The organism is Nocardia uniformis NBRC 13702 (genome assembly GCF_001613345.1).
Taxonomy (GTDB): domain Bacteria; phylum Actinomycetota; class Actinomycetes; order Mycobacteriales; family Mycobacteriaceae; genus Nocardia; species Nocardia uniformis.
Genome location: NZ_BDCE01000052.1, coordinates 57672 through 251696, shown reverse-complemented (window position 1 = coordinate 251696; position 194025 = coordinate 57672). Strand labels below are relative to the sequence as shown.

The window sequence follows — 194025 nt, the reverse complement described above, 5'->3', positions numbered from 1 at the left end:
ACTCAACTGGGGGACTCAGGTCGGGGACGGCAGACGACGCCACCACACTGCTGTCATTTCCTTCTCACGGCACCCAGCTGGAACCGCCACGCCCGCTCGAAAACTTGGCTACGTAGGCCCCGAGAACAGCACTGCAAGGCCACAAACGACCAACGCCGATAGAGTGCGCCCGTGTCCCGCGTCGCGATCGAATACTGCACCCAATGCCGTTGGCTACTGCGCGCCAGTTGGATGGCTCAGGAATTGCTGAGCACCTTCACCACCGACCTGTCCGAGGTCGCACTGGTACCCGGTGAGGGCGGCATATTCCGCATTACCGTTGACGGTGAGCAGATCTGGGAACGCAAGGCGGACGGCGGATTTCCCGATATCGCCGTGCTCAAGCAGCGGGTGCGAGATCGGGTGGCGCCGGGGCGCTCGCTCGGGCACACCGATAAGCGCGAGGACTGAAGCTCAGCCGCAGTGGCCGCCACCGCAGCATCCGCCACCGGACGGTGCGGGCCGGGCGGCGGGTGCGCTGCCGCCGCCACCGCGGGTGACCGTTCCGAAGGTGGTCAGTAGTTTCACCGTGTCCGCGTGTCCCTGTGGACAGGTGGCCGGAGCCGAGGCCTCGGCCATCGGACGGCTCAGTTCGAAGGTGTCACCGCAGCCGCGGCATCGGTACGCATAACTCGGCACGTGCTCAGGGTAGTGGACACGGTGGTGCACGCCACGTCGATCAGCTGCCCGCCGGTGTCACCTTGGGCCAGTACTCTCGATTTACGGAGTACAAGGAGGTGCGAAGTGAGCGCGACGGAACCCTTCGAAGCCGTGGGTGTGGACGCCCTCGATGCCGAACCGGTCGTGAGAACCGAGTACGGCGAGGTCAGGGGCAGGCGCGAGGGCGCGGTCAATATTTGGCGCAGCATTCCCTATGCCGCTGCCCCGGCCGGACCGGATCGCTTCCGCCCGCCGCGACCCCCGGAACCCTGGGACGGTGTGCGCGACTGCGTCGAATTCGGGGAGATCGCGCCGCAGACCCTCGGCGTCATGGTTCCGGTCGACTCCACGCTGAAGATGGGCGAGGACTGCCTGTGGGTGAATGTGTGGGCACCTGCCGCGCCGTCGGACGAACCCCGCCCGGTCATGGTGTGGCTGCACGGCGGCGCGTACTGCCTGGGCACGGCCGCCCAGGTCATCTATGACGGACGGCGGCTGGTGGAGACCGGCGGGGTGATCCTGGTGACGGTGAACTACCGCATCGGCGTGCTGGGATTCCTGGACCTGTCCTCACTCGGTCCGGACTTCACACCCAATACCGGCCTGCGTGATCAGATCGCCGCGCTGGAATGGGTGCGCGACAATATCGCCGCCTTCGGAGGCGACCCCGGGAATGTCACGCTATTCGGCGAATCATCGGGTGCGGGGTGCGTCACCGCCCTCATGACCTCACCTCGCGCGGCAGGACTCTTTCACCGCGCTATCGCCCAATCTCCGCCCGCCACAACGGTTTTCGGGCAGCAGCGCGCGGCGGGAGTGGCGCAGCGATTCCTCGAACTATTGGAGCTGCCGCCGGAACGGGCGCGCGAACTACTCGAATGTCCGCTCGATCGAATCCTCGCCGCCGCCGGGACACTGCTGGATGAGGTGCCGACCCAGCATCCCGGAAGACTCGCCGCCGCGCCCGTGGTGGATGGCGACCTGCTGCCCGGGTATCCGACCGAACGCTTCAACCAGGGTCGTTCCCACCGAGTACCACTCATGATCGGCACGAATAAGGATGAGGCCTCGCTGTTTCGGCTGTTCCGTTCGCCCATCATGCCGGTCACCCCGGATGCGGTGAACGCCATGCTGCAGAGCGTGGCCGATCACCATCCGGGTCTGTCGCCGACCCGGGTTGCCGAAATCGCCTCCGCCTACCCGGATCTCGCTAAACCACGGGGCGCACTGGCCATGTCCACCGATGCGGCCTTCCGAATGCCCGCGCACTGGGTCGCCGACGCGCACGCCCGGCACTCGCCGACCTGGATGTACCGCTTCGACTACGCCACCCCCATGCTGCGCGCGGCGCGGGTGGGCGCCGGACATGCCACCGAATTGCCCTATGTCTTCGGCAATTTCGGCACCTTCGACCGCGACCCGACCTTCTGGCTCGGCGGACGCAAAGTGGCACAGGAGGTTTCGGGCCGCATGATGCGCCGCTGGCTCGCCTTCGCTGCACACAATGTGCCCGCCGCCCTGGACGGCTCCAAACACTGGCCGCCCTATCGCGAGTCCACGCGCACCACCCTGGTCATCGATAGCAGCGACCGCGTGGTGGACGATCCGGACCGCGACCGAAACGCGGTGTGGGGCAACGAAGCGGTGGGCTTCTACTGAGCCGCGCTCGAAACGTGTTGTGAGGAAAGGGCGGCGGCCCTCCTGCTGACTCGCCCACCGGAACATGTTGTGGCGCAACGAGGCAGTGGATTTCTGTTGACCCGCCTCGTTATCCCGGCGTGTTCTTGGTCGGATCCACTGCTGATCAGAAGTGGATTCCGGCCAAAAGCACGCCGGAATGACGAACCTGGCACGCCGGGGGCGACTTGGCACGCCGGGGGCGACTTGGCGCGCAGGGGACGACTTGGCGCGTTGGGGTGGTGGGTTTGGCGCGTTGGGGTGGTGGGCTTGGGACGTTGGGGTGGCGGGTTTGGCGCGTCGGGTGGTGAGCTTGGCATGTCGAGATGGCGAGGGCTGGTGCGCCGGAATGCCGGTGCTAGACCGTGGCGCGGGCGCGCGGACCCAGATGCACCGGCAGGTGCGAGTACCCGTGCAGCGTGAACAGCGGTCGCAGCTCCGGCGTTCCCGCCAGCCGCAGGTCGGGGAACCGCTCGAACAGTGACCGCAGCGCGTAGGTGGCCTCCATCCGGGCCAGGCTCGCACCCAGGCAGGTGTGGATACCGCTGGAGAACGTCAAGTGCTGCTGGGCATTCGGGCGGTTGATATCGAAGCTGTTCGGATCGTCGAACATCTTCGGATCGCGATTCGCACCCGCCAGCGACAGCACCACCGCGGTGCCCCGGCGCATGGTGCGGCCGTCGATGTCGATATCGCACAGCGCCTGCCGCGCGGTGGTCTGGACGGGCGGATCGAAGCGCAGCACCTCCTCCACGGCCTGCGGCCACAGCTCCGGATCGTCCACGAGCTGTTCCAGCTGTCGCGGCCGCGGCAGCAATTGCACCACCGCATTGCCGATGAGATTGACCGTGGTTTCGAAGCCTGCGCCCATGAGCAGGGTCGCGGTCGCCTTCAGTTCGCGGTCGTCGAGATTTCCGGCGGTGACGAGGCTGCTCAGAATGTCGTCACCGGGCTCGCGGCGCAGCCGGTCGATATGCCCGTCGAGATAGCGGTCCATCTGCTGGGTGGCCATGGCGGCCGTGCGCCAGGCGCCCCAGGACAGGCCCAGGTCCAGCAGTGGCGATACCTTGTCACCCCACCGCAGGAAATGCTCCCGGTCCGAATCCGGGAACCCGAGCATCTCGGAGATGATGGCGATCGGTATCTGCGCCGCGTACGAGGCGATCAGATCCGCGGACCCGTTCGACGGCAGCGCGTCGAGCAACTCCACCGTCACCGACTCGACCCGGTCCCGCAGTCGACCGACCGCACGCGGGGTGAAGGCGGCGGACACGGATTTGCGAATCCGGGTGTGATCCGGGGGATCGATGGTGAGCATGGACGGCGGCTCCACCGGATTGGCGGGCAGCGGTGCCTTGCGAATCACCCGCCGCAGCGGTTCGGGGGTGCTCGGATTGTCGAGGATGAACACCCCGAACCGAGTGTCCCGCAGAATACTTCGACTCAGCTCGTAGTCGGCCGTCACCCACGTGACCGGGGTGGGGACCAGCCGCCCGCGCTGCCGCAGGGCCTCGATATGCGGATAGGGGTTATGCCGCGCCGCGGCCGTGCCGAACAGCTTTCCGAACGGATCGCCGCGCAGCGCCTGATAGCGCATCAGGAATCGGGACGAGCCCTGCTCCACCATCCATCGAATAAAGTACCGAGGCTTCATCGCCGTTGACTCCCTCATCGTCGGATGAGTCCACCGTACGGAAAACCATGGGGGCGGGAAACGTTCCACAGCGGGAATTATGTCTCCTACCACGGTAGGAGGTCGGCCTCCGGCAGCGTGGGTGGCGCGGCGATATCAGGCGCCGCGCGTGATGGTGACCCGCTCGGTCGCGACCCGCCGTTCCTGTGCGGCGGCATCCGGATGCGCGACCTGCACCAGCGATGCGCCCGCCGCCAGTACCGCCACGAATCCGTCGATCAGCTCGGTCGGCGTCTCCCACGGCGTACTCGACAGCACCCGATCCTCGGCGGTGAGCCCCTGCCGCGCAGCGGATTTCCGCGCCTCGGTCAGCAACTCGCCCGCCGACATCCCGTCCAGGGCCGCACCGACCCCGCCGGGCCGGAACTGATCGCCGTGCACACGCACCGAGGTGGCGTAGTCGGTAACGCCGACGGGCAGATCTTTCACCGGCATACCCATCGGGTCCAGCGACAGTGCCGCCACTTCCGCGATGCCGTCGGCCTCGTCGAGGCGGTCGGCGGTGACCAGCGCCAGTTCGGCGTCCGTATCGGGCCGCAGCACCACTTCGGCTCCCGCCCACCAGCAGCCCAGCAGGACCGCCGCCGTCTGCCAGTGCGCGGGCAGCAGCACCGCCACCCGGGATCCGGGGGAGAGGCCGAATTCGTCACGAATCATATTGGCGGTCTTGGCCGCCCAGTTGGCGAGTGTGAGCGCGGACAATTCGATGCGCGCGCCGGTGGCGTCGTCGTAATAGGTGATCCGCGGGCCCGCGGGATCGCGGGCGAGGATGGGGTCGAGCACCGACTCGGTCAGAGTTTCGGTTAGTTCACGCATTTCGGTCCGTTCTGCCCGGCGTCGATGGGTGGGGCGGGCGGCACCGGGGTGGGGGTGGTCGACGACCCGGTGAAGTCGAAGGTGCTGCCCGCCGACGAGCCCGGACCAGAGTAGTCACTCGCCAACAGCACCCGAACCGAGCCCGTCGAAAGGCCCGCCTCGCTCAGTACCGGCAGCCCACCGAGCGCCTCGGCGACCGCACGCGCCTTGGGATCGGTGGCGCTGGCCGCCAGCACCCGACTGCTCTGAATCGGCCCGCCGATCCAATTGTCCACCGTGCCGGTGCGGAAACCCTTGCCGGCCAGGGCCTGCGATACCTGACCGGCCAATCCGCCCACCGAGCTGGCATTGAAGATATCCGCGGTGACGGTGGCCGGATCGACCCCGTCCTTCTTCTCGTCCTCGCCGCGCCCGACCATCTTGGCCACGTACTTGCTGACCGCCTTCGGATCGACCTGCACCACCGATTCGCCGGCATCGGTGGTGGCGTTGAGGTCCTGCACCGGGATGGTCTCGAACTTCACCTGTCCACCGGACAGATCCTTCAGCTGCTGCATGAAGTCGAGGACATTCCAGCCGTCGTCGATCACGATGGTGCGGCCCACCGCATCACTGAGCTGTTGCAGGCGGCCCGGATTGGTGAGCGTATTGGCGCTCAGTATCTGATGCACCAGCTGTGCCATGTACACCTGTTGGCGCACAATCCGATCCAGGTCGCCTCGGGGTAGCTCGTGGCGCTGTCGCACGAAGCTCAGGGCCTCCGCACCATCGAGGCGCTGCTTGCCGGCCGGGAAATCCGCACCCGACATCGGTTCGTAGACAGCTTTGTTCAGACATACCTCGACACCGCCGACGGCGTCGGTGAGCAGTACGAAGCCGAGCAGCCCGACCTCCGCGTAGTGGTCGACGGTAATACCGGTGAGATTGGCGACCGATTTGATCAGCGCCTGGCGCCCGGACTCGGTGGACTTGCGGTCGGCGGTGTCCCAGTCGGACCCCTTGCCCAGAAGTTTCTGCTGTTCGGTGAATTTGGTGACACCGAAGGCCGAATTGATCTTGCCCTTGCCCATGCCCGGAATATCCACATAGGAGTCGCGCGGAATGGAGATGGCCGTCGCCGACCGGCCGTCATTGGGCACCCGAATCAGCAGGATGGTATCGGTATTGAGGCCCTCCTCATCACCGGCGTGCAGCATGGCGCGCTCGCTCTCGGTGAGTGGGTTGCCGTGCGCGTCGGTGCGACTGTCTATGCCGACCATGAGAATGTCGACCGCGCCATCCTTGCCCCCGCCCAGGCCGAGATTGCCGATTCGATCGATGGTCGACGTCAGCGCGTCCACCTGCTGCCAGCCCAAACCGGTCACCACCAGCACCGCGACCGCGGCGGCCGCCGCCAGCCCGCGCAGCGGACCGAACCGGCCGCGACGAGCCCGTGCGGCCGGGCGTCGTGACGGTAGTGGCCTCGATACCCTCGTGCTTTCCGGCAAACTCCGCTTCCTTTCCCGACCGGCCGTCGGCCGGACACCCCGGCATATTCCGGGACGGTATCCGTGGAATATCCCCCCGAGTGCAGGCTAGACGCGCGACCGAGTGGGATGGTGGAGCCGGGTAGCGCATGTCAGACTGTCCGCCGTGACATTCGCCTCCCCGATGCCCATAACCGCACCACTCGTGGTGACAGGCTCGGGGGGACAACTCGGCCGGGCGCTACTCGACCTCGCGCCGCACGCCCGCGGCTACGGCCGCGCCGACCTCGACATCACCGACCTCGACGCGGTGCGCGCGGTAGTGCGGACCGGTGACGTGGTGATCAATTGCGCCGCCTACACCGCGGTGGACCGCGCCGAAACCGAGGTCGACGCCGCCTTCGAGACCAATGCCAGGGGGCCGATGGTCTTGGCGGTGGCCTGCGGGGAGATCGGAGCCCGGCTCATCCAGCTGTCCACCGATTACGTGTTTCCCGGAACCGGGGACCGGCCGTACCGCACCAACGACCCCACCCGTCCGAACTCGGTGTACGGCAAATCCAAACTGCAGGGCGAGCAGGCGGTCCAGGACCTGCTGCCGCACACCGGGCATATCGTGCGCACCGCGTGGGTATATACCGGGGTGGACGGCGATTTCGTCGCCACCATGCGGCGGCTCGAACGCGAACGCGAAACCGTCGACGTGGTCGACGATCAGGTCGGTTCACCCACCTACGCCCGCGACTTGGCGGCGGGATTGCTGGAACTCGCCGAACGCTCGGACGCGCCGTCAATTCTGCACGCCACCAATGCCGGACAGGCGAGTTGGTTCGACCTCGCACGGGCCGTCTTCGCCGAAATCGGGGCGGACCCGAGGCGGGTACGACCCTGCGCCACCTCGGCTTTCCCGAGACCCGCTCCGCGCCCGGCATATTCGGTGCTGTCCGCGCAGTCCTGGGCCGCGGCGGGGCTTACACCACTGCGTCCCTGGCGGGATGCGCTGAACGACGCACTCACCCGCATCTACGACTAGGCTGAGCGTCCGTGAGCCCCTCGGATTCAGTTGGACGGCCGACTCTGGCCGTCGTCACGGTGACCTACTCGCCCGGTGAGCACCTCGAGCACTTCATCAGCACCCTCGCCACCGCAACCAGCGAAAAGCCCCAGGTCATCCTGGCCGACAACGGATCGAACGACGGCGTACCGGAACTGGTCGCCGACGCCAATGAAAATGTGACGCTGCTCCGGACCGGCGGCAATATCGGCTACGGCGGCGCGATCAACCGCGCGGTCGCCGATATCGACCCCGAGATCGAATTCGTCCTGATCGCCAATCCGGATATTCGCTGGGGCACCGACTCCATCGACGAACTCCTCGCCGCCGCCAAGCGCTGGCCGCGCGCTGGAGCCCTCGGCCCGACGGTGCTGGAACCGGACGGCAGCCGCTACCCGTCCGCCCGCCGGGTGCCCGGCCTGGCCGATGGCGCGGGCCATGCCATCCTCGGCACTCTCTGGCCGTCCAACCCGTGGACCCTGCGCTACCGGCAGGACAATGAGGAGATCTCCGAGCGCAATGTCGGCTGGCTGTCGGGATCCTGCCTGCTGGTGCGCCGTGCCGCCTTCGACTCCATCGACGGCTTCGACTCCCGTTACTTCATGTATATGGAGGATGTGGACTTCGGAGACCGCATGGGCAAGGCGGGCTGGCACAATGTATTCGTGCCATCGGCCGAGGTCACACATGCCAAGGGGCATGCCGCCGGAAAGCATCCGGAGGCCATGCTGCCCGCCCACCACGCCAGCGCCTACCGCTTCCAGGCGGACCGGCACCCGCATTGGTGGCAGGCCCCGCTGCGGGTCGCGCTCAAGGCCGGACTTGCTATCCGGTGCCGCCTTGCGGTTCGATCCGCACTGCGCGAACGCGACCGCGCCGCCGGTACGAACTGACCGCACGGCTCGGGCACAATGCACTGTTGGTGCGGACAGTCGCGGCCCGGTCGCGGTGACCGGACGCGGCTGGCGCACCGCCGGGTCGGCGCACGTCGACCCGGCTGATCGACGACCTACACAGGGGAGAAGATGGCGAACGCAACGGATGCGGTGATCCTGGTCGGAGGCCAGGGGACGCGACTGCGTCCGCTGACCCTGTCGGCCCCCAAGCCGATGCTGCCGACGGCGGGTCTGCCGTTCCTGCAGCATCTGCTGGCCCGAATCGCCGACGCCGGGATCAAGCACGTCGTACTCGGCACCTCCTATAAGGCGGAGGTGTTCGAGGACCACTTCGGTGACGGATCCGACCTCGGACTGGAACTCGAGTACGTCTTCGAGACCGAAGCCCTCGGCACCGGCGGCGGTATCCGCAATGTGCTGCCGAAGCTGCGCGCCGACACCGTCATGGTCTTCAATGGCGACGTCCTCGGCGGCACCGACCTCGGCCAGGTGCTCGACACCCACCACACCAGCAATGCCGATGTCACCCTGCACCTGGTCCGGGTGAGCGACCCGCGCGCCTTCGGCTGCGTGCCCACCGACGAGACCGGCCGCGTCACCGCCTTCCTGGAGAAGACCCAGGATCCGCCGACCGACCAGATCAATGCCGGTTGCTACGTCTTCCGCCGCGAATACATCGAGAAGATTCCCGCGGGCCGCCCGGTCTCGGTCGAACGCGAGGTCTTCCCCTCCCTCCTCGCCGAGGGCGCGCACATCCAGGGCCACGTCGATATGGCGTACTGGCGCGATATGGGCACCCCCGAAGACTTCGTCCGCGGCTCCGCCGACCTGGTGCGCGGTATCGCTCCCTCCCCGGCCCTGCCCGGCCAGCGCGGCGAATTCCTGGTCCACTCCGGCGCGGGCGTAGCACCCGGCGCACTCCTCATCGGCGGCACGGTCGTCGGCCGCGGTGCCGAGGTGGGTGCGGGCGCCCGCCTCGACGGCGCAGTACTTTTCGACGGCGCCCGCGTGGAAGCCGGTGCCACCGTGGAACGTTCGATCATCGGCTTCGGAGCGAGAATCGGTCCCCGAGCCCTCGTCCGCGACGCCGTAATCGGCGACGGCGCGAGCGTCGGAGCCCGCTGCGAACTACTACGCGGCGCCCGCATCTGGCCCGGTGTGGACATCCCCGACGGCGGCATCCGCTTCTCCACCGACGTGTAAGCGTGGCTGGCGAGGCTACGCGCAATCGGCCGCTCACATATCAGGTGAGCGGCCGATTACGTTGCGTGGCAAGAGCATAGGTCTACACGGCCCACTTCTCCGGATTCAGGTGGTACTGGGCGATGGCGGTCGCGTGGCCGTGGCCCATGGCGTGGTCCGTCTTCAACCAGTTGACGATGTCCTTGTGGCCGGTGCGGCCGGAATCGCGGACGGCGGTGAACCATTCGTCGATGGTGCGGCCGTACTTGGCTTCGATGGACGGGAAGTAGGAAGCCGGTCCATGGGGCTTGGTGGTTGCCATGATGGTCACTCCTTCGGTGTGGTTATAAGGCTTGACGGATCGGCTCGACTGAAATCATCGGTGCGTGACGGGGATCACGCGACAGTGGTCATCGCGAGGGTGGGAGTTGTTGCGGCCGAGCGGTGTTCGCGCAGCAGAAGCAGGCCGGTGCAGGCAACCAGGGCGGCGGTGAGGCCGTGGACGCCGAATGCGGTCGCGGTGGAGCCGTCGTAGCGCAGGACCGTGAGCATGTCGCCGATCGGCACCAGCGAGGTCATCAGCATGGTGACGCCGAGGGCGAAGCGCTGGCGAGTGGCGAGCAGGGCGAGGTGCACGATGCCGAAGGCGGTGTCGCGGACACCCTTCAAATTCATGAAGGCCGCGGCCTCGCCTTCGGGCCGGGCTGGGAGTCCGAAACCGGGGGCGATGGACTGCGGGCGAACAGGTAGCTCAGGCCCGATGTAGAGGATGAAGGCCGCGCCGATGAGGGTGAGGGGCGGTGGCCGCCCCGCGTGCCGCGTTCGCCGAGCTCATGGCGGTCTTCGCCCCGTACGCGGGCGACAATGACCCGGAAGCCTTCACCGAGGTCGCAGCGCCATGCACGGACTCGCGACCCTGGATCGAGGCCATCGCCTGCGGCCGGACTTTCGTGATCAGCGACTCGCCATCCTGGTACAGGGCTGGATCGGCACGCGACGGTGAGCAATGACTCGCGGCCGGGACACCGCACCACGGCATAGAGTGAGATCATGGCTGACGCGGTAGTGGTCGGATCCGGACCCAACGGGCTTGCGGCGGCGGTGATTCTGGCCCGCGCCGGGCTCCGGGTGGACGTGTACGAGGCCGAGGACACGATCGGCGGTGGCTGCCGGACCGCGCAACTCACCCTGCCGGGCTTCCAGCACGATGTCTGCGCGGGCGCGCATCCGATGGCGGTGGCCTCCCCGTTCTTCCGTGCGTTCGACCTGCCCGCGCACGGCGTGCAACTGCTTGCGCCGCAGGTCTCCTACGCGCATCCACTGGATGGGGGAGTGGCCGGACTGGCCTGGCGCGACCTCGACCACACCGTCGACGGGCTCGGCCGCGACGGTAAGAGCTGGGGACGGCTGTTCGGGCCGCTGGTGCGCGGCTGGGAGAACCTGGTCGACCTGGTGATGTCGGATCTGCGACAGCTGCCGATTTCCCCGGGCGACCTGGTGCGCATGAACGTCGGGACCGAGGTGCGTTTCGCGCGCCGCCTGCTGGAGCAGGCGACTCCGCTGTGGAATCTACGGTTTCGCGAGGAGATCGCCCCGGCCCTGCTGACGGGTGTGGCCGCGCACGCCATCCGCCCGCCCCGCGGATTCGCCGGCGCGGGCGTCGCCATGCTGCTGGGCACCCTCGGTCATGTGCGCGGCTGGCCGGTACCGCGCGGCGGTTCGCAGGCCATTATCGACGCCCTGGCCGCCGACCTGAAAGACCACGGCGGAAAGATCATTACGGGCCACCGCGTCGATGCCATCGATGATTTCGACGATGTGCGCGCGGTGCTGCTCGATCTGGCTCCCGCCGAAGTGCGGCGCATTGCCGAAAACCGGCTGCCCGCAGGCTATAACGCCGCACTGCACCGCTTCCGCTACGGCGGCGCGGCCTGCAAGGTCGATTTCGCCCTCTCCGGCCCGGTGCCCTGGCAGGCCCGCGGCTGTGAGCGCGCCGGAACCCTGCACCTGATCGGCACCCGCGCCGAAGCCATGGCCGCGGAAAAGGCGGTGGCACAAGGCCGTCACGCCGAACGGCCCTACGTGCTGGCCATCCAGCCCGGCGTCGTGGACCCCAGCCGTGCCCCGGCGGGCAGCCACACCTTCTACACCTACGCCCACGTGCCCAATGGTTCGTCGGAGGACATCAGCCGGGCCGTCATCGCCCAGGTGGAACGCTTCGCCCCGGGCTTCCGCGATCTCATCCTCGCCACCAGCGTCCGCACCGCCGCCACCATGCCCGTACACAATGCCAACTATGTCGGCGGCGATATCTCCGCGGGCGCGATGACCTTGCGCCAGACCGTCTTCCGTCCGGTCCCGCGCTGGAATCCATACCGCACCCCGCTACCCGGCGTCTACCTCTGCTCCGCCGCCACCCCACCCGGCCCGGGTGTCCACGGTATGAACGGCCTACACGCCGCCCGCCACGCCCTACGCCGCGAATTCGGCATCCTGACGGATCCACTGGAACTGCTGCGAACCGGCTCGCACGTCTGAGTAACGCAGGCCCCCTCGTCATCCCGGCGTTATACAGGCCCCGGCATTTCGGCGTTGTGCACACCCCTCGTCATTCCGGCGTGCTTTTGGCCGGGATCCACCGCTCTCTGAACGGTGTGGATTCCGGCCAAAAGCATGCCGGAATGACGGGTGTGCCGTGCCGGAATGACGGGTGTGCCGTGCCGGAATGACGGGTGTGCCGTGCCGGAATGACGGGTGTGCTCAGACTCGCTGTGCGCGATAGAGATCCGGCTCGATGTAGATATGGCGCGCCGCGGGTATCGCCGCCCGCACCCGCGCCTCCGCGGCATCGATGGCCGACGCCACATCCGCGATACCCAACCCGGGCACAACCGCCACCTTCGTCGCGACCAGCAGTTCGTCGGGAGCCAGATACTGCGTCTTCAGATAGATCACCCGATCGATTCGCGTTCCGTCGACCAGACTTTCGCGTATCCGCCGATCCTCGTCCGGTGTCGCTCCCTCACCGATGAGCAGACTCTTCATCTCGACGATCAACACCACCGCGATGAACAGCAGCAGGATGCCGATGGCCAGGGTGCCGATCCCATCCCAGCGCGCGCTGCCGGTCAGCATGGTCAGGCCGACGCCCCCGAACGCGAACATCAGGCCGATGAGCGCGCCCGTATCCTCCAGCAGCACCACGGGCAGTTCGGGATTGCGGGTGGTGCGAATGAACCGCCACCAACTATTGCGCCCCTTGAGCAGCGTGGATTCCTTGCGCGCGGTAGCCAGACTGTAGGACTCCAGCGCCAGCGCGACGAGCAGGATGACAATGGCGACGATCGGGTTGGACAACTCCTCGGGATGCCGAATCTTATTGACGCCCTCGTCGATCGCGTAGAGCGCGCCCACCAGGAAGATCACCAGCGCGACAATGAACGAGTAGAAATAGCGATTGCGCCCGTATCCGAACGGGTGCAGCTCATCCGGTACCTGTTCGGCGCGCCGCCGCCCGATCAGCAGCAGTCCCTGATTCGCGGTATCCGCCAGCGAGTGCACGGCCTCGGCCAACATGGACGCCGAGCCGGTAATGAACGCGCCGATGAACTTGGCCACGGTGATCCCGGCATCCGCCGTGAACGCCGCCAGGATCGCCCGCTTACCGCCACCCGAGGACATGGGAAATGACGCTACGGCGTCCCCGGGTGACAGCGTCGGCGCACACGCCGGAGGTGGTGAGTACTAAACGCCGGGCACAGCGGGGGAGCTCCGGTACAGATCCGGTTCCAGGTACATGACCCGGGCGGCCGGAACCGCCGCCCGCACCCGGGCTTCCGCGTCGTCGATGGCGGCGGCGATATCGCTGATTTCCAGCCCCCGTGCGATCGAGACCTTGGCGGCCACGAGCAGTTCCTCCGGCCCCAGGTACTGGGTGCGCAGGTGGATGACGCGCTCGATGCGGGTTCCATCGACCAGGTTGTCACGAATCACCTTGTCGTCCTTGGCGGTCGCGCCCTCACCGATCAGCAGGCTGTGCATCTCGACAATGAGGATTACCGCGATGATGCCGAGCAGGATGCCGATGCTCAGCGTGCCGATACCGTCCCAGATCGGGTTGTCGGTGATCATGGTCAGGCTGACCGCGCCGAAGGCCAGCACCAGACCGATGAGCGCGCCCGCGTCCTCCAGCAGCACCACCGGCAACTCCGGGTGGCGGGAGGTGCGGATGAACTGCCACCAACTGGCCTCGCCCTTGAGCGGCCGGGACTCCTTGATGGCGGTGTAGAAACTGAAACACTCCAGCAGGATGGCGAAGCCGAGAATGCCGATCGCGATGAACGGTCTGGTCAGCTCCTCCGGATGCTGGATCTTGTGGACGCCCTCGTAGAGGGCGTACAGCGAGCCGAGGGTGAAGAGCACCAGCGCGACCACGAAGGAGTAGAAGTAGCGGCTGCGGCCGTATCCGAACTGGTGCAGGTTATTGGCCTCCTGCTCGGCTCGGCGCTGGCCCAACAGCAGCAGACCCTGATTGCAGGTGTCGGCCACCGAGTGCACGCCCTCGGCCAGCATGGACGCCGATCCGGTGATTGCCGCACCCACGAATTTCGCCACCGCGATACCACCATTGGCGAACATCGCCGCCAAGATCGCCTTCTTACCCGCAGCCACTGTTGGTTCCTTCCGGAGCACATCCGACTTTCGCGAAAATCGCCGGAGGTCAGCGTACGGGCATTCAGTCCTCGCCCACGGCGGCGCAGAACAGTTGTCCGGCACCATGTACGGCCTGGGCGCGAATCTCACCGTCGGCCGCGGAGATCCAGGCCGCGTAGCCGCACGGCACATCGAGGTGTTCGCCGCGCTGGAACAGCCGCACCGTGCCGAGGGTGCACAGCACGATCTCGGGGCCGGTGCGCGGCAGTTTCACCGGATCGCCCCCGGCCGCCAATTCCACCCGGCGCAGTGTGAATTCCGGTGCGGGGGCGCGATAGCGGTACACGCCATTGCCGTCGTCATGCACCTCCACGACCGGCAGGTCGAGGGGTTCGAAATCCAATACCCGCAATAGTTCCGGCACATCGACGTGTTTGGGTGTGAGCCCGCCACGCAGCACATTGTCGGAATTGGCCATGATCTCGACGCCGACACCGCTCAGATAGGCGTGCAGATTCCCGGCGGCCAGGAACAACCCCTCCCCGGGTTCCAGGGTGATGCGGTTCAGCAGCAGCGCCGCCAATACCCCGGCGTCACCCGGATATGCCTCCGCCAGCTCCAGCGAGGTTCGTACCTCGGCGATGAATTCCTTACGGGTGCCGTTGTTTTCGGCGTCCCTGCCGGACAGGTAGCGCACGCAGCCGTCGAGCACCTTGGGCAGCAGTTTGGCCAATGCGCTCTGCGGCAGGGCGATCCAGGTGGTGAACAGGGTTCGCAGGCCCGCCGAATCCGGTTGTGCGGCAAGCAGGTCGGCGTAGGGCATGAGTTCGGGGATATCCAGTGCCCGCAGCAGCCGGACGGTGCGTACCGGTTCCCGGAAGCCCGCGAGCGCCTCGAACCGCTCGAGCGCGACCACCAGTTCCGGTTTGTGGTTCTCGTCGCGGTAATTGCGCATCGGCGAGTCGAGAGCCACGCCCGCATGGTTCTCACGCGCGTAGCCGACGCGTGCCTGTTCGATACTCGGATGCGCCTGCAGCGACAGCGGCTCCTCGGCGGCCAGGATCTTCAGCAGGAACGGCAGCCGTCCGTCGAATTCGCCCGCGACCCGGCCCAATTCCCGTTCCGGGTCGGCCTCGAGCACTTCCAGTAGCGAGCGATCGTGGCCATCGATTCGTACCCGTGCCGGGTCGGCGGGGTGTGCGCCGAACCAGAGTTCGGCCTCTGGATGCGCGGAGGGAACCGGTCGTCCGCACAGCTGCGCGAGCGCGGTGCGCGACCCCCATGCGTAGGAACGCAGCGCACCAACGAGTTCGTGCACTAGTAGTGTCCCCCGTCGTAGTTTCCCGGCGTCGTTGCCGGGCGGGAACCGAGTAGTCGCAGATAAGCGGCCGCCATCTCCAGCCGAAGCGCCAGCACCGCAAGCTGTTCCAGCTCACCGCCGCGTCCCTCGGGTGCGGATTCGCTCTGGTCGGACGGTCCGGCGCTCATTACTTCCACATCCACATTGACCAGATCGGCATCCACCAGACCCGATCCGGCTCCGAATATCGCCAGCCGTCGGCGCGCCGCCACCTGTTCGGCGTCGGCGCTCATCACGAATACCCGCACCTTGTCCACCGGTGCCGGACCGTCGAGCTCCTCGTCGTGGAACAGCGGGTCGTAACCGGGTGCGCCGACGCCCGCGGATTCCACCATGCTCGCGTGTGCGGCAACGGCTTCCGCGAGATTCGACGAGGCCGCCACCTGACCGGCGGTGACGAGCAGCACCTCGGCGGCGTGTGCGGCCAATTCGGTCGCGGCGGGGGAATCTCCGGCGAGCACGATGCGCCGCTCCTGCATGCGGGTGGCGAGGGTCTTGGCGGGATTGTGGAACGCCTCGTTCTGCGGTCCGTCGCGCAGCGCTTCCGCATCGAGCAGATCAGCGAGCCGGTCGAGGTTCGGCACCAGCGGACCGATCCGGCCCGGGTCGATCGCCGACAGCACCGCCATACCCACCGCCAGATAGCGCAGTAGCCGATTGTGGTCGAGCACGGGTACTCGCGGCGGCAGCATGGTGGCGCGTCCGGCGGCGACGGCGCGCAGCGGACCCTCATCGGGCGCGGCGACGATCACCTCCGCACCGCGACGCAGCGCCCGGTCGATGGCCTCCGCCAGCCGCGGATCGCCGGCATCGTCCGCGGCCACCAGAATGACGTCGAGGGGTCCCACCCACGGCGGAATCGAGGTGGCGGGTACGACCGGCAGACTGGCGCGCTCGCCGAGCGCGGCAATGAGCATTGCCGCCGCACGGGCGGCCCGCCCCGCCCCGGAAACCATGACGAGACTGCGCGGGCGCAGATCTGTGAGTCGGCGCAATGCGTCCTCACCGACGGCCGCGGCGGTAGCGCGCACCTGCGCACCACCCGACGCGGCGGAACGCAATGAACCCCCTGAGTCGGCTGCCTCCAGCGAGGCGACGTCATCGAGGTCGAGAACCGGTGTCCCAGCGATCATCGGGCGTTGCCACCTCCCCTCATCGGGTCACCCGCGGGCGAATCCACGCTCTGTCATTCCACTATTCCAGTCAGTCGCGGACGATGCTCAGAATCTCGGTTACGAGTGCGTCTACTTCGTCCTGCGATCGGGCCTCGACATTGAGTCGAAGCAGCGGTTCGGTATTGGATGCCCGCAGGTTGAACCATGCGCTATCGGGCAATTGCACGGTCACGCCGTCGAGCCGGTCCACCGATTTGGACCGCCCGCTGAATGCCTCGAGTACCGCCACGGTCCGCTCCTTCGCATCGGCCACCGTGGAGTTGATCTCTCCGGAGGAGGCATATGTCGCATAGGCGGACGCCAGTTCGGACATCGGCCGGTCCTTCTCACCGAGCGCGGCGAGCACATGCAGTGCGGCGAGCATGCCGGAGTCGGCACCCCAGAAGTCGCGGAAGTAATAGTGCGCGGAGTGTTCGCCGCCGAAGATGGCGCCGGTGCTGGCCATCTGCTGCTTGATGAACGAGTGGCCGACGCGGGTGCGCACCGGGGTGCCACCGAGTTCGTTCACCAGCTCGGGGACGGCCTTCGAGGTGATCAGGTTGTAGATGATAGTCGCGCCCGGCTCCTTGGCCAGTTCGCGTTCGGCCACCAGCGCGGTGACGGCGGACGGCGCGACCGGATCGCCCTTCTCGTCCACCACGAAGCAGCGGTCGGCGTCACCGTCGAAGGCCAGGCCGATATCGGCTCCGGTCTTCTTCACGTAGGCCTGTAGATCCACCAGGTTCTTCGGATCCAGGGGATTGGCTTCGTGATTGGGGAAGTTGCCGTCGAGTTCGAAGAACAGCGGTTCGATAATGAAATTCGGCAGGGTGCCCAGGACTGCGGGGACGGTGAACCCGCCCATACCATTGCCCGCGTCCACCGCGATCCGCAGCGGGCGGCTCACGCTCAGGTCGACCAGCTTGTGCAGGTACGTCGCGTAGTCGGCGAGCAGATCCTGCTCGTCGACGGTGCCGCGCGGCCCGTCGTAGGTCGGTACGCCCGCGATGACCTCATCGGTAATGGTGGCCAGGCCGGTGTCCTGACCGACCGGCAGCGCCTTGGCGCGGCACATTTTGATGCCGTTGTACTGGGCCGGATTGTGGCTTGCGGTGAACATCGCGCCGGGGCAGTCCAGGCTCCCGGAGGCGAAGTACAGCTCGTCGGTGGAGGCCAAACCGATATGGGTGACGTGCAGGCCCTGCTCCTGGACCCCATCGGCGAAGGCAGCGGCCAGACCGGGGGAGGAGTCGCGCATATCGTGGCCGATGACGACCCGCTCCGCGCCCTCGCCGCGCATCAGCCGGGCGAAGGAGGCGCCGACGTCACGCACGAAATCCGCGTCGATCTGTGCACCGACCACGCCGCGAACGTCGTACGCCTTGATTACTGCATGAACGGACTCGGCAGATCGGGCGACTGTCATGCCGACCACATTAGTAGTTGCCGCTTCAGCTGGGCGGGTCGGGCAGCACTCGCAAGTGCCCGCGTCGGCCGGTTCGTCCGGTGCGGGTGGGGCGTTGCGCAGGTGGATAGTCGGAGTAGCCGCGCTGCTCGGGTTCCGGTGTGCGGCGGCGTAGTCCGGCTTCGCGAACGGCTTCGGCCAGTGCGGTTAGGTCATCGTCGTCGGGGGTACTGGAGGAGAAGCCGCCCTCGTGGCGAACCATCTCCCAGCCCTTCGGCGCGGTAATTCGGGATGCGTGCGTTTCACACAGATCCCAGGAATGTGGTTCAGCGACCGTTGCGAGGGGACCGACAACCGCGGTGGATTCGCGATAAACATAGGTCAGCGTCGCAACGGCCGGGTTTTTGCAGCCTGGACGGCAGCAACGACGCATGGGAATCACGCCATGCAGGGTAACCCCAACCGGGCGTCGACGGGGGCAGACACGCTCAATGTCGTACCTCTCACTGTGTCCTTGGCCGAAGCTTCGCTTCGGCGGTTCGCGGCCCTATTACCCCCCGTTCTTCCCTCCCTCCGCTCCTCCGCTCCACTCAGTCCAGAACGGGGCGGGCCGCGAACCTGCGGGGTTTCAGTTCTAGGTGGGCTGCGGAAATCTCGGGCAGAAGACCGGCTCGAGCGCTGTGCGGCCGGGTGCGTACACCCGACTGGGGTACCCAGTAGATTCGTGTTATGACCCGTTCACGTAAGCAGCGGCCGCCGACGGCGCGGTCGGTCATCCGCCGCGGGCGGGGTGTGCGCGGGCCGATGTTGCCGCCGACCGTTCCGGCTTGGCGCACGCGCGGCCAGCAGTTCGACCGACTCGTCCTGGAGGCCTTCGCGCCGCTCGACGGACGCTGGCACGACCGGCTTACCAAGCTCGATATCGCGGTGGATGATGTGCCGAAAATTCGCCCACTGCATCCGGATTCGGTGACCTGGCCGGACGAGGTCGTCGCCGACGGACCGGTGCCGCTGTCCCGGCTCATCCCCGCCGGGGTGGACCGCCACGGCGTGGCGACCCGCGCCCGGGTGGTGCTGTTCCGCAAACCTCTGGAATTGCGGGCCAGCGATCCGGACGACCTGGTAGACCTGCTGCGCGAGGTCCTGGTGCAGCAGATCGCGACATATCTGGGTGTGGATCCGGACATCATCGATCCGGCACCCGAGTAGAGGTTTCGCCGCTCCCCCGTCACGCCACTGACGGGGGAGGGCAGGCCAACCCGGCCGCAGCGCGAGATATGCCACGGCGACAACAGATTTCGCGAGTTTCGGGGTAGCTCGTCGGGTACCCCCAAAACGTCAGGGGCACCCAACCGCCGGCACGCGAATGGGACTGTTGGGGCTCTCAGCCCGGGCGCTGAAGTCCCGGGGAGGCGGGCTAGATAATTCCGCGCTTGAGGCGGCGACGCTCGCGCTCGGACAGTCCGCCCCAGATACCGAAGCGTTCGTCGTGTGCGAGTGCGTATTCCAGGCATTCGTCGCGGACCTCGCAGCCCAAGCAGATGCGCTTGGCCTCGCGGGTGGAGCCGCCCTTCTCCGGGAAGAACGCCTCGGGGTCGGTTTGGGCGCACAGCGCCCGCTCCTGCCACTGTTCGGCGTCCATCTCGCTGCCCGATCGCGCTACGGCGTCGAACATCTCGTCCATTCCGGTGACGATCAGGCTGAGCCGTGGCGGTTCCGGTTGGAACTGTGCGCGAGCCCATTGCCCCCCATGCCGTGACGTCGTCGATTCACCCCCCTCGTATCCGATTCGGTTGTCGGCGCAGGAATCTGGTGCTGCGCCTGCTGTGGAATCGGTTTGCGATACACCGCCCGGAATGTCCGACGGGGCCAGCTCATCGGCCATCGCTCCGCCTCCTCACTGTGGTTAGCGCAGAATGATTGATCCGTCGACAGCCGTTCCCACCGACGGTCGAACCCCGCGACGTTGTCTCGCGGACATCCCCAAGCTAGCGCCATCTCGATTCGAACATCTATTCGAAAAGTCGTCCGCGCCATGCTGTCTCGCGCGAACCCGAAATGACATGCATGTGATTAGACACGCCGGGCGTGGCGGTGGTCAAGCCGCCGAAGCTATTCCGTTACCATCTGCGACCCCCTTCCCAGTGGTTGGGCGAGTCAAACCAGCAAATGACCAGCAAATATGGTGCGCGGTGTGTTTTCGCGGTGAACGCATAGGCTGTGCGGATGTGACTCGAGAACAAGCGGACACCGCGCCCGGGGACGGCCTGCGGATCGCGGTACTGGTCGGCGGAGTCGGCGGCGCGCGGTTCCTGCAGGGCGTACGCGAACTGCTCCCCGACGCGGATGTGACGGCCATCGTCAATGTCGGTGACGACGTCTGGATGCACGGGCTGCGAATCTGCCCTGACCTGGACACCTGCATGTACACCCTGGGTGGTGGCATCGATACCGAACGCGGCTGGGGGCACGCGAACGAGAGTTGGAATGCCAAGGAGGAGCTAGCTCTCTACAAGGCTCAGCCCGACTGGTTCGGACTGGGGGATCGCGATATCGCGACCCATCTGATTCGGAGTGAAATGCTGCGTCAGGGGTACCCCCTCTCGGCAGTGACCGATGCGCTCTGTAACCGGTGGCAGCCCGGGGTGAAGCTGCTCCCGGCAACCGACGACAGGTGTGAAACACACGTCGTTATCGAGGATCCGGAGAACGCTGGCGAACGTCGCGCGATCCATTTTCAAGAGTGGTGGGTGCGCTACCGCGCGAACGTTGAGACCCATGGATTCGTGACTATTGGGGCAGATGTGGCCAAACCAGCTCCGGGTGTGACGGAAATCATAGAATCCGCCGATGTGGTGTTGCTGGCTCCGTCGAACCCCGTTGTGAGTATCGGAGCCATCCTCGCGGTGCCCGGAATTCGCGGCGCGCTGCGCACCTCCACCGCCAAGGTAGTCGGTATCGCGCCGGTGATCGGTGGAAAACCATTGCGCGGTATGGCCGATGCCTGCCTGTCGGTAATCGGTGTCGGCAGTGATGCCGAATCCATCGGCGATTACTACGGCGCGCGCGCCACCACCGGCATCCTGGACGGGTGGTTGGTGCACAGCACCGATACCGCCGAGGTGCCCGGCGTGGAGGTGCGCAGCGTGCCGCTGATCATGTCCGATCCGGCCGCCACGGCGGAAATGGTCCGGGCGGCACTCGAAATCGCGGGAGTGAAGCCGTGAGCGCGGAGCAGGCGTCGACGGCGAAGTCGGCCACCGCGGTGGCCGGTGCGCCCGGGGGCGCGGTGGTCGATCACGCGGTCGGCGGCGAACTGCGCATTCTGCCGATCGCGGGGCTGCCCGAGTTCCGACCCGGCGACGACCTTGCCGAAGCCATTGCGGCGCAAGTCGGTTGGCTGCGCGACGGCGATATCCTGGTGGTCACCAGCAAGATCGTCTCCAAGGTCGAGGGTCGCATTGTCGAGGCGCCGACAGATCCGGAACAGCGCGATACCGCCCGGCGCGAACTGGTCGACCGGGAGGCTGTGCGGGTACTCGCCCGCAAGGGCCGCACCCTGATCACCGAGAACAGGCTCGGCATCGTGCAGGCCGCCTCCGGTGTGGACGGCTCCAATGTGGAGCAGGGTGAACTCGTCCTACTGCCCTCCGATCCCGACGGGTCCGCCAAGGCGCTGCGCACCGCGCTGGCCGACCGGCTCGGGGTGCGGGTCGCGGTCGTCATTACCGACACCATGGGACGCGCCTGGCGCAATGGCCAGACCGATACCGCCATCGGCGCATCCGGACTTCGGGTCCTGCACGACTACGACGGGGCCATCGACGGTCAGGGCAATGAGCTGCATGTCACCCAGGTGGCCGTGGCCGATGAACTGGCCGCGGCCGCCGATCTGGTGAAGGGCAAGCTGGGCGGTGTCCCGATCGCGGTGGTGCGCGGACTCGACTACGCCGACGACGGTTCCACGGCCGCCGATCTGCTGCGCGGCGGCCCGGACGACCTGTTCTGGTTGGGTACCGCCGAGGCCATTGAACGCGGTCGTGCGGAGGCGGTGCTGCTGCGCCGCTCGGTGCGCCAATTCGCCGATACGCCGGTGGAACCCGAACTCATTCGCGCGGCGGTGGCGGTCGCGCTCACCGCCCCGGCTCCACATCACACCCGTCCGGTGCGGTTCGTATGGGTGCGCGAACGCGCCCTGCGCGAGCGGCTGCTGGAGGCGATGGCCGCGAAGTGGCGCGCCGACCTCACCGCCGATGGGCTCGACCCGGAACGGGTGGAACGGCGAATCGCGCGGGGCCGCATTCTCTTCGATGCCCCCGAGGTGATCATCCCGTTCTGTGTGCCCGACGGTGCGCACGCCTATCCGGACGCCACCCGCCGTCAGGCCGAATCCACCATGTTCACGGTGGCGGTGGGTGCTGCCGTCCAGGGGCTACTGGTCTCCCTGGCAACCAGGGGCGTGGGCAGCTGCTGGATCGGGTCGACCATCTTCGCCCCGGATATCACCCGCGACGTGCTGAACCTGGATGCGGATTGGAACCCCTTGGGCGCCATTGCCATCGGGTATCCGACCGAGGCGCTGACACCGCGCGAGGTTCGGGATTCGAGCGTCGGGCTGGTGGAACTGTGAGTGCGGAATCACTGCACGAGTCGGCGACCGACCTGCTGGAAACCTGGCGGCCCGCAACGGGTCCGGAGCAATCACTGCGCGAGGCCATGCTGGCGTTCCTGGGTTCGGCGCCGCGTGGCTGTCTGCGCGAGCACGCGCCCGGGCATATCACCGCCTCGGCGGTGGTGTTCTCCCATGACGAACGCGAGGTGCTGCTGACCCTGCACCCGAGGGTGGGGCGCTGGATTCAGCTCGGCGGACACTGCGAGGAGACCGACGACTCGGTATCCGCCGCCGCACTGCGGGAGGCCACCGAGGAATCCGGCATCGCGGATCTGACGCTCGAACCGGGACTCTATGGCGCGCAGGCCCACCCGATTACCTGCTCGCTCGGCGTCGCGACCCGCCACCTGGATCTGCTCTTCCGGATAAGAGCTCCGAAAGGCGCTGTCCCGGTGCGTAGTTCGGAATCCACCGACCTGCGCTGGTGGCCGATCGACGGACTTCCGGTCGACACGGACGTCCTGCTGCACTGATTTCTATACCCGAACTCGTCATCCCGGCGTGCTTTTGGCCGGGATCCACCACCCTCGACACAGGTGTGGATTCCGGCCAAAAGCGTGCCGGAATGATGGGGAGTGACGGGGGATGACGGGGTGTGGGCGCACTCTCGGAACGTGTTATCGTCCGTCTTGTACACGTTCTCAGGGCGGGGTGGAACTCCCCACCGGCGGTAATGGCGTCCGGACCGATCCGAAGCGCATGAGCCCGCGAGCGCCGCTGTATCCAGCACCGCCCTCACCGGCGGGGGTATGGCGGGTCAGCAGATTCCGGTGTGATTCCGGAGCCGACGGTCATAGTCCGGATGAAAGAGAACGCGACCGTACAGCCTGTCCGCGCGAGCGGATCGGCCTGTTCGCGTCGCCTGCCCTGGGTGACAGCGAACAGGAGGAAACTCATGTCACCCACTTCCCGTCGGATCGCTCTCGTCGCCGCGCGCTGGCATGCCGAGATTGTCGACAATGCCGTACAGGCCTGCCGGATCGCGCTCGCCGATCAGGGCTTCACCGAGATCGATGTGATCGAGGTGCCCGGTGCGTTCGAAATCCCGTTGCGGGTCCAGCGATTGGCCACCAGCGGTGAGTACGCCGCCATCGCGGGCCTGGCGCTCGTGGTCGACGGCGGTATCTACCGCCACGATTTCGTGGCGCCGACCGTTGTGGACGCCCTGATGCGGGTGCAGCTCGAGACCGATGTCCCGGTGTTCTCCGCCGTCCTCACACCGCACCACTTCCATGAGCACGAAGAACACCTGGCGTACTTCTCCCGCCACTTCACGGTCAAGGGCACGGAGCTCGCGAACGCCATTGCGGTCACGCTGCGAATCGACGCCGTCGTCTGAGCCACCGCGGGCACCACCATGCACTCGCGCCCCCCGCCGCAGGGAGGCAGGGGGCGCGAGTGTGGGGTTCCGCTGGCGCGCAAGGGCAATGCGCACCAGCGGTTTCTGGTTCCAACCTGGGATAGTGGGCAGGTCAGGCCGGAACCAGAGCTTTCTCGGTGGTGACCGGATGATCGTCGACCATGGTGGTCTCGTCGAAGGGCAGCTGCTTGTCCAGCACCGCCCGCATATGGGTCCGGTCGATGGTCTTGGTCCAGGTGCCGATCAGCACGGTGGCCACGGCATTCCCGGAGAAGTTGGTGACCGCGCGGGCCTCCGACATGAACCGGTCGATACCGACGATGATGCCGACGCCATCGAGCAGTTCCGGGCGATGACTCTGCAAACCACCTGCGAGAGTTGCCAATCCGGCACCGGTCACACCCGCCGCGCCCTTGGAGGCGACAATCATGAACAGCAGCAGTCCCAGCTGTTCGCTCCACGACAGCGGTTTGCCCATGGCATCGGCGATGAACAGCGTCGCCATGGTCAGGTAGATGGCGGTGCCGTCGAGATTGAACGAATAGCCGGTCGGCACCACCACACCCACGGTGGTGCGCTCCACGCCGAGGTGTTCCATCTTGGCGATGAGGCGCGGCAGCGCCGACTCCGAGGAGGAGGTGGCGACAATCAGCAGGTACTCGCGTGCCAGGTAGCGCACCAGCTTGAAGATCGAGACTCCGGCCACCGCGCGCAGCAGCGCACCGAGCACCCCGAAGACGAAGATCGCGCAGGTGAGATAGAAGGCCACCATGAGTACGGCCAACTGTTTCACCGCGTCGAGTCCGGTGCGCGCCACCACATTCGCGATCGCGCCGAATGCGCCGATGGGCGCCAACCACAGGATCATGGTGAGAATCCGGAAGACCAGCTTCTGCAGCGACGCCACGCCGCGCAGCAGCGGATCACCTGCCGGCCCCATGGCCTGAATGGCGAAGCCGACCAGCAGGGCGACGAACAGTGCCTGCAACACCTGGCCCGAGGTCAGCGCGGACGCCAGCGTGGTCGGCACAATGCTGGTGATGAAATCCCAGGTGCCACCGGCGCCGTGGGCGTCCTCGGCGTACTTGGCGACGGCATTGGCGTTCCCGGCCAGATCCAAGCCATTGCCCGGGTGGATCAGATTGCCCACCAGCAGGCCGATGGCCAGGGCCGCCGTCGACATGAGCAGGAAGTAGCCGATGGCCAAACCACCGACCTTGCCGACCTTCGCCGCGGCCCGGACCGATCCGATGCCGAGCACAATGGTGCAGAAGATGACCGGCGCGATCATCATTTTGATCAGGTTCACGAACAGGCTGCCCAGTTCGCCTACCGATTTGCCGAAACCGGGCGCCAGCCAGCCGACCAGGATGCCCGCCAGCACCGCCACAATGACCGCCGAGTACAGCCAGTGGGTGCGGTCGCGGCGCGGTCGCCGGTTCGCCGTATCGTCCGACGCCGTACCGCTCGGCACTGTCGTATCGCTCATCGTGGATGTCCTTCGCTACTGCCTGGGTGAGCGGCCTCACACTTCTACGGTGAAATGATGATCGGGGCCGTGATGCCGGTCACGGTTACGTACATTTCGTTCACGGAGGGCCGGACTTGAAACGTCGTAGAGACCGCCGCCGGACCCTGGCCGGGCAGGTGTTCGCGGTACAGCTGGTGGTGCTGGCACTGGTGATCGGCGCGGGTACGGCGCTGGTGGTATTCCAGACCCGCCACGAACAGCACGACGCCACGCGGGCGCGGGTGATCGACGTGGCGGTGACGCTCGCACACGCGCCGTCCACCCTGGGCGCGGTGCGCGCGCCCGATCCGTCGGCGGCCCTGCAACCGGTGACCGAGGGGATTCGCCGGGCCACGGGCATGGACTTCATCGTGGTGATGGCTCCGGATCGAACCCGCTATACGCATACCGATCCGGAGCGGATCGGTAAACCGTTCAGCGGCAATATCGATCGAGCCGTGGCGGGGGAGACGTTCACCGAGACCTACACGGGCAGCCTCGGACCGTCCATTCGCGCCGTCACCCCGGTCCGCGACCGTGACGATCGCGTCGTGGCCCTGGTGTCGGCGGGTGTCACCCGCGCGCGGATCGGGGATCGGGTCGAGGAGCAGTTGCCCGCCATCCTCGGTATCGCGGCGGGCGGCCTGCTGCTGGCCACGCTGGGGTCACTACTGTTGCGCCGCCGACTATTACGGCAGACCCACGGTTTGGCGCCAGCGGAATTGCGCGCCCTGTACGAGCATCACGAGGCGGTGCTGCATTCCGTACACGAGGGTCTGCTGGTATTCGATGCCACCGGTGAACATATCGAGGTGAGCAACGATGAGGCCCGTCGGCTGCTGGGTCTCGCCGGTGGCGAGGTGCGGCGTACCGATCTGCCGGAGTCATTGCAGCGGTTGGGTTCTGATGCGGTGCGCGACGAAATGCATGTGACAGCCGATCATGTGCTGGTGGTGAATCAGGATGTGGTGGAGCGGGACGGCCGGCGCATCGGCACCGTCGTTACGCTCCGCGATCACACCGAATTGCGGGATGTGATGGGCGAACTGGATTCGGTGCGCGGTTTCGCCGACGCGCTGCGTGCCCAGGCACACGAGGCCGCGAACCGGCTGCACACCGTCATCACCATGGTGGAACTCGGCCACACCCGCCAGGCCGTCGATTTCGCCACGGCCGAACTGGAATTGACGCAATCGCTGATCGACCGCATGACCGGTGCGGTGGCCGAACCCGCCGTTATCGCCCTACTGCTCGGCAAGGTCGAGCAGGCCGCCGAACTCGGTGTGGAGTTGACTGTCAGCGGCGATACCGCCCTCGACTCCACCGAGCCGCTCACGCCGAATGAAATGGTCACCCTCCTGGGCAATCTCATCGACAATGCCCTCGACGCGGTCGGACGCGACGATGATGCCTGGGTGGAAGTCGCCGTGCGCAATGATCCGGACGGACTGTTCGTGCGGGTGGCCGACAGTGGCCCCGGAATGTCGGAGGAGGTGTTCACCCGTGCCACCACACGCGGCTACTCCACCAAAACCGATCACCATGGGCTCGGCCTGGCGCTGGTGCGTCGGCTGGTGAACCGGCACGGCGGCGAATTGCGCGCGGTGCGGACGCCGGAATCGGCTGTGGTCGTACGGTTCCAGCCATGCTGAGGTGCCGGAAATGATGCGGGTGCTGATCGTGGAGGACGAGCCGACCATCGCACGGGCGCACCACTCCTATGTGGAGCGGGTGCCGGGTCTGGCTCCGGTGGCGGTGGCGCATACCGGACGGGCCGCCGTGGACGCGGTGGCGAAGGCCGCGCGGGCGGGAACACCGATCGATCTGGTGCTCATGGATATCGGGCTACCCGATATGAGCGGTCTGGAAGTGGCTGCCGCGCTGACCCGTATCCGGCCGCGACCCGATGTCATCGCCATTACCTCCGCGCGTGATCTCGAGGTGGTGCGGGCGGCCGTCGCGCACGGGGTGGTGCTGTATCTGCTGAAACCGTTCACCTTCGCCGCTTTCCGCGACAAACTGGAACGCTACCTGGAATTCCGGTCGGCGCTCCCGGCCGATTCGGCCGGGGTATCGCAGCAGGACATCGATCGGGCCTTCGGCGCGCTGCGCACCCCGGATACCCGGATTCCCACGCCGAAAGGTATTGCGCCACAGACCCTGGAAGAGATCACACGGGTGCTGCGGGCGGCCGCGGACGGGCTCAGTGCGGGTGATGCGGGTCGCGCCATCGGCGTGTCCCGGGTGACCGCCTGGCGTTATCTCGAGCGTCTCGCCGATGACGGTGTGGTGAAGCGGCAAACCGACTATGGTCGCACCGGACGTCCGCAGGTCCGCTACGTGTGGGGTCGGGTGTAAGAACCGTAGGGCCTTCGCAGCTATGCTGCGCCTGCCGGCGCTCACAAAAATTTGCAACGGGAGGGGCGTACGGTTTGCTGGCGTCTCGTCGGTTACCGCAGCGCGGCTGTGAGTTCGCTCAGGGGGGTTGCGCAGGTAGTCGGGTTCACCTCGGGTTTGCCTGTTATGTGCAGTGATAGACATCACAGGTGTGCCTGCCTTATCGCGAACCACCTGGGGTGTAACTGTTGCCACCTTTGGCCAGTAACGGACGACGTAACGGCGGTAGAGTCTGTACATATCTACCTGCGAAGTTCAAGAGGTATCTAATTAGCGGGGCAAACGTGCAAATGGTCGGCAAACGGGGGGGATCGCCGGATCCCAAACGTCACCTGTGGGTGTTGGGTCTGATTGCCCCCGCGTCCGCGTTGCTGCCCTCGCAGCTGGTGCTGCGAACCGGTGCTGAGGTTTTCTGGTGGATCGGCCCGATTATCGTGCTGATCGTTATTCCGGTGCTGGACTGGGTCATTGGGGAGGATGGCACCAATCCGCGCGACGAGGACTACGAACTGCTCTCCAACGACCGGTACTACCGGTGGTGCACCTACCTGTTCCTGCCCATCCAGTTCGTCGGTCTGGTCATCGCCTGCTACATGTGGGCCGGGGACGCGCTCTCGGTCACCGACAAGCTGGGACTGGCCGTCACCCTCGGGTTCGTCAGTGGGATCGGGATCAATGCCGCGCACGAACTCGGGCATCGGGTGGAGAGTCTGGAGCGCTGGCTGTCGAAGATCGCGCTGGCGCAATCGGGTTACGGGCACTTCTTCGTCGAACACAATCGCGGCCATCACGCCCGCGTCGCCACGCCGGAGGATCCGGCCAGCGCGCGGATGGGCGAATCACTGTGGGAGTTCTTGCCGCGCAGCGTGATCGGCGGGTTCCGCTCGGCGATCACCCTGGAACGGGACCGGCTGCGCCGGAAGGGCAACCGCTGGTGGAGTATCCACAACCACATCCTGCAGGCGTGGTCGATGAGCCTGGTGCTGTTCGCCGCGTTGCTCGCCGCCTTCGGCTGGGCGGTCCTGCCGTACCTGCTGCTACAGGCCGTTATCGGCGCATCGCTGCTGGAGACGGTCAACTACGTCGAGCACTACGGCCTGCTACGTCGCCGCCGCGCCAACGGCAACTGGGCCCGCTGCTCCCCGCGCGACAGCTGGAACAGCGACCGCCTGGTCACCAATATTTTCCTTTTCCACCTGCAACGGCACAGCGACCACCACGCCAACCCGGGCCGCCGCTACCAAACCCTGCGCAGTTCCGAAGAAGCCCCCCAACTCCCCGCGGGCTACGCCACCATGATCGTCCTCGCCTACCTCCCCCCACTCTGGCGCCACATCATGGACCCGCGCCTACTCGCCCACTACGGCGGCGATATCAGCCAGGCCAATATCCAGCCCCGCAAACGCGAGCGCATCCTCACCCGCTACGGGTTGGCGGCTGCCGCATAGCGGGTTTCAGGGGCGGAGCCCCTGAGGGTTCCGGGAGTTGGACTAGCCTTACTCGGGGAAGCAGCCGACCAGGAGAGGCAGATGACGACCGCAGTGTCTAGCAAGATGACCCCCGACGTCCGCAACGGGATCGATTACAAGGTGGCCGATCTGTCCCTGGCCGAGTTCGGCCGCAAGGAGATCCGCCTGGCCGAGCACGAGATGCCCGGCCTGATGGCCCTGCGTCGCGAGTACGCCGACGTGCAGCCGCTGCAGGGTGCGCGCATTTCCGGCTCGCTGCACATGACGGTGCAGACCGCCGTCCTGATCGAGACCCTGACCGCTCTGGGTGCGCAGGTGCGCTGGGCGTCGTGCAATATCTTCTCCACCCAGGACCATGCCGCCGCGGCCATTGTGGTCGGCCCGCACGGCACCGAGGACGAGCCCAAGGGTGTCCCGGTGTTCGCGTGGAAGGGCGAAACCCTGGAGGAGTACTGGTGGGCGGCCGAACAGATGCTCACCTGGCCGGGTGAGCCCGCGAATATGATCCTCGACGACGGCGGTGACGCCACCATGCTGGTGCTGCGTGGCGCGCAGTTCGAGAAGGCGGGCGTGGTCCCGCCCGCGGATGAGACCCATTCGGCCGAGTACACGGTGTTCTTGAACCTGCTGCGTGCCAGCCTCGACGCCGATAAGGGCAAGTGGGGTCAGGTCGCCGAGGCGGTGAAGGGTGTCACCGAGGAGACCACCACCGGGGTGTTGCGGCTGTATCAGTTCGCTGCCGCGGGTGAGCTGACCTTCCCGGCGATCAATGTCAACGACTCGGTCACCAAGAGTAAGTTCGACAACAAGTACGGCACCCGCCACTCGCTCATCGATGGCATCAACCGCGGCACCGATGTGCTCATCGGTGGCAAGAAGGTGCTGATCTGTGGTTACGGCGATGTCGGTAAGGGCTGCGCGGAATCGCTTGCCGGACAGGGTGCGCGTGTGCAGGTCACCGAGATCGACCCGATCAACGCGTTGCAGGCGCTGATGGACGGCTACGACGTCGTCACCGTCGAGGACGCGATCGGTAGCGCCGATATCGTCATCACCTCGACCGGCAACAAGGACATCATCACCCTCGACCACATGAAGGCGATGAAGGATCACTCGATCCTGGGCAATATCGGCCACTTCGACAATGAGATCGATATGGCCGCCCTGGAGCGTTCGGGCGCGACGCGGATCAATATCAAGCCGCAGGTCGACGAGTGGACCTTCGCGGAGTCCGGTAAGTCGATCATCGTGCTGTCGGAGGGTCGCCTGCTCAACCTGGGCAATGCCACCGGCCACCCGTCGTTCGTCATGTCCAACAGCTTCTCCAACCAGGTGATCGCGCAGATCGAACTGTGGACCAAGCCCGACGAGTACGACAACGAGGTCTACCGCCTGCCCAAGCACCTCGACGAGAAGGTCGCCAAGATCCACGTCGAAGCCCTCGGTGGCACGCTGACCAAGCTCACCAAGGACCAGGCCGAGTACATCGGCGTGGACGTGGAGGGCCCGTTCAAGCCGGAGCACTACCGCTACTGAGCGGATTTGCCCGCAGCAGTGCGTAATTCGGCCGGTCACCCGCGAGGGGGACCGGCCGAAGTCACTACTTGATGCAAATGTTCAGAATCGGAATCCACTGTCCACCCGCAATGGTGCACAGCCCGGCCTCCACCAGATCTCCGGACCCGGACGAATCGGCCGACCCGGATCCGGCCGATCCGGATCCGGCAGACCCCGAATCGGCCACCGGCACAGCGGGTTCGAGCGCCACCGGTGCGGCGGAAGCGGCGCCCGTGAACCCCACACCCGCGGCGATGGCGAGGGTTGCGATGGCTATCCGGGGAAGATGCCGTGCGACTGCGATTTTCATGAGCGCTCCTCATTGGTGGAATGGGTGCGTCGCACTGTACTGATTGTGAAGCGGTAGCGCTTCAAATTGAAGGTGAAAGAACTCGGCCGGTCACCTCGAAGGTGACCGGCCGAGTCCTCATTTCCGCGCCCTGGGGTGCACCGCCTCCGCAGCAGGCCGTGTACCGGCGCCGAAAGCTGTTCGGACTACTTCGAATAGCCCCGGGGCAGTGGCATTCCCTTCTCCGCCATCACCTCTCGTGCCCGGTTCGGGTAGTCGGTGATGATGCCGTCGACGCCCTGGTCGAGTACCAGGCCGATGGCTTCCTTGTCGTTGACCGTCCAGGGGATCACTTTGATGCCGAGTTCGTGCGCCTTGGCCACGTATTCGGCGGTGGTGGTCAGCGTGAAGTTCACATCGGTGACCTTGACATCGCTATCCCACGGATTGACGTAGCTCGGCGAAGAGATATCCGCACCAAGGGCTTTGATCGCGCCCAGAGGGTTGTCGACGTAATCCTCGTACTTGATCGGGCCGAGCCATTCGCTGCCCGCCTTGAAAGTCGAGTCGTCGTAGAGCGCGACCGTCGGGATGGCCGGGGCCTTGGCCTTCACCAGCGGCAGGCTGCGCCAGTCGAAGCTCTGAATTTCCACCTTGTCGGTGGCACCGGCGTCATTGACCGCGGCGAGGATGACGTCGACGAACTCCTCGGGGGTGGCCGACTCCTCGCGGTTCTCTGCCTCGATCTTGGTTTCGATGTTGTAGCGCAGGTCCTCGAACGCGCCCGGATATGATTTCACCAGATCGAACAGCTCGGGGAGTCGGGCGATCCTATTGCCCGGAAGTTCTTGCGCCTCAGGGAAGTTCTCCAGCTTCCTGCCGCAGTCGAGGGTCCGGACCTGGTCATAGCTGAGATCGTGGACCAGCTTGCCGACATACGGGTACTGCGGATCGTCCGGGAAGGCCGCGGCGGTATCGGTGCACTTATCGTCGTCGATCTTCGGGTCGTGCCAGATGAGCGGGACATTGTCCTTGGTGAGCACGATATCGAGTTCGAGTGTGCTGACGCCCAATTCGATCGCCTTGGCGAAACCGGGCAGCGACTCCTCGACGGTCATCCCACGCCCGCCGCGATGGGCCTGCAGATCGAACGGGCGATTCGGATCGACGCTCACCCGTGTCGGCGAGGTACTCGACGGCGAGGAACTCTGCTCATCGGAGCCGCAAGCGGTCAGTCCGACAGCGGCAACCGCGACGCCGAGGACGGCGACTGCCCGCCTCATCTTCGTTGACTTGGCGTGGTTGGAGGTCATGGTCGGAAGGGTAGCAACATTTTGGCTACTTTCAGACATTGAACTACTTTCGGTCATTTAAGCGGTGAGCTGCACCGGACCGCTCGATTGTCGGCCACACCCGGTACTCTCGCCGCCATGGGTGCGCTGGTTGCGGTAGAGGGGCTCGACGGTGCGGGTAAACGCACGCTCACCGACGCCGTCCTGGCCGATCTGCACGCGCGCGGACTGCGGGTGGCCACGCTGGCCTTCCCGCGCTACGGCCGCTCGGTACACGCCGATCTGGCGGCCGAAGCGCTGCGCGGTGGACACGGTGATATCGCCGCCTCCGTCAATGCCATGGCCCTGCTGTTCGCCCTCGACCGCGCCGACGCGCGCGAGGAACTCTCGAAACTGTTGATCGACAACGACATCGTGCTCCTCGACCGCTACGTGGCCTCCAATGTGGCCTATTCGGCCGCTCGGCTGGAACAAACCGCGCGGGGTGAAATCGCCCGCTGGATCGAAGAATTGGAGTTCGGGCGTTTCGAACTACCGGTCCCCGATCTCCAGGTTCTGCTGCGGGTTCCGACCGAGGTGGCGGAGGAGCGAGCGCGCAAACGTGGCGAAGCGGATGCGACCCGAACGTTGGACGCCTACGAAAAAGACGGCGGACTACAGCGGCGCACCGCTAGTGTCTATTGCGAACTAGCCGAAACTCACTGGCGTGGACCGTGGTGGGTGCATCGGAGCGGTGACGATCCGGCAACGCTGGCCGCGCGTCTCGCGGAAATTATTGCTGGATAAGGTTGGATGTGCGCCGGACATATCACGACTGTCGGCGAGGCGACCCGTTCAGAGCCGGAAGGGTGACACCATAGTAGTTATGAAGCCGAAGATTCTGGTCGTCGACGACGATATGGCGCTCGCGGAGATGCTCACGATCGTGCTGCGCGGCGAGGGATTCGATCCCCATGTGGTCGGAGACGGCACGCAGGCGCTCACCGCTGTCCGGGAGCTGCGCCCGGATTTGGTGTTGCTGGATCTAATGTTGCCCGGCATGAACGGCATCGATGTATGCCGGGTGCTGCGCGCGGATTCGGGCGTGCCGATCGTGATGCTGACGGCGAAGACCGATACGGTCGACGTCGTCCTGGGTTTGGAGTCGGGAGCTGACGATTACATCGTCAAGCCGTTCAAGCCCAAAGAACTGGTTGCTCGGGTGCGTGCTCGCCTGCGCCGCACCGAGGAGGAGCCCCAGGAGCTGCTCTCGATCGCCGATATCGTCATCGATGTGCCAGCGCACAAGGTGACCCGCGGCGGTACGCAGATCTCGCTGACTCCTTTGGAATTCGATCTGCTGGTGGCGTTGGCCCGCAAGCCGCGTCAGGTGTTCACCCGTGAGGTGCTCCTCGAACAGGTCTGGGGATACCGGCATGCCGCCGATACCCGCCTGGTCAATGTGCATGTCCAGCGGTTGCGCGCCAAGGTGGAGAAGGATCCCGAGAACCCTGAGATCGTGCTCACCGTGCGAGGTGTTGGGTACAAGGCCGGACCGCCGTGATCGCTGGCTCCAGAAACCGCCTCGAGCGGTGGCTGGCGGTGGTAGTGGCCTGGTTCCGCAATGTCGGAGAGCAACTGGGCCACATCTGGCGGCGTTCGCTGCAATTGCGCGTCGTCGTGTCCACACTCACCCTGTCGCTGATCGTGGTCACGATTCTCGGAGTCGTGCTCACCTCGCAGATCACCGACCGGCTCTTGGACGCGAAGATCAACGCGGCCGTCGAGGAGATGAGTCGCGCCCGCAATACGGTGCAGAGCACGCTGACCGGGGTGCACGATTCGAGCACCCCGCTGGTGCGGCTCGACGATGCCCGCCGCGCGCTGTCCACGGGCAGCAGCAGCGGCGGAAGTGGCGGTGCGGCGGGCTCCTACGACTCGGCGCTGGCCATGTACGGCGACAATCACCGTGAGCTGACCGCGGGACCGATTCAGGAAATCCCCCCGGAACTCCGGCATTTCGTCCAGTCGAATCAGGTGAGCTACCAGTTCGCAACCGTCGCCGATCCGGACGGCTACCGCGGCTCCGCGCTCATTATCGGTAGCCCCTCCTCGGATATCGATTCGCTGGAGATCTATCTGATCTTCCCGCTCAGCAATGAGGAACGCAGCCTGGCGCTGATGCGCGGCACCATGCTCATCGGTGGCGTGGTGCTGCTGGTATTGCTGGCGGCGATCACCGCGCTGGTGACCCGCCAGGTGGTGCTGCCCATTCGTTCGGCCGCGCGCATCGCCAGTCGTTTCGCCGACGGCCGCCTCAAGGAACGCATGCTCGTCCGTGGCGAGGACGATATGGCGCGACTCGCCATGGCATTCAACGAAATGGCCGAAAGCCTGTCCAACCAGATCACGCAGCTGGAGGAATTCGGAAACCTGCAGCGCCGCTTCACCTCCGATGTCAGCCATGAGCTGCGCACCCCGCTCACCACCGTGCGCATGGCCGCCGATCTCATCCACGGCTCCAGCGACGAACTCGATCCGGCGCTGGCCCGCTCCGCGGAACTGCTCGTCAATGAACTCGATCGCTTCGAGGGCCTGCTCAACGATCTGCTCGAAATCAGCCGCCACGACGCCGGTGTGGCCGAACTGCAGGTGGAATCGCTCGACGTGCGCATGTGCGCGCGGGCGGCGGTCTCCACCGTGCGGCATCTGGCCAAGGAATCCAGTATCGAACTGGTGGTGGATATGCCGGAGGAACCCCTTGTCGCCGAGGTGGATCCGCGCCGGGTGGAGCGCGTACTGCGCAATCTGCTCGCCAATGCCATCGACCACAGTGACGGCAAACCGGTCCTCATGCGGATGCGCGGCGACCTCGACGCCAATGCCGTCGCCATTGTGGTGCGCGACCAGGGAGTCGGCCTGCGCCCCGGCGAGGAGAAGCTGGTCTTCAACCGGTTCTGGCGCGCGGACACCTCGCGCATGCGACGGTCCGGTGGTACCGGTCTGGGCCTGTCCATCAGCGTGGAAGACGCCAACCTGCACGAGGGCAAGCTGGAGGCGTGGGGCGAAATGGGCGTCGGCGCCAGTTTCCGGCTGACGCTGCCCCTGGTGCGCGGCCGCAAACTGGGCACCAGCCCGCTGCCCCTGGAACCACCCCGCAAACGCGGTGGTTCACTCGCCGAGCCTCCACTGCCCGAGGTGATTACGGGAGAGAATCCGGTGGTGACCGATGGTGCGGCGGGCGAGATCCGCGCCGATCCCGCCGCTGCCAACCCGCCGACGGATGCGGCCGGACCGCGGACCGATAGCTGGTCGGCGGTGACTTTCCCGGTACCGGGTTCGGCCCAGGCACAACTCGATTCGCCCCGGACCCACCCTGATTCGACCCCGCCCCACCCTGATTCGACCCCGCCGCAGGCTGATTCGACCCCGACACCGGAGCGTGGCGGTGCCGACGACTCCGATACCTCCCGCCGGGACGGCCCGCCGCCGACCCGGCGGGCCGGCCGCGATCCCGTCGCGGATGGCGAAACGACCGGACCGGACATTCCCGACGTACTCGCCGATTCAGGGGATGGGAAGTCATGAGCAGGCGCGGATCGAGTCGGCTGACGCTGCTGGCGGGCTGCCTGCTGCTGCTCGTCGGCTGCGCGCAGCTGCCGGACTCATCGGCTCCGCAAGCACTCGGCACCCTGGATCGGCAGGCCACCAGCTCCGATCCGCTGCCGCCCATTGTCGGTCGCGAACCGGAGGCGCTGCTGCAGGATTTCGTGCAGGCCACCGCGGATCCGGCCAATCGGCATCAGGCCGCGCGTCAATTCCTCACCCCCTCGGCGGCGGTCAACTGGGATGACTCGGCAAGTACCACCATTACCGAGAAGCCGGATACGCTGCGGGAGTCGCGCACCGACACCACCGCCACCTATGTCGTCCGCACCCGCAAGATCGGTGAGCTGGAGGCCGACGGTTCCTACCGCGTCAGCGAGGGCACCCTCGAGGACAAGGTCAAACTGGTGAAGGTCGACGGCGAATGGCGCATCGACGACCTGCCTACCGGAGTCCTGGTGGAGCGCACCGCGTTCAACAAGTCCTATCAGCGGCATTCGCTGTACTTCAGCAATCAGGCCGGGACGGTGATGGTGCCCGATCTGCGCTGGATCGCCGCGCCCAAGGACCAGCTGACCCAGAAGTTGTTGGGGCTCATCACCGAAGGCCCGCAGCCCGCACTCGCCCCCGCCCTCCGGAATGTGCTGTCCGGGCCGGTCACCCTGCGCGGGCCGGTCAGCAAGGCCAATGGCGACCCCGACAATGTGGGTGTCGGCGCGGGCGGTGTGCTGATCGACTTCTCCGGCGTGTCCACCCTCGACCAGCGTGGTCGCGAACTGTTGGCCGCGCAGGTGGTGCTGACCCTCTCCGGGGCCGAGATCTTCGGCCCCTACCTGCTTTTCGCCGATGGTAAGCCGCTGGACGAGCGCTACGCCGTGAACGGCTGGACCCGCCAGGACGTGGAGGCGCTGAGCCCGGCCGCGTTGGCGCGCAATCGACTCGGACTGCACGCGGTGCGCGACGGTTCGCTGGTGCGGGTCACCGACAATGGCATCGTGCCCGCCTCGGGCTTCTTCGGCACCACCCGCACCCTGCAATCGGTGGCCCTGTCCCCGGACGGCCAGGTGGTCGCCGCGGTCGCCGATTCCGGTCGGCCGGATCCGGAGCCGGGTCGCACCCTGATTATCGGCACCTACGACGGTGTCGGGTTCCCGGTGGCCACGGGCGGCACCATCACTCGACCGTCCTGGACCTCCGACGGCAGCTCGGCGTGGGCCGTGGTGGACGGTGAGCGGGTGGTCCGGGCAATTCACGACCGCAATAGCGGCAATGTCTCGGTGCAGGACATCGATGTCTCGGAATTCACCGCACCGGCGACCAATCCGAGCTCCACGCTCACCCCGCGACTGCCGATTACCGAATTGCGGATTTCCCCCACCGGCGTCCGCGCCGCCGTCATCGCGGGCGGCAAGGTCTATCTGGCCGTGGTGGCGCCGCGCGGTGACGGCCGCTACGCCCTGACCTCGCCACTGCCCATCGCGCCCGAGTTGAGCACCCCGGCGGTTTCGCTGGACTGGTACACCCACAACACCGAGATGGACAGCATCTTGATCGTCCGCGAGGGCAATGTGGACCCCATTGTGCGGGTGCCCATCGACGGTTCCGGATTGCAATCGGTGACCGCGCAGAACCTCACCCCGCCGCTGCGCGTGGTGGCCGCCTCCCCGGACCGGCAGTATGTGGCCGATGCCCGCGATGTCATGGAGCTGACCACCAGCGCCGAAGGCGGCGAGCGCTATTGGCGGGTGGTGCCCGGGCTCGGGGCCAACGCGATTCCGGTATTACCCGGCTGAGCCCTGTGGACCCCGCGCCGACAGCCGTCCGAATGCCACCGGGCTAAACACCCAATTCCCACGGTTCGCGGTGATAACCCCGGTCAAAGCCACGATTTCGGCGCACACTGGGGGCATGGGGGAGTTGTTCGAGCTCATATTGCCGCGTACGTGCTGCGGCTGTGGGATGAGCGGAACCAGTTGGTGTGCGGACTGCGCGGACGCGTTGTCCGGACCGCCGATACGGGTGCGGCCACGGGCCGATCCCGGGGTGCCGTGCTGGGCGTTGACGACCTACTCCGGTCCCGTCCGGCGGGCGGTGCTGGCCGCCAAGGAACAGCACCGCCGGGAACTGGCGACACCGCTCGGGATAGCGGCGGCCAGGGGGCTGGATCTCTTGCGGGACAGCGGTAGACCCCTCGTTCTGGTGCCCGCGCCCAGCCGCCGCGGTGCCGCACGCCGCCGCGGCGGCGATCCCGTGGTGCGAGCGGCGGGCGTCGCAGCGAGTTGGCTACCCGATTGCCGAGTGGTGCGGCTTTTGCGCTCGACGCCGGGAGTCCGGGATTCGGTCGGGCTGTCCCGGGACGATCGCGAGCACAATCTGCGCGGTCGGATCATTGTCGCGCCGCCCTCCCGTAGCAGTGTCCGAATTCCGGCAAACGCCGAGGTAGTGCTGATGGATGATGTCTTGACCACGGGTGCGACGGCGTGCGCTTCGGTACGCGCTCTGGCTGGTGCGGGAGTGCCGGTCAGAGCCCTACTTGTGACCTGTCGCGCTTGACTGACAGAAATTCGCGGGAAGACTGGCGGAAGGGTCGCTGGCGTACTACCGTCGCGATCAGACACCCGAACCGAGAGTTTGGAGGTGGCGCCTCGGACATCACGTGCCGAGCGGTATTTCGATCGGCACACGTTTCAATCCCGCCGCACGAGCGGATTTGTGCGGCCAGATCTGGGAGGTACGCGTGACGACTTCTTCACGACCTTCAGTGACAGACGCTGATATTGCGATTCTGGATTCGACTGTCTCCGACGAGCCCACCCCGGCTATGCGGGCCGATGTCGTTGTCAAGGGACGTAATGTCGAGGTCCCTGAACATTTTCGAATCCACGTCGCGGACAAGCTTTCTCGCCTGGAACGCTTCGACCCGTCGATTTTCCTCTTCGACGTCGAACTGTTCCATGAACGTAACCGTCGTCAACGCAAGAGCTGCCAGCGAGTGGAGATCACCGCGCGTGGCAAGGGCCCCGTCGTCCGGGCCGAGGGCTGCGCGGACAGTTTCTATGCCGCTCTCGAACTAGTCGTCGCGAAATTGGAAAGCCGATTGCGCAAAATGAAGGACCGTCGCAGGGTCCATCATGGGGAGAAGACGCCGATTTCGGTGGCCGAGGCCACCGCCGGTCTGATCGACGATTCACTGTTCACCTCGTCGAACGGCAGCGCCCCCCACGCCCACGATCACCCCGCCGAGGCGGTGGAAGGCCAGGATGACTACGTCGGTCCGGGCCATATCGTGCGCACCAAAACGCACTCCGCCATCCCGATGTCCGTCGATGACGCCCTCTACCAAATGGAGCTCGTCGGCCACGACTTCTTCATGTTCCAAGACAAGGAGACCGACCGACCGTCGGTCGTCTACCGTCGCCACGCCTTCGACTACGGCCTCATCCGGCTCGCATAGTCCACGGGTGTAAACCCCCTCATTCGCGTCGACCGGGGTCACCAGGCCCCGGTCGCTAGCTGTGACAGGGTGTATCGCCTTTCTTCTTACCGTCGAGTAAGTTGGATGGCCAGGCTTTCTCGAAAGGAATCCCCATGGCCACCAATGCTGCTCGCCGTGCCGTCATTGTCTCAGGGGCTCGGACGCCTTTCGTGCGGGCGTTCTCGGATTACACCCGGATGGACTCCATCGACCTCGCCGATACCGCGGTGCGCGGACTACTGGCGCGAACCGGACTGCCCAAGGCGGCCGTTCAGGCCATCGTGTGGGGTGGGGTGATTCTGCCCAGTGGCGCGCCCAATATCGCGCGGGAGATCGCGCTCGATCTGGAACTGGATCCGGGGTGCGAGGGATACACCGTCACCCGCGCGTGTGCGTCCGGACTACAGGCCGTCACCTCTGCCGCCGCCGCTATCGAGCGCGGCGAGTACGACATCATGATCGCCGGTGGCAGCGATTCCACCAGCAATGCCGAGGTGAAACTTCCGCAGAAGATGGTGCACGCGGCCGCGCCGCTGGCCCTGGGCAAGCCCAAGCCGAAGGATTACCTCGCGGCCGTCGCGCAGCTCGCGCCATTCGTCGATCTGGTACCGCGGCGCCCCAAGATCCAGGAGCGGACCACCGGTGAGGTGATGGGGGAGTCGGCCGAGAAAATGGCTCGCATCCACGGTGTTTCACGGGCCGCGCAGGACGAGTTCGCGGCTCGCTCGCATCACCGCGCGGCGGCGGCCATCGAGTCCGGGCGGTTCGACAGCGAGGTGTTGTCGCTGACCACGCCCGAGGGCACGACCGTGACGCGCGACGGTCTGGTGCGGCCGGGGACCAGCGTGGCGAAACTCGCTACCCTCGCACCGGTTTTCGAGAAGAACGGCACAGTCACGGCGGGTAATGCCAGCCCGCTCACCGACGGCGCGTCCGCAGTACTGCTCATGAGTGAGGAGAAGGCCCGCGAACTGGGCTTCGAACCCCTTGCCGCCTTCAAATCGTGGAGCTACGTCAGTGTCGATCCGCGCGACCAGGTGCTCATCGGCCCGGCCATTTCCATGCCGCGCGCCCTCGACAAGGCCGGAATGGCATTGAGCGATGTCGATTTCGTCGATATCCACGAGGCGTTCGCCGCCCAGACCCTGTCCGTGGTCTCGGCCCTGGGCAGTGTGGACTGGGCCAAGACCCGCCTCGACCGCGATACCGCCGTCGGCGATATCGACCCCGACATCCTGAATGTCCACGGCGGTTCGGTCTCGCTCGGCCACCCCTTCGGCGCGACCGGTGCGCGCATGGTCACCACCATGGCCAATGAACTCGCCCGCACCGGTAAATCGACCGCATTGCTGGGTATCTGCGCCGCGGGCGGTATCGGCGCGTCGGCGGTGCTCGAGCGAGTCTGACCGCACCCGCGGGGGCGGCCCGATATGGGGCGGCCGGTGTGTTTCATACCTCGATACGGGGCCCGAGGGTTTCGCGAGCGCCCGATTCGGGCATTCGATCGCGACGTATCTTTCGGAGGGGCGAGCATGACCGCGCTTATGACAAAGCCAGTCGGTAGGAACACAATCGCCGCCGCCATAGTGGTCGGTGCGGCGGTTCTCGCGACCGCGGGGCCCGCGATGGCCCACCCTGTTCTCTCGGCGCCGACCGATCAGGCGCCCGCGGTCGAGACAGATATCCGGCCGATCGTAAACGACCATGAGCGCTACGCCGGTGAGCGCTTCCGGGTACACGGATTGGTGTACTCCAATGCCGCGGTGTGGACGCTGGCGTTCGTCACCGGCGGCCCGACCGAGTACTACACCCTCGATGGCGCGCGGGTGGAATTGACCGGCGACGGGAGCCGCAGCGTATCCCAGGGCGATATCTTCACCGGCGTCATGACCATCACCGGTGCGCAGGGCGTCAGCGATCCCGAAGTCACCCTGGACGAGGTGACGGTCATCGGTCGGGGGAGCAGCTGAACCGAGGCGGGTGGGGCTACTCCCCCTTCGCATCTCAGCCGCGGTCGGTGTAGCGCCCCCAGTGCACGGCCGCGTCGAGCGGACGGCGATCACGCCAGCCGAAGCGCTCCAGATCCGGAATCCGCTGGAACTCGTCCACCGGGCCGACACACAGCCAGGCCACCGGCCGCACGCCTGCGGGGACCCCGATCAGTTCGGCGAGGAACGGGGTGTCGTAGAAGCTCACCCAACCCACGCCGACGCCCTCGGCGGTGGCGGCCAACCACAGGTTCTGAATAGCCAGAATCGTTGAGTAGATGCCGGTTTCGGGCACCGTGGCACGGCCGAGCACATGCGTGCCGCCACGCGTCTGATCGTGGGTGACCACAATGCCGGTGCCCGACTCGACAATCCCCTCGATCTTGATCGGATCGAAGGTCCGCGCCCGATCCGCCGGCAGTGCCTCGTGGAATTCCCGCCGCTTCTCGGCCACATGGTCCGCGAAGGTCCGCAGGGTCCGCGGATCGCGCAGCACCACGAAATCCCACGGCATCGAATTGCCGACGCTCGGAGCCCGGTGCGCGGCATCGAGGATACGCAGGAGGGTGGTGTCGTCGACGGCCTCCCCGGTGAACTCCGCGCGCACATCGCGGCGCAGGCGGATCACGTCATAGACGCTGAGACATTCGGAGGGGGCGATCGGACCATCAGCACACACGCGCTCTAGTGAACCAGGAGGTTTGCTGGCGAGCGCGGGCGGCAGGTCATTCCTTGCTCGCCCAGCCCTTGGCCATCCCGGGATGCCCCCGCCTTCGTCGTCATCCCGGGATGGCGCGCTTCGGGAAGGGTCAGTGCGCGAGTGCGGGTTCCCGGCGGCGGGTAATCCGGCGGCGGCCATCGTTCAGCGCGGTGCGCAGCCCGCGGCGGCGACCGGTGGCCGGGTCGATGGTGGCGACGCCGCCGAACGCCTTCTCGGATTTGGTCTCCGGGGCATCATCGGTGGTGTGCCGCAGGTACTTATTGGGCAGTGACAGCTTCATGATGGTGCGCCACGACTTGGCGTACTGCACCGGCAGCGAACCCTCGGTGTAGGGCAGGTCGTACTTCTCGCACATGGCCCGCACCTTCACCGCGATGGAGCGCAGCCGGTTCGACGGCAGGTCCGGGAAGAGGTGGTGTTCGATCTGGTGGCTCAGATTGCCGCTCATGAAGTGCATGAGCGAGCCACCGGAGATATTCGCGCTACCCAGCATCTGGCGCAGGTACCACTCGCCCTTGGTCTCGGTCTCCACATCGCGGCGGGTGAACTTCTCCGCACCGTCAGGGAAATGCCCGCAGAAGATGACCGCGTTGGTCCACACATTGCGAACCACATTGGCGGCCAGGTTGGCGGTGAGGGTGCCGAAGAACGCCGGTCCGGTCAGCAGCGGGAACAGCAGGTAATCCTTGCCCGCCTGCTTGCCGATCTTCTTCAGCACCAGTCGGCGGTCGGCCTCGAACTGCAGGCGCTCCGGGCTGCCCGGCGCCCACTTCTTCTTGGCGACCTTTCCGAGTTCCAGATGCTGGATCGCCACACCGTATTCGAAGAACATCTGCAGCAGCAGGTTGTAGGCCGGCTGGCCGAGATAGAACGGCGACCACCGCTGATCCCGGGTGACGCGCAGCAGGCCGTAGCCGATGTCATCGTCCATACCGAGCACATTGGTGTACTTGTGGTGCAGGAAGTTATGGGTGATCTTCCAGTGTTCGGACGGACCGGCGTTATCCCACTCCCAATTGCTGGAATGGATTTCCGGGTCATTCATCCAGTCCCACTGGCCATGCATCACGTTATGGCCGATCTCCATATTCTCGATGATCTTGGCCGCGCCCAGTAGCGCCACGCCCGCGAACCACGCGGGCGGGAAGAGACTCGCGAACAGCACGCCGCGGCCGCTGATTTCGAGGCCGCGCTGTAGCCGGATCACATTGCGAATGTATTTGGCGTCGCGCACGCCCCGAGAGGATTCGATTTCGCGGCGGATGGCATCCAGCTCCGCGCCGATCGCTTCGACATCCTCGGGGGTGAGGTGCGCGTATTCCTTGACATCCGAGATCGCCATGCGGGTTACACTACCGTAGGTTACGGCTCCGTAGGTTACGAGCGATCGAATCTCTACCGTGTCGAACGCCGCATTGCGTTCGACACCTGTATCTGCTAGTGCCCCTAGCGATTACGGCGCAGGAAGCGCCGCAGCGAGCGGCCCTGCTCGCTATTGCGAGCCTTCTCCTGCAGCAGTGCCTTCTCGACCCGAGCCTTCTCCTGCAGGGCCGCTTTGGCCTCGCGCAGCACTTCCTTCTCGTGCCGCGCTTTCTCCTTCAGTGCCACCTTGGCCTCGGCCAGCGCCGAGCGCAGTCCCTGTCGTTTACCCGTCACCGGATCCACGATCGGCCAATGGTGCGCGGCCAGCCATTCATCACTCGGAAGGTGTTCGGCGAGCCATTCATTGCTCGGCATGGACGGCATTGCGGGCATAGAAGGCATCGACGGCATAGTGGGCAGGCTGATACCCGCGAACTTGCGCTCCGACGATGTCTCCGGAGCATCATCGGCGGTGCGCTTGAGGAATCGATCCGGCAGCGCCAGCTTGTGAATGGTGCGGAAGGCCAGCATGTACTGCTTACCCAGCGAACCGGTGGTGTAGGGCAGATCGTACTTATCGCACAGTGCCCGCACCTTCACCGACATTTCCGGATACCGATTGCTTGGGATATCCGGGAAGAGGTGATGTTCGATCTGGTAGCTGAGATTGCCGCTCATGAAACCCATGACCGGACCGGCGTCGAAATTGGCGCTGCCGAGCATCTGGCGCAGGTACCACTCGCCGTGCGTCTCGTTCTCGAACTGCTCGACGGTGAATTTCTCGGCCCCGTCCGGGAAGTGGCCACAGAAGATCACCGCGTATGCCCAGAGATTGCGCACCAGGTTCGCGGTCGCGTTCGCCTTCAGTGTCTGCTTCCACGCGGGACCGGTGAGCGCCGGGAAGATCACGTAATCCTTGGCGATCTGCCGGCCCGCCTTGCGGTAGAACTCCTTGTTCGGCTCCGAGAACGCCGAACCCTTCTCGGGAATCCCGGCCTGTTCCTTGGTGATCGACAGATCGTGGAGCGCGATACCCCACTCGAACAGACCCGCCAGCACCAGATTCGCCACCGGCTGCGCCAGATTGATCGGGCGCCACTCCTCGTCGCGGGTCATGCGCAGGATGCCGAAGCCCACGTCATGATCCATATCGACGATATTGGTGTAGGTGTGATGGGAGTAGTTGTGCGCGTGCTTCCACTGCGCCGACGTCGCCGTCATATCCCACTCCCACGTGGTGGAGTGGATCTCGGGATCGTTCATCCAATCCCACTGCCCGTGGCTGATGTTGTGCCCGAGCTCCATATTCTCGATGATCTTCGCGACCGAGAGCAGCGCCGTACCCGTCACCCACGCCCAGCGCTTCTTGCTGGCGAAGAGGGTGGCGCGGCCCGCGGCCTCGAGCATGCGCTGCGCGGCAATGGATCGGCGGATGTATTTGGCATCGTGCTCACCCAGGGAGAGTTCGACGTCGCGTCGGATGGAGTCGAGCTCCTGTCCCAGGGTTTCGATATCGGTCGCCGTCAGATGGGCGAACGCCTTGATGTCGGTGATGGCCACCGGCGGTCCTTCCGTGATTCGATTGACCCCGAGCCGGGGCGCGAGTCGCAGGTCGCGCCGTATGCGGCACCGTGCTCGACTGCCCTCGAGCGTACAGGCGTCGGGTCAGACATCCAGGGTGCAGTCACCGGCGGCGGCCGAGATACACGTCTGTACTTTATCGCCCGCCCGGTGCTCATTGCCGTTTCTCAGATCCCGCACGTGCCCGTCGGTGATGGTCAGCACACAGGTCTGGCAGATGCCCATCCGGCAGCCGAACGGCATCTGCACACCCGCGCACTCACCGGCCTCCAGCAGGCTGGTCGCACCATCGATCTCGACCGTGCGACCGGACTTGCCGAAGGTGACCTTGCCGCCCTCGCCGACGGCGGAGCGCTCGATCTCGAACCGCTCCACGTGCACATGGTCGGCGATACCGGCGGCCGCCCAATGCTTTTCGATCTCGTCGAGCATGCCCGCCGGACCGCAGGCCCAGGTCTCGCGCGCACGCCAGTCCGGAACCCGCTGATCCAGATCGGCCAGCGCGAATTTGCCGTGCTCGCCGGTGAAGTGCAGATCGGCGGTGAAACTCGGGTGCCGGTCGTGCATTTCGCGCAATTCCTCGCCGAACATGACGTCATCGGCGGTGCGGGCGGAATGCAGATGGGTGACATCAGGGACCACACCGCGGCGCTCCATGGTGCGCAGCATGGCCATGACCGGGGTGATACCCGAACCGGCGGTCAGGAAGAGCACCTTCGACGGCGGCGGTTCGGGCAGTACGAAACCACCCTGCGGGGCGGCCAGGCGCACCACACTGCCGACCGGAACACCGGAGACGAGGTGGCTGGAGAGGAAGCCCTCCGGCATGGCCTTCACAGCAATCGAGATGAGCCGCTTGGATTTGTGCTGTGAATCTGCCCCTGACCCACCCCCGGTCCAATCCGGCGGGCAGGTCAACGAATACGACCGCCAATGCCAGCGACCCTCCACCAGCACACCGATACCGATGTACTGGCCCGGCTCGAATTTGAAATCGAAACCCCAGCCCGGCTTGATCACCAGGGTGGCCGAATCGGCGGTCTCCTTGCGCACCTCCACAATGCGGCCGCGCAGTTCGCGCGCCGACCACAGCGGATTCACCAGATGCAGATAGTCGTCCGGCAGCAGCGGCGTGGTGATTCGAGCCGCCGCGCCGCGCAATGCGTCGAGCCGGGTCCTGCCCGCCGTGGCCGCCTCGGCGACCGGGGCTTCCAGCCACTCACGCAGGCCTCGCACGGACAATCCCCCAGATTTCAAACCCATGGTGCGGACGTTCCTCTGTCGTCGTGCGCTGTGGCGCGGCGGTATACGGCTGGCCGCGGGCAGAGCGTCGTCGCTCATTCGCGGCGCGGTGATCGCGCGTCCCGCGGAGCTGTCGTGTTGCTCCGCGCGCGTCGTCACTCAAGGTTACGGCATCGTAGGTTACGGGGCAGGGAAGGCCATGGGAAGAGGCTCCTCCCGCCATTCCCCCGTCATTCCGGCATGTTTCTGGCCGGAATCCACCGCAATCAGCGCAGGTGCCGTGCGGTGTGGATCCCGGCCAAAAGCACGCCGGGATGACGAGCTTTGCCCGCGCCGGGAAGACGAGCTTGCCGGGGTCCTTACAGCAGGTCCAGCAGGAACGGCACTTCCTGAGTGGCGTACCAGGCCAGTTGGTGGTCCTCGGCGTCACCCAGGACGAATTCCGCGTCCGGGTCGCCGAGATCGGCGGCGTCGATGACATCCACGGCCTTGGCGACGGCCGGTTCGGCGTCGATCAGGTCCACATGGACCGACGCGATGCTGTCGTAGGGGATCGGTCCGGACAGTCGCACCACGGCGTCGTCGAGATCCGGGCGCAGGATGACATCGGTGATATCGGCCGCTATGACGGCGCGCCGGAAGACCGGTCGACGCGAAACCGGGGCGGCGGGTGCGGGGGAGTCCGCGTCGGCGGGATCGAGGGCGTCGACGACCTCCGGTTCGCCGTCGCCGCGGAGTTCGACACCGGCCTGCGCATCGGCCAGCAGTCGCAGCGAGGCCCGCGCGGCCTCACCCATGGCGACCTCCGCCAATTCCTCGTCATCACCGGAGGCATAGGCCTCGCGCAATGCCGGGGTGACCGCGAACGCGGTGTCATTCATGGCCCGCAGCTCCCGATCCACGACCAGCTCCCGCAGCATGGCCACGGTGGCGGGCACGTAGACGCGTAGCTTGCCGGGTACGGCGCGGTGGGATGACTCACTGGACGCAGGCACCGAGCATCTCCTCCATCGACTCGTGCACCGACGCGGTCAGTACGCCGATATCCGCCATGGCGTCACGATCGGCATTGAGTCCGTAGAACACCCGCCCGTCGTAGGACGTGATCCCGATACTCAAGGCCTGAAAGCGCAGCAGCGGCGATACCGGATACATCTCCAGCATCCGCGCGCCGCCGATGAACATCGGCGTCTGCGGACCCGGCGCGTTGGTGATCACCAGATTGAACGTGTGTTCTGCGAAGGTACTCGCTGCCCGCACACTCATGGCATGCAGGCTCGCCGGGGCGAATCCGGCCATATGGACCAGGGTGCGGGCCCGCACCCCGCGCTGATGTTTGGTGTACACCTCGGTGGCGTGCTTGATATGCGCGAGCCGCATGGCCGGATTGGGTTCGCCCACCGGCAGATCCACCAGCAGTGAGGTGACCTCACCAGCGGGTTTCAGCTCACCGCCCGGGCCGTCGGCGTAGACGGACATGGGCACCACGGCGCGCAGTGCGGTGGATTCGGTGAGGACTTCGCCGCGGGAGAGCAGCCAGTTGCGCAGTGCGCCGGTGACCACGGCCAGGATCACGTCATTGATGGAGCAGTCGAATCTCCTGCGGATCTTGCGGTAGTCCTCGAGGTCGGTGCGCGCCACCTCGAAGCGGCGGTTGCGGGAGGTGCGGGTATTGAGCGGACTGTCGGGTACGCCGATGGCGGCCGCCCGGACCATCGACACCATCTTCTTGACGGCCTTGCCGGTGGCGTCCACGAAGGCGAAGGCCTCGGCGCCGGTGCGGCGCATGACGTCGAGGGCCTCGCGCGGCTGGGTGGCCAGGTGCGCGACCGCGCCGATGAGCAGTTCCAGGTCGGCGGGTTCGCGATGGGCGATCCAGGCGTCATCGGCGAATTCGCGCGGTGCCGCGGTGGTGTCGAGGATCACATGGCCGATTTCCAGCGCGGCGTCACCATCCACCAGCGCCGAATGGGTTTTGGTGAATACCGCGCAGCGGCCACCGGAAAGGCCTTCGACCAGGTACATCTCCCAGAGCGGGCGGGTGTGGTCGAGGGGGTGGGAGGACAGCCGCGCGACCAGGTCGAGCAATTGGGCGTCGGTGCCCGGTTCGGGCAGGGCCGACCTGCGAATGTGATAGGTGATGTCGAATTTCGCGTCGTCCACCCAGACCGGGCGGCCCAGCGTGAACGGGATCTCGCGGACCTTTCGGCGGTAGCGCGGAACCAGTGGCAGCCTGGTTTCCACCAAATCGATCAGTCGGTCGTAGTCCAGGGACTTACCGCTGGAATTGCCGGTCGCCGCCGGATTTCGCAGGATCGCCAGGGATCCGATATGCATCGGATTGCTGCTCGATTCGAGCCGGTAGAACGACGCGTCCTGCGGCGTCAGTCTCGTGATCACGCTGCCCGCTACTCCTCTATCCGATCCTCGACCCGCACTTATCCTGCCGCTCGAGTCGTCAGCGTGCGTGCCGGTTCCATGCGCAAGCGATCCGGATCACTGGGAAATGGGCCTCGATGCCCGCCCCCTTGCGTCGTCGTCGGGAACCCCTTCCCGGTGTGCGGGCGCAAGCCACAGCACGACAGACGTTCCCCATGCTACGCCACGCGCATTGAAATGGATTCTGCTGCAAGCTCATTCGCCAGCAAGTAGCTGACAGTTACTCCGGGCTTTTGTTCGCGGCCCGCCCCGTTCTGGACTGAGTGGAGCGGGGGGAGCGAAGCGGAGTAGCGGAGGGAGGGAAGAACGGGGTTACGAGGGCCGCGAACCGCCGGAGCGGAGCGGAGGCCAACGACACGGCACCGCCGGAGCGGAGCGGAGGCAATGGACAGAGCGCATACGATCGGAGCGGCATTACCATGGCAGTGGTTGCGCACCCGCGCGCCCGAAACCCTCCGGGGTAATAAGCCCGACACCACCGACCAGAGGACTGACAGAACCCGTGCCTGCGCTGACACTTTCGAGGTTGCTACGGATTGGTGAGGGTCGCACGGTCAAGCGGCTGTCGCATCTGGCGGACGAGGTCCTCGCCCTCGACGAAGAATTCGAGGCCCTGAGCGACGCCGAACTGCGCGCCAAGACCGACGAGTTCAAACAGCGCTACGCCGATGGGGAGACCCTCGACGAGCTGCTGCTCGAGGCCTTCGCGGCCGCGCGGGAAGCGTCCTGGCGCGTGCTCAACCAGAAGCCCTACAAGGTGCAGGTCATGGGTGCCGCGGCGCTGCATATCGGCAATGTGTCCGAAATGAAGACCGGTGAGGGCAAGACCCTGACCTGTGTGCTGGCCGCCTACCTGAACGCCATCAGCGGCGACGGTGTGCACGTGGTCACCGTGAACGATTACCTCGCCAAGCGCGATGCCGAGTGGATGGGCCGAGTGCACCGCTTCCTCGGTTTCGAGGTGGGCGTGATCCTGTCCGGGATGACCCCGGCCGAACGTCGCCAGGCCTATGCCGCGGAGATCACCTACGGCACCAATAACGAGTTCGGCTTCGACTACCTGCGCGACAATATGACGCACTCGATCGACGATCTGGTGCAGCGTGGGCACAATTTCGCCGTCGTGGATGAGGTCGACTCCATCCTGATCGACGAGGCTCGTACGCCGTTGATCATCTCGGGTCCGGCCGACGCCTCGTCGAAGTGGTACGCCGAATTCGCGCGCATCGCGCCGCTGCTGAAGAAGGACCTGCACTACGAGGTCGATATCAAGAAGCGCACCATCGGCGTGCACGAGGCGGGCGTCGAATTCGTCGAGGATCAGCTCGGTATCGAGAACCTGTACGAGGCGGCCAATTCGCCGCTGGTCAGCTACCTGAACAATGCCATCAAGGCCAAGGAGCTGTACCAGAAGGACAAGGACTACATCGTCCGCAATGGTGAGGTCATCATTGTCGACGAATTCACCGGCCGCATCCTCACGGGTCGCCGCTACAACGAGGGTATGCACCAGGCCATCGAGGCCAAAGAGGCCGTGGAGATCCAGCCGGAGAACCAGACCCTGGCCACGATCACGCTGCAGAACTACTTCCGGCTCTACAACAAGCTGTCCGGTATGACCGGTACCGCCGAGACCGAGGCCGCCGAGCTGCACCAGACCTACGGCCTGGGCGTGGTGCCGATTCCGACCAACCGGCCGATGGTCCGCGCGGATCAGGCCGACCTCATCTACAAGACCGAGGAGGCGAAGTACTCGGCGGTCGCCGACGATATCGCCGAAAAGCACGAGAAGGGCCAGCCGGTCCTGGTCGGCACCACCTCGGTGGAGCGCTCCGAATACCTGTCGAAGCTGCTGACCAAACGCGGTATCGCGCACAACGTGCTCAACGCCAAGTTCCACGAGCAAGAGGCGCAGATCATCGCCGAGGCCGGTCGGCCCGGCGGCGTCACCGTCGCGACCAATATGGCCGGTCGTGGTACCGATATCGTGCTGGGCGGCAACCCGGACATCATTGCCGATATCCTGCTGCGCCGTCAGGGCCTGGATCCGGTCGAGACGCCCGACGAGTACGAGGCCGCATGGCACGGCACCCTCGAGCAGGTCAAACAGCAGACCGAGGACGACGCCGAAAAGGTGCGGGAGGCGGGCGGGCTGTACGTGCTCGGTACCGAACGGCACGAATCGCGGCGTATCGACAATCAGCTGCGCGGTCGTTCCGGCCGTCAGGGCGATCCGGGTGAATCCCGCTTCTACCTGTCGCTGGGCGACGAACTCATGCGGCGCTTCAATGGCGCGGCGCTCGAGTCGATCATGACCCGGCTGAACCTGCCCGATGATGTGCCGATCGAGGCCAAGATGGTCTCGCGCGCCATCAAGTCCGCGCAGACCCAGGTCGAGCAGCAGAACTTCGAAATCCGCAAGAATGTCCTCAAATACGACGAGGTGATGAACCAGCAGCGCACGGTCATCTACGCCGAGCGCAAGCGCATCCTCAACGGTGAGGATATGGAGGGTCAGGTCCAGGAGATGATCACCTCGGTGATCACCGACTACGTGAACGCGGCCACCGCCGAGGGTTATGTCGAGGACTGGGATCTGGAGAAGCTTTGGACCGCGCTGAAGACGCTGTACCCCATCGGAATCGATTACCGGGACCTGTCCGGTGAGACCGAAGACGGTGAGTTCGGCGAGCTGTCCCGCGAGGAACTCCTCGAGGCAGTCCTGGACGACGCGCACGCCGCCTACGAGAACCGTGAAGCCGAAATCGACGGGCTCGCGGGCGAAGGCAGTATGCGCAATCTCGAACGCCAGGTGCTGTTGAGCGTTCTGGACCGCAAGTGGCGTGAGCACCTCTACGAGATGGACTACCTCAAGGAGGGCATCGGCCTGCGCGCCATGGCCCAGCGTGACCCGCTGGTCGAATACCAGCGCGAGGGCTTCGATATGTTCGCCGCCATGCTCGATGGCCTGAAGGAGGAGTCGGTCGGCTTCCTCTTCAACCTCCAGGTCGAGGTCCAGCAGCAGCCCGCCGGCGTGAATGTGGCCGCGGGACTGCAGTCCCCGGTCGGCAACCGTCCGCTCCCCACCGAGCAGCCCGCTCCCGCGGTCGCCAACGGTGCCCCCGCGGCGCTGCGCGCCAAGGGAATCGGCGATTCCCCGGGTGCGCGCGCCCTGAACTACTCCGGGCCGGATGAGGGCGGCCACCGGGCCGTGCACACCGCCGCCGAGGAATACGGGGACGGCGAGGCCGACACCGGCACCACCCGCCGGGAACGCCGGGAAGCCGCGCGCAGCCAGAGCAAGCACGAGAAGGCGCCGAAATCCAAACGCCGTCGCTGAGTCAGCTGAGCTGACGGTCGTGTGAACCGACGAATCGAGAATGGCACCCGAGCATTTCGCTCGGGTGCCATTCTCGTAGTGGGAGCTGCGCACCGTACCCAGGTGTGAGCACCGGTCGGTACGGCAGGGTGAGGTGCGTGGGCGTCATGAACCGGAAAATGGTGTGGCCCGGCCTTTTCGACACCTGTTCAGCCGGGGGAGAGAGGCGATGGTGAAACAAACGGCGATTGCCGCGATTGCCACACTGCTGTCGGCGGTGCTGTGGCACTTCGGAACCGGTCTACACCCCGTCGCCGGACTGGCCTTCCTGGCGCCGCTGCCCGTACTGCTCATCGCCCCGAGCATTTCCGCGCCCTTCGCCTTCCTCGCCGGAGCCCTGTCCTGGCTCGGCGGCGAAGCCCGAATGTGGCGCTACTTCACCACCACCCTCGAACAGCCGGTCCCCGTCACCGTCGCCCTACTCGGCGGCTCGGCCCTTGTATTCGGTGCGGTGATCCTGGTATTCCGGGCGCTGATGCTGCGTGACCGCCCGGGTTTGGCGGTGCTCGCCTTCCCCGCCGGGTGGGTGACGTTCGAATACGTGCTCTCCCTGGTCGGTACGACCGGAGCCTGGTGGAGCATCGCCTACACCCAGTCCAATGTCCTGCCCTTCATCCAGACCGCCGCGATCACCGGCGTGTGGGGCCTTACCTTCCTGATCCTGCTGGTCCCCGCCGCCCTCGCGGTCATGGCGAATGCCACCCGGCCGCAACGCATCCGAATAGCCGCCCCGTTGGCAGTCGTCGCGATCGCGGTAGCCGGCTTCGGCGCATGGCATCTCACCGCCGCCGACGAACAGCACACCGTCCGAGTGGGCCTCGTCGCCGTTTCCCAACCCCCCGAATACGTTCCGATCGACTCGCCCGCCGGTCACGACATGCTCACCCGCGCGATCGTTGAAATCGAACTACTCGCCGACCAGGGTGTCCGCGCGGTCGTGCTCCCCGAAAAAGCTTGGCGCGCAGAAGAATCGACCCTCCACCTGCTGTCGGACCGGTTGACGGAGGTGGCCGCCCGCCGCGACATCCACATAGTCGCCGGCCTGATTCTCACCCGCCCCGACGTCACCATCAACGCCGCTATCGCGTACCCCTCCGGCGTCAGCTATGCCAAGCACTACCTCGTCCCCGGCCTGGAGGAGGAGTTCACCGCCGGCACCGCCCACCAACTGGTCCCGGGTGAACCCTGGGCCCTGGCAATCTGTTTCGACCTCGACCGCCCCGGCCTGGTTCGCGAGAACCGCCGCCTCGACGCCACCCTGCTGCTGGTCCCCGCTCTCGATTTCACCGACGACCACTGGCTGCACAGCCGAATGGCGGTCATGCGCGGTATCGAATCCGGTGTGGGCATTGCCCGCGCAGCCCAATTGGGCGAACTGGTAGCCAGTGACTCGCGGGGCCATATCCTCGCGTCAGCGAGAACCGATATCGCCACCACCCGATCCGTCCTGGCCGATATTCCCCTGACCTCGACCCGAACCGTCTACGCCCGCTTCGGCGACTGGTTCGCCTGGCTCGCGGTCGGCCTGTTCCTCACCACCCTGGCCTGCTCCTTCGTTCGCCGCCGCCGCGGCCCGATCGGCTCGTGAATCCGGCCGGACGGGTGCGCTTTCGGGTCACGGTCCCCGCGACCCGAAAGCGGTATCGCCGACGATCAGTTAGTGACCGCGCCGAACGACGGTTGTGAGATGACGCCGAGCTGGTACTGGAAGCCGTCCGGGTGTTCGTCGCTCACCGGCACGGACCAGCGGTGCCAGAGGCTGCCGTAGACGGCGGCCACGATCAGGCCCGGTCCGGTATCGAGTACGGCGGTGCGGATGGTGGTGTCCACCGGAATGTCCTGATGCTCGATCAGGTGATTCGTGCCGCTGCGGCCGTTGGACAGGTTGAACCACACCACCTCGAGCTTGGCGCCGTCCTGGTTCGGCGAAATCGTTCCGGGTCCGCCGAAGAACCCGAACCGGAATCCGTCCATATCGAGCGCGATGCCCGATCCGTAGACGCCGGGGCCGTCGCCGCGTCCGATATCGGACTGTGCGGGAATCTGGAACGGCTGTGCCGGAAGAGCCACCTCGGTGGCGGTCTGTCCCGACGCGATCAACCGGCCCACGGCCTGCTCAGCGGCCGGATTTCCGGCCGCGGCCGCCTGTAGGCCGTCCATGGCGACGGTCCAGTCGAGCGTCGGATCGGCAGCGGCGGGCCCGCTGGCGAAACCGATAAATGTTGCCGCCGTGGCGACCGCCACGGCGAAACGATGAGTAAAGCGGGTTCTACGCATAATCAGATCTCCTCGGATTGTGCTGCACCGCATGCATATCGGGGCCGCATCTCGGCGGTCCCGACAAGGCATACAAACATCCGGGCCGGTCTGTGGATCGGGGACGCGCCGTATCCGGGCATTCTTTGTCGAGCATCCCGACACATCGGACGGACCCGGCGCTGTGCGGTTCACTCGGCGACGGTGCTCGAAATGGTCGACGGGGCCTGGCCGAATGCCGCGGTGGTCGCGGCGGCGACCGCGAGTAGGCCACCCAGCAGCAGCGCCGACTCCACGCCGAGCCGGTCGGTGATGAGTCCGCCGATCAGTGCGCCCGTGGCAATGGCCGCATTGAATACGCCGACGAAGAGGGCCGACACACTTTCGCGGGCGTCGGGGGCCGACGTGGCCAGCCAGATCTGGCTGGTGACCGATACCCCGCCGTAGGACAGTCCCCACACTGCCATCAGGAGACCCGCGACCGGTAGCGCGGACCCGAGCACCGGCAGCAGCAGCACCGTGGCCGCGAGCACCGTGGCAATGGCGACCAGGGTTCGGCGCGGGGAACGCACCGCGAGCGATCCGGCGGCGAATGTGCCTGCGACACCGGTGATTCCGTACACCAGCAGCAGTGTGCCGATCTGGCTCGCATCGGCCGCCGCCCGGTCCTCCAGCACCGGGCGGATATAGGTGTAGGCGGCGAAATGCCCGGTGACCAGGAAGGCGACCACGATCAGACCGGTACGCACCCGGGGATCTCGGGCCCGCCCCAGTGCCGCGCGCAAGGAAGTCGACCGTTCGGCAGGGAGATTCGGTAGCAGGACCACCATTGCGACCAGGACACCGAGCGCGAGCACGGCCGTGACGACGAAGGCCGCGCGCCACCCGATCAGCGCGCCGATGTAGGTACCCGCGGGAATACCCAGCACCGAGGCCACCGCGACGCCGCTGAATACCAGCGATGTCGCCGGGCCGACCGATCGCGACGGCACCAGTCGCACCGCCAGCCCCGCCGCGATTGCCCACACACCGCCCATACCGATCCCGACCAGCACCCGTGCGGCGGTCAGCGTGCCGAAATTCGGCGACCACGCGGTCCCCAGATTGCCGAGCACGACCAGCGCCATCAGGACACCCAGCATGAGACGGCGGTCGAAGCGCCCGCACCAGGCGGTCAGCAGCGGAGCCGATACCGCCGCGACCAGGCCGGTGACGGTCAGCGAGAGTCCGGCCGCACCCGTACTGATGCGCAGGGCATCGCTCATCGGCGTGAGCAGCCCGACCGGCAACATCTCCGAGGTGACCACCGTGAAGGTGCCACCGGCCAGGGTCACCACCCCGAGCCAGCCCCGCCTATCCGATGCCCGCGGCGAAAGATGCTGGGATGGAGGGGTATCCGCGACTTCCTCGACGTGACTCATAGCCTCCAGCCAAGGGGTCGCGGCGCCGGGAAACAACGGCGAAGTTCTCATGGTTCTATGAGCCGGGCTCATCGATCACCCGCAACGATCGATCATGGGTAGCCGAGGATCGGTGCAATCGAGCGCCGAGGCAATCGAGAGGCAGGGCATGAGCAGTCTGGACGTGCGTGAGCTGGAGGCATTCCTGGCGCTGGCCGAGGAACTCCACTTCGGCCGGGCCGGGGAGCGGCTGTACCTGTCCCAGAGCCGGGTGAGTCAATTACTGCAAGCTCTCGAACAGCGGGTCGGAGCCAGATTGATCGAGCGCACCAGCCGCCGGGTGCGGCTCACTCCACTGGGTGCGGACTTCCTGGTGCGGCTACGTCCCGCGTACACCGCGCTGCACACCGCCGTCGACGGTGCGCGCGCCGCGGCACGCGGGGTGGCCGGATCCCTGCGCCTCGGATTCCAGGGTGCCACCAATGAGCAACTGATGACCGCGATCGAGCTGTTCGGCCGCCGCCACCCCGACTGCGCCATCGAACTGACGGAGATCCCACTCGCTGATCCCGTCGGACCCGTACACCGTCATGAGGTGGACGCCGCGGTGGTGCTGCTACCCATGCGGGAGCCCGAACTTGTACTCGGACAGATCTTTTCGAAGCAGCCGGTAACCGTCGCGGTGGCCAGCGTCCATCCGTTCGCGAGCCGCGCCACCGTTACCGCAGAGGACCTGGCGGACACCGCACTGATCGGAGTGCGTACTCCCGCACCGCATTACTGGCGCGAGGTGCAAGCCCCCGCCACCACCCCGGGCGGCCATCCGGTGCCGTCCGGCCCCGAGGTATCCACCCTCGAGGAAGGACTTGCCCTGGTTGCCGCGAATCGCGGCAGCATGCTGCTGTGCAATCCGACGGCCGAGTACCACGGCCGTCGCTCCGTCACCTTCGTTCCGGTCGTCGGACTACCGGATTCGAGTCTCGGCCTGATCTGGCACCGCACCGCCGAAACCGCTCGCGTGCGCGCGTTTTCACAAGCGGTCGCCGAGATCGGTTCAGCTGCTCGACTGTCCCCGGAACCACGGATCATTGGTATTGATCGCGTTCAGCAGTAGGCGGATGGCCGCTACCCGGCGTTCCTTGCCGGGGAGTAGGTCCAGGGCGCACTCCGGGTCGGCCGGCGGGCCGAGGTGGGTACAGCCGCGTGGACAGTCCTCAATGGCCTCCGCCAGGTCGGAGAAGGCCTTGATGACATCGTCGGGGGTGATGTGGGCCAGGCCGAAGGAGCGGATACCGGGGGTGTCGACGACCCAGCCGCCGCCGTCGGGCAGGGGCAGCGCCACCGACTGAGTGGAGGTGTGTCGGCCCTTGCCCACGCCGGAAACCTCGCCGACAGCCCGATAGGCGTCGGGGACAAGGCGATTCACCAGGGTGGACTTGCCGACCCCGGAGTGGCCGATGAAGGCGGTGAGCTTCCCGGTGAGCAGGTCGAGGACCGGGTCCAGGGGGTCCTCGATACCGCCGTAGACAATGGTCAGATCCAAATCCTCGAAGGCGTCGGCGAATTCGGATTCCGCATCGAGATCGTGTTTGGTGAGGCACAGGATCGGTTGCAGACCACCGACATACGCGGCGACCATGGCGCGTTCGACGAAACCGGTGCGCGGCGGGGGATCGGCCAGAGCCACCACGATGAAGAGCTGTTCGGCATTGGCGACCACGACGCGTTCGAACGGGTCGGTGTCATCGGCGGTGCGGCGCAGGACCGTTGAACGATCAGCCACCCGGACAATGCGGGCGAGACTGTCCGGCTTGCCGGAGACGTCGCCCACCACGTCCACCTGATCGCCGACCACGATCGGTGTGCGGCCGAGCTCGCGGGCGCGCATGGTGACGATCGGCCGTTCCGGATCGCTGTCGAGCACACAGCCCCAGCGGCCGCGGTCGACCGAGAACACCATGGCCCGTTCGGCATCCAAGTGCTGGGGCCGGTCCTTGGTGCGCGGACGAGTTCCTTTGCCCGGGCGGACCCGGGCATCGGACTCGTCGTACTCGCGCCGCCTCAGTTTCCCGCTCCGGAATCGGCGAGCATTCCCTCCCAGAGCCCCACGAAATTCGGGAGGGTCTTCGCGGTGGTGCCGATGTCCTCGATCTGGATACCCGGGACGACGAGTCCGAGAATCGCTCCGGCCGTGGCCATTCGGTGATCGGCGTAGGAGTGCCAGGTTCCGCCCGACAGTGGGGTCGGGTCGATCTGCAGCCCGTCCTCGGTCTCGGTGACCTTACCGCCGAGGCGGTTGATCTCGGTGGAAAGTGCTGCGAGGCGATCGGTTTCGTGGCCGCGCAGGTGCGCGATACCGCGCAGCCGTGAGGGCGAATCCGCCAGGGCCGCCAGGGCCGCGACCGTCGGCGTCAACTCGCCCACATCGTGCAGATCGATATCGATACCCGCCAGGCGATCGGGCCCGTGCACCGTCAGGACGCCGTCGAAGATGCGCGCCTCGGCACCCATCCGCACCAGGATTTCGCGAATCACATCACCGGGCTGGGTGGTGATCCGCGGCCAGTGCGGAATACTCACCTCGCCGCCGGTCACGGCCGCCGCCGCCAGGAACGGCGTGGCATTGGACAGATCGGGCTCGATTTCCCAGTCCACGGCCCGAATCGGTCCGGGCGCCACCGTCCAGACCTGCGGTTCGCGCGGATCCTCCGGCGCTTGCACCCGTACATCGGCCTCGCGCAGCATCTGCACGGTCATCTCGATATGCGGCATGGACGGCAGCGGAGCGCCCTGGTGATGCACCGTCACCCCCTGCTCGAACCGCGCCGCCGACAACAGCAGCCCCGAAACGAACTGCGACGACCCGGACGCGTCGATGGTGACCGGACCGCCCCGCATCTTCCCGGTACCGTGCACCACGAAAGGCAAAGTGGCACCGTCGATATCGACACCGAGCGACCGCAGCGCCTCCAGAATCGTGCCCAGCGGACGCACCCGCGCCTGCTCATCACCATCGAACGCCACATCACCGTGCGCCAGCGCCGCCACCGACGGCAGGAAACGCATGACCGTCCCGGCCAGCCCACAGTCCACGACGGCGGAGGTGAGCTGCGCCCCCGGGGTGACGGTCACCGTATCGCCGTCCCCCTCGATACCCACCCCCATGGCCCGCAGCGCTTCGATCATAAGATCGGTATCGCGGCTGCGCAACGCACCCGTCATGGTGGACGGCCGATCCGCCAGGGCGGCGAGAATCAACGCCCGATTGGTAATGGATTTGGATCCGGGCAGGGTCACTGTGGCGTGTACGGGAGTGTCGACATGGGGCGCGGGCCAGAAAGTCACCCCTTCATCTTCGCTCATCCGCCTCTCCGAGTCTTCAGCGCACGGCAAAGAGCCGTTGACCGTAATGCACGCGTGCCGGCGGTTGGGAGCCGAACCGATTCTGGGCGTGCCCGGTGAGTTACCCCGATTCTTGCGAGATCAGTCGTTGCGTCCCAAACGAAAATGCCGGTCCTCGATTAGGGGACCGGCATTTGGTTTCGCGAGGCGAAGGTTTATTACTTGTGTCGGCCGTGCAGGAGCGGGACGAGCTTGCGGAGCAGCTTCATGGTGCTGTCGGTGCGGCTGTAGGACAGTAGGGCCATGCCGGGGATTGTGAAGCGCTGGACGGCGATCGAGTGGGGGCGGCTGAATTCCAGCATGCCCGGTGCGCCGTGGATGCGGCCGATGCCGGAATCGCCGACGCCGCCGAACGGCAGGGCGGAGATGGCGGCGAAACCGAGTACCGAGTTCACCGAGGTGGCGCCGACCTTCAGGCGGCGGGCGATCTCCAGGCCGTGCTTGCGCGAGTACACCGCCGAACCGAGTCCGTACTTATTGGCATTGGTCAGCCGTACGGCCTCGTCGATGCCCTCCACGGTGCGAATGGTGACGGTCGGGCCGAAGGTCTCCTCGGTCACCGCCTCGGAGGATTCGTCGGCATCGACGATCACGACCGGCTCGATGAACGGGCCCTTGATCGATTCCACACCGCCGAGTACGGCCTTGCCGCCGTTCTTCAGCGCATCCTCGATATGGCGGCGCACGATATCGATCTGGCTGGGCATGGTCATCGGGCCGTACGCGGCTTTATCGTCGGAGCCCGGCTTCACATCGGTGAGAATGCGCTTCACCTCGGCGATGAATTCCGGGGCCACCGACTTGTCCACATACACCCGTTCCACACCGGCGCAGGTCTGGCCGCTATTGCCGGTGGCTCCCCAGGCGACCGCGTCGGCGGCGGCCTTGATATCGCCATCGGCGGCCACGATCACCGCATCCTTGCCGCCACACTCCAGCAGCACCGGGGTGAGGGTGTCGGAAGCGGCGGCCATGATCTTCTTACCGGTCGCGGTGGAACCGGTGAAGGCGATCTTGTCGACGCCCGAGCGCACCAGCGCCGCACCCGTCACGCCATAGCCGTTGACCGTGGTGAACACGCCGTCGGGCAGCCCCGGATTGGCCTCGGTGAAGGCGGTGGTGAAGAAGTTGCCGATACCGGTGGAGAACTCACTCGGCTTGAACACCACCGCGTTTCCGGCTGCCAGGGCATAGGCGATGGAACCGTTCGGGGTGTAGACCGGGTAGTTCCACGGGCCGATGACGCCGATGACACCCAGCGGCCGCTGCTCGAGGTAGGCGGCGAAATTCGCCATGAGCGCGCCGGGGGACACCTTCTTCGGCTTGAGCACCTTCTCGGCGTTCTTGGCCGCCCAGGTGATGTGCTCCAGCGCGAGCATGAGCTCGAGGTACGCGTCGTCGCGCGGCTTGCCGTTCTCCGCGTGGATGAGTTCGCAGAACTCATCGGACTTCTCGACCAGCTTGCTGGCCCAGCGCAGCAGATGCTTCTTGCGCTCGTCGTAGGAGAGCGTTCCCCAGGTGGCGGCGGCGGTACGAGCCTTGACGACGGCCGCTTGCACGGCATCCTCGTCATCGATCCGGTACGTGGCCAGCACTTCTCCAGTGGCCGGATTAACGGATGTCAGAGTGTCGTCCCGCTCGGTGGTGGCGGTATCGGAAGCAGACATGATGTGCGGCGATCCCTTGGGTGAGAGTGTTATGCGGTCAACGTCTCACACACGCCCACTGAAGTCAATTGCCATCAGATGTGTGCGTCACTATCCAGCATGCCCTGTCGCGCGGATTCTGTCGGTGACCGATGGCAGCATGGAGTCATGTGCGGTAGGTATGCGACTACGACGAATCCGGCCACGCTGGCCGTCGAACTCGACGCCATCGACGAGACCGACGACAGCGGCAGCCCCAATTACAACGTTGCTCCGACCAATCAGGTGCTGACGGTGGTCGAACGGCACGATCGCGACCATCCCGAGGATCCGGCGCGGCTGCGTATTCGCCAGATGCGCTGGGGACTCATTCCGCCCTGGTCCAAAGCCGCCGAACCCGGTGTACCGGCGAAGGGCAAACCCCTGTTCAATGCCCGCGCCGATAAGGCAACGACCACCCCCTCCTTCCGCGACGCGGCGAAGAAGCGCCGCTGCCTGGTGCCCATGGACGGCTGGTACGAGTGGGTGACCGAGGCGGACGGGCCGGGTAAGGCCGTGAAGCAGCCCTTCTATATGTCGCACGCCAATGGTGAGCGGCTGTATATGGCGGGCCTGTGGTCGGTGTGGCGCGATCGCAGCCTCGGTGACGACGCGCAACCGCTGCTGTCGTGCACCATCCTGACCACCGATGCCGTCGGCGATCTCGCCAAGATCCACGACCGCATGCCGCTACCGGTGCTCCGTTCGAACTGGGACGCCTGGCTGGACCCGGACCATCCCGCACCGGAGGAGCTATTGGAAGCGCCCAGCGTGCAAGACATCTCGGATATCCTCATCCGCCCGGTGCCCTCGCTGGTGAACAGCGTGAAGAACAACGGTCCCGAGCTACTGGACCGCGTGGCCGATGAAGCTGAGCAGATGAGCCTGCTGTGAGCCGACCAGCCTGAGTTCCCGTCACTGCGGCCGCGAGGCTGCCGTTGTCTCGGCCGCGAGCCCTGTCATCCCGGCCCCGAGGCCCCGTCATCCCGGTATGACCGGGAGGTTCGGTATGCCGGTATGACCGGGAGGTTCGGCATGCCGGAGTGACGGGAGGTTCGGTATCCCGGAAGGCGAGGGGGGTCGATCAGACGCTGCACTTGACCGACGGCAGTGCGAAGGAAAGCCCGCACTTGGTCACGCCCGCGACGGTGTCGATGATCTTGGTGGCCAATCCGCCGCCCAAACCCTCGGCCTTCTCGACGTTCCTGTCCTTCTTCGGCTCACCGGATGGGCCCGGGTCGGTACCCATCGGGTAGTTCGGCTCACCGGACGGGCCCGGATCGGTACCCATCGGGTAGTTCGGATTACTCGGCGCGGTCAATACGATGCCGGGGGTCGCGGTCGCGGTGGCGGCTGTCAGTGGGCCGGCTCCGACCGCGAGAATCGCCGCACCGACCACGGCGACCGTCATGGTTCGTACACGCTGATGGAGGGACATACCGCATCACATCCTCGGATCGAACAGCTGCGTTTGAACTGCGCGGGCGCGTTCCAGTAAGCCACACATCCGGCGCGAATCCGCTGATCCGCGCCGGACGCGCCGCATTACGTCGACGACTCGGTTCACACGATCGATTTGGCGGCGGCGTCGGCCTCGGCCCGTGCCGCGATACCGCCGGAGGTGCGCAGCGGCACCTCCTTCCAGAACAGCACCAGCACCAGCGCCAGCAGCGCCACCGCGGAGGCGGTCAGGAATACCGTATCCATGGCCTCGGCGAATCCGGCCTTGAACGGCTGCGCCAGGGGCGGGCTCAGCTGCTGGATGACCGAGCTGTCCCGCATGACCTCACCGGCCGCCGAATGGTCCTGCCGCACGAGCCCCTTGGCCAGCGCCGCATCGACCGGATTGCTGCTCCGCACGCCCTCGGCGACGGCGGTCTGGAATTCCGGCCGCGCCGATGCCGCCTGCAGCTCATCGGTGATATTCGGGGTGACCTGCGAGAACAGGATGGACAGGAAGACCGCCACGCCCAGCGTGCCGCCGATCTGCCGGAAGAAGGTCGCGGCCGCGGTGGACACGCCCATGTCCTTGGGTGGCAGCGCGTTCTGTAGTGCCAGGGTCAGCGGCTGCATGAGATTGCCCAGGCCGAGGCCGAGGATCGCCATGAAGGTCATGACCACCCAGAGTTCGGTATCGACGGAGACGAAGTGCAGCAGGAACAGCCCGAGCGTGATCAGTACCGCGCCGATCGGCGGGAACCACCGGTAGCGCCCGGTGCGTGAGATGAGCTGACCGGAAATGATCGAGGCCGTCATCATGCCGACCACCATGGGCAGCAGCTGCATACCCGCCAGGGTCGGGCTGGAGCCCTGCACCACCTGCAAGTACTGCGGCAGCAGGGTGATGCCGCCGAACATGGCCATGCCGACCACGAACGAAATACCCACGCCCAGTGCGAAGGTCGAGTTCTTGAAGACGCGCAGCGGAATCAACGCGGCATCGCCCTGCTTGGCCTCAACCGCGATGAAGCCCAGGACACCAAGTACGCCGACGACGTAGCAGATCACCGAACCGACACTGCCCCAACCCCATTCGCGTCCCTGCTCGGCCACCACCAGTAGCGGCACAATGCCGACGGCCAGCATGAGTACGCCGAACCAGTCCACCGGCACCTTGGATTTCTCGACCTTGGGCAGCCGCAGTACCTTCGACACCACCGCCAGTGCGACCAGGCCGATCGGCACATTCACCAGGAACACCCAGCGCCACCCGGTCACGCCGAGAATCTCGTCCTGCCCGGAGAGCAGGCCGCCGAGTACCGGCCCCACCACGCTGGAGGTGCCGAAGACGGCCAGGAAATAGCCCTGGTAGCGGGCACGTTCGCGGGGACTGACAATATCGCCGAGGATGGTCAGCGCCAAGGACATCAGGCCGCCCGCGCCCAGGCCCTGGAAGGCCCGGAACGCCGCCAGCTGATACATCGACTGCGCGACCGTGCACAGCAGCGAGCCGACAATGAACAAGATAATGGCCGCCAGGTAGAAGGGCTTGCGCCCGTACATATCCGAGAGCTTGCCGTACAGCGGCGTCGCCAGCGTGGCGGTAATGAGGTACGCGGTGGTGGCCCAGGCCTGCAGCGAATAACCCTGTAGGTCATCGGCGATGGTGCGGATGGAGGTCGAGACAATGGTCTGATCCAGCGCGCCCAGCAGCATGCCGAGCATGAGGCCGCTGAGAATGGTCAGAATCTGTTTGTGGGTGAATCCCGCGGCGTTCGGTGTATCGGCGGTGGCTGTCACGAATTGCTCTCTGCGGGTTGGGAAATCGAGTACAGGCCGGCCAGCGCGGCGCTGCGGGTGGATTCGTAGTCGTCCACGAACCGCAGTAGGAGGCCGGAGAAGGATTCGCGTTCCTCGGGTGTCCAGTCGGCCATGATCCGGCGCAGCGACCGGTTGCGGCGGGCCCGGATCACGGTCGCGGCCTCGCGTCCGGCCGCGGTGACGGCGAGCACGCTCACCCGCCCGTCGGTGGCGTCGGCCCGGCGTTCCAGGAATCCGCGCTTGACCAGATTGGCGACCTGCCTACTGATGGTGGAGGCGTCGGAATACAGCGCGTCGGCCAGCGCGCCGGAGCGCATGGGGCCGTGGCAGACCAGCTGGAACAGAATCGCGAACGCGGCCGGTTCGATCTCGCCATTGCTTGCGGCCGCGATCTGCGCATTGGTGCGGTCACGCAGCCGGTGCAGGCGAATGAGCTGGCGGGCGACACTGTCGATGAGAGTGTCGGGGATATCGGCTGACGCGATGGCCTCGCCGGTCGACGGGGAATTGAGCACAGCTACCGCACACCTCCTTGCTTAGTGTTGAACAACTATTTGTAGCAGACAACTAGTTGCATTAAGCAAATATTTCCGTCATTCCGGCGTGCTTGTGGCCGGAATCCACCCGCGCAGTGGATCCCGGCCACAAACATGCCGGGATGACGGGGGAGTGCCATCAGGTGGCAGCGACAGGAGCCGTGACCGCGCCCGTCAGTGCCACCAGATCGGCCGGGGCCAGTTCGATTTCCAGCCCACGCTTGCCCGCACTGCACAGCACCCGATCCCACCGCAGCGCGGACTCGTCGATCACCGTCGGCAGGCGCTTCTTCTGTCCCAGGGGTGAGATCCCGCCCAGCACATAGCCGGTCGTGCGTTCGGCCTTCGCCCGATCGGCCATGGCGGCCTTCCCGCCACCCAGTGCCGCGGCCGCCGCCTTGAGCGACAAGGTATGCGGTACCGGCAGCACCGCCACCGCCAATCCGCCCGAACCCAGGTCGATCACCAGTGTCTTGAAGATCTGTTCGGGCCCGACACCCAGCTGCTCGGCCAGCGCGGACACCGCTTCGGCGCCGTAGGAGTCGCTGCGCGAATCGTGGCGATAGGAGTGCACCCGATGATCGATATTCGCCTGGGTCAAGGCGCGAATCGCAGGGGTGGAAGCAGCAGCCATAGCGATCCACCCTAGCCAGCCGAGCCGACGGTACGACACCGGTTTTCCGGCCTTCGGGAACACGGCGACCACTCGGCATGTTGCACGCCATGCGCGACCGACAGGGACGCGTTCGGACTAGGTAAGCGAAGGAGAAGCCGGTGGCCGTGCTGGTCGACAAACGCCCGACTCGGACCCGCCCGACCGGGATCGTGCCGCTCATCCGCATCCCGCCGTTGGCCGACGGGTTCACAACGCTCGAACCGCTCGCTGTAGATTTACACCCTACGGCGATCGAAGGGATGAGCGTGACGAGCGACGACGAACAGGCTGTCGATCGCCCAGGCGATGACGACGCGACCACGAACGAGGCCATCGACGATCCGGCGGTCGATACCGATGAGAGCGACGAGACCGGCATTCGCAGCAATGCCAGCACCGCGGACCTGACCAAGCGGTTCGAGCGCGACGCGCTCCCGCTGCTCGACCAGCTCTACGGCGCGGCCCTGCGGATGACCCGTAATCCGGCCGACGCCGAGGACCTGGTGCAGGAGACCTTCGCCAAGGCCTACCAGGGCTTCCGCTCCTTCCGGGAGGGCACCAACCTGCGGGCCTGGCTGTACCGCATCCTCACCAATACCTACATCAATTCGTATCGGAAGAAGCAGCGCCAGCCCGCGCAGTATCCGACCGACGAGATCACCGACTGGCAGCTGGCGGCCACCGCCGAGCACACCTCGACGGGCCTGCGCTCGGCCGAGATGGAGGCCCTCGAAGCGCTGCCCGACGACGAGATCAAGCGGGCGCTGCAAGAGCTGCCGGAGGAATTCCGGATGGCGGTGTACTACGCCGACGTGGAGGGCTTCCCCTACAAGGAAATCGCCGAGATCATGGGTACCCCGATCGGAACCGTGATGTCCCGGCTGCACCGCGGACGCAAGCAGCTCAAGGGCCTGCTCGCCGACGTCGCGCGGGAACGCGGATTCAATCGATCGGACAGCGCGCGTCAGGAGGTCACCCAGTGAGCGACGATATGGATCTGGACTGCTCGGCGGTACTCGCCGACGTCTGGCTGATCCTGGACGGCGAATGCGATGAGGGCACCCGCGAGCGGCTACAGCACCACATGGAGCACTGCTCGCCGTGCATCGAGCAGTACGGCCTGGAGGAGAAGCTCAAGAACCTGCTGAACCGCAAATGCGGCGGCGATCGCGCGCCTGATTCGCTGCGGCAGAGGCTGACGGTGGACATCCGGACCACGTTTACTCAGGTGGAGACGCGCCGGATCGATTCGGGCGAATAGCCCCCTGAAACGCATTGAGCGGCACACTTTCCCATTGGAAAGTCGTGCCGCTCAGTGCATTTCGAGCCGGGCGAACAGCTCAGGCGTTTGGCCGTTTGCCGTGGTTCGCACCGTTCTTCTTACGACTGCGCTTCTTACGTCCACGCTTACCCATGGGTAGTCTCCCTTCTGTTGAAGGCCATTCTTTCACGTGTGGTTGGCTGTACCTTCGGCGGTACAAGGTCAACTGGAATCAAGGGGCGTCATGGCAGAGGAAGTGCTCGCGGAGATGGTCTCGACCGTCTTCCAGATTGTCGCGTCCGAGGGCGACAGCGTGAAAGAAGGCGACACGCTGGTCATCCTGGAGTCGATGAAGATGGAGATCCCGGTCGTCGCCGAGGGTCCCGGCACGGTCGCTTCCATCAATGTCAAGCCCGGCGATGTCATCCAAAAGGGTGACGTCATCGCAGTTATCAGCTAGAAACCCCTTCCCGGGCAACCCCTTCCCGGTACCGGCGTGGGAACATACTTCCGACGTGGGTGAAGGAGCGTGGGCGAATTGTCGACACTGAGCGAGCTGCTGGCCGAGCACACCGATCTACCGGGTGCGGCCGTCGATCATCTGCAGCGGGTGGTCGGGGACTGGCAGTTGCTTGCCGATCTGTCCTTCGCCGATCTGACGCTCTGGGTCGGCGCGGGTCCGGTTTCCGAGGGCGCGGATGTGGTGTGTGTCGCGCAGTCCCGGCCGACCACCGCGCCCACCGTGCATCCGGAGGACCTGGTCGGCAGTACCGCGCTGAAAGAGGAGCATCCGCAGGTCTTCCAGGCCCTGATCAGCGGTGACATCGTCCGCGTCGATGCCGATTTCGAGGCCATCGGTGTCTACCATCCCCATCCGGTACACGCACTGCGCGAGGCGATTCCGGTGCGGGTCGGCGATGATGTGATCGCCGTTCTCGGCCGCGATACCGATGTGCAGCGTCGTAAGATGCGCTCCAATCTCGAAGTTGCGTATATGTCCTGCGCCGATGATCTGTGCCAGATGGTCAATGACGGGACGTTCCCGACTCTCGAGGATCGCACCGGTTCGCATTCCAGCCCGCGCGCCGGGGACGGATTCATTCGCCTCGATACCGAGGGCATCGTCAGTTACGCCAGCCCCAACGCACTTTCGGCCTACCACCGCATGGGATTGCAGAACGATCTGGTCGGCCAGGACCTCGCGCTCACCACGCGCTCGCTCATTACCGACCCGTTCGACGCGCAGGAGGTGGTCGGCGATATTCAGGCCGCGCTCGCCGGAAAGGCCGGGCGCAGAATGGAAGTCGAGGCGCGCGGGGCGACCGTGCTACTGCGCACCCTGGTATTGCGCCCGCACGGCGAACTCGGCGGGGCGGCGGTGCTGGTGCGCGATGTCACCGAGGTGAAACGCCGCGACCGGGCCTTGCTGTCGAAGGACGCCACCATCCGCGAGATTCACCATCGAGTGAAGAACAATCTGCAAACCGTGGCCGCCCTGCTCCGACTACAGGCCCGCCGCACCGAGAACGAAGAGGCTCGACTGGCGCTCACCGAATCGGTGCGTCGAGTCACCTCCATCGCCTCGGTACACGAAATGCTGTCCATGTCGGTGGACGAAGAGGTGGATCTCGACGAGGTGGTGGATCGGCTGTTGCCGATCATGGCCGATGTCGCCACCGTGCACACCGCGCGCATCAAGGTGCGCCGCGCCGGATCGCTCGGCGTATTTTCCGCCGAACGCGCCACACCGCTGGTTATGGTGCTGACCGAATTGGTGCAGAACGCCATCGAACACGCCTTCGACGCGGGCGAGAACGGTACGGTAACCATCCGGTCGGAGCGGTCGGCGCGTTGGCTGGATGTGATCATCAGCGATGACGGCCGGGGTTTGCCGGATGGTTTCAGCCTGGAGGCTTCCGACCGTTTGGGGCTACAGATCGTGCGCACCCTGGTGACCGCCGAACTGGGCGGATCCATTGGTCTGCACCCGGGCCAAGATATCGGCACGGACGCCGTACTACGGGTGCCGCTGGGACGTAGATCAGCACGTTGAGCGCTGGAAATCGGACACCGACCCGGCACATCTATCGACACCAATAGGCGAATTCGCATGTTTACAGTGCCCGCAAGAAGAATTCTGTTGAATCAGTGACAACTGATTCCGTAAGAATCGGGGTAACTCGTCGGGTACGCCCAAAATCGGCTCGGCCACCCAACCGCCGGCACGCGTGCAAAACGGTGGACGGCTCTCAGCCGCGCGCTAAAGTCTCGGGGAGGCGGATGAGCAGCACTCAAACAATGAAGCCCGGCACCTTCTTGTGGTGCCGGGCCGAAATGCGTCCAGGCCGCCGGTGGGGGCTGCGGCCTAAACGCCTGTCGTCGGTTTCAGACGACGGTGCGAGTGCGTGTACGCGCGTTGCGACGCTTCAGAGCGCGACGCTCGTCTTCGCTCATACCGCCCCAAACACCGGCATCCTGTCCGGACTTCAAAGCCCAGGACAGGCAGTCGGCGGTCACGGGGCAACGAGCGCAGACCAGCTTCGCATCGGCGATCTGTGCGAGCGCGGGACCACTGTTACCAACCGGGAAGAACAGCTCGGGGTCCTCGTCGCGACAGATGGCCTTGTGGCGCCAGTCCATTCCTCTGCTCCTTTGCTAGGGCATGCGCATGGCGCTGCCCCTCTGGTTTGTGGTCCGTTCACTTGTGCGACTCGAATGTTTCCGCACGGTTGCTTGTGAATGCTTTCACGAACACCGTAGATGTCAATACTTGTTTGGTGCACCGTGGGGAAGCTCACGCTGTAAGACCCCTACATCGAGGGCGTCCTGCTCATTTCTACTCGCTCGTTCGGGTTTTCGCAGCCCATCGCAGATGTTTCTCAGGTGTGTCGATGCCGCTAGTCCTGCGGTGCGACGACTTCCAGAACGTCAGGGACACATGTGAAATTCACCATGTTGCGTCGGCCGATGAAGTCGCCGTCGATTTGCAAACCGATCGGCTCATCCGCCTCGATCCGTACCGTCGGCACATCATCGACGCGAAATAATTTGGGTCCCTTGGGATCTCCGGTGGGGGACAGCAACTGCCGAGCGACGCCCAGTGTAGGGAGCACCGCCATGGTGCGCATGGCAAACACGCCGAGACCGGTTTCGAAGCTGGTGCCCGGGTTGGTGCGCACCGGCGTGTTGTTCAGGTAGGTCCAGGGACTGGCGTTGGTCACGAATGCGTAATGCACTCCCGTGACCGGTTCGTGACCTGGAATGCCCAGGCGCACCATGGGATCGCGGCGTTTGGCCTTGAAGAACTGTTTGACCGTCGTACGCAGATAGCGACCCGGTGTTGCGGCATGTCCGTTGGCGCGCTTGGCATCAATGGACTCGCAGACGTCGGCATCGAGTCCGACACCGGCGCTGAAGATGAACCAGCGGTCGTCGGCGATGCCCAATCCAATACGCCGATCCTTGTCCGCCGTGAGCAGATCAATCAGCTGGTTGGTGGCGCGCACCGGATCCGGATCGATACCCAGTGCGCGGGCGAATACATTCGCGGAACCGCCCGGAATGATGCCGAGCCGCGGCAAGCGCTCTCGCTGTTCGGTAGCGCCGGGAAGCGGGAGGAACCCGTTGATGGTCTCGTTGACGGTTCCGTCACCACCGTGCACCACAATGAGGTCGATCTCATTGTCGGCGGCCTGTTGTGCCAGCTCCGCCGCGTGCCCCCGGCGTTCGGTCTGCACGACCGTCAGCTGGGTGCGGCTCTCCAGGGCGTGGGCCAGCAGATCGCGAGTCTCCGGGGTGGTGGAAGTGGCATTGGGGTTCACGATCAACAGCGTCCGCACCCGATGCAGCCTACTGAGCGAACCGGTGTGCGAGCCGCCCGAGTCGCCGCTGTGACCGATAGGACGGCGCGTCGAAAGGCATGCGACGGCGGGGGTCGCGGCGGTCGCGCTCACCGTGCAGGTCGTTAGGCTGGGCGCGTGGCTGAGCAGAACTCCGGCGAGAAGAACGCGGCACCCGGAACCGACGCCGTTCCGACACCGGTGCGCGTGGCGGGCGCACTGGTAACCCTCGAGGGCGCGCTCGGTCTGGTGGCGATGATCGCGCTGGTGGTCATGGGCCTGAACGGCTCCGCACAGAACGCCGGAAACAGCTACCTCACCGCCGGCTACGCGGCCATTGTCGGCGGCGCGGTGCTGGCCGCGGGCATCGGCCTGCTGCGCGGCCGCCGCTGGGGCCGAGCCATTGCCGTCCTCACGCAGCTCCTGCTGCTCGGCGTCGCCTGGTACATGATCACCTCGGACCGCCTCGACCTCGCCATTCCGCTCGGCCTGCTCGCCCTCGTCGCCCTCGGCGCCTTGTTCGCCCCGGCCTCGACCCGGTGGATGGCCGCCGGATATGACATCGCGGAGTAGCGGCCGGGGTGCCGCGCGAGCGCGACCACCGAAGCGCTGACCGCATGCCCATAGGCCTGCCTGAACGGGCCACAGCGCGCCTACTGGTCACTCGTCCATGTTCGGGGTCGAGTGACCAGCCGAGAATGCGACTGCGCGGCTGCGCGGCCGCATCGGCGTCGGGTAGCGGATACGGGGGAGCGATCCGCTGATCCAATGCCGTCACCCCCGACTCCGTGACCGTAAGCTGGACATATGGGTCGGCTGATATTCCTCGTATTGATCGTTCTCGCTATTGCGTTGGCAGCGTGGTGGATCTCGCGGGAATGGACCGGCGATGTGGAACGGGTCGCCGACGCCAAGGCCGAAGTGAATCGCCACCTGGACCGGATGAGTGGCGAACTGCTCCGACTCGACCCCGATAACGATGCCGCTCTCGCGGCCATGTCCGAGGCGGTGGATCGGATGCACACCACCCGGGCGCAATTGGCATCGGCCACCACGCTCGGTCAGGTCCGGGTCGCGAAGGAAACCGCACGCGGCGGTCTGTACTTCATTCGGAAGACCCGCGAAGCCATGGGCCTGGACCCGGGCCCGCCCATCCCGCGGTAAACCGTCCAGATCTGCTCAGGAATCGGCGGCGAGCCTGGTCAGGGCGTCGTCGGAGAGGCGATAGCCGGTCCACTCGTCCTGGGCCGCCGCGCCGAGCGATTCGTAGAACTCGATGGACGGGGTGTTCCAATCGAGCACCGACCAGTCGACACGGCCGAAGCCACGGTCGGCGGCTTCGCGCGCCAGGGCGGCGACGAGCGCCTTGCCGAGCTTGCGGCCCCGGGCCTCGGGCTTGACGTACAGGTCTTCGAGGTAGATGCCGTGGACGCCCTTCCACGTCGAGAAGTTCAGGAACCAGATGGCGCAGCCGAGAATGCCCTCCGTCGTCGAACCCTCCGCGACATGGGCGAACAGCGCGGGGGAGTCGCCGAACAGGGCGGTGCGCAACTGCTCCTCGGTGAGGTGGCACTCCTCGCGGGCCTTCTCGTATTCGGCCAGGTCGTACACCAATTCGACCAGGGCGGGAATATCGGCGGGAGTGGCGCGGCGGATCATCGATCCCCTTTCACAGGTCGTCGAGATGAGCGATCAGATTGTGCGCCCGCAGCGTACGCGCATCGTGATCGTGGCCGAGCACACTCACCCCGGCGGTGGACATGAAGAACCGGCGGCCCTCGCTCACATCGAATTCCAGCCACCGTGCGATCAGGGCGCGGGAGAAGTGGCCGTGGCCGACGAGCACCACATCGCGATCGCGCAATTCCGGTTCCACCCGCGCCAGCGCCCGATCGGCCCGCACGGTGACCTGCTCGTGGGTCTCACCGCCCGGGGTGAATCCGGTCCAGATGGTCCATCCCGGCGCGGATTCACGAATCTCCGGGGTGGTGAGCCCCTCGTAATCGCCGTAGTCCCACTCGGCCAGGTCGTCCTCGAGCAGCGGAGCGGGCAGCTCGGCCAATTCGGCGGTGCGCACGGCCCGCTGCCGAGGACTGCTGAACACAATCGGAGCCTGTAATCCAATCCCCGACAGCAGCTTTCCGGCGGCACGAGCCTGCGCCTCCCCCGCGGCCGTGAGCGGAAGATCGGTGCGTCCGGTGTGCTTCCGCGCCGCCGACCACTCGGTTTCGCCGTGCCGCAGCAGTACCAGGCGGTGTTGGGTCATGCGATCGATCATGCCCGACGAAACGCCCGGACCGGCGGATGCGCAGTTCAGGCGGCGTGCGCCGGGGGCGGCGTAATTCTCCCCCGTCGTAGCCGTCGTAGCCGGCGTGGTCTCCGTGGCCGTCATGGCCGTCGTAGTCTCCGTGGCCGTCATGGCCGTCGTAGTCTCCATGGCCGTCGTAGCCCCGTCATTCCGGCGTGCTTTTGGCCGCAATCCACCTTGCTGAGGTAGTGGATCCCGGCCAAAAACACGCCGGGATGACGAAGGGAAACACGCCGAGATAATGAAGGCTACGGCGCGCCCAGGGCGTAAAGCTCGCCGCCACGCTGCTCGAGAATTGTCGGCCCGACAACCGCCACGGAGATCGGCTCGCCGTGATAGTCGCTGCGCTGCACCGGAATTCGGCTGATTGGAGTGCCGGAGTCGGGGGTGAGGGTGGCGTAGCCGTCGGTGACCGGCACGAGGAGCTGCCCCGCCATCAGGGCGGGGTTGCCGACCACGCCCGGACTACCGGTCGCACCGTCGTAGACCCAGGTCGGGACCAGGGTGGTGGCATTGAGGGCGATCAGATCCTTGCCGGTGAATACCGCGAAGACCGAGCCGACACGGGTCACCGTCGCCTGATCGGACAGGTTCGCCGCAATGGGGTAGGTGGCAATGGGATTGCCGGAGATATCGAAGATCGCGAACTGTGGTGCGGTGGAGCCGGTTCCGGGCAGGTAGACCGCCACTCGACTATCGGACACCGCGAGGACGCGCGCACCGTCGACAGCACCACCCGGCTCGGTGAGTACATGGGAGCTGTACTCCTCCGGCACGGTGCCGTCCTTAGGCGCGGGATTGAGCAGGGTGAGCCGGTTCGCGGAGTCCTTGGCGCAGCGTTCCAGCACCGCCAGGCGACTGGAACTCGACGTAGCCGACAGCAGTCGGCAGTCGGTGCGCTGTTGGGTATTCGGATTCACCGGCGCGTCGACCTTGCCGTATTCGAGGGTGCGCACCAGATCCGAGCGCCACATTTCGAGGCGATTCGGCCCGAGCGCCAGCACATAGGTGCCGTCCACCGACAGCCGCACCGAATCGTCCATATAGCTGGAGCGGGCGGTCTGTCGCGCACCGGTATCGCCGTAGAGCTGGGTGGTCTGACTGCAGCCGCGGTCGTCGCGATAGGTGGCGATGACCGTGCCGAACTGTGTTTCCACCGCACACAGCGGCAGATCGCGTTGGTATTTCCACACCTGTTCACCGGTGCGGGGGTCCCGCCCGGTCACCGCGCCGTCCGCCGCGGTGACCGCGACGCCGCCGACCACCAGCGCGCGCTGCGCCGCGGCGTCACCGGCGTGCCACAGTTCGCGCACATCGGTGGGAACCCGGTCCGGTGTGGGCGGGGCGGACAGTATCTCCTCGGCGGTCACCGATTCGGTGCCGCGCGCGGCACTGGTCCACCAGACAACCACCGCCGCGATCGCCACCAGAGCGGCGATCGCGGCAGCGATGACGATATCGGCGCGCGTCCGCCGCTCGGGTGCGAGCACGACTGCGAGACTAACCGATCCGTACGCCTACGCCGATGCGGAGACGGTGGTGTCGGTTGCGGCGGCGACGGATTCGGCCTCCACATCGGCAGTCTTTCGCCGAGCGCGACGACGTGCCGGAGCCGCCACCGCTTCGGCGGCCGCACCCGCATTCGCGGCGGAAGCATCGGAAGCCGCTGTGCCCGAAGCGTCCTGGGTGGTGCTGTCGTCGGCGACCTTCTTGGGCCGCGTGCGCTTCTGGGGAGCAGCCGCGGCCTCGCTCGAATCCGCTGCGGCGGAACCGTCCTGAGCCTCGGTGGCCGCGACGGCCTTCTTGGCCCGGGTCCGTTTCTTGGGTGCCTCGGCCGCTTCGTCGGAACCCGTCGTGGTGGCGTCCTGTGCCTCGGTCACTTCGGCGACCTTCTTGGCGCGCGTGCGCTTCTTGGGTGCCTCGGCGACCTCGTCGGAGCCGGACGCGGCCGAACCGGCCTGGGGCTCGGCGGTGTCGGCCGTCTTCTTGGCGCGCATGCGTTTCTTGGGTGCCTCGGCCGCTTCGTCGGAACCCGTCGTGGTGGCGTCCTGTGCCTCGGTCACTTCGGCGACCTTCTTGGCGCGCGTGCGCTTCTTGGGAGCTGCGGCGACCTCGTGCGAATCCGCTGCGGCAGAGCCGTTCCGGTCCGCGTCGACGGCGCTGCCCGCACTGTCGGCCACGGCGCTGGAATCCGGTGTGCTCAGCGCATCCTGGGCCTGGCTGCTTGCCCGCCCGGCCCGCGTGCGCTTCTTGGGCGCCTCGGCCACTTCGTCCGAACCTGTTGCGGCGGAACCGCTTTGGTCACTGGTAACGACCGACTGTGCGTTTTCGGTGGTATCCCGGACAACGACGTCCGCGGTGGCCTCGCCCGAATCCGTTGCGGCGGAGTCGGATGCGATGTCGGTCCCGGTGTTGTCGCTATGGTCGGCACCTCCGCGGCGGCGACGGCGACGGCGGCCGGACTTCTCGCCGCCCGCGTCCGGACCGTTCGCGACGGTATCGGAGCCACGGCCCCGAGCTTCGTTCGAGTCGGATTCGAGCGAAACCGTCTCGGTAGCGCCAGGATTCGCGCTGGACCGATTGCTCTCGGCGGTGCCGTTCGCGGCATCGGTACCCGTCACCGCGGCGGTTTCGCCGGAGCTGGAACCCTTGCCGCGCCGGCGACGGCGGCGACGCGCGGGCTGATCCCCGGCCTCGCCGCTACCGGCCTCGCCATTGGTGTGGACGGCGCCATTGGTGTGGTTGGAGCCGTCGGCTACGGCGTTGTCGGCCGAGACGGCCGCATTCTCGCCCTGCTCCAACGGCCGACCGCGGACGGTCCGCTTGCGATTGCGCGAACGCGGTGCGCGCGCCTCCCGGGGTTCCCGCTCCACCACGACGGCATCCTCGTCGCGTACCGGCTTGGCCTTGCGCAGCTGGCCGGTCACGCCCTCCGGAATGCCGAGTTCGGCATACAGGTGCGGGGAGCGCGAGTACGTCTCCACCGCTTCGGGCATATCGAGCTTCAGCGCCTTATCGATCGAGGCCCAACGGTGCAGCTCATCCCAGTCGACCAGGGTGATGGCGACACCGGAGCGGCCCGCGCGGCCGGTGCGGCCGATGCGGTGCACGTAGGTCTTCTCGTCCTCCGGGCACTGATAGTTCACGACGTGGGTGACATCGTCGATATCGATACCGCGCGCGGCGACATCGGTGGCGACCAGGACATCGATCTTGCCCTCGCGGAACTTCTTCAGCGCCTTCTCGCGCTGGATCTGATTGAGGTCGCCGTGGACCGCGCCGACGGCGAAACCGCGCTCGCCCAGATCGTCGGCCACCTTCTGCGCGGTGCGCTTGGTGCGGGCGAAGATCATTGTCGCGCCGCGGGTCTCGGCCTGCAGAATGCGCGCGACCAGCTCGCTCTTATCCAGCGCGTGCGCACGGTAGGCGAACTGCGTGATGCGTTCGGTAATGGTTTGCGCGTTGGCTTCCTCGGCGCGAATATGCGTGGGCCGGTTCAGGAAGGTGCGGGCCAGGGTGATGATCGGGCCGGGCATGGTGGCCGAGAACAGCATGGTCTGGCGCTGCTCGGGAACCATGCGCAGAATGCGCTCGATATCGGGCAGGAAGCCCAGGTCGAGCATTTCGTCGGCCTCGTCGAGAACCAGGACGCCGATCTTGCCGAGAATCAGGTGGCCCTGTTCGGCCAGATCCTGCAGTCGGCCCGGGGTGCCCACGACCACGTCGACGCCGTCGCGCAGCGCGGAGATCTGCGACTCGTAGGGGCGGCCGCCGTAGATGGCGGTGACCTTCAGCGGACCCTTCTGGTTGCGCAGGTACTTGCTGGCGTTCTCCAGGTCCAGGGTGACCTGCGTGCACAGCTCACGCGTCGGCACGATGATCAGTGCGCGCGGAGTGCCGTCCAGGACGGCGGTGCCGGAATCGGTGGTCGCGATGCGGTGCAGCAGCGGCACGCCGAAGCCGAAGGTCTTGCCCATACCGGTACGGGCCTGACCGATGAGATCCTCGCCGGCCAGGGCCAGCGGCAGGGTGAGTTCCTGAATGGCGAATGTGCGTTCGATGCCGATTTCGGAGAGCGCGCGGACGATTTCGTCGCGCACGCCCAATTCGGTGAAAGTCGGAGCAGTGTGGGTGTCATCGAGTTCTGCGGTCAGCAGCGTCTCGGCGATCCCAGGTTCCTGCTCAACGGTGATCTTGCTCAGTGTGGTGCCTTCCTCGATATCGCGTCTCGCGCGCACGAGGTGTGGGGCGGACCGGTCGGTCCGCGACGACCACTGATCCATCCGATTTCATCCGCTGCTGCGGGATACCCTGCTCGGTCGCTGGACCGATGGGGCGGGCATCTACCTGGCGCTGAGATGAAGTGGATCCGGTGCGCGCACATTTTCACGAACGTCGGTAACCCCTGCATGGGACGGTTCCGCGGCGCGCGCGGCAAACCGGATCGTGCGAAGTTTCCGTTGTCCGCAGAGATTGTAGCGTGATACCGTCTACAGCTCTTTTACCGCCACCGCAATTGCGTGATTGTATTGTCTTGTTCGGTGGTTTTTCCATGCCTGAGAACGGCCGGAAGGCTCGTTCATTTTTGTCGGTACGTGGTGCGGCGCAGGATAATTCGTCAGCGGCGGTGCGTGGGTCGATGGGCTGTGATAGTTGAATTCATCACATAGGTGTTACACCGTGTAGCGGTATATGCGAGGTTGTGCGGGTGAGCTTGGCAGATACCGTGACCCTCGCCGCGCGCAATGCGTGGGCACTGACCTTCGGCGACGGCATCGAGACGCCCGAACCGACCCCGTCGACGGTACTGGATGACCGGCCGCATCATTTGCTGCGCCGTTACGAGGGGGCTGCCGCCGACGCCCCGGCCGTACTGTTGGTGCCGCCGCTGGCCGCGCCCGCCTTCTGCTTCGATCTGCGTCCGGATCAGAGCCTGGTTCGTTTCCTGCTCGATTCCGGGCGCGCGCCCTACCTGGTGGACTACGGCGGTATTTCTTACGCCGATCGCCGGATGGGCTTCGAGACCTGGATCGACGACATCCTGCCCGAGGCCATTCGCCAGGTATCCGCCGATCGGGGCGGGCGGCCGGTGGATCTGGTGGGCTGGTCCATCGGCGGGGTCCTGGAACTGCTGACCGCCGCCGCCGATCCCACCCTGCCGATCCGGTCCATTACCGCTGTCGGTGCGCCGCTGAGCTACGACCATATGGTCGGGATCCCGCAGTTGCGGCAGCTCATCAAGCTGACCGGCGATCGGGTCACCACCACGGCGGTCAGTGTCGCCGGCGGCGTCCCCGCGCCACTGACCCGCATCGCCTACCGCGTCACCGCGTGGGAGCGTGAACTGAAGCGGCCGTGGTTCGTCGCCCGGAATATCACCGATACCGACACCCTGGCGCGGATGGAGACCATCAACCGCTTCCAGAACGCCCTGCCCGGCTACCCGGCCCGCTTCTACAACCAGCTGTGGCGGCGCTTCATGATGGCCAACGACATCGGCAAGGGCACGGTCCACCTCGGCGACCGCGCCATCGCCCTCGCGGATGTGACCGTCCCGGTCCTACTGGTCGGGGGCCCCGACGACGCCATCACCGCGGCGGCCGCCGTGCGGCACGGCACCACCACCCTCACCGGTTCGCCGGAGGTCCGCTACGAGACCGCCCCCGGCAGCCACCTCGGCATCCTGCTCGCCCGCGACAGCACCTGGACCTATCTCGACAAGTTCCTTCGAGACCTGCCCTGAGCATTGAGTACTAGGCTGTAAAACTATGGGAGCTAATACGTCTACTGCGCTGGGCGTTTCGGGTGAAGCCGCGGAGATCGTCGTTGCGGAGGATCCGGGAGTGGTCGATCTCTTCGCGGTACTCGCCTACGGCGAGATCTCTGCCTTCTACCGCTTGGCCGAGGAGGCCAAACTGTCGCCGACGCTGCGCGGCAAGGTAGCCGTAGCCAAGATGGCGGCCGCGGAGATGGGGCATTTCAAGACCCTGGAGGGCGCCCTCGCCGACCGCGGCGTCGACGTCTTCGACGCGATGGCCCCGTTCGTGCGGGCCCTCGACGCCTACCACGCCTCCACCGACCCCTCCACCTGGTTGGAGTCGATGGTGAAGTTCTACGTCGGTGACGGTATCGCCGCCGACTTCTACACCGAGATCGCGGGCGCGCTCACCCCGGAGATCGCCGAGATCGTCCGCGATGTCCTCGAGGAAACCAGCCACTCCGAATTCGTGGTCGAAGAGGTCCGCAACGCCGTCGCCCAGAATCGCGCCGACCGCGACCGCCTCACCCTCTGGGGCCGCCGTCTCCTCGGCGAAGCCATCACCCAGGCCCAGTACGTCATGGCCCAGCGCGACGAACTCACCGACCTGGTCCTCACCGCCACCGGCGACCTCAACGGCATTGCCATGCTCTTCGAGCGCATGCAGAACAGCCACGCCGAACGCATGGCCGTCCTGGGACTCGGCTGAACTCTCCGTGATCTCGTGCCCCCGCTGCCTGTGGCTGCGGGGGCACAGCTGTGAGTAGGGGGTGTGTGGTGCTGGCTCGTGGTCGGGGCGCGGCGCTGGCTCGTGCGGGGGAGGCGGGTGCGCGCTCCACTTCCTTCTTCCCCGCTGTGCCCCGCTGCCGCCAGGCAGCGGGGCACGAGATCCGAGAGTCGGCGAATTCTGTTCGCTGACAGCGCAGGGCGGTCCGTGACAGTGGTTCCCGGCCCTCGGCTAGCCTGAGCGAGACAGCACAGGACACTACGTTCGGAGGTTGGCCGTGGAGGTCAAGATCGGTATTTCGGATAGCCCGCGTGAGCTCATCATCAATAGCGCGCAGACTCCCGAAGAGGTCGAGGCGCTGGTGACCGGTGCGCTGCAGGGTGATGGTGGCGTCGTGACGCTGAGCGATGAGAAGGGCCGCAAGTACCTGATCCAGGCAGCCAAGGTCGCCTACGTGGAGATCGGTACCTCCACCAGCGGTCGCGTCGGATTCGCCGCGGTTTAACGAGCTTCGCCCCGGTCGCTAGTCGATCGGGTGCAGGGGCACGTGCTTCAGGCCACCCCAGCACAGCGAGACGGTGGTATCGACCGCCTCTTCCTTCGGGATGGGGCGGTCGGCCTCCAGCCAGTAGCGGGCGCTGAACTGGCTCGCGCCCACCAGGCCCACCGCGAGTACGCGAGCGCGGTAGGGATCGAGCCCGGAGTCGTGGGCGACGAGATCGAAGACCGCGTCCACACAGGCCTCGGTGGCCTGTTCGACCCGCCGCTGCACCTGCGGCTCGCTGGTCAGATCGGATTCGAAAACCAGTCGGAAACCCTGGGTCTCGTGGTCCACGAAGTCGAAATACGCCTGTACGGCGGCCCTTACGCGCTGCTTATTGCTGGTGGTCGACCGCAGTGCCTGCCGCACGCTCGACACCAGGGCGTCGACGTAGTTCTGCAGCACCGCCAGATACAACTCCAGCTTGCTCGAGAAGTGCTGGTACAGCACGGGTTTGCTGACGCCGGCGCACTGCGAGATCTCATCCATACCGGCGGCGTGGTAGCCGCGCATGACGAAGACCTCACCTGCTGCGGCGAGTAGCTGCGCACGGCGTGCCTCACGAGGCAAGCGGGTTCCGCGCTTACTCGGCGCCATGGTCTCGGATGACGTGCGGCGCGCGGTCATCCGGTCCACGAGGTCTGTCATTTTCCGATCTCCCAGTCGATTACCGGACGTATTGGATGTGCGCCGGGTATCCCATGGACGATACTCGCTCAGGGCCCCGGTGCCGATCCTGGTTCCGAATTTTGGTGTGCTGAATGTTCTCGAACGCGGTGCGTTCGGGTTGCCTCGATTATGGGAGGCGCGTCACAGGTTGTGTGCAGGAGTACCGCTTTGTGAGATCTGCCGCAATATCTCCGTGAGATATGTCGCAGCAATCCACGCCGGCGCCGCGGCCCCCGAGAGCGGGTTGCGGCACTGTGAGAACCTGGTTGTCGTGACCGACCATGGGGGCAGAAATACCGGCGGGCGCGATTCACGCCGCCCCGTGGGAGCTGTGACGCCGCGAACAGCGATCGGCGGCTCGAAGCGCAAGGGTAAGCCGACCGGGCCGGTCTACGATCCGCTGGGCATCTATACGGGCGGGGGCAGCATCGCGTCCAGGGCCATTGACGCTGAGGGCCCGGAAAAACTCCCGCTGCCGCATCAGCCACTGCGCGCGAGCTGGGATCCGACCGCACCTCCCGAAGATGCCCGCACCCGCTCCCGGCCGCAGCGCGAAACCAAGAAGCAGAGCGCGTTGGGCCGCTTCGTCTCCACCTATGGTTGGCGCGCTTACGCGCTACCGGTGCTGCTTTTCGTGACGGTGCTGGTGGTCGTGGACGCGGTACGCGGCGGTGGCGAAGCTGTCGGTAGCGCACCGGGTTTCGGTCGCTTGAGCGAGCATTCCGACAAATCCGGCGTTATCGGCGCACCGCCCCGGGGTGACGGTAAGTTCGCCGCCGACCTACCCACCGGAGCCCTGCCGGACGGCGGCCCCTACGCGGTAACCGGAGCGGGCACCTGGCATGTGGTGCGCGGTACCACCGCCCAGGTGGGTACCGGCACCGAACACGTTTTCACCTACACCGTCGAAATCGAGGACGGGACAGATACTTCCGGCATCGGCGGTGACAATTCGGTGGCCAAGATGGTCGAGGCCACATTGGCGAATCCCAAGAGCTGGACCCATGATTCGCGATTCGCGTTCCGCCGTGTGGATTCCGGCGAGCCGGACTTCCGCCTGTCGCTGACCTCCCGCGAAACCACCCGCACCGCCTGTGGATTCGAGATTCCCATCGATTCCTCCTGCTACAACGCCGATCTCGGACGCGTGGTGCTGTCGGAAGCGCGCTGGGTGCGCGGGGCGCTGGCCTTCGACGGCGATATCGGCTCGTATCGGCAGTACCTGGTCAATCACGAGGTCGGCCATGCGATCGGTTATCACGAGCATCAGCCGTGTGAATCCGACGGCGGCCTCGCGCCGGTCATGATGCAGCAGACCTTCGGCACCCGCAACAATGAGATCGCGACCCTCGATCCCGACGGCACGGTCCCGATGGACGGTAAGAAGTGCCGGTTCAACCCCTGGCCGTACCCGCGCGGATAGCGCTGCCTAGGCTGGGAAGAATAAGCATCCGCGCCGTGTTGGAAAGCGGTGTGCTGCCGCCTCGCGGTAGGAGTGATCGGTTGCAGCGCCGGGCCTACGTGCTCGGCGAGAATCTCAACGAGGAGTCCAGGACGTGTCGTCGTCAACTAAGTCCCTGCCGCCGCTGGTCGAACCGGCCGCGGAGCTGACCCGGGACGAGGTCGCCCGCTACAGCCGGCATCTGATCATTCCCGATCTCGGGGTGGACGGTCAGAAACGTTTGAAGAACGCCAGGGTGCTGGTGATCGGCGCGGGCGGGCTCGGCTCCCCGGCGCTGCTGTACCTGGCGGCCGCGGGTGTGGGCACCCTCGGCATTGTGGAGTTCGACGAGGTGGACGCGTCGAATCTGCAGCGGCAGATCATTCACGGCGAATCCGATATCGGCCGCTCCAAGGCCGACAGCGCACGCGATTCCATTCTGGAGATCAATTCCGGAATCAATGTGGAACTGCACAAGATACGGCTCGAGCCGGAGAATGCCGTCGAACTGTTCGAACGCTACGACCTCATTGTCGACGGCACCGATAACTTCGCCACCCGCTACCTGGTCAACGATGCCGCCGTACTGGCCGGGAAGCCGTACGTGTGGGGCTCGATCTACCGCTTCGAGGGTCAGGTCTCGGTCTTCTGGGAGGACGCCCCCGACGCGCCGGATGGTGAGAAGAGGGGCATCAACTACCGCGACCTCTACCCCGAGGCCCCGCCGCCGGGCATGGTCCCGTCCTGCGCCGAGGGCGGCGTGCTCGGGGTGCTGTGCGCGTCCATCGGTTCGGTCATGGTGACCGAGGCGATCAAGCTGCTCACCGGTATCGGCGATCCGCTGCTGGGCCGACTGATGGTGTACGACGCACTGGATATGACCTACCGGACGATCAAGCTGCGCCGCGATCCGGACCGGCAGCCGATTACCGAGCTCATCGATTACGACGCCTTCTGCGGTGTGGTGTCCGAGGAGGGTATCGCCGCCGCCGCGGGGTCGACCATTACCGCGCGTGAGCTCAAGGAGATGCTCGACGCCGGCAAGGATGTCGCGATTATCGACGTGCGCGAGCCCGTGGAATGGGACATCGTCCGTATCGAGGGCGCGACCCTGATCCCCAAGGACCGCATCCTCACCGGTGAGGCCCTGGCCGAATTGCCGCAGAACCGTCCGATCGTGCTGCACTGCAAGACCGGTATCCGCTCGGCGGACTGCCTGGCCGCGCTGAAGCAGGCGGGTTTCTCCGACGCCACCCATCTACAGGGCGGCATCGTCGCCTGGGCCAACCAGGTGGACAAATCGCTGCCGATCTACTGAGTGCCTGACCGGCGCGGGCCTGACCCGTGCCGGCCTGACCCGTCCCCGTCCCGTCATTCCGGCATGCTTTTGGCCGGAATACACCTTTGCTGAGGTAGTGGATCCCGGCCAAAGCGCGCCGTGATGACGTGCGAAGCGCGCCGGAATGACCGCCCCGGGGATGGCATGGATCCGTTCGCCGCGACGGCGCGGCGCTCTGCCCCGACCTTCGTATGCGCGTGGGTGCGTAGGCCACATATTCGCCTATAGCGGGTTACGGCCAGGTTCCGACCGCACGGTGTGATCGGTGTGGCTCCAATTTTCGGTTCCCTTGCGGCGGTACCGTACGCGCGTGACCATGACTGCTGTGGAACCTCCCGAGCACGTGCGCGCCACGTTCGGGCTGCGCGAGGTGATGCCGGTGCCGCTGGGGACCTGGGACGGCGGATGGCGTTGCGCTGACGTGGTGCTGAGCCCGGTGACCGACCATGCGCGGGCCGCGTGGTCGGCGAAGGTGCGGGAGGCGCTGCGGGTCGATGGACTGCGGCTTGCGCGTCCGGTACGGGCGACCGACGGCCGCTATGTCGTATCCGGTTGGCGCGCCGACACGTATTTGGAGGGTGCGCCGGAACCACGGCACGACGAGGTGGTGTCGGCGTCGCTGCGGCTGCATCAGGCCACCGCGCAATTGGAGCGGCCCCGATTCCTGGCGCAGCCGCCCATCGCGCCGTGGGTGGATGTGGATGTCTTCGTGGCTGCCGATCGTGCCGCCTGGGAGGCGGTGCCGCTGCGGAGTCTGAAGGTCGGTGGCATGCTGCCCGCCACCTCGCCCGACGGTGAGCGCAGCCTGGAGTTGATCGGCCAGCTGGCCACCCTGCGCAAACCGGTGACCGCCGCGCCGCAGCTGGTACACGGCGACCTGTTCGGCACCGTGCTCTTCTCGGGTGCGCATGCTCCCGGCCTCACCGACATCACGCCGTATTGGCGGCCGCCGTCGTGGGCGGCGGCGGTCATCGTGGTGGACGCCCTGTCCTGGGGCGGCGCGGACGACGGCCTCCTGCACCGCTGGCGCGACCTCCCGGAGTGGCCGCAGATGCTGGTGCGCGCGGTCATGTTCCGACTGGCGGTCCATGCCCTGCACCCGCGCTCGACCCCCGAGGCCTTTCCGGGCCTGGCCCACACCGCGGACGTGATCCGCTTACTGCTCTAGCGACCCGCTCACCGAAAACGCCCGCCCCACCGACGAACTCGGTGGGGCGGGCGTTCAGACGTGTGCTGATGCTCCAGAGAGGTGGGAGCGCTCACACGTTGGCGTAGGCCAGTGACGGCACGCGGTCCACCGCGAAGGAACTGCGCAGGTAGTACCACCAGGTGGCCGCGCCCATGGCCAGGAAGACCACGGCGTAGGCAGTGAAGGCGGGATTCATACTGCCGAAGTTGATATTCGACAGGCGCAGTGCCTGCTGCACCAACCAGCCACCCGAGGCGCCGACCGCACCGATGACGCCGATGGCCGCACCCGACATGCGCTTGGCGGAGATCAGCGCGTCCGCGGGGTCGAGCCCGAATTCGGAGGCGCGCCGTTTGGCTTCGGCGCTGAAGATGGACGGGATCATTCGGTAGGTGGAGCCATTGCCGATGCCGGTGAGGACGAACAGCAGCAGGAAGGCGGTCAGGTACAGCGGGAAGCTCTTGGCCGCCAACGCCGCCATGATGAGGAGCGTCGAGAGCGCCATACCGACGAATACGTAGAGCGTGATCTTCGCACCGCCGACCTTGTCGGAGATGAAGCCGCCGAACGGGCGGCTGAAGGAGCCGACCAGGGCGCCGAGGAAGGCGAGGTTACCGATCATGCTCATCCAGCCGATACCGGCCAGGTCCGGGAAGTTGGCCTTGAGCAGGGTGGGGAAGGCGAAGGAGAACCCGATGAACGAGCCGAAGGTGCCGATATAGAGCACCGACATCACCCAGGTGTGCTGATTGGTGAGCGCCAGTTTGTAGGACTTGCCATCGGATTTCGCGCCGGAGATGGAATCCATATACCGCCACGCGCCGTAGAACGAGAACAAGATGAGCGGTATCCACATGAGTACCGCGAGGGTGATGCCGAAGCGGTATCCGGCCGCGTCCTTGGCCAAGATATGCGTGCCGAGGGTAATGATCAATGGTACGAACAGCTGGGTCTGGGCCACGCCGAGATTGCCGCCCGCCGCGTTGATACCCAGTGCCGCACCCTTTTTCCCTTCGGGGAAGAAGAAGTTGATATTGGCCATCGAGGACGAGAAGTTACCGCCACCGACACCGGCGAGTGCGGCCAGCAGGACGAACACCCACATGGGTGTGCTCGGCTGGTTGATGAAGTAGGCGATACCGAGGGTGGGCAGCAGCAGCATGGCGGCGCTGAACATGGTGAAGGCGCGGCCGCCGAACCTGGGGACGGCGAAGGTGTAGGGGATGCGCAGGGCCGCACCGACCAGGGTGGGGGTGGATGTCAGCAGCAAGGCGTTGCTCACCGCGACGGGATTGCCCTGGCCGAGTCCTTCGAGGAAGCCGAATCCGGCCGCGCCCATGGCGGTGACAATGCTGCCCCAGATAACCCAGACACTGAATCCGAGGTTCTCCGCGAATACGGAGAAGATCAGATTCTTTTTGGCGGTCTGCTTTCCGCCCTTCTCCCAGAATTCCTCATTGTCGGGCTCCCATTGATCGAGCCAGCGGCCTCGTGACTGATGTTGAAAAGTGGACTTTTCTGGCGTTTCCGACACGGCGGTGGGTGCCATGGGCGCATTCCTCTCGAGATGTGACCGAGCCTCATCGTGAGCTTCGCCAGCAATGGAATTAATTGCTCGCAAAGCGTCCTTGCGGTCGCATCAACGGTACGAAACGGTGGTTACGGCACTGTCGCTTTCGGTGACAACCGGAGTAATTCCAGCTCACTTCCCGCATCTCGCCATGGTGACATGTCGGTTACCTGGCTTCGGGGTACTCCGCCAGCAGGGTCGACAGGAAACAGTCCGCCGCCCGCGCGGCCCGGTCCGGCTCACCATCGATGACGGCCTCGACCAGTTCGACGTGTTCGGCCTCGAACGAGTCGTCGGACTTGGCTGTGCGGGAACGGATTCCCGCCTCGATCACCGGGAGCAGTGAGTCGTAGAACTCCAGGTATACCGCATTGTGGCTGGCCGCCACGATCGCGCGGTGTAGCTGGAGATCCAACTCGATGGCAGCAGGGTTGTTGTCGTGCCAGGACGCTCGGCGTTCGGCCAGCAGTCGGCGCAGATCGGCGATATCGGTCTCGTCGCGGCGGCGCGCGGCCAGGGCGGCGGCGGTGGTGTCGAGGGCTCGGCGCAGTTCGAGAATGTCGCGTTCCTGCGCGTCGGCGAAGTACTGGATGAGCGTTCCGCCGAGGCTGGAGGTGGAGATGACGTAGGTACCGGAACCTTGGCGGCGCTCCAGCATCCCCGCGTGGACCAGCGCCTGGACGGCCTCGCGCACGGTATTGCGGCCGGTGCCGGTGAGCTCGGTCAGCTCCGGTTCGGTGGGAATTCGGGAGCCTACGGGCCAACGGCCGGAACGGATTTCGGCACGAAGCTGCTCGGTCACCTGGGCGATGAGGCTCGTGCGACGGACTGGTTGCACGGACAACAGCGTACCTTGCCTCACATTCTTTGCATCACATCATCGGGTCATCCTATGATTTCGTGGTGACTGCGACCCTGGATGAGACGACCTTCACGGTCGGCACGGAGGATGGAATTCGGCGACCAACCGAGCAGCTGGCCGCCCCGATCCGCACCAAACGCCACCTCACCGAGGGGCGTCTGCTCGTTCTCGCCGCCATCATCATGTCCGCGCTCACCCTGCGCGTCGCTGTTACCGCGTTCACCCCGCTGGCCATCCAGATCGGCGAGAGCATCGGCTACGGCACCGCGGTCGTCGGCGTATTCGGCATGCTGCCGACCGCGTTCTTCGCCGTGGCGGGCCTCCTTACTCCTATCCTGGTGCGCCGCTTCGGTCTCGAGGCGACCGCGCTGATCGCCATGCTCATGGCTGGTACGGGCTCCGCGATTCGCGCGGTGGTGCCCGACACCTGGGAGCTGCTCACCTTCTCGGCGCTGGCGCTGACCGGTATGGGTATCGGCAATGTGGTGATCCCGCCGCTGGTCAAACGTTATTTCCCGGATCGGCTGGCCCTGCTCAGCTCGGTCTACATCGTGATGGTGCAGCTGGGCACGGTCATTCCGGCCATGATCGCGGTGCCGGTGGCCGAGGCGCACGGCTGGCGGATCTCGCTGGGGCTGTGGGCGCTGCTCGGTTTCGCCGCGGCCCTGCCGTGGCTGGGTGTGCTGCGTAATCGCCGCGGCCACGCCAAGGTCGACAAGACCGCGCTGCCGCTGCTGGACGCGCAACCGCCCGGCAAGCCGTGGCGCTCACCCGTCGCCTGGGGTATGGCCCTGATGTTCGGTATGACCTCGCTGATCACCTATTCGGTGTTCACCTGGCTGCCGACGATCCTGCACGATGCGGGAGCCACGATGGCCTACGGCGGCAGTATGGTCGGCATCTTCGCGCTCATCGGCCTGGTGGCGGCCTTCACCGCCCCCACCATCGTGGCGCGGGTAACCAACCCTTTCCCGGTCGTAATCGGTTGTGCCCTCTGCTATTTCGTGGGCTTCGTCGGCCTGATCACCGCTCCCATGACCGCCACCCTGGTCTGGGTCCTGCTGTTGGGCCTCGGCCCGTCCACCTTCCCCATGGCCCTGACCCTGATCAACCTGCGCACCCGCACCGCCGCCGGTTCCGCCTCCCTCTCCGGCTTCACCCAGGGCGTCGGCTACTCGGTCGCCTGCATCGGCCCCGTCCTCTTCGGTGTCCTGCACACAGCAACCGGCGGCTGGGGAATCCCCTTCATCATGCTCACCGTCGCCGTCTTCGTCATGCTGGCCGGAGCCTGGCACGCCTGCAAGCCCCGGATGCTCGAAGACACCTGGAACTGAGCCTGCTCAAGGTGGCTTGGGGCTGGGCTTGTGCGCGGCGACTTGGCACCGAACCGACCCCGCAACTCGCTTGCTGCGGGTACGCCCGAACTCTCCCCCCTCTTCGTGCCCCGTTGCGTCAGCAACGGGGCACGAGATCCCAGAGTGGGATTAATTCACTCCCCGAGTTGCCGACTCGTGAGGTATTCGCCAAGCTAGTGACTGCGATCTCACCTCACGCCCGGCGATTCGCATTTTCTGCGCAATGTGACGTGCGGAAACGCTTATGTCACATGGGCGAAACAAAGGGCTACTTCTCACGGTCTCAATGGGTGAATCGTGAGCAACCGTTGATTTCACGGTCATTTTCCGCAGCATTGGCGCAATACCCGTTTTCTACCTTGGGGCTATCCAGATTTCAGGAGGCCCCTTGTTCACCAAGCTCGAGCGCAATCACGACATCCAGCACTGGGATGCCGAGGACGTCGCTGCCTGGGAGGCGGGCGGCAAGAATATCGCCAAGCGCAATCTGATCTGGTCGGTGTTCGCCGAGCATGTCGGCTTCTCGGTGTGGTCGATCTGGTCGGTCATGGTGCTGTTCATGCCGACGGAAACCTTCGGCATCGATCCTGCTGGCAAGTTCTTCCTCGTCGCGGTGCCCACCCTGGTCGGTGCCATCATGCGCATTCCGTACACGGTGGCCACCGCCAAGTTCGGTGGACGAAACTGGACCATCTTCAGCGCGTTGGCGCTGCTGGTGCCGACGATGCTGACGCTGTACTTCGTCAATCAGCCGGGCACCTCGTACACGACCTTCCTGATCGTGGCCGCGTTCGCGGGTCTGGGCGGCGGCAACTTCTCGTCGTCGATGGCCAATATCAATGTCTTCTATCCGCAGCGGCTCAAGGGCTGGGCGCTGGGGTTGAACGCGGGCGGCGGCAATATCGGCGTGCCGGTGATCCAGCTGCTGGGTTTGGCCGTCATCGCGACCCTCGGCCCCGACTATGCCTCGGTGATCTGCCTGGTGTACCTGGCGCTGATCGCGATCGGCGGTATCGGTGCGGCGCTGTACATGGACAATGTCCGTAACCAGAAGGCCGACCTGTCGACCATGGTCGAGGCGCTGAAGGTGCCGCAGTCCTGGGCGATCGCCTTCCTCTACATCGGTACGTTCGGCTCGTTCATCGGTTACAGCTTCGCGTTCGGGCAGGTGTTGCAGATCAGCTTCGTGGCCGGAGGTCAGACCGGCGCGGAGGCCACCCTGCACGCGGCGCAGATCGCCTGGATCGGCCCGCTGCTGGGTTCGCTGGCCCGCCCGTACGGCGGTAAGTGGGCCGACCGTCTCGGCGGCTCCACGGTCACGCTGTTCTCCTTCGTCGGCATGATCGCCGCCGCGGTTCTGGTCGCCGGGGCGAGCACCGCGGCCGACGGCAATGGGGGCGTGCCCTCCGGTGGCGTAATGATCGCGCTGGTCGCCGGGTTCATTGCGTTGTTCGTCGTATCCGGTTTCGCCAACGGCGCGGTCACCAAGATCATCCCGACGGTGTTCGACGCCAAGTCCAAGACGTTGCCGCTGGACCGGGCCGCGCGGGCCGCATGGTCGCAGAACATCTCGGGCGCGCTCATCGGATTCGTCGGCGCCATCGGCGCGCTCGGCGGGGTCGGCATCAACCTGGTGCTGCGCTCCTCCTACGCCTCGACCAAATCGGCCACCACGGCCTTCTGGGTCTTCATGGTCTTCTACATCGCCTGCGCCCTGGTCGTCTGGGCAGTGTTCCTGCGCAGCCGCGGCGAGGCGGAGATGCCGGAATCCGATGTGGTGGTCGAGGCCGAAGCCCTGGTACTGCAGGCCGAATCCGCGACCGGCGCAACGTCTTCCCCGTCCAACCGGGCCTGACCCATCCCGTCCACGAAAGGACTGTCATGACGCATACAGTCGAACGCAAGACCGCGGTGGTAGTCGGCCACGGAATGGTCGGACACCGTTTCGTGGAGGCGCTGCGCTCCCGCGACGAGGCCGGAACCTGGCAGGTCGTGGTGCTGAGCGAAGAGGCCCTCGCCGCTTACGACCGGGTCGGACTGTCCTCCTACGTGGGCATCTGGGAGACCTCCGCGCTGGCACTGCCGGGTAACGCGTACGAGGGTGACGACCTGGTGCAGGTGCGCCTCGGCGTCCGCGCCGACACCATCGACCGCAACGCTCGTAAGGTGACCACCTCTACCGGTGACGTAATCGGTTACGACGCACTGGTTCTCGCGACCGGTTCGTACGCGTTCGTACCGCCGGTGCCGGGTCACGACGTGCCCGAGTCCTTCGTCTACCGCACCCTCGACGATCTGGACGGCATTCGTGCCGCCGCGGAGGCCGCCGGTCCGGGCGCGGTCGGCATTGTGGTCGGCGGTGGCCTGCTCGGTCTGGAGGCGGCCAACGCGCTGCGCCTGCTGGGGATGACCCCGCACGTGGTCGAGTTCAACAACTGGCTGATGCCCGCCCAGATCGACGAGGGCGGTGGCGCGATTCTGGAGAGTCTCGTCACCGACCTGGGGCTGCACGTCCACACCGGCGTCGGCACCTCGTCCATCGAATCCGATGCCGACGCGCCGGTCGCGGAGCGGCTGACGGTCAGCCTCTCCGATGAGACGAAATTGCGTGCCGCGCTGGTGGTTTTCGCCGCCGGTGTGCGCCCGCGCGACGAGATCGCCCGGACCGCCGGTCTGGAGGTCGGGCCGCGCGGTGGTGTCATCACCGATCTGAGCCTGCAAACCTCCGACCCGCACATCTTCGCCATCGGCGAGGTCGCCGCGGTCGAGGGTGTCTGCTACGGCCTGGTCGCCCCCGGTTACAGCACGGCGGAGGTCGTCGCGGACCGACTGCTCGGTGGTGCGGGCGAATTCCCCGGCGCGGACCTGTCCACCAAGCTCAAGCTGCTCGGTGTGGATGTCGCCAGCTTCGGTGACGCGCACGGTAAGACCGAGGGTGCGCTGTCGGTGGTACTGCACGATGCCGCCAAGGGCACCTACGCGAAACTCGTTGTCTCCGATGATGCCCAGACCCTGCTGGGTGGTGTGCTGGTCGGTGACGCCACCCAGTACGCGGCGCTGCGTCCGCTGGTGGGTCGCCCGCTGCCCGCCGATCCGGCCGCGCTCATCTCCCCGGCCGGTGCGGAATTGGGTGCGGACGCGCTGCCCGACGATGCCCAGATCTGCTCCTGCAACAATGTTTCCAAGGGTTCGATCTGCGGTGCTATTGCCGAGGGCGCCTGCGATGTCCCGGCCATCAAGAGCTGCACCAGTGCCGGAACCTCCTGCGGCGGTTGCGTTCCCATGCTCAAGAAGCTTCTGGAGCAGTCGGGCGTGGCGGTCTCGAAGTCGCTGTGCGAGCACTTCTCGCAGTCGCGCGCCGAGTTGTTCCACATTGTGCAGTCCACCGGTATCCGCACCTTCTCGGCGCTGATCAGCAAGCACGGTAAGGGCACCGGCTGCGATATCTGCAAGCCGACCGTCGCCTCCATTCTGGCGTCGACCTCCAGCGATCACATTCTCGACGGCGAACAGGCCGCGCTGCAGGACACCAACGACCACTTCCTGGCGAATCTGCAGAAGAACGGCACCTATTCGGTGGTGCCGCGGATGCCCGGCGGTGAGGTGACCGCCGAGCAGCTCATCACCATCGGTGAGGTCGCCAAGGAATTCGGCCTGTATGTGAAGGTCACCGGCGGCCAGCGCATCGACCTGTTCGGCGCCCGCGTGGAGCAGCTGCCGCTGATCTGGAAGCGGCTGGTCGAGGCCGGTATGGAATCCGGCCACGCCTACGGCAAATCGCTGCGCACCGTGAAGTCCTGTGTCGGCTCCACCTGGTGCCGCTACGGCCAGCAGGATTCGGTCGGCATGGCGGTCCTGCTGGAGAAGCGCTACCGCGGCCTGCGGTCCCCGCACAAGCTGAAGTTGGCCGTTTCCGGCTGTGCCCGCGAGTGCGCCGAGGCCCGCGGTAAGGACGTCGGCGTCATCGCCACCGAGCACGGCTGGAACCTGTACGTCGGCGGCAATGGCGGTTTGACGCCCAAGCACGCGGTCCTGCTGGCCGGTGACCTCGATGACGAGACCCTGATCCGCTACATCGACCGCTACCTCATGTTCTACATCCGCACGGCCGACCGCCTACAGCGCACCGCGCCGTGGCAGGAGGCCCTCGAGGGCGGCATGGACTACCTCAAGCAGGTCATCTGCGAGGACAGCCTGGGTATTGCCGCGGATCTGGAATCGGCCATGGACCGGCACGTTGTCGGCTACCGCGACGAGTGGGCCGCCGTGCTCGACGACGAGGAGAAGCTGTCGCGCTTCGTATCCTTCGTGAACGCACCCGCCGAGGCCGATCCGACCATTTCCTTCGACGACAGCGGTGAGCGGAAGGTGCCGGTGCTGCTGGGTATGCCGGAGATCTCGGTGGGATCCCCATCCGCCACGTCGGGGAAATGATTGCTTAACCGCATGGAAACAGGACGCCGGTACCAATAGGTACAGGCCGTTCGGAGGAGAGTTACCGATGACCGTGATCGACACACCCGGCACCGCAGTCACCACCACTGTCTCTGGTTGGACGCAGGCATGCCGACTGGATTTTCTGATTCCCGGCCGCGGCGTGGCGGTGTTGTTGAAGGGTGGCCGTCAGGCGGCCCTGTTCCTACTGCCAGACGGCGGACTGTACGCCGTCGGCAATATCGACCCGTTCGGCCGCGCGGCGGTGATGTCCCGCGGCATCGTGGGTGATCGCGGTGGGGTGCCGGTCGTGGCGTCGCCGCTGTTGAAGCAGGCGTTCTCGCTGCTCGACGGCAGCTGCCTGGATGACGCCACCATGGCGCTGCCGGTATTCGCGGTACGCGTGGTCAATGGTGTGGTCTCGGTATCCAACGACCCGCTGGAAGTCACCGGCGGTACGGCATGACCGCGCTCGATACTGGAACCCCGCTCGCCGGCTTCACCATTGGCATCACGGCCGCGCGGCGGGCAGATGAACTCGGTACTCTGCTTACCCGGCGTGGCGCGACTTGCGTTGCCGCACCGGCTATTCGAATCATTCCGCTCTCCGATGACACCGAGCTGGAGCGGGTGACCCGCCAGCTGGTGGCCGAACCGCCGCAGATTGCGGTGGCTACCACGGGAATCGGTTTCCGCGGCTGGATGGAGGCCGCCGAGGGGTGGGGTCTGGCCGAGGATTTGCGCGATACGCTCGCCGCCACCCGGATGCTGGCGCGCGGCCCCAAGGCCAAGGGCGCGATTCGGGCCGCCGAACTGCGTGAGGAATGGTCGCCCGCGTCGGAGTCCTCCGCCGAGGTGCTCGATCATCTACTCGCCCAGGGCGTCGAGGGAGTGCGCATCGCGGTGCAGTTGCACGGCGCCACCACCGAATGGGAGCCGGTCCCGGACTTCTGTGAGGTATTGCGCTGTGCCGGAGCCGATGTGGTGCCGGTGCCGGTCTACCGATGGATTCCGCCGCAGGATCGCACGCCCATGGATCGGCTCATCGAGGCCATTGTCACCTCTGGGCTGGACTGCGTGACCTTCACCAGTGCGCCCGCCGTGGCGTCACTGCTGATGCGCGCCAAGGAAACCGGACTGCTCGAAGCGGTGCTGCACGCACTGCGCGGTCGGGTACTGGCCGCCTGCGTCGGCCCGATCACCGCGGCCCCGCTGGAGGAGCTCGGTGTACCCACCTCCATGCCCGGTCGAGCCCGGCTCGGTGCGCTGGCCCGGCACGTGGCGGAGGAATTGCCGCGGCGCGCCAACCGAATTCACGCCGCCGGACACAATCTGAGTGTGCGCGGCGCGTGCGTGGTCGTGGACGGCCAGGTTCGTCAGCTCGCGCCCGCCCCCATGGCGCTGATGCGCTCGCTGGCTCGGCAGCCGGGTCGCGTGGTGTCGCGCGAGGATCTGCTCGCCGCACTGCCCGGCGGCGGTGACGACACCCACGCGGTGGAAACCGCCATTGCCCGACTGCGTGCGGGCCTCGGCACCCCGAAAGCCATTCAGACCGTGGTGAAACGCGGCTATCGCCTGGCGCTCGACCCGGCCGAATGCATCGACAATCCCCGCACACCCGCCCCGAACCCACCTGCCCGCCAACCCTTCTCCGGTCGCGGCGGGAATCCCGGGGGCCGCCCAGAATTCCCGAACCGCATCCCGGGGGCCGTACGTCCGCCCAGTGCCGACCTGCCGCCGGTGACGGGTTCCGCTGTCCGACAGCCGTTCCCCGCCCGCACGGCGAGCGTGGCGCAATCGGGGCTGCCTCCGGTGACGGGTTCCGGCACCCCGGTGCGTCCCACCCGCCCCGCTCCGACGGGGTCGTGGTGACCACCCCGGCCCTGGTGCTGGTCGCCCACGGCACCAGAAGTACCAAGGGCGTGCAGATGATCGCCTCGCTCGCCGAGGCGGTCGCTCGGGAGCTCGGCGCTCCCACCGAGTCTGGTGCCGGTGCTGTTTTCGGGGCCGCATCGGCACCCCTGCCGTCCACGTTCGACGCGGGGGCCGCGCGCGGTGGGCGTCCGCCGCTCGGCGTTATCCCGCCCCGCGTGCGCACCGCCTTCGTCGATGTGCTCGGCCCGTCCCCGGCCGAGGTGCTGCGCGACCTTGATTCCGTTCCCGCCGTGGTGGTTCCGGCCTTCCTGGCATCGGGCTACCACGTGTATCAGGACGTGCCGCGAGAGGTGGCCGCGAGCGAGCACGCAGCGGTCGCGGTCACCCACGCGATGGGTCCGGATCCGGCCCTGGCCGCCATTACGCGAATGCGGCTGCGTGCCGCGGGTTGGCGTCCCGGCGATGCGGTGGTTTTCGCCGCCGCCGGATCCTCCGATCGACGCGCTCGCGCGGATGTGCGGCGTGCGACGGGGCTGCTGGCCGATCAGATCGGTGGCTCGGTGCGCCTGGCCTATATCGCCACGGGTGAACCGCGGGTTCCGGAGGTCGTCGCCCAGGCCCGCGAATCCGGGGCCCGCCGCGTCTTCATCGCCTCGTACCTGCTGGCCCACGGACTCTTCCACGAGCGCCTGCACGCCTGCGGCGCGGACGGTGTGGCCGAGCCCATCGGCGTGCATCCCGCCGTGGTCCGACTCATCGCCGACCGCTATCGCACCGCCGCCCGGGCGCTCACCACCGCCGGAGTCGGCTGAGGGCAATATCGATAATCTATTGGCGCTGTCCCCTCCCGCAGTGGCACGCTTGATTGGAGACAGTTGAAGAACTTCGGGAGGGGATTCACTGATGAGGAAGTTCATTGCCACCGCCGGTTTGCTGCTGGCCTGCGTCGCCGCTGCCGCCCCGGCCGCCGCTGCCCCGGACCCCTGGGTCCAGGATCAAATCGATTGGGCCAACTGCATTCAGGCAGGTCATACCGCCGCGGAATGCCGCCAGATTCTCGACGGCCCGGTCGTGCAACCCGGCCCGCGTTAGTCAAGTCCCGGTGCCGGTGACTCGACTCGATCGTCCGGCAGTCGGAACGCGAGCGCGATAGTTCGCTGGGCGGGGGTCAGGATGGCGCAATGGCCGATCACCCCGCCCGGCTCGCCGGTCTCGCCTCCCAGTCCGCCGTGCGCGGTAAGCGCAAGGACGAATGGTTGGCATTGTTCGCCCCGGACGCGCGGGTGGAGGACCCCATCGGAGTCTCGCCCTATGACCCGGTGGGGGAGGGGCATACCGGCCGGGCGGCCATTGCGGCGTTCTGGGACAAGGCCATTGCCCGCAGCGATATCGACTTCCGGTTCAGCGACTCCTACGCCTGTGGTGACGAGGTGGCATTCATCGGCACCATTCGCAGCGCCCGCCAGGGTGTCGCGGTCGAGGTGGACGGTGCGTTCACCTACCGCGTGAACGAGGCCGGGAAAATCGTTGCACTGCGCGCCTTCTGGGAACTCGCCCGCGCGCGCACCACGCCACTGCCATAACCACCCTCGTCATCCCGGCCTACCCAACTCGTCCTCGTCCCCGGCGTGCGTAACCGCCCCCGTCATTCCGGCGTGCCCAGTTCGTCCTTGTCCCCGGTGTGGGTAACCGCCCCCGTCATTCCGGCGTGCTTTTGGCCGGAATCCACACCTCCGCAGTTGTGGATCCCGGCCAAAAGCGTGCCGGGGTGACGGGGTGTGCCGTGCCGGGGTGACGGGGTGTGCCGTGCTGGGGTGACGGGGTGTGCCGTGCCGGGATGACGGGGGTGCGTGCCGGGACGGCGGGGTGCCGACGCCGTTGTCGACCTCAGCCGTCTCCCGGTGTCTGCAAGGCCGGGAACCAGATATCGGTGAGTACCTCCGCCGCCTGGTCGGCGGTGACGTCGATGGTGCCCTGCATGGCCCATCGGGTGAAGAACCGTTCCAACTGTGCCACCAGTAGTTCGATGCGCAGCCGCGCCTCGTCCTGCTGATCGGCGGGCCAGCGCGACAGGTATGAGGTCATCACATTGGGCAGCGCGAGAATGCCTTCGCGCGCCACCTCCCGAAACTCCGGTTCCAGTGCGGTCGCCTCGTCCCAGGCGGGCAGCAGGTCCTTGTACTCCTGGAACCATTCGATGGCCCGGCGCATCCAGGCCGCGAATTCCGTGCGCGAGCCGCTGTCGAGCACATGGTCGAGATCGGTATAGAAGTGCTGGACGCTGGGCAGCGTGCCCTGTTCGGCAATGGCGCGCAAAACATCTGGTTTGCCAGTGAAGTGCAGGTAGAAGGTGGCGCGGCTACAGCCGACGGCGGCGGCGATGTCGTCGACCCGCACCTGCGCGTAGCCCTGGGTGACGAACAGCTGCTTGGCGGCCTCGGTCAACCGGCTGCGGGTCAGGCGTTTCTGTTCGTCGCGCAGCGAGGTGCGGCGCGTGGGATCTGGCGCGGCGGTTTGCTCATCGGTCCGGGTCACGCCCTCCATGATAGACGTACGTTCACTCACTAGACACACTGTCTAGTGAGTGTTAGCGTGTGGGTCAGATCACGTCCGGCCGGACCGTGCCTCGGCCGAACAGGGAGAGTGAATTGGATACACGCGAATTGCCCCGGGTCTGCGTCATCGGCGCAGGGCCCTCCGGGATTACCGCCGCCAAGCGGCTCGCCGAATACGGCATCCCCTTCGATTGCTACGAGGCCTCCGACGAGGTCGGTGGTAACTGGTACTTCAAGAATCCCAACGGTATGTCGGCCTGCTATCAGAGCCTGCACATCGACACCTCGAAGTTCCGTCTGGCATTCGAGGACTTCCCGGCGCCCGATGAGTGGCCGGACTTCCCGCATCACACGGAGCTGCTGCAGTACTTCAAGGATTACGTCGATCACTTCGGTCTGCGCGACAAGATCGTCTTCAATACCAAGGTCATTGCCGCGGAACGTGATTCGAGCGGGCTGTGGGTGATCACCACCGATACCGGCCGTACCGAGACCTACGACGCCGTCGTCGTATGCAACGGGCACCACTGGGATCCGCGCCTACCCGACTATCCGGGTGAATTCGACGGCGTACTCATGCATTCACACGCCTACAACGATCCGTTCGACCCGATCGATATGCGCGGTAAGCGGATCGTAGTGGTGGGTATGGGCAATTCCGGTCTCGATATCGCCACCGAACTGTCGCAGCGGTTCATCGCGTCCAAGTTCTACCTGTCCGCCCGTCGCGGCGTCTGGGTGCTGCCCAAATATGTGAACGGCAAGGTCGGCGACAAGGCGTCCATGCCGACGTGGATGCCGCACAAGGTGGGTATGAAACTCAAGCAGCGGTTCGTCGTCAAGAACCGTGGCCATATGGAGAATTACGGCCTGCCCAAGCCGGATCACCTGCCCTTCGAGGCGCATCCGTCGGCCAGTGAGGAATTCCTGCACCGTGCGGGCTGCGGCGATATCACCTTCAAACCGGCCATTACCCGGCTCGACGGTAAGCACGTGCACTTCGCCGACGGCAGTGTCGAAGAGGTCGATGTGGTGGTGTGCGCGACCGGCTATCACATCTCCTTCCCCTTCTTCGACGATCCGGAACTCAAGCCCGATGAGCAGAATGTTTTCCCGCTGTTCCGGCAGATGATCAAGCCCGGTGTCGACAATCTGTTCTATCTCGGTCTGGCGCAGCCACTTCCGACGCTGGTGAATTTCGCCGAGCAGCAGTCGAAGCTGGTGGCCGCGTACCTGAGCGGTAACTATCACCTGCCCACCGAAGCCGAGATGCGCGCCGATATCCGGGCGGCCGAGGCCATCCGCACCAGCCGCTACTACAACTCGCCCCGGCACACCATTCAGATCGAATTCGAGCCGTACGTCCGTGATCTCACGAAGGAATTGGAGCGCGGGGCCAAGCGGGCGGCCGCCAATGGCTATGAGCCACCGGTCAAGGCACGCGCCGCGGCCGGAGTCTAGGAGAACGAAATGAGCAATGTCGCTGGTTTCTGTGCCGACGAATTCGCCGACGTCCGCCGGGCTTTCACCGAGCAGGTGGAATCCGGCGCGGAGCTGGGCGCATCGGTGTGCCTGATGGTGGACGGCGATCCGGTGGTGGATCTGTGGGGCGGTTGGGCCGATCCGGAGCAGACCACCCGCTGGGGAGCCGACACCCTGGTGAATACCTTCTCCATCAGCAAAACCATGACGGCGCTGTGCGCGCTACTCCTGGTCGAGCGCGGTGACCTGGATGTGTACCAGCGGGTGGCGCACTACTGGCCGGAATTCGCCGCCAATGGCAAGGCGAATATCGAAGTGCGGCATCTGCTCTCGCACACCTCGGGGGTATCGGGCTGGGACAGTCCCATCGAGATCCCCGATATCTACGACCACGAATCCTCGGCCGCCCGGCTGGCCGCCCAGGAGCCGTGGTGGGAACCGGGCACCGCGTCCGGCTACCACGCCATCAATTACGGGCATCTGATCGGCGAACTGGTCCGCCGCATCGACGGCCGGTCGCTGGGCCGGTTCTTCGCCGAGGAACTAGCGGGCCCGCTGGGCGCGGACTTTCATATCGGCACCGACCCAGCCGATTTCGGCCGCATCGCCACCCTGGAGCCACCGGAGTACGCGGAATTCGATCAATCGCTGATTCCGCAGGACAGCGTGATGTTCAAGACGCTGTTCCAACCGCTGCTGGATTTCGCCATGGTCGGTACGCCCGAGTGGCGGCAGGCGGAGATCGGTGGCGTCGGTGGCCACGGCAATGCCCGCTCCATCGCACGGGTGCAGTCCCTGATCAGTAACGGCGGCGAGCTGAGCGGCCGGAAGTTCTTGTCGCCCAGCACTATCGACCTCATTTTCGATCAGCAGGCCGACGGCGTCGATCAGGCGATTCTGCTGCCGCTGCGCTTCGGGATCGGTTACGGTCTGCCGCAGCCACAGACCGTGCCAGCCATTCCGGACGGACGGATCTGCTGGTGGGGCGGTCTGGGCGGTGCCATGGTGGTCAATGATCTCGACAATCGCATCACCTTCGCCTACGCCATGAACCGCATGGCGCCCGGCCTCATCGGGTCGGAGCGCTGTGACGCGTACCTGAAGGCCGTGTACGCGGCCGTGAAAGACAGTCGAGGACTTGATTCATGACGCAATCCGTTGACATCCAAGCGTTTGCCGCGCAAATCGCCGCCAAGCTCACCGGTCCGGGCGGACCGTTCGAAATGACGGTGGAGCAGGTGCTGGGCGCACCCATACCCCTGCTGAAGGACCGGGCCCGCTCCCTGGTGGAACTGCTGGAGTCGTCCCGGGCGCACGGCGACCGCGACTACCTGGTGACCGCCGATCGCCGAGTGTCCTTCGCCGAACATGTCGAGGCGGCGGGCGCCCTGGCCGCCGCCCTCGCGCAGCGGTACGGCATCGGCAAGGGCGACCGCGTCGGCATTCTGGCCGCCAATGATCCGGACTGGGTGCTGGCCTTCTGGGCGGTGCAGTGTCTCGGTGCGGTGCCGGTCGGCTACAACGCCTGGTGGGCACCCCGGGAGATCGCCTACGGGCTCGAACACTCCCAGCCCGTGGTGGTGATCGCGGATGCGAAACGCGCCGAACTATTGGCGGAGACCGGAACCCGCATTCCGGTGCTCACCATGGCGGGTGATCTGCCGAAGCTCATCGCGGAGTATCGCGGTGAGTTCCCGAAAACCGCTGTGGACGAGGACGACCCGGCGGTCATTCTCTACACCAGCGGCACCACCGGCCGCCCCAAGGGCGTGGTGCACACCCATCGAAACCTGGTGGCGATCAGCAACTATCACCGTTTCACCGACGGGATGCTGGACGGCTTCATGGGTAAGGAGTACGATCCGGCCCCGCGCGACCGCCGCTATCTCATGACCTCCCCGCTGTTCCATATCGCCTGCCTGCACAATCTGGTGATTCCGCGTGTTGTCACCGGCGATGCGGTGGTCATCTACCAGGGCGCCTACGAGGTGGATCGGCTGTGCCAGCTGATCGAATCCCAGAGGGTCACGCACTGGGCGGCGGTGCCGACCATGGCCAGTCGCATGCTGCACCACGATCTTTCGCGGTACGACCTGTCGACGCTGTCGGCCTTCTCGCTGAATACGGCTCCGTCCTCACCAGCCCTGCAGGCACGCCTGCGGGAGCGGCTCCCGGTCGCACAGGTGGCGCTCACCACCAGCTACGGCTGCACCGAGAGCGGAACCGCCGCCACGGTGGCCAACCCCATCGAGTTGGCCGCGCATCCGGAGACCGTGGGCCGCCCGATTGTCGGCGTCTCGGTGGAGATCCGGGATCCCGACGGCACCGTCCTGCCCGACGGTGAGCCGGGTGAGATCTGTGTGCGCAGCCCCTACGTCATGCTCGGCTATTGGAATGACGAGTCCGCCACCGCTGCGGCGATCGATGAGAACCGCTGGCTGCGGACCGGTGATTTCGGCTTCATGCACGAGGGTCGGCTGCAAATGGCCGGGCGGCGTTCGGATCTCATTCTGCGCGGTGGTGAGAACGTCTATCCGACCGAAATCGAGAATGTGATCGACGAACATCCGGCCGTGCTGGAATCGGTGGTGATCGGTCTCCCACACGACGATCTGGGCGAGCAGGTGGCCGCCGTCGTGGTGGTCGAGGACCCGCGAGCCCTCACCGTGGACGAGTTGCGCGAGTTCGTGGCGGGGCAGCTGGCCTACTTCAAGGTCCCGGTGCAATGGCGGATTACCGCAGATCCGCTGCCGCGCAATGTCACCGGCAAGGTGCTGCGCCGAGAAGTGACAATGAGCTGAGGCAGACCATGTTCGACACCATTATCAAGGGCGGGCGCTGGTTCGACGGCACCGGCGCGCCCTCGGCCATCCGCAATCTCGGTATTCGCGACGGTCGGGTCATGGCCGTCAGTGCCAAGGAACTGAACGAAACCGGCTGCGGCCGTGTGATCGACGCGGCCGGGAAGTGGGTCATGCCCGGCATGATCGATATCCACACGCACTACGACGTCGAGGTACTCCTCGATCCGTCGCTGTCGGAGTCGGTGCGCCACGGCGTGACCACGATTCTGCTCGGCTCCTGCTCACTGTCCACGGTGCACGTCAATGGATCCGAGGCCGGAGATCTCTTCGGCCGCGTGGAAGCCATTCCGCGCAAACATGTGGTCGAAGCCGTCGACGGATTGAAAACCTGGAACAGTGCGCACAGCTATGTGACGGCGCTGGAATCACTGCCGCTGGGAGCGAATCTCGCGGCCTTTATCGGGCATTCCGATATCCGGGTCGCGCTACTGGGGCTCGAACGCGCCACCCGCCCCGATGAGCGGCCCACCGAGGTGGAGATGCGGGCGATGGAGCATCGGCTCACCGAGGCCCTCGACGCCGGATTCGTCGGCATGTCCTCGCAGCAGCTGCTGTTCGACAAACTCGACGGTGACGTATGCCGTTCGCGCACACTGCCGTCCACCTACGCGACCACGCGGGAACGGCGGCGGCTCAATGCCGTGCTGCGTCGGCGCAAGCGGGCACTGCAGGGTGGACCCGATGTGGCGCGCCCGCAGAGCCTGATCGCCATGGCGGCGAGCAGTCTCGGCATCTTCCGGCCGAAGCTCAAGGTGAGCCTGCTCTCGGCCGCCGATATCAAGGCCATTCCCGGTGTGGTGCATATCTTCCCGTGGATCGCCAAGGTCCTCAACGGCCTCGGCGGGAACTTCCGATGGCAGCATCTGCCGGTGCCGTTCGAGGTGTACTCCGACGGAATCGACCTGCCGGTATTCGAGGAATTCGGTTCCGGGGCCGCGGCTCTCCACCTGTCGAATCAGTTGGACAAACGCCATGAACTCTTCCAGGACGAGGAGTACCGCCGCCGTTTCCGCAAGGATTACGAGACGAAGTGGGGGCCACGCGTCTGGCATCGGGACTTCTTCGATGCCGAGATCACCGAATGCCCGGATGCCGATCTGATCGGCAAGACCTTCGGCCAGGTCGGGGTCGAGCGCGGTGGCCTGCATCCGGTGGACGCCTTCCTGGATCTGCTGGTGGAGTACGGCTCCAAGGTGCGCTGGCACACCACCATCTCCAATCACCGACCCGAGGTCCTGAACCGGCTGGCCGCCGATCCCGGTGTGCAGCTCGGTTTCTCGGATGCGGGCGCGCATCTGCGGAATATGGCCTTCTACAACTTCGGGCTGCGATTGTTGCGGCGGGTACGCGACGCCCAGCAGGCGGGGACACCGTTCATGAGTGTCGAACACGCCGTGCACCGGCTGACCGGTGAACTGGCCGACTGGTACGACCTGGACGCCGGACACCTGCGGGTGGGCGACCGAGCCGATGTGCTCGTCCTCGATCCGGAACGGCTCGATGCCGGTCTGGAGGAGTACGCCGAGAATCCGATTCCGGAGTACGACGGGCTCTCGCGCATGGTGAACCGCAATGACGAGACGGTCACCGCTGTATTGATCAACGGGAAGTACGTCTTCGGGTCGGGGGAGCGGGCGGCGGTGCTCGGAACCGAGCGCACCGGCCAGTTCCTCCGTGCCGGGCGGCGCTGAGAAATGGGAGACGTGACCATGCACCCACACAGATTCGACGGACGTACCGCCGTGGTGACCGGCGCGGCTTCCGGAATCGGCGCTGCCATTGCCGCCGCGCTCATCGCCGAGGGCGCGCAGGTGGTCGGACTGGATATCGACGAGTCCGGTGTGCGCGAACAGGCCGCCGACCTCGGCGACGCCTTCCTACCCGTAACCGCCGATGTCACCGTCGAAGCCGAGGTCGCGGCCGGGATCGGTGTGGCGGCAGAGCGTTTCGGCGGTCTCGATATCGCCTTCAATGTGGCGGGCGGTTCGCGGATCGGCGCGGTCACCGATATGGCGGAGGCGGATTGGGACTTCACCGTCGATCTCGTGCAGAAGAGCGTCTTCCTGTGCACCAAGCACGAGGCGCGGCTCATGCGCGACGGCGGCCGAGGCGGCAGTATCGTCAATATCTCGTCGCTGGATGGCCGCATTCCCATGCCCGGTGGTAGCGCGTACTCCACCGGTAAGGCGGGCGTGGTCATGTTCTCCAAGAACGCGGCCCTGGAACTCGCCCCGCATCGCATTCGGGTCAATACGGTGCTGCCGGGCCTGGTCGATACTCCGCTGGTAGCCGCCATCATGGGCTACGAACCGGCCAAACAGATGTTCCTGGACCGGATTCCACTCGGTGCGGCCGCCAGTGCGGAGCAGGTCGCCGCACCCTGCCTGTTCCTGGCCAGTGCCGACGCCTCCTACATCACCGGCACCGAACTGGTGGTCGACGGCGGTTGGGAGATCAGCAACTTCCCGAACCTCGCGAGACTCGCCGGGGGCTGAGCGCGTTTCGGTCGGCGGCGGCCGATCGGCCCGATTTGTCGTAGGTCCCGGATACCTTCATGGATGTGGTCCAGCACTCCGCCGCCGTAATCGCCTCGCTCCGAGACGATTTCGATGCGTTGCTGGATGCGTGCTGGGCGGAGATCGAGGGTACCGCGGAGCCGGAACTGCTCGCCGCGCTGCACGCACCGGAGCTGCGGGACCATCGCGTCAATGCGCTGTACTACTGGGAAACGCTGCTCATGCGGGACCTGTGCCTGACCAAGCTGCGGGGTGGGAATCGCAGGGAGCGTGCGGAACTCGCCGAACTCGAACACACCGCGCAAGCGTTGCGCATCGCCGCGGCGGTGCGATTGCGGGAGGACCGGCAGCAGCCGCGCCGTGCGGGGCCGAAGGGATTCGAACAGGTCTGCGTCTGGTTGCTGTCGCTGCTGCTGCCACAGGAGTACGAGGCGGCGTTCGGTGCGGCCATGACCGCGTGCGATCTGGATCCGGCGCGCACCCGGCTGCCGTCCCACGACTGGTGGCGCTGGGGAGTGGAGCGCGGCTGGATTCAGGATGTGATGACACCGGAAGCGGCACATCTGCTTTCGCTGGATGACGAGGCCTTCGTGGCGCAGGTGCGCCGGGCACTGGCCGGGCAGGCGGTGCCCGGTGCGGAGAGCCCGCCGGTCGCCGAACGCTGGCAGGGGGCGTTCAAGGAACTCGAACAGCAATTGCGCGCCGAGCTGGATCGGACCGTGGCAGCGGCCAGGGAACTCGTCGACGACGCGTTCGAAGCGTCGCTCACCCGCATTGTGGAACTCTACGGCGAACTGGCCGAGCTGCGGGTGCAGCGCAGACAGGCGACGCGTCGCTATCTCGGAATGAAAGACACCATTGTCGAATTGGTCGACGCCGCCACCGAATCAGTGCGCGAATGGTGCTGTTCGACGGCCGCCGAGGAGGTAGCGCGGGTACATCCGCTGCTGTGGAGTCGGGTGCGGTCGGCGGTGTGGGAGCACCGCGGGATCTGGGACCGGGATGGATTCACCTGGTTGGGCAATAGCGGGGGAGTGCTGGCGGACAGCCTGCGATTGGCCGTCCGCTCCGCGACCCCGCCGCGACCGCACTCCGAAATGGTTTCGACCGCACAGCCACCACCCGCCGCGGGCGTCGCACCCGCACCGCTCACGGTCGCCACCGATGCCTCCGGCTACGGCGAGGTCGGCGGTTACGGCTGGGCGGCCGAGGACGGTCGCACCCACAGCGCCACCTGTGTCGAGGGAAGGAGCTCGGTCGAATCCGAACTCATCGCCATCTGCGAAACCGCCACCGCCCCACAACTGTCCGACCGTGAACTGCGCATCCTCTCCGATTGCGAACAGGCCGTCGTCGCCATCAATACCGCGCTGCGCCGCCGCACCCCCGAGGCGCTGCCCTTCCCGGTATCGGACAAGGTCTTCGATCACGTCGCGCGGGCTCTGCGCCGCACCGTCCCCTTCCGCGCCACCTGGATCCAGGGTCACGGCGGCCACCCCCTCAATGAGGAGGCCCACCGCCTCGCCCGCGCCGCCCGTTGGTGATCTCCCACCCGCCGTTCACCGAAAGTTCGTTTTCCCGACAGTCATTCGTGGCAATCACTACCAGTGGCATGGACCGCACCGGTCCGGCAAACCGGCCCCGTGCGATCCGAAGCGACCAGCTCGTCGGAGTTCGTGATGACCCACAGTCCAGTCGAACAATTCGCCCACGTCCGCGTCGAACCACCCCTCGATCAGGAATTGGCCCTGCGGTCCGCCGCCACCCGCCTCCTGCGCGAATTCGGTGACCGAGTCGGCGAGGAAACCGTAGACAACCTCCTGCGCACCGCCTACAGCCGCGTAGCCACCCGCGCCAAGGTGGAAACCTTTCTCCCGCTCCTCGCCGAACGCGCCACCCGGGAACATCTGCAGACCCTCGCCGAGGCGCCCTCCGGCTGACCGACCGCGAACCTCCGACGCGGATTCGAACACAAGTTCGAATCTCGAGGTACTCTCGTCGCCATGGTCGTTTCCCCGGGCGAGGCAATGCACCGGATCTTTCGGCACGATCCCGGCGTCTTCGCCCGGGCCTTCAACGCACTGCGGCTACCCCTGGCCGATCCCACCGAGGTGGTCCTGCTGCGAATCGGCACCGATGACCCCCGCGCGCGGGATCGTAGAGTAGACGCACTCTTTCGAATCACCACCAAAGACGGCGGCTTCCTACTTCTGGTGGAGTCCTTGGCCTGGGACGACTCCGACCGCCCCGCCGCTTGGGCCCGCGACCTGGCGCAGCTTTCCTTCGAATACCGCTTGCCTCCAGTGCTTCTCGTCATCTGCCGTGATCGAGTCACGGCCATGTGGGCGATGAACACCGCCGCCGTCGGTCTCCCGCTGTGGCCCAGTGTGGAGGTGCATCCGCTGGTTGTAGGCCCACACAATGTGCCAATCGTGATGGATCCGGACGCTGCGACGGCCAATATTCCCTTGGCAACCCTCTCTGCAATCGCGCACGCCAGGGCTCCGCAGATCGATGCGATCCTCAAAGCTCTCGCAGCCGGATTGGCCCGGGTCGACATCGACGACGCTCGGGTCTTCGCTGAACTCACCCACCTCGGCTTGGCGGGAAGCGCTGCCGCCGAGGTCTGGAGCCGCACGAAATCTGCGGGTTTTGGCAGAGCGTGGAGTGCTACTCGGTGAGCCGTACACGAGGCAACTGAACGGCAAGCTACGCGAACTCCGCTTCCATCTCGTGCGCGACGCGGTGCGGATTACCTACTGGATCGCGTCGGGGCGGCGCATCATCCTGCTGACAGTATTTCGTAAGCAGCGAATGCGGGAGACAGCTGAAATCGAGCGGGCGGTGCGGGCCATGGAGCGCTGCATCGTCGAGGCTCATACCGTGGAAGAGGAGTGAGATCCATGGGTGAACGCAGGAGTTGGGCCGACAAGCGCGCCGAAATCATGAGCCGCCCGGGCGCGGAGGCCGCATACGATGCGGCCCGCATCCGGGTCGAACTCGGTGCGGCGGTGCGGCAGCGCCGTGAGGAACTCGGTCTGACGCAGGCCGAGTTGGGAGAGCGGGCCGGGCTGAAGCAGCCTGCGGTGGCCAGGTTCGAAGCAGGGGGAACCATGCCGACGATCCCGATGCTCGAGCGCTTGGCCATCGCCCTGCAACTGCGGCTCGCTGTCCGGTTCGAACCGATGCGCGAGGCAGGCTGATGTCCTACCGCGGCGGTACCACCGGGGCCTCCCAGGCGCGGGCGTAGCGGCTCTTATCGGGGGCGTTGACCTCTTTGCTGCGGTAGACGACATAGGGACGGACGAAATAGCCGATGGGCGCGCTGAACATGTGGACCAGACGGGTGTAGGGCCAGATGCCGATGAGCAGCAGGACGATCAGCCCGTGGGCCTGGAAGGTCCACGGGGTGCCGACCATCAGCTCGGGCTCCGGCCGGAAGGTGAAAAGACTGCGGAACCACGGCGATACGGTCTCGCGGTAGTTGTAGGTGCCCCACAGCAGATTACTGCCGACGGTATTGAGCATGCCGGTGATCAAGGCTCCGGCCAGCAGCGCGTACATCAGCTTGTCGTTATTGGTGGTCGCCCTGCGGACGGCGGCGACCGTGAAGCGACGGTAGAGCAGAATGGCGATTCCGGCGATAACCGCAATGCCCGCAATGGTTCCGGCGGAGACCGCGGCCAGGTGGTACATGTGCTCGGAGATGCCGATCGCCGCGGTCCAGGAGGCCGGGATCAGAACGCCGACAATGTGACCGCCGATGACGCCGAGCATGCCGAAATGGAACAGCGGGCTGCCCAGGCGCAGCAGGCGCGATTCGTAGATTTGCGATGACCGTGTGGTCCAACCGAATTGGTCATTGCGCCACCGCCAGAGGTGGCCCAGCAGGAAGGAGGTGAAGGCCACGTAGGGCAGGGTCATCCAGAGGGTGGTGGTCATCGGCGGCCTTCCGAGGCGGCGAACATGGTCGGGTCCATGGAGAAGGGCTCGAGGCCCACTTCCTCCTCGGGAGGACCCTGGGCGGCCAGTTCCGCGATGCGGCGACGGTCCGCGGTGGTGAGCGGCGGGAGGGTCGCGGTAACGGCGGCGAGGATACCGGCGTACGGGGAAGCGCTGTCGGACAGGGACAGTCGCAGCAATTCCAGGACGGGCACATGTTCGCCGAGCAGCCGTTCACCGCCGATGGGATCCACCGTGGCGGCGAATTCCAGGAGTACCGGGAGGTGGTCGGGGAGTTCCTCATCGCCCAGTTCGACGCCCCCGTGACGGTAGGCGTGCTTGAAGCGCAGCAGCGCCATGCCACGTTTACGGGTGTCGCCGTAGGCGTAATAGCTCAGGTGCAGGCTGGCGCGGCGGCGCATATCGAAGGTTTCGACATACTGCTGAGCCAGGGCGATGGGGTCGGTACCGCGCAGGTGGGTGAGGAAGCCGTTCAGATGCGGCTTGATATCGCGCGGCAATTCGCCGACCGCACCGGATAGTTCATCCACCATGGCGAGCATCTGCGCACTGGGATAGTCGAGCAGCAGCGCGGCGATCCGCCAGATCAAGCGCCGTTCCCGCTCGGACATCTCGACGGCGGGCCGGGGGCGTCGCCGCAGGTTGAGCAGGCTCATCGGTGCGCTCCGGTCGGCTCGGGCGTGATATCGGATTCGCCGTGGCCATTGGTGGCCGCGCCATTGCTGCCATTGCTGCCATTGCTGTCGCTGCTGCCATTGCTGCCGTTCGCGGCGGTCCCCGCCCCGTTCCTACTGGGCAGCAAACCACTGGAACTCTTACCGTCCCAATTCAACAGATTGACCCGGTTCGACTTCTCCTCCGGCGCCGCGCCATTGGTATCGGTGAGGTGGAACTTGTCGGCCATATAGTCGAAGGCCGTCATCCCCGGCCCGCCGTCGGTATCGAGGCTGCACCCGGTGGCCAGTGAATCCAGTTCGTGCGCACGGGACGTCGCGCCGCTGGGAATGACGTACCGGTGCTCGTACTTGGCAATGGCCAGCAGCCGGTACATGGCCTCGATCTCCTCGGGCTCCAAGCGCACCGACTCCGGAATCGACATATCCGGTTCCTGCCCGAGATTGACCGAGCGCATGAACGACCGCATCCCGGCCAGTCGTTGCAGCGCCGCCCGCACCGGTCCGATCTCACCGGCGGTGAACAATTCCGCCAGGTATTCGACCGGAATCCGCAGCGCGTCAATGGCTCCGAAGAGGTTCGAGTGATCCTCCCCGTCATGCCCGGTCTCCGACAGCACATCCACCACCGGCGACAGCGGCGGCACGTACCAGACCATCGGCATGGTGCGGTACTCCGGATGCAGCGGCAAGGCGATCTGGTAATCGACGATGAGCTTGTAGACCGGCGAATCCTGCGCCGCCTGAATCCATTCGGTGGAAATTCCGGCCTGCTCGGCCTCCGCGATCACCCGTGGATCGTGCGGATTGAGGAATACGCCCAGCTGCGACGGATACAGATCCTTGTCATCGGTGACCGAGGCGGCCTCCTGCACCGCGTCCGCGTCGTAGAGCATGACGCCGATGTACCGCAGCCGTCCCACACAGGTTTCCGAACACACCGTCGGCATGCCGACCTCGATGCGCGGGTAGCAGAAGGTGCATTTCTCCGCCTTACCCGTCTTGTGGTTGAAGTAGATCTTCTTGTACGGGCACGCCGAGACGCATTGCCGCCAACCGCGGCACTTGTCCTGATCCACCAGCACGATGCCGTCTTCGGAGCGCTTGTAGATCGCACCGGATGGGCAGGCGGCCGCGCACGATGGATTCAAGCAGTGCTCGCAGATGCGCGGCAGGTAGAACATGAAGGTTTCTTCGAATTCCAGCTTCACCTTGTCGGAGAGCTTGGCCAGCATGGGATCCTTGCCGACCTGCTCCGGCCCGGAGCCCAGATCGTCATCCCAGTTCGCACCCCAGGTGACCTTGGTGTCCTGGCCGGTGATCAGCGATTTGGGCCGTGCCACCGGCACGGTATCGATCTGTGGTGACGACAGCAGATTGTCGTAGTCGTAGCTCCACGGGTCGTAGTAGTCGCTCACCGTGGGCAGATCCGGATTGGCGAAGATATTGAGCAGCCGCTTCATGCGCGACCCGGACTTCAGGCTCAGGCGGCCCTTGCGGTCGAGGATCCACCCGCCCTTCCACTTCTCCTGATCCTGGTACTGCCGTGGATATCCCTGTCCCGGGCGGGTTTCCACATTGTTGAACCAGACATACTCGGTGCCCGCGCGATTGGTCCACGCCTGCTTGCAGGTGACGCTGCAGGTATGACAGCCGATACATTTGTCCAGGTTCATGACCATGGCGAGTTGGGCCATAACGCGCATGTCAGTACTCGACTTTCTGGTTGCGCTTTCGGATCGTGGTGACCTCGTCGCGCTGATTTCCGGTGGGCCCGTGATAGTTCAGCGCGAACGACTGCTGCGCGTAGCCACCGATGAGATGCGTTGGCTTGATCATGATGCGGGTCAGCGCATTATGAATACCGCCGCGTTTTCCCTTGCCCGCCTTGATATCCGGTGTGCCTTCGATACGCGGGACATCCACGGCGCGGTCCTGCGCGTGGTACATGAACACGGTGCCCTCGGGCATGCGGTGCGAGACGATGGCGCGGGCCACCACAATGCCATTGCGGTTGATGGCCTCGATCCAGTCGTTGTCCTCGACACCGATCTTCGCGGCGTCCTTATCCGACATCCAGATCGACTGGCCGCCACGCGAGAGCGTCAGCATATGCAGGTTGTCCTGGTAGGCGGAGTGGATCGACCACTTGGAGTGCGGCGTCAGATAGCGCACCGTCACGCCGTTCTCATTTACATTGCCCACCCCCGGCTCCCGGAAGAGTGCGGTCATATCCAGCGGGGGCCGGAAGATCGGCAACTGCTCTCCGAATTCGATCATCCAGTCGTGATCGAGGTAGAAGTGCTGCCGCCCGGTGAGCGTGTGCCACGGCTTGAGCCGCTCGGTATTGATGGTGAACGGCGAGTACCGGCGGCCACCGGTCTCACTGCCCGACCACTCCGGCGAGGTGATGACCGGTACGGGCCGAGCCTGAGTGTCGGCGAAGGTGATTCGCTTGCCCTCGTGCTCGGCGGCCAGATCGGCCAGTTGGGTGCCGGTGCGCTTCTCGAGCGCGTGGAACCCCTCCACCGCGAGTCGGCCATTGGTGGTACCGGACAGCGCCAGAATGGCCTCGGCGGCGTGGGTGTCCTTGGCCAATGACGGGCGACCCTGTGCGACACCGGAAACCACGGTGCCGTTCATACCCTTGAGGTATTCGACCTCTTCATCCGGCAGGGTGGTGACACCCTTGGTGGTGAGTCCGAGCGTTTCGACGAGCGGCCCCAGCGCCGCCATCTTCTCCGCGACGGCGGGGTAATCACGTTCGACCACCACGAGTTTCGGCATGGTTTGCCCGGGAATGGGTTCGCATTCCCCGGCCTTCCAGTCCAGCACCCGGCCACCGGCCTGCGCCATGGCGTCGGCGGTGTCGTGCTGGAGCGGCATGGCGACGAGATCTTTGCGCTTGCCGAGATGCTTCTCCGCCAACCAGGAGAATCCGCGCGCGATCCGGTGGAAGGCATCGAAGTCGGTCTTGGTCTCCCAGGGCGGGGAGATGGCGGGGGAGAAGGCGTGCACGAAGGGGTGCATATCGGTGGAGGACAGATCGTGCTTCTCGTACCAGGTGGCGGCGGGCAGCACGATATCGGAGAACAGTGTGGTGCTGGTCATCCGGAAGTCCAGCGACAGCAGCAGATCCAACTTGCCGGTGGCGGCCTGGTCGCGCCAGACGAGTTCCTGCGGACGAACGCCGGTGTCGTCGGTGGTCTGCAAATTGGAGTCCGCGCCCAGCAGATGCTTGTGGAAGTACTCGTTGCCCTTACCGGAGGAACCGAGCAAATTGGCCCGCCAGACGGTGAGGACGCGCGGGAAGTTCTCCGGGGCGTCCGGATCCTCGCAGGCGAAGCGCAGATCACCGGATTTCAGGCCGTCGACCACATAGTCCGCCGGTGTCTTACCCGCCGCCTCGGCCTCGTCGACCAGGTCCAGGGGGTTGCGGTTGAGCGTCGGGTAGGACGGCATCCAGCCCAAACGTGAAGCGAGCGCGATATTGTCGGCGGCCGTGCGTCCCGCGAATTTCCCACTGCTCAGCGGCGAGGTGAACGCCTCCGCGGTGAACGGGTCGTAGCGCCACTGGTTATTGGTCAGGTACCAGAACACGGTGCCCTGCATCTGGCGGGGCGGCCGCTGCCAGTCGAGTCCGAAGGCCAGGGTGGACCAGCCGGTGACCGGGCGGCATTTCTCCTGGCCGACATAGTGCGCCCAACCGCCGCCGTTCACGCCCTGGCAGCCGGTGAGCAGGGTGAGGGTGAAGAACGCGCGATAGATCTGATCGGAGTGGAACCAGTGATTGGTGCCCGCTCCCATGAGGATCATGGAGCGACCGTGGGAATCCTGCGCGTTCTGGGCGAATTCGCGGGCGATGCGTTCGGCCTGCTTGGCGGGAACGCCGGTGATCTGTTCCTGCCAGGCGGGCGTGTACGGCTCGCTGGGATCGTCGTAGCCGGTCGGCCAGCTGCCGGGTAGGCCCGAGCGGGCGATCCCGTACTGGGCCATCAGCAGATCGAAGACGGTGGTAACCCGTTTGCCCGCGATAACCGCGGTGGGCACGCCGCGGGTGATCACCCCGGCGGTCCCGTCGTCGAAACGGGGAAGCTGCACGGCGGCGGCGTCGTCGGCGCGGCCGTGCAGGGTCAGCAGGGGATCGACATCCCCGAGGTCCAGATTCCAGCGGCCCTTACCCTCTTCGCCGAAGCGGTGCCCCAGAGATCCGTTGGGCACGAAAGGATTACCGTCTCCGTCCAACAGCACCGTCTGGAACTCGACACCCTCCCCGGTATGCCCGAGGTCGGCGGCGGTGAGGAATTTGCCGGGCACACAGACGCCGTCTTTATCGTCGAGCGCGACCAGGTATGGCAGATCGGTGAAGCGCTTGACGTAGTTGTCGAAGTACGGCGTGGACTTGTCGACGAAGAATTCCTTGAGCACCACATGTCCCATGGACATGGCCAGTGCCGCATCGGTTCCGGGGCGGGCGGGCACCCATTCGTCGGCGAATTTGGTGTTGTCGGCGTAGTCGGGGGAGACCACGACCACCTTCTGGCCCCGATAGCGCGCCTCGGTCATGTAGTGCGCGTCCGGGGTTCGGGTCACCGGGACATTCGAGCCCCACATGATCAGGTATCCGGCATCGAACCAGTCCGCTGATTCCGGCACATCGGTCTGGTCGCCGAATACCTGCGGTGAGGCCACCGGCAGGTCCGCGTACCAGTCGTAGAACGACAGCATGGAGCCGCCGATCAGGGAGATGAACCGCGCACCCGTGGCATGGCTGACCATGGACATGGCCGGAATCGGGGAGAACCCCGCCACCCGGTCCGGCCCGTACTGCTTGATCGTGTACACATGGGCGGCGGCCGCGATCTCGGCGGCCTCCCACCACTCGGCGCGGACGAATCCGCCCTTACCGCGCGCGTGCTTGTAGCGCTTGGCCTTCTCCGGATCCTCGACAATGGACTCCCAGGCCAGAACGGGATCCTTGAGCTGTTCCTTGGCCGTCCGGTACATCTCCAGCAGTACGCCGCGAATATACGGATAGCGCACGCGCGCAGGCGAATACGTGTACCAGGAGAACGACGCGCCACGCGGGCACCCGCGCGGTTCGTACTCCGGCTTGTCCGCGCCCACCGACGGATAGTCGGTCTGTTGCGATTCCCAGGTGATCACACCGTCGGAGACGTAGATCTTCCAGGAGCACGATCCGGTGCAGTTCACACCGTGCGTGGAGCGCACCACCTTGTCGTGCGCCCACCGATCCCGGTAGAACTCGTCTCCGCTTCTGCCACCCACCTTGTGCAGGGTGCGAAGATCTTCGGAGACCTCTCCGCGATTGAAGTATTTACCCAGCCGAAGCAGTGCATCGGCGGACGACTGCGGGGTCCGCGAATTAGCCATGACGCCCCTTCGAGTGGATTAAATCGGGCTGCTGCATCGACTGTAAAGACGTCGGGCGGGGCGTCAAAACGATTCTCTCACAATGCGCGAAGGGTCGTTGTGAGATGTGAGATCGCGGCAACGTGCCGGTCACTGTGCGATAGCGGCTCCGCTCCCACCGATTCGCCCCCACCTGCGCGAACGCAGAACGACCAGCTGAAACGCGGCCCGGCCCGGACGTTTCCGAGCGGTGTCGGTGATGCTTTGGAAACGACTGGTTCTCGGCCGCTTAATATTTGTTAACACACTGCTGGCGACCGGTGGCGCGCGATTTTCCGCCAATCCAGCAAACCCTCGAGCCCTCCCCGAGCCCCGTGATCGGATCCGAACAGGTTGGTTTGCTATCCGGTCGCGGGCAATATCCGCAGCGATCTCGACTGTAGGCAATATCGTGGTTTTCATGCAGCGATTCGAGGGAAAGATCCACCCGGCCAATGGCGGCGGCTCGTATATCCCCATTCCCTCGGAGGTGTATAGCGCCCTGGGCGGCGGCGGTCGTATCCCCGTCCGAGCGACCTTCGACGGCATCCCCTACACCGGCTCGATAGTCGATATGGGCGGCGGCCCCTGCCTCGGCCTCCTGAAGGCCATCCGTGCCGAACTAGGCAAGGGGCCCGGCGACAGCGTGAGTGTCACGGTCGAGCGCGATACCGCCGAGCGTACCGTCGATATCCCCGAAGACCTGGCCGCCGCCCTTGTCGCGGCGGGGGCACGCGCCGACTTCGACAAGCTGAGCTACTCGAAGCGCCGCGAACGTGTCACGGCGGTTGTCGAGGCCAAGCGGCCCGAGACTCGGGCGCGCCGGATCGAGAAGGCGATCGAGGTCGCCCGGGAGCACAACGGTTGAACCGAGGCGTTGTCGCTCTTCGCGGCCAGGTAGCTGTAGCGGTGGCGGCGCGTCGACAGCCGCCAATCGTACTGCGGGAATTCCACTGAGCGAGCGGTGATTTCGTGTTCGATTAGGCCCACCCCGCGATAGCGGATCCGGTCCGAGCGCGTCCCGGCTCGAAGTGAGGAGTCCGCACATAGCGATTGCGGAAGTGCACCGACGAACCGTCCAGTGCGAACCGCGACACCATCCCATCGCCATCGAACACGCTGTACGGCAGACTCCGACCGACCTGATGCCGGCCCGGTCCGATCCGATACGGCGTGCCGGTCAAATCCTTCGGCAGCCCCCCGTCGATCTGATCGATGCGGTAGTCGTCGGATTTCGGTTGCGCCGCGCGGCCACACTCGTGGCCGCGTACCGCGACCACCTCGCCGTGTTGTTCGTCACCGCGAGCTCGGCGTGCTCGCGAACGAGCGCCAGGGCCCTGAACTGCAGATTAGCTATAACTCTGGGTTGGATGCGCATGCATTATCCATAGATTTTGGGTATCGCGAAATGTGCAGAAACACACCATTTTTCACCACTGCCAGCTGGATTGACAGCAAAGACACGCCTCGGTAGCTTGTTGCTGTCGGGATGCCGGTCGTGTGACCAGTTTCATCTCGTCCGGTGGTGGCGTGCGGTGGCGTTAGGAGCTCGACGTCTCGAATTCGCTTCTGCCGATAAGTGCTGGCAGCGCATGGAGACCAATGAACTATCAGTGGGAAGCGAGCTCCGTGGCACCGGTATCGGTGCCCTCGGTCATCTCGTCGCTAGTCGTCGATGAACTCATCCGCAATGGGATCGAATGGGTGGTCTACTGCCCGGGATCCCGCAACGGCCCACTCGGATTCGAACTGGCGCGGCGCGCGGCGACCGGTGCGATCCGCCTCCAGGTTCGTTTGGACGAACGCTCCGCGGCCTTTGTGGCACTGGGAATTTCGAAGTCGACCAGCCGCCCCGCGGCCGTGGTGACCACCTCGGGGACCGCGGTATCGAATCTGCTGCCCGCCGTCACGGAGGCCAATTACTCGGGTATTCCGCTGGTGCTGGTCACCGCCAATCGCCCGCCGGAAATCCTGGGCACCGGGGCGTCGCAGACCGTGGAACAGACGGCGTTGCTGACCTCGCAGGTGCGGCATGTGCAACCCATCTGGTCCGGCGACATGCTGCGCCCCGATACCAATGCCGTGGTGCGGTCGCAGGTGTGCCGCGCCGTCGGGATCGGTTCGGGACGCCGACACTGCCGTCCGGGACCGGTGCAGATCGATGTCCCGCTCTCCTCCGGCCATCCACCGGAGGACCCCGCTGCGCCGTTCCCGAGGGGTCGCCGCGACGGTGAGCCGTGGATCCGAATGCCCGCGCAACCGCTGCGACCGGTGCCATCCTACGAGCTGGACCTGCGGCGTTCGACCATCGTCATTGCGGGTGACGGGGCCGACCTGACCGATCTGCCGGCCGAAATACCCTGTATGGCGGAGCCAACCGTCGATATCGGCAATCGCCCGCGCCTGCACCCGTGGGTGCTCGATTACCTACTGCCGCAACAGGTCGTGGTCTACGGCCGCCCCACCCTGCACCGCAATGTCGGCGGCCTGCTCGCCCGCGCGGAGGTGACCACCGTACTGGTCGGCAATGGCGAGGACTGGATCTATGCCGCACCGCAGATGAAAGTCCTGACCGCCCAGCCCATTTACCGCGGCGCGATGTCGCCGTGCTGGGACGAGGAACTGCGGGCGATCGATTCGACCGTGCGGCGCCAGTGGGCGAAGGTGCTGGGGGACAAGCGCAATCGTCACACCGGTCTGGGCGTCGCGGACGTCGTCCTCGCCGCCCTGCGTTCCGGTGATGTGCTGTGGCTCGGTGCGTCCAATCCGATCCGGGACGTCTCGCTGACCGGCAGTCTGCCCGCCGGAGTCGAGGTGCTGTCCAACCGCGGCGTCGCGGGGATCGACGGAAATATCAGTGCCGCCGTCGGCGCCGCGCTGGCCCGGCCCGACCGCACGGTGATTGCCCTGGTGGGCGATCTGACCTTCGCCTACGACGCGTCCGGCTTGCAGTTCGGGCGGCTGGAGCAGGTCCCCGACAACCTGCTCATCGTCGTCGCCAACGACAGCGGCGGCGGCATCTTCGAACTGCTGGAACAGGGCGACCCCAAGTACAAGCGCGAGCCCTACGGCGACACCTTCGAACGTATCTACGGGACACCGCAGAATGTCGATATCGCGCACCTGTGCGCCGCATACGCGGCGGCCCACCGCACGGTCGAGGTCGAAGCCCTGGGCGCGGTGCTGCGAACGGCGCGCGGTGAGCGGCGAACGGTGGTCCTGGAGGTCCCAATCACCCGGGCCGCACTACGCGACCTGCATACCGCCGCACGCCAGGGCGTCGACGCGGCCCTGGATTCCGCCTCCGCGCTGCACGCGGCCATGAATGCCCTTCGGGAGACATCCGCTCCCGCCCCGTCCAGCGATCTCGAATACTCCTGAGGCGGCAGCTGTGTCCACGATTCCCCTACAGCCACTGGTCCTTCCGACAGATCCCGGCGCGGCCGTCGCCCTGCTACAGCGCGAGATCTCCCGCGTCTACGCGGGAGGTGCGGCCATTGCCCCGATAGCGGATGCCGCTCAGGCGCAGGATCTTCCAGCCACCGTGCCCGCCTCGACCGCCGTTGTGCTGTGTACGTCCGGCTCCAGCGGTGTGCCCAAGCGGACCATGCTGTCGCGCACCGCACTACTGGCCTCGGCTCGTGCCTCGGCGGCCCGGCTGGGCGGCGACGGCGACTGGTTGCTGTGCCTGCCCATGGGATTCGTCGCCGGATTCCAGGTGGTCTCGCGCGCGGTCCTCGGCGGTAGGCAGGTGACCGCGCTGGCCGGCAGCCACTTCGACACCGGTGAGTTCGCCGCGTCGGCGCACCGGATGCGACCGGGCAGGCGCTATACCGCACTGGTTCCCACCCAGGTGCGACGGCTCCTGGCCGATGCCGAATCCCGCACCGCGCTGGCGGGTTTCGACGCCGTTCTGGTCGGTGGCGCACCCATGGACCCGGAGACCGCTCGGCGGCTGCGCGATAGCACCGATGTCGTACTCACCTACGGCATGACCGAGACCTGCGGCGGCTGTGTCTACGACGGTGTACCGCTCGACGGGGTGCGGATACGAATTGTGGACGGCGTCATTCACATCGGTGGTGACATCGTCGCGGGCGGCTACCTGGGCGCGGACGAGGCGGAAGCCGCCCGGTTCTATACCGATGACGGTCTGTCCTGGTACCGCACGGCGGACCGAGGGGTTTGGGCGGATGGTCGCCTGATCCCCACCGGTCGTATCGACGATCTCATCAATACCGGTGGGGTCAAGGTATCCGCCACGGCCGTCGAAGCGGCGCTGCTCGAGCTGGACTGGGTGGATGCCGCCGTCGTCCTGGGGCTGCCGGATCAGGAATGGGGCGAACTGGTCGGGGCGTATGTCCTTGCCCGTGACGGGATATCGCCGCCGGATATCGAACTGCTGCGCGAGACGATTCGCGGCCGCCTGGGGCGCGCCGCGGTTCCGAAGCGAATCGTCATCGGCAATGACCTGCCCCTGCTGCCGAATTCGAAGATCGACCGACGAGCCATCCGTAATCGACTGACCGAAGGGCAAATCCATGTCTGAGCCGAATTCGGTGCGCTTCCGCCTATCGGGTCCGAGCTGCGGCGTCGGCCTGGACGGCGCGCTACCCTGCTTCACCGACCTGCGCGAAGCCGAGGAAACGGTGCGGGCGGGCCTACTCGGCGATCTGGTCGTGGGGTCGGTGCCCTTCGACCCACGGACCGGAACACCGTCGTTCTACCTCGGGCGGCGCGATACCGAGACCGCGGCACCGGCCGGGACCGAATGGACCGAAACCTTCAGCCCCGACCTCGCTTTCAATGACATCGCCATCGCCGAGTACTTGCGGCTCATCGACAATGTGCTGCCGCTGCTGCGCACCCCCGGGTCCGGTCTCGACAAGATCGTGGTCGCACGTTCGGAGCGGTTCACCTACACGGAGCCGTTCGACCCGGTGCGCATGTACGGCCGTATTGCCGAGCTCTACCCGCACGTGCACAGCTACTTCGTCGAACATCTGGAGACCCCTGGCGTATTCACCATGGGCGCGAGCCCGGAACTCTTCCTGAAGAAGCGCGGTGAGCGTATCTCGATGACACCGCTGGCCGGAACGGTCCCGAGTGATCCGGAGCTGTCCGAGTCCGGGGACCGGGCGCGAGCCCGGACCGAATTGTTCACCGAGAAGTACCTCGGCGAGCATCGGCACCTGGTCGACTTCATGGTGAAGGTTCTCGCGCCGCTGTGCTCGGAGCTGATCTACTCCGACGAGCCCGAACTGGTTGCCGCACCGGGTGTCTGGCACCTGGGTACGCCGATCAGCGGTCGTCTCCTGGATTCGGATGCGCGGGTAGCCGACCTGGTGGCCGTGCTGCACCCGTCCCCGGCGGTATGCGGTGTGCCGCAATCGGCATCGTTGCGGCTGATCAATGACTACGAGTCGGCCCGCAATTACTACGGCGGGCTGATCGGCTGGCTGGACAGCGACGGCGACTGTGAGTTCTACATGGCCCTGCGTGGTCTCGAACTCGACACGCGTGCCGGACATTTGACACTTCGAGCCGGCGGCGGCGTGGTCGCCGGCAGCCGGGTGGATATCGAATTCGCCGAGACCTCGGCCAAGCTCGCGACCATGCGCCGCGTACTCGGTATGCCGACGGACCTCTCGGTCGGCACCTGATTGTGAGCGTTGGGCATATGCGGGATGCGGTGATCGTCGCGGCGGTTCGGACGCCGATCGGACGCGGCAGACCCGGTGGCGCGCTGGCGGGTGTGCATCCGGTGGATCTGATGGCGCACAGTATTCGAGCCGTAGTGGATCGCACCGGTATCGATCCGGCGGTTATCGACGAGGTCATCGGTGGTGTGGTCAGTCAGGTGGGTGAGCAGGCCACCAATGTGACCCGTCGCGCCGCACTCGCTGCCGGGCTACCGGAATCGGTGCCCGCCACCACCATCGACCGCCAGTGCAGCGCCAGCCAGCAGGCCCTGCGTTTCGCCGCACACGCGGTCATCGCGGGGGACTGCGATGTGGTGATCGCCTCCGGCGTCGAGTCGGTGAGTCGTATACCCATGGGTACCAGCCTCATCGACGCCGACAACCTCACCGGCGTGGACTTCATGCAACGCTATCCGCAGGGCGTGCCGTGGCAGGGCGTCAGTGCCGAACTTATCACCGCCCGTTGGGGATTGAGTCGGACCCAGCTCGACGACTATGCCCTGCAGAGCCATCAGCGCGCCGCGAACGCCACCAAGAACGGCCTGTTCGAAGCCGAATTCACGCCACCCATCGCGGAACTGGAGCACGACGAGGGTATTCGCTATGACAGCACCGTGCGGGCGCTGGCCGAATTGCCATCCTCCTTCCGCAACGACGCTGTCTCCCGGCGCTTTCCGGAGATCGGCTGGCATATCACCGCGGGTAATGCCAGTCAGCTCGGTGACGGCAGCGCCGCGGTCATGGTCACCACCAGCGCGCACGCCCGTCGCCTCGGCCTCACCCCGCTGGCCCGCATCCTCAGCCATATCGCGGTCGGTGACGACCCGTTCCTCATGCTCACCGCGGTGGTCCCCGCCACCGCGAAAGTATTGAAGCAGACCGGACTCGAACTCGCCGATATCGACATTATCGAGGTGAACGAGGCCTATGCGGGTGTGATCCTGGCGTGGGCACACGAAACCGGTGCGGATTTGAACAGGGTCAATGTGCACGGCGGAGCCATCTCACTCGGGCATCCCCTGGGGGCGAGCGGTGTTCGTATCACCGCCACGCTGGTGCACGCCCTGCGGGAGCGTGGCGGGCGCTACGGCCTGCAAACCATGTGCGAATCCGGCGGTCAGGCCAACGCCATGATTATCGAAGCACTGTAAGGGCTTTCACCCGATCAGCGGGAGGACCTCCACCAGGTCGCCGTCGCGGGCCTCGGCGGGTACCACCACCAGTCCATCCCGGTGCAACAACCCTGCCAGGTGTGCGGTCCGGATCTGCGCGTCGCCCGTCCAGCTGCCGTCGGGTAGCGCTCGGGCGGGCACGATACGCGTTACCGGACCGGCAACCTGGGCGGCATTGACCAATGGGGCGGTCAGGGTGTGCTCGCGAGTGCTGCCGGTGCGGCCCGCTACCAGTGCGGGCGTCAATGCCATGAGCGTGCCGACGGCGGCGAACGGATTGCCCGGGAGACCGAGAACCACCGTGCCGGAACGCAGTTGCGCGACAACCGTGGAGCCGCCGGGCCGTAGTCGCAGGCGGCGCACCAACATCAGCGCGTCGGTGCGCTCCAGCGCCGCGCGCAGCTGATCGGCCGCGCCACCACCGGTCGCGCCGACAATCACCAGGAGATCGGAGTCGGCCGCCGCGACCAGCACCTCGTCGAAGGCATTCGCGGTATCGCGCAGATGTACTCGATCCTGGGTGTGAACTCCGTACCAGGACAACAGCTCCGGCAGAATCGGTCCGATGGAGTCCCGGGTCTGTCCGGCGCGCAGTGGACCTTCGCTGCGAATCTCGTCGCCGGTCATGACAATTCGAGCCTGGACCGGACCGCGTACCAGTGCCTCGGTCACCTCGGCGCTGGCTGCGGCGGAAATGAGCGCGGCGCTCACCGGTGTCCCCGTCGGCGCGACCGTGCTGCCGGTGCCCCAGTCCTCGCCGCGGTGGCGTACATCGTCGCGAATCGGCGTGTCCGGCAGCCGATCCAGTAGTCCGTCGGCACCGACGCGTACGAACTCATCGCGCACCACACTGCTGGTGCCATCCGGGACATGCGCACCGGTGGCGATGCGCACGGCCTCCCCAGATAACAAACCGACCGGTCGCTGTCCACCGGCGAATCCAATATCGTGGCGCACCTGCCACGGTCCGTCGCCGGATACCGCGTAGCCGTCCATGGCCGAGACATCGAAGCGGGGCAGGGCATCGGCGGCGATCAGTGGTTCGGCGAGTGCGCCACCCCGAGCCGCGCGCAGATGCACCCGTTTCGGTGTGAGGCGGGATACAGTGTGGCGCAGGACACTTCGCGCCTCTGTCAGGGTCAGCGGAACGTTTGCGGCGGTTTGCTCGACCGCGGCTCTCGCCTGCCGTACCTGATCCGGTGTATCGCAGTCGCTGACCCCCGGCAGTGGCACCATGACCGTGTCCACCGGGACGAGTGCCTTCATCGGTTGATTCACCAGTGACTGCAGCTGATTCACCGCCGCCGCCAATGCCCTACGTCGCCAGACCCCGACGAGATATTGCGGCCGCCCCGACTCATCGGCCGCGAAGACCGCATCGCTGCCGGATTCCTTTGCATGCCTGAGTAGTTCATCGATCGCATGAGCGGTGAGGAACGGCATATCGGCGGCCAGTACCACGATCAGCCCGGCGGGAAAGTCGCAACCGGCCAATACGCCCAGGCCAGCGGCAATGGCCGCGACCGGACCCGCCCCTGCCGGAACCTCTTGTGCCTGCAGGATTTCCGGTGGCAGTTCCGGTCGGTGCGGTCCCACCACCACCGTGCGGGCACTGCCCTCGACCGCGCCGAGCGCGGCTTCCAGCATCGATTGTCCGCCTACGACAATGGCGGGTTTGTCCACTCCACCCATCCGGCTGGCGCGCCCGCCGGCGAGCACAATCGCGTCGACGGTTGTCACGACATACGATCCGGAAGACAGCTGGTCATGGGTGCCGATCGTAGCTGGCACGCCGATGCGGGCTCGAACGCGACGCGGTTGGGGGCAAGCGTCTTTCGGATTGCCTGGAGTTCGCCGACTAGTCTGCAAGGTGGCTGACCAATAGCGACACAGTAAAGAAACGACCATGTTTTGGTCTTATGTTCAACAAAATGTGGCACTATCCGGGAAAAGAACTGGACGGTGGGTGCACGAATCCCCGCAGTTCTTCGAAGTTGTACACCGATGTCCGACCGCCGGACGCTGCCGGGGCCGTGTGGGCATCGCGTGGATTGCTGAGAGTTTGTGGAAGGGGATGTCGTGGTGACGAGCGCGAAGCCTAGACGTGACTCGGAGAACGTGCGACCACCGTCGTTCGGCCTGCTGCTGCGTCGCCTGCGCGATGACCGCGGAGTGTCACGGGAACGGCTCGCGTTCAATGCCGGCGTCAGCGCCAGCTATATCAGTCACCTGGAGAAGGGCGATCGCGATCACCCCACCAGGGAAGTCGTGGACGCCCTCGTGCGCTATCTCGACCGAATCGAACCGCTCTCGCAGGTGGAACGGCGGCACCTACTCGATCTGGCCGGACTCGGCGCATCGGAATTCCCGCCCGTCGACCGGCTGCGCCAGGAGATCAGCGGCGAAATGCAGCGCGCGCTCGAACTCCACGAGCCGCATTTGGCAGCCTATATCGATACCCGCTGGAACGTGCTGGCCTGCAACGACAGCTATGCCCGCGCCTTTCCCGGACTCGTCGAGGATGTGAACATCCTGCGCTGGTTCCTCGGCAATGAGAAGTCGACCGACGTGATGGTGGAATGGGAGTCGGAGGTACGCACCACCGTGCGCTGGCTGCGCGGACTCATTGGCAGCACCGGTGATACCGCCTGGTCGTCGGAATTTCTCGATGAACTCGGTCGCTACGAGATGTTCCGCGAACTATGGGATGAGGGCGTCGCGGCCTACGGGCGCGAACGCCCGCACATGCATCTGCGCGATGTCGCCACGGGTCGCTGCCGCTCGATTGCCGTGCAGCTGTTCAAGGTTTTCAGCGCCGTCAATCCCGATCAGATTCAGATTTTCCTGGGTTTGCCGAGCTGGTGCGCCGACAGTGCGCACGCGGCCGATATTCCAGCCTGACGTCTACGCCGATATTCGGGCCTGCCGGTCCGCCGATAATGTGGCCCGACAGTCCAGTGACAGGCCGTGAGCGCCCGGTCACGGCCTGTCACTGGACTGTCGGTATCGGTCAGATCGCGACAGCCGTGGGCGAAATCGCGACAGGCGAGCCCGCGCTGGCGGCAGCCGATTCCGTCCAGGTCGGCGCGGTTTCGATAGTCCGAACAATGCCGCGGGTTTTCGCGACCCGCTCCTCGTGCACGGCGCGTTCGACGAGACGGATCAGCAGCGGCGCTACCAATTCCGGATGCGTCCAGGTCGCACCGTGTCCCGCACCGGGAATGGTGACCACCCCGTCGGCGCCCGACAGTCCCGCGACCATGGCCTCCGACTTCTGCGCGGTACTGGTTCCGTCATGGCTGCCGCGCAGGACCAGTGCGGGCACGGTGATCTCGGCCAGTCGGTGCGTCAGCGATCGGCGATCCATCAGGCATTGCGCGGCGGCCCGTAGGGCGCTGCGATCGGAATCGTTCCAGCGCACGGTCCACTCCCGCCAGGCTCGCGGATCGTGACCGCCGATGAGCTGCGGTGCCAGCTCCGCGATCAGCGGGGCGATCGGCTCGTCGCTGTGCCAGCGCTCGAAGAACACCCGATACCAGGCCAGTTCCGCCGGTGAGCAGTCGCCCGCCTCGGTACTCATCAGGGCCAGGCCCCGCACCCGGTGGGGTGCGGCCAGGGCCAGCCGCATAGCGGCGAATCCGCCCTGACTCATTCCGCCGATAACGGCCCGCTCGATATTCATCGAATCCAGGACGGCCAGCATGTCGGCCGCGAGATCCCAATAGCTGAAGCGTTCGCCCAGCGGTGCCCGGGTGCGTCCGTGGCCGCGCGCATCGACGGTTACGAGATTTATCCCGGCGTCGGCCAGAGGTTTGCGCATGGGTTCGAACATGGACTCGTCCATCAGGAAGCCGTGGGCCAGGACGAGGGTTGGTCCCGGTAGCGCCGACGTGCGGAAGTGGACTGTGGCGGTACCGGATTGAACATAGGGCATGAAGAGACCGTAAGGTCTGAATAGCGGCGGGGGAAGTGTTAGCTGAAAGAGTGCCGTTCTCCCTCCGGTGGCGTCTCGCGTCGGTACCACCACTGGTCAGTGTGGGTACTGCTAGGGGTTTGCTCAAACGCGGGCTGTGAGTAGACAAGTCGGACTCGCGACGGTTGTAATTTGCCTATGCATTTGTGGCCGTAAATGAGAAGCGGTTCACGGAAATGTATTTCGATGATCCGGACGGTCACGACCGGACCTGCGGGGCGGCCGAGTTCGAAAGCGAGTTTCCGATGTCGAGAATGATCAGGCTGGCACCGCATATCGCGGTGGCCGCCGCGGGGGACCCGGGTTCGGGGACTTTCGCGGTGTGTGACGGCGAGGGGGCGGCCCTGTGGTACGGGCCGTATTCCGATTTCGAACATGCCCATCCACGCGGTCCGAGAATGGCGGCCAGTATGGCGGCCGCGACCCGCGCGGTATGGCTGGCGGGGCGAGCATGTGCGGAAACCGGTCTGCGACAGGCCGATGTGCACCTGACCGTCCCCGACCGCGAAGTAGACGCGGCGGTGCTGTTCAGCATGGCGACCATGGCGGGGTTGAGATTGCGTTTGCTCGCCGAATCGGAGAATCCGGCCCACGACTGGTGTCGGGTTCCGGGCCAGCGTGATTGGCGACCGGGCACTCTGGCGGCACTGGTCGAATATCGCGCCGTGCACGACCGCGCCGTGGTCGAAATCAGCTCCTGAAGCATTTTGTTACGAAGGGAATTTCATGTTCGACGTCACCACCGCTGAGCGCCGCAACGACTTCCGGATCGACCATGGTGCCGGACTCCGCGAGGCATTGGAAGGACTGCTGCTGCATAATGGCGTCGGCCTCGATGCCCGTATGCGGCACGCTATTTCCGCCTGTGTTCATCTCGCCGTCGATACCCCGAATGGCCCGCCCGAGGATGCCGAGGAATTCCTCGGGCGTCTCGATGCCGCCTGGTTGCTGGCGGCCTGGGCCGAATGCGACTCGGAGATGTCGCTCTTGGCCACGCTGGCCGCTGGCGAAGTGCCCGCCCTGTCCTGGTGCGAACTCATGTTCACCACCGCTCTCGCGCCCTGGTCGTCGTCACCGGCCGCGGTGCACGCCCGCCGGATCTTCCTGACCGGCGAGCAGGCCCGGCTCAGCGCGGTCGCGGATTGCGGCCTGGGCCGTTAGTCCCACCCGGTAGCGAAATCACCCTGATTGCTTGGAGGCACAGCAATGAAATTGATGTTCACCAAGTTCGACGCGGCATTCGAAACCATCGCGGACGGCACCGAACCCACCGATACCGGTTGGCGGGAGCGTGGACTGTGCACCCAGACCGATCCGGAGGCGTTCTATCCGGAGAAGGGCGGCTCCACCCGCGATGCCAAGCGCATTTGCGGGAGCTGTGAGGTGCGAGTGCAGTGCCTGGAATTCGCCATGGAGCGTGATGAGCGCTTCGGTATCTGGGGCGGACTGTCCGAGCGCGAACGGCGGCGCCTCAAAAAGGGGGAGGCGGCCTGAGGGCCGCGATCAGGTCGCGATCAGTCGGAAGTCGGTCGCAGCAGGCAGAATTCATTGGTATCGGGATCTGCCAGGACCACCGGATCATCGGGCCGCGCGGAGCTGACGGGGACCGCGCCCGCGGCCCGTAGCCGGGCGGCCTCCTCGGCCGGATCATCGGTCGGGAAAGCCGTGAGATCCAGATGTAGGCGGCCGCGGTCGGGTTGTCTGTCGGTGCGTAGGAATTCCAGCCACGGACCCAATCCGGTGGCCGATCGGATTCCCGCGTAGCGCGCGGTGTCATGGGTGAGCGGCCACCCCGAGGCCATCGACCAGAACTCGGCCAGCCGCAACGGATTCAAGGTATCCACCACAATGGCGGCTACCGCGCCGGTGTCGACGTAGTGCTCGCGCGGTTCCAGGACGCAGAATTCATTGCCCTCCGGATCGGCGAGGACCGTCCACGGCACCGGACCCTGGCCGATATCCAGGCGGCGCGCGCCCAGCGATAGCGCTCGATCCACCTGCACCCGTTGGTGATCCAGCGATCTGGTGGCCAGATCCAGATGAATGCGGTTCTTCGTGGACTTGCGGTGGCGCGAGGGTAGGAAGGTCAATGCGACGTCGAGACTGTCCGGGTCGGGCGCGGCGACATCGACCTCGGTGGGTCGATCCACCGTGATATCCCAACCGAGTAGTTCGGCCCAGAAGCGGGCCACGGTCCTGGGCTCGGTCGCATCGAACACCACGCATGCCAGACGGGTGGACATGGAATAACGGTAACCGCCCGCCCTACTCGGGCGGGCCGGCTTCGGCCGAACCCAACCTGAGGGTTCCCTGATGATTCAGCCGGAGTTCAACTCGTTTCGCCCACAATCGAAATCGAATCGTGCTCGGGACAGATCCACGCGATCGTCGACGATCGGGCAGCCCTCCGCGGCGAGGCGGCTCAGCTGTCGTCCGGCCAGATGCGGCGCGGGCCGGCCGTCGGCCCGCAGCACCCGATGCCACGGCAGGTCGGCGGAATCGGTCCGCATGATCCAGCCGACCGTGCGAGGTGTGGAGAGGTTCGCAGCGGCCGCGATATCGCCGTAGGTGGCCACTCGACCGGGTGGAATGGCCGCCACCAGTTCCCGCACCCGTTCGATCTGGGCTTCGGTCGTCGCCATATCGGATGTCCCTGGTCGGTATGTGGGTGATATTTCAGAGCATGGACCGGATGAGGGCCGCTGTCTCGGCGGGCCGGGCCTGCGGCACCATGTGGTCGCAGTCGAATTCGCGCGCCGTCAACCGATCGCCCAGTCGCTCGGTCATGGCGGTGCGGAATGCCGCGGTCACGAAGGGCGGCCGCACCTTCATGGCCTGGACCAGTGCGGTCGGCAGATCAGCGGGCGGCAGTACGAACTCGCGCGCCAGTTGCCCCCAGTAGGACGTGATCGCGGGCGGACTGATCCGCCAGCGGACACGCCCGGTGGCGGTCGGCACCAGATGCTCGGCGAGTTCGGCCTCCAGAACGCGCGGCTCCACATCCGCCCACGCGGTTTCCAATTTGTCGAACCGCGCCGCCTCGACGCTCTCGTAATCCGGATGCTCGAGCGTGCTGGTCGCGATCGACAGCAACAACTCCGGATCGAGCCCGATCGCCGGATCCAACAGCACCAGCGCCCGCACCAGATCGGGCCGCTGCCTCGCCAGATGCACCCCCGCCGCACCGCCGAACGAATGCCCGACCACCACCACCGGTTTGCTGGTCTCCGCCGCCAGCAACTCCGCTAGATCAGCCACGACCGTCTCGAAATCCCACGGCGGCAATTCAGTGGACCGCCCATGTCCCCGCAGATCCGGAGCGATCACCCGAATATCGGGTAAGTACTCTTCGGCGAGCACCCGCCACCGCTGACCGTGACCGGTGAGTCCGTGCAGCGCGAGCACTACCGGCCCTGTCGAGGGGCCATAACGATGAATATGAAGATCGGCCACCGACCCATTGTGCCGTGGGGGTCCGACAGACGCAGGCCGGATAACGTGGCCCAACGCAGTTAGCGAAGGATGGGCAAACACATATGTCGGGGGCGTCTGTTGAAATAGCCCGCGTGATGCGATCGGATAGCTCGGTGCGATTGGTGCGCCGGGCCGAGGCTGCGCCCCGCCCCCGGGAGTGGGACGCCGCCGTCGGGGAGCTGTTCGAGGAAATAGGGCTGGACCCCGGTTGGCGGCCGTGGCAGGTCCTCGGCGGACCGGGGACCGGAAAGACCGCTCTGCTTGTCGACCTGGCCGCCGCCCGGATCGCGGCCGGGGCCGATCCGGACTCGGTCATGGTGCTCACCTACTCCAAGCGCGCCGCCACCGCCGTGCGCAACGCACTCACCGCTCGGGTCGCGGCGAGCGATCCGGAACTCGGGGGCGTCCCCGGGGCCACCCGCGGCCCGCTGGTGCGCACCGTGCACTCCTACGCCTTCGGGATTCTGCGCACCCACGCCGCCACCCACGGCAATCCGCCGCCGCGCCTGCTCACCGGATCCGAGCAGGACATGGTGCTGCGCGAGCTGCTGCGCGGGGAACTCTCCGACGGTGCGCCCGATTGGCCCGAACGGCTGCATCCGGCGCTACCCACCACCGGATTCGCTGAACAATTGCGCGACCTGATGTTGCGTGCCACCGAACGCGGCCTCGGCCCCGAGGACCTGGTGGAACTCGGTAGCAAATACGAGCACCCCGAATGGGTGGCCGCGGGCCGATTCGCCGAACGCTACGAACAAACCATGCTGCTGCGCTGGTCGGTCGGTATCGAGGCCCCCGAGGCCAGCGCCCCCGCCCTCGACGCCGCCGAACTGATCGGCGCGGCCATCGACGCCCTGATCCTCGACCCGGACCTGCTCGCCGCCGAACGCACCCGCATCCACCACCTCCTCGTCGACGACGCCCAACACCTGGATCCACAGGCGGCCCAACTCATTCGCGCCCTCGGCTCCGGACCCGCCACCACGGTCATCGCAGGTGACCCCGACCAGTCCGTCTTCACCTTCCGCGGCGCGGACTCCCGCTTCGCCGCCGACCCCGACGCGCCACCGGATCGCCGAATCATCCTGCGCCACAACCACCGCAACGCTCCAGCTATCCACGCGGCGGTCGCCCGAATCACCGCCCGCCTGCCCGGCCTGAGTCCCCATCGCACCTCACCCGCCGACCTGCGCCGCACCTCCGCGAAGGTGCGGCGCGCCCCTGATGATCCGCGTGCCGAGGTGGACGGCGCGCATGCCGGAGCAGCCGACGCCGAAGGCGGAATGGTCGATGCGCCCGCCGGTATGGATGGTGCGCACGCCGGGCCGCCCGAAAACGCCATCGCCGACCCGGTTTTCGACGGCGAGGTCCAGGTCCGCGTTCTCACCACTCCCGCGAAGGAAGCCGCCCTCGTAGCCGACCACTTCCGCCGCGCCCACCTCACCCACGGCGTCCCGTGGTCCAGCATGGCGGTAATCGTCCGCTCGATCCCGCTGTCCCTGGCCCCATTACGCCGCGCACTCCTGGCCGCGGGCGTCCCGGTCCGCCAACCCCCGCCCGACGCGCCCCTCGCCCGCCGACGCGGCGCGAGTTGGGCGCTCCTGGCCCTGCGCGCGGTCATGGCCAGCGACCCGAGCCGAATCCCCGGCCCCCGCCTGTCGGTGTTCACCGCCGACGACGCCCTGGATCTGCTCGCCGGACCCCTCGGCGGCGCGGATCAGATCAGCCTGCGCCGCCTGCGCCGCGGCATCCGCCGCACCGTGCTGGAACTCGGCTACCCGGACCGGGGCTACCGCGAGGACGACCCCGCTTCCGATGCGGTTGTGCCCGAACATGGTTCGGATGCCAGCACCGTGGCGGAAGCAACGGCCTCCGTGGGCGAGAACTCGGACCCGCGGCCATCCGGACCCGTCGACACCAGGACCCCGCGCGAGGAGTCGGACACCCACGTCCCGACCGACGGGTCTGCGAGATACGGACCGGTCGCGACTGGGGGCGACCGCGGCGCGGAGCAGCGCGCTACAGCATCGACCGACGCCGCCGGTGCGACCGATGGCGTGCGGCCAATGGATTCGTCGGATAACCGGGCCGCCCAGGAGATTTCACCGAATTCCGGTCCGGCGGCCGATGCTCCGAGGCAGTCGAGGAACACGAACGTCGGTAGCGTGCGGGCGTCAGGGCATCCAGCTGATTCGAGCGCGGTTCGTACGAGGGCCGACGGTGCCGACCGCGCGGACGAGGCTGTTCAGCACGAGCGCTACGCCGACCTCGATCGCTCCTCGGCGGAGATCCTGCGCGATCTGCTGATCGGCGTGGGGGACAGGGCGATTCTCGATCGGCTCACCGAAGTGGAGGCCGCCCCGCTGCGGCGCGTGCTGAAAGCCGTTGGGCGGGCGCGCGCCGCGCGGCGCAAGGGCGAAGGACTGGAGGACGTGCTCTGGGCGCTGTGGACCGGGTCGACCCTGGAGCGGCGGTGGGTGGGGCAGTCCGAGCGCGGGGGAGCGGTCGGAATGCAGGCGGACCGGGATCTGGACGCGGTGGTGGGTTTGTTCGAGGCGGCGGGTGCGTATGTGGATCGGCTGCCGCACGCCACCATCGAAGGCTTCGTGGAATACCTGGAGCAGCAGGAGATTCCGCAGGACAACGCGCCGCACACCGATCCGGGTGCGGCGGTGTCCATTGTCAGCGCGCACGGTTCCGCCGGCCGGGAGTGGGACACCGTGGTGGTGGCCGGGGTGCAGGAGGGGATCTGGCCGAATCTGCGACCGCGCGGCACGCTGCTCGGTATCGAGGACATGGTCGATCTGCTGGCCGGAGTCGGGGGTACGGGTGAGCGGATGAGCCGCGCGGCTCCGCTGCTCGCGGAGGAGCGGCGGCTACTGCTGGTCGCCTGTGGGCGGGCGCGGCGTTCACTGTTGGTGACCGCGGTCGAATCCGTCACCGGCGACCAGGATTTGTCGCCGTCGCGATTCCTCGCCGAACTCGACGCCGAAGCCGACCACGGGGAACCGGGCCGGGTGCCGACGCCCGTCGACCCGGGCCGCGCCCTCGCCATGCACGCTCTCATCGCCGAATTGCGCGGGGCCGTCTGCGATCCCGAGACCGACCCGGACCGCCGCACCCGCGCGGCGCACCAACTTGCCCGACTGGCCGCGGGCGGCGTTCGTGGCGCACATCCGGACGAGTGGTACGGCACCGCCGAACTCAGCTCCGACAACCCGCTGTGGGATACCGAGGACGGTGCCGTCGCGCTGTCGCCGTCCACCGTCGACCAGCTCAAAACCTGCCCGCTCCGTTGGGCATTGGAGCGGCATGGCGGCGGCGACGGCGAGAATCCGCACGCCCTCAAGGGCAATCTGGTGCACACCCTCGTCCAGGCCCTCGCCGGTCAGGTCAGCGAGGCACAGGTGAAACTCGCCCTGGCGAAGGCGTGGAAAAAGGTCGATCCCAGTTCGCGTGAGGGCGAGAACTGGCATTCCCGTCAGGAATTGCGCCGCACCGAAACCATGGTCGACACCTTCCTGGACTGGTTGCGCAATACCCGCGACGAACTCACCGCCCTGGGTGTCGAGGTCCCGGTAGATCTGGTGCTGCCCCCGCGCGCCGCGGGCGAGCACCCCGTCCGGATCAGGGGCCGCGTCGACCGGGTGGAGCGAGACAGCCTGGGCCGCTTCGTCATCGTCGACGTCAAAACCGGTAAGACGCCCATCTCCAAACAGGCCGCCGAGGACCACGCCCAGCTCGCCACCTATCAGGTCGCCGCCGCCGAGGGCGCGCTCGGCGAGGGCGAACCCGGTGGCGCGCGGCTCATCTACGTGGCCAAGCCCAGCGCCAAGGAGGGCGCGACCCAGCGTATGCAGCCACCCCTGGATGCCGCCGGAATCGACCAGTGGCGCGGCGTGATTCACGATGCCGCCGCCGCCACCCGCGGCCCCAGCTATCTCGCCATGCGCAATGACGGCTGCCGCCACTGCAAGGTCGCGGGCAGCTGCCCGGTTCAGGACACCGGGCGGCAGGTGACCGACGAGTGACGATCACCCCGCGTCAACTGGCCGACGCGCTGGGCCTGCCCCCGCCCACCGACGAGCAGGCCGCCGTTATCGCTGCCCCGCCCGGCCCCACCCTGGTCGTCGCGGGTGCGGGGGCGGGTAAAACCGAGACCATGGCGGCCCGCGTGGTCTGGATGGTCGCCAATGGCCTCGTCGAACCCGAACAGGTGCTGGGTCTCACCTTCACCCGAAAAGCCGCCCAGCAGTTGACCTCCCGTATTCGTACCCGCCTGGCGCGGCTCGCCGGCTCGCCCCTGGTGCGCGAAATCGATCCGACGGGGCACCTGCGCGCCCTGCTCACCGGTTCCGAGCCGGAGATCAGCACCTACCACTCCTACGCGGGCCGCCTGCTCACCGAACACGGCCTACTCATTCCCGTCGAACCCAATGCCACCCTGCTCACCCAGACCCAGCTCTGGCAGTTGGCCTTCCGGGTCGTCTCCACCTGGGACGGCGACCTCGATACCGACCGCACCCCGGTCTCGGTCACCGAGGCCGTTCTCGCCCTCTCCGGTCAACTCGCCGAACACCTGGTCCAGCCGAACCGATTACGCGATGCCCACGGGGAATTGGACCGCCTCATCCACACCCTGCCCGCCGGTCCCAAACAGCGCGGCGGACCCAAGAAGGCGCTCCTGGACCTGCTCGATGTCCAACAGGAACGCGTCTCCCTGCTGCCCCTGGTGGAACGCGTAGCCGAAGAACTCCGCCGCCGCGGCGCCCTCGACTTCGGCGCGCAGATGTCGCTGTCCGCCCGCCTGGCCGCCGAACACCCCGAGGTCGCCAGGGCCGAACGCGAACGCTTCCGCCTCGTCCTCCTCGACGAATACCAGGACACCGGCCATTCCCAACGCATTCTGCTGGCATCGCTGTTCGGCGGCGGTGCAACGACATCGGTTGCCGCCGCCGGACCGTCGCCATTACTGGGGGACGGCGGTAACTCCCGGTACCGGCCGCTGGCCGTGACCGCTGTCGGCGACCCGATGCAGTCGATCTACGGCTGGCGCGGTGCGTCGGCCGCGAACCTGCCGCGGTTCGCCACCGACTTCCCCTGCGCACCAGGCGTTCCCGCGCCGATTCTGCCGCTGCTCACCAGCTGGCGGAATCCGCCGGAGGCCCTGGACCTGGCGAATCTGGTCGCCGATCCGCTGCGCCACCGGGCGGCCGAGGGCGGCGGTGTCACGGTGGACGCCCTGCGACCGCGCCCCGATGCGACACCGGGCGTGGTGGCGTTCGCGCTCACCGACACCGTGGTGGCGGAACGCGATTGGGTCGCCGAACGAATCGCCGTCGAGTGGGAGGCGGCCGCCGATGCCGGGGAACCGTCGCCCACGTCGGCGGTGCTGGTGCGCCGCAATGCCGATGCGGCTCCGCTCGCGGAAGCCCTGCGCGAGCGCGGATTACCGGTGGAGATCGTCGGTTTGGGCGGGCTGCTGCACACACCCGAGGTGGCCGATATCGTCGCCACCCTGCGCCTGATCGCCGACCCGTCGGCCGGTAGCGCCGCCATTCGTATTCTCACCGGAGCCCGCTGGCGCATCGGTGTCGCCGATATCGCCGCCCTGTCCCGCCGTGCCCGCGAACTGTCCATTCGGCAACCCGCCGGACAGGATGCCGCGATCACCGACACCACCACCCTCGACGAGGCGCTGCGCGAGGTCGCGCCGGAACCCTCCGAACGGGCCGGACTGGCCGATGCGATTGCCGACCCCGGTGCGGCGGAACAGTATTCGGTCCAGGGCTATCAACGCATTATCGCGCTCGGTCAGGAGCTCACCGCGCTGCGCGAGCGCAGCGGTCAGCCGCTGGCCGAACTCGTGGCCGATGTCGAACGCACCATCGGCGTCGGTGTGGAAACACAGGCCCGCCGCGCCACCGCCGGTGCGGGCGCGGGCCGCGAACACCTCGACGCCTTCGCGGAGGTGGTATCCGGATACGCCGTCGACCACCGGTCCTCGCTCACCGGCCTGCTCGCCTTCCTGGCCGCCGCCGAGGAGGTCGAAAACGGCTTGGAGCCGGGCGAAGTGGAGGTTGCCCGCGACCGGGTACAGGTGCTGACCGTGCACGCCGCCAAGGGCCTGGAATGGGAGGTGGTGGCCGTCCCGCACGTGGTCGACGGCACCTTCCCCTCCGGCACCGGCACCACCACCTGGTTGGGCGCACTCGCCGAACTCCCGACCGCCCTGCGCGGTGACCGCCAGCGCGACGACTCCACCGACGGCGTCCCCGTACTCGACCTCGCCGATATCTACGACCGCGCCGACCTCGAACGCGCCCTCGACGCGCACAAGAAGGCTCTCGCCAGCCGCCGCATCGACGAGGAGCGCCGCCTCTTCTATGTCGCCCTCACCAGAACCGAACGCGTGCTGTTCGTCTCCGCTCACCACTGGGCCGAAACCGGTTCGAAACCCAAGGGCCCCAGCGACTTCCTGCTGGATCTGAAGCACGCCGCCGAACAACCCGGACCGCTGGCCCGAGCCCTCCGTATCGACCGCTGGGACGACCCGCCGCCCCCGGAAACCGCCAACCCCTTCACCGACAATCCGCAAACCGCGTACTGGCCCCGCGACCCCCTCGGTACCCGCCGCACCGATGTGGAGGCAGCGGCGAGCCTGGTCCGCGCCGCCCTGACCGCCGTGCGCGACGAACAGCGTCGCGAATCCCAGGGCGTACAAACCGAATTGGATTTCGGCCTCTTCGGCAACAGCATGGCCGACGGTGGCGAGCCCGAAACGGTCGGCGGTGACTCCGCCGACCCGATCACCGATTTCCACGACGACGCGGAATCGCTCGACGCACTGCTCGACCCACACGCGGCCGATCCCGACGGCTGGGAAGCCGACGTCGATGCCCTGCTCGCCGAGTATCTCGCCGCGGAACAATCCGCCCGTGAGGTCGAACTGCCCGGCCAGCTCCCCGCCACCGCGCTGGTCGACCTGCATTCCGACCCGGCCAAACTCGCCGCCCGCCTGCGCCGTCCCCTCCCGTTCCCGCCCAGCCCCTATGCCCGCCGCGGCACCGCCTTCCACGCCTGGCTGCAACGCTGGTTCGGCGCCACCCGGCTACTCGGCCTCGACGAACTCCCCGGCGCATCCGATAGCGCCGATACCGACGCCGACCTCATGCGCCTGCAGGAAGCGTTCCTCGCCTCCGAATGGGCCGACCGCAACCCCGTCGATGTCGAGGTCGCCTTCGAAACCACGCTGGCGGGCACCGTCATTCGCGGCCGCATCGACGCGGTATTCCGCGAACCCGACGGCCGCTGGATGGTGGTGGACTGGAAGACCGGCGCGGAACCCGCCCCCGCGGAGGAATCGGCCGTCGCGATCCAGCTGGCCGTCTACCGCCTCGCCTGGGCCCGCCTGCTCGCCGCCCGCACCGGCGAGACCGAGGCCGCCGCGCTCGACCGGATCGGCGCGGCGTTCCACTACATCCGCACCGGCCGCACCATCGCCCCCGAATACCTCGCCGGTCCAGCCGAGCTCGCCCAGCTGATCGGCGCCGCCGCACCCACGAGCCCTGACCCGGACAATCCGAATGAGCCCGACTCTGTCAGTCCTGAGAATTGAGACTTCAGGGCCACGAACGTGCCGTAGCGAAGCGGAGACGGAGAATTCAGCTACGCTGCGGTGCTGTGCCGCAGCTAGTTACCCTCGGAATGGCCGGTGATTCCCATGTTCGGTGATTCGTCAGGTCCGTTGGGCAGGGTCACCGACCGCCCGGATTTCGCCCTGGTGGGGCTCGTCCGAGTACCGGAAACGCTGACCAGTCCGTGGCGGGCGCTGTGGCGTCGGGTCGGGTTCGCCATCCTCGTACTGCTCACCGCAACCGTAGTGACCTACATCGGTCGCGACGGGTACGCGGACAACACCAAGGATGAGCTGACCGCGCTGGATGCGCTGTACTACGCGACAGTGTCGCTGTCGACCACCGGCTACGGCGACATCACGCCGGTCACGGCGGAAGCCCGGCTGACCAATATTCTCGTCATCACCCCGCTGCGGATCCTCTTCCTCATCATCCTGGTCGGCACCACCCTGTCGGTGCTGACCGAACGGTCCCGGCAGGCTTTCAAGATTCAGCGATGGAGGCACACCGTGCGCAATCACACCGTGGTCGTCGGCTACGGCACCAAGGGCCGCACCGCGATCGACGCCATGCTCGGCGACGGCATGAAACCCGCCGCGATCGTGGTGGTCGATACCGACGCGAATATGTTGGAGCGCGCCGCCAACGCGGGCCTGGTGACGGTGCACGGCACGGCCACCCAGTCGGATGTGCTGCGCCTGGCGGGTGTGCAGAGCGCGGCCGCGGTGGTGGTCGCCACCAACCGCGACGACACTGCGGTCCTGGTCACCCTCACCGCCCGCGAAATCAATCCGAAGGCCAAGATCGTGGCCTCCATCCGCGAGGCCGAGAACACTCACCTGCTGCGCCAGTCCGGTGCGGATTCGGTGGTGGTGTCCTCGGAGACGGCGGGCCGTCTGCTCGGTATCGCCACCACCACCCCCAGCGTGGTGGACATGATCGAGGATCTGCTCACCCCGGAGGCCGGTTTCGCCATTGCCGAACGCGACGTGGAGCCGGAGGAGATCGGGGGTTCGCCGCGCCACCTCAGCGATATCGTTCTCGGCGTCCTGCGCGAAGGCCGACTCATCCGCGTCAGCGAACCGGAGGTCGACACCCTGGAGTCCCGGGACAAACTCCTGTATCTGCGCAATGAGAAACTCCTGAAGGCGCCCGCGTCGAAGCGCAGGGCAGAATAAACAGAGTGTCAGACTTTCAGCTCAGTGGTGTTCCGCTGCTTTCGCGTTCCACACTCGATCGGGCGGAGGATCTCCGCACCGATGAGCAGGCCCTCAAGGCAGGGTGGGAGCGCGCGAAGCTGGTACGAATGAACAAGCGCGGCCAGATCCGCGTCGACGGCCACGTGGTGGTGCTGGACGAGGCGCTGTCGCTGTCCGCGGAACCGTCGCCAAAGGCGGTATTCCTCGGTATCGACGGCGATACCCACCTGTGGGCGGTACGCGATAACGATATCGAGGGTGAACTCGCCGACCTCCGCGCCGCCGGGGCCACCCTGGAGCTGAGTGATTTCAGCGCCGGTCTGCTCTCCACCGCCATCGCCCTGCTGAACTGGCACGACCGGGCCCGCTTCAGCGCCGCCGACGGCACCCCGACCACCCTGTCGAATGCCGGTTGGTCGCGCACCAGCGAATCCGGGTACGAGGAATTCCCGCGTATCGACCCGGCCATTATCTGCCTCATTCACGACGGCGGTGATCGTGTCCTGCTGGCCCGCCAGCACACCTGGCCAGAGGGCCTGTTCTCGCTGCTGGCCGGTTTCGTGGAGGCCGGTGAATGCCTGGAACGCTGCGTCGAGCGCGAGATCAAGGAGGAGGTCGGCGTCGATGTCAGCGATATCCGCTACCTCGGCAGCCAGCCGTGGCCGTTCCCGCGCTCGCTCATGCTGGGTTTCGCGGCCCACGCCGATCCGGAGCAGCCGGTGCGATTCCACGACGGCGAGATCGTCGAGGCGCACTGGTTCACTCGCGCCGAAGTGCAGACGGCACTCGAGGCCGGTGCGTGGGGGACCGGCGACGGCGGCGCCAATACCCGTCTGCTGCTTCCGGGTTCGATTTCCATTGCGCGCACCATTGTCGAATCATGGGCCGCCGCAGCGTAATCGGGCTTCGCCACGAAGCCGCACACCCCCTCGGGAGTGTGCGGCTTTTCCGTTCCGGCGTGAATTCGTGCGCACCGATCAGCTGATCGCGGCAAGCGCCTTCTTCACCTCGGCCAGGCTCGGATTGGTGGCGGTGGACCCGTCGCTGTACTTGATCGTGGGCACCACGTGATTGCCGTTATTGACGCTGCCGACGAACTCGGCGGCCGCGGGGTCATCCTCGATATCGATGACGCTATAGGTGATGCCCGCCTCGTCGAGCTGAGTCCGCAGGCGGCGGCAATAGCCGCACCAGGTCGTCGAGTACATGGTCAGGTCCGTTGCAGTCACGGTGTGTGCAACGTCGGCCCACCTGATCGTGTTCCCGGTGGTCGCGGCCACGTGCCCGCCGCCCGGCTCTCCCACAACAGCGGCCAGCCGATCGCCAACGTGACAACTGATCTATGGAGATTCGGGGTAACTCACCGGGGACGCCCAAAATTGTGTCGCCACTCAACCGCCGGCACGCGTGCACAACAGACGACGGCTCTCGGCCGGGCGCTGAATGCTCGGGGAGGCGGGGGAGCTCGGGGTAACTCACCGGGTACGCCCAAAATTGTGTTGCTACCCAACCGCCGGCACGCGTGCACGACAGACGACGGCTCTCGGCCGGGCGCTGAATACTCGGGGAGGCGGGGAGCTCTGTCGGAGGTGGCTGCCATGATGGTGCGCGTGCCGGTCACCACCCCTCAGTCCAGCGACCGCCTCCGCGTCGACGAGCTCGACCCGGAACAGGCTGCGGCCGTGCGTGCCCCACGCGGCCCGGTCTGTGTCCTAGCCGGGGCGGGTACCGGCAAGACCCGCACCATTACCCACCGCATCGGCCATCTCGTCTCGGCGGGGCACGTGCGTGCCGAGCAGGTCCTGGCCGTCACCTTCACCGCACGTGCGGCAGGGGAATTGCGGGGCCGACTGCGCTCGCTCGGCTTCGGCGGTGAAACCGCCCAGGTACAGGCCCGGACCTTCCACGCGGCCGCGCTCCGGCAGCTGCGCTATTTCTGGCCGCAGGTCATCGGTGATGTGCCCTGGAAGCTGGTCGACAGCAAATTCCCCATTGTGGCCCAGGCCGCGCGGGGCACCGGCCTGTCGACGGCCTCGGACAGCGTTCGCGATCTACTGAGCGAAATCGAGTGGGCGAAGGGCAGTCTCATCGCCCCCGAGGACTATCCGGACGCCGTGGCCCGGCGGCACCGCGAAATCCCGTACGACGCGGCCAAGATCGCCGCTGTCTACTCGGCGTACGAATCGCTGAAGATCACCCCCGACGGCATGATGCTGGACTTCGACGATCTGCTGCTGCACACCGCCGCCGCCATCGAGGAGAATTCCGGTGTGGCCGAGGAGTTCCGCGGCCGCTATCGCTGCTTCGTCGTCGATGAGTATCAGGACGTCACCCCGCTGCAGCAGCGCGTACTCGACGCCTGGCTCGGTGACCGCGACGACCTGACCGTGGTCGGGGACGCGAATCAGACCATCTACTCCTTCACCGGTGCGAGCCCCGCCTTCCTACTGGACTTCTCCCGCCGCTTCCCGGATGCGACGGTGGTGCGGCTGGAACGCGACTACCGCTCCACCCCTCAGGTGGTGTCGCTCGCCAACCGGGTGATCGGTGCGGCCCGCGGCCGGATCGCGGGTACCCGGCTGCAACTCATCGGCCAGCGCGCCGACGGTCCCGAACCCACCTTCGCCGAATACGACGACGAGCCCGCCGAGGCCGCGGCCGCCGCGCGCGGTATCGCCACACTGATCGGCCAGGGCGTGCCCGCCGCCGAGATCGCCGTGCTGTACCGCATCAATGCCCAGTCCGAGGTATACGAGCAGGCGCTCACCGAGGCGGGTATCCCGTATCAGGTTCGCGGCGGTGAGGGGTTCTTCATGCGCCCCGAGGTACGCCAGGCGCTGAGCACGCTGCGGCAGACCGCTGCTCGCGACGACCTCCCCGATGCCCAGGGCCCGAAACTGGTCAGCCTGGTCCGCGCCGCCCTGGCGCGCATCGGCCTGACCAATGAGGAGCCCGCCGGGGTGCAGGCCCGGGAGCGCTGGTCCTCGCTGATGGCGCTGGTCCAGCTCACCGAGGAACTCGCCGACCACGACGCCGAACTCGATATCTCCGGCCTGCTCCGCGAGCTCGCCGCCCGCTCCGAGGCCCGCCATCCGCCGACGGTGCAGGGCGTCACCCTGGCATCCCTGCACGCCGCCAAGGGGCTGGAGTGGGACGCCGTGTTCCTGGTCGGCCTCGCCGACGGCACCGTCCCCATCGCCCACGTCCTCGGCCCCGACAGCACGGTCTCCGATGAGGCGGCCCTCGAGGAGGAGCGCCGCCTCCTCTATGTCGGCGTCACCCGGGCCCGCGAACACCTGCACCTGTCCTGGGCGCTGGCCCGCACCGAGGGTGGTCGCAAATCCCGCCGCCGCTCCCGCTTCCTGGTCGGCTTGGTCCCCGACGACTCCCCGGCATCGCGCATAGCCCAGCAGCATCCCACCGACCGCCGCGGTCCCAAGCGGGTCCACCCCACCTGCCGAATCTGCGGCCGTCCCCTGCTCAATACCACCGCCACCATGCTCGGCCGCTGCTCCCGCTGCCCCGCCGATCTGGATGCGGAACTCCTCGCCACCCTCAAGGACTGGCGCAAGGAGAAAGCCGATGAGCTCTCCCTCCCGCACTTCGTCATTTTCAGCGACACCACCCTGACCGCCATTGCCGAACAGCTCCCCACCGATGACCGAGCCCTGGTCGCCATCCCCGGCATCGGTGCCAAGAAGCTACAGGCCTACGGGGCCGACGTGCTGGCCATCGTCCAATCCCGCAGCCGCGCACAGTTCTAGATCAACTAGGCGAAGAAGTTCACAAAAACGCAGGTCAAAAATAGGTTGTGCACACATGTATCACCCGCTTAGGGTGGTCAACATGCAACCGGGGTCACCCGGCATGCACAAGTACTTCGATCGCAACGAGTTCAGGAGGGAGGCAGACCAATGACTTCGATCAACACGTCTTACATCGACACCGCTTGCATCGACGCCGCGACGACCTTGTCGATGCAACAGATTGTGCCGTCCGTCGAGTCGGCCTCCCGGGGGATCCTCGCCATGCGGGGGATTCGTCTGTCCAGCGTCCGCGGCAGTGTTGTCGGCGTTTTCGGCGTTCACAAGAATTTCGAAACCGATCTTTATGCGCCTCAGCACATCGTGATGCAGGACAAGCCCAAGGGTGACTGGCAGCCGACCGCGGATTCCGCGATCTTCGGCGCAGTCGGCGATACCGGACTCCGTCCGGCACATCTGCCGGCTGCAGCCCGCACCCGCAATGCCCACCCAGCGACCGTGATCAGGAGTCGACACCGAAGTCGACTCAGGTAGGGAAGACCTCCCACACCACCGGCCACGGATCGCCCAGAAGCGAAACCGTGGCCATATTTATATCGGCCTCCAGCCACGGCACCGGTTTCGCGAAAGACAACCGCCGCACGAGCTGAAGGAGAACGACGTGTCTACCACGGTTACCCGTGACCGCGTGACATGCCGCAATACCGTGGCCGCTACTACCCGCACCCGCCGGGGAGTCGCCACCCTCAACATCCCTTGCCGGGACGGTAACCCCGATCTCTGGTTCGCGGAGAGCCCCGCTCAGCTGGAAGAGGCCAAGGTGCTGTGCGCCGGCTGCCCGATCCGGCAGCGTTGCCTGTCGGCCGCCAAGGATCGCGCCGAGCCCTGGGGTGTGTGGGGTGGCGAGATCTTCGACCAGGGTGTCGTGATCGAACGCAAGCGGCCTCGCGGCCGCCCTCGCAAGGTCGCGGTGGCGTGAACGGCTCAGGCCCGAAGGCGGCAGCTTGCGTAACCACGCAGGGCCGCTGCTCACGCCAGAGAGGACAGAGCGTGAGCGGCTCAGGCCCGGAGGCGGCAGCTTGCGTAACCACGCAGGGCCGCTGCTCACGCCAGAGAGGACAGAGCGTGAACGGCTCAGGCCCGGAGGCGGCAGCTTGCGTAACCACGCAGGGCCGCCGCTCACGCCAGATTGATCACGGCATGAGCCCCGAATCAGACGGGGGCATTGATCGCATACGACCCGCTCACTGCGCAGTGAGCGGGTCGTTTTGCGTCCGGGGAGATAGTGCGTTGTGGGGGAGTTGATTTCAGCTCGGGGGCGTCAGCTGGCTCGGCGGTTCTCCAGGTAACCGGGGACCCAGTCCTGGACGAGCTTCATGAACGGCAGTTCGGCGTCCAGTTGGGCGCAGATACCGATCGAACCACCGAGCACCCGGAAGATCATTACGTGTTCGGCCGGAAGTTGCAGGGCGCGAGCGGTTTTCATCTCCGCACTGGAGATATCGGTGGCCTTGCCCGCCACCCGCTGCATCCAGCGTCGCGTGAAGTGGAAGGTCTCGGTCTTGATGGGGTCGGTGAAGGGTCGCAGGTAATCCTGAATCTCCTGATGGCTCACCTGTTTACCGGGAATCACCCAACCATTGGTGTGCATGAGTTCGGTGAGTTCGTCGAAACGCTCCTCGACGGCGAGCGCCACCATCTCACCCAGGATGGGCGGGAATCCCTTGGGCAGCGGGGCGCACGCGCCGTAGTCGATGACGGCGAGACGGCCGTCCTCGAGCATCATGAAATTGCCCGGATGCGGATCGGCGTGCAGCAGGCCCGCGATCGCCGGTGAGGAGAAATGGAATTCGCCCATCAGGCCCGCGACGCGATTGCGAAGTTCCACGGTGCCCGCCGGATCGGCATTGCCCTGGTTGATGATCTTCGAGATCGGGGTGGCATTGTCCAGCCATTCGGTGACGATCACCTTGGGCGCGCTGGCCACCACCTTCGGCACCAGGAAACGCGCATGCCCGTCGAAGGCCTTGGCGAACTGGCGCTGGTGCCCGCCCTCGATGCGGTAGTCCAACTCTTCCTCGGTGCGCTCGCTGATCTCGGCGAGTACGGGCTTCACATCGGCACCCGGAATCAGGGTGCCGAGCATCCCCGCCATGCGATTGAGGGTTTTGAGGTCCGCCCGCAGTGCCTCGTCCGCTCCCGGATACTGCACCTTCACCGCGACAATGCGTCCATCGGACCATTCGGCCTTGTGCACCTGCCCGATACTGGCGGAGGCGGTGGGCTCATCGTCGAAATGCTTGAACCGTTGCCGCCACCCCGTCCCCAGTTGCTGATCCAGCTGTCGGTGTACGGCGGCCGCGGGCATGGGTGGCGCGGCGGCCTGCAGTTTGGTCAGTGCTTCGCGGTAGTGCTCGCCGAACTCCTCCGGTACGGCGGCCTCCATCACGCTCAGCGCCTGCCCGAATTTCATGGCACCGCCCTTGAGCTCACCGAGTACCGCGAACAACTGTTCGGCGGCCCGCTGGTTGAGCTCGGCGTTGATTTCCTTTTTGTCGCCCCCGGCGAGCTTGCGACCGAACCCTACGGCCGCCCGTCCTGCGATGCCGAGTGGAATCTTGGCCAACTTGGCATTGCGGGAGGAGCGGCGGCTCACAATCTCAGACACGTCCCCATCATGGCCGACGTACCAGTAAATGTGCCATGGGAATTGGATGTTCTTCATGGTCTCCATAAGTAGTGTCCTCCGTCACACTCGGGCGTGAGCTGGGCTTTCGCGGCAAACACAGGCTGGATGCGGTGGCCAGACCCGGCGATCGAGTTGGCGCGAATCCAGATTCAGTTCCAAAGTCGCGTCGAAGGTGACAGGTGGATGGTCGGTCGAACCCGCCGCGACGGCCTCTATTTCGGCCAGTGCCAGGCCGACGGTGGCGGCGATTCCGGCGGGGGAGGCCTGACCGACCCGGCCGAGGAGTTGGGCGGCCAGGTGCGGCCAATCGGGATCGTGTTCGATGCGATGGAGATCGGCGCAGTGCAGGCAACTGGTGATACCGGGCAGGACGAGCGGGCCGATGACACCGCGACCGTCCCGAATGCGCACCTGCAGATGCGGAATATGCCGCCGGACAAGTTCTTCGACCAGGTCCGGCGCGGGCACCAGGACATCGGCCAGCACCACCAGGTCCGGATGGCGGCCATTGAATGGGACCTGATGCGCGCGGGAGTGACTGGGACGCACGCCGATCCGCCGTAGCTCACGCAGCAGCGCGTCCGAGAGCGGACCCCGCCCGTACACATGCGCGCAGCGCACCCGCGCGGCGGAGGTGGGGTGTGCCGATAGCAGACCGGCAGCGCCGATCTCCGCCAGCAGCGACAGCGCGGTGGTGCTGTCCACGCCGAATTCCCGTGCTCGCCACAGAATCTGCGCTCGGGTCCGCAACCCGTCCAGCAGCCGTAGGAAGGCCAGCACCGTCGCGGCATCCATACCGGCCGGATGCAACTGCAGCGCCTGCCCGGGATCCCAGCCGAGCTGGACTGCGCCACTGCGCCGCACCAGCACCGCCACCCGGGGATGCAGCATCGGATTGTGAACGCGCGTGCTCATATCAGCAGTATGCGCACCACCGCTCTGGTATCCACCGCCAAAAATAGGCCCTGAGCAGGGTTTTCAACCTTCATCCACAGGTCGCCGCCGAACTGCTCACAGGATGCCGGAATGACGACCAATGGCGATCAATGACGCTCGGTCAGACAGACCCGGTATGTCAGGCGTCGTCGCCCTTGGCGGGGCCGTCGCCGGAACCCTCGGTCTTCTGGTCGCGCTCGAGCTTCTCCCGCGCCTCGGTTTCCGCCAGCTGTGCCAGCGGATCATCGAAAGCGGTTGTGCCGCCCCCGATCAGAGTGTCGATAAAGGCCGCTGGAGTATCCAGGTCGGCGGAGTCGGGCAGCAGGTCCGGATGTGCCCACACCCCGTCGCGCTTCTCGATGCCGGCATCGGTGGTGACTCGACGCCATAGCGCGGTGGCCTCGCGGACCTTGCGCGGGCGCAGTTCCAATCCGACCAGCGTGGCGAAGGTCTGTTCGGCCGGGCCACCGGTGGCGCGTCGGCGGCGCAGCGTTTCGGCCAGTGCGCCCGCCCCGGGTAGTCGGTCGCCGACCGCATCGGTCACCACGACCTCGACCCAGCCCTCGATCAGGGCGAGCAGCGTCTCCAGGCGCTCCAGCGCCGCCTTCTGCTCGGGGGTGGTCTGCGGCTCGAAAGTGCCTTGCGACAGTAACTCTTCCAACTTGGACGGGTCGGACAGCGACATGGGGTCGATACCCTGCGCGGCCTCCTCGATGGCCGAGAAGTCCATTCGGATACCGCGCGCGTAGTCCTCCACCGCGCCCAGCACCTGCTGCCGCAGCCACGGCACATGGACGAACAGTCGCTGATGCGCGACCTCGCGGGCCGCCAGATAGACGAGGATCTCGCTCTCCGGACGTTCCAGTCCGGCGCTGAATTCGGAAACGGCGGTGGGCAGCAACGCCGCGGTGCCGTCCGGGCCGAGCGGCAGGCCGATATCGGTGGAGGTCAGCACCTCCTTGGCCAGCTGCCCCAGGGCCTGGCCCAGCTGCGAGCCGAAGGCGAGGCCGCCCATCTGGCTCAGCATGCCCATCATCGGACCGGCGAACTGCTTGGCCTCCTCCGGGAGCGTGGAGGTCCACATACCCGAGATCTGCTCGGCCACCGGATCGCACAGCCGCTTCCAGGTCGGCAGGGTCTCCTCTAGCCAGTCATTGGCGGTCCACGCCACCGTCTTCGTCGCGCCCGCGGGCAGCGTGGTGGCGGCGTCGAGCCACAGTTCGGCCAGATGCGCGGCATCGGTGACGGCGCGCTGCGTGCCCTCGGTCACCGGGGTCACGCTGGAACCCAGCTGCTGGCGGGCCAGTCGCTTGGCAACGTCGTAGTTCACCGGGCCCGACTGCGAACCCGGCTGCCCCATACCGCTGAACATGGCGCCGAGTTGGGAGAGCATCTGCCCGAGCTGCGACGGATCGAATCCGCCGGCGCCGCCCGCTCCGCCGGTCAGGAAACCGAACGGATCGTTCGCACTGGAACCCGACTCGCCGCCCGGCTTCTTACGCTCCGGATCGTCGTCGGGGTTCGAGAATCCGAACGGAGTGTCACTCATACCCACTACGTTACTGGAGCCCGCGAACGAGCAACCCGCCGAGCGGAACGCCGCGATCGGGCGCGGCACCAGTACCCTTGGCCGCGTGAACCGTCGGATATTCACCCTGCTCGCCGCCCTGATCCCCATCCTTGTCCTGGGTGCCGTGGGCAGTGTTGTCACCGTTCCATTCGTGGCGCTGGGACCAGGCCCGACCTTCAACACCCTCGGTGAGGTGGGCGGGAAACCTGTGGTCGACGTGCAGGGAGCGGAGGTCGATCCGACCACGGGCAACCTGAACATGACCACGGTCTCCGTTCGCGACGGGCTGAATATTTTCGAGGCGGTCGGCCTGTGGTTGAGCGGTGAGCACGGTCTGGTGCCGCGCGCCGAGGTGTATCCGCCCGGAGTGTCGCGTGACGAGGTCGACAAATCCAATAAGCAGGACTTCAAGGACTCCGAGGACAACGCGGAGCTGGCGGCGCTGCGCTATCTGAAGATGCCGACGGTGGTGACACTGCGCTCCGTCTCCGACGACGGACCCGCCAAGGACGCGCTGCGCAAGGGCGATGAACTCGTGAGCGTGGACGGCAAACCGATCGGCACGGTGCAGGATCTGCTGACCGCGGCATCGGAAACCACACCCGGCACCACCATCGCGGTGGTGATTCGCCGCGACGGTGTCGAGCAGACCGTCGAGGTGACCGTGGGTGCGCGGCCGGACGACGCCGAAAAGGGCTATCTCGGAATCACTCCCACCGAGGCCCCGGCGGGCACGCTGGAGGTGGACTTCAACCTCTCCGAGGTCGGCGGTCCATCCGCGGGACTCATGTTCACCCTGGCGCTGATCGACAAGCTGACCCCCGGCGAACTGAGCGGCGGCAAATTCGTCGCCGGCACCGGGACCATCGATCCCGAGGGCAAGGTCGGCCCCATCGGCGGCATCCAGTACAAGATGATCGCCGCGCGCGATGCCGGGGCCGAAACCTTCCTTGTCCCCGCCGCCAACTGCAATGAGGCGCGCCAGCGCACCCCGGACGGTCTGCGCCTGGTCCGCGTCGAAACCCTCACCAGCGCGGTGGATTCGCTGGACAGCATCAAGGCGGGCAAGGACGCGCCGACCTGCGAGGGTTAGTCCTCCGGCTCGTTGTCCAAGGTCTGCCGCAGCGCCTGGATCACATTGGGCGCGAGATTCGGCGTGGTGCGCAACTCGAGGTCACCGAAGGGATCTTCCTCATCCTCGGTGGGCCGAATGTGCAGCAGCGACAGCGAGGTGCCGCTGCGCAGCACACCCGAGAACAGGCGCGCGTCGCGACGGTCCGGATGGGTTTCGGCGGCGTGGCGCGCGGCACCGTCGGCGGCGTCGCGGTCGGCGAGCAGCGGTGCGATGGCTTCGTCGAGGGTCTGCTCCGCGGCGGGCGGCAGTACCAGAATCTCCTGCACCAGCACCACACCCTCGACGGCGGGCGGCCAACTGGTGGTGGCGAGGAATTCGTCCAGGGCCATCGGATCACCGGTGAGGTCCTCGGGCAGGGAGTCCTGCGCGATGGGGGTGAGCGCCTCGCCGGCGTCGAGCTGATCCAGTAGCGCGGGCTCGGCCGCGACCAGATCCGCGGTCGGCACCAGCGCGAACAGCTGCGGCGGGCGTTCCCACCCCTCACCGTCGGCGAACTCGGCCACTTCGCGGATACACCGGTACAGGGCGGACGCGGACCATTGTTCGGGATTCACGTTGGTAATCCTCGCACCGGGTGCGGCCGCTCCGGAGTCGGGGTCGTGCTCGTTTCGCTTCGCTCGACCATGTGGCCGCCGGTCGTGGACGCGGCGAGATTTCGGGCTCGGCGCGCCACCCCCGAGGCTATCCAGCAGGGGTATAGCTCGAATTCCGGGTGTTTTACGTAGAGTGGGGCGCGACAGGTCTAAAGAGACCAGTTCCCAATCTTCGGAACTCAGGAGCGTGGCATCGTGGGCATGCGCCCCCCGACAGGCTTACCATCGCTGTCTCGACGCAGCCGCGTGCTGCTTGTGACCGCATTAGTGTTCGCAGCTCTGCTGTTGGTCGGGCCGCGGCTCACCGACGCGTACACCAACTGGTTGTGGTTCGGGGAGGTGGGATTCCGCAGTGTCTACCACCGGGTCCTGCTGACCCGCGTCCTTCTCTTCGTGGTCGTCGCGTTGGTGATCGCCGGCATCATCTGGCTGGCATTGCTGATGGCTTATCGATCGCGGCCGGTATTCGTTCCGGTGAGCGGACCGGGCGATCCCATCGCGCGCTACCGCACCACCGTCATGAGCCGACTCCGCTTGTTCGGCTTGGGAATCCCGCTCATCATCGGTCTGCTGTCGGGCTTGGTCGCCCAGGCCAGCTGGGTGACGGTGCAGCTGTTCCTGCACGGTGGTTCGTTCGGTATCACGGATCCGCAGTTCGGTCTGGACGTCGGCTTCTACGCCTTCGATCTGCCGTTCTACCGGATGGTCTTGAACTGGCTGTTCGTCGCCGTGGTGATCGCGTTCCTCGCGAATCTGCTGACGCATTACGTATTCGGCGGTCTGCAACTGACCGGCCGCGAGGGCAGCCTGAGCACCGCGGCCCGCGTACAGCTGGCCGTGCTGGCGGGAACTTTCGTGCTGCTCAAGGCGATCGCGTACTGGTTCGACCGGTATGCCCTGCTGTCGAGTCAGCGCAAGGAACCCACCTTTACCGGTGGCTCCTACACCGATATCAACGCGGTGCTGCCCGCCAAGCTCATCCTGCTGTCCATCGCGGTGATCTGTGCGGTGGCCTTCTTCGCCGGGATCGTGTTGAAGGACCTGCGAGTCCCGGCGATGGCGGCGGCACTGCTGCTGCTGTCCTCGGTACTGGTCGGCGCGGTATGGCCGCTGCTGGTAGAGCAGTTCTCGGTGCGCCCGAACGCGGCCACCAAGGAGGCCGCCTATATCGAGCGCAATATCGCGGCGACGCGCGACGCGTACGGGATAACCGACGACAAGGTCGAATACGTCGACTACAAGGGCATCGCACAAAACGCGACCGGCGGCAATATCTCGACCGCTGACCGGCAGACCATCAAGAACATCCGCCTGTTGGACCCGACTCTGATGCAGGCCACCTTCATTCAGCGCAACCAGCAGCTGCAGAACTTCTACGGCTTCCCTGATCCGCTGGATGTGGACCGCTACGAGATCAACGGTGAGCTCCGGGACTTCATTGTGGCGGCCCGAGAGTTGCAGCCGCAGAACCTGTCCGGAAACCAGACCGACTGGATCAACAAGCACACCGTCTACACGCACGGCAACGGCTTCGTGGCGGCACCCGCCAACCGGGTGAATATCGCGCCGCCGAAGGAATCCGCGCAGGCGCAGCAGGCGACGGGCGGCGAAACGGGTGGCTACGGCTACCCGGTATTCGACGTCGACGGTCTGTCGACCGTCAGCGACCTGTTCATTCCGGAGGAGCGACAGGCCATCCCGGTCACCCAGCCGCGTATCTACTACGGTGAGCTGATCTCCAAGACCGACGCCGACTACTCGATCGTAGGTTCCAATGGAGAGCCGGCGCGCGAGTACGACACTTCCTCCGAGCAGTACACCTACACCGGTGCGGGCGGCGTACCGCTCGGCAACTGGGTCAACCGGCTGGCGTTCGCGTCCAAGTACGCCGAGCGCAATATTCTGTTCTCCGGTGTCATCGGCGAGGATTCGAAGATCATCTTCAATCGCGATCCGAGCGAGCGGGTGCAGCAGGTGGCGCCGTGGCTGACCACCGATAGCGACATCTACCCGGCGGTGGTGAAAGGCCGCATCCAGTGGATCGTGGACGCGTACACCACACTGGACAGTTTCCCGTACGCCCAGCGCACCTCGCTGGACGGTGTACTCGAGGACAGCATCGACCAGACCACCGGGCGGCTGCTGCCACGCAAGGAAGTCAACTACATCCGCAACTCGGTGAAGGCGACCGTCGACGCGTACGACGGCACCGTGACGCTGTACGAGGTCGACAAAACCGATCCCGTACTCCAGGCGTGGCGCGGGGTGTTCCCGGAAGCGGTGACGCCGGAGAGCGAGATCACCGACGAGTTGCGTGCGCACTTCCGCTACCCGGAGGATCTGTTCAAGGTCCAGCGCGATCTGCTGGCGAAGTACCACGTGGACGATCCGCGAGAGTTCTTCACCAACAACGCGTTCTGGTCGGTTCCCAATGACCCGACAGTGGAGGGCGCGGGCGCGGGGATGAGCCAACCGCCGTACTACCAGCTGCTCGGCAATACCGAGACGGGGAAGTCACAGTTCACGCTGACCAGCGGGATGGTCGGCTTCCGGCGTCAGTTCCTGTCGGCCTACCTGCAGGCGCATTCGGACCCGGAGAACTACGGCAAGATCACGGTCTTGCAGTTGCCATCCGGTTCGGAGACACCGGGTCCGGGTCAGACCCAGACCTCGATGACCACGGCCGATGAGGTCTCTCGTGACCGAAATCTGCTGACCGGTGGCAATGTCAACAAGATCCGGTACGGCAATCTTCTGACACTGCCCATCGGCAATGGCGGCATTCTGTACGTCGAGCCGTGGTATCTGGAGCGCAACGCGGGTGCCGGGGCCCCCACCTTCCCGCAGTTGGTGAAGGTACTGGCCAGTTATCGGGACAAGGTGGGTTACGGCTCCACGCTCCAGGAGGCGCTGGACAAGGTGCTGCCCGGCACCGGTAGCGCCGCCACCGACCTGCCCGGCCAGCAAGGCACCGCGCCGCCACCGAATGAGGGCACCACACCACCGGAACAGGGCACCACGGCACCGCCCGTCGACAAGGAAGCCGCGGTGAAGCAGATCGACGAGGCCCTCGCATCCGTCGGTGATGCGCAGAGGTCCGGAGATCTGGGCCAATTGGGCCGTGCGCTGGAGCGATTGCAAACAGCGGTCGATGCCTACGAGAAGGCGGGCGGATAGCCACACTCGAGACAGCCGCAAGGCGCTGGATAATCGAAAGGCGCTGTCGTCAGCATTGACGACAGCGCCTTTCGGCTCTCCCGGTATGGAGGAGCTCAGAGGTCGGAGCAACCGAGGACGGCTAGCGGCCGATCGACTCGATCAGCCCGGCATTGTCGGCGAGGACCTGGTGGAACTGGCCCTCCACGCCGAACTGGCGGGCGAACTCGGCACCGGTGGTGGTGGCCTGCTCGATGAGCACCTGGCGATCGTCGACAGGTGCGGCGGGAGCGGGAGCGGCGGGCTCCGGCTCGGGTTCGGATACGGACGTGCCCTGGCGCAGGTACGCGCCACAGGTGGGCCAGGCGCCGATGCCCTGATTGGCGAGCACGTTCTCGGCTACTCGGATCTGCTCTGCCTTACTGGCCTGGTTGGCGTAGCCGGTGCCGCCATGGGCTTGCCAGGTGCTGTGCGAGAACTGCAGACCGCCGTAGTAGCCGTTTCCGGTATTGATTCCCCAGTTACCACCGCTCTCGCACTGGGCCACACCGTCCCAGTCGTGGGTCGGCGCGGCCGACGCGGTGGCGGAAAGACCGAACGGGACGGCAACAAGGGCGCTGGCGACGGCCGCGAGACCGAATGCGCGGGTGTTGATCTTCCGGTTCTGTTTCATGTGGTGTCCCTCCCTGCGCCTACCGACGACGACGCGTTTGCTCCGTCGTGTCCCCTGTCCCCAGGAGGTCGGGGTGCCCGTACCGCGGGACAGGGTCTCCGGCGTGCGGCGGTTCGGGTCGGTGCCCATCACGTTTGATCCGGGCCGAGCACGACGATAACGGGGAAATCTCGACAGATCACGTCTTGATAACTTCGGAATTGCATGAAGTGAATAACAGCAAAAACACCCTTAATGCAGGTTGGCTATGCTGTATTTCGATAATCCGATTGGTCTGTTATATGCCCGTGATGTGTTCCAGATCACGACAAAAATGTGATGTGAGTCACGTTTATTTGCCGATATCGGCTGGGAATCGCGTGCGGGCATGCGGAATGTAAGGGCCCTTCCCTTGGGAGCTTCCTCGGCCCTGCTGTGCTTGCCGACAGTTCGCCTGGAAAACCCCCTGTTCCAGACCCTTCCATGATCATCTTCACAACCCCGGAAACCGGTCCTGACCAAACGATTTGCACTCTCTGTGCAACCGTGTGTAATGTTGTATTCACCGACGCGGGGTGGAGCAGCTCGGTAGCTCGCTGGGCTCATAACCCAGAGGTCGCAGGTTCAAATCCTGTCCCCGCTACTACGAAAAGACCCGGAACCACTGGTTCCGGGTCTTTTTCGTTGTCCTACCCCGTCGAATCCCCGCCGCCAGTGGATACGGGGTTGATGGCGGATACGCGGTCCGGAAGGTGTGCGGGAACGGCCGTGCCAGCGCTCGTCACCCTCGATTGGCCGGGGTATGGCCGAACCCGGTGGTATTTCACGCGGCCGGACGTACTGTAGAGGTATGCGTGGTTTCGTCCACCTTCTACTGTTCGCCTGCGCGATCGCGATGGCGGTCGGAGCGTTCGGCCCGCTCGTCGGCACGATCGAGGCGCGCGACGTTCGATTCACCGATCTGCGGGAGGGGTTCGGCGCTCACAGCCTCGAACAGATCGGGGCCCAGTCGGCCGCGGTGCAGGCCTCGCTGGCTGTCGTCCTGCTGGGCGTGGCCGTTATCGTCCTGGTGGCCGCGCTGACCGGCTCGCGGGGGCTCGGCTGGCTCGGTGTCCTGATCGGACTCGCCGCTATCGCCGTAGTCGCCTGGCGGCTGAACGAGCGCTTCGACGAGCAACTGCGCGCCGACTACCGCGACCTGTTGTCGGGCACCTGGGGCCTGTACCTGTTCGCGGGCGGACTTCTCCTCGCGCTGGTGGCCCTGCTCGTACCTCGTGAGCGTCCTACACGCTCGCCCTCGATAGCCTGACAAAGAGCGCGAATGACCCGAAACCCATTGGGGTTCCGGGTCATTCGTTATCCGTGAGTAGATGGTCGGCGGTCTGCCGGTGGCGAACGGCCAGCGGCCGTAGTGGGGATTGCTGAACAGTCGCGAGTATCCGCGTGATGTCGGTTCGCCAGCTGTAGTGCGCGACCGGTGTGTCACGCGGCGCTCTGAATCGCCCATCGCCGCGAGAGGGTTCGGAGGTTATACCTGGCCTGAGCCGCGGTATGACGGTCCGCGTGCTCCCACGGGAGCGCGATCGGCGGGCCCATCCCCGTCACCGATGGTGGTGCGAAATTGGTGCACTCCTTCGCCACCGCGGGGGATCACGTGATTTCGGCGGTGTACTCCGGTGCCGAAGGTTTCAACGGGTCGACCGGCGAGGGGCGGACCGTGACGGTCTCCGATCCGGTACCCGTCGAGCAGAACACCGTGACGCCCCTCGCAGTCCAGGAGAAAGCCACCAAGGGTGACGCGGTGACATTCACCGCCACCGTCAAGACCGAGGGCGGCGACGCGGTCGACGACGGAACCGTCCGCTTCATGGATGGCGGTACGCCCATGGGAGCTGCGGTGGACGTGGTCAACGGTAAGGCGGTTCTCCAGTACACCGTCGGCGTGACCGGTGCCCGACAGATCACCGCGGTCTACACCGGAGGTGTCGGTTACAACGGCTCCACCTCCGCGGCCTCGACCCTGACGGTCGTCGATCCCTCCAGCCTCGGCGGTGGTGGAGGTTCCGGCGCTCGGCCGGAATGATCCGGCCGGGCGCCCAATACTGGAGCTACCGAGCCGCGGTCACCAGTTCGGCGCACCGTTCGCCGACGAGCATGACGGTGATATTCGGATTCACCGTCGTGTGCGCGGGGAATACCGAGGCGTCGGCGACGCGCAGGCCTTCGACGCCCTTCACCCGCAGCTCGGGATCCAGTGGGCTCATCGGGTCGTCGACCGCCCCCATCCGCACCGTCCCGACCGGGTGATACACGGTGTTGTGCGTGCGGCGAATATAGTCGGCGAGCTCGGCGTCGGAGTTGGTGTCCGGGCCGGGGTACAGTTCGCGCTCCACCCAATCGGAAAGCGGTGCGGCCGCGGCGATCTCGCGTGCCTTCCGAATTCCGGCGACCATTACGCGCATATCGTGGCCCTCGGCGTCGGTGAAGTAGCGCGGGTCGACGCGCGGCTTGTCACGGAAGTCGCGTGAGCGCAGCCGGACGGTGCCGCGGGAGCGGGCCTGGGTGACATTCGGGGTGAGGCAGAAGGTGTTGTCAGCGGTCGGATACCCCTGCCGCAGCGTATGCATATCGAAAGGCACGCTGCCGTAATGCATCATCAGGTCGGGCCGGTCCAGTCCTTCGACGGTCGTCGTGAAGATCCCGGCCTCCCACCACTGCGTCGAGGTGCGGACCATCGGCCGCTTGGTCTCGAAAGCGATGACGCCCTCCGGATGGTCCTGCAGGTGCGCGCCGACCCCGGGGGAGTCGGCGAGGACGTCGATTCCGTTCTCGCGCAGGTGATCCGCCGGGCCGATGCCCGAGAGCATGAGCAGTTTCGGTGAGTCGATGGCACCGGTGCAGACAATGACCTCACGCCCGGCCGAGATCCGGGTGGTACGACCGAAAGCATTGTCGGTGATATCGACGCCGACGGCCCGGCCGCCCTCGATGACGATCCTCTTCGCCCAGGCGCCGGTTCGAACGGTGAGGTTCGGCCGGTCCAGATTCGGATGCAGATAGCTCACCGATGAGGAGGAGCGGACGCCGTCGGCGCGGCGGTTGATCTGAAAGAAGTTGGCGCCGTTGACAACCGTTCGCCCCGAGTTGAATTCGGCGCGCGGAATACCCACGGCTGCACAGGCATCGAGCACGGCCACGCCGCACGGGTCGTTCGGCGGCACCGTCATAATGTGGACGGGACCGCTGCGGCCGTGGTGATCGCCCGGGGCATCATTGGTTTCGATCCGGGGATAGAGCCGATACACCGAGTCCGAACCCCAACCGGCACAGCCGTGTTCGTGCTCCCAGGAGTCGAGGTCCTCGCGTGGCGCCCAGAACGCGATACAGCTGTTGTGCGACGAGCAGCCGCCGAGCACCTTGGCGCGAGCGTGCCGCATGAACGAGTTGCCGTTCTCCTGCGGTTCGATGGGATAGTCCCAGTCGTACCCCGATTCGAGCAGCTCCATCCAGCGGTCCAGCCGCAGAATGGCATCGTCACCGACATCGGTCGGCCCGGCCTCGAGCAGGCATACCGTCACCGACGGATCCTCCGACAGGCGCGCTGCGACGGCCGCGCCACCGGAGCCGCCGCCGACGATCACATAGTCGTATTCGTTCACTTCCGCTCCCCTCGGTCGGCGAACCAGCCGGTGACGCCCGGCCGGAGATTCTCGTAGACGTGCTTTGCCTCGCGGTACTCGTGCAGGCCGGACGGTCCCAGTTCGCGGCCGACGCCGGAGTGGCCGAAGCCGCCCCATTCGGCCTGCGGCAGGTACGGCCCGAAATCATTGACCCAAACGGTGCCGTGTCGCAGCCGGGCGGCGATCCGGCGGGCGCGCGCAGCGTCGAAGGACCACACCGCACCGGCGAGGCCGTACTCGGTGTCATTGCCGATGGCGACGGCCTCGTCCTCGGTGGTGAACGTCTCGACTGTCACGGTCGGCCCGAACGCCTCATCGTGCACGCACGCCATATCGCTGGTGGCGCCGTCGATTACGGTCGGCAGATAGAACCACCCGTCGTCGAGGTTGCCGGAACCCCGATCGCCCGTGGCGAAGGCGCCGCCGGCACGAATCACGGCGCCCTCGGCCCGCGCCCGCTCCACGTAGGCGTGCACCTTGTCGCGGTGTGCGGCGGAGATGAGCGGCCCGGTCTCGGTGCCCTCGGCGAATGGCAGCCCGAGCCGGATCTGCTCGGCACGCCGCACCAGCTCGTCGACAAAGCGGTCGTGCGCCGACGCCTCGATAACGAGCCGCGCACCGGCCGAGCACACCTGACCGGAATGCAGGAACGCCGCGTTCAGCGCATTGTCGACCGCGGCGGCCAGCCGCTCGTCGGTGTCGCAGGCATCGGCGAAGATGACATTCGGATTCTTGCCGCCGAGTTCGAGAGCCACCTTCTTGACGGTCGCCGCCGCCTCGCGGGCAATGATCTTGCCGGTGGCGAGGCCGCCGGTGAAGGAGACGAGGTCGACATCCGGATGCGCGGACAGCGGCGCCCCGGCGGTGGCGCCCGCCCCGAGCACGAGGTTGGCCACACCGGGTGCCACACCGAGGTCGTGCAGCACCGACAGCAGCAGGATCGAGGTGTGCGGCGTCAGCTCCGACGGTTTGAGCACGAAGGTGTTACCGGCGGCCAGAGCTGGCGCGACCTTCCAGGCCGCCTGCAGCAGCGGGTAGTTCCACGGTGTGATGAGTCCGCATACGCCGACCGGTTCGTAAACGATCCGCGAGTCGACATCCGGGGAACCGGCGTCGACGACGCGGCCGGCATCGTCGGCCGCCAGTTTGCCGAAGTACCGGAAGCAATTCGCGATATCGGACATATCGATATCGGACTCGTAGGGACGCTTTCCGGTGTCGAGGGTCTCGGCGCGGACGAATTCGTCGCGGCGGGCGTCGATGGCGTCGGCGACCCGCAGCAGCAGATCACCGCGCTCCGCGGCCGAGGTCTGCCGCCAGGGCCCGCTGTCGAAGGCCCGGCGGGCGGCGGCAATGGCCGCCTCGGTGTCGGCCGTACCCGCCTCGGCGACCACGCCAACGACGGAATTATCCGCAGGGCACCGGATTTCGCGGGTTTCACCGGATGCGGCGGCGCGCCAGGCGCCGTCGATGTACAGGGTATCGCTCATGACCGCGCCTCACTCATGTGTTGGATGTCCCTTCGGGATTGTCGGCGGCGACGTCGGCGTCGCTGGGTTTCGATTCGTGGTGGTCGGAGGCCGAACGTCGCAGGTGCAGGTATCCGAGGTGGCGTTCGTACTGGTCGAGGATGTCGCCGATAACCTGCTCGCGGCTGTAGCCGTTGAGCGAGTAGCCCTGCGAACCCTCCGCCAGGTACACCTCGCAGCGGAAGTAGCGGTCGGCCGAGCGTTGCGACAACACCGCGTAGGTCGGGGTGGGCGCCGATACCGGCCACACGCAGTACTCGAACCCGGGATCGGTCGCCTGATCGACAACCAGCCGTGGCGACGGTATGTCCTCGTGGCTGGCGGACTCGTCGACGGTCGCGGTGATACCCGCGCGCGCGAACTCGTCGGCGACCTCGCGCATGGCCGGTACGACGGTATTGGCGACGAACCTCCGCGTCGTCGCCGCTCCCGGGTACTGGATGGTGGACAGCAGTCGCCGCCGCCAGCTGCCGTGCTCCGACGGACCGCGCCCGACCGCAAGGGCTTTCGGCAGTGTCGTGCGGTAGCTGTCGATCTTGTACGACTCATTGCGCACCGCGCGCAGTAGCGCGATTCCGATGAGGGCGAGGATGAACGAGAACGGCAACCCCATGATGATGGTGGCGTTCTGCAGGGTCGTAATCGATCCGCCCGCACCGGCGAACAGCATCGACAGCGTCAGCAGGCCGATCGCCACCGACCAGAAAATGCGCACGCTCCGCGCGCAGTCGGCCATCGGGTCCGGCAGCTTCGAGGTGAAATTGCCCATGACGAGCGAACCGGAGTCGGCGCTGGTCACGTAGAACAGCAGGCCGGTAATGGTCGCGATGCCGAGCAGCAACGGCGCGCCCGGGTATTTGTCGAGCAGTGTGTAGAACCCGGCCTCGGCCTGCCCGGCCGTGATCTCGGCGAAGTCCCGGTCGTCGCGGGCCAGCTCCAGCGCGCTGTTACCGAAGATCGAGATCCACAGCAGGATGAAGCTGAACGGCACGACGAGTACGCCGAAGATGAACTGCCGCAGGGTGCGTCCGCGCGAGATGCGCGCGAGGAACAGCCCGACGAACGGCGCCCACGCCACCCACCACGCCCAGAAGAACAGCGTCCAGCCGTCGAGCCACGCGGTCGGTTCGTTGGCGGTTTCCGGATTGCGGTCCCAGGCGAAGGTGTCGAGCGTCCGGTCGAGGAAGGATGATAGATAGTCCCCGGCGTTCTGGGCGAGCCCGTTGAGCAGGAAATCCGTGCGGCCCGCCACCAGAATGTAGACGAGCAGCACGATCGCCAGAATTACATTGAACTCCGACAGCCGCCGGATGCCCCGGTCGACGCCCGAGGTCGCCGAGATTGTCGCGATGATGACCGATAGCGCGATGAGCCCGATCTGGGCGGCCTTGCCCTCGCTGATGCCGAACATCTCGTGCAGTCCGAAGTTGAGCTGCACGATGCCAATACCGAGCGATGTCGCGATGCCGAAGATGGTGCCGAGGACGGCGGCCACATCGATGGCATCGCCCCACCTGCCCTCCACCCGCTTGCCGAAGATCGGGTAGAGCGCAGCCCGGATGGTGAGCGGCAGGTTGTGCCGGAAGGCGAAGTAGGCGAGCGCCCCACCCATCAGCGCGTACATCGCCCAGCCGGTCAGTCCGTAGTGGAAGATCGTCCAGGTCGTCGCCTCGCGGGCCGCCGCATTGGTTCCGGCCTCCCCGGTGGGCGGGTGCAGGTAGTTGTAGACCGGCTCGGCGACCGAGAAGAACATCAGGTCGATGCCGATACCGGCGGCGAAAAGCATTGCCGTCCACGAGAAGAGGCTGTACTCGGGACGCGATTCGTCCGGGCCCAGCCGGTAGCGGCCGTACTTGCTGGCGCCGATGAATACGACGAGCCCGACGAGGGCCGTTCCGAGAATGAAGTACCACCAGCCGAACCACGTGGCAATGAAGGTCTTGACCTCACCGACGACTGTCTCGGCACTCGTCGGTGCGGCCAACGCCCAGATCGCGAAGGCGAGCACGATCCCCGCCGAGGTGAAGAACACCGGCTTGTTGACGGACCTGCGGTCGGCCTCTGGGTGCGACGCGACGGCGATTTCATGTTTTCCGCCAGCATCAGCGGACTCGGTTCCTGATGGCCTGATTCCGGGCGGCTCACTCATTCGACGAACCATAACGCGTCGGAAGTCGTTGCGGATCGTTAACTAGCCATCGGGCGTGTGGTGTCGGATCGGTACAATGCGGACTTCCGCTGTTTTACAGTGTGCGGCTGATGATCAGCTTCATGATCTCGTTGGTGCCGCCGTAGATCTTTTGAATGCGGGCGTCGGCGTAGAACTTCGAGATGGGGTACTCGGCCATATAGCCGTAGCCACCGAAAAGCTGGAGGCATTCGTCGGCGACCTTGCACTGCTGTTCGGTGAGCCACCACTTGGCCTTGGCGGCGGTGGGGACGTCGAGTTCACCGCGCAGGTGCCGCGCCACGCAGTCATCGGTGAAGCTCCACGCGATGGTCTTGATGGTGTCGCATTCGGCCAGCGTGAACTGGGTGTTCTGGAAGGCGAAGATCGGTTTGCCGAAGGCTTCGCGCTCCTTGGTGTAGGTCAGGGTGACCTCGACGGTTTTCTCGATGGCGGCTGCGGCGATCACGCCGAGGATCAGCCGCTCCTGTGGCAGCTGCTGCATGAGCTGGATGAAGCCGATACCCTCGGCGGCGCCGAGCAGATTCGTCTGTGGCACCCGCACATTGTCGAAGAACAGTTCGCAGGTGTCCTGGCCGTGCTGGCCGATCTTCTCCAGATTGCGACCGCGCCGGAAACCGTCCCGGGTCGTCTCGACCAGGATGAGCGATACGGCGTCCGCGCCCTTACCCTCACCGGTCTTGCAGGCCACGATCACCAGGTCGGCCAGATAGCCATTGGTAATGAAGGTCTTCGCGCCATTGAGGACGTAGTCGTCGCCGTCCTTGACCGCCTTGGTCTTGATGCCCTGCAGATCCGAGCCGGTGCCGGGCTCGGTCATGGCGATGGCCCCGACGACCTCGCCGGAGGCCATCTTGGGCAGCCAGTGCCGCTTCTGCTCCTCGGTGCCGTAGGCGTGCACGTAGTGGGCGACGATCCCGCTGTGCACCGGATTGCCGAGACTGGGCGACATACCGCGCACCTGTTCGGTGAGTACGACGGCCTCGTGCGCGAAGGTGCCGCCGCCACCGCCGTACTCCTCCGGAATGCTCAGGCACAGCAGGCCCAGTTCGCCTGCCCGGTTCCAGATTTCGCGGTCGACATGGTGCTGGCGCGCCCAGCGGTCCTCATTGGGGGCGCATTCCTTCTCGAAGAAGCGGCGCGCGAGATCGGACAGCGCGTCCAGGTCCTCATCCATCCACGGCGAGCGGTGCAGGGCCACGAGTGAACTCCTCTGTTCTAGTCGGCTCTGCCGTGACGGTAAGGCGATATCGCCGTTGGACCTATGACCACGCCGATCGAATCCTTGACCGGAATGCTCGAGGTGCCGCGGCTCAGCGCTGATACGAACCCGGCGCACTGCCGGTCCAGCGGCGGAAGGCACGCGAGAAGGCGCTCGGTTCGGAGAAGCCGAGCCGTCGCGACAGCGCGGTCACCGTCTCGTCGCCGCGCACCAGGCTGGCGATGGCGGCGTCGCGCAGGATCTGCTCGCGGATCTCGCGGGGCGTGGTGTGTTCCTCACGGAGCTTGCGGCGCAACGTTTGTGGACTCATGGCGAGTTCGGCGGCAATATCCTCGATCCCGGGCCAGCCGCCGGAGAGACCGCGTTCGAGGATGCGTCGCACTCGGCCGGTGAGCGAGACCGAGTGGGCGCGCGGATCGAGCACTCCCGAGGGCGCATTGCGCAGAAAGATCAGCAGATCGTCCTCGGTACGCATGATCGGATGGTCCAGTAGCGCGGCATCGAAGACCAGCATCGGGGCCGGTGCCGAAAAGACAACGGGCGCACCGAATATCGCATCGTAGTCATCGATCGAGGGGTCCTCCGCATAGGGGACCTCGATTCGGAGCAGCGGTAGCCGGCCGCCGATCACCCACCCCATGAAGCGATGGGTAATGGTCAGCATGGTGTCGATGACAATGCCGACGGGCTGGGTGACATCGCCGATATCGAAGCGCACCCGAGCCTCGCCCGCCGCCTCGGTCACAGTGACCGGAGGCAGTCCGGGCAACGACCGCCGAAAGCTCTCGAACCTGCGCAGCGCCCCGCCGAGCGTCGCAGCGCCGACCAACCCGAAACACACCAGCCGCAGCGTGCCCCGCGGCATCGGCCGCAACCCGAGCCCGAGCAATTCGTCATCGGTAGCCCGCCACAACCGCTGCACCATCTCCACGACCTGATCGGCGGTAACCCGGGACCGCCCCTCCGCCAACAGATCCGGCGAAATCCCCGCCCCCGCCAGCATCTCGGCAACATCCCAGCCGCGCTGCCGCGCCAACTCGACAATCGCCTGAACCCGCGCAATCGGCAGGGTGCTCCGGGCCCCGGTGGAAGACATCAGCGGAGACCGTATCAACCAGCCGTTTTGGTGTATCCGCCCGCACGCAGTAGTGTTCTGTTCACACCGACGCGGGGTGGAGCAGCTCGGTAGCTCGCTGGGCTCATAACCCAGAGGTCGCAGGTTCAAATCCTGTCCCCGCTACTAACAAAGCAGCCCGGAACCAGCTGGTTCCGGGCTGCTTTGCATTTCCGGCAGTTCGTACGTCCACCCTGCGGACCTGCCCCGCAAGCTCCCTCGGGTTCGACGCTCACCTCGGGGGCCGCCTCGACGCCAGTTCGGCGGCGCCGCGACCGGCCCGGTCCGGCCGGTCGGGGCACCGAGTGGGTCAGCCGAAGCTGCCGGTCGACGTGGCGTGGGGGTTGACGGGAAGTTCGACGATGTACACGTCGGTGATCGAACTGTGGTCGGCCCCGCCTGACGGCGGCTCGAACGCGCACGCGCCGCGTACCCGCATCGTGCCCGCAGGGAGTTGTCCGTTGCCCAGTGACGTCTGGATCATCAGGCCGCCGGCGGGGGCGAAGGACGTCGGGTTGTGGCCGCCGAAGATCTCACCGGTCGCGTCGTTGTAAACCCAGCACACTCCCGTGTCGTTCGGATTGTGGAACTTCGCCGACACCGTTCCGGTCACCGCGAACACCTCTTCCATCACCGGGGGTGCGAGCGGCGGTGTCGCGGTCGCGGTGGTGCCCGAGAGGAAACCGAGCGCGGTGGCCGAGCTGATGGCGGCGGTAATGAGGGGAAGTCGTCGAATGGCCATGATCAAGATCTTTAGCCCCTGATCGATCTCTGTGCAAGACCCCGGTTCCTCGGGCAGGCAAGGGAATTGGAATCTCTGGCGGTTCGCCGACCGCCCGTGAAACCAGGGGCTTGTTCGCGATAACCCGCCATGGTGTCGTGGTCTACGCGGTGCGGTCGTGGGCGGAGGTCGCCGCATCGTCACGGCGAGAGGGAATGTGTGTGAAGGACCTGGAGCAGGTCGTGCCGCAGCGTGCGGAGTTGACGACGGAGTTGCTGTCCTACTTCGGAACGATGGCCGAGAGCGAATTGGCGCCCGATGACGATATTTTCGCACTCGGGCTGGTGAATTCGCTGCGCGCGCTCGAGATCGTCGTGCACGTGGAGAAGAACTACGGGATCTCGGTCGATGTCGAGGATCTCGAGCTCGACAACTTTCGAAGTGCGTCGCGGGCAGCCGCGTTCATCGAACGCAAGCGGGGCGGGGACAGTCGCTCGTGATCGAGGTGGACGACCTCGTAGCCGCCGCGGCTTCGGATGCGGTGGGTTGGGATCGCGATGGCCTACCTGATGACACGATCGACATGGCGGCCCGGGGCGGACTGCTGGGTGCGGACCGTCCTGCCGCTTTCGGTGGTGCCGAACTCGATGCCCTGGAGCTGGGGCGACTGGCCGAGACGCTCGGATACGTGTGCACCAGCCTGCGTTCGCTGCTGACGGTGCACGGGATGGTCGCCGCCGCGGTGGACCGCTGGGGTACGGTCGCGCAGCGCGCGGAGTGGCTGCCCCGGCTCAACTCCGGCGCCGTCGTCGCCGCGCTGGCGGCTACCGAAGCCGGGGCCGGCACCGAATTATCCGCTGTCGCTGCGGCTTTCGAGTCCGACGGCACGGACTTCCTGGTATCGGGCACGAAACTGTGGGTGACATTCGGTCAGCGCGCGGACGTCTACCTCGTGCTCGGCCGAGCGCCGGGCGGCCTGTGCGCCGCCCTGGTGGATCGGGACCGTCCGGGTGTCGAGGTGGAACCGGCCGAGAGTGGTCTCGGGCTGCGCGGCGCTCGGTTGGCGACCGTTCGGTTCGACCGCGTGCGCATTCCAGCCACCCAGCTGATCGCACCGCCGGGATTCGGCCTCTCCCATGTCATCGGCACCGCACTCGACCACGGCCGCTACACCGTCGGCTGGGGGTGTGTCGGGCTCGCCCGCGCCTGCCTCGATGATGCGGCCGCCCATACCGTCACCCGCGTCCAGGGCGGCACCGTACTGGCCGAACACCAGCTGATCCGCGCCACGCTCGGTCGCAGCTGGGTGGAGGTGGAAGGCGCACAGGCGCTGTGCGAACGCGCGGCCGATGCGCGGATCGCCGGATCGCCGGAGGCACTGATCGCCACCATTGCCGCCAAGTACGCCGCCGCCGGTGCCGCGGCCGCGGTGAGTGAACGTGCCGTGCGGGTGCTCGGCGCGGCGGGTTGCGCACCGGACAGCCGGATCGGCCGGTTCTATCGCGACGCCAAGGTCATGCAAATCATCGAGGGAGCGCAGGAGGTCGCCGAGGTGACCATGGGTGAGCATATTGTTCGGGGTGCGCGATGACGTACGACCGCATACTCCTGGGTCCGGTCGCGACCTGGTTCCCGGAACACACGGTCGAGGTCGCCACGCTGGCGGAATTGGCCGATCTCCCCGCGAACCGCCGCGAACACGCATTGGCACTGGGTATCGACACGGTGCGCACCGCCGACACCATGACCGAGATCGATCTCGCCGCCGAGGCGGCGCGGATAGCGCTGGACGAAGCCGAGCTGGATGCGCTTTTGCTGGTCACCGGACGCGCGCCGCAGTACCTGCTCGCCTCGGAGGCGACCCGGCTGCAACACCGGATCGGCGCGACCCGCGCCTTCACCGCGGCGGTCGGGGATCTCGGTTGCGTATCCGTCTCCGCCGCACTCACTCTCGCCGCTGGCCTGGTCCGCGCCGACGCCCACTGTCGCAATGTCCTCGTGGTCACCGCGGCCAAGACACCCACCCGCAACCGCTATCGGGCTCCCATGACACTGCTGGGTGACGGAGCGGCCGCGCTGTTGATCACCACCACCGGTCCGGGTCGCTGGGAGTTCGTCGACCAGATCGTGCGTAGCGAGGGCAAATACGCGGACCTGTTCCGTATCGACTACCGCGATAACGACTCCGACGCCTGGGTCGAGGAGTGTTCCGACGAGTCCACCTACTCGTTCCGGCTCGCCGTCGAGAGCAAGAAACGATTCGACACGATCATTCCGGAACTGCTGCGCCGCAATGAACTTCCCGATGACGCGGTGGGTCCGGTCCTCATGCAGAACCTGTCAGCCGGTGCTTTCGCCTTCTGGGAGGAGGCGCTCGACCGCCCGGTCGACGAGGTCTGCCGCGCCAATCTCGCGGACTACGGCCACCTGGGGTCGATGGACATGCTGGTCAATCTGGAGGCCGCGGCGGCCACGCGTGCGACCGGTGCCTACGCGCTGCTGCTGAACAGCAGCCCGGTCGCCGCCTGGAGCGCCGGCCTGTTGCGGAGGGTGTGATGACGACCGTCAAGTGTCTGGTCTGGGATCTCGACGATACGGTGTGGCCCGGCGTCGTCCTGGAGTCCGACGGCGGCTCACCGAAACCCGAAGCCTTGCACGCGATCAGAACCCTGGATGAACGCGGCATCCTGCACGCGGTCGCCAGTCGCGGCGAGGCGGCCGCCGCCACGTCGCATCTGCGCGCGCACGGTATCGAGGACATGTTCTCGGCCATCGAGGTCAGCTGGGGCCCCAAGTCCGAAGCCATCCGCCGGATCGCGGACTTCTTGAATATCGGTCGCGACACCATCGCCTTCGTCGACAACGATCCGGCCGAGCTGGCCGAGGTGGCCACAGCCTTCCCGGAGGTCCGCTGCTATTCGGCCGATCGAATCGCCGAACTGTCGGATCTACCCGAGTTCGCGCCCGCCGCAGCGACTTCCGAGGCCCGGCAGCGTCGGTCGCTGTATCGCGCGGAGCGCGAGCGCGTGGCATCGCAGGCCGAATTCAGCGGCTCGGACGCGGATTTCCTCGCCTCGCTGGACCTGGTGATGACCGTGCGCGAAGCCACCGAGGCGGATCTGGTGCGCGCCCACGAGTTGACCGAACGTACCCACCAGCTCAATACCACCGGTGCCACTTTCGATCTCGACGAACTGCGGGCCCTGTGCGCCTCGCCGCGCCACGCGGTGCTCGTCGCCTCTCTCACCGACCGTTTCGGCGGTTACGGCACGATCGGGTTGGCGGTGACCGAAGAGCGCGGCTCCGATTCGGTCCTACTCCTGCTGCTCATGTCGTGCCGGGTCATGTCGCGCGGCGTCGGGACGGCGTTCATCGCCGAAGTGGTGCGGCGCGCGCATGCGGCGGATCTACGTCCGGCGGCGGAATTCGTTGCCACATCACTGAATCGGGTCATGCTCGTGACGTTGCGCTTCGCGGGCTTCGAGGTGGTCGAGACAGCGGGGGACCGTGTCCTGCTCGCCTGCTCCGTTCCGGCCGAGAACATCAGCGGCACCGGACATGTCGAGGTGGTCCGATGAGACAGGATCTGCTGACCGGTCTGCTGCGCCAGGTCGATCGGGTGCCCGACCGCATTGCCCTGGTGGTGGGGGAGCGCTCCGTCACCTACCGCGAACTCGACACCGCGACATCGACTCTCGCGTGCCGCCTGGTGGCGAACGGGGTGCGCCCCGGACAGACGGTCATCGTCTACCAGCAACAGAATCTGGACACCGTGATCGGCATGATCGCGGCCCAGCGTGCTGCCGCGGCGTGGTGCGTCATCGAACCCGGTCACGGTGGCGAGGCCGCTCTCGGTGCGGTGTTGGAGGCGCTGGACTGTGCGGCGGTGGTCATCGACGGGCGCGACCGGCTCACCCCGGGCGGCACGGCGGCGGCGCTGGCGGACGCGACGGGCGGTCCGGCACTGATCGATATCGCCGCGCAGGCGGATCCACCGCAGGTCGCGCTGCCCGGCCCGCCGCCCCCGCGGGCACCCGCCTATGCCATCACCACCTCCGGCTCCACGGGAGCACCGAAGGTCGTGGTCGTATCGCGCGCGAACCTCGCCACCCTCATCGGTTCCCGGAATTACTCGCACACCGATGGTGAACTGGTCGCCTTCTCGTCCATGCGGCTGATCTGGGACGGCTCCCTGATGGCCATGGTCTGGGCGCTCACGGTCGGCGGCACCAGCGTGCTCCCCGATGCCCGAATGCTGCGTGATGTGGATGCCGTCGCCGAACTCGCACGCCGCTACCGGGTATCGCATTTCGTCGCGACACCGTCGTTCTATCGGCTGCTGCTGCCGCGGCTGGCCGACCTGCGACCGACATTGCGCATGGTGACCCTGGCCGGGGAAGCGCTCCCGGCGCGCCTGGTGGACGAGCACCGCGAGGTGCTGCCCGCCGCGGCGCTGCAGAACGAATACGGCCCCACCGAAGCCACCGTCACCTGCATCGTCCATGGTGTCTCGGACCTGGCGCGGTCGGTCGTGCCGATCGGCAAGCCGACCGCGGGCAGTACGGCGCATCTGCTCGACGAGCGGCTGCGTCCGGTCCGCCGTGGCGACCGCGGCGACCTGTATCTCGGCGGCGGGCAGATCACCGATGGTTACGCGGCTCGTCCCGGGCTGACCGCGGCCCGATTCGTGGCCGATCCGTTCGCCACCGAACCGGGCGCTCGCATGTACCGCACCGGCGATCTCGCTCGCGCGGATGCCCAGGGCGATATCGAATTCCACGGCCGCGCCGACAGTCAGGTGAAGGTCCGCGGCGTTCGCATCGAACGTGACGCGGTGGAGGCGGTACTGGAAGCCCATCCCGCCGTTCGCGAAGCGGTCGTCCTGCCTGTCCTCGATGTCGACGACACGGTGTACCTGGCCGCGTTCTGGGTGCCGGTCGACGACGGGGCGGTCCCGCCGCCGCCGAGCGTACTGGCCGAGTTCTGCGCTGGACGCGTGCTGCCCGAGGCGGTTCCGGCGCGGTTCGTGACCATCGCCGCGCTCCCCATCGCGGCGGGCAGCAGCAAACTCGACGAGGCGGTCCTGCGCGCCCTGCTGACCGAATCCGTGGACCGCCAGTCGGTCTCGCGGGACGGCTGGACCGACACCGAGCGCGCGATCGCGGAGATCTGGTCGGAGGTGCTGCTGCACGACGAATTCGTCCGCGAGGACCGCTTTCTCGATGTGGGTGGCAACTCGCATCGCGTGGTCGCCCTGCACATGCGCCTGGAGGCGCGCTGGCCGGGCGGCATCTCGGTGGGCCTGCTGTTCGATCTCGACACCGTGGCCGCGCAGGCGGCCGCGCTGCCCGATCCGGCGCAGCCCGCCGAATCCGCACCCGCGGCGGACATTCCCCTGGCATTCGAGGTGTGAAGGACATCGTGACCGCACCAGAACTACGTGACGACGACATCGCCATTATCGGTATCGGTGTGCGTTTTCCGGACGCGACGGACCTCGACGGGTTCCGGGCCAATCTCGCCGCCGGACGGGACTCCATCGGCCCGATGCCGGACTCCCGGGTCGAGGCGACCGCGCTGGACCGCCGCGTCCGATACCTGCCGATGGGGCACCTCACCGATATCCACACCTTCGACTACGCCTTCTTCGGTCTATCCAAACGTGAAGCGGCCCTGATGGATCCGCAGCAGCGGATCGCTTTGGAGCTGGCGCACCGCGCCATCGAGGACGCCGGATACGCACCCGGCACACTGCGTTCGGCGACGACCGCGGTGGTATTCAGCGCGCCGATGCCCAGCTACCACGCCATGGCCGTCGATCCGGGGCCGCTCGCCATGCTGGGCAATCTGCCCTTCGGCACCCCCGCGCGGATCGCGCATCTGCTGGGGCTGGATGGTCCGTGCTACGCGATCGACAGCGGCTGCAACGCCTCCCTCATCGCTGTCCATCACGCCTGCCGCGAACTGCGCGACGGCGATGCGGATTACGCGCTGGCCGGTGGAGTCAGTGTGCGCGCCAACGGATCTCCGGCGTGGACCGTGCAGACGATGACCGAGATCGCCTCGGCCGGCAGCCAGGTCCGTGCCTTCGACGCCGACGCCGACGGCACGGTGCCGGGTGAGGGCGGCGCGGCATTGCTGCTGACCACGCTGGAACGCGCCCGCGCCGACCGGGCACCGGTATACGCCGTCATCCGTGGCAGCGCCGTCCTGCACAACGGCCATTCCGCCGTCACCATCAGCACTCCCAGCGCCGCCGCGCAGGCGAAGGTCATCGACCGTGCCTGGCGTAAGGCGGGAGTCGACCCCCGCACCGCCGGCTATCTCGAAGCACACGGTTCCGCCACCCGCCTGGGCGACGCCGTCGAACTAGAGGGCCTGCGCACCGCGTTCGCCGATCGCGACGCCGCACTGCCGATCGGTTCGGTCAAAACCAATATCGGCCACCTCGACCACGCCGCGGGTGTCGCGGGTCTGGTGAAGGCGGTCCTGTCGGTCGCATACGGTCAGCTCTTCCCCTCCCTGCACTTCCACCGTCCAACCGGAGATCTCGACCTGGCCGCGGCTGGACTGGAGGTCCTCACCCGGCCGCGGCCATGGGAGAGCACCGGGCCGCGCCTGGCGGGCGTGAGTTCGTACAGTCTCGGCGGCGCGAACGCCCACTGTGTCATCCAGCAAGCGCCCGACGTGCCGCGGTCCTCCGGTATCGAACAGCCTGCGGCCGAGAGCGCTCGAGCGGCGCGGGCGGCCGTCCACCGGGTACCCGATGCCGCGCGGCAGCTGATCGACACCCCGGCGCGGTCGGCGGTCGGCGCTGCCGAGATCGAGGTAGCGCGCGCGGAGCCGGTGCGTCGGCTCATCGGGGTTTCGGCGCGGACGCCGGTCGCGCTGTCGGAGCTGTGCCGAACGCTGGCGAGGCGCGTGCGGAACAGCTCGATGGATCTCGCGGATATCGCGTTCACCCTCGGCCGGGGCCGGGCGCACTTCGGATATCGCATCGCGGTATGTGCCAGCGACATCGGGGAGTTGGCCGACGCGTTCGATATGCGCGGCGCTGCCGTCGATCCGGATTGCCCGCAACCGGTCGCACCACGCGTGGCGCTGCTGCTATCACCCGGGGCACTGCCGGTCGGCCCGGCTGAGCGGGTCGCCGAACGTCCCGGTCGTCCTTCCGCCGCACCGGTGGCGGGAATTCAGCCCTCCGATATGTCTTCCGAAACGTCTTCCGACGATGAGCGGGCCGGGTTGCCGAGGACAAGTGACGTACCCGCGTTCGATGTCCCACTACCCGAACAACTGCCCGCGACGGGGGTGATCGCCGACGTGCTCGCGGGACAGCTCGCCGTGCACGATCGGCTGCGCGCCGGTGGAATTCGGTACGCCGCCATTCTCAGCGGGGGCGCGTCGAAATACCTCGCTCGTTTCCTGCTCGGCTCGCGGGAACCGGTCGACGCCGCTGACCTCGCCGCTGCCGCGGCGACGCCCGCGGTGAACCGGTCGCGTCTGCTCGCCGCCGCCGAGAGCTTGCTGCGCGACGGCGCGGTCGTTTTCGTCGATCCCAGCCCGGACGGCATTCTGGGCCGGTTCCTGGCCGAGGATCTGGCGAGCCGCGACGATGCGGAAGTTCTCTTCGGATCGGCCGCGTCCGCCGGATCTCTCGGTATCCTGGGCGGCCTCTACGAGCGCGGGGTGGATCTCGACTGGGCCCAGGTACCTGCCGGGGATGGTTGGCGCGTACGGCTGCCCGGGCACCCGCTGCACGGGACCCGCTGCTGGGTCGAGCTACCCGGCTCGACCCAGCCCGCCGAACTCGCCCCGGCAACCGCCTCGTCCGAGTCCCGAGAGCCGGGCGTGCCGTCGGACGCCACCGACTGGTTGTGCGCGGTACTGCGCGAGCTATTGCACGCGGAGACCGAAATCGGTCCGGACGACGACTATTTCGATGTCGGCGGCAATTCGATCATCGCGGTGCAGTTGGTCGAACGGGTCGAGGAGACATTCGGCTTCCGGCCCAAACTGCTCGATGTGTACGAGCGACCCACGGTTGCCGATTTCGCCGAACTACTGCGTGCGGGGTCGCGACCGGCGGCGGATGAGGCGAGCCCGCACGGCCTGCCGCCGATCACGCGCACCGACGAGCTGGTCATGTCACCCGGCCAGGAACGCATGTGGTTCCACCACCAGCTGGTTCCGGATACCACCCTCTACAACTATCCGGTGGTCAATGTCCTGCGCGGGCCGATCGACGTGGACGCGGTCAAGGGCACCTTCGAAGATTTCGCCGAGCGCCACGAACCGCTGCGCTACAACCTCGTCGAGGCCGACGGAATGCCCGCGGTGCGGGTGCGGCCCGCGCTGGGCGAATTCTTTCGGGTGGTGGACGTTTCCGGCGAGTCCGATCGGGTGGGGATCGCCCGCGAGCTGATTGCGCGGGCCGCCGTCCGGCCGTTCGATCTGGCGCGCGACCCCTTGGTGCGGGTGCTGGTGGTGACGCTCGCTCCGGATACGCATGTGCTGCAGGTGGTATGCCATCACTGCGTCACCGACGGCCAGACCCCCGGCATTCTCGCCCGTGAGATTCCGGTGCTCTACGCCGCCCGGCAGGAGGGGCGCACCGCCGAACTCGAACCGCTAGCCATCCGCTACCGCGACTACGCGCGCTGGCATCGTGGGCTGCTCGACTCGGGCGCACTCGACCATGAACTCGACTATTGGGTGCACACCTTGCGGGACGCACCGAAACTGCGGCTGCCCACCGATTTTCCGCGCCCGCCACGCAAGACCTTCGCCGGTGAACTGGCGCCGTTCACGGTACCGGCGACGCTGCTGGCCGCCGCCCGGACGGTCGCCAAACGGGAGTCGGTCTCGCTGTTCGTGGTACTGCTGGCCGCCTTCTATCTGCTGCTCGCCCGGCGCAGTGGCCAACGCGACCTGGTCATCGGAACACCGACCACTGGCCGCACCCGCCGTGAGTTGGACGGGCTCATCGGCTTCTTCAACAGCACCGTCGCCCTGCGCGCCAACCTGTCCGGTCCCGCGACGCTGGGCGATCTGCTGGAGCGGGTACGCGCGATCGTGCTGGGCGCGTTGGAGAATCAGGAGATTCCCTTCGAGCGTGTGGTTCATGCCCTCGACGATCAGCGCGACCTGTCCCGCACCCCGGTCTTCGATGTGCTCTACGTCCACCAGGATCTCACCAGCACCGGTGCGGCCAATCGACTCGGCACCGGTGCGGCCAATCGACTCGGCGGCGGTGCGGCCAATCCGTTCGGCGGCGGAGAGACGGAATTCTTCGACCTGGAGCACTCGATCCACAATGCGTTCGGCGGATTACCGCCCGGCACAGCGAAGTTCGATCTCAGCCTGATCACCTACGATCGCAGCGACGGCCACGATATGCTGGCCTGCTTCGAGTACAGCACCGAGCTGTTCACCCAGCGCACCGCCGCGGGCTTCGCCGCCGCCTACCTCGAGATCCTCACCGAGGTAGTCGTGGCGTCGGCTCGGGATCGGTCGATCGAGGAGCTGGTCGTTGCCACACCATCGCCCGCATCCACGGGTGCATCGGAATACGCTGTGGCACTGGACATTCCGATGGACAGGCCGCGCGGAAGCGCTGCGGCCGGCTACTCGCCGGGTGCGGTGCGCGAGCGGCTCGATACCGTGCCCGGTGACGCCGACGTGTTTGCCGCCTGGGTAGCGCTGCTGAGCTGGTACTCCGGTTCCGATGAGGTGACGGTGGGTCTGCCCACCGGCGTGGCTCGCCTGGATCTCGCCGACGAACCCGCCGGTGCCGAACTGCGCGAACGCGCCGCCGCGGCGCTGGCCGCCCCGGTGGGTCCGGTCGGTGCCGAGGCCATCCGTTTCGGCGACTTCCGTCCCGAGATTACGGAACTGGCGCTGCACCGGCCGGAGGGCGACCGGGCGGTCCTCGAACTGGCCTACGCCACAGAGCTTTTCGACGAATCGACCGCGCGGCAGATGCTCACGGATCTGATCCGACTGCTGCGGGGCCTGCTGGAGACACCGGAGGATCCGGTGCCGGATATCGCGGTGCGCAGCATCGCGGAAGCGGAGGTGACCCGATGACCGGAGTCGTGGCGGTGATCGGCGCGGGCACCATGGGTGCGGGCATCACACAGTGTCTCGCGCAGGCGGGATACGAGGTCATTGTCGTCGAACCCGATCCGACCGCTGTGGAGCGGGCCCGCCGCGGCCTCGACGAGGCGGTGCGCCTGGCGCTGCTCTTGGGCCGCGGTGATCGCGGCACCGCGCTCGGCACCGCGCGCCGGGTGCGGTGGACCGACAGCATCGGTGAACTCGGCGCGGTCGACTTCGTCATCGAGTGCGCGATCGAGCAGATCGAAGTCAAGGAGAAGCTGTTCGCCGAACTGGACCAGGTCTGTCCCGCCGCTGCCGTGCTCGCCTCGGCCACCTCGGCCATCCCGATCGCCCGGTTGGCCGCGGTGACCGGCCGCCCGGATCGAGTACTGGGTCTGCATTTCATGAATCCGGCCCCATTGACCGATGCGGTGGAAGTCGTACACGGCGAGGCGACCTCACCCGATACCCTGTCCCGCGCGACCGACTTGCTGACCGCCCTCGGCAAGGAATCCATCATCGTCGGTGACCGGCCCGGGTTCGTCCTGAACCGCCTGCTCATGCTGAGTATCGCCGAGGCTGCCGCGCTGCTCGACCGTGGTGAGGACGCGGCCACCGTCGATGCCCTCTTCGAACGCTGCCTCGGCCACAAAATGGGCCCGCTGCGCACCGCCGACCTGATCGGCCTGGACAACGTCGCCGACACCCTCGAGGTGCTGAGACGAGAGACGGGCGAGCCCCACTACCGGGTGCCGCCCGCGCTCGCGGCACTCGTCGCCGCCGGACATTTCGGCCGCAAGACCGGACAAGGATTCCATGACTATCGCTGACACGGCCGTCGCCCGTGCCGACACCACCACCGCCGGCGTGCCCAGTGATGCCCAGCGGGCCGCGCTGGCGAGCGATGCCGGCACCGTCGATCTCTACATCGAACTCACCGGCTCGTCGGATGCGGCCGCGCTGACGCGCGCCATCGATACGGTCGTGGCCGAATGCCCGGTGCTGCACAGCGTCTTTCGCGATGACGCCGGTGCTATCCGGGTGTATGCGAATCCGCCCGCGCCGACCCTCGTGTTCGCCGATATCGACGACGACGAGTCGTTCGTCTCCACCTGGATAGCCGACGAGCGTTCCCGTGCAATGGATATCGTGAATGGTCCGTTGTACCGGCAGGCTGTCTTCCGGTTGTCCGGCGACCGGCTCGGCTGGTATCAGCGCTATCACCGGTTGGTCAACGATCAGGCGGGCATGCTCGCCCTCCTCGCCCGGGTACGCGATGTGCTGACCGGGGTGGGCGCGAACGCCGGTGCGAACCCGCCATTCGGCTCCGCCGTGGACCGCCTGGAAAACGAACGCCGGTACCGTGAATCGGGCTCATGGGCGGCCGACCGCGAGTACTGGGAGCACAGCCTCTCCGATGCCGCCCGGCCCGAACCGCTGCCGACACCTGGCCGTTCGCTGCCCGCCGATTCGGCCGCGCTCTGGGTGGCAGTGCAGGCATCGGTGGAACTCACCCGGCTGGCGCGTGCGTGCGGTGGCGGCGCACCGGCCGTGGTGCTGGCCGCGCTGGCCGTCTACGCGTCTCGCCTGGCCATGGCCGACTCCTGTGTGATCGCGTTGGACAGCGGGGAAACAGTGCTGCCGCTGCGTATCTCGGTATCAGCACAGAGCGACTTCGTCACCGTCGCCAAACAGGTGGGGCGAGAATTGCGCAAGGCGCGGCGACACCGCTACATCCCCGATATCGATGAGCCGTGGGCGGACGCGCCGGTGTCCGGGCAGTGGCCGCTCACGGTGCGCATGCTAGGCGGCGCGGCGGTCGACCGGCTCGGTGCTGCCGTCGTGGCGAGGTGCTCCGGGTCGGGTGCCGAATTCACCGTATGCGTCGACGATCGGGCCGCGGGCGGGTGGCAGATCGCCGTTGCGGGGGCGTCCCGGCACCGGGACCGTCTGATCCGGCTGCTGGAACAGCTGGCCCGTGCGGCATACACGCCGATAGCCCAGATCGATATCGCCGCACCGGGTGAGATCGAGCATCTGGTCGGCAGCCGCCCCGGCGACGCGGCCCCTACGACACTCGCCGCTCTGCTCGCCCAGCGGGCGGCTCGCTCGCCGCAGGCGATCGCGCTGGTCACTTCCGAAACCCGGGTAACCTACGCGACCCTGCACGGCGACTCGAATCGATTGGCGCGCAGGCTGATCAGCCTCGGCATCGGTCCGGAACATGTGGTGGCGCTCGCCATCGGCCCGTCGCCCGAGCAGATTCTCGCGATTCACGCGGTGTTGGCGGCCGGTGGCGCGTACCTGCCCCTGGATACCGACCATCCGCAAGAGCGCCATGCCCGGGTACTCGACAGCGCGCAGCCGATATGCGTACTCACCACCCTGCGTGCCGGATTCGCCGCTCCGGCCGGTACCCGGGTCATCCCTATCGATGAACTCGACCTGACCGGCGAGTCGGACGCCCCGGTCACCGATGCCGACCGCATCGCCCGGCTGCGTCCGGACAACCTGGCGTACGTGCTGTTCACGTCGGGCTCCACCGGAGCGCCGAAAGGTGTGGGCGTCACCCATGCCGCCGTGTGCGCGCACCTGGCCTGGGCGCAGCACCTGCACGGGCTCGACGACACCGATGTGGTCGTACGCAAGACGGCCCTGACCTTCGACGTCTCGGTCTGGGAAGTGCTGTGGCCGTTCATCGCCGGTGCGCGACTGGTGGTGGATGGGTCCGGCCCACACGGCGATCCGAGTGAGCTGGCGCGGGCGATGGCCGCCTACGGCGTCACCACCGTGCAGTTCACGCCGTCCACGCTCGCGGCCCACCGGAGGGCGGTGGCCGCGCCGTTCGCGCCGAGTGTGCGTCGCGTGCTGCTAGCCGGTGAGGCGGTGACGCCGGCGCTCGCCGCCGCGCTGCCCACCGTCGCACCGGGTGCGAACTATGACAATCTGTACGGTCCGACCGAGGCGACGGTCGCCGTCACCCGGCACGCGATCGACGAGAACGATACCGCCGCAGTGCCTATCGGCGCACCGGCGTGGGAGGTCCGCGCCCTCGTACTGGATGTCTGCCTGCGGCCTGTCCCGGTGGGGCTGGCAGGCGAGCTGTATCTCGGCGGCGCGACGCTCGCGCGCGGGTATGTGCGTTCGACCGGGCTCACCGCGACACGATTCGTGGCCGATCCGTTCGGCGGATCGGGGCAACGGCTCTACCGCACCGGCGATATCGTGCGCTCGACCGGGCACGGCGAGCTGGAATTCCTCGGCCGCGCCGATTTCCAGGTCAAGCTGCGCGGTATCCGCATCGAACTCGGCGAACTCGAATCGGTGCTTGCCGCAGCGGAATCCGTAGCGCAGGCCATCGCGGTCGTACACGAGGGCGGCGCAGCCGGTTCATCCGGCGGCCGACTGGTCGCCTACGTCACCCCTGCCGCTGGTCATCGCATCGACACCGCCGCCTTGGACCGGCGGCTGCGTGCGGTACTGCCCGCGCACCTGGTGCCCGCGACGATTATCGAGCTCGCCGAATTCCCCGTGACCCGCTCCGGCAAGGTGGACCGAAAGGCACTGCCCACAAACGATATCGAGACGGTGGCCTTCCGCGCCCCGCGCACCGATACCGAAATCGCGCTCGCCGACGCCTTCTCCGAGGTACTCGGCCGCGACGGCATCGGTGTCGACGAATCCTTCTTCGCGCTCGGCGGCGACAGCATCATGTCCATCCTGCTGGTCTCCCGGACGCGGACGCGCGGCGTCATCGTGACCGCCCAGCAGGTATACGAGCACCGCACCATCGCCCGCCTGGCGGCCATTGCCGAAACCGCTGGCGGGGACGAGATTCCGCCGCTCGCCGAGTTGCCGGGCGATGGCGTCGGTGAGTTGCCGCTCACCCCGGTTATCCGGTTCCTGGTCGAGCGCGGCGGCACCTTCGACCGCTTCTGCCAGTCGATGACACTGGATCTACCGGCCGGAATCGAGCGCACCGCACTGGTTTCCACCCTCACCTCGGTCGTCGACCACCACGACATGCTGCGCTCGCGGCTCTACCGCGATGATTCCGGCGAATGGCATATCCAGGTCGCACCGCCGGGCAGCGTCGATGTGGACTCCCTCATCCACCAGGTCGGGTACGCCGCTGACCTCGCGCACGCCGACCTTCGCGCGCTCGCCGTGCACGAACTCAATGCGGCGGTCGACCGGATCGACCCGTCCACCGGCGCGGTACTGCGATTCGTCTGGCTGACGCCGGACGCGCCCACCTCGCCCGGACTGCTTGTCATCGCCGCACATCACATTGCCGTCGACGGCGTCTCCTGGCGCATCCTGCTGCCCGACTTCATTGCCGCCTGGGCGGCCGTCGCGGCGGGGAATACCCCGCGCTTACCCGCCGTCGGAACGTCCATGCGCAGGTGGGCGCATGCGCTCGTCGACACCGCGCACACCGACGCGCCGGCTGCCGAACTGCCGATCTGGCGTGAGATCGTCGAGGGCCCGGATCCACTGTTCGGTGAACGCCCCTTCGATCCGCACCGCGATATGGCCACCGACGTGGCACACACCACCGTGGAACTCGACGAAGCCGATACCGACGCCATTCTCACCGCCATTCCCGACCGCTATCGGGCCCGCGTCGCCGATGCGCTGCTGACCGCGCTCGCGCTGGCGGTGACACGCTGGCGGTCGCGGCGCGACGAGGACGAGCGATCGGTGCTGCTGCGGCTGGAAGGGCATGGCCGCGAACAGGATGCGGTGCCCGGGGCGGAGCTGTCCCGCACCGTCGGCTGGTTCACCTCCATCGTCCCGGCCCGACTGGACCTGGGCGGGGTGGATCTCGACGACGCGTTCGCGGGCGGCCAGGCCATGGGCGTCGCTATCAAGGCCGTCAAGGAACAGCTGCGGGTCGCGCCCCACAACGGTTTCGGCTTCGGCCTGCTCCGCTATCTGAACGAGGACACGGCCGCCGCGCTGCCCCACGGTGAGCCGGGACAGATCTCGTTCAACTACTTCGGGCACATCACCGGCCTCGACATTCCGGAGGAGCTGGCCGGAATCGGCTTCCTGCCCTCCACCGAATTCGGCATGCTGGCCATTCGGCCCGACACCCGGCGCGGCGCGCTGGGAGCCGTCGAAGTGGACTCCATCGTGCTCGGTCACCGGCTGGTGACCAGCTTCGGTTATGCCCGTGGCGTATTCGGCGATGCCGCGGGCACGGAATTGGTCGCGCTGTGGCGCGAGGCGCTCACCGCCGTCGCGGAACACGCACGCGATCCCCGCATTCGTGGCGGGCACACCCCCTCCGATTTCCCGCTCACCGCGGCGACCCAGACCGATATCGATCGCTGGGAGCAGCGGTATCCGACACTGAGCGAGGTGTGGCCGGTTACGCCGTTACAGGCGGGCATGATGTTCCACGCTCTCTTCGATCCGGGCGCGGTGGACGTCTACACGGTGCAGTTGGTGTTGAGCCTGGAAGGGGCGGTGGCCGCACCGCGGCTGCGGTCCGCGGCCGCGACCGTGCTGGCGCGACATGCCAACCTGCGCGCCGCTTTCGACGTCGATACGAACGGTGTACCCGTGCAGATCGTCTCCGACCACGCGGAACTGCCGTGGCGCGAGCTGGATCTGACCGAGGCGGCGGGTGACTACGACCGCCTCCTCGACGCCGACCGCACGAAGCCGTTCGATCTTGCCGACCCGCCGCTGCTGCGCTTCCTATTACTCCGCCTCGGAGCCGGGCATACCCGTTTCGTCGTGACCTGCCACCACCTGCTGCTCGACGGCTGGTCCATACCGCTGCTGCTGCGCGAGATCATGGCCGAGTACGCCGGTTTCGCGGTCGAATCGCCCCGGCCCTACCGGCACTACGTGGAATGGCTCGCGCGGCAAGATGAATCGGCGTCGCGGCGGGTGTGGGCACAGGCGCTGGCCGGTATTTCGGAGCCGACCCTGCTCGCGAACGCCGCCGCCGCGCACAACCCCGCCACTCTGCTCCTCGAGCGGGAGTTCGACCTGGACCAGCCGCAAACCCGAGCGCTGGCCCGCCTGGCCACCGAACTCGAGGTGACCATCAATACCGTCGTACAGGTCGCCTGGGCAATCCTGCTGGCGCGCATGACCGATCGCGCCGATGTCGTCTTCGGCACCACGGTGTCCGGTCGGCCCGCCGACCTCGCGGGTGTCGAGAATATGGTCGGACTCTTCATCAATACGATCCCCGTGCGGATTCGACAGGCCGCGGGTGAGTCCGTGGGCGCGCTGCTGCGCCGCGTGCAGCGGGAGCAGTTCGCACTGACGGCGCACCACCACCTGGGTCTGCTGGATATCGGTGCGCAGACCGGTCTCGGCGGCGGAAACCTGTTCGACACCCTCCTGGTCGTCGAGTCATATCCCGTCGACGCGGCGAAGCTGCGCGCGGATGCCCTCGCCTTCGCCGACCTGACCATTACCGGGCTGCGATCCCGGGAGGCGACGCACTACCCATTGACATTGACCATCCGGCAGACCGATCGACTGCACATCCTGGCTGGATGGCGACCCGACCTGGTCGACGAGGCGACGGTGACGCGACTGGGTGAGTGGTTGCGGCGGATACTGACGGCGCTGGCCGCGAATCCGAATACCTCAGTGGCCGAGATCGATCCGCTCGACGCGGCGCAACGGAGTCAGGTGCTGCGAGACTGGCAGCGCCCGGCGGCGCGGCAGTCGGAGTCGACCCTGATGGACCTGTTCCGCGCACAGGTGCTCACGCGAGCCGATGCCGTCGCGGTCCGGTGCGGCGACCGGGTGCTGACCTACGGTGCCCTCGGCGCGCGCTCCCATGCGTTGGCTCGCAGGTTGGCCGCCCGCGGGATCAAGCCCGGGACGCTGGTGGCCGTGGGTATTTCACGTTCGGTGGATCTGGTCGTAGCGCTACTCGGCATCCTCGAGTCCGGGGCCGGATATGTGCCGCTGGATCTGGAGAATCCGTCGCGACGCCTCGAACTCATGCTCTCCGAGACCGATCCGGCCTGCCTGGTCACCACCGAGGCCGATATCGCGACGCTGCCCGCCAACGCACTGCCGAGGATTGTTCTCGACGGTGCGGGCGAGATCAGCAGCGAGACAGCGGAAGACGATATCGCACCGGTGCCGCCGAGCCCGGACGATATCGCGTACGTGCTGTACACGTCCGGTTCCACCGGACGCCCGAAGGGCGTCTGCGTCACCCATCGCAATGTGGTCGGCATGCTCACCGCCACGCGGGCGGTACTCGATACCGATCACACCGATGTGTGGACGCTGTTCCACTCCTACGCCTTCGACTTCTCGGTGTGGGAGATGTGGGGCGCCCTCGCCAGCGGCGGCACACTCGTCATCGTGGACACCGACCGGACACGGTCGCCCGGCGAGTTCACCGAACTCATGGCCCGCCAAGGTATTACGGTGCTGAGTCAGACCCCGTCGGCCTTCGCCGCATTGCTCGACAGCGGTTTCGGCCGGGCAGCCGTGCCCGCGCTGCGGCATATCGTTCTCGGTGGCGAAGCGGTGGATCCGCGGCGGCTGCGGTCGTGGTACGACACCGATCCGGGCGGGCAGACCCGGATCTCGAACCTGTACGGCATTACCGAGGCGACCGTACACGCCACCCACTTCGCGATGGACAGTGCGCACGTCGAGTCGGCAGGCCGCGGCGTCATCGGACGCGGCCTGCCCGGAATGACGGTCCGTGTCCTGGATTCGCGGCTGCGGCCGGCTCCGGTCGGCGTTCGGGGCGAGCTCTATCTGACCGGAACCCAGCTCGCCCGCGGCTATTTCGCCCGTCCGGCCGCCACCGCGGACCGCTATGTGGCCGATCCGTTCGGAGCGCCCGGTGCGCGCATGTATCGCACCGGCGATCTGGCGCGCTGGAATGCCGACGGACAACTCGAATATCTGGGCCGCGGCGACCACCAGGTGAAGATTCGCGGCTACCGCATCGAACCGGGGGAGGTCGAGGCCGCACTGCACGAACACCCGTCGGTCGCACGGGCGGTGGCGGTGGCCCGGACCGGTGATTTCGGGGCGGCGCGACTGATCGCCTACGTGGTACCCGCACCCGGGGTCGAGCCGACGCTGGAAGCGCTGGAAACACATATCGCACAGTGTGTTCCGGCCTATATGCGACCGGCCGCCATCATGCTCGTCGATACCCTGCCGCTGACGGGCAACGGCAAGCTGGACCTGGATGCGCTGCCCGCCCCCGTCATCGCCCCGCGTTCGGATCGGGCTCCGCGCACCCCGGCCGAACAGGCTGTGGCCGAACTCTTCGCCGAGGTGCTCGGTGTCGACCGGCCGGGCGTGGACGACTCGTTCTTCGCACTCGGTGGCGACAGCATCATCTCCATCCAGCTCGCCTCCCGGGCGCGGGTACGCGGCCTGCACATCACGCCGCGTGAGGTCTTCGAGCATCGTACGGTGGCCGGGATCGCCACTGCCGCACGAGCACTCGATGTCGACGCGGAAGCGCCGCAGCGGCTGCCGGAACTGCCGGGCGGCGGTATCGGCGATATCCCGCTCACCCCCGTGGTTCGGTGGCTGACCGAACGTGGCGGCGGTGTGCGCCGGGTCAATCAGACCCTCACCGTCGAACTACCCGCGCACACCGGGCACGACATCCTGATCCAAGCCGTCGCGGCGCTCATCGACCGGCACGATATGTTGCGTAGCAGGCTGTTCCGCGGCAAGTCCGGCGCATGGCGGTGCGAAACGCTACCGGCGGGCACATCGGATGCGGCGACGCTGGTTCACCGCATCACCTTCGACGATGCCGCGGATACCGCCACCGTGCGGGAGCTGGCCGCCGCGGAGCTCGATGCCGCACTGGATCGTCTCGATCCGGCCGCCGGGAAAATGGTGCAGTTCGTCCGGCTCGACGCCGAGCGGGGGAGTCTGCCGGATCGATTGATCATCTGCGCCCACCACCTCGCCGTGGACGGCGTCTCCTGGCGTATTCTGCTGCCCGACCTGTTCACGGCCCTCGCGACTGCCACCGATGGCGCTGTGCCGCACCTGGACCCGGTCGGCACCTCCATGCGCCGGTGGTCGAACGCGCTGGTCGACGCGGCCTACGCGCCCGACCGAATTGCCGAGCTGGAGACTTGGCGACAGATCTGCGCGACACCGGAACCTCTGCTGGGCAGCCGACCGCTCGATCCGGCGGTCGACACCACCGCCCGGCTCGCGACGGTGGAGGTCACGGTGGACGACACGGTGACCGAGGCGCTCGTACGGACCGCTCCCGCGCGTTTCCATACGGGCGTCGATGCGGTCCTGATCTCCGCGCTGGCCGTCGCACTCGCGGTATGGCGGGCGAATCGTGGTGCGGATGCCCCGGTATCGCTGCTGCGGTTGGAGGGCCACGGACGCGAGGAACAGCTCGCGCCGGGCGCGGATCTGTCCCGCACGGTCGGCTGGTTCACCTCCCTCTACCCGGTTGGCCTCGATCTCGGCGATATCGATCTCGAGGCGGCCTTGGCCGGAACGGATGCGATGGGGGCGGTGCTCGACACGATCAAGGAACAGTTGCGTGCCATCCCCGATAGCGGTATCGGCTACGGGTTGCTGCGCTACCTGAATTCCGAGACCGCCGAACAGCTTCCGGTCTCGATGCCCGGGCAGATCTGCTTCAACTACCTCGGCCGCGTCGACGACCGGGGTGCCGGGGTGCTCGCCACGCCGGATGCCCACCCGGATCCGGACCTGCCCGTGGCCGCCGCCCTCGAGGTGAACGCGATCGTGGCGGGATCCACACTGCACGCCGGATTCGCCTATCCCACCACCCTGCTCGACGAAGCCGCGGTATCGGAACTGGCGCGGTTGTGGGTAACCGCACTCGGCGCCATCGCCACGCATACCCGCAGCGAACATGCCGGTGGACATACGCCCTCGGACTTCCCCCTGGTCCGCGTGAGCCGCGACGATATCGCCGGATGGGAGCGGGACTACGGTCGGCTCACCGAGGTCTGGCCGCTCGCACCGCTGCAATCGGGCCTGTTGTTCCACGCCACCGTCGCGGCTCCGGCCGATGCGACCGTCGCCGACGTCTACAACGTGCAAACGGTGGTGCGGCTGGGCGGGGCGATCGATCGCGATCGGCTGCGACTGGCCGGGCAGCGCATCCTGGAACGGTACGCGAACCTGCGCGCGGCCTTCGTCTTCGATGCCACCGGCACACCCTGCCAGGTGGTGCCGGAGTCAGTCGAACTGCCGTGGCGCGAAGTAGATCTGGCTGCGATGGACGCCGTGGTGGAGCTGGCCGCCCGAGAGCGTGCGCGCCGTTTCGATCCGGCCCGCCCACCGCTGCTGCGCTTCGCCCTGGCGCGCGTCGCGAACGCGGAGCATGTCCTGGTCGTGACCTACCACCACATCCTGCTCGACGGCTGGTCGGTGCCGCTGGTGCTGCGTGATCTGCTGGCGCTCTACGCCACCGACGAGGCACTGCCCGCGCCGCGGGGCACGTTCCGCGACTATCTTGCCTGGAACCACGACCGGGATATGGCGGCATCCACACGCGCTTGGCGGCGGGCACTGAACGGCGTGAGTGCGCCGACGCTGGTCGCCCCGGCGACGCGTATCCGTGACAGCGCGGTCACGACGGCCGATCACCGGTGGTCACTCGATACGCGGACCACTGCCACACTCGCCGCGACCGCCGCCACCCTCGGGGTTACCGTCAACACCGTGTTCCAGGCGGCCTGGGCGATCCTGCTGGGGCGCAGGCTCGGACGCGGCGACGTGGTGTTCGGCGCGACCGTCTCCGGTCGCCCCGCCGCACTACCCGGTGTGGAATCGCTTGTCGGACTCTGCATCAATACCGTGCCGGTGCGAGTGCGGTTCGGTCCGAGCACGCCTGTGACGGACCTGCTGCGGGCGGTGCAGGCCGAGCAGGCGGATCTGATCGAGCACCATCAACTCGGGCTGACCGAGATCCACGCGGCCGCCGGACTACAGGACATGCTGTTCGACACGGTGCTGGCCTTCGAATCCTATCCGGTGGACAGCGAGCAGCTCGCCGCCGCGGCCGCCGCCGCCGCCGACGGTGTGACCGGCGCGGGCCTCGAAGTCACCGACGCCGCACACTATCCGCTGACGGTCACCGTCGAGCCAGGCGGCGAGCTGACGGTCCGAATCGGTTACCTGTGTGACGTTTTCGACGAAGCTCAGGTGGCCGACATCGCCGTGCGCATGCGGGGACTGCTCACCGCCATCGCCAGCCATCCGGGAGCGACCATCGAGGAGCTGGCGTGACCGCGGGCCTACCGCTGACCCGTGCGCAGCAACATATCTGGATCGCGGAGCAACTCGACGACACCGGACGGCGCTTGATCGTCGGCGGCTACGTGCACATGCGTGGCGCGATCGACGAGGAGATCTTCGAGCGGGCGCTGCGAATCGTCGTCGCCGGAGCGGAGACGCTGCGGGTGCGTTTCGACACCGGCGTCGACGGATCGGTCACCCAGGTGGTCGAGGAGGTGCGGGATTGGCCGTTGCACCGCAACAGTTTTCGCACCGCCGCCGATCCGCGCGGCGCGGCGCTGCGTTTCATGGAGGCGGCCTTGGACCGGCCGTTCGACCTGGGCCGTGCACCGCTGCTAGAACACCATCTGCTGGATCTCGGCGCGGCGGGTGCGGTGTGGTTCATCCGCTCCCATCACCTGGTGATCGACGGTGCGTCCTCGGCCGCCTTCATCCGTCGCGTCGCCGATACCTACACCGCCCTGCTCGACGGACGTCCGGTGGTGGAATCGGTATTCGACCGGGTGGCCGACCTGATCGCGGAGGACGAGCGGTTCCGCACGTCCGCTCGGTTCGCTGACGACCGGCAATTCTGGGCGCGGCGGCTCGCGACCGACGGGCCGTACGACGCGCCGCAATTCGCCGGAGCGCCGGTGGCCGCCGATGGTGATCGATTCCTCCGCCGTGCCGGTGTACTCGCCGCGGCCGAGTGGCAGGCGCTGCGTGCCCGGGCCGAGACGTCCGGCACCCCGTGGCCGGTGTGGGCGTTCGCCGCCATCGCCATACTGCTGCACGCGGATTCGGGTACACGGACGGTGACCCTCGGTCTGGCCGTCCCCGCCAAACGCTCGCGGAACGCCCTCGGCATGACCGCGAACGTGCTCCCGCTGCGGATTACGGTCGACCCGGCCACCACGGTCGGCGACCTGCTCGCCGCCGTGCGCGCCGAATCCCTTGTCATCCTGCGCCACCAGCGTTTCCAGTACGGTGAGATGCTCGCCGATCTGCGGGCGAGCGGGCTCGACGGCGGCATTATCGGGCCCACGGTCAATGTGATGCCCATGCAGAAGGATCTGCGCTTCGGATCCGTATCCGCGGGCCTGCGCCATATCGCGGCCGGGCGTGCCGACAATCTGAATATCAGCCTCTACGACAATGGCGATCCGGCGCTGTCGGTGGTGCTCGAATCGAATACGCTGCGCTACTCCGAACGCGACCTCACCGCACACCATCGGCGGCTCACCGAAACCCTTGCCGCCCTGGCCGCCGCGCCGGAGGATCTCCCGCTCGGACGGCTCCGCTGCGCACCTGATCCGGCGGGGCCCAGCGCCACCGCCCCCTCGACCGAGACGCTGGTCGATCGGTTCGGGCGCATGGTGGTCGCGCACGGTGACGCCACCGCCGTGGTGCACGGCGATGCGGAACTCACCTATGCCGAGCTCGACCGGCAGGCGAAGCGGCTGTCCCGGATCATTGCCGGATACGGGGTAGGCCCGGGAGACTTCGTCGGACTCGCGCTACCCCGCTCCCTCGATCTGGTCGTCGCGATCGTGGCCGTGTCGCAGACGGGTGCGGCGTATGTGCCGCTCGATCCGGGCTATCCGGAGCAGCGACTGCGCACGATCATCGACGACGCGGCACCGGCGCTCATTGTCACCGGCGCGGAAGTTCAGCTGCCGGAGACCAGCTCCGAGGTCTATCGGCTGCGGATCGGCGACGCGCCGCAGGTCGTGCCTCGTGAGCCGCGGCATCCCGGGCCGTCGTATCCGGCCTATGTCATCCATACCTCCGGCACGACCGGCGTGCCGAAGGGCGTGGTGGTCACGCACGCCAATGTGATCCGGCTGCTCACCGCGACCCGGCCGTGGTTCGACTTCGGTCCGGATGACGTCTGGACCCTGTTCCACTCCGCCGCCTTCGACTTCTCGGTGTGGGAGATCTGGGGAGCACTGTGCCACGGGGGCAAGCTCGTCGTGGTCGACGCGGAGGTAGTACGCGCACCGCGTGAGTTCCTCGAACTACTTGTGGCACAACGGGTTACGGTGCTCAATCAGACGCCGTCCGCCTTTGGCCTGCTGGTCGACGCCGAGGCGGACCGACTGATCAGCGGTGACCGCCTCGCCCTGCGCTACGTGATCTTCGGCGGCGAGCCGGTGGAACCCTGGCGGCTGACCGACTGGTGGTCGCGCCACGATCCGCGAATGCCTCGATTGGTCAATATGTACGGCATTACCGAGACGACGGTATTCACCACCGGAACCACCCTGGAAGGTAGCGCCGAGGCGGGTGAAATCGGCACGCCCATACCGGATCTGGCCGTATATGTTCTCGACGCCGCCCTGCGGCCGTGTCCGCAGAATGTGCCCGGGGAGCTCTATGTGGCCGGTCCGGGCGTGGCCGCGGGGTATCTGCGCGGGCAGGGTTCGACCGCGACGCGTTTCGTCGCCGACCCCTTCGGCGCACCGGGCACCGTCATGTACCGCAGTGGAGACCTCGCGCGTCGCGACGACACCGGGACGCTCGAATACTTCGGACGAGTCGACCGGCAGGTGAAGATTCGTGGCTTCCGGATCGAGCCGGGCGAAATCGAAGCCGCCCTGAGTACGCTCCCGGCGGTGCGGTCGGCGGTGGTGTCGACCGTGGAGTACCGGCCCGGTGACCGGCGGCTGGCGGCCTTCGTCACCGGCGCGGGAATCGATATCGCCGAAGTGCGCGCGGCGCTGGTCGAACGGCTTCCGGCACATGCCGTGCCATCCACCATCGTGACCGTCGACGCCATTCCCACGACGCACAACGGCAAGGTCGATGAGCGCCGACTGCGCGCGCTCGCCCTCGGTGGCGGTGCGGCCGACGGTGGTGCGCTGCCACGCACCGATGTTGAGGCGCGGCTGCACAGTCTGTTCGCGGAGGTGCTCGGGCACGACGTTTTCGGTATCGGGGATGGCTTCTTCGCCGTCGGTGGGGACAGCATTCTCGCTATCCGGCTGGCGGACCGCGCCCGCGCCGAAGGGCTGGCCCTCACACCGCGAGATATTTTCGAACAGCAGAATATTCGCGCGCTGGCCGCCACCGCCGCGCTACTCCCGCCGGTGCCCGCCCTCCCACCCACCACACGAGGCGGCCGCACCCTGCTGCCCGCGACTCCCTTGCAGGCCGGGCTGCTGTTCCACTCCCTGTATCAGGCAGGGGACGGCAAGGACCCCTATCTCGTACAGGCCGCGCTGACACTGGATGGCCGGATCGACGCGCAGCGGCTCGCCACCGCCCTGCGTACGGTGCTGGACCGGCATCCGCACCTGCTGGGCCGCTTTGTCGTCGATGGCGACAGACCGGAGTACGAGATCCGCTCGGATGTGGAATTGCCTTGGCGGGTAGTGGATCTCGCCGACCTCGCAGCTGCCGATCGAGACGAAGCCGTGCGCCGGGTACGCGCCGAGGATGCGCGGATGGACCCGCTCGTGGCCCCGATGCTCACCGTCACCCTCGTTCGCACCGAGTCGCGCTCGGCCACCCTGTTGGTGACGCATCACCACGCGCTCCTCGACGGCTGGTCGCTGGGCATCGCGCTGCGCGAACTGCTGCTGGCATACCGTGGCCTCGAATTGCCCGCCGCCACACCGTTCACCGCATTTCTCGATCGGTCCGCCGCACGGGACGGCGACCGTGCTCGCGAGGCATGGGCGCGGGCCCTCGCCGGAGCGGAGCCGAGCAAGGTCGCGCGCGGCGACCGGCAGCGGTGGCGGCGACCCGAGGAGCGCAGCTATGTGCTGCCCGCCGCCATGGTCAGCGGGCTGCGAGAACAGGCCGCGGCGCACGCGCTGACGCTCAACACGATGATCCAGGCACTGTGGGCATTGGTGATATCCAACCTGACCGGCAGCGATGACGTCGTCTTCGGCATTACCGTCTCCGGTCGCGACGGCGGCGATCTGGGCGGCGTCGTCGGGCTGCTCATGAATACCGTGCCGCTACGGGTGCGCACCTGCCCGTCGACGACGCCGCTCGACATAGCCGTCCGGATTCAGCGTGAACGGGTCGCGCTGATGGCGCACGACCACCTCGGGCTGGCCGACATCATGGCGGCGGCGGGCGCGTCCGATCTGTTCGACACCTCGCTCGTCTTCGAGAACTTCCCGCTCGATCGCGGCCTGCTCGACACTTCGGACGCGGACGTACAAGTCACCTCCGTGGATGTCCGCGGCGGCACACACTTCCCCTTGACCGTGGTCGTGGTGCCCGAATCGGGTGAGCTGACCTTCCGCATCGGCGCGCAGCTCGACCGCATCGACTCCCTCGCCGATATCGACGAACTGTGGTCGCGCGTCCACACCGCCGCGGTAGCGCTCACCACATCACGACAGTCCCCGGTCGGTCGGCTCGATCTCCTACCGCCGGCCCGCCGGGCCGCTGTGCTCGCCGCCGGACGCGGTGCGGACACCGATCTCGACCACGGCGGCCTCGCCCGCTGTTTCGAGTCGATCGTGCGCGCCCACACCCACGACATCGCACTCTGGTGTGACGGTGTGGAGTTCACCTACGCCGAGGTGAACGCCCGCGCCAATCGGGTCGCCCGGTGGCTGCGCTCCCGCGGGGTCCGGCCGGGCGCGCCGATCGGTATCGCGCTGCCGCGCTCGGTCGACCTCGTGGTCGCCTTCCTTGCCGTCGCCAAGCTGGGCGCGCTGTGTGTACCGCTGAGCGACCGCTATCCGCCCGCGCAAGTGCGACAGTTGCTCGCTTTCACCGGAACCGACCTGGTGCTACGCGAACTCGACAGCGCGGCAGCGGAGTTCGACGACAGCGACCTCGGCGTCGCGGTGTCACCCGATGCCGTCGCCACCCTCATGTTCACCTCCGGATCGACCGGCGCGTCCAAGGGTGTCGAGGTCACCCACCGCAATATCGTGGCGCGCGCCCGCGACCGGATCGGCCACGGCGAGGGGTATCAGCGCATGCTGATGCACCTGCCGTACAACTGGGACATGGTGGTGTGGGAGCTGTGGTTGCCCCTGCTCACCGGCCGCACGACAGTGCTCGCGCGCCCCGGCGTCCTCGATGTGCACGACTACACCGAGGTGCTGCGCGCGGGCCGGGTCACCTCGATCATGCTGCCCGCGGGTTTGTTCGACCTGCTGGCCGAGCAGATTCCGGACGAGCTCGCCGGCCTGCGCATGATCGCGTCCGCCGGCGACGTATTGCCGCCACGCGCCGCCGCGACCGTGCGGCGGGGTGCGCACCCACCCGTGGTGACGAATCTGTACGGACCCGTGGAGGCGACCAGCTACGCGCTCGGATTCGCGATTGCGGGCGACACGTCGCCGGATCGTCCGGTCCCGATCGGACGCCCGGCCGACAATACCCGGGTCGCGGTCCTGGACGCGGCGCTGCGCCCGGTCCCCGCCGGGATCACCGGCGAGATCTACCTATCCGGCGCGGGACTGGCCAACGGCTACCACCGGGCCCCCGCCCGCACCGCGGAACGCTTCGTGGCCGATCCGTTCGGCCCGGCCGGTGCGCGCATGTACCGCACGGGCGATCTCGGACGCTGGGACGCCGACGGCCTGCTGCACTTCCTCGGCCGCGCCGATAGGCAGTTGAAGGTCAATGGTTTTCGTGTCGAACCCGGTGAGGTGGAAGCGGCCCTGCGGCGCGAGTCCGGTGTCACCGCGGCCATTGTCACCGCGCGCCGGGTCGTGAGCGGGCAGTCACTGCTCGCGCATATCGTCGCCGATGACGCCGTCGACGTCGCCGCGCTGCGGACCCGGTTGGCAGCGACGCTGCCCTCGTATCTGGTTCCGTCGGCGATCGTGGTGCTGGACGAGTTGCCGCTGACCCCGATGGGCAAGATCGATGTCGGTGCACTGCCCGTACCGGCGACCGGTGCTCGGATTCCGGTACGCACACCCCGGCAGCAGGTCATCGGGACCGCGTTCGCGCAGGCCCTGGGCATCGCGGAAGTCGGTATCACCGACGACTTCTTCGCACTCGGCGGCAACTCGCTGTCCGCGATCCGCGTAGTCGCCACCCTGCGGTCCACCCTCGGAGTCACGGTATCGCTGCGCGATCTGTTCGAGTCGCCGACCATTGCCGCTCTCGAACGGGTACTCGATCAGCGCGCGGCAGGCAATATCGCGCGCGGTACCGGGACTTCCTCGAACAGCCTTGCCACCGTGCGTCGTACGGAGCCGATCCCGCTCACGCCCGCACAACAGCGCCTGTGGACGGTGAACTATCTCAGCGGAAACCGCCCCGACTATCTGATCGCGACCGGACTCGAGGTGTACGGACCGCTCGATCCGGCGGCGGTGGAAGCGGCCGTCACCGACCTGGTCGAACGGCACGAAATCCTGCGGACCGTACTGCCCTACACCGTCGATGGCCCCATCCAGCGCATTCTGCCGAGGGAGGCCGCCCGGCCGGACTTCCGTGTCGTGGATGTATCCAGGGGCGAAAGTATCGACCGGGCAATGGATTCCGAGCTGCTCCGTGGATTCGACCTCGCCACGGAACTACCCCTGCGTATCCGACTCTACCGACCGAGCGCCGAACACCACATCCTGCTCGGCGTACTCCACCATGTCGCCGGCGATGGCGAGTCCCTGGGCGTACTACACCGCGATCTGCTCACCGCCTACCGTGCGCGCGCCGCCGGTCGAGCACCCGATTGGACCGCTGCCCCAACACAGTTCGCCGACTACACCCTGTGGCGGCGGCAATTGCTCGATGCCGACGGCACTTCCGGCGCGACACTCGAACGACAGTCGCGATACTGGCGCACCGCACTCGACGGCATGTCGTCGCATCCGGTGCTGCCCGTCGACCATCCACGCACCGAGCGACGCGATAACATCGCGGCGGCGGTACCCATTCATATCGACGCCGCGACGCATCGCGCCCTCGCCCTCGCCGCCCGCGGTCACCAGGCCAGCATCTACATGCTCGTGCACACCGCGCTCGCCCTCGCGCTGCGCGATAGCGGCGCGGGCACCGACCTCCCCGTCGGCGTCGCGGTGAGCGCGCGCGACGCCGAGGGTTTACAGGACCTGGTCGGCTGCGTGGTCGACACCGCGATCGTTCGCGTCGACCTGTCCGGCGACCCGAGCCGACCCGAACTCGTGGCGCAGGTCCGCGACCGTGTGCTCGGTGCCTACGAGAACAAGGAGTTCCCCTTCGACAGCCTCGTCGAACTATTGAACCCCCCGCGCTCGCGAACCCACCACCCGCTGTTCCAGGTGATGGTGACCTATCTGCGCGGAGTCGATATCGGAACGGTCGGGCCCGGGTTGACCATCCGGCACCACCCGGTGCCGGTCCGCCGCACCCCGTGGGAGCTTTTGCTGAACCTCCGCGAGGAGTATGGCCACTCCGGGGAATACGCCGGAATTCACGGTGAGATGATCTACGCTGCGGAGCTTTTCGACCGCACGAGCGTCGAGTCCATGGCCACCGCCATGATGTCCGCGCTGGAGATACTGTGCATCGAACCGGCGCGGGAAGACACTGACCACACCAGCGTCGCCTAGGTGCGAGGCTGCGAGCGAAACACGCTGCACGACTACGTGTCCGCCACCGAGCGGGCGGTGGACCTCGTGACGTTACTCCCATCCGGACGATCCCTGGTTCGAGGGCGGATCAGGAAGCGTGAGACCCCAGGTCTCCGTGGGGATCACCGTTTCGCAGGGAGGGTGAGGATGTCGGTGAGCGGTCGGCGAGGTGTCGGCGGCACGGGTTCGTCGTCCTGCGGTGCGGTGCCGATACGGATCGTGATCTGTGGTGTGCCGGGGCAGGAGGTCAGGTTCGCGAGCAGTTCTCGCCCTGCGGGCAGTTCGGTCATATGAGTCATCGCGCCGGTTGCCAGACCCTTGGCGGTGCAGTGCAGCAGTACCGCCGAAAGCGCCTCACCGGTCTGGAGCCATTGCGCCACAGATGATGTCGTGGTGCTCAGGACGACAAGCTGGGACCGGTCCACGAGATCGGGACGGCGGGGAGAATGCGGCACGGCGGGGAAAGCCCGGCCTACCCCGACCCGCGCGAGTTCTTCCTTCGAAGTCAATGCGGACCGTGGCACACCGTCGCGCTTGCCGGAATGCCCTACCCACCAGTCCAATTCGGCTTCGTAGAGCAGATCGAGATTCCGGAGGCGGCCGAGGCGGCGGGACTCGGTGGCGAGTTGCGACCGGGCGGATTCGGTGAGCACGTCGACCTCGACATGGTGCGGGGCACACAGCTCGCGCAAACTGTTCGGGACGGCGGTCCAGCCGGCGGGTTCGTGCAATGGCAGCCGATCGGTGCGCCGTCGCTCGATCGCCCGGGCGCGGAGGCGGATATCGGCGCCGGGTTCGTGCCACGGACAGAATCCGATGGTCGCCAGGCGTTCCGGGCGTTGTGGGTTGGGTAGGCGCACCGTTTCGGTGTGCCAGCCGCGATCTGCGAAAGCCGTGCGCGCGTGATCCAATACGGAACCGCAGCTGATCACCAACTGGCGGCCCATGGGGTCGGTGGTGGCCAGCAGTCGGTCGGCATCGGCATAGAGATCCAACCGGGTGCCGTCGAATCGCCAGCGCCACGGCTGGGTATTGTGCACCGAGGGCGCGCGAATGGCTGACCTCATGGCCGCGAGCACCGTCGAATCATCCGGTGCGGTGGCGGTGAGTATGTCGTCGTCGACTCTCATACGTCGAGTGTCCCGACCGGCGCGCCCGGGAGGAATGGCCATCCCTCCTATACCACAGGGCATTTGGTCACCGCACGTCCGTGTCTGGGCCTTACCGCGTCGCGGCGTCGAGGACAGCCGGAGTACAGCACCTCGCCCATGTGCGATTGTTCGGTCCAGTGTGGTCGTGCCGGGTCAACCGATCGCGGGGGTCGTGGTCGAGTAGTTCCGCGCCGATGACATCGGTGAGCAGGCTGGGATCGATGGGCCGGTCCGAGCGCGGCACACTCATGGTGCCGGAGAGTTCGAAGATCACGGCAGTCGCACCAGCGCAATCATCACGAGGTACATCCCGACCGTCGCGAATACCACCGTGAGCGCCCCTGCGCGGTGATCGGCGAGTAGCTCGACCATCGCGCTCGCCTCGGCGCGACACATGTGGATTCGACCCGTCCGGCGTCATGGGGCCAGCGTACGAACCCTGCTTCGGACCGATCCGATGGAGTCCCCGGGTGGCGGGCCGTTTCGTCATTTGCCTGAAATTCGCTGCTGGACGGCGTGGCTCGTACGAACCGATGTTTCGTACGAAGTACCGTTGACGTATTCCACGGCCGGGATGGTGCCGTACGGCGACGGTAAACATGTGGTCACGCGCGACTGGTCCAGCTCGGTTACGGCTGGGCGTGTCGGCGCGGCCAGGCGCGTCGCCGGGTGATATTCGTGCTTGGCTGCAGGTTAGCTCTGTCGTTTTCCCTACGCGGAGGTGTCAATGGATGTACAGCAATCGGCGCGCGACCCTCTCACTCTGGTGGATATCTTGTCGGCGCGTGTCAGGGACACCCCGGACCGAATTGCGTTCAGGTTCGCGAGCTACCGAGAAGATAAGGGAGAGGTCGATTACCGCTACCTGTGGGACCGCATAACCGCGCTGACGAAGCGAGTCGTCGAAGCGACCGCGCCCGGCGACAGGGTCGTACTGCTGTGCCCGCCCGGACCGGATTTCGTGTACGCGTTCTTCGCCTGCCTGTCGACACGGCGTATCGCGGTCGCCGCCCCACTTCCGTCTTCGCTGGATCAGGCGACGGCGCTGACCGCGATTATTCGCGATAGTGGCGCGGTGGCGGCCATCGCGCCACTATCGACCGTGCCCATCAGCAGTGAACTGCTCGGCGGCGGTATCGGGATTATCGATACCGATGTGGACGAGGGCATCTCGGGTTTCGCGCCGTCCAACCAATCGCCCACGCCAAATGATATTGCCTTCTTGCAGTACACCTCCGGGTCGACCGGCACGCCCAAGGGCGTTACGGTGCTGCACCGGAATCTGATGCACAACCTTGGCCTCATCACAACGAACTTCGAACTCAGCAACGAGAATTCGCTCGTCTCGTGGCTGCCGCCGTACCACGATATGGGTCTCATTCAGGGCATACTGCTGCCCGTATTCGTGGGAATGCCCGCCACGATCATGTCGCCCATGACTTTTCTGCGTGATCCGCTGGCCTGGTTGCGTGCGATATCGGAGAGCGACAAGGTCGTCGCCGGTGGTCCCAATCTGGCCTATGGTCTCTGCGCGAAGCGGGTGTCGCCCGCCGAGGCCGCTCAATTGGATCTGAGCGGTTGGGTCACCGCCTTTGTCGGTGCGGAGCCGGTGGATCCGAATACCCTGCGGAAGTTCGCCGATGCGTTCGTGGTGAGTGGTTTCGATTCGAAGAG

152 protein-coding genes, 2 tRNA genes, 2 pseudogenes and 1 riboswitch (1 of these 157 cut by a window edge) are annotated in these 194025 nt (G+C 66.5%); of the genes and pseudogenes, 90 read left to right on the top strand and 66 right to left on the bottom strand.

The annotated features are described in order from the left end of the window. The first annotated feature begins 171 nt into the window (after positions 1-171). Positions 172-450, top strand: a complete 279-nt coding sequence (locus tag NU1_RS18725) for an Rdx family protein (protein WP_067523032.1) — start codon at positions 172-174, stop codon at positions 448-450. 3 nt (positions 451-453) lie between these two features. Here NU1_RS18725 and NU1_RS18720 read toward each other — a convergent pair whose 3' ends face one another. Beyond that, entirely contained in the window at positions 454-678 is a 225-nt protein-coding gene (locus tag NU1_RS18720; protein WP_067523081.1) for an FmdB family zinc ribbon protein, read from the bottom strand. Positions 679-810: 132 nt separating this feature from the next. Here NU1_RS18720 and NU1_RS18715 point away from each other — a divergent pair, with 132 nt between their 5' ends. Beyond that, positions 811-2358 (top strand): carboxylesterase/lipase family protein, encoded by a 1548-nt coding sequence (locus NU1_RS18715; protein WP_067523080.1) that lies wholly within the window; start codon positions 811-813, stop codon positions 2356-2358. A 376-nt stretch (positions 2359-2734) separates the two neighbouring features. Here NU1_RS18715 and NU1_RS18710 read toward each other — a convergent pair whose 3' ends face one another. The 3 genes from NU1_RS18710 to NU1_RS18700 form a co-directional block, all read right to left on the bottom strand. Then, complete coding sequence (locus NU1_RS18710; protein ID WP_067523031.1) at positions 2735-4030, bottom strand: cytochrome P450; 1296 nt, start codon at positions 4028-4030, stop codon at positions 2735-2737. A 135-nt stretch (positions 4031-4165) separates the two neighbouring features. Continuing rightward, entirely contained in the window at positions 4166-4885 is a 720-nt protein-coding gene (locus NU1_RS18705) for a TIGR03089 family protein (RefSeq protein WP_067523078.1), read from the bottom strand. Beyond that, positions 4873-6372, bottom strand: coding sequence for an LCP family protein (locus tag NU1_RS18700; RefSeq protein ID WP_443093780.1), 1500 nt, complete (start codon positions 6370-6372; stop codon positions 4873-4875). The genes NU1_RS18705 and NU1_RS18700 overlap by 13 nt, the downstream gene beginning before the upstream one ends. 163 nt (positions 6373-6535) lie before the next feature. Here NU1_RS18700 and rfbD point away from each other — a divergent pair, with 163 nt between their 5' ends. The 3 genes from rfbD to manB all read left to right on the top strand — a co-directional run bounded on the left by rfbD (position 6536) and on the right by manB (position 9504). Continuing rightward, complete coding sequence (gene rfbD / locus NU1_RS18695; RefSeq protein ID WP_067523030.1) at positions 6536-7384, top strand: dTDP-4-dehydrorhamnose reductase; 849 nt, start codon at positions 6536-6538, stop codon at positions 7382-7384. 11 nt (positions 7385-7395) lie between these two features. Continuing rightward, the gene (locus NU1_RS18690; RefSeq protein ID WP_067523029.1) at positions 7396-8298 is read left to right on the top strand and encodes a glycosyltransferase family 2 protein; all 903 of its coding nucleotides are present in this window, start codon (positions 7396-7398) and stop codon (positions 8296-8298) included. Between the two features lie 132 nt (positions 8299-8430). Beyond that, complete coding sequence (gene manB, locus NU1_RS18685) at positions 8431-9504, top strand: mannose-1-phosphate guanylyltransferase (protein ID WP_067523028.1); 1074 nt, start codon at positions 8431-8433, stop codon at positions 9502-9504. An 82-nt stretch (positions 9505-9586) separates the two neighbouring features. Here manB and NU1_RS18680 read toward each other — a convergent pair whose 3' ends face one another. Both NU1_RS18680 and NU1_RS18675 read right to left on the bottom strand, forming a co-directional pair. After that, positions 9587-9805, bottom strand: a complete 219-nt coding sequence (locus NU1_RS18680; protein ID WP_067523077.1) for a DUF4287 domain-containing protein — start codon at positions 9803-9805, stop codon at positions 9587-9589. A 74-nt stretch (positions 9806-9879) separates the two neighbouring features. Then, the gene (locus tag NU1_RS18675; RefSeq protein ID WP_281221211.1) at positions 9880-10254 is read right to left on the bottom strand and encodes a DUF4267 domain-containing protein; all 375 of its coding nucleotides are present in this window, start codon (positions 10252-10254) and stop codon (positions 9880-9882) included. 29 nt (positions 10255-10283) lie between these two features. On the opposite strand from NU1_RS18675, the gene NU1_RS42565 reads away from it, so the two are divergent. After that, complete coding sequence (locus tag NU1_RS42565; protein WP_067523026.1) at positions 10284-10493, top strand: hypothetical protein; 210 nt, start codon at positions 10284-10286, stop codon at positions 10491-10493. 40 nt (positions 10494-10533) lie between these two features. Next, entirely contained in the window at positions 10534-12021 is a 1488-nt protein-coding gene (locus NU1_RS18665; RefSeq protein WP_067523025.1) for a phytoene desaturase family protein, read from the top strand. A gap of 222 nt (positions 12022-12243) precedes the next feature. Here NU1_RS18665 and NU1_RS18660 read toward each other — a convergent pair whose 3' ends face one another. From NU1_RS18660 to NU1_RS18635, 6 genes are all read right to left on the bottom strand, one after another. Then, positions 12244-13164 (bottom strand): cation diffusion facilitator family transporter, encoded by a 921-nt coding sequence (locus NU1_RS18660; protein ID WP_067523024.1) that lies wholly within the window; start codon positions 13162-13164, stop codon positions 12244-12246. 63 nt (positions 13165-13227) lie between these two features. Continuing rightward, entirely contained in the window at positions 13228-14154 is a 927-nt protein-coding gene (locus NU1_RS18655; RefSeq protein WP_281221201.1) for a cation diffusion facilitator family transporter, read from the bottom strand. A 64-nt stretch (positions 14155-14218) separates the two neighbouring features. Continuing rightward, positions 14219-15454, bottom strand: a complete 1236-nt coding sequence (gene manA, locus NU1_RS18650; protein WP_067523023.1) for a mannose-6-phosphate isomerase, class I — start codon at positions 15452-15454, stop codon at positions 14219-14221. Next, entirely contained in the window at positions 15454-16629 is a 1176-nt protein-coding gene (locus NU1_RS18645; RefSeq protein WP_067523022.1) for a tobH protein, read from the bottom strand. Before NU1_RS18645 ends, manA begins: the two co-directional genes overlap by 1 nt. 70 nt (positions 16630-16699) lie before the next feature. Further along, positions 16700-18076 carry a phosphomannomutase/phosphoglucomutase gene (locus NU1_RS18640; protein ID WP_067523021.1) on the bottom strand — a complete coding sequence of 459 codons (1377 nt, stop codon included), beginning with the start codon at positions 18074-18076 and terminating at the stop codon, positions 16700-16702. Between the two features lie 25 nt (positions 18077-18101). Next, on the bottom strand, positions 18102-18488 hold the full coding sequence (locus tag NU1_RS18635) for a DUF3499 domain-containing protein (RefSeq protein ID WP_067523075.1): 387 nt from the start codon (positions 18486-18488) through the stop codon (positions 18102-18104). A 296-nt stretch (positions 18489-18784) separates the two neighbouring features. On the opposite strand from NU1_RS18635, the gene NU1_RS18630 reads away from it, so the two are divergent. After that, the gene (locus NU1_RS18630) at positions 18785-19264 is read left to right on the top strand and encodes a metallopeptidase family protein (RefSeq protein WP_169815092.1); all 480 of its coding nucleotides are present in this window, start codon (positions 18785-18787) and stop codon (positions 19262-19264) included. Positions 19265-19472: 208 nt separating this feature from the next. On the opposite strand, the gene NU1_RS18625 is transcribed toward NU1_RS18630, so the two are convergent. After that, positions 19473-19739, bottom strand: a complete 267-nt coding sequence (locus tag NU1_RS18625; protein ID WP_169815091.1) for a WhiB family transcriptional regulator — start codon at positions 19737-19739, stop codon at positions 19473-19475. 583 nt (positions 19740-20322) lie between these two features. Between NU1_RS18625 and cofD the strand changes: the two genes are divergently transcribed. The 4 genes from cofD to NU1_RS18605 all read left to right on the top strand — a co-directional run bounded on the left by cofD (position 20323) and on the right by NU1_RS18605 (position 24066). Further along, positions 20323-21282, top strand: coding sequence for a 2-phospho-L-lactate transferase (cofD, locus tag NU1_RS18620; RefSeq protein ID WP_067523073.1), 960 nt, complete (start codon positions 20323-20325; stop codon positions 21280-21282). A gap of 38 nt (positions 21283-21320) precedes the next feature. Next, positions 21321-22685 carry a coenzyme F420-0:L-glutamate ligase gene (locus tag NU1_RS18615; RefSeq protein ID WP_067523072.1) on the top strand — a complete coding sequence of 455 codons (1365 nt, stop codon included), beginning with the start codon at positions 21321-21323 and terminating at the stop codon, positions 22683-22685. Beyond that, positions 22682-23200 (top strand): NUDIX hydrolase, encoded by a 519-nt coding sequence (locus NU1_RS18610; protein ID WP_067523019.1) that lies wholly within the window; start codon positions 22682-22684, stop codon positions 23198-23200. Before NU1_RS18615 ends, NU1_RS18610 begins: the two co-directional genes overlap by 4 nt. Positions 23201-23360: 160 nt before the next feature. Next, positions 23361-23545: riboswitch (FMN riboswitch) on the top strand. A 77-nt stretch (positions 23546-23622) separates the two neighbouring features. After that, positions 23623-24066, top strand: a complete 444-nt coding sequence (locus NU1_RS18605) for a 6,7-dimethyl-8-ribityllumazine synthase (protein ID WP_067523018.1) — start codon at positions 23623-23625, stop codon at positions 24064-24066. 133 nt (positions 24067-24199) lie between these two features. On the opposite strand, the gene NU1_RS18600 is transcribed toward NU1_RS18605, so the two are convergent. Beyond that, a complete protein-coding gene (locus tag NU1_RS18600) occupies positions 24200-25576 on the bottom strand; it encodes a cation:dicarboxylate symporter family transporter (RefSeq protein ID WP_084521560.1) in 1377 nt (458 codons plus the stop codon). Between the two features lie 116 nt (positions 25577-25692). Here NU1_RS18600 and NU1_RS18595 point away from each other — a divergent pair, with 116 nt between their 5' ends. The 4 genes from NU1_RS18595 (at position 25693) to ahcY (ending at position 30999) form a co-directional block, all read left to right on the top strand. Next, complete coding sequence (locus NU1_RS18595; RefSeq protein WP_067523016.1) at positions 25693-27249, top strand: sensor histidine kinase; 1557 nt, start codon at positions 25693-25695, stop codon at positions 27247-27249. Between the two features lie 10 nt (positions 27250-27259). Then, complete coding sequence (locus NU1_RS18590) at positions 27260-27955, top strand: response regulator (RefSeq protein WP_067523071.1); 696 nt, start codon at positions 27260-27262, stop codon at positions 27953-27955. A 329-nt stretch (positions 27956-28284) separates the two neighbouring features. Beyond that, the gene (locus NU1_RS18585) at positions 28285-29442 is read left to right on the top strand and encodes an alkane 1-monooxygenase (protein ID WP_067523015.1); all 1158 of its coding nucleotides are present in this window, start codon (positions 28285-28287) and stop codon (positions 29440-29442) included. Between the two features lie 81 nt (positions 29443-29523). After that, positions 29524-30999, top strand: a complete 1476-nt coding sequence (gene ahcY, locus NU1_RS18580) for an adenosylhomocysteinase (RefSeq protein WP_067523014.1) — start codon at positions 29524-29526, stop codon at positions 30997-30999. Between the two features lie 64 nt (positions 31000-31063). Here ahcY and NU1_RS18575 read toward each other — a convergent pair whose 3' ends face one another. Both NU1_RS18575 and NU1_RS18570 read right to left on the bottom strand, forming a co-directional pair. After that, the gene (locus NU1_RS18575) at positions 31064-31330 is read right to left on the bottom strand and encodes a hypothetical protein (RefSeq protein ID WP_067523013.1); all 267 of its coding nucleotides are present in this window, start codon (positions 31328-31330) and stop codon (positions 31064-31066) included. 185 nt (positions 31331-31515) lie between these two features. Continuing rightward, the gene (locus NU1_RS18570; RefSeq protein WP_084521574.1) at positions 31516-32592 is read right to left on the bottom strand and encodes a glycerophosphodiester phosphodiesterase; all 1077 of its coding nucleotides are present in this window, start codon (positions 32590-32592) and stop codon (positions 31516-31518) included. A 147-nt stretch (positions 32593-32739) separates the two neighbouring features. Here NU1_RS18570 and NU1_RS18565 point away from each other — a divergent pair, with 147 nt between their 5' ends. The 8 genes from NU1_RS18565 to NU1_RS18530 all read left to right on the top strand — a co-directional run bounded on the left by NU1_RS18565 (position 32740) and on the right by NU1_RS18530 (position 41631). Further along, positions 32740-33387 carry a dTMP kinase gene (locus NU1_RS18565; RefSeq protein ID WP_067523069.1) on the top strand — a complete coding sequence of 216 codons (648 nt, stop codon included), beginning with the start codon at positions 32740-32742 and terminating at the stop codon, positions 33385-33387. 79 nt (positions 33388-33466) lie between these two features. Continuing rightward, entirely contained in the window at positions 33467-34144 is a 678-nt protein-coding gene (gene mtrA, locus NU1_RS18560) for an MtrAB system response regulator MtrA (RefSeq protein ID WP_067523012.1), read from the top strand. Then, positions 34141-36168 carry an MtrAB system histidine kinase MtrB gene (gene mtrB, locus NU1_RS18555; protein ID WP_245720187.1) on the top strand — a complete coding sequence of 676 codons (2028 nt, stop codon included), beginning with the start codon at positions 34141-34143 and terminating at the stop codon, positions 36166-36168. The genes mtrA and mtrB overlap by 4 nt, the downstream gene beginning before the upstream one ends. Next, on the top strand, positions 36165-37979 hold the full coding sequence (lpqB, locus tag NU1_RS18550; protein ID WP_067523011.1) for an MtrAB system accessory lipoprotein LpqB: 1815 nt from the start codon (positions 36165-36167) through the stop codon (positions 37977-37979). The genes mtrB and lpqB overlap by 4 nt, the downstream gene beginning before the upstream one ends. 115 nt (positions 37980-38094) lie before the next feature. Next, positions 38095-38739: a ComF family protein gene (locus NU1_RS18545; RefSeq protein WP_067523010.1), complete on the top strand. Its 645-nt coding sequence runs from the start codon at positions 38095-38097 to the stop codon at positions 38737-38739. Between the two features lie 184 nt (positions 38740-38923). Continuing rightward, entirely contained in the window at positions 38924-39640 is a 717-nt protein-coding gene (gene hpf / locus NU1_RS18540) for a ribosome hibernation-promoting factor, HPF/YfiA family (protein ID WP_067523068.1), read from the top strand. Positions 39641-39774: 134 nt separating this feature from the next. Continuing rightward, complete coding sequence (locus tag NU1_RS18535; RefSeq protein ID WP_067523009.1) at positions 39775-41067, top strand: acetyl-CoA C-acyltransferase; 1293 nt, start codon at positions 39775-39777, stop codon at positions 41065-41067. A gap of 138 nt (positions 41068-41205) precedes the next feature. Beyond that, complete coding sequence (locus NU1_RS18530) at positions 41206-41631, top strand: hypothetical protein (RefSeq protein WP_157552463.1); 426 nt, start codon at positions 41206-41208, stop codon at positions 41629-41631. A gap of 34 nt (positions 41632-41665) precedes the next feature. On the opposite strand, the gene bluB is transcribed toward NU1_RS18530, so the two are convergent. The 6 genes from bluB to NU1_RS18500 all read right to left on the bottom strand — a co-directional run bounded on the left by bluB (position 41666) and on the right by NU1_RS18500 (position 48955). Then, the gene (gene bluB / locus NU1_RS18525; protein ID WP_067523067.1) at positions 41666-42310 is read right to left on the bottom strand and encodes a 5,6-dimethylbenzimidazole synthase; all 645 of its coding nucleotides are present in this window, start codon (positions 42308-42310) and stop codon (positions 41666-41668) included. Between the two features lie 148 nt (positions 42311-42458). Next, on the bottom strand, positions 42459-43712 hold the full coding sequence (locus tag NU1_RS18520; protein WP_067523007.1) for a fatty acid desaturase family protein: 1254 nt from the start codon (positions 43710-43712) through the stop codon (positions 42459-42461). Positions 43713-43816: 104 nt separating this feature from the next. Beyond that, complete coding sequence (locus NU1_RS18515; RefSeq protein WP_067523006.1) at positions 43817-45292, bottom strand: fatty acid desaturase family protein; 1476 nt, start codon at positions 45290-45292, stop codon at positions 43817-43819. 105 nt (positions 45293-45397) lie between these two features. After that, the gene (locus tag NU1_RS18510) at positions 45398-46576 is read right to left on the bottom strand and encodes a ferredoxin reductase (protein WP_067523066.1); all 1179 of its coding nucleotides are present in this window, start codon (positions 46574-46576) and stop codon (positions 45398-45400) included. Between the two features lie 338 nt (positions 46577-46914). Next, positions 46915-47550 (bottom strand): DUF6912 family protein, encoded by a 636-nt coding sequence (locus tag NU1_RS18505; protein ID WP_371859806.1) that lies wholly within the window; start codon positions 47548-47550, stop codon positions 46915-46917. Then, positions 47534-48955, bottom strand: coding sequence for a WS/DGAT/MGAT family O-acyltransferase (locus NU1_RS18500; protein WP_067523005.1), 1422 nt, complete (start codon positions 48953-48955; stop codon positions 47534-47536). Before NU1_RS18500 ends, NU1_RS18505 begins: the two co-directional genes overlap by 17 nt. Positions 48956-49496: 541 nt before the next feature. Between NU1_RS18500 and secA the strand changes: the two genes are divergently transcribed. After that, entirely contained in the window at positions 49497-52334 is a 2838-nt protein-coding gene (gene secA, locus NU1_RS18495; RefSeq protein ID WP_067523004.1) for a preprotein translocase subunit SecA, read from the top strand. Positions 52335-52542: 208 nt separating this feature from the next. Further along, a complete protein-coding gene (locus NU1_RS18490; protein WP_067523003.1) occupies positions 52543-53961 on the top strand; it encodes a hypothetical protein in 1419 nt (472 codons plus the stop codon). A 65-nt stretch (positions 53962-54026) separates the two neighbouring features. Here the strand turns inward: NU1_RS18490 and NU1_RS18485 are convergent, their stop codons facing one another. After that, complete coding sequence (locus NU1_RS18485) at positions 54027-54650, bottom strand: hypothetical protein (RefSeq protein ID WP_067523002.1); 624 nt, start codon at positions 54648-54650, stop codon at positions 54027-54029. Between the two features lie 170 nt (positions 54651-54820). Further along, entirely contained in the window at positions 54821-56050 is a 1230-nt protein-coding gene (locus NU1_RS18480; protein ID WP_084521573.1) for an MFS transporter, read from the bottom strand. A 148-nt stretch (positions 56051-56198) separates the two neighbouring features. Between NU1_RS18480 and NU1_RS18475 the strand changes: the two genes are divergently transcribed. After that, entirely contained in the window at positions 56199-57143 is a 945-nt protein-coding gene (locus NU1_RS18475) for a LysR family transcriptional regulator (protein ID WP_067523064.1), read from the top strand. Here NU1_RS18475 and rsgA read toward each other — a convergent pair. The 3 genes from rsgA to NU1_RS18460 all read right to left on the bottom strand — a co-directional run bounded on the left by rsgA (position 57084) and on the right by NU1_RS18460 (position 61098). Beyond that, entirely contained in the window at positions 57084-58094 is a 1011-nt protein-coding gene (gene rsgA, locus NU1_RS18470; protein ID WP_067523000.1) for a ribosome small subunit-dependent GTPase A, read from the bottom strand. The two genes, NU1_RS18475 and rsgA, sit on opposite strands and share 60 nt — an antisense overlap. Further along, on the bottom strand, positions 58091-59392 hold the full coding sequence (gene aroA / locus NU1_RS18465; RefSeq protein ID WP_067522999.1) for a 3-phosphoshikimate 1-carboxyvinyltransferase: 1302 nt from the start codon (positions 59390-59392) through the stop codon (positions 58091-58093). The genes rsgA and aroA overlap by 4 nt, the downstream gene beginning before the upstream one ends. A gap of 197 nt (positions 59393-59589) precedes the next feature. Then, positions 59590-61098 carry an aldehyde dehydrogenase family protein gene (locus NU1_RS18460; RefSeq protein ID WP_067522998.1) on the bottom strand — a complete coding sequence of 503 codons (1509 nt, stop codon included), beginning with the start codon at positions 61096-61098 and terminating at the stop codon, positions 59590-59592. Between the two features lie 147 nt (positions 61099-61245). Here NU1_RS18460 and NU1_RS18455 point away from each other — a divergent pair, with 147 nt between their 5' ends. After that, on the top strand, positions 61246-62010 hold the full coding sequence (locus NU1_RS18455) for an SOS response-associated peptidase (RefSeq protein WP_067522997.1): 765 nt from the start codon (positions 61246-61248) through the stop codon (positions 62008-62010). Between the two features lie 190 nt (positions 62011-62200). Here the strand turns inward: NU1_RS18455 and NU1_RS18450 are convergent, their stop codons facing one another. From NU1_RS18450 to ybaK, 4 genes are all read right to left on the bottom strand, one after another. Continuing rightward, entirely contained in the window at positions 62201-62554 is a 354-nt protein-coding gene (locus NU1_RS18450; RefSeq protein ID WP_067522996.1) for a hypothetical protein, read from the bottom strand. Positions 62555-62679: 125 nt separating this feature from the next. Beyond that, positions 62680-64356, bottom strand: a complete 1677-nt coding sequence (locus NU1_RS18445; RefSeq protein ID WP_067522995.1) for an MDR family MFS transporter — start codon at positions 64354-64356, stop codon at positions 62680-62682. Continuing rightward, the gene (locus tag NU1_RS18440) at positions 64353-64892 is read right to left on the bottom strand and encodes a MarR family winged helix-turn-helix transcriptional regulator (protein WP_245720186.1); all 540 of its coding nucleotides are present in this window, start codon (positions 64890-64892) and stop codon (positions 64353-64355) included. Before NU1_RS18440 ends, NU1_RS18445 begins: the two co-directional genes overlap by 4 nt. A gap of 160 nt (positions 64893-65052) precedes the next feature. Then, positions 65053-65547 (bottom strand): Cys-tRNA(Pro) deacylase, encoded by a 495-nt coding sequence (gene ybaK, locus NU1_RS18435; protein ID WP_067523062.1) that lies wholly within the window; start codon positions 65545-65547, stop codon positions 65053-65055. A gap of 398 nt (positions 65548-65945) precedes the next feature. Between ybaK and NU1_RS18430 the strand changes: the two genes are divergently transcribed. Then, positions 65946-66551, top strand: coding sequence for a sigma-70 family RNA polymerase sigma factor (locus NU1_RS18430; protein ID WP_218027845.1), 606 nt, complete (start codon positions 65946-65948; stop codon positions 66549-66551). Positions 66552-66559: 8 nt separating this feature from the next. Further along, on the top strand, positions 66560-66829 hold the full coding sequence (rsrA, locus tag NU1_RS18425; RefSeq protein WP_067523061.1) for a mycothiol system anti-sigma-R factor: 270 nt from the start codon (positions 66560-66562) through the stop codon (positions 66827-66829). A 79-nt stretch (positions 66830-66908) separates the two neighbouring features. On the opposite strand, the gene NU1_RS44280 is transcribed toward rsrA, so the two are convergent. Then, the gene (locus tag NU1_RS44280; RefSeq protein ID WP_157552472.1) at positions 66909-66983 is read right to left on the bottom strand and encodes a 50S ribosomal protein bL37; all 75 of its coding nucleotides are present in this window, start codon (positions 66981-66983) and stop codon (positions 66909-66911) included. Positions 66984-67073: 90 nt separating this feature from the next. Between NU1_RS44280 and NU1_RS18420 the strand changes: the two genes are divergently transcribed. Together NU1_RS18420 and NU1_RS18415 are read left to right on the top strand one after the other, a co-directional pair. Then, complete coding sequence (locus NU1_RS18420; protein ID WP_067522994.1) at positions 67074-67289, top strand: biotin/lipoyl-binding carrier protein; 216 nt, start codon at positions 67074-67076, stop codon at positions 67287-67289. Between the two features lie 78 nt (positions 67290-67367). Next, positions 67368-68882, top strand: coding sequence for a sensor histidine kinase (locus NU1_RS18415; protein WP_067523059.1), 1515 nt, complete (start codon positions 67368-67370; stop codon positions 68880-68882). Positions 68883-69214: 332 nt separating this feature from the next. Here NU1_RS18415 and NU1_RS18410 read toward each other — a convergent pair whose 3' ends face one another. After that, entirely contained in the window at positions 69215-69469 is a 255-nt protein-coding gene (locus NU1_RS18410; RefSeq protein ID WP_011211115.1) for a WhiB family transcriptional regulator, read from the bottom strand. A gap of 257 nt (positions 69470-69726) precedes the next feature. After that, positions 69727-70668 (bottom strand): diacylglycerol/lipid kinase family protein, encoded by a 942-nt coding sequence (locus NU1_RS18405; RefSeq protein WP_067522993.1) that lies wholly within the window; start codon positions 70666-70668, stop codon positions 69727-69729. 138 nt (positions 70669-70806) lie between these two features. On the opposite strand from NU1_RS18405, the gene NU1_RS18400 reads away from it, so the two are divergent. Then, positions 70807-71241: a hypothetical protein gene (locus NU1_RS18400; protein ID WP_067522992.1), complete on the top strand. Its 435-nt coding sequence runs from the start codon at positions 70807-70809 to the stop codon at positions 71239-71241. A 234-nt stretch (positions 71242-71475) separates the two neighbouring features. Then, positions 71476-71832, top strand: a complete 357-nt coding sequence (locus NU1_RS18395) for a hypothetical protein (protein WP_067522991.1) — start codon at positions 71476-71478, stop codon at positions 71830-71832. 15 nt (positions 71833-71847) lie between these two features. On the opposite strand, the gene NU1_RS18390 is transcribed toward NU1_RS18395, so the two are convergent. The 4 genes and pseudogenes from NU1_RS18390 to NU1_RS18375 form a co-directional block, all read right to left on the bottom strand. Further along, positions 71848-72327 carry a GNAT family N-acetyltransferase gene (locus NU1_RS18390; RefSeq protein WP_067522990.1) on the bottom strand — a complete coding sequence of 160 codons (480 nt, stop codon included), beginning with the start codon at positions 72325-72327 and terminating at the stop codon, positions 71848-71850. Between the two features lie 10 nt (positions 72328-72337). Beyond that, on the bottom strand, positions 72338-72946 hold the full coding sequence (locus NU1_RS18385) for an acid phosphatase (protein WP_157552469.1): 609 nt from the start codon (positions 72944-72946) through the stop codon (positions 72338-72340). 278 nt (positions 72947-73224) lie between these two features. Beyond that, positions 73225-74466 carry an Rv3212 family protein gene (locus NU1_RS18380; RefSeq protein ID WP_067522989.1) on the bottom strand — a complete coding sequence of 414 codons (1242 nt, stop codon included), beginning with the start codon at positions 74464-74466 and terminating at the stop codon, positions 73225-73227. Positions 74467-75558: 1092 nt separating this feature from the next. After that, positions 75559-77259 (bottom strand): annotated as a pseudogene (locus tag NU1_RS18375) (DEAD/DEAH box helicase); the annotation flags it as partial. A 425-nt stretch (positions 77260-77684) separates the two neighbouring features. Between NU1_RS18375 and NU1_RS18370 the strand changes: the two are divergent. From NU1_RS18370 to NU1_RS18360, 3 genes are all read left to right on the top strand, one after another. Next, positions 77685-78719 (top strand): serine aminopeptidase domain-containing protein, encoded by a 1035-nt coding sequence (locus NU1_RS18370; RefSeq protein WP_084521570.1) that lies wholly within the window; start codon positions 77685-77687, stop codon positions 78717-78719. Between the two features lie 25 nt (positions 78720-78744). Continuing rightward, the gene (locus NU1_RS18365; protein ID WP_067522987.1) at positions 78745-79443 is read left to right on the top strand and encodes a ferritin-like fold-containing protein; all 699 of its coding nucleotides are present in this window, start codon (positions 78745-78747) and stop codon (positions 79441-79443) included. Between the two features lie 295 nt (positions 79444-79738). Next, on the top strand, positions 79739-79966 hold the full coding sequence (locus NU1_RS18360) for a DUF3107 domain-containing protein (protein WP_067522986.1): 228 nt from the start codon (positions 79739-79741) through the stop codon (positions 79964-79966). 18 nt (positions 79967-79984) lie between these two features. On the opposite strand, the gene fasR is transcribed toward NU1_RS18360, so the two are convergent. Next, entirely contained in the window at positions 79985-80650 is a 666-nt protein-coding gene (gene fasR / locus NU1_RS18355) for an HTH-type transcriptional activator FasR (RefSeq protein ID WP_067522985.1), read from the bottom strand. A gap of 448 nt (positions 80651-81098) precedes the next feature. Here fasR and NU1_RS18350 point away from each other — a divergent pair, with 448 nt between their 5' ends. From NU1_RS18350 to NU1_RS18340, 3 genes are all read left to right on the top strand, one after another. Continuing rightward, the gene (locus tag NU1_RS18350) at positions 81099-82094 is read left to right on the top strand and encodes a DUF3152 domain-containing protein (protein WP_245720193.1); all 996 of its coding nucleotides are present in this window, start codon (positions 81099-81101) and stop codon (positions 82092-82094) included. 133 nt (positions 82095-82227) lie between these two features. Continuing rightward, positions 82228-83430: an adenylyltransferase/sulfurtransferase MoeZ gene (moeZ, locus tag NU1_RS18345; protein WP_067522984.1), complete on the top strand. Its 1203-nt coding sequence runs from the start codon at positions 82228-82230 to the stop codon at positions 83428-83430. 337 nt (positions 83431-83767) lie between these two features. Next, positions 83768-84619: a TIGR02569 family protein gene (locus NU1_RS18340; protein ID WP_067522983.1), complete on the top strand. Its 852-nt coding sequence runs from the start codon at positions 83768-83770 to the stop codon at positions 84617-84619. 91 nt (positions 84620-84710) lie between these two features. Here the strand turns inward: NU1_RS18340 and NU1_RS18335 are convergent, their stop codons facing one another. Together NU1_RS18335 and NU1_RS18330 are read right to left on the bottom strand one after the other, a co-directional pair. Then, positions 84711-86189 carry an MFS transporter gene (locus NU1_RS18335; RefSeq protein ID WP_067522982.1) on the bottom strand — a complete coding sequence of 493 codons (1479 nt, stop codon included), beginning with the start codon at positions 86187-86189 and terminating at the stop codon, positions 84711-84713. 187 nt (positions 86190-86376) lie between these two features. Beyond that, positions 86377-87048: a FadR/GntR family transcriptional regulator gene (locus tag NU1_RS18330; RefSeq protein ID WP_067523056.1), complete on the bottom strand. Its 672-nt coding sequence runs from the start codon at positions 87046-87048 to the stop codon at positions 86377-86379. A gap of 65 nt (positions 87049-87113) precedes the next feature. Between NU1_RS18330 and NU1_RS18325 the strand changes: the two genes are divergently transcribed. The 8 genes and pseudogenes from NU1_RS18325 to NU1_RS18290 all read left to right on the top strand — a co-directional run bounded on the left by NU1_RS18325 (position 87114) and on the right by NU1_RS18290 (position 96319). Then, positions 87114-88406, top strand: coding sequence for an MFS transporter (locus NU1_RS18325; protein ID WP_371859804.1), 1293 nt, complete (start codon positions 87114-87116; stop codon positions 88404-88406). A 409-nt stretch (positions 88407-88815) separates the two neighbouring features. Beyond that, on the top strand, positions 88816-90282 hold the full coding sequence (locus tag NU1_RS18320) for a nitrate/nitrite transporter (protein WP_067522981.1): 1467 nt from the start codon (positions 88816-88818) through the stop codon (positions 90280-90282). Between the two features lie 26 nt (positions 90283-90308). After that, positions 90309-92861, top strand: coding sequence for a nitrite reductase large subunit NirB (gene nirB, locus NU1_RS18315; RefSeq protein ID WP_067522980.1), 2553 nt, complete (start codon positions 90309-90311; stop codon positions 92859-92861). A gap of 67 nt (positions 92862-92928) precedes the next feature. Next, positions 92929-93327, top strand: a complete 399-nt coding sequence (gene nirD, locus NU1_RS18310) for a nitrite reductase small subunit NirD (RefSeq protein WP_067522979.1) — start codon at positions 92929-92931, stop codon at positions 93325-93327. Beyond that, positions 93324-94469, top strand: a pseudogene (locus NU1_RS18305) (uroporphyrinogen-III synthase); the annotation flags it as partial. The gene nirD and the pseudogene NU1_RS18305, both read left to right, overlap by 4 nt. Positions 94470-94729: 260 nt before the next feature. After that, entirely contained in the window at positions 94730-95548 is an 819-nt protein-coding gene (locus NU1_RS18300; RefSeq protein WP_067523054.1) for a sirohydrochlorin chelatase, read from the top strand. A gap of 91 nt (positions 95549-95639) precedes the next feature. After that, a complete protein-coding gene (locus NU1_RS18295) occupies positions 95640-95828 on the top strand; it encodes a hypothetical protein (protein WP_067522978.1) in 189 nt (62 codons plus the stop codon). Positions 95829-95917: 89 nt separating this feature from the next. Next, positions 95918-96319, top strand: a complete 402-nt coding sequence (locus tag NU1_RS18290; protein ID WP_067522977.1) for a nuclear transport factor 2 family protein — start codon at positions 95918-95920, stop codon at positions 96317-96319. Between the two features lie 304 nt (positions 96320-96623). On the opposite strand, the gene NU1_RS18285 is transcribed toward NU1_RS18290, so the two are convergent. Continuing rightward, the gene (locus NU1_RS18285; RefSeq protein WP_245720184.1) at positions 96624-97271 is read right to left on the bottom strand and encodes a TetR/AcrR family transcriptional regulator; all 648 of its coding nucleotides are present in this window, start codon (positions 97269-97271) and stop codon (positions 96624-96626) included. A 113-nt stretch (positions 97272-97384) separates the two neighbouring features. Between NU1_RS18285 and NU1_RS18280 the strand changes: the two genes are divergently transcribed. The 10 genes from NU1_RS18280 to NU1_RS18240 all read left to right on the top strand — a co-directional run bounded on the left by NU1_RS18280 (position 97385) and on the right by NU1_RS18240 (position 107356). Then, on the top strand, positions 97385-98752 hold the full coding sequence (locus NU1_RS18280; RefSeq protein WP_157552460.1) for a flavin-containing monooxygenase: 1368 nt from the start codon (positions 97385-97387) through the stop codon (positions 98750-98752). 9 nt (positions 98753-98761) lie between these two features. Continuing rightward, positions 98762-99922 (top strand): serine hydrolase domain-containing protein, encoded by a 1161-nt coding sequence (locus NU1_RS18275; protein WP_067522974.1) that lies wholly within the window; start codon positions 98762-98764, stop codon positions 99920-99922. Further along, positions 99919-101574: a steroid-24-oyl-CoA synthetase gene (gene casG / locus NU1_RS18270; RefSeq protein WP_067522973.1), complete on the top strand. Its 1656-nt coding sequence runs from the start codon at positions 99919-99921 to the stop codon at positions 101572-101574. Before NU1_RS18275 ends, casG begins: the two co-directional genes overlap by 4 nt. 8 nt (positions 101575-101582) lie before the next feature. Next, positions 101583-103328, top strand: a complete 1746-nt coding sequence (locus NU1_RS18265; RefSeq protein ID WP_067522972.1) for an N-acyl-D-amino-acid deacylase family protein — start codon at positions 101583-101585, stop codon at positions 103326-103328. A gap of 18 nt (positions 103329-103346) precedes the next feature. Next, positions 103347-104132, top strand: coding sequence for an SDR family NAD(P)-dependent oxidoreductase (locus tag NU1_RS18260; protein WP_245720183.1), 786 nt, complete (start codon positions 103347-103349; stop codon positions 104130-104132). Between the two features lie 65 nt (positions 104133-104197). Then, positions 104198-105697, top strand: coding sequence for an RNase H family protein (locus NU1_RS41530; protein WP_169815090.1), 1500 nt, complete (start codon positions 104198-104200; stop codon positions 105695-105697). A 135-nt stretch (positions 105698-105832) separates the two neighbouring features. Next, positions 105833-106093: a three-helix bundle dimerization domain-containing protein gene (locus tag NU1_RS18250; protein ID WP_157552457.1), complete on the top strand. Its 261-nt coding sequence runs from the start codon at positions 105833-105835 to the stop codon at positions 106091-106093. A 63-nt stretch (positions 106094-106156) separates the two neighbouring features. After that, positions 106157-106834: a hypothetical protein gene (locus NU1_RS42795; RefSeq protein ID WP_212761317.1), complete on the top strand. Its 678-nt coding sequence runs from the start codon at positions 106157-106159 to the stop codon at positions 106832-106834. After that, positions 106806-107051, top strand: a complete 246-nt coding sequence (locus NU1_RS42790) for a type II toxin-antitoxin system RelE/ParE family toxin (protein WP_212761316.1) — start codon at positions 106806-106808, stop codon at positions 107049-107051. The genes NU1_RS42795 and NU1_RS42790 overlap by 29 nt, the downstream gene beginning before the upstream one ends. A gap of 5 nt (positions 107052-107056) precedes the next feature. Further along, positions 107057-107356 (top strand): helix-turn-helix domain-containing protein, encoded by a 300-nt coding sequence (locus NU1_RS18240; RefSeq protein ID WP_067522968.1) that lies wholly within the window; start codon positions 107057-107059, stop codon positions 107354-107356. 4 nt (positions 107357-107360) lie between these two features. Here NU1_RS18240 and narI read toward each other — a convergent pair whose 3' ends face one another. From narI to NU1_RS18220, 4 genes are read right to left on the bottom strand one after another with little or no spacing between them, the layout of a single operon-like run. Then, positions 107361-108095, bottom strand: a complete 735-nt coding sequence (gene narI, locus NU1_RS18235; RefSeq protein ID WP_067522967.1) for a respiratory nitrate reductase subunit gamma — start codon at positions 108093-108095, stop codon at positions 107361-107363. Next, positions 108092-108772 carry a nitrate reductase molybdenum cofactor assembly chaperone gene (narJ, locus tag NU1_RS18230; RefSeq protein ID WP_067522966.1) on the bottom strand — a complete coding sequence of 227 codons (681 nt, stop codon included), beginning with the start codon at positions 108770-108772 and terminating at the stop codon, positions 108092-108094. Before narJ ends, narI begins: the two co-directional genes overlap by 4 nt. Further along, complete coding sequence (narH, locus tag NU1_RS18225; RefSeq protein ID WP_067523052.1) at positions 108769-110487, bottom strand: nitrate reductase subunit beta; 1719 nt, start codon at positions 110485-110487, stop codon at positions 108769-108771. Before narH ends, narJ begins: the two co-directional genes overlap by 4 nt. Positions 110488-110497: 10 nt before the next feature. Continuing rightward, positions 110498-114184 (bottom strand): nitrate reductase subunit alpha, encoded by a 3687-nt coding sequence (locus tag NU1_RS18220; RefSeq protein ID WP_067522965.1) that lies wholly within the window; start codon positions 114182-114184, stop codon positions 110498-110500. A gap of 439 nt (positions 114185-114623) precedes the next feature. On the opposite strand from NU1_RS18220, the gene NU1_RS18215 reads away from it, so the two are divergent. Then, positions 114624-115070 carry a YdeI/OmpD-associated family protein gene (locus NU1_RS18215; RefSeq protein ID WP_067523051.1) on the top strand — a complete coding sequence of 149 codons (447 nt, stop codon included), beginning with the start codon at positions 114624-114626 and terminating at the stop codon, positions 115068-115070. A 112-nt stretch (positions 115071-115182) separates the two neighbouring features. On the opposite strand, the gene NU1_RS18210 is transcribed toward NU1_RS18215, so the two are convergent. Next, a complete protein-coding gene (locus tag NU1_RS18210) occupies positions 115183-115482 on the bottom strand; it encodes a carotenoid oxygenase family protein (RefSeq protein ID WP_067522964.1) in 300 nt (99 codons plus the stop codon). A gap of 322 nt (positions 115483-115804) precedes the next feature. On the opposite strand from NU1_RS18210, the gene menD reads away from it, so the two are divergent. The 4 genes from menD to NU1_RS18190 are packed head-to-tail and all read left to right on the top strand — an operon-like array spanning position 115805 to position 121055. After that, a complete protein-coding gene (gene menD, locus NU1_RS18205) occupies positions 115805-117583 on the top strand; it encodes a 2-succinyl-5-enolpyruvyl-6-hydroxy-3-cyclohexene-1-carboxylic-acid synthase (protein WP_067522963.1) in 1779 nt (592 codons plus the stop codon). A gap of 10 nt (positions 117584-117593) precedes the next feature. Further along, positions 117594-118751 carry an AMP-binding protein gene (locus NU1_RS18200; protein ID WP_169815088.1) on the top strand — a complete coding sequence of 386 codons (1158 nt, stop codon included), beginning with the start codon at positions 117594-117596 and terminating at the stop codon, positions 118749-118751. Next, positions 118744-119865, top strand: coding sequence for an isochorismate synthase (locus tag NU1_RS18195; protein ID WP_067522962.1), 1122 nt, complete (start codon positions 118744-118746; stop codon positions 119863-119865). Before NU1_RS18200 ends, NU1_RS18195 begins: the two co-directional genes overlap by 8 nt. A gap of 17 nt (positions 119866-119882) precedes the next feature. Beyond that, complete coding sequence (locus tag NU1_RS18190; protein WP_067522961.1) at positions 119883-121055, top strand: thiolase family protein; 1173 nt, start codon at positions 119883-119885, stop codon at positions 121053-121055. 6 nt (positions 121056-121061) lie between these two features. On the opposite strand, the gene NU1_RS18185 is transcribed toward NU1_RS18190, so the two are convergent. After that, positions 121062-122816 carry an NTP transferase domain-containing protein gene (locus NU1_RS18185; protein ID WP_245720182.1) on the bottom strand — a complete coding sequence of 585 codons (1755 nt, stop codon included), beginning with the start codon at positions 122814-122816 and terminating at the stop codon, positions 121062-121064. Between the two features lie 342 nt (positions 122817-123158). Here NU1_RS18185 and NU1_RS18180 point away from each other — a divergent pair, with 342 nt between their 5' ends. Then, on the top strand, positions 123159-123977 hold the full coding sequence (locus NU1_RS18180; RefSeq protein WP_245720181.1) for a helix-turn-helix transcriptional regulator: 819 nt from the start codon (positions 123159-123161) through the stop codon (positions 123975-123977). 109 nt (positions 123978-124086) lie between these two features. On the opposite strand, the gene NU1_RS18175 is transcribed toward NU1_RS18180, so the two are convergent. Continuing rightward, positions 124087-125010 (bottom strand): alpha/beta fold hydrolase, encoded by a 924-nt coding sequence (locus NU1_RS18175; RefSeq protein ID WP_067522960.1) that lies wholly within the window; start codon positions 125008-125010, stop codon positions 124087-124089. A 293-nt stretch (positions 125011-125303) separates the two neighbouring features. Here NU1_RS18175 and NU1_RS18170 point away from each other — a divergent pair, with 293 nt between their 5' ends. From NU1_RS18170 to NU1_RS18160, 3 genes are read left to right on the top strand one after another with little or no spacing between them, the layout of a single operon-like run. After that, on the top strand, positions 125304-125750 hold the full coding sequence (locus tag NU1_RS18170; RefSeq protein ID WP_157552454.1) for a hypothetical protein: 447 nt from the start codon (positions 125304-125306) through the stop codon (positions 125748-125750). A gap of 25 nt (positions 125751-125775) precedes the next feature. After that, on the top strand, positions 125776-126210 hold the full coding sequence (locus NU1_RS18165; protein ID WP_067522958.1) for a hypothetical protein: 435 nt from the start codon (positions 125776-125778) through the stop codon (positions 126208-126210). Positions 126211-126255: 45 nt separating this feature from the next. Further along, positions 126256-126543, top strand: coding sequence for a WhiB family transcriptional regulator (locus NU1_RS18160; protein WP_281221179.1), 288 nt, complete (start codon positions 126256-126258; stop codon positions 126541-126543). 20 nt (positions 126544-126563) lie between these two features. Here the strand turns inward: NU1_RS18160 and NU1_RS18155 are convergent, their stop codons facing one another. The 3 genes from NU1_RS18155 to NU1_RS18145 form a co-directional block, all read right to left on the bottom strand. After that, positions 126564-127292, bottom strand: coding sequence for a VOC family protein (locus tag NU1_RS18155; protein ID WP_067522957.1), 729 nt, complete (start codon positions 127290-127292; stop codon positions 126564-126566). 75 nt (positions 127293-127367) lie between these two features. Then, positions 127368-127691: an MGMT family protein gene (locus NU1_RS18150; protein ID WP_067522956.1), complete on the bottom strand. Its 324-nt coding sequence runs from the start codon at positions 127689-127691 to the stop codon at positions 127368-127370. A gap of 34 nt (positions 127692-127725) precedes the next feature. Next, a complete protein-coding gene (locus NU1_RS18145) occupies positions 127726-128502 on the bottom strand; it encodes an alpha/beta fold hydrolase (protein WP_067522955.1) in 777 nt (258 codons plus the stop codon). Between the two features lie 116 nt (positions 128503-128618). On the opposite strand from NU1_RS18145, the gene NU1_RS18140 reads away from it, so the two are divergent. The 4 genes from NU1_RS18140 to nudC all read left to right on the top strand — a co-directional run bounded on the left by NU1_RS18140 (position 128619) and on the right by nudC (position 138258). Further along, the gene (locus NU1_RS18140; RefSeq protein ID WP_245720192.1) at positions 128619-132554 is read left to right on the top strand and encodes a PD-(D/E)XK nuclease family protein; all 3936 of its coding nucleotides are present in this window, start codon (positions 128619-128621) and stop codon (positions 132552-132554) included. Positions 132555-132556: 2 nt separating this feature from the next. Beyond that, a complete protein-coding gene (locus tag NU1_RS18135; protein WP_169815094.1) occupies positions 132557-136141 on the top strand; it encodes an ATP-dependent helicase in 3585 nt (1194 codons plus the stop codon). A 105-nt stretch (positions 136142-136246) separates the two neighbouring features. After that, on the top strand, positions 136247-137338 hold the full coding sequence (locus NU1_RS18130; RefSeq protein WP_067522948.1) for a potassium channel family protein: 1092 nt from the start codon (positions 136247-136249) through the stop codon (positions 137336-137338). Between the two features lie 5 nt (positions 137339-137343). Next, on the top strand, positions 137344-138258 hold the full coding sequence (gene nudC, locus NU1_RS18125) for an NAD(+) diphosphatase (RefSeq protein ID WP_067522946.1): 915 nt from the start codon (positions 137344-137346) through the stop codon (positions 138256-138258). Between the two features lie 78 nt (positions 138259-138336). On the opposite strand, the gene NU1_RS18120 is transcribed toward nudC, so the two are convergent. Beyond that, positions 138337-138588: a mycoredoxin gene (locus NU1_RS18120; RefSeq protein ID WP_067523046.1), complete on the bottom strand. Its 252-nt coding sequence runs from the start codon at positions 138586-138588 to the stop codon at positions 138337-138339. Positions 138589-138957: 369 nt separating this feature from the next. On the opposite strand from NU1_RS18120, the gene NU1_RS18115 reads away from it, so the two are divergent. The 3 genes from NU1_RS18115 (at position 138958) to NU1_RS18105 (ending at position 142102) form a co-directional block, all read left to right on the top strand. Then, on the top strand, positions 138958-141123 hold the full coding sequence (locus NU1_RS18115; protein ID WP_067522943.1) for an ATP-dependent DNA helicase UvrD2: 2166 nt from the start codon (positions 138958-138960) through the stop codon (positions 141121-141123). 150 nt (positions 141124-141273) lie between these two features. Further along, positions 141274-141657, top strand: a complete 384-nt coding sequence (locus NU1_RS18110) for a hypothetical protein (RefSeq protein ID WP_067522941.1) — start codon at positions 141274-141276, stop codon at positions 141655-141657. 172 nt (positions 141658-141829) lie between these two features. Continuing rightward, on the top strand, positions 141830-142102 hold the full coding sequence (locus tag NU1_RS18105; RefSeq protein WP_169815093.1) for a WhiB family transcriptional regulator: 273 nt from the start codon (positions 141830-141832) through the stop codon (positions 142100-142102). Between the two features lie 342 nt (positions 142103-142444). On the opposite strand, the gene NU1_RS18100 is transcribed toward NU1_RS18105, so the two are convergent. The 3 genes from NU1_RS18100 to NU1_RS18090 all read right to left on the bottom strand — a co-directional run bounded on the left by NU1_RS18100 (position 142445) and on the right by NU1_RS18090 (position 146297). Next, the gene (locus NU1_RS18100) at positions 142445-143848 is read right to left on the bottom strand and encodes an ABC1 kinase family protein (protein WP_067523045.1); all 1404 of its coding nucleotides are present in this window, start codon (positions 143846-143848) and stop codon (positions 142445-142447) included. Positions 143849-143872: 24 nt separating this feature from the next. Then, positions 143873-144727, bottom strand: coding sequence for a TOMM precursor leader peptide-binding protein (locus tag NU1_RS18095; RefSeq protein ID WP_067522936.1), 855 nt, complete (start codon positions 144725-144727; stop codon positions 143873-143875). A gap of 160 nt (positions 144728-144887) precedes the next feature. Next, on the bottom strand, positions 144888-146297 hold the full coding sequence (locus NU1_RS18090) for a zinc-dependent metalloprotease (RefSeq protein WP_067522933.1): 1410 nt from the start codon (positions 146295-146297) through the stop codon (positions 144888-144890). An 85-nt stretch (positions 146298-146382) separates the two neighbouring features. Between NU1_RS18090 and NU1_RS18085 the strand changes: the two genes are divergently transcribed. Further along, a complete protein-coding gene (locus NU1_RS18085; RefSeq protein ID WP_084521567.1) occupies positions 146383-147411 on the top strand; it encodes a YlbL family protein in 1029 nt (342 codons plus the stop codon). On the opposite strand, the gene NU1_RS18080 is transcribed toward NU1_RS18085, so the two are convergent. Beyond that, positions 147408-148007, bottom strand: a complete 600-nt coding sequence (locus NU1_RS18080) for a PPA1309 family protein (RefSeq protein ID WP_170264191.1) — start codon at positions 148005-148007, stop codon at positions 147408-147410. The genes NU1_RS18085 and NU1_RS18080 overlap by 4 nt on opposite strands. Positions 148008-148241: 234 nt before the next feature. Between NU1_RS18080 and NU1_RS18075 the strand changes: the two genes are divergently transcribed. Beyond that, entirely contained in the window at positions 148242-151223 is a 2982-nt protein-coding gene (locus NU1_RS18075) for a UPF0182 family protein (RefSeq protein ID WP_067522928.1), read from the top strand. Positions 151224-151344: 121 nt separating this feature from the next. Here the strand turns inward: NU1_RS18075 and NU1_RS18070 are convergent, their stop codons facing one another. Then, positions 151345-151875: a transglycosylase family protein gene (locus NU1_RS18070; RefSeq protein WP_067522926.1), complete on the bottom strand. Its 531-nt coding sequence runs from the start codon at positions 151873-151875 to the stop codon at positions 151345-151347. A 548-nt stretch (positions 151876-152423) separates the two neighbouring features. Between NU1_RS18070 and NU1_RS18065 the strand changes: the two genes are divergently transcribed. The 3 genes from NU1_RS18065 (at position 152424) to NU1_RS18055 (ending at position 153937) form a co-directional block, all read left to right on the top strand. After that, positions 152424-152497: transfer RNA gene (locus NU1_RS18065), tRNA-Met, on the top strand. Positions 152498-152704: 207 nt separating this feature from the next. Beyond that, positions 152705-153163 carry a hypothetical protein gene (locus NU1_RS18060; protein WP_067522924.1) on the top strand — a complete coding sequence of 153 codons (459 nt, stop codon included), beginning with the start codon at positions 152705-152707 and terminating at the stop codon, positions 153161-153163. A 315-nt stretch (positions 153164-153478) separates the two neighbouring features. After that, entirely contained in the window at positions 153479-153937 is a 459-nt protein-coding gene (locus tag NU1_RS18055; RefSeq protein ID WP_067522922.1) for an Ig-like domain-containing protein, read from the top strand. A 25-nt stretch (positions 153938-153962) separates the two neighbouring features. On the opposite strand, the gene NU1_RS18050 is transcribed toward NU1_RS18055, so the two are convergent. The 5 genes from NU1_RS18050 to NU1_RS18030 form a co-directional block, all read right to left on the bottom strand. Further along, positions 153963-155513, bottom strand: a complete 1551-nt coding sequence (locus tag NU1_RS18050) for a GMC family oxidoreductase (protein ID WP_067522920.1) — start codon at positions 155511-155513, stop codon at positions 153963-153965. After that, complete coding sequence (locus NU1_RS43340) at positions 155510-157024, bottom strand: aldehyde dehydrogenase family protein (RefSeq protein WP_067522917.1); 1515 nt, start codon at positions 157022-157024, stop codon at positions 155510-155512. Before NU1_RS43340 ends, NU1_RS18050 begins: the two co-directional genes overlap by 4 nt. A gap of 13 nt (positions 157025-157037) precedes the next feature. Beyond that, a complete protein-coding gene (gene betT / locus NU1_RS18040) occupies positions 157038-159212 on the bottom strand; it encodes a choline BCCT transporter BetT (RefSeq protein ID WP_084521549.1) in 2175 nt (724 codons plus the stop codon). Positions 159213-159306: 94 nt separating this feature from the next. Beyond that, positions 159307-160452, bottom strand: coding sequence for an acyl-CoA dehydrogenase family protein (locus NU1_RS18035; RefSeq protein WP_371859803.1), 1146 nt, complete (start codon positions 160450-160452; stop codon positions 159307-159309). 112 nt (positions 160453-160564) lie between these two features. Continuing rightward, positions 160565-161569, bottom strand: a complete 1005-nt coding sequence (locus tag NU1_RS18030) for an AraC family transcriptional regulator (RefSeq protein WP_067522915.1) — start codon at positions 161567-161569, stop codon at positions 160565-160567. Between the two features lie 70 nt (positions 161570-161639). On the opposite strand from NU1_RS18030, the gene NU1_RS18025 reads away from it, so the two are divergent. After that, a tRNA-Met gene (locus tag NU1_RS18025) sits at positions 161640-161713 on the top strand. Positions 161714-161897: 184 nt separating this feature from the next. On the opposite strand, the gene NU1_RS18020 is transcribed toward NU1_RS18025, so the two are convergent. Continuing rightward, complete coding sequence (locus tag NU1_RS18020; RefSeq protein WP_067522913.1) at positions 161898-162329, bottom strand: hypothetical protein; 432 nt, start codon at positions 162327-162329, stop codon at positions 161898-161900. A 194-nt stretch (positions 162330-162523) separates the two neighbouring features. Between NU1_RS18020 and NU1_RS18015 the strand changes: the two genes are divergently transcribed. The 9 genes from NU1_RS18015 to NU1_RS17975 are packed head-to-tail and all read left to right on the top strand — an operon-like array spanning position 162524 to position 191179. Continuing rightward, positions 162524-162808 carry an acyl carrier protein gene (locus NU1_RS18015; RefSeq protein WP_067523041.1) on the top strand — a complete coding sequence of 95 codons (285 nt, stop codon included), beginning with the start codon at positions 162524-162526 and terminating at the stop codon, positions 162806-162808. Continuing rightward, the gene (locus NU1_RS18010; protein WP_067522911.1) at positions 162805-163899 is read left to right on the top strand and encodes an acyl-CoA dehydrogenase family protein; all 1095 of its coding nucleotides are present in this window, start codon (positions 162805-162807) and stop codon (positions 163897-163899) included. Before NU1_RS18015 ends, NU1_RS18010 begins: the two co-directional genes overlap by 4 nt. Beyond that, entirely contained in the window at positions 163896-164864 is a 969-nt protein-coding gene (locus tag NU1_RS18005) for a beta-ketoacyl-[acyl-carrier-protein] synthase family protein (RefSeq protein ID WP_067522910.1), read from the top strand. Before NU1_RS18010 ends, NU1_RS18005 begins: the two co-directional genes overlap by 4 nt. Then, entirely contained in the window at positions 164864-165886 is a 1023-nt protein-coding gene (locus NU1_RS18000) for an HAD-IIIC family phosphatase (RefSeq protein ID WP_084521548.1), read from the top strand. The genes NU1_RS18005 and NU1_RS18000 overlap by 1 nt, the downstream gene beginning before the upstream one ends. Beyond that, positions 165883-167721, top strand: a complete 1839-nt coding sequence (locus NU1_RS17995) for a non-ribosomal peptide synthetase (protein WP_067522906.1) — start codon at positions 165883-165885, stop codon at positions 167719-167721. Before NU1_RS18000 ends, NU1_RS17995 begins: the two co-directional genes overlap by 4 nt. Further along, positions 167718-172397: a condensation domain-containing protein gene (locus NU1_RS17990; RefSeq protein WP_245720180.1), complete on the top strand. Its 4680-nt coding sequence runs from the start codon at positions 167718-167720 to the stop codon at positions 172395-172397. Before NU1_RS17995 ends, NU1_RS17990 begins: the two co-directional genes overlap by 4 nt. Next, positions 172394-173239 carry a 3-hydroxyacyl-CoA dehydrogenase family protein gene (locus NU1_RS17985; RefSeq protein ID WP_067522903.1) on the top strand — a complete coding sequence of 282 codons (846 nt, stop codon included), beginning with the start codon at positions 172394-172396 and terminating at the stop codon, positions 173237-173239. The genes NU1_RS17990 and NU1_RS17985 overlap by 4 nt, the downstream gene beginning before the upstream one ends. Then, a complete protein-coding gene (locus NU1_RS17980; RefSeq protein WP_067522901.1) occupies positions 173226-183671 on the top strand; it encodes a non-ribosomal peptide synthetase in 10446 nt (3481 codons plus the stop codon). The genes NU1_RS17985 and NU1_RS17980 overlap by 14 nt, the downstream gene beginning before the upstream one ends. Beyond that, positions 183668-191179 carry a non-ribosomal peptide synthetase gene (locus NU1_RS17975; protein ID WP_067522899.1) on the top strand — a complete coding sequence of 2504 codons (7512 nt, stop codon included), beginning with the start codon at positions 183668-183670 and terminating at the stop codon, positions 191177-191179. The genes NU1_RS17980 and NU1_RS17975 overlap by 4 nt, the downstream gene beginning before the upstream one ends. Positions 191180-191322: 143 nt before the next feature. Here the strand turns inward: NU1_RS17975 and NU1_RS17970 are convergent, their stop codons facing one another. After that, positions 191323-192330, bottom strand: a complete 1008-nt coding sequence (locus NU1_RS17970; RefSeq protein ID WP_067522897.1) for an Acg family FMN-binding oxidoreductase — start codon at positions 192328-192330, stop codon at positions 191323-191325. 91 nt (positions 192331-192421) lie between these two features. After that, positions 192422-192625, bottom strand: coding sequence for a hypothetical protein (locus NU1_RS17965; protein ID WP_067522894.1), 204 nt, complete (start codon positions 192623-192625; stop codon positions 192422-192424). 453 nt (positions 192626-193078) lie between these two features. Here NU1_RS17965 and NU1_RS17960 point away from each other — a divergent pair, with 453 nt between their 5' ends. Continuing rightward, positions 193079-194025 carry the 5' portion of a fatty acyl-AMP ligase gene (locus NU1_RS17960; protein WP_067522892.1) on the top strand. It continues 751 nt past the right edge of the window, so only the first 947 of its 1698 coding nucleotides appear in the window; the start codon lies at positions 193079-193081; the stop codon falls past the right edge of the window.

Bases quoted from the DNA above. Each gene is read 5' to 3' on its own strand.
- NU1_RS18420 (WP_067522994.1), top strand. From the start codon at position 67,074: ATGGCAGAGGAAGTGCTCGCGGAGATGGTCTCGACCGTCTTCCAGATT.
- NU1_RS18410 (WP_011211115.1), bottom strand. From the start codon at position 69,469: ATGGACTGGCGCCACAAGGCCATCTGTCGCGACGAGGACCCCGAGCTG.
- NU1_RS18250 (WP_157552457.1), top strand. From the start codon at position 105,833: ATGACCCACAGTCCAGTCGAACAATTCGCCCACGTCCGCGTCGAACCA.
- manB (WP_067523028.1), top strand. From the start codon at position 8,431: ATGGCGAACGCAACGGATGCGGTGATCCTGGTCGGAGGCCAGGGGACG.
- NU1_RS18630 (WP_169815092.1), top strand. From the start codon at position 18,785: ATGACCCGTTCACGTAAGCAGCGGCCGCCGACGGCGCGGTCGGTCATC.
- NU1_RS18155 (WP_067522957.1), bottom strand. From the start codon at position 127,292: ATGTCCACCCGTCTGGCATGCGTGGTGTTCGATGCGACCGAGCCCAGG.
- NU1_RS18110 (WP_067522941.1), top strand. From the start codon at position 141,274: ATGACTTCGATCAACACGTCTTACATCGACACCGCTTGCATCGACGCC.
- NU1_RS18475 (WP_067523064.1), top strand. From the start codon at position 56,199: ATGAGCAGTCTGGACGTGCGTGAGCTGGAGGCATTCCTGGCGCTGGCC.
- NU1_RS18115 (WP_067522943.1), top strand. From the start codon at position 138,958: ATGATGGTGCGCGTGCCGGTCACCACCCCTCAGTCCAGCGACCGCCTC.
- NU1_RS18485 (WP_067523002.1), bottom strand. From the start codon at position 54,650: ATGCGTAGAACCCGCTTTACTCATCGTTTCGCCGTGGCGGTCGCCACG.
- NU1_RS18265 (WP_067522972.1), top strand. From the start codon at position 101,583: ATGTTCGACACCATTATCAAGGGCGGGCGCTGGTTCGACGGCACCGGC.
- mtrA (WP_067523012.1), top strand. From the start codon at position 33,467: ATGAAGCCGAAGATTCTGGTCGTCGACGACGATATGGCGCTCGCGGAG.
- rfbD (WP_067523030.1), top strand. From the start codon at position 6,536: ATGCCCATAACCGCACCACTCGTGGTGACAGGCTCGGGGGGACAACTC.
- NU1_RS18575 (WP_067523013.1), bottom strand. From the start codon at position 31,330: ATGAAAATCGCAGTCGCACGGCATCTTCCCCGGATAGCCATCGCAACC.
- betT (WP_084521549.1), bottom strand. From the start codon at position 159,212: ATGAGTGAGCCGCCCGGAATCAGGCCATCAGGAACCGAGTCCGCTGAT.
- NU1_RS18190 (WP_067522961.1), top strand. From the start codon at position 119,883: ATGCGGGATGCGGTGATCGTCGCGGCGGTTCGGACGCCGATCGGACGC.
- NU1_RS18535 (WP_067523009.1), top strand. From the start codon at position 39,775: ATGGCCACCAATGCTGCTCGCCGTGCCGTCATTGTCTCAGGGGCTCGG.
- NU1_RS18340 (WP_067522983.1), top strand. From the start codon at position 83,768: ATGACTGCTGTGGAACCTCCCGAGCACGTGCGCGCCACGTTCGGGCTG.
- NU1_RS18100 (WP_067523045.1), bottom strand. From the start codon at position 143,848: ATGAAGAACATCCAATTCCCATGGCACATTTACTGGTACGTCGGCCAT.
- NU1_RS18005 (WP_067522910.1), top strand. From the start codon at position 163,896: ATGACGTACGACCGCATACTCCTGGGTCCGGTCGCGACCTGGTTCCCG.
- NU1_RS18020 (WP_067522913.1), bottom strand. From the start codon at position 162,329: ATGGCCATTCGACGACTTCCCCTCATTACCGCCGCCATCAGCTCGGCC.
- NU1_RS18640 (WP_067523021.1), bottom strand. From the start codon at position 18,076: ATGACAGTCGCCCGATCTGCCGAGTCCGTTCATGCAGTAATCAAGGCG.
- NU1_RS43340 (WP_067522917.1), bottom strand. From the start codon at position 157,024: ATGAGCGATACCCTGTACATCGACGGCGCCTGGCGCGCCGCCGCATCC.
- NU1_RS18605 (WP_067523018.1), top strand. From the start codon at position 23,623: ATGTCACCCACTTCCCGTCGGATCGCTCTCGTCGCCGCGCGCTGGCAT.
- NU1_RS18220 (WP_067522965.1), bottom strand. From the start codon at position 114,184: ATGGCTAATTCGCGGACCCCGCAGTCGTCCGCCGATGCACTGCTTCGG.
- narH (WP_067523052.1), bottom strand. From the start codon at position 110,487: ATGGCCCAACTCGCCATGGTCATGAACCTGGACAAATGTATCGGCTGT.
- NU1_RS18275 (WP_067522974.1), top strand. From the start codon at position 98,762: ATGAGCAATGTCGCTGGTTTCTGTGCCGACGAATTCGCCGACGTCCGC.
- NU1_RS18565 (WP_067523069.1), top strand. From the start codon at position 32,740: ATGGGTGCGCTGGTTGCGGTAGAGGGGCTCGACGGTGCGGGTAAACGC.
- NU1_RS18090 (WP_067522933.1), bottom strand. From the start codon at position 146,297: ATGAGTGACACTCCGTTCGGATTCTCGAACCCCGACGACGATCCGGAG.
- NU1_RS18215 (WP_067523051.1), top strand. From the start codon at position 114,624: ATGCAGCGATTCGAGGGAAAGATCCACCCGGCCAATGGCGGCGGCTCG.
- NU1_RS18545 (WP_067523010.1), top strand. From the start codon at position 38,095: ATGGGGGAGTTGTTCGAGCTCATATTGCCGCGTACGTGCTGCGGCTGT.
- NU1_RS18680 (WP_067523077.1), bottom strand. From the start codon at position 9,805: ATGGCAACCACCAAGCCCCATGGACCGGCTTCCTACTTCCCGTCCATC.
- NU1_RS18385 (WP_157552469.1), bottom strand. From the start codon at position 72,946: ATGATCGATCGCATGACCCAACACCGCCTGGTACTGCTGCGGCACGGC.
- nirD (WP_067522979.1), top strand. From the start codon at position 92,929: ATGACCGTGATCGACACACCCGGCACCGCAGTCACCACCACTGTCTCT.
- NU1_RS18600 (WP_084521560.1), bottom strand. From the start codon at position 25,576: ATGAGCGATACGACAGTGCCGAGCGGTACGGCGTCGGACGATACGGCG.
- NU1_RS18170 (WP_157552454.1), top strand. From the start codon at position 125,304: ATGATCAGGCTGGCACCGCATATCGCGGTGGCCGCCGCGGGGGACCCG.
- NU1_RS18395 (WP_067522991.1), top strand. From the start codon at position 71,476: ATGGGTCGGCTGATATTCCTCGTATTGATCGTTCTCGCTATTGCGTTG.
- NU1_RS18510 (WP_067523066.1), bottom strand. From the start codon at position 46,576: ATGGGTTTGAAATCTGGGGGATTGTCCGTGCGAGGCCTGCGTGAGTGG.
- NU1_RS18260 (WP_245720183.1), top strand. From the start codon at position 103,347: ATGCACCCACACAGATTCGACGGACGTACCGCCGTGGTGACCGGCGCG.
- rsrA (WP_067523061.1), top strand. From the start codon at position 66,560: ATGGATCTGGACTGCTCGGCGGTACTCGCCGACGTCTGGCTGATCCTG.
- nirB (WP_067522980.1), top strand. From the start codon at position 90,309: ATGACGCATACAGTCGAACGCAAGACCGCGGTGGTAGTCGGCCACGGA.
- NU1_RS18660 (WP_067523024.1), bottom strand. From the start codon at position 13,164: ATGTCCTCGGGTGGCGGTAAGCGGGCGATCCTGGCGGCGTTCACGGCG.
- NU1_RS18150 (WP_067522956.1), bottom strand. From the start codon at position 127,691: ATGGCGACGACCGAAGCCCAGATCGAACGGGTGCGGGAACTGGTGGCG.
- aroA (WP_067522999.1), bottom strand. From the start codon at position 59,392: ATGAGCGAAGATGAAGGGGTGACTTTCTGGCCCGCGCCCCATGTCGAC.
- NU1_RS18520 (WP_067523007.1), bottom strand. From the start codon at position 43,712: ATGGCGATCTCGGATGTCAAGGAATACGCGCACCTCACCCCCGAGGAT.
- NU1_RS18590 (WP_067523071.1), top strand. From the start codon at position 27,260: ATGATGCGGGTGCTGATCGTGGAGGACGAGCCGACCATCGCACGGGCG.
- NU1_RS18290 (WP_067522977.1), top strand. From the start codon at position 95,918: ATGGCCGATCACCCCGCCCGGCTCGCCGGTCTCGCCTCCCAGTCCGCC.
- NU1_RS18570 (WP_084521574.1), bottom strand. From the start codon at position 32,592: ATGAGGCGGGCAGTCGCCGTCCTCGGCGTCGCGGTTGCCGCTGTCGGA.
- NU1_RS18175 (WP_067522960.1), bottom strand. From the start codon at position 125,010: ATGCCCTATGTTCAATCCGGTACCGCCACAGTCCACTTCCGCACGTCG.
- NU1_RS18160 (WP_281221179.1), top strand. From the start codon at position 126,256: ATGAAATTGATGTTCACCAAGTTCGACGCGGCATTCGAAACCATCGCG.
- NU1_RS18060 (WP_067522924.1), top strand. From the start codon at position 152,705: ATGCGTGGTTTCGTCCACCTTCTACTGTTCGCCTGCGCGATCGCGATG.
- NU1_RS17970 (WP_067522897.1), bottom strand. From the start codon at position 192,330: ATGAGAGTCGACGACGACATACTCACCGCCACCGCACCGGATGATTCG.
- ybaK (WP_067523062.1), bottom strand. From the start codon at position 65,547: ATGGCTGCTGCTTCCACCCCTGCGATTCGCGCCTTGACCCAGGCGAAT.
- NU1_RS18335 (WP_067522982.1), bottom strand. From the start codon at position 86,189: ATGGCACCCACCGCCGTGTCGGAAACGCCAGAAAAGTCCACTTTTCAA.
- NU1_RS18645 (WP_067523022.1), bottom strand. From the start codon at position 16,629: ATGATCGCTGGGACACCGGTTCTCGACCTCGATGACGTCGCCTCGCTG.
- NU1_RS18460 (WP_067522998.1), bottom strand. From the start codon at position 61,098: ATGTCTGCTTCCGATACCGCCACCACCGAGCGGGACGACACTCTGACA.
- NU1_RS18625 (WP_169815091.1), bottom strand. From the start codon at position 19,739: ATGGACGAGATGTTCGACGCCGTAGCGCGATCGGGCAGCGAGATGGAC.
- NU1_RS18635 (WP_067523075.1), bottom strand. From the start codon at position 18,488: ATGCGTCGTTGCTGCCGTCCAGGCTGCAAAAACCCGGCCGTTGCGACG.
- NU1_RS18480 (WP_084521573.1), bottom strand. From the start codon at position 56,050: ATGAGTCACGTCGAGGAAGTCGCGGATACCCCTCCATCCCAGCATCTT.
- NU1_RS18030 (WP_067522915.1), bottom strand. From the start codon at position 161,569: ATGTCTTCCACCGGGGCCCGGAGCACCCTGCCGATTGCGCGGGTTCAG.
- NU1_RS18455 (WP_067522997.1), top strand. From the start codon at position 61,246: ATGTGCGGTAGGTATGCGACTACGACGAATCCGGCCACGCTGGCCGTC.
- NU1_RS18165 (WP_067522958.1), top strand. From the start codon at position 125,776: ATGTTCGACGTCACCACCGCTGAGCGCCGCAACGACTTCCGGATCGAC.
- narJ (WP_067522966.1), bottom strand. From the start codon at position 108,772: ATGAGCCTGCTCAACCTGCGGCGACGCCCCCGGCCCGCCGTCGAGATG.
- lpqB (WP_067523011.1), top strand. From the start codon at position 36,165: ATGAGCAGGCGCGGATCGAGTCGGCTGACGCTGCTGGCGGGCTGCCTG.
- NU1_RS18390 (WP_067522990.1), bottom strand. From the start codon at position 72,327: ATGATCCGCCGCGCCACTCCCGCCGATATTCCCGCCCTGGTCGAATTG.
- menD (WP_067522963.1), top strand. From the start codon at position 115,805: ATGAACTATCAGTGGGAAGCGAGCTCCGTGGCACCGGTATCGGTGCCC.
- NU1_RS18365 (WP_067522987.1), top strand. From the start codon at position 78,745: ATGGGAGCTAATACGTCTACTGCGCTGGGCGTTTCGGGTGAAGCCGCG.
- NU1_RS18295 (WP_067522978.1), top strand. From the start codon at position 95,640: ATGAGGAAGTTCATTGCCACCGCCGGTTTGCTGCTGGCCTGCGTCGCC.
- NU1_RS18015 (WP_067523041.1), top strand. From the start codon at position 162,524: ATGTGTGTGAAGGACCTGGAGCAGGTCGTGCCGCAGCGTGCGGAGTTG.
- NU1_RS18710 (WP_067523031.1), bottom strand. From the start codon at position 4,030: ATGAAGCCTCGGTACTTTATTCGATGGATGGTGGAGCAGGGCTCGTCC.
- narI (WP_067522967.1), bottom strand. From the start codon at position 108,095: ATGACCACCACCCTCTGGATGACCCTGCCCTACGTGGCCTTCACCTCC.
- NU1_RS18705 (WP_067523078.1), bottom strand. From the start codon at position 4,885: ATGCGTGAACTAACCGAAACTCTGACCGAGTCGGTGCTCGACCCCATC.
- NU1_RS42795 (WP_212761317.1), top strand. From the start codon at position 106,157: ATGGTCGTTTCCCCGGGCGAGGCAATGCACCGGATCTTTCGGCACGAT.
- NU1_RS18665 (WP_067523025.1), top strand. From the start codon at position 10,534: ATGGCTGACGCGGTAGTGGTCGGATCCGGACCCAACGGGCTTGCGGCG.
- NU1_RS17980 (WP_067522901.1), top strand. From the start codon at position 173,226: ATGACTATCGCTGACACGGCCGTCGCCCGTGCCGACACCACCACCGCC.
- NU1_RS18450 (WP_067522996.1), bottom strand. From the start codon at position 62,554: ATGTCCCTCCATCAGCGTGTACGAACCATGACGGTCGCCGTGGTCGGT.
- NU1_RS18140 (WP_245720192.1), top strand. From the start codon at position 128,619: ATGCGATCGGATAGCTCGGTGCGATTGGTGCGCCGGGCCGAGGCTGCG.
- NU1_RS17985 (WP_067522903.1), top strand. From the start codon at position 172,394: ATGACCGGAGTCGTGGCGGTGATCGGCGCGGGCACCATGGGTGCGGGC.
- NU1_RS18070 (WP_067522926.1), bottom strand. From the start codon at position 151,875: ATGAAACAGAACCGGAAGATCAACACCCGCGCATTCGGTCTCGCGGCC.
- NU1_RS17995 (WP_067522906.1), top strand. From the start codon at position 165,883: ATGAGACAGGATCTGCTGACCGGTCTGCTGCGCCAGGTCGATCGGGTG.
- NU1_RS18240 (WP_067522968.1), top strand. From the start codon at position 107,057: ATGGGTGAACGCAGGAGTTGGGCCGACAAGCGCGCCGAAATCATGAGC.
- NU1_RS18490 (WP_067523003.1), top strand. From the start codon at position 52,543: ATGGTGAAACAAACGGCGATTGCCGCGATTGCCACACTGCTGTCGGCG.
- ahcY (WP_067523014.1), top strand. From the start codon at position 29,524: ATGACGACCGCAGTGTCTAGCAAGATGACCCCCGACGTCCGCAACGGG.
- NU1_RS18000 (WP_084521548.1), top strand. From the start codon at position 164,864: ATGACGACCGTCAAGTGTCTGGTCTGGGATCTCGACGATACGGTGTGG.
- fasR (WP_067522985.1), bottom strand. From the start codon at position 80,650: ATGACAGACCTCGTGGACCGGATGACCGCGCGCCGCACGTCATCCGAG.
- NU1_RS18585 (WP_067523015.1), top strand. From the start codon at position 28,285: ATGGTCGGCAAACGGGGGGGATCGCCGGATCCCAAACGTCACCTGTGG.
- NU1_RS18530 (WP_157552463.1), top strand. From the start codon at position 41,206: ATGACAAAGCCAGTCGGTAGGAACACAATCGCCGCCGCCATAGTGGTC.
- NU1_RS18195 (WP_067522962.1), top strand. From the start codon at position 118,744: ATGTCTGAGCCGAATTCGGTGCGCTTCCGCCTATCGGGTCCGAGCTGC.
- casG (WP_067522973.1), top strand. From the start codon at position 99,919: ATGACGCAATCCGTTGACATCCAAGCGTTTGCCGCGCAAATCGCCGCC.
- NU1_RS18130 (WP_067522948.1), top strand. From the start codon at position 136,247: ATGTTCGGTGATTCGTCAGGTCCGTTGGGCAGGGTCACCGACCGCCCG.
- NU1_RS18095 (WP_067522936.1), bottom strand. From the start codon at position 144,727: ATGAGCACGCGCGTTCACAATCCGATGCTGCATCCCCGGGTGGCGGTG.